Genomic DNA, 223,973 nt, shown 5'->3' on the forward strand with positions numbered 1-223,973 from the left:
CGGAGGCGCCGTCGTTGAGCAGCGGCAGCGCCTTCTGCACGGTGAACAGCGTGCCCCGGACGTTGACCCCGAAGATCTCGTCGAAGTGCTGCTCGGTGACCTGCTCCAAGGTCGCGAACGACGCGGCGGCGGCGTTGGCGAACAACACGTCGATGCCGCGGCCCCGGTCGCGTACGGCGGCATAGAGCCGGTCCAGGTCGGCAAGGTTCGCGATGTCACCCTGTACGGCGGTCACCGACGACGGGCCGATCTCCGCCACCACCTCATCGAGTACGGCCTTCCTGCGGCCGGTGATGAACACGTGCGCGCCCTCGGCCGCCAGCCTCCTGGCGGTCGCAAGCCCGATCCCGGTCCCGCCCCCGGTGATGACCGCGGTCTTTCCTTCGAACAGCTTCATGACCTTCACCTCGTCAGATATTTGTACCGATCGGTACGAAAGATGACGATAGCACTTCTGCACCGATCGGTACACAAGGGTAGGATCGAGGGTGTGCAAAGTCAGGAAAAGGGACCCATCGGCCGCCCGCGCGGCTTCGACACCGAAAAAGCGCTGGAGCAGGCCATGCGGGTGTTCTGGCAGCAGGGCTACGACGGCGCCAGCCTCACCGACCTGACCAAGGCCATGGGCATCAGCCGCACCAGCATGTACGCCGCCTTCGGCAGCAAGGAGGACCTGTTCCACCTGGTGCTGCAGCGCTACACCGACGGCCCCGCCTCGTACGTCCAGCGTGCCCTGCTGGAGCCGACCGCGCGCGAAGTGGCGACCGCGTTCCTGCACGGCGCCGTCCAGGCCACCACCACTCCCGGCGCCCCGGCCGGCTGTCTCGGCGTGCAGGGGTCGCTGGCCGCGGGAGAGCCGGGCCGCGCCGCCCGCGACACGCTCGCCGCCTGGCGGGAGAGCGGCGTCACACTCCTCGCCGAACGCCTCAAGCGCGCCGCCGACGAGGGCGACCTGCCCGCAGGCAGCGACCCCGAGCTGCTGGCCCGCTACCTCATGACCGTGGCCAACGGCATCGCCGTCCAGGCCGCGGGCGGCGCCTGCCGCGACGAGCTGCACCGCATCGCCGACCTCGCCCTGCTCCAGTGGCCGGCCCCGGCCGGCCGATAGAAGACGTTCCGCGGGATCCCCGGTCCGGAGCGGTACGGTCGTGTGGTGATCCGCGGAAAGGGGCGGCGTGATGATCGAGCTGGACGTTCAGGTGAGCGGGGGCCGCACCCTGCACGTCTACGACACCGCGCCGGAGGACGGCGAGCGGGTGCCGATCATGTGGCAGCACGGCACGCCGAACCTCGGATCGCCGCCCGAGCCGCTCTTCGCCGCCGCCGACCGGCTGGGGCTGCGCTGGGTGTCGTTCGACCGGCCGGGGTACGGCGGCTCCGACGTCGCGCCGGGACGCACGATCGCGTCGATCGCCGACGACGCGGCGGCCGTCGCGGACGCGCTCGGCATCGGCCGCTTCGCGGTCGCGGGGTACTCGGGCGGCGGATCCTGCGCTCTGGGGTGCGCGGCCGTGCTGGGCGATCGCGTACGGGCGGTGCTGAGCCTGGCCGCCATCGCCCCGTACGGAGCCGACGGGCTCGACTGGTTCGCCGGGATGATCCCATCCGGCGTGGCCGCGCTGGGCACGGCGGCCGCGGGCCGTGAGGTGCGGGCGGCGCTGGAGGCGTCCGGCTTCGCGTACGACTGCGAGTTCACCCAGGCCGACCTGGCGGTGTTCGAGGGGCCGTGGGGGTGGCTGGGCAAGGTCTCCGAGCCCGCACTGGCCGCCGGGCCGTACGGACAGATCGACGACGACGTTTCCTGCACCCACGACTGGGGCTGCGATCCCGCCGACATCAGCGCTCCCGTCCTGCTCATGCACGGCACCGACGACCGCGTCATCCCCGCCGCGCACGGGTCCTGGCTCGCGGCCCGCTGCCCGGCCGCCGAGCTGCGGCTGATCCCAGGCGACAGCCACTTCACGATCGTCACCCGCGCCGAAGAGGGCCTGGAGTGGCTGGGCCGGCGGCTCTGACCTGCCGCCGCGCCGGCCGTGAAATGCCCGGGAAGTGCCCGGCCTGCGACCTTGGAATGGCCTCCTACCTGCGCCGGCACCGAACGAGATCACTCACCGCCCAGGGGAAGGCCGATGTTCATGACAGTTCACGCGAACACGTCGCGCTTGACGCGGATGCGGGGGCCGGCGGTCGGCGCGGCGTTCGTCCTGCTGTCGGCGCTGCTCGCGACGGCGGCTCCGACCGCGCGGGCGGCGGAGACCGGTACGAGCAGACGCCGGCACGCGCGCCGAGGCTGACCCCGTTCAGCGGCGGCCAGGAGCGGGCGCACCACGACGTCAGCACGGACACGCGGAACCGGCTGGGCCAGGGCGCCCTCAGCAACCGCCAGTACGGCAACGCCGTGACGACCTCGCGGGAGAAGGACAGGAGCACCTACGCGAAGTACTGGCCGACCAGCAGCCCCGTGCGGATCAACACCTGGGACCCTCCTGATACCTCGACGTCTGCTGACAGCGGTTGATCTGCGGCTCCCCGCGGCGCGGCGGGGAGGCGTGTTCAGCCCACCACGAACGGCAGCCGCGCGGCCAGCTCGCCCAGCTCGTCCTTCTCGCTCGCGGTCGGGGCACGGCGGCCGGTGCCGACGAGCAGCGCCGCCTCGTCGGAGAACGACGCGGGGAACGCCGCCCCGGCGATCTTCTCCAGCATCTCGCGCGACCGCGCCAGCCCTTCGGCGGGCGGCCCCGGCACGCCCTGCAGGTGCGCGATCAGGTCGAGGTGGTGCAGGGTCCATTCGAGCACGTATGCCGACAGGTAATCGCCCGTCGTCAGCACCTCGTCGCGCGTGGTGACCCGCTGGGCGGGATCGGCCAGCTCGGCGGCGCGGCCCGCGGCGGAGCCGACGTCGTCGAGGTGGAACTTCAGCAGGTACGGGTCCTCGTACGCGGCGGCGAGCCGCACCGTCAGCTTGTCGAGCGGGTCGTCACCGGTCGGGGGAGTGTCGGTGACGTCCCAGTAGGTGATCGCGTCGCGGGTGGGCGGCTGGTCGGTGGGCGTGACGAGCGTGATCAGGACATCCTGAGCGTCCACGATCAGGTGGCACACCAGGTCGCGTACGAGCCACCCGGCACAGCCCGACGGCTCCGCGAAGGCGTCGTCGTCGAGATCGGCGACCGCCGCGCGCAGAGCGGCCCAGGAACGTGAGAAGTCATCCACGCGGCCACACGGTAGTGGTGCGCCACGAGCCCGGACAACCACATCTGCCGTGCCTCCGGCTCCGGCCGGCGCGCCCCAGCGGCTCCTCCGGCTCGGCTTCGGTATGGCGGTGATCCGGCCGTGGCTTCGGCGCGTCGCGGTCCAAGGGGCGGCTGAGGCCGCGCCCGTCGAGGAGTCCGGCGTCGACCGGTGCCGCTCCAAGCAAACCCCGCGCCGGCCGAGCGGAGGTCGTGCGTCGCGCCTCAGCCGGTGATGCTCCAGGGGATCTCGCTTTCGGCGTGCCCTTCCGGGTTGAGGGCGAGCCGGGCACAGCGGCGGCCCTGGTCGCGCAGGGGGTTGGCGACGGAGACGATGCCGAGCTCCTGGGCGGCCGGTGAGGCGTCCCAGCCGAGGTAGGCGGCACCGGGGTGCGTGTCCCGGAGGGCTTCGCGGGCGCCGATGGCCAGCTCGTCGCTCATCGCGATGACGAGCGCGTCCGGGGGGAGGCGCGGAGCGAGCGCGCGGGCGGCCGCCGCACCGTCGGCGCGGGTGTTGCGGGCGACGACGGCGACCGGCGTCTCGGCCCAGTCCAGCCCGGCCTGCTCGACGGCGGCCCGGTAGCCGCGCAGGCGGGCGTCGGTGACGGGGAACGGGACGTGCGCGGGCAGGCCGGAGCCCGTGGTCGTGACGGCCGTGCGGCCCCGATCGAGGGGGAACGAGATGACGACGGGCCTGCGCGAGCGCCCCTTGCCATGACCTGCGTCGTCAGTGAGGGCTTTTCCGGAGGTGTCGCCAGTGCGGAGCCGTCCGGAGTCACCCTCGGCGCGGGGCTGCGCAGCGCCGTCGCGCAGTGCGCGGGCGACGATGGCGCGGGCGGCCTCCTCGTCGTTCTGGGTGACGCAGGCGATGCCCGTACGCGCCGGGCCGCCCTGGATGACGGCGGGACGCGGGTCGGCGGCGACGGCCGCGAGCACCGGGTCGTCCTCGGTGGTGGTCCAGAGCACGAACGCGTCCACGGCCGACGACAGCACCCGATCGACGTCGCCCGCGTCCCCGCGCGTCGGGATGAACGTCAGCCCCTGCCCCTCCTCGACGCACACCTCGGCGACACCGGCGAGGAACTTGGCCGCCTGCGGGTCGTCGAAGGCGTACACCAGGTGCTCGCCGAAGACCACGCCGAGCTGCCGGGTCTTGCCGGACTTCAGGGCGCGGCCCACGGCGTCGGGGTGGTAGCCCAGCTCTCCGGCCGCGCGGTGCACGCGTTCGCGGGTGGCGTCGGCGACGCGGGCCGGGCGGGTGAACGTGTAGGAGGCGGTCATCAGCGAGACTCCCGCGCGGGCCGCCACGTCCTTCAGCGTCACGCGTCTGCGGTTGGTGGGCACGCCGCCATCCTAGTTGTGTAGCGTTACACACATGTCGGGATCCAGCCCTCGCCCAGGGCTCTTCAGTACGTCGCCGTTCCTCGCTTTCGCCGGTTTCGGCGTGTTCTGGGGTGTGTGGGGTGCCTGCCTGCCCCTGCTGCGCGCCCATGCGGGGGTGGGCGACGCGCGCTTCGGCGTCGCCCTGCTGCTGGTGGGCGCGGGAGCGCTGCCCGCCATGTTGCTGACCGGGCGGCTCGTCGACGCCGTCGGCCTGCGGGTGGCCGGGATGCTGCTCGCGCTGCTGGGGGTCTCGGGTGTGGTGCTGTGCGCGATCTCCACCGGCTACGCCGGGCTGTGTGCGGGCATCCTCGCCGTGGGAGCCGCGTCGGGGGCTTCCGACGTGGCCATCAACACGCTCGCCGCCACCGTGGAGAAGCGCACGGCACGGCCGGTGGTGGCGCGCTCGCACGCCGCGTTCTCCGCCGCCGTCGCGGCGAGCAGCCTGGCTGCGGGCGCACTCGCCGCCGCGACCGGCAGCCTGCTCGCCGCCTTCACGGCCGCTGCCGCGCTGGTCGCAGCGGTCGCCGTAACCGTGGTGACCGCGACCCGCCCAGCCGCCGTACGGACCGGCGCCGGAGCCCCGCGCACGGACATCGACGTCCCGCAGGCCGCAGGCCCGGACGGCCGAAGGGCCGACGCCCGGCGGGCTTGGGACGCAGCCGGGCGGCCGAGCGCGGAGCCGGAGGGGCGAAGCGACCAGGCGCGGGCGGGCTTCCGCGCTGTCACCGGAACAAGCGCACGCCCCAGGCGGCGGGGAGGGGCGGGGCGGTTGCCGGGAGGCGGGGCGTTGGTGGTGATCGGCGGGATCGGGGCGCTGGCGTTCGCGGCGGAGAACGCGTTCCAGACCTGGGGGGCGGTCCTTCTCGCCGACGCCTTCTCAGCATCACCGGCGGTGGCCGCGGTCGCGCCGGCGGCGTTCGCGGCCACGGCGGCGCTGGCCCGGCTGGCGGGCGGGCCGGTCATGCTGCGCCGCCCGATCGCCGCACTGGTCACATCCGGCCTGATCGCCACGGCGGGCGGCGTGCTGACGGCGGTCGCCCCGTCGCTGCCGATCGCCCTGGCGGGCGTGGTCGCCGCAGCCCTGGGCACGGCGACGCTCTTCCCCACCCTGCTGTCGTACGGCCTGCGGCCCGTCCCCGACGCGTTCAGAGGAAGGGCCACCTCGGCCGTCTCCACGGTCGCCTACCTCGGCTTCCTCGCCGGCCCCGCCTACTTCGGGATGCTCGCCGACGCAGGCGGTGTGCAGCGGGCGTTCCTCGGCGTGGCCGCGCTGACCGGAGTGCTGCTGGCGACGCTTCCCGTGCTGCCGCGACTGAGCCGCCCCGCGACGGACCACGAGCGGGCGTCACGGGGCGGCGACGGGGCGCCCGAGCGGGTGCCGTGCTGATCAGGCCCCGACGTACTCCGCCAGGTGCTCGCCGGTCACCGTCGAGCGGGCCTTGACCAGCTCGGCGGGCGTGCCCTCGAACACCACCCGGCCGCCGTCGTGACCCGCGCCCGGCCCGAGGTCGATGATCCAGTCGGCGTGCGCCATGACCGCCTGGTGGTGCTCGATGACGATGACCGACTTGCCGGAGTCCACGAGCCGGTCGAGCAGGCCGAGGAGGTGCTCGACATCCGCGAGGTGCAGGCCGGAGGTGGGCTCGTCCAGGACGTACACGCCGCCCTTCTCGGCCATGTGGGTGGCCAGCTTGAGCCGCTGCCGCTCGCCGCCGGACAGCGTGGTGAGCGGCTGGCCGAGCGTCAGGTAGCCGAGCCCGACGTCGGAGAGGCGGGTGAGGATGGCGTGGGCGGCCGGCGTACGCGCCTCGCCCGAGCCGAAGAACTCCACGGCCTCGGCGACCGGCATGGCCAGCACCTCGCTGATGTCGCGCCCGCCGAGCCGGTGCTCGAGCACCGACGGGTGGAACCGCTTGCCCTCGCACTCCTCGCAGACGGTGGTGACGCTGGCCATGAAGCCCAGCTCGGTCTCGATGACGCCGGCGCCGTTGCAGTCGGGGCAGGCGCCTTCGGAGTTGGCGCTGAACAGCGCCGGCTTGACGCCGTTGGCCTTGGCGAACGCCTTGCGGATCGGGTCGAGCAGGCCGGTGTAGGTGGCCGGGTTGCTGCGCCGGGAGCCGCGGATGGGGCTCTGATCGATCGACACCACGCCGGCGCGGGCGGGGATCGACCCGTGGATGAGCGAGCTCTTGCCCGACCCCGCCACGCCGGTGACGACGGTGAGCACGCCGAGCGGGATGTCGACGTCGACGTTCTTGAGGTTGTTGGTGGTGGCGCCGCGGATCTCCAGGTGGCCGGTGGGCGTGCGCACGGTGTCCTTCAGCGTGGCCCGGTCGTCCAGGTGGCGGCCGGTGACGGTGCCGGAGGCCCGCAGCCCTTCGACGGTGCCCTCAAAGCAGATCTCGCCGCCGGCGGTGCCCGCGCCGGGTCCGAGGTCCACGACGTGGTCGGCGATCGCGATGGTCTCGGGCTTGTGCTCGACGACGAGCACCGTGTTGCCCTTGTCGCGCAGGCGCAGCAGCAGCTCGTTCATGCGCTGGATGTCGTGCGGGTGCAGGCCCGCTGTGGGCTCGTCGAAGACGTACGTGACGTCGGTGAGCGAGGAGCCGAGGTGGCGGACCATCTTGACGCGCTGCGCCTCACCGCCGGACAGGGAGCCAGCGGGGCGGTCGAGCGACAGGTAGCCGAGCCCGATCTGGACGAACGAGTCGAGCGTGTGCGCCAGCTTGGCCAGCAAAGGCGCGACGGTCGGCTCGTCGAGGCCGCGTACCCACTCGGCCAGGTCGCTGATCTGCATGGCGCAGGCGTCGGCGATGTTGACGCCGCGGATGCGCGAGGAGCGGGCCAGCTCGGTGAGCCGGGTGCCGTCGCAGTCGGGGCAGGTGACGAACGTGACCGCACGCTCCACGAAGGCCCTGATGTGCGGCTGCATCGCCTCGGGGTCCTTCGACAGGAACGACTTGCGGATCTTCGGGATCAGGCCCTCGTAGGTGAGGTTGACGCCGTCGACCTTGACCTTGCGCGGCTCGGCGTAGAGGAAGTCGTCGAGTTCCTTCTTGGTGTACTCGCGGATCGGCTTGTCGGGGTCGATGACGCCGGATGCGGCGATGACGCGTACCGTCCAGAAGCTGTCGGCCTTGTAGCCGGGGATGGTGATCGCGCCTTCGGAGATCGACTTGGAGTCGTCGTAGAGCTGGGTGAGGTCGAGGTCGGAGACCGAGCCGCGGCCCTCGCAGCGCGGGCACATGCCGCCGGTGCGGGTGAAGGTCGCCTTGACGGGCTTCTTCTTCTCGCCGCGCTCGACGGTGATCGCGCCGGCGGCGCGTACGGTGGGCACGTTGAAGGAGAACGCGTTGGGCGAGCCGATGTGCGGCTGCCCGATACGGCTGAACAGGATGCGCAGCATCGCGTTGGCGTCTGTGGCGGTGCCGACCGTGGAGCGCGGGTCGGCGCCGAGGCGCTGCTGGTCGACGATGATCGCGGTGGTGAGCCCGTCGAGCACGTCCACCTCGGGCCTGGCCAGCGTCGGCATGAAGCTCTGGACGAACGTGCTGTACGTCTCGTTGATCATCCGCTGCGACTCGGCGGCGATGGTGCCGAACACCAGCGAGCTCTTGCCCGACCCCGACACCCCCGTGAACACCGTCAGCCGGCGCTTGGGGATCTCGACGGTGACGTCCTTGAGGTTGTTGACACGGGCGCCGTGCACCCGGATCCAGTCGTGGGTGTCGGCGGCGTGGGGCGCGGGCGATCGTGGGTCCGTGCTCGTGGCCATGCTGGTGGTGTCTCCATCTGTGGTGCGGGCGCTGCCACCGTCGGGCAGTTATGAGAAGTATGTCGGCTTTTGTCCGGCCTTGCGCCGGGTGAGCCGCGCTTGCCCACCCACGCTAGGGGCAGACCGGCGCCCGGCGCTTCTCGAATACTGACCGCTTCCCGTCTCGTTCCCGCATCACTTGTCGCCGCCGGCCAGCCCGGCGCAGGTCAGCCAGATGTGCTCGCACGCCGACGACGCCCGCCGCAGCGCCTCGGGAGACTCCTGCGAGGCGTGGTAGAAGCTCCGCTCGATCATCCAGCACAGGGCGCGCGCCATCGCCGACGCCTGGTGGGGCTCGGTGCCCGCGGGGACACCCGCGCGCTCCAGCACGGCGGTGATGGCGCCGGTGAACAGGTCGGCCGTGCGACTCCACAGCTCGCCGATCTCCGGGACGGTCAGCGACAGGTCGATGGCCGTGCGCATGACCAGGCCGTGCTCGTTCCACAGCTCGATCGTGCGCCGCATGGCCGCCGCGATGGCCGCGCGCGGGTCGTCGTTCGCCGCGGTGGCCCGCGAGCGCTCCCACAGGTGCTCGACGGTCCTGGCCACGAGCCCCGTGACCACCTCCTGCTTGGAGCCGAAGTAGAAGTACAGCGCGCCGCGCGTGATGCCGGCGCCCTGGGCGATGTCGCCGACGGTCATCGCCTCATAGCCCTTCTCGGCCAGCAGGGCCTCGCAGGTGTCGAGGATCGCCCGCTCCCTGAGGTCGCCCTTGCGCTCGGCGGCGGTGCGCCGCCGCCGAGCGGGAGGGGTGCCGCGCATCAGAGCTGCGCGCCTTCGGGGAAGTCGGTCGTCCGGGACAGCGCCTCCCACGTGCGGATGTCGTCGTCCACGGCGGTACGCGCGGCGGCGATCAGGCGCAGCGCGTCGGAGCCCAGGACGAGGTGGGCCGGCGGGTTCTCGATGGAGGCGATGTGCACGACCGCCTCACCGGCCTTGGCCGGGTTGCCGAGCTGGTTGCCGCTGGCCTTGCGCCGCGCCGCCCTGATGGGCAGGAACAGCTCGTCGTAGTCGGCGATGGAGTGCTCAGCGCGGGTCATGGAGCGTCCGGCCCAGTCCGTACGGAACGATCCGGGCTCGATCGCCGTCACGTGGATGCCGAACTGCGCGACCTCCTTGCCCAGCGCTTCGAGTATGCCTTCGAGGGCGAACTTGCTGCCGCAGTAGGCGGACATGCCGGGCACGGCCATGAGCCCGCCCATGGACGTGACGGCCATCAGGCGGCCGCTCCTGCGCTGCCGCATGTAGGGCAGGGCCGCCCGCAGCGTGGACACCGCCCCGAAGACGTTGACCTCGAACTGCCGCCGCACCTCGGCCAGCGAGGTCTCCTCGAACGTGCCCTCCAGGCCGTAACCGGCGTTGGCGATCACGACGTCGAGTGGGCCGACGTTCTGCTCCACCTCGGCGACCACCCGGTGGACCGCGTCCTCGTCGGTGACGTCGAGGACGCGGCCGTGCGCGCGCCCCGGCTCGAGCGCCTCGAAGGCCCGCAGGTCCGCCTCGGAGCGGACGGTTCCCGTGACGGTGTGCCCGGCCGCCAGCGCGGCCTGAGCGAAGGCCCGCCCCAGCCCTGAGCTGACGCCGGTGATGAGCCATTTCTGCTGTTGCATGTCCCCTCCAGGGGCTAGGTCGGGCGGGAGCCGGACGGCTCCACCTCACAAAATCTACACTATGTCGATTTTTCTCGGCAAAGTGTCAATTCTGGCTGGGCGCGGCGGACGCGAACCAGACCCCGGCCGCCGCGCACACCGCCGCCGCCAGCGCCATCGCGGTCGCGGGCCCGCTCGCCTCACCGAGCCCCATGACGCCGCCCATCGCGGCGACGCCGAGCGTGGCGCCGGCCTGCCGTACGGCGTTGAGCAGCCCTCCGGCCGCACCGGCCGCCAGCAGCGCCAGGCCGAGCACCAGCGCCGCGATCGGCACGTTGATGAGGAAGACGGCCCGCCAGCCCGCCAGATCCACCAGGACGCCGCCGCCACCGCCGCGCCGTTGATGGCCGCCCAGGTCGCCACCGCACGGTCACCGGCGCCGCCGTGGCACTCGACCTGGCGCCGTCCAGCGTCTCGGCGCAGATCCGTGCCCTGGAGCGATCGCTCGGGGTGGAGCTGTTCGCGCGCACGACCAAGGGCATGCGGCTCACCCGCAGGGCGAACGCCTCCTCATCTGGTCACGCCGCCTGCTCGACCAGGCGGAACAGGCCCGGCGCGAGGTCACGGGACAGGCCGCGCGGCTGCGGCTCGGCGCGCTGGAGACGCTCGCCGCCACCTACGTCCCGCGCGTGCTCGCCCCCCTCGCAGCACGCCGCCCAGGGCTCCAGGTGGACGTGCTGCCGGGCACGCGGCGGGACGACCTGCTCGCCGACGTCGCCGCAGGACGCCTGGAGGCGGCGCTGCTCCTCGACACCGGTGACGCGCTCGGCGACCTCGGGCTTCGCCGCGCCGCCGCTGAGCTTCCTCGACGTCGACACCGTGCCCCTCGTCCTGGTCGCCGCGCCCGGGCACCCGCTGGACGCTGGTGTGGCGCGGCGACCGCGAATCGCTCCCTGGTCTGCGCGACCTCCTCTACGCCACCGTCCCCGCGAAACCCTGACGCCTGGGTGTCTGTCCCGGCCCGCCGTCCTCGTCATCTCCATGCCGGGCCGCACACGGCGGCCCGGCGGGACAGGGAGTGACATCGCATGGGCACCATCAACGTCTTCGCGCACATCAGCCTGGACGGGGTCATGCAGGCCCCGGGGCGGCCTGACGAGGACATCAGAGGCGGGTTCCGCCACGGCGGCTGGGGCGTGGAACACGCCGACGAGGTGACCGCGCGGCCGCCGGTCTCCGGCCGGGAACGCACCGCGGCGCTGCTGTTCGGGCACCGCTCGTACGACGATCTGCTGCGGCACTGGACGTCGGTCGCCGAGCCCAACCCGTTCACCGAGTCGCTGGTGCGGCAGCGCAAATACGTCGCCACCCGCGCCCCGGAGGCCCATCTGGCCTACCCCAACTCCGTGCCGCTGGCGGGCGAGGCCGCCGAGACCGTCGCCCGGTTGAAGGACGAGGTGAACGGGGTGATCACGGTGCTGGGCAGCGGCGAGCTCGTCCGCTCGCTGCACCGGGCCGGGCTCATCGACGCGTACGTCCTGCTGATCCACCCGATCGTGCTCGGGTCGGGGACCCGGCTGTTCGGCGCCGGCGACCGTACCGACCTCGTGCTCGAGGAGACCGTCACGTCCCCGACCGGCATCGTCATGGCGCGCTACCAGGTGAAATGAGGGAGGATCGCATAATGCGATACATGCTGCTGTTCCACCACAGCGAGGAGAGCGAGGCGTCCATCGGAGCTGAGGCGATCGCCGAGGGCATGCGGGCGATGGCGAGCTACGCGGCGACGCTGGAGCAGGCCGGGGTCCTGGTGAGCGGAGACGTGCTGCAGCCGTCGTCGGCCTCGACCACGCTCTCCTCTGCCGGCGGCGAGCCGCGCATCCAGGACGGGCCGTTCGCCGACACCAAGGAGCAGCTCGGCGGCGTCATCGTCATCGACGTCCCCGACCTCGACACCGCGCTGACCTGGGCGCGGCAGGCGCCGCCGGCCGCCTGGGGCACGGTCGAGGTCCGGCCCGGCGCGGTGCACATCGAGAACGGGACCTGGGTCCCATCGTGACCGGAGGCCCCGCACGCCAGCCGGGCGAGCCGACCGGACCCGCAAGCCGGAAGGACCTCCCGGAGGCGGCGCCGTCCGGGGCGAGCGGTTCCGAGGCGGTGGCCGGAGGTGCGGCGCAGCTCGGGCCGGACGGCTCGGAGGCCGCGACCGGAGATGCGGCGCTGTTCGGACCGGACGGCTCGGAGGCGGCGATCATGGCGGAGCGGGCGGCGCGGGAGTCGTTCGGGCGGCTGGTGGCGCTGCTCGCCGCGTCCACCGGCGATCTGCAGCTCGCCGAGGACACGCTGGCGCAGGCGTTCGAGCAGGCGCTGACCACGTGGCCGCGCGACGGGGTGCCGGACAATCCGGAGGGCTGGCTGCTCACGGTGGCGCGCAACCGCCAGCGGGACTTCTGGAAGTCCGCCGCGCACCGCCGTACCGCGCCGCTGGACGAGGGCGCGGACGGGCCCGCAGGCCCGCTGGACGCGCTCGACCCGGACGCCATCCCCGACCGGCGGCTCGCCCTGCTCTTCGTCTGCGCCCATCCGGCGATCGCCGCGAACGTCCGCACCCCGCTGATGCTGCAGGCCGTGCTCGGCTTCGACTCCGCGGCGATCGCGCGGGCGTTCGCGGTGCCGGCGGGCGCGATGCAGCAGCGACTGGTACGCGCCAAGCGGCGGATCCGCGACGCCCGCATCCCCTTCGCCGTCCCCGGCAGGGACGCCATGCCGGAACGACTCGCGCCGGTGCTGGAGGCGGTCTACGGCTGCTACGCCCTGGCCTGGCCGGAACGCGGCGACGGCGGTTCGCCGGCCGGGGAGGCACGCTACCTCGCCGTCACCCTGGCCCGCCTGCTCGGGGACCAGCCGGAGGCGTGGGGGCTGGCCGCGCTGCTCACCCTGGACTCGGCGCGGGCGGGGCGGCCCGGCGGGCCGTATCTGCCGCTGGAGGAGCAGGATCCGTCCGGTTGGGACCTCCGGCTCATCGCCGAAGGAGAGCACTACCTGCGCAAGGCCGAGCGCCCCGGCCAGGCGCCCGGCCGGTTCCAGCTCGAGGCGGCGATCCAGGCCGTCCACTGCGACCGGGCCAGGACCGGCGTGACGGACTGGCCCGCGCTGCGGACCCTCTACGCCGCGCTGGTCGCCGTCGCGCCCAGCCTCGGCAGCCGGGTCGCGCACGCGGCCGTCACGGCCCGCACCGGCTCGGCCGAGCAGGCGCTCGAGCTGCTGGAGGAGCTGCCGCCCGAGCGCGAGCGGTTCCAGCCGTACCACGCGACGCGGGGAGACCTGCTGACCAGGCTCGGGCGGCACGAGGACGCGGCGGCGGCGTACGCGAAGGCCGCCGCGCTCGCCACCGACCCCGCGGTGAGGGCGTTCCTGGAGCGTCGCGCCGGCTCTGCGAATTGTCGGACGTGACCGGTAGCGTCTGACGCGCCGCCGGACGGGCGGCATCCGATGCTCTAAGGCACCTGGAGGTGCGGCGATGGACACATCCGCGTACTTGAAGGCCGTCATCGAGCAGACCGGCACGCTCGCGGACTGGGTTGACGGGAAAGACGCCTCGACTCCGGTGCCGACCTGCCCGGAGTGGACGCTGTCCGACCTCGTCGAACACGTCGGCGGTGTGCAGCGCATGGTGACGACGCTCGTCGGCGAACGGCTGGTCGATCCGACCAAGGCGTTGGAGCCCGCCTCCGGGCCTGCCGGCCCCGGCGAGTGGCGCCAGTGGCTGATCGACGGCGCGGCCGAGGCGCGGCAGGCGTACTCCTCGGTGACCGACGACACGCCGGTGTGGGATCCGTCGGGCGCGGCCGCGGGCGTGCCGTTCTGGGCCCGGCGGCTGTTCGGCGAGATGTGCGTGCACCGCGCCGACGCCGCGGCGGCGCTGGGGCTGCCGTACGAGCTGCCGACGGACCTCGCCGTCGCCGCCCTGAGCGACTGGCTGGACACGATGACCTCGCGCGGCTACTGGGAGAACGTACCGCGCTTCGCCGAGGCGATGACCGGCGACGGCCAGACCCTCCACTTCCACGCCACCGACGCTCCCGGCGAGTGGCTGGCCCGCCGGGAGAAGGACGGGATCGCCCTGGAGCGCGTCCACGGCGAGGCCGATGTCACGGTCAGCGGCCCGGCCACCGACCTCCTCCTCGTGATCAGCCGCCGCCGCCCGCCGGCCGATGCTCCCGCGCTGGACGTGCAGGGCGACCGCGCGCTGTTCGAGCACTGGATCGACCACATGGACTGGGTCGCCGGCTGACCCCGCCCCAGCCGTGGCCGTGGGGCGGTGCCAAGGAGCGGCCGCCGCCCCACGGCCGCTCGGGATGCCCCCGCCCTGGCCGGATCGAGTCGGGTGTGCCGCTGCCGGTCACGTCGAGGCCGCGGGCAGGCGCGCCTTTCTGGTCGCACCATGCCTGCGCAAAGTGGGGGATGACGGTGCGCAGGCCGGAGGCCGGGGGAGGTGTGGCGGGGCGGCGGGTGGGGGAGAGGCCATGGAATGCAAGGAACGTTCGCGGTCGGTGCGTTCAGTGGTCAGGGATGGGCACAGCTCGGGGATCTCGGGCTGGCTTTACTGCTGTCCGCCGCGATCGGGCTGGAGCGCGAGATCCGGCAGAAGAGCGCCGGGCTGCGCACGCACACGCTGGTCGGTTTCGCCTCCGCGCTGATCGTCCTGGTCTCCAAGTACGGCTTCGCGGACGTGCTCGGCGGTGACGTCGCCCTCGACCCGTCGCGGGTGGCCGCGCAGATCGTCTCGGGGATCGGGTTCATCGGCGGCGGTCTCATTTTCGTCCGCCGGGACGCGGTGCGCGGGCTGACGACCGCCGCCGTGGTGTGGCTGACCTGCGCGGTCGGCATGGCGGCCGGGGCCGGGCTGTGGTTGCCGGCGATCGCCGTGACCGTCGGGCACTTCCTGGTGGTGTTCGCGTTCCCGCCGTTGACCGGCCGGCTGCCCCGCTCGAAGTACGCGCAGACGCCCCTGCGGCTGACCTATCTCGACGGGCGGGGCGTGCTGCGGCGGGTGCTGCAGACGTGCACGGACAAGGGGTTCGTGATCGCGGAGCTGACCGTGGACCGCGAGCGCGGCGGCGGGGAGCAGCGCGGCGTGTCCATCTGGATGGTGGTGCAGGGTCCCGGGCAGATCAGCGACCTGGCGAGCACGCTGGCCGACATCGACGGCGTGCTCACGGTCTCCGGCACCGATCTCGACGCCTCCGCCTCCTGAGAGCGCCCCGCCTTCCGCTGGACGGCCCCTCCGCACCCTCCGCCGTCTGAAAGGCGGGCGCCGGCGCGGGTTGACAAGCGATCAGCACTCCACCACCCTTTCACTAATCAAATAGTGAAAGGGTGTTTTGGTGTGATCGAGTTCAACCTGGATCGCGGCTCAGGCGTCTCGACCTACCTGCAGCTCGTCCACCAGGTGAAGCAGGCGCTCCGCCTGGGCACATTGCGGCCCGGCGACCAGTTGCCGACCGCGCGCGAGGTCGTCGAGCGGCTGGCCATCAACCCCAACACCGTGCTCAAGGCGTACCGGGAGCTGGAGCGCGAGGGGCTGGTCGAGGGACGGCCGGGGATGGGGACGTTCGTCCGGGAGGGCGTCGCCAGTCCGACGCTCGCCGATCACACGCGGCTGCGGCGTTCCCTGGAGGCGTGGGTGCGCGAGGCCCGCGCGGCGGGGCTCGACCAGGAGGACCTGCGGGCGCTGTTCGCCGCAGTGCTGGCCGGCACCGCCAAGGAAGACACCGCCGAAGAAGACACCGCCGAAGAAGACACCGCCGAAGAAGACGCCGCCAAGGAGGACGTGGCATGAAACCGGCGCTGGAGGTGACCGGGCTGGGCGTGCGCTACCGCCGTACGTGGGCGCTGCGCGACTGCTCGCTGTCCGTGCCCGCGGGGCGCGTGGCGGCGCTCGTGGGCCCCAACGGCGCGGGCAAGACCACGCTGATGCATGCGGCCGTCGGCCTGCTGCGGCCGGAGACGGGCAGCGTGCGCGTGGCCGGCGAGGTGGCGTTCGTGGCCCAGGACAAGCCGCTGTACGACGGGTTCACCGTCGCCGAGATGCTCGCCTTCGGCCGCCGTCTGAACCGCCGCTGGGATGACGGCGCGGCAAGACGGCGGCTCGCCGGATTGGGCATCCCGCTGGACCGCAAGGTGGGCAGGCTGTCGGGCGGCCAGCAGGCGCAGGTGGCCGTGACGCTGGCCGTGGCCGCCTGTCCCGACCTGCTCGTGCTGGACGAGCCGCTGGCCAACCTCGACCCGCTCGCCCGCCACGACGTGATGCGCTCGATCATGGCGGAGGTGGCCGGGCGTGAGCTGACCGTGCTGCTGTCCTCGCACGTCGTCTCCGACCTGGAGGAGACCTGCGACTGGCTGATCCTGCTGAACGGGGGCCGGCTGCAGGTCAGCGGCGACATCGAGGAGCTGCTGGACGGGCATCACGTGCTCACCGGGCCGGAGCAGGCGTCGCCCGCCGGAGCGGACGCGGTGAGCGTGAGCCGTACCGGCAGGCAGGTGACCATGCTGGTCAGGGGCGGGCCGCCGCTCGACCCGCGCTGGCAGGCGCGCCGTCCCGGGCTGGACGAGCTCGTCATGGGCTACCTGCGCAGCCCCGAGTCGGGGGCGCTGCCCGGCCTCGCGGAGGTGCGCGCGTGATCTGGGTGACGTGGCGCCAGCACCGGGCGCAGATCCTCGTGACGGCGGGCCTCCTGGCGCTGCTGGGCGTGCTGCTGCTCGTCTCGGCGCTGGAGGCGAACGCGTACGTGGCCGAGCACGCCCCGCCCGGCTGCCCGGGAACCGCTGTGACCTGCGGTGACGTGGCGGCGGCGCTCGGGCAGCGCTATGAGGCGGTCTACTCGGTGTTCGGCTGGCTGCCGCTGGTGGCTCCCGCGCTGATCGGCGCGTTCTGGGGCGCGCCGCTGCTCGGCCGCGAGTACGAGCGCGGCACCCACCGGCTGGCCTGGACCCAGTCGGTGTCCGTGGGCAGGTGGCTGGCGGTGAAGCTGTCGATCTTGGGCGGCGCGGTCGTGGCGGGCGGGCTGCTGCTCTCGCTCATGGTGAGCCTATGGCGGCCGGTGTTCAGGACCGACTCCGCGTTCGGCAACATCGGCGTGTTCAACATGGTCGGCGTGCTGCCTGCGGCGTGGTGGCTGTACGCGTGCGCGCTCGGCGTGGCGGCCGGGGCGCTGTTCCGCCGCACGCTGCCCGCGATGGCGGTGGTCGTGGCCGGGGTGGCGGTGACGATGTTCGCGCTGTTCCGGCTGAGCGACCACTATGCCGAGCCGGTACGCGCCGAGCTGACCGGCACCGTGGTGCTGCCCGATCAGGACGCCAGGCTGGTGCGCGCCGCCTGGGTGGAGCCGTCGGGCGGTGAGGTGGCCGACCCGGCGGGCAGCGGCTGCCCGCGCCGCATGGACACCGGGCAGAGCAGCAGGAACGCCGAGGCCTGGCAGGCGTGCCTGTTCGGTAAGGGCTACCGGTACGCGGTGTACTACCATCCGCCGTCCCGGTTCTGGCGTTTCCAGTGGACGGAGGCGGCGATCCTGACGCTCGCGTCGGTGGCCGTCGGAGGGCTGGCCGTGCGCCGCACCCTCCGCCGTCCCGGGTGAGCCGGCCGGAGGCTGATGAGCGCGGTGACGGCGAAGACCGCGCCCTCGTACGTCATCGCGTACCAGAACGACCCTCCGGGGGCGGCGGCGTACGCCAGACCGCCCAGAGCCACCCCGATGGTCCCGCCGAGCTGCTGCGCGGTCGGCAGCAGCCCTGACACCGACCCGGCCGCGTCCCGGCCGACCCCGGCCGGCACCAGCGCGAACACCGACGCCGTGAACACCCCGAACGCCCCGCCTCCGACGGCGAGCGGCGCCGTCGCCCACGGCCCGTTCAGCAAAGGCGGGAGCGTCACCACGGTAACGGCCAGCGCGAGCGCGGCTGCGGTGAGCACGCGCGGCCCGTGGCGGGCCGACAGCGCGGGCGCGGCGCGGCTGCCCGCGATGGCCGCCGCCGCGAACGGCGCCGAGATCAGCGCGGCGGCGAGGGGCGACCGGCCGAGCGCGGTCTGCAGGTGCAGCATCAGCAGGTACGTGAACGACGGCACGCCCGCGTTGAACACGAACACCAGCGTCACCCCCCACCGCGCGGTGCGGTCGCGCAGCACGGACGGGTGGATCAGCGCATCCGGCCGCCGCAGCGTCAGCGCGAAGGCGGCGAGCAGCACCACGGAAGCGGCCAGACCGGCCCACGTCCACCAGGGTCTGCCCACCTCGCGGCCCAGCGTGAGCGGCAGCAGCAGCGCCCCGAACCCGGCGGTGACCAGCACCGCGCCGGTGACGTCCACCCGCTGCGAGCCCGTCCCGCGCGCGGCGGGAAGCAGCGCGGCGCCCGCGAGCGAGATCAGCGCCACCGGCACGGTGACCAGGAAGACCGGCCGCCAGCCGAACCCCGCCAGCAGCCCGCCGGCCAGCGGCCCGGCCAGTGACGCGATGCCCATGGTGGCCCCGTACAGGCCCATGGCGCGGGCGCGGCCCCGCTCCGGCACGGCGACCTGGATGATCGACAGGACCTGTGGCGCGACCAGGCCGCTGCCCGCGCCCTGCACCAGCCGCGCCGCGACCAGCCAGGCGGGACCTGGCGCGGCGGCGCAGGCCAGCGACCCCATGAGGAAGATCGCGGTGCCGATGGCGAACAGCCGGCGGTAGCCGTACCGGTCGCCGAGCCTGGCGGCCGTGATGAGCAGGCAGGCGTACGTCAGCGTGTACCCGGCGAGGACGAGCCGCACCGCGCCGGGCCCCATGCCGAGCCCGGCCTGGATGGACGGCGCGGCGACCTGCGCGACGGTGACGTTCAGGAGCTGGACGAAGGTCGCGCTGAGCACCACCGGCAGCACCGCGCGCCCGCCTGTGACGTGAGTGCCGGTCACGGGATCAGCGCCGCCGCCAGCTCGGCGGGCCGTGCGGCGAACGGGCTGTGCCCGCCCGGCAGGCTGCGCACGGTGAACGGCCGGTCGGTGAAGGCCGCGTCGGTCTCGGCGATCATCAGGTCCTGCACGGCGGGAGTCAGCGCTCGGTCGTCGGCGCAGCGCAGATAGGTCCGGGGGATGCGCCCCCAGCGTTCCCGGCTCAGGACGACGGGCGTGGCGGGGACGGCCATCGGCAGGTCAGGAGTGAGTGAGATGCGCCAGCGGTCGAAGGCGTCCTCCCGGATGTCGTGGTAGTAGGCCCGCCGCAGCTCCTCGGCGTAGGCGGGGTCGGGGGAGAGCGGGTTGATCCGTACGGCGCCGATCGCGTCGGCGTCGCCGAGGAAGAGACCCTGGCCGAGGGCGGTGGCGTTCTCGGGTGCGGCGAGGTAGTCGAAGAACCTGGGCCGCCCGGCAGGGACGAACGCGCTCAGGTACGCCAGCCGGTCCACCAGCTCGGGTGCCTGCTCGGCGGCCAGAGAGGCGGGGCCGCCGCCCGCGCTGTGCGCGACGAGCACGACCTGGCGGTAGTGACGGACCCGGCGCAGCACGCCGATGACGGCCTGAGCGCACTCGTCCATGGTCACGGCGGCCAGCGCGGACTTCTCCGACGCCAGACCGGGCTGGCCGGGACGCAGGTAGCCGGTGGGCAGGGGCGCGTCGAGCCCGTGGCCGGGCAGATCGACGGCCACGGAGGCGGCACCGAGCCCGGCAAGGGCCCGCTGGGTGGCCGCCCAGTGCCCGGAGTGGTGCCAGGCGCCGTGTACGAGGACGAAGACGGTGTCGTTCATGCCGCCCATCCCATGCAGCGACCGCATGAGCATCCACCACGAGATATGACAGGCGGCTCGGCGATACACAGCAGGTATAAAGGACGATATGGAGGCACGGCACCTTCGCTACGCGCTCGCCCTGGCCGAGCACGAGCACTTCGGCCGGGCCGCCGCCGCGCTCGGCATCGCGCAGCCGCCGTTGTCGAAGCAGATTGCCGACCTGGAGCGCGAGGTGGGGGCGCGGCTGTTCGAGCGCACCCGCCAGGGCGTGTTTCCGACGGCGGCGGGCGAGGCGTTCCTGGCCCGGGCGCGGCGGGCGCTCGACGAGATGGCGGCGGCGGTGTCCGACGCGGGCCGGGCCGCGCGCGGTGAGACGGGCAGGCTGCGGCTGGGGTTCATCGCCTCGGCGCTGCTCGACCCGCTGCCCGGCGTGCTGCACCGGTTCGGGCGCGAGCGTCCCGACGTACGGCTTGAGCTGCACGAGATGGCCAGCAGCCGCAGCTCCGCCGCGCTGATCGCGGGCGAGCTGGACGTCGCGATCACCCTCGGCCCGCCCCGGGGCGCGGGGGCCGAGCGCCTGGTGTCGGTGCCGATCGGGCACGATTACCTGGTGGCGGTGGTGAGCACCGCCCACCCGCTGGCCGGCCGCCCGGAGGTGCGCGTGGAGCAGCTGCGGCGGCAGCGGCTCATCGTCGCGGCGAGCGAGGACGAGCCCGCCGTGAGCGCCGGACTGCGCGCGCTGCTGGGCAGGGACTCACCGGCGCTGGCGGGCGCGACCGTCGCACGAGACGTGCATACCATCGTCGGCCTGGCCGCCTCGGGAGTCGGCGTCGGGCTGGGCCCGTCACGGATGCTCGCCGCGCCGCGCCAGGGCACGTGGTTCTGCGAGGTCGTCCCGCGTACGCCGCTGCCCGATCTGGTGCTGTCGTTCGCCGCGCGCGATACGTCGCCGGTGCTGACCGCGTTCCTGGACACGATTCGCCGCAACTGTCCCACCGTGGGCGCCGCGCTCGACCACCGGCTGCGCGCCGCCGCGCCGCCGTCAGAATGAGCCGCCCCTCAGGGGCGCTAAGCTGCGCGCATGGCACGGATTCTCCTCTTGCACTCGATGTACGGGCTGCGGCCCGCCGTCCACCAGGCCGCCGACAGGTTCCGGGCGGCCGGACACGAGGTGCACGTGCCCGATCTGTACGACGGCCGGGTGGTCGACACGGCCGAGGAGGGCATCGCGATCAAGGAGGAGATCGGCCGCGACGAGCTGCTCAAGCGGGCCGTGTCCGCCGCGGCCCCGCTGTCGGAGGACGGCCTGATCTACGCGGGCTTCTCGCTCGGCGCGGCGCTGGCACAGAACCTCGCGCTGGGCGACGAGCGCGCGCGTGGCCTGCTGCTCATGCACGGCACCTCCGACATGGCCGAGGGCGTGTCGGCCGACGACCTGCCCGTGCAGCTCCACGTCGCCGACCCCGACACCAACGAGCCCGCCGACTGGCTCAACCACTGGTACATCCAGATGCGCCGGGCCAGGGCCGACGTCGAGGTGTTCCGCTACGCGGGCGCCGGCCACCTGTTCACCGACCCCGACCTGCCCGACTACGACGCCGAGGCGGCCGAGCGCGCCTGGGCGATCGCGCTGGACTTCGTGGCCGGCCTCTGAGCCGCTGCGTCACATCGAGCGTTCGAGAGGGGGACGTACGATGCCGACCGGCACCGCCATCCGCGACGTCCGCGCGCAGCTTTTCGCGGCGGCCGAGCGCGTGCTGCTGCGGGCCGGGCCCGAGGGCCTGACCAGCAGGGCGGTCACGGCGGAGGCGGGGGTCGCCAAGGGCGTGCTGCACCGGCACTTCGCCGACTTCGACGCGTTCGTCGCCGAGCTGATACGCGACCGCATCGTCCGCCTCGACACCCAGGCCAGCTCGCTCACCGCCGTGGCGGGCACCGGCACCGTCGCGGGCAATGTCACCCGCGCGCTGTTCGACCTGTTCGACCCGGTCACCGTGGCGATCGTCGGCCTGGTCATCTTCCGCGACGAGCTGCGCGCCCGGCTGCGCTCCACCACCCCGTCGGGCATCCCGCTGCTCGCCGAGGGCATCGACATGGTGCGCGCCTACCTCACCGACGAGGTGGAGCTGGGCCGCCTGGCGGCCGACACCGACGCCGCGACGCTCGCGCTGACGCTGGTCGGCACCGGTCACATGCTGTTCGCCGACCGCGCGGCCGGGCCGCCGGACACCGAGGCGGTCGAGTCCATGGTCAGCCTGGTGCTCGCGGACGTCCTCCAGCGCCGCCTCCTCTGACCCTGCGAAGCCGCCTCCTCTGGCTCCGCCCGCGGATCGGCGCGCGCGGAGCTCTCGCCGAAAAGGCGGCTCACCCGCTGAAGGTCGACCAGGCCGAGGCGCGCACGACACGGCCGACTTGGGCGGCGCGACGCTGGGAGCACGGCGAAGGCAGGTGATTCCGGCGGCCGGGGTCAGCCTGCGAAGGCAGGTGGATTCCGGCGGCCGGGGTCAGCGCGCCGGCGCCGCCGTCCACCGGCACGATCGCGCCGGTCACCATCGAGGCGCGGTCGCTGAGCAGCCACGCCGCCACCTCGGCGACCTCGCGTGGCTCGGCCATCCGGCCGAGCGGGGTCATCGCGGTCGCCCGCTTCTGGACACCGGGCGAAATCGCCTCCCACTCGTCCATCATCTTCGTGGCGGTGCCGCCGGGGGTGATGCCGTTCACCCGGATGCCGTCGGCCGCCCAGCTCACCGCCGCGGTCTCGGTGATGCTGTTGAGCGCCCGCTTCATCGCCCCGTACGCGGGCAGCGCCGGGTTGGCGCGGCGGCTGCCGATGCTGGAGGTGTTGACGATCGCGCCGCCGCCGCTCTTGCGCATGAGCGCGGCCTCGGCGGTCATGGCCGTCCAGTGACCGCGGAAGTTCACCGCGAACTGCCGGTCGATGTCCTCATCGCTGGTGACGTCGAGCGGTCCCGGCTGCGGCATCGCCGCGCCGTCGTTGAACGCGCCGTCCAGCCTCCCGTGCAACTCCTCAACGCGGCCGACGGCGGCGCGGATGCTCTCGCTGTCGCCCAGATCGACGCGTACGGCGTCCGCGACGCCGCCCTCCTCCCGGATCTCGGCCACGATCCGGTCAAGGCTGTCAACACTGCGGGCGGCGAGCACGACGGCGGCGCCCTCACGGGCGAAGAGCCGGGCGGCCGCCTCCCCGATGCCGCGGCTGGCGCCGGTGGTGACCTTGCCCGTGAGCAGGCCGGCAGGTGCGGAAACAGGACGCCCGGCCTGTGCCGTGAGGAGGTCGCGGTGCTCGCGCACATCTCCACCGAGTACTACGTACGGCTGGAGCAGGGCCGGGCGCCGCGCCCGTCGGGTGAGGTCCTGGCCGGGATCGCCACGGCGCTGCGGCTCAGCGACACCGAGTGCCGCCACCTCCACCTCCTGGCGGGCACCGCGCCGACGCGTGCCGCGGTGCTCAGGCGCGACGTGCGGCCGAGCATCCTCGCGCTGCTGGAGCGGCTGCCGCAGACGGCCGCGATCGTGCTGTCGGCGGCCTTCGAGGTGCTCGCCTGGAACCATCTCGCCGCGGCGCTCATGGAGGACTTCGCCTCACCGACCGCGACCAGCGGCTCGTGCTCTACAGCGCGCGCCCGGGCTCCCGCGACGCCGAGGCCCTGGCGCTGCTCGACGTGCTCGGCCCCGACTACGCCAGGACGTAAGTCAACGGCTATTTACATCCCTTGCCGATCATGACTATCCTGCGGTCGTCAACCGGAAGGGACATCGATGACCGCAAGCGGCGCCGAAGCCGTCCGCAGGCGCGACGCGGCGAGGACCCGGCAGCGGCTGCTCGACGCGGCACTCAAACGCTTCGCCCACGACGGCTACGCCGCCACGACCGTCCGCGACATCACCGACGACGTCGGCGTCAACGTCGCCCTCGTCAACCGCTACTTCCAGTCGAAGGAAGGGCTGTTCGAGGCGTGCCTGGCCGCCGCCGTGGAAGAGCTGCGGCGCGTCGCAGGGAACGCCCCGCTCTCCGACGCCATCCGGCACATCATCACCGCGACCGGCGAGGACCGGATCACCGACGTGCTGCTGCTCCTGCTGCGCACGTCCGGCGACGAGAACGCCGAGCGGATGCGCGTCGGGCTGCTCAGATCCGCCAGCGAGGACCTGGCCTCCGTGGCCGGGTGGCGGCCCGAGGACCCGCAGGGCGAGGCGCTCATGCTGCGCGCCCAGCTCGTGCTGGCGCTGGCGGTCGGGGTGGCCACGCTGCGCGTGTCCACCGAGCTGCGGCCGCTGGCCACGGCCGGGGACGAGGAGCTGGCGGGGCCGCTGCGCGAGGTCGTCGACACGTTGCTGCCCAGGTCGTGAACGCCGTGCGCGTCCATCTTCGAAGGGAGAGCCTTGACCACCGACTCCGCTGAGACGCTGGTGACCACCCGCGGTTGCCCGTTCGCCCCGCCCGAGCAGCACCTGCGGCTCCTGCGCGAGCGGCCCGTCACCAAGGTCAAGCTGCCGACCGGCCGCGAGGCGTGGGTGACCACGCGCTATGAGGACATCAAGAAGGTGCTGAGCGATCCGCGCTTCAGCGCGAACCGCCGTCACCCCGCCGCGCCGCGCCTGGTCAAGGACCAGGTCGATCAGCCCGCCACGTCCCCGCTGCCGAAGATGATGCTGGAGATGGACCCGCCCGAGCACGGGCCCGTCCGGCGGGCGGTGGTCGGCGAGTTCACGCTGCGGCGCATCGCCGCCCTGCGGCCGCGCATCCAGCAGATCGTGGACGAGCACCTCGACGCCATGCTGGCCGGCCCGCGCCCGGCCGACCTGGTCGAGGCCGTCGCGCTGCCGGTGCCGTCGCTGGTGATCTGCGAGCTGCTCGGCGTGCCGTACGAGGACCACGACTTCTTCCAGGCCAACTCCGCGCAGCTGCTCAACCGGCGCGCCACCGAGCAGGAGCGCCGGCACGCGGTGCTGTCGTTGGTCGGCTACCTCGACAAGCTGATCGCCGCCAAGGAGGAGCAGCCCACCGACGACCTGCTCGGCCGCCAGATCGTCAAGCAGCGCGAAAGCGGCCAGGTGGATCGCGGGGCGCTGCTCAGCACGGCGTTCCTGCTGCTCATCGGCGGCCACGAGACCACCGCCAACATGATCTCGCTGGGCACGTACCTGATGCTCACCGAGCACCCCGAGGCGGCGCAGGCGCTGCGCGAGCACCCCGAGAAGGCCGAGTGGGCCGTGGAGGAGCTGCTGCGTTACTTCACCATCGCCGAGTTCGCGATGGCGCGGGTGGCGCTCGAGGACGTCGAGGTGGGCGGCACCGTCATCCCGGCCGGGTCGGGTGTGCTCATGCTGGCCAACGCCGGTGACCGCGACCCCGAGGTGTTCGAGGACCCCGAGCGCTTCGACATCGAGCGCGGCGCCCGCAACCACCTCGCCTTCGGCTACGGCGCCCATCAGTGCCTGGGCCAGAACCTCGCGCGGGCGGAGCTGGAGATCTTCTTCGCCACGCTGTTCCGTAAGGTCCCGACGCTGAAGCTGGCCGTGCCCGCCGAGCAGCTGTCGTTCAAGGAGGAGGCCGCCGTCTACGGCATGCACGAGCTGCCCGTCACCTGGTGAGCTTCCAGCTCGCCTGCCGCGTCACGACGCCGGTGCGGGGCGAGAGCTCGCCTTCGAGGCGAGCGGCGAGCGTGGCGGGGTGGGTGAGCTGCGGGTAGTGGCCGGCGCCGTCGATCGTGGTCACGGGAACGTCCACCGCGACGGCCAGCGGGTCGTCCGAGCCCACCACGATCTCCACGGGCACCTCGACCCGCTCGAGGAGGCGGCGCAGCTCGTCGCGCTGGGAGTGGCCCGCGCGCAGGGCGGCCACCACGTTGCGGGCGCGGCCGGGGCGTGCCAGGTCGGCCAGGTCGCCCTCGGGCACGCCCAGCATCGCCGCCAGGCGGGCCCTCGGCAGGCGGCGCAGCAGCGGCACCGCCGCCCACGACCGCGACAGCCGGGGGCCGGGCCGCTGCAGGAACGCCGGTGCCACCAGCACCAGCCGGGAGATCGCGTGGGGATGCGCGGCGGCGTAACGCAGCGCGGGGCCGCAGGCGAACGAGTGCGCGACCAGCACAGGACGCCTCCGCACCGGCCGGAGCAGCCCGCTCATCCACACATCCAGCGTCTCCTCCGGCGGGAGAGGCTCCTCCGCCGGAGGGCCCGATCGGCCCTGGCCCGGCAGGTCGGCGGCCAGGGCCGGGGCGCCGAGGCGGTCGGTGACCTGCCGCCAGGAGCCGGCGTCCAGAGGCAGGCCGTGCAGCAGCACGTAGCCGGGGTGCTCCCGCTCGCCGATCACCCAGGTGCGTACGCCCGCCACGTCCTGGTAGCCGTACGGGCCGCTGGGGGCGGGCGCGGCGCCGAAGCGGGCGGCCACCAGGTCGTCGGCCCGGCTCGTCAGCGCGTCCTCGATGGGCGGCAGGCTGAGCCCGGCCCGCTCGGCGAACGCCCGCGCGGGCCCCGTGTCGTAACGGTCGGGCGACAGGAACGACAGCGTCTCGGGATCCACGCCGATCAGCGCCCGGGGCAGCCGCCGCAGCAGCCCGACCGGGATCGAGTGCCGGGGCGCGCGCACGCCCATGTGCCGGGCCAGCAGCGCGATCAGGTCCGGCAGGACGGGCGTGCGGTCGTCGAGGATCCAGTACGCCCGGCCCGCGGTCTCCTCGTGCTCGGGCAGCCGGGTCATGAACGCCGCCAGGTAGCGCACGTCCACGACCGGCACGAACACCTCACGACCCCCGGGCACGGCGGGAAGGCGGCCGTGCCACAGGTCCGACACCATCGACGCCAGCCCGAGGAACTGGCCGGGCCCGATGGCGGTGGAGGGGTTGGCGATGGTGAGCGGGATGCCGCGTTCGGCGGCGCGGGCCCTGATCGCCGTGTCGCCCTCCTTCTTCGACGCCTCGTACGCGCCCTCGCGCCGGTAGTCGGGCTGCTCGCCCCCGGGTCCCGGGCTGACGCGGTAGCCGCTGATGTGCACGACCCGCCGCAGGCCGGCCCGTTCGGCGGCCCAGTCGAGGACGTTGAGCGCACCGGTCACGTTGGCCGCCCGCGCCTCCTCCACGCTCAGCCCGAACGCGAAGCGGGCCGCGCAGTTGTAAACGTCGCGCACGCCGTCCAGGCCGGTGGGCGGCAGGCCGAGGCCGGACGTGGTGATGTCGGCGCGTACGACGCTGAGCCCGCCGAGCGGCACGCCCTCGCCGTCCAGCCAGGAGGTGAGCCTGTCGGGGTTCCCGCGTACGGCGGCGGCCACCCGGTTGCCGCGGCGCAGCAGCTCGGCCACCACGGCACGCCCGATGAACCCGGCGGCGCCGAAGACGATGGAGTCGGGGGAGTCTGATGACATGAGCGGGCTCCTCAAGAGGCGGTGAGCAGGACCGCGGCCCGGCGGGCCACGGTGTCGAGCGACCGGCGGTCGCGCCGCGCTCTGGCGAGCAGCAGCGCGCCCTCGATCAGGGCGAGCACGGTCGTGGCGGCGCCCTCGGGGTCGGGGTGCCCGTCGGCGGCGAGCCGGTCGGACAGGATGCGCTCCCAGGAGTCGTAGACCTCGGCGCACACCTGCTGAAGCACGTCGTGGGTGGCGGCCAGCTCCAGCGCGACGGTGGCGACCGGGCAGCCCTTGCGCCACCCGGACGACTCAAGGCGGTCTCCGAGCATCGTGATCAGGCCCGTGACCAGGGCCGTCGTGTCAGGTGCCGTGGTGGCGAGCTGGTGCGCCGCGTCCGCGATCTCCCGTCCGGCGCGTCGCAGCGCCTCGGCGATCAGCTCGTCCTTGCCACCGGGGAAGTGGAAGTAGAGCGAGCCTCTGGGCATGCCGCTGGCTGCGATCACCTGGTTGAGCCCGGCGCCGAAGTAGCCGCCGGCCTCGATCAGCTCCTGGGTGGTGTCGAGCAGTCGTGCGCGCGTCTCCGCGCCCTTACGTCCCATGCCTCAAAAATAGACCGGTCTACATATTCTGGCAATCGAACAAGGGACGAGGTGTAGTCAGCCGGGCCTCTGTGGGGCCTGAGGAGGCTGGGGGCACGTGGCGCCTCGGGCCGCCGGTGAGCCGGTGGCCCGTTTCAGCGTGTGGCGTCTCGGAGGACCGGTGAGCCGGCGGCTCGCGTTCAGCACGCGGTATCTCGGGCCGCCGGTGGGCCGGTGGCTCGCGTTCAGCGCGTGCTGGGGAAGGGCTGACCTGACGCCAGCCGTTCGATGAGGCCGGCGACGGCCTTCTCGCCGCCGTTGGCCGTCACCCACCGGTGCACCTGGCAGGCGGCGTCGGCGTACGTCTGAGGATCGGCCGACGCCGCGCGCAGCCAGCCGTCGAGCGTGTCCGGCAGAGCCCCGCGGGGCGCGCGCAGGCAGCGGTCCCCGGCCGGGGCGAGGTAGCGGGGATCGTCGCTGACCAGGACCGCCAGGCCCTCGTCGAACCACTGCGGGACGCCGGCGCCGTCGAGGCGGGCGTGCAGCTCCACATGGGTCAGCTCGTGTGAGGCGATCACCGGATCGACGCCGCGCGGGGACAGCATGACCGACCGGTTGAGCACGGCGATGCCGCGTTCACCGCCGCCGCCGATCCTGCGGTAACAGCCATCGGTCAGGCACACCAGGACGTCGGGGGCGGTCACCCGGCCGCCGAAGAAGGCGCGAACCCGCTCGTTCGCCTGCGCGACGGCCTCGGTCACGCGCCGTCGCTCGGCCGGGGCCAGACCCGGCTCGGCGTAGACGCCGGGCGCGATCCGTTCCAGGCCGTAACAGCCCGGACATGTGGTGGCCGCGACGGACGGGAAGGCGATCGCGGTCACCGCCACGGCCGCGGCGAGCACCACCGCGACCGCCGCACCCGCGATCCACCAGAATCTGCGGCGGCGCGTCACGGGCATGCGAACCTCCTCACCGCCGGCGCGCGGCGTCGAGATGCGGTGCCCGCCGGGTGTGGTGGTCCAGCAGGCGGGTGAGCAGGTCCACGAACTGGTCGCGCTCCGCGGCGGCCGGCAGGGCGAGCAGCTCGTCGTGGAGGTCGCCGAGGACCCGTCGGCGCAGCCGCTCCGGCGTCTTCGTCCCGCCGGAGTGCAGCGTGTCGGTCGCTTCGGCTCCGCCGCTCATGGCGCTGATCATAACGGGTTGCGTCAGTCGGCCTGACGATCGCCGGCCTGCTCGCCCGCTTCGCGCTCCTGCTCGCCCGCTTCGCGCTCCTGCTCGACGAGAAGCGCCGACAGCACGCGGGCACCGTCTTCGCCGGCGACGTGACCGTGCACTCGCCCCGCTGAGGCGAGCTGCGCGCGCCGGCGGGGCGCCCCCTTCGCCCCTGCGACAGCGCTTCACCGCCACGAGGACGCCGGAGGGCCGGCGGCCGCGCGAGATGCGGATCACGCCCGCATGGACACGCCCCCGGGTGATCGGGTCAGGAGGTGGCGCGCCAGGTGAGGGAGAGGCCGGTGGCGGCGCGTTCGGTACGGATCTCCATCATGCTGCCCAGGATCGTGGCGTGGTCGGACACCACGGGCGTGCCGTCGAGCGTGTGGGTGACGCGGGTGCTGAGCAGCACCGGGCTGCCCTCCGGCTCGCGCAGGCGGCGGGCGGCGGCGCCGTCGAGCAGGCCGGGCCGCACCACCTCGGACGCGCGGGCGACCGCCACCCCGGCGTCGGCGAGCGCGGTGTAGAGCGAGACCTCGGTGAAGTCGCGGTCGCGGATGCGGTCGCCCACCGGGCGGCGTACCCACGAGACCTGGTGGACGGCCGGACGCCCGGCGAACTCGCGCACCCGCTCAAGGCGCAGCGCGCTCTCGCCGGGCGGCAGCCGCAGCTCGGCGGCGACGCGGGCGGGCGCACGGCGCACGGCCCGGCCGACCACCACGGTCCGCACATCGTGGCCCTGCGTGCGCAGGTCGTCGGCCAGGCTGCGCAGCGAGTCGAGCTGGTACGCCAGGTGCGGCGGCGAGACGAACGTGCCCTTGCCGGGCCGCTGCACGATCAGCCGTTCGTCGCTGAGCTGCCGCAGCGCCTGGCGCAGCGTCATGAGCGTGACCCCGTAGGAGGCGCTCAGCTCGCGCTGCGGCGGCAGTGCCTCGCCGGGGGCGTAGTGGCCGGACCGGATCTTCGCGGCGAGGTCGGCGGCGATGGCGCGGTATCTCGCCTCGTGCCCGGCGTCGGCGGTCATCGTGGTGGGTCACACTCCTGGTCGAGGGCCTGCCGCAGGGTCGTGACGAAGGCCCGCAGGTCGTCCGGTGCCGCCCCGTCGAGCACGCGCCGCATGACGGCCGCGCCGACCACCACGCCGTCGGCGTGCCGGCGGGCTTCGCGGGCCTGATCCGGGGTGGAGATGCCGAATCCTAGCAAGACCGGCAGGTCGGTGACGTTCTTGAGGCGGGCGGCGAGCCGTGCCGCCGACCCGGCGAGCGCGGCCCGCTCGCCGGTGATGCCCATGACCGAGACCGCGTAGACGAACCCGCGGCTGCGGGCGCCGATCTCCGCCAGCCGGGCGTCCGGTGTCGTGGGCGAGGCCAGCAGGGCGGGTTCGACGTCGTACGCGGCCGCCGCCTCCATCAGCTCGTCCGCCTCGTGCACCGGCAGGTCGGGCACGATGAGCCCGGTGACGCCCGCCCGGCGCAGCGCGGCGCAGAACGCCTCGGGGCCGTCGTGCAGCACGAGGTTGTAGTAGGTGCTCGCGATCAGCGGCACGCCCAGGTCCGGCAGCGCGGACAGGTCGGCGAGGATGCCGCGGGTGCTCGCGCCCCTGCTGAGGGCCTCCTGGCTCGCCTGCTGGATGGTGGGGCCGTCGAGCGTGGGGTCGGAGAACGGCAGGCCGACCTCGATGGCGTCGGCTCCCGCGGCGGCGAACGCGTGCAGGTAGCCGGTCCAGCCGGGGGTGATGCCGGCGGTGACGTACGGCATGAGCAGACCACGCCCGGCGTCGCGGCGGGCCCGCAGGTGGCGCTCGACCGCGCCCATGGTCAGGACCGAGTCGTTCACAGCAGCTCCTTCAACGTCGCCATGTCCTTGTCGCCGCGGCCGGACAGCGTCATCAGCACCGTCGATCCGGCCCGCAGCTCGCCGTCGCCCGCCGCGCGGATGATCCAGGCGAGGGCGTGCGCGGACTCCAGCGCCGGCAGGATGCCCTCGGTGCGCGCCAGCCGTACGGCGGCGGCGACCGCCTCCTCGTCGGTCACCGTGACGTAGCGGGCCCGACCCAGGTCGCGCAGGTGGGCGTGCTCGGGGCCGACGCCGGGATAGTCGAGCCCGGCGGCGATGGAGTGCGCCTCGACGATCTGCCCGTCGCCGTCCTGGAGGAACAGCGAGCGGGCCCCGTGCAGCACGCCGAGCCGGCCTCTGGCGGCTCCCGCCCCGCCCTCGGCCTCGACGCCGACCAGCCGGGCGGAGGTGTCGGCGAACCCGGCGAACGTGCCCGCCGCGTTGGAGCCGCCGCCGACGCAGGCCACCACGTGGTCGGGCACTCCGGCGGGCAGCGCGGCGGCGCACTGGGCGCGGGCCTCGTCGCCGATGACCCGCTGCAGTTCCCTGACCATCCACGGGTACGGGTCGGGCCCGACGACCGAGCCGATGCAGTAGTGGGAGTCTCCGGTGGTGCTCACCCAGTGGCGCATGGCCTCGCTGGTGGCGTCCTTGAGCGTCCGGCTGCCGGTGCTCACCGGCACCACGTCGGCGCCCAGGACGCGCATGCGGAAGACGTTCAGCTCCTGGCGTTCGATGTCGCGTGCGCCCATGAACACCGTGGCCTGCAGCCCGAGCAGCGCGGCGGCGGTCGCGGTGGCCACGCCGTGCTGGCCCGCGCCGGTTTCGGCGATCAGCCTGGCCTTGCCCATGCGCTTGGCGAGCAGGGCCTGCCCCAGCACGTTGTTGATCTTGTGGGAGCCGGTGTGGGTGAGGTCCTCGCGCTTGAGGTAGAGCCGCACGCCCAGCTCCTCCGACAGGCGGGCGGCCGGGGTGAGCGGGGTGGGCCGGCCCGCGTGCACGGCCAGCAGGTCCGCCAGGGCCCCGCGGAAGCCGGGGTCGGTCCAGGCGGCGCGGAACGCCTCGCCCACCTGGTGGCAGGCCTCCACCAGGGATTCGGGTGCGTATCTGCCGCCGTAGGCGCCGAATCTGCCCAGGTCGCGGGGCTCGGCCATCGTCGCGCCCGGCGGGGCTGGGTCTGTCCAAGGCAGCACGTCGTACATGCCGGCCTCCCTCTCTCGTTCTATAACTCTTCTCAGAGTTCTATAACAGTGAGTGTGGCATGGACAGCGCGGGAACACCACCGCCGGGGGAGCTGATATGATGATCGTGAACGCGTGAGCCTTCTCGGCCGGATATCCGTCCGCTGCCGAGGAGGCTTTTTTCGTGCCCGAAAATGGGCGTTCGACTGACATGTGATGAGGATCGACATGACTTCTGCGGCGAGTGCGGGCACGTGGCGGCTCGGCGACCTGACCGTCAACCGCATCGGCTTCGGCGCGATGCGCCTGCCCGGGCGGGTCGCCTTCGGCTCCGACAAGCGCGACCCCAAGCAGGCCATCGCCGTGCTCCGGCGGGCGATCGAGCTCGGCGTGAACCACATCGACACCGCGGCCTTCTACTTCACCGGCGACCTGGCGGCCAACGACCTGATCGCGCGGGCGCTGGCCCCGTACCCCGACGACCTGGTCATCGCCACCAAGGTCTGGCCGGGCCGCAGCCGCGTGACCGGCGACTGGTGGTGGGCCAAGCCCGCGCAGCTGCGCGAGCAGGTGGAGCAGAACCTGCGGACGCTCGGCCGCGACCGGCTCGACGTGGTGAACCTGCGCGTGCCCGGCAGCAGGCGGAACGGCTCCATCGCCGAGCACTTCGGCGCGCTGGCCGAGCTGCGCGACGCCGGGCTCATCCGGCACCTGGGCGTCTCCAACGTCACGGCCGCGCAGCTCGCCGAGGCGCAGGCGATCGCGCCGGTGGTGTGCGTGCAGAACGCGTTCGGCATCGGCTCTCCGGCCGAGGAGCGTGAGCTGCTGCGCGCCTGCGGCGAGCAGGGCATCGCGTACGTGCCGTTCTTCGCGATCGCCGGGACCGGCCGCGAGTCGGGAGCGGTGACCGGCGAGCACGAGGCGGTGGAGGAGATCGCCCGCGCCCACGGCGCCTCACCCGCGCAGGTCCGCCTGGCCTGGACGCTCGCCCAGGGCCACAACGTGCTCGCCATCCCCGGCACCGGCGACCTCGGCCACCTGGCCGAGAACGTGGCGGCGGGCGAGCTGCGGCTCTCCGGCGCCGACCTCGCCCGGCTGAACGCGCTCGGCGGCTAGCTCGACGGCCGGCGCTGCCGGTGGTGCTCTCCCTCGCCCCCTTCGGCGAGCGTCACGTCCGGCGCGGGAGGAGTCCCGCGCCCTCGGCCGGCGTCAGCGGGGCAGGCGGGCGCCGATGAGGCGGATCGCGCGGCGGACCACTTCGGCCTGGGCCGGGGCCAGGCCGTCCAGGAACGGCTCGACCGCTTCGGCCCTCCAGCCGTCCACCGCGTGGTCGGCCAGCACGTGCTCCAGACTGAACGCGGCCAGCTCCTCGGCCATCGGCGCCACCCGCGGGTCGTCGGGATCGGCGCCGGCCAGCTCGTCGAGCCTGCGGTAGAAGTCGTGCCCGCGCGCCGCCAGCTCGGGGTCGGCGGTCAGCGCGTCGAGCGCGGCGAACGTCCGCCGCCCGTCCGGCGCGCGTGAGACGCTGTCGACGAGCATGAGCAGGTCGCGGTCCCAGGCCGCCGACGGCGAGGCCGGCACGTCGATGGCCTTGAGGAACGACACCAGGTCGGGCGATGCGGTGTCGTCGGGGCTGAGCGTGCCGTCCTCGACCCGGCTCAGCACCTCGGCGAGCCTGGCCCGCCGCAGGCGGATGTCGCGTTCCTGCGCGGCCAGGTCGGCGTCGATCTCGGCGAGGATCTCGGGCAGCTCCCTGGAGCGCTCCTCGGCCATGACGTCGCGGATCTCGTCGAGGCTGAGCCCCAGCCCCACCAGCCGGCGTACGCGGGCCAGGGCGATGGCGTCGCGCATGCCGTACTCGCGGTAGCCGTTGGCCAGGCGCGGCGGCTCCGGCAGGACGCCCTGGTGGTGGTAATGGCGCACGGTACGGGTGGACACCCCGAGCAGCGCGGCCAGCTCTCCGATCCGCATGTGCCCAGTTAAGACATTGACGCCGCGTCAAGGTCAAGCCGCCGGGGAAAAGCGGTGGACCGGGCGGTCGCCGGGCTTGTACCGTACCGGCGACCGTGACACGGCCCGAGGAGGTGACAGACCCATGAACGCTGTAGCGAAGTGGGCGCTCCGCCCTCGCGCCACGGTCAGGCGAGCGACGTAGGTGCCGCCGGGAGCGCCCCACCCCGGCACTCCCGTCGAAAGGCACCGAAAATGCACTCTTCTCCGAAGTCCGTCGAGCCCTCGCACGCCGAACCCGCCGATCCGCCGTACGACGTGGTCATCGCCGGTTGCGGGCCCACGGGCGCCATGCTGGCCGCCGAGCTGCGGCTGCACGGCGTACGGGTCCTCGTCGCCGAGCGCGAGAGCGAGCCTGGGCCGATGGTCCGCATCGTCGGCCTGCACATCCGCAGCCTGGAGCTGATGGCGATGCGCGGGCTGCTCGACCGCCTGCTCCCGCACGGCAGGCGGCGTCCTGCGGCGGGCTTCTTCGCCGCCATCCCCAAGCCCGCGCCCGAGGGCCTCGACACCCCGTACGCGTACGTCCTGGGCATGCCGCAACCGGTCATCAACCGCCTGCTCGAAGAGCGCGCCGCCGAGCTGGGCGCGCAGGTCATTCCCGGCCGCGCGGTGACCGGCTTCGAGCAGGACGCCGAGGGGGTGACCGTCGAGCTGACCGGCGGCGAGCGGCTGCGCGCCCGCTACCTCATCGGCTGCGACGGCGCCCGCAGCACGGTGCGCAAGCGGCTCGGCGTCGGCTTCCCCGGCGAGCCCGCGCGCAATGACACGCTCATGGGCGAGATGGAGGCGAGCGCGCCGCAGGAGGAGATCGCCGCCGTGGCCTCCGCCGTCGCCGCCCGCCAGTGGCCGTTCTGGATCAGGCCGTTCAACGGCGGCAGGACCTACAGCGTCGTCGTCTCCGCGGGCGGCGTGGCCGACCGCTCGCGCCCGCCCACGCTGGACGACTTCCGGCAGCGGCTGCGCGCCGTCGCCGGCACCGACTTCGGCGTGCACTCTCCGCGCTGGCTGTCCCGCTTCGGCGACGCCACCCGGCTGGCCGAGCGCTATCGGGTCGGGCGGGTGCTGCTGGCCGGGGACGCGGCCCACATCCATCCGCCCTTCGGCGGGCAGGGGCTCAACCTCGGCATCCAGGACGCGGTCAACCTCGGCTGGAAACTGGCGGCGCAGGTGCGCGGCTGGGCGCCGGACACGCTGCTCGACACCTACCACGCCGAACGCCACCCGGTCGCCGCCGACGTCCTCGACAACACCCGCGCCCAGGCCGTCCTGGCGTCCCCGGAGGCGGGGCCGCGCGCGGTGCGGCGGCTGCTCGCCGAGCTGATGGACATCGACGAGGTGAACCGCCGCCTCATCGAGAAGATCACCGCGATCGCCGTCCGCTACGACTTCGGCGCGGGTCCCGACCTGCTCGGCCGTCGCATGCCCGACGTCGGGCTGACGCGGTGCCGCCTGTACGACCTGCTGCGCGGTGGGCGCGGCCTGCTGCTCGACCGTACGGGACGCCTCACCGCAGGCGGCTGGTCGGACCGCGTCGATCAGCTCACCGATCCCGGCGCGGCGGTGGACGTACCGGGTGTGCTGCTCCGTCCTGACGGCCACGTGGCCTGGATCGGCGACGACCAGCGCGACCTCGATGAACACCTGGCCCGCTGGTTCGGCGAGCCCGCCGGCTAGTCGCGGGCGGGGGAGCGGCGCTCCCGCAGGGGAGCGCCGAGCGCGCGCAGCGCGGGCACCGCGGCCTGCAGCGCGCCGCGCTGGTCAGGCGTCAGCGCGGCGAGGGCGTCGGCGAACATCTCCGCCCAGGCGTCCTCGATCATGGCCATGCCGTGCTGGGCGTCCACGGTCGGATAGAGGCGCACCGCGCGGCGGTCGTGCGGGTCGGGCTCGCGGCGGATGAGCCCGCGGGCGAGCAGGGCGCGCACGGCCGTGCTGACGTTGCTGCTGTGCAGCCCCAGCTCGTGGGCGAGCGCCTTGGTGCCGGTGCCGGGGCAGTCGAGAACGTAGCGCAGCACGTCGAGCTCCGACGGGGGCAGGGGCGGCAGGCCCGCCTCGGTGATGCCGCCCTGCCGCAGCACGCGGGCGAGCGCGTACAGCGCCGGCGCGAGCCGCCTGGCCTCGCGAAGCAGGTCGTCACGGCCGGCAGGGGCATCGCTCTTGCGCACTCCTGGATCTTACCTTAGATATAGATATGAACTTATATCTATTTGACCGGAGTGCCGATGACCTTCGCCGCCCGACGGCCGGTGGCTTCAGGGCTGACGGTGACCCTCGCCCTGCTGTCGTTCGTGGTGCCGCTGTCCACCGACATGTACCTGCCGGGTTTTCCCACCATGGCGCGCGAGCTGGGCACGGACGCGGCCGGCGTCCAGCTCACGCTCACCGCCTTCCTCGTGGGGCTGGCGACGGGCCAGCTCGTGCTCGGCCCGCTCTCCGACCGCTACGGGCGGCGCGGGCCGATCCTCATCGGCACCGGCGTCTGCACACTGGCCACGGCGCTGTGCGCGGTCGCGCCCACGCTGGGCGTGCTGGTCGTGCTGCGCTTCGTCACGGGATTCGCGGGTGCGGCAGGGGTGGTCGTCGGCCGTGCCGTGGTGACCGACGTCGCGAGCGGCGCGGCGGCGGCCAGGCTGTTCGGCCTGCTCATGGGGCTCGGCGGCATCGCGCCCATCCTCGCTCCGCTGGCGGGCGGTGCCGTGGTGGGCGGCACCGGGAGCTGGCGTGCGGTGTTCTGGGTGCTGGCGGGCGCGTCGGCGCTGATGTTCGCAGCAGCTTGCGTACGCATCCCCGAGACGCTGCCCGCCGAGCGGCGGCACACCGGCGGCGCGGGCGCTTCGCTGCGGGCCGGCGTCACGGTCCTCACCGACCGCCCCTACCTCGGCTACATGCTCGCCTTCTGCCTCGCGTTCGCCGCGCTGTTCTGCTACATCTCCGCCTCGCCGTTCCTCCTGCAGAACGTCCTGGGCTTCAGCGTGGGCACGGCGTCGGCCGTCTTCTCCGCGGGCGCGCTGACCGCGACGGCCTCCACGCTGGCCGGCAGCCGTCTCGCCGGCCGCATCAGCCCCCGCCTGCTGCTGCGCGCGGGGCTGGCGCTCATGCTCGTCCCCGGTGTCGCCGCGCTGCTCCTCACCCTCGCCGGGCAGCTGAACCGGTTCTGGGCGCTGGGCCTGCTGGGCGTCGCCTTCATCGGGCTCGGCCAGGTCTGCGCCACCGCCACCGGCCTCGCGCTGGACCGCGTACCGCATGCGGCGGGCACGGGCTCGGCGGTGCTGGGCACGCTGCAGAACGCCCTCGGCGCGGCCGTGGCCCCCTTGATGGGCATCGCCGGAGGCCACACCGCCGTGCCGCTGTTCGCCGGTATGACGCTGTGCACGCTGCTCGCCGCGGCCGCGCTCCTGCTCACGAGGCGGGAAGGCGATGTGGCTCCGGCCGGCCGGGCACCTGCGGAAGCCGAGAGGGCGTGAAGATCAGACGATCGGCTGCGACAGCGCGGCCTTGGCCTCGCGGGTCCGCTCGTCGGCCAGCACCTCGGCACGGCCCGCGAGCAGCGCCTCCATGGTCTGCTCCGCCACGGCCTCAGGGCTGATCTTCGGAGCGTCGACCCAGGCGGCCATGTCCGTGTCCACGAACCCGACGTGCACCCCGATCACCAGCGTCCCCTGCTCGCGCAGCCCCTGGCGCAGGGAGTCGGTCAGCGACCACTGCGCGGCCTTCGACGCCGCGTACCCCGGGAAGCCGGGCCGCCCGCCCCAGGAGGCCAGCGACAGCATGTTGACCAGGGCGCCGCCGCCGTTGCGGGCCAGGATCGGGGCGAAGGCGCGCGAGACCCGCCAGGTGCCGAAGAGGTTGACCTCCATCGCCCGGCGGGCGCCGTCGAGCGTGCCCTCCAGCAGCGCGGTCCTGCCGTCACCGACGCCCGCGTTGTTGATCAGGATGGAGACGTCACCGGCCTCCCGCGCCGCGGCGGCGATGCCGCGCTCGTCGGTGACGTCCAGGCGCAGCGGCACGACGTCGGCGTCCTGCACACTGCCCGGGTCTCGGACGCCGACGTACACCTTCGCCGCGCCATGCTGGACGAGCGCTCGGGCGAACGCGCGGCCGATCCCGCGATTTCCGCCCGTCACGAGGGCGACCGATCCCTTGATGTCCATGCTGTTTCTCCGTTCACCAGCTGAGTTGCAAAAGACAACTCAGATGGGGAGGTGATCGCGCCACCTTCCCAGGAGCTTCCCCGCCGCACGTGACATCCTCACACCCGCGCGGCAGGCCCGGACCGGATGTCACGTGAGAAGGTGCCGGCCGGTGACCGTCCCGGCGGGCCCGGGGACGGCCCCAACCGGGCGGGACTCAGCTCGAGGAGGAGACCGCCGAGGACAGCTCGGCGAAGTCGTCGTCGGACAGCTCGATGCCGGCGGCGGCGACGTTCTCCTCCAGGTGGGCGATGGAGGAGGTGCCGGGGATCGGCAGCATCACCGGGGAACGGCGCAGCAGCCACGCGAGCGCGAGCTGCGACGGCGTGGCCGGCAGCCGCGAGGCGATCGTGTCGAGCGCCCCGCCGGGCTTGGCGAGCTGGCCGGTGGCCAGCGGGAACCACGGGATGAAGCCGATCTCGTGGCGCTCGCAGTACTCCAGCACGTCCTCGGCGGACCGGTTGGACAGGTTATAGAGGTTCTGGACCGTGGCGATCGGGGCGACGGCGCGCGCCTGCTCGATCTGCTCGACGCTGACCTCCGACAGGCCGATGTGCGCGATCTTGCCTTCGTCCTGGAGCTTCTTCAGCTCGCCGACCTGGTCCTCGAGCGGCACCTCCGGGTCGACGCGGTGGAGCTGGAGCAGCGGGATCCGCTCGAGCCCGAGGACGCGCAGGCTCATCTCGCACTGCTGGCGCAGGTAGGCGGGCCTGCCGACGGGCGTCCACTGGTTGGGGCCCTGGCGGGTGAGCCCGGCCTTGGTGGCGATGACGATGCTCTCGTCGTACGGGGCGAGCGCCCGCTTGAGCAGCGGCTCGGCGACCAGGGGGCCGTAGGAGTCGGCCGTGTCGAAGAGCGTCACGCCGAGCTCGGCCGCGCGGCGCAGCACGCGTACGGCCTCGTCCTCGTCGGCCGGCGGCCCCCACACGCCGGGCCCGGTCAGCTGCATGGTGCCGTAGCCGAGCCGGTTGACAGGCAGCGTCTTCTCGATCATGAACTGGCCGGACGCGTCGGCCCGCACAGCGGTCATCGCGGAACTTCCTTTCTCATGCCGGCCGCCGGACCCGGCGGCGTGACTGGGTCGGCGTGCCCGGCGAGACCGCGTCCTACCTCAACCTCCGGCAAAGCCTGGTATCGATCACGGATGGACGTCGATCACGACGTCGTCGCAGGCCACCTCGCGGCCCTCTCCGTTCACGAACGCGACGTGCACGGGCTCGCCGGTGGAGCGCGTCCTGCGCAGGGCCGACGGCCCGGACGGGCGCGGGCGGTGGGCGTCGCCCCACTGCTGCAGCGCGCCCAGCACCACCTGCAGGTCCGCGCCTGCCTTGGTGAGGTGGTAGCTGCGGCGCTGCCTGCTGCCTGGCTCCTGGGGCCGGCTCGTCGGCGGATGAGCCCTTGTCGCGTGCGGTCGCACCCACCCCCTTCAGTACAGCTACTGTACTCAGCCCGACGCCGGTTGACAGATCTTGGGCGATCTGGGCGTAATGGCGGTCGCGTCGCGTGTCGCGGTCCGGGAGGACGGTCGCGGCATGGAGGCGCCGTACCAAGGGGGTTGACGCCAATGGCCACTAGCACCGTCGGTCGTGCCTGAGCACACCGCGCCCGCGCGTCTCCCCATGCCTGGTTCGGTGTCGTAACACCCGTACGCCGGCATGTCCGTGCGGGTTTCAGCATGTCCACGACACCCACTCACCAGGAGCCTTCTTTTCAGCATGCCGAACAACTTCAACCAGCAGATCATCGACGAGTTCCGGGCCAACCGCGGCAAGGTCGGCGGCCCCTTCGAGGGCGGCAGGCTGCTGCTGCTCACCACCACCGGCGCCAAGACCGGACGCCCCCACACCACCCCGCTCGGCTACCTGCCCGATGAGGACCGCCTGCTCGTCATCGCCTCGGCGGGCGGCTCGCCCAAGCACCCGGACTGGTACCACAACGTGCTCGCCAACCCGCGGGTGACGGTCGAGGACGGCATTTTCACCTACGAGGCCGACGCCATCGTGCTCGAGGGCGAGGAGCGCGACCGCCTGTTCGCCCGCGCGGCCGAGATGGACCCGGGCTGGGCCGCCTACGAGGAGCGCTCGGGCCGCACGCTGCCGGTGGTGGCGCTGGTGCAGGTGAACCCCGGGCCGCCGCCCGGGCGGCGTATGGGCGACGCGCTCAAGGACATCCACGACGCCTTCCGCCGCGAGCTGGCCTTGATCCGCAGGGAGGCCGCCGCCTCGGGGCCCCGCCTGGCCGCGCAGCTGCGGGTCAACTGCCTGACGATGTGCAGCGGCCTGCACGCGCACCACACGCACGAGGACAACGGCCTGTTCCGCGGGATGGAGCAGCAGTTCCCGGAGCTGGCCCCGGCGATCCAGCGGATGCGGGCCGAGCACGAGGTGGTGGCGCGGCTGCTCGACGAGCTCAAGGCGCTGCTGTCCGCCGCCGACGTCGCTCCCGCCGACCTGGTCGCCGGGGTGGACCGGCTCACCAAGGAGCTGGAGGCGCACCTCGCCTACGAGGAGGAGCAGCTCGTCGCGCTGCTGAACGGCTGACGCACGACTCGCACGTCCGGGGTGTCTCTGTGGCGATAGGGACACCCCGGACGTATGCTGATGGTGCGTCCGGGCCCGGCGCCACATCTCTTCCCTTCCGCCCCTATGCCGCCATGTCAGCGGGTGTTCTGAGGGGCCGGTTTCTCTTCTTCTCCACTCTCATCCATGCGTGCCACGAACTCCTTTCGTGGAGTCGGCTGTAAAGTTGGAGTCAACTGAAAGTTTGCAGTACGCTCCAGCTGCATGACAGAAGGGCTCCGCGAGCGCAAGAAGCGCCTGACGCGGCAGCGCATCTCCGAGGTGGCCGTCGGCCTGTTCGTGGAGCGCGGCTTCGACAACGTGACGATCGCCGAGGTCGCCGACGCCGCCGAGGTGTCGGTGAACACCGTCTACAACTACTTCCAGTCCAAAGAGGACCTGGTGCTGCCTCCTGAGGAGGCCTCGCCCCGCCGGCTGGCCGACATCGTGGCCGGGCGCGCGCCCGGCGAGTCGGCGGCCGGTGCGGTGCTGGCGCGGCTGCGGCAGGAGGTGCGTGAGCGCGAGCGCCGGGTGGGCCTCACTCCGGGCTTCGGCCGGGTGCTGGAGATGATGCGGGCCGCGCCCACGCTGACCGCGCGCCTTGAGGACCTGGGCCGCAGGATGACCGACGAGCTGGCCGCGCTGCTGGCCGAGGAGTGCGGTGATGGGCCGCAAGATCCGCTGCCCCGCGTGATCGCCTGGCACATCGGCAGCCTGCACGCGCTGGTGATGGGCGAGATCGGCCGCCGTACGGCGGCGGGTGAGCGGCCCGACGAGATCGCCGCCGCCGTGCTCGATCTGCTCGACGCGGCCGAGAGCGTGCTGGGGGAGAAGGTGCTGGGCTATGGCGTACGCGAGGAGTGACGCGATGTTCCGGGTGACGATCAGCGGCAAGTTCCAGGCGATCGACGACGCCGGACGGGATGCGGTGCGCGCGGCGGGCGGCACGGCGTACACCGAGGCGGGCACCTTCACCCACGACCCGAGCGTGTCGGCGTTCACCTTCCGCTGCCAGGTACCGGCCGGGCCGGACGACGGGGAGGACGAGGCGACCCTGGGCGCGATGGCGGCGCTGGAGGCGTACGGGCAGCCGTACGAGGTGCTGCGCATCGGCGTGACGGACATGCGCGACATCAAGATCCGCCGACGCTGATTCTCAGATCTGGGATATCATCCCGGATATGAGACAGCCCGTGGATGTAGAGGCCAGGCTGGCCGATCGGCTCGCCCGGCTGCGCGTCGAGCACCACTGGTCGCTGGAGGAGCTGGCGAGCCGCTCCGGCATCAGCCGCTCGACGCTGTCGCGGCTGGAGCGCGGCGAGATCAGCCCCACGGCGGCGCTGCTCGGCAAGCTCTGCGAGGTGTACGGGCGGACGATGTCGCGGCTGCTCGCCGAGGTGGAGTCCGAGCCGCCGCAGATCGTGGCGGCCGGGGCGCAGCAGGTGTGGCGGGACGCGACGTCGGGGTTCGTCCGCCGCTCGGTCTCGCCGCCCCATCCCGGGCTGCGCGGCGAGGTCGTGGAGGGGCGGCTGCGGCCGGGTGCCGACATCTCCTACGACGCACCGCCCGTACCCGGCCTTGAGCAGCACATCTGGGTGCTGGAGGGCGCGGTGGAGATCACCTTCGACGGCCGCACCCACACCGTGGGAGCCGGTGACTGCCTGCGCTTCCGGCTGTGGGGGCCGTCCCGGTTCCGCTGCCCGGGCCCCGATCCGGTCCGGTACGCCATCTTCGTCGTCCTGCCCTGACCCCCCGGGAGGAGCCCCATGCGCACCATCGCCCGCCTGACCCCGGCCGCGTTCGACACCTGCGTCAAGGAGCTGGCCGCACTGCTCGCCGACGCCGTGGACGGCGGCTCGTCGCTGGGGTTCGTCACGCCGTTCGACCACGAGGACGCCGCCGCCTGGTGGCGCGCGCAGGCCCCGGCCGTGGCCTCGGGCGACCTCATCGTGTGGGTCTGCCGCGAGAACGGCGCGGTCGTGGGCACCGTCGGCCTCGCCCCCGCGACCAAGGCGAACGCCCGCCACCGCGGCGAGATCGTCAAACTCATGGTCCACAGCGAGGCGCGCGGGCGCGGCCACGCACGCGCCCTGCTGGCCGCGGCCGAGCAGGCGGCGCTTGCGGCGGGGCTCGACCTGCTGATGCTCGACACCGAGACCGGCAGCGCGGCCGAGCACGTCTACCTCACCGGCGGGTGGACCCGCTACGGCATCGTCCCCGATTATGCGGCCTCGCCCGACGGCACGCTGCGCGAGTGCAGCTTCTTCTACAAGCGGCTCACAGCGACCGGGTGAGCGCATCCAGCTCGGCCAGCCGTTCGGCCGGGGCCAGGCGCGCGGCGGTGGCGACGAGCAGCAGCTCGGTGACCGCGATCTCGTGGGTGAGCGGCGCGATCGGCCCGGCGGCCTCGCGCGGCAGCGCGATCAGCAGCTCCGCCTCGGCGGCCAGCGGCGAGCCCCACGTGTCGGTGATGAGGATCAGCCGTGCGCCCCTGCCGCGCGCGGCGCGTACGAAGCGCTCGGTGGCGGGGGAGTAGCGGCGGAAGTCGTAGGCCACCACCAGGTCGGACGCGCCCAGGTCGAGCACGGTGCGGGCGCGCGCGTGCGGCGGCTCCGGCACCCGGTGCGCGCCGGGGCGCAGGCCGGCGAGCTGGCGGATGAGGTAGTCGGCGGCCAGCTCGCTGAGCGGTCCGCCGAGCGCCCAGACCGTCCTGGCCTCGGCCAGCAGGCCCGCGGCGCGGTCGCAGAGCGGCGCGGGCACGGCGGCCAGCGCGCCGTCCAGGCCGGCGCGCAGCTCCTCCGCCGCCTCTCCCAGCCCGCCTGACGGCTCGCCGGGCTCGCTTTTCCCGGTGACGTACTCCAGCAGGCGCGAGCGGTCTCTGGCGCCGTCGCGTACGGCGGCCTGGAACTCGGCGAACCCCGCGTACCCGAGCCGGTCGAACAGCCGGGAGGCGGTCGGCGGGCTCACCCCCGCACGCTCGGCCAGCGCGCGCAGCGAGCCCAGCGCAGCGAACGGATGGTCGTCGAGCAGCACCCGCACCACCGCGCGCTCGCCGGGTGGCAGCTCCGCGTAGACGGAGCTGAGCCGGGCCACGATCGCGTCGCTCTCCATGCTGACAAATGTTACATCAACCCGTCCTTACCGAAATCTTCTAACGAATGTTACGGTTCTCGGCATGAACACCTGGCGTGGCCTGATCGACAGCCCCTACCGGCGCTTCCTGCCGGTCACCCCCGACACCCCGGCCGTCTCGCTCAACGAGGGCAACACCCCGCTGCTGCGCTCGGCCCACCTGTCCGAGCTGACCGGCTGCGAGGTCTGGCTGAAGGTCGAGGGGGCGAACCCGACGGGGTCGTTCAAGGATCGCGGCATGACCGTGGCGATCAGCCGCGCCGTCGAGGCCGGCGCGCAGACCGTCATCTGCGCCTCCACCGGCAACACCAGCGCCTCTGCCGCCGCCTACGCGGCCCGCGCCGGGCTGCGCGCCGCCGTGCTCGTGCCCAAGGGCAGGGTGGCGCTGGGCAAGCTGGCCCAGGCCGTACGGTACGGCGCGGAGATCGTCGAGGTCGGCGGCACGTTCGACGACTGCCTGCGGGTGGCCCGCGAGCTGGCCGCCCACCACCCGGTCGCCCTCGTCAACTCGGTGCGCAACGAGCTGCGGCTGGCCGGGCAGCGCACGGTCGCGTACGAGATCGTGGACGCCCTCGGCGCGGCCCCCGACGTGCACTGCGTGCCGGTCGGCAACGGCGGCAACATCACCGCGACCTGGACCGGCTACCGCGCCTACAGCCCGGACCGGCTGCCGCGCATGTGGGGTTTCCAGGCGGCGGGCGCGGCCCCGCTGGTGCACGGCGCGCCGGTGGCCGAGCCGCGCACGGAGGCCAGCGCGATCAACGTCGGTCACCCGGCGACCTGGGACGGCGCGATCGCGGCCCGCGACGAGTCCGGTGGGCTGATCGCCGCGGTGAGCGACGAGCAGATCTTCGCCGCGTACCGGATGATCGCCCGCCGCGACGGCGTCTTCGCCGAGCCCGCCTCGGCGGCGGGCGTGGCGGGGCTGCTCGACCTGCACGCCAGGGGCGGGCTGGAACCCGGCCTGCGCGCGGTGATCACGCTGAGCGGCAACGGCCTGAAGGACCTCGACGCCTCGCTGCGCGGCGGCTACACCGCCGCCGAGACCTCGGCCGCGACCGCGGATGTGGCCAGGGCGCTGCGCCTGGCCGCCTGACAGGCGGTCACCAGTTCAGCTCGTCCGCCGTCAGGGGCCCCTTGCAGGCCGCCAGGGCGTTCTTCAAGTCGGTCCTGCGCGGGTCGGACAGAGGGCCGAGGACGCAGACGGGCACCCAGTCGTCCTTCTCGATGGCGCGCCGGAAGATCTTGGGCACGGGGGTGTCCAGCGGCCAGCCGACCGGGCGGTACACCGCGGAGCCCGGCTGGTCCAGCCGCACGTGCAGGGCCAGCGGGTGGTGGGCGACGCCCATGGCGTCGTCGGTGTGGCGGACGGTGACCTGCCTGATCGCGGTCCAGGGGATGGTCTGGACGCCGGAGCCGTCGCTGCCGGTGACGCCGTCCCGGTCGAGGCGCACGCTTCTCGCGGGCATGCTCCTCTTCGTCGTGAAGCGCAACCACCAGTTCGCCAGGGGGCCGACCAGCATCAAGGCCGCAAAGACCCCCATGCCCACCCACCTCGTCGAGTCGTCCAGCTCTCCGAGCGCGTGCCCGATCACGACAAGGATCGCGACGATGAAGGCGAGGCCCCGAAAGATCCACGGCAACAGCTCCGGATCTTCCTCCCAGCAGAACGCCGAAAGGCGCTCGTCACCCGTCCAGGACTCCTGGAAAGCAGGTGCGTCCTGAGGAGCGATGGGCGGGGAGGCCGGCGGGTCGGGCTTCTCCGGCGTCTCCTGCGGGACAGTGGGCGCGGTGACCGGTGTGGTGTACCTCTTCGTCGGCGCGGGTCCCTGGTCAGGGGTGCGGAGGAGGTCGAGGGCGTCGGGGATGGAGGGGCGCTTGCCGGGGTCCTTGGCCAGCAGGGCGTTCAGCAGCGGGGCGAGGCGTGTGGCGCGGGTGAGCGGCGGAGGCTCGTCACGGAGGACGGCGGCGATGGTGGCGGGGACGGCGCCGCGCCGGAACGGTGAGACGCCCTCCGCCGCCTGATACAGGGTCGCGCCCACGGAGAACAGGTCGGAGGCGGGCGAGCCGTGATCGCCGTTGAAACGCTCGGGCGCCATGTACTCGAAGGAGCCGATCACCGTGCCGGTCGATGTCATGCGGGTGTCGGTCTCGTGGATGGCGATGCCGAAGTCGGTCAGCATGATCCGACCGTCGGCGGCCAGCATGACGTTCGCGGGTTTGATGTCGCGGTGGACGACACCCGCGCCGTGGGCCGCCTCCAAGGCATGAAGGAGCGCCTTGGCAAGGTCGGCGACGTCGGGCTCCGCCAGCGGCCCGGTCCGCATCCGGTCCTCGAGCGACTCGCCGTTGATCAGCTCCATGATGATCCACGGCCGGCCGTCCTCGATGACCACGTCGTAGACGGGCACGATGTTGGGGCAGTGGCGCAGCCGGGCGGCGTTGCGGGCCTCCCGCTCGGCGTACTTGAGTCGCGCGTTGCGATCCTCCTCGTCGAGGGTCGGAGGGAGGTACACCTCCTTGACGACCACGTCGGCGCGCAGCCGGTCGTCATGGGCCTTCCAGACGCGACCGAAGCCGCCCTGGCCCAGCGGATGTTCGAGCCGGTAACGGCCGCCGATCAGTGTTCCTGGTCCGGTCATGCTGCGGTCTCGATCCATCTGGTCTGGTCAGTCGATGGCGACCGAATCCCCGGATTCGATCTTGCCGCAGATTATCGGGACGGATGGCCGTGAGAAGGGCGAATTCGCGAGGCCATCGCACCGCGGCCGCACCACGGCGGCCACCGACCTGGCCAGGGCGCTGCTTTTCGCAGCCGGACCTATCTGCGACAAGCGCTCAAAGTGGCCGATCAGTAACGTTACGTAGTACTCCTCGCGGGCACGGACGTCACGACAAAGCCGGCAGGCGGCCGATCGAGTTCCTCCATGCCGCCGGCCTTCCCTTCCCCTGCGCGGCGCATCCCCTGAATCCCGAGAGGACTTCCCGTCGTGCCCCCGACCCGGCTTCGCCGTGCCCTGGGCGGCGCGGGCGCCACCGCGCTCCTGCTCACCGCCCCCGCATCCGCCCCCGCATCCGCCCCAGCGCCCGCGCCCGCCAAGCCGGACGCCGTCCCGTGCGCGCGCCTGCTCCGGCCTTCAGCCACCTATCGCGCCTACGACCACACCTTCACCACCGACGCCGCGGGCCGCCCCGTCGAGGCCGTGGCCAGGATCCTGGTCGACCGGGACGCCCCGCGCGGCTCCTGCGAAGGCGCGGTCGGCGACTGGGGCGGGCGCGGCGACTGGCAGGGCGGCCACCTCATCGCCGCCTCGTTCCGCGGCGTGAGCATGCGCTACAACCTCGTCCCCATGCGCGGGCGGCAGATCAACCAGGGTCTGATGAAACGGGTCGAGAACGGCGCCCGCGACTGCCTGGAGGACGGTGGCGAGGTCCGCGACTATCGCGTACGCCTGCACTATCCCAACGGCACGACGCTGACCCCGGACACGATCCGCGTCAGTCTCAAGGTGGCATCCCGGCCGGTCACGGTGATCCTGCCGAACCGTACACTGAGCGCCAAAGAGCTGCGATCCCGGCAAGACGGGATAACTGCCGCGTTCGATGCGGCGCCGTGCGGCAGGGACGGCGCGTGAACGCGGTATCGATCGCCAGCAGATGATCGGAGGGAATGTTGTGGGATACCTCCATGCCTGAGCGTGCCCGTTCTGGTGTGGGATCGACGCCATGAAGGATGAAGGGAAACAGCGCAGGAGGCTCGAGACGGGCACGCTCGCGCGGGTGGCCGTGTTCACCGCGCTGATCGCGGTGATGGGCCTGCCCGGCACGCTGAACGTCTTCGGCAACGCGGTCCCGATCACGCTGCAGACCATGGGCGTGATGCTGGCCGGCGCCATCCTCGGCACCTGGCGCGGCGCGCTGGCCGTACTGGTGCTGTACGTGCTGGTGGCCGCCGGCCTGCCGCTGCTGGCCGGCGGGCGAGGCGGGCTGGGCGTGTTCACCGCGCCGTCGGCCGGGTTCCTCATCGGCTGGCTGCCCGGCGCGGCCCTCACCGGCTGGCTGGTCGAGCGGGCCGGCCGCAGCCCGAGCACGCTCCGGCTGTTCCTGGCGAGCGTCGCGGGCGGCATGGGCGTGGTCTACCTGTTCGGGATCCCGATCCAGGCGTTGGTGTCGGGCGCCTCGCTCGGCGCGGCGGCCGGGCTCACGCTGGTGTTCGTGCCCGGCGACCTCATCAAGGCGGCGCTGACGGCCGTCGTGGTCAGGGGCGTCCAGCGGGCCTACCCCGACGCGGTGCCCGCTGTGCACCAGGAACGCCTGCGCGCCGGTGGGGAGCGCTGACGGCTCGATGCCCGTAGCAGAACACGTGCTGGCGCACGCCGCCGAGCGCCCCTCCAGGCTCGCGGTGCGCGGACCCGGTGGCGAGCTGACGTACGCACAGCTCGCCGACCGGGTCAAGGGTGCCGCCAGGCACCTGGCCGAGACCGGGGCCGGGCCCGGCACCACGGCCGCGATCGGTCTGGCCGACCCGGTGGAGCTGCTCGTCGCCGTGCTGGCCGCCGACCTGGCCGGGGCGACGCCGCTGGTGGGCGAGCACACCTGGGACCGCGCGCGGTGGGCGGCGGTCACCGGCCCCCTGACGGCGGCCACCGGCTCTCTATCGGCCGTCACCGGCCCTCTAGCGGCGGTCACCGGGCCGTCGGCGACGGTGCCCGCCGGCGAGCCGGCGCCGCACGCGACTCGACCCGCCGACCGGCCCACGCCCGCCGCGCCGCCGGTGACGGTGCTGATCGACGCGCCCCTGCCGTACGCGGCCGGGCCCGATGTGCCGCGCCGCGCCCAACCAGGCGATCTCGCCTGGGCCTGCTTCAGCTCCGGCAGCACGGGACGGCCGCGCGCCATCGTCCGTACCCGCGCCTCCTGGACCGATTCGTACCCCCACCTGAACGCGCTGACCGGCATCGGCCCCGACGACGTCGTGCTCATCCCCGGCCCGCTGGTCTCCTCCCTGTACGCGTTCGCCGCCCTGCACACCCTGGCCACCGGCGCGACGGCGCTGCTGCCCGGCCGCTGGCCCGGCGGCGCGCTGGCCGATCACCTCGCCGAGGCGACCGTCGTGCACCTGGTGCCGCACCGGCTGCCGGACGTGCTGGAGCGGCCGGGAGCGCTGCGGGTGGCCGTGGTCGGTGGCGCGGCCCTCGCCCCCGGCGCCCGGCAGGCCGCGGAGAAGGCCGGGGTGCGGGTGGTCGCCTACTACGGGGCCACCGAGCTGTCGTTCGTGGCCGCCGACACCGACGGGAGCGGCCTGCGTCCCTTTCCCGAAGTGGAGATCGAGGTGCGCGGCGACGGGCCGCTGGGTGAGGTGTGGGTGCGCTCGCCATGGCTGGCCGAGGGCTACCTGGGTGAGGCGGCCGGGCCGCTGCGGCGCGACGGCGACGGCTGGGTGAGCGTGGGCGATGTGGCCGAGCCCTACCACAAGGGGGGCGTGCTGCGCGTACGCGGGCGCGGCGACGGGGCGATCCAGACCGGCGGGGCCACCGTCGTGCCCGAGGACGTCGAGGAGGTGCTGCGCAAGGTGCCCGGCGCGGCAGATGCCGTGGTGGTCGGGACGCCGCACCCGTCCCTGGGGTCGGTGGTGACCGCCGTCATCGAGAGCCCGTTCGGCGAGCCGCCCGCGCGCGCCCTGCTGGAGGAGGCCGCGCGCGCCGCGCTCGACTGGGCGCAGCGGCCGCGCCGCTGGTACGCGATGTCCGGCCTGCCCCGCACGCCCACGGGCAAGCCGGCGCGGGCGCAGGTGGCGGCCCGGCTGGCGGACGGCGACCCGGCGATCAGGCGGCTGGTGTGACATGGACCTGACCCCCGTGGTGGTGGCCGCAAGGCGCACCCCGATCGGCACGGCCGGGCACGCGTACAAGGAGCTGACCGCCGAGCACCTGGCCGCGCCCGTGATCGCCGCCGTCGCCGCCGACCTGCCGGGACGGCGGATCGATGACGTGATGCTGGGCAACTGCATGGGCCCGGGCGGCAACCTGGCCAGGGTCTGCGCGCTGGCCGCCGGGCTCGGGCACGAGGTGCCCGGGGTGACGGTGGACCGGCAGTGCGGCAGCGGGCTGGCCGCGATCCTGCTCGCCGGTCAGGCCGTACGCGCGGGCGAGGCCGACCTGGTGATCGCCGGAGGCGTGGAGAGCGCCTCGACCGCGCCGCTGCGCACGTTCCGCGGGGCCGGCGCCCCGTACGAGCGGGCGCCGTTCACGCCCCACGGCACCCCCGACCCCGACATGGGCCCGGCCGCCGAGGCGCTGGCCCAGGCCAGGAAAATCGATCGCGAACGCCAGGACGCCTACGCCTGCCGCAGCCACGCCCGCGCCCTGGCCGCCCGCGCGGCGGGACGGTTCGCCCAGGAGATCGTGCCCGTCGCAGGCCGCGGCGACGACCAGCGCCCGCGCCCGCTGCGCGCGGCGTCGCTGGCCCGGCTGCCGGCCGCGTTCGTGCCGGGCGGCACGGTGACGGCGGGGAACTCCTCCCCGGTCAGCGACGGCGCCGCCGCCGTGGCCGTGGTGCCCGAGCATCTGCGGGCGGGCCTGCCCGGCCTGCGGCTTCTGGCCGGGGCGGTGACCGGGTGCGATCCCGAGCTGCCCGGGTGGGGGCCGGTGCCCGCGATCGAGCGGGTGCTCGCGCGTACCGGAACAAGCCTGGAGTCGATCGCGGCGGTGGAGATCGTGGAGGCGTTCGCGGCCCAGGTGCTGGCCGTCACCGACGCGCTCGGGCTCGACCCGCTCGGCGCGGACGACGAGCGGGTCTGCCCCGACGGCGGCGCGCTCGCGCTCGGGCACCCGTGGGGCGCGACGGGGGCGGTCGTGGTGACCAGGTTGTTCAGCAGGCTCGTCCGTGCGGCGGCTCCCAAGGGCACGCTCGGCCTGGCCGCGGCCGCGGTCGGCGGCGGGCTCGGCGTGGCCGCCCTGTTCGAGGTGGTGTGAGACATGATCGAATTCGCGGACGTGCACGTCCGGCTGGGCACCCGCGACGTGCTGCGCGGCATCACCGCGGAGCTGCCCGAGCGCCGGGTCGGTGTGGTGGGCGCCAACGGCTCGGGCAAGAGCACGCTGGCCCGGCTGGTCAACGGCCTGGCGCTGCCGACGTCGGGCAGCGTCACGGTGCTCGGCATGGACACCCGCCGCGACGGCGCCAAGATCAGGCGCGGTGTCGGCTTTCTGTTCACCGATCCCGACGCGCAGATCGTCATGCCGACGGTGGCCGAGGACGTCGCGTTCTCGCTGCGCCGCAAGGGCCTGTCGCGCGAGGAGGTGGACCGGCGGGTACGCCAGGTGCTGGAGCGCTACGGCCTGGCCGATCACGCCGACCATCCCGCGCACCACCTGTCGGGCGGGCAGAAGCAGCTGCTCGCGCTCTGCTCGGTCATGGTGCTGGAGCCGGAGATCATCGTCATGGACGAGCCCACCACGCTGCTCGACCTGCGCCACTCCCGCCAGGTCGCGGAGCTGCTGGAGGAGATGCCGCAGCAGGTGCTCCTGGTCACCCACGACCTGCCGCTGCTGTCGGGCTTCGACCGGGTGCTGGTGATCGACGAGGGCCGCATCGCCGCCGACGGCACCCCCGCCGAGGCCATCGCCCACTACCGGAAGCTGATGGCGTGAACAGCCTGACCGGTTCCTACGTCCCCGGAAGCTCACTGCTGCACCGGCTGCCGGCCGGGGCCAAGCTGGCCGCGCTCGCACTGGCCTGCACGGTGCTGGTGCTGCTGAGCTCGCCGCTCGCGCTGGCCGGGGCGGCGGCCGTGACAGCGGGCCTGTACGCGCTCGCCAGGGTCGGCGCGGCGGTGGCGTGGGCGCAGATCAAGCCGGTGCGCTGGTTCGCGCTCGCGCTGTTCGCCGTGCAGTTCGTGCTCGTGGGACTGGACGCGGCGCTGGCCACGACGCTGCGGGTGGTGCTGGCGGTGGCGCTGGCCGGGCTGGTGACGGTGACCACGAGGTCGTCGGACATGACGGCGGCGCTGGAACGCCTGCTGTCGCCGGTCAGGTTCGTGGGGCTGGATCCGTTCCGTCTGTCGTTGCTGCTGTCGCTGACCATCCGCAGCGTGCCGGTGGTGGCCTCGCTGGCCACGCGGGTCAGGGAGGCACAGCGGGCCAGGGGCGTCGAGCGCAGCCTGCGCGCCTTCGCGGTGCCGCTGGTGGTCAGCTCTCTGCGGTACGCCGACGCCCTCGGCGAGGCGCTGAGCGCTCGCGGGCTCGACGACGAAGATTAAGCCTTGACTTATATAAGCTCTTCCTGAAACACTCTCGTGGGTGCACGCCTTTGACGTCCTCGGCGATCCGGTACGCCGCCGGATCCTGGAGCTGCTGGCAACCGGCGAGCAGAGCTCCGGCGAGGTCACCGCCGTCATCCAGCGCGAGTTCGGCATCTCCCAGCCGGCCGTCTCCCAGCACCTGCGGGTGCTGCGCGACAGCGGGTTCGCCAGCGTACGGGCAGAGGGCACCCGACGCCTGTACGCCGTCGAGCCCGGCCCGCTGCGGGAGATCGACGCCTGGCTGGAGCGCTTTCGCGCTTTCTGGGACCAGCGCCTGGACGCGCTGGCCACGGAGCTGGCCCGGGGCAAGCGCGAACGCCGCATCACCAATGAGAAGGAGGAGTCCTGATGGACATGGTCGAAGAGATCAACAAAGCGCACCGCGAGCTGATCGACGGCAAGCGCAAGGTGCAGGTGCTGCGCCGCCACTACGACGCCGAGATCGAGGACGTCTGGTCGGCCTGCACCGAGGCCGACCGGCTGGCCCGCTGGTTCATGCCGGTCTCCGGCGACCTTCGGCTCGGCGGCCACTACCAGCTCGAGGGCAACGCCCACGGCGAGATCCTGCGCTGCGAGCCGCCCAGCCTGTTCAAGGTGAGCTGGCTGTTCGGGCCGAACCCCGGCTTCAGCGAGGTCGAGGTGAGCCTGACCGCCAAGGACGGCGGCACGCTGCTGGAGCTGCGCCACACGGCGGAGGTGCCGGAGGAGATGTGGGCGCAGTTCGGCCCCGGCGCCACGGGGGTGGGCTGGGACCTGAGCCTGCTCGGCCTGGCCCTGCACCTGACCGGCGCATCCAAGCCCGACACCGACACCTTCCACGAGACCGAGGAGGGCCGCCGCTGCATCGTGGCCAGCAGCGAGGCGTGGGGCGAGGCGTACCGAGCGGCCGGGGGCGCGCCCGAGGCCGTCGAGGCGGCCGTTCGCGCGACCACCGGTTTCTACGCGCCTGAGTGACCGCGGCCCTCTCCGAGTAGGGTAGTGAGTACTCACTCACCCCCTTGGGAGGAGTCGTATGAAGATCACTGTCTTCGGAGCGACCGGCGGCAGCGGGATCCAGCTCGTCCGCCAGGGGCTGGACCGGGGCCACGAGGTCACCGCCGTGGTCCGCGACCCGGCCCGGCTGCCCGCCGAGCTGCGCGAACGGGCCGACGTCGTGGTGGCCGACGTCATGGACCCCGACGCCGTCACCCCCGCCGTCGCCGGTCGCGACGCCGTGCTCAGCGCGATGGGCCCGCGCGGCAACGGCCCCACCACCGTCTGCTCCGGCAGCATCCGCTCGATCCTGACCGCCATGGAACGCGCCGGGGCGCGCCGCCTGCTCATGGTCAGCGCCGCCGGCCTGGAGAGCGACGCGGGCGACGGCCTCGTCACCCGGTACGTGCTCAAGCCGATCGTGCAACGCGTCTTCCGCCACTCCTACGCCGACCTGGCGCGAGCCGAGCGGCTGCTGCGCGACTCGGACACCGACTGGACGATCGTGCGGCCCGCCCGCCTCACCGACGCCGCGGCCCCGGGCCGCTACCGCACGGCCCGCGACCTCAGCGTGCGCGGCGGGCACACCACCACGCGCGCCGACCTGGCCGACTGCATGCTCACGCTGATCGACGACCGTACGTCGGTGGGGCACGTGGTGTCGGTGGCCACGTGAGGGTGTCCGATGGCCGCTGTCTCGATGGCCGCGTGAGGGTGGTGGCTCAGCCGATGAGCGCGGAGGGGTCGCGCTCCGGGGGACCGGCGGGCCACCACCGGTCGTCGCGGCGGGTGAACGGGTACCAGCGGCCGTCGCGGCCGTAACGGAGCTGGATCTCGTCGCCGAGCGTCCAGCGGTTGCGCCAGGCGTGCAGGGGCGGAGGCCGCTCGCCCTCCCAGGCCGCTTCGAGCCGGGCGCGCGCTCTGGCCAGGTCCTGGCGGGGCGGCGTCCAGGGGCGTTCGAGCACGGCCAGGCCCTCGGCGCCGCCGTGCCGCCAGGCGGCCACTGCCGGCCCGTCGTCGGCGCCTTCGTCGCCGATGTGCTCGGCGATCAGCCGTACGTGGTCCTCGTGCTCGGTCAGCTCCGGCCACCGGTCGTGCAGCAGCAGCTCGCGCGCCCGGGCGGACGCCGAGGCGGCCAGCACCTGCAGGGCGGCCACGTCCACGCCGGGCGCCGGGTCGAGGGCGGGCGGGGTGAAGGCGACGTCGTACGGCGGCGGCTCGGGCAGCGGCGGCACCCCCGCCGCGAACGCCACGCTCGCGGGCGTCCCGGACGGCCGCAGGACGCCACCGGTCGCGTCCGCGCCCTCCGAGCCCGCCGGACCGCCACCGGCCCCGGGCGGGCCCGCGGCGGCGGGCACGTCGCGATTCTGCAGCGCCTCGACCAGCTCGCGCTCGCCGCGCCCGCGCAGGAGCAGCAGCACGAACGGGTCGGCGTCCAGCAGCCATGACGCCTGGTAGCACAGGGCGGCGGCGTGCACGCAGGGGTGACCCCAGTCGGGGCAGGAGCACTCGGGCTCCAGGTCGCCGACGGAGGGCAGCAGCGGCACGGCGGCGTCCTGCGCCGCCTCCACCAGGTCGTGCGGCATGTCGCCGTCGAGCAGCGCGGCGATGTGGCCGGCCTTGGCGGCGACCTGGTCGAGGAAGCGTTCCCACTCGGCATCGGTGAGCTGCTCGACGCTCACGACCACGTCGTAGTCGTTCTCGGCGACGGCGGCGAGCCTGCCGGGGCTGACGGTGATCGGGCCGAGCTGCCCGGTCTTGGCGTAGGCGCGGCCCTTGCGCAGCAGGCCGGCGTCGAGCGAGGTGTCCTCCATGGCCTGGATCCAGGCGCGGCCCCACCAGGAGGCGGCGAAGCGGGCGCCGGCGCGCTGGCGGGGGAAGGCGGGGAAGCCGCGGGCGGGGGTCATCGGGGCTCCAGGACGCTCATGCGGGACTTCAGGACGGTCAACGGGGGCTTCGACGCGAACTGGCCCGGGGCGGCCGGCGAGGGATCGAGGCGGCGAGCCGAGCCGAGAGCGGCCGGCAAGAAGCCGAGGCGGCGAGCCGAGCCGAGGGCGATCGGCGGGGAATCACGGCGGCGAGCCGGGCCGAGGGCGATCGGCCGGGTCATCGGAGTTCGACCAGGGCGGCGAGTTCGGCGTCGGTCAGCTCGGTGAAGGCGGCCTCGCCGGAGGCGAGCACCGCCTCGGCGAGGGAGCGCTTGGCGGCCAGCATCGTGGCGATGCGGTCCTCGATGGTGCCCTCGGCGATGAGCCGGTGCACCTGGACGGGCCTGGTCTGGCCGATCCGGTACGCGCGGTCGGTCGCCTGGTCCTCGACGGCCGGGTTCCACCAGCGGTCGTAGTGGATGACGTGGTCGGCGCGGGTGAGGTTCAGGCCGGTGCCCGCGGCCTTGAGCGACAGCAGGAAGACGGGGGCCTCGCCGTCCTGGAAGCGCCGCACCATCTCCTCGCGGCGGGCGACCGGCGTGCCGCCGTGCAGGAGCTGGGTGGCGATCCCGCGCCCGGTGAGGTGCCTGTCAAGGAGGCGGGCCATGGCGACGTACTGGGTGAAGACGAGCACGGAGCCGTCCTCGGCGACGATGGTGTCGATCAGCTCGTCGAGCAGCTCCAGCTTGCCGGAGCGGCCGGGCAGGCGCGGGTCGCTCTCGTGCAGGTACTGGGCGGGGTGGTTGCAGATCTGCTTGAGCCCGGTGAGCAGCTTGACGATGAGCCCGCGCCTGGCCATGCCGCGCGCGTCGGCGATCCGGCCCATGATCTCGCGGACGACGGCCTCGTACAGGCCGGCCTGCTCGGTGGTGAGCGGCACGGGGCGGTCGGTCTCGGTCTTGGGCGGCAGCTCGGGCGCGATGCCGGGGTCGCTCTTGCGGCGGCGCAGCAGGAACGGCCCGACCAGCCGCGACAGGCGTTCCGCCGCCTCGGTGTCGCCGGACTCGACCGGCCTGGCCCAGCGGGCGCGGAAACGGGCGAGCGGTCCGAGCAGGCCGGGAGTGGTCCAGTCGAGGATGGCCCACAGCTCCGACAGATTGTTCTCGACGGGGGTGCCGGTCAGGGCGACGCGGGCGGCGGCGGGGATCTCGCGCAGCGCCTTGGCGGTGCCGGACGCGGGGTTCTTGACGTGCTGGGCCTCGTCGGCGACCACCATGCCCCAGGTGTGCGCGGCCAGGCGGTCGGCGTCGAGGCGCATGGTGGCGTACGTGGTGAGCACGAACCCCTCGTCGGCGAGCGTGCGGTTGCCTCCGTGGTAGCGGCGTACCGGGACGCCGGGCGCGAAGCGGGCGATCTCCCGCTCCCAGTTGCCCAGCAGCGAGGCCGGGCAGACGACCAGCGTCGGCCCGGCCGCACGGTGCAGGTGCAGGGCGATGAGCGTGACGGTCTTGCCGAGGCCCATGTCGTCGGCCAGGCAGGCGCCGAGACCGAGCGAGGTCATCCTGGCCAGCCAGCGCAGCCCGGAGAGCTGGTAGTCGCGCAGGGTGGCGGCCAGGCCGGGCGGCGGCGGCACGTCGGCGGGTTCGCACAGGCGGCGGCGCAGCTCGTCGAGCCAGGCGGTGGGCTCGACGGGCACCTGCTCGCCCTCGGCCTCGACCGTTCCGGTGAGCGCGGCGGCGAGCGCTTCGATGCCGGTCAGCGGCTTGAGCTCGCGCTGCCGGGCCTTGCGCGCCAGGTCGGGGTCGATGAGCACCCACTGGTCGCGCAGCCGTACGACGGGGCGGTGCGCTTCGGCGAGCCGGTCCATCTCCTCGGCGGTCAGGCGCTGCCCGCCGAGCGCGAGCTGCCAGTCGAAGCTCGCCAGGTGGTTGCCGCCGAGGAAGGAGGGCAGGTCGGACGGCGCCGGGTCGCGGTCGCCGACGACGGCACGGGCGGTGAGGCCGCGGACGAGGGATCGCGGCCAGTGCACGTCCACGCCCGCGGCGGCCAGCCGGTCGGCGGCCCCGGCCAGCAGCTCCTCCACGTCGCCGTCGGACAGCGCGAGCTCGTCGGGCACGGCGCTGTCGAGCAGTTCCTGCAGGCGGGGCCAGGCGCGGGCGGCCCGGCGTACGGCGAGGGTGGCCTCGATCCTGGCGCGCGGGCCGAAGCCGGGGTCGCGGCCGCGCCACAGGTCGGCGGCGTCCACGACGAGCGCGGGGTCGGCGAGGCTGTGCAGCTGGGCGACGGCGCGGAGCTCGGCGCCGTCCTGATCGCCGGCCAGGTCGTCGGCCTCGATGCGCAGCGACAGCCGCAGGCCCGCGTCCAGCCCTGATGAGACCTCCTCGGCCCAGCCGCGCAGGTGGGGCACCTTGACGGGGTTCATGGCGGCGTAGGCGGTCTGTCCGGTGGCGCGTACGGCGCCGGGCGAGCGCGGCATGGCGTCGGCGACGGCGTCGAGGAAGGCCCGCAGCAGCGGCTCGGCGTCAGGCAGCAGCGCATCACCGGCGGCGTGCGGGGTGCCGTCCAGAGAGAGCGGTACGGCGCGGGCGGCGGCGGGCATGGCGGCGGCCAGCTCGCGTACGCGGCGGGCGTCGTCGGCGTCCAGCGGCCCGGCCCGCCAGGAGTCGTGCTCGCCGGGGGATACGCCGGGCAGGATGCGGCCCCGGGTGACGAGCTGCAGCGCGATGAGCGCGGCGGCGCCCCAGAAGCGCGCCGCTGGGTGAGCGTGGGGGTCTTTGCGGGCTCTGGCCAGGGCGGCGACGGCCTGCCCGACGGGCACGAACGTGGCGGGGACGGATCGGGTGGCCACGCCGCCGTCACGCTCTTCCGCTACGGTCAGCACACTGTCCCCCTCTGGGGCGAGGAAGGCGATGTGCCCGCTTCGTGGCGGGTCGCCGGGCTGGAAGACCGCAGGGTACCGGGCCAGATCCGTCTGAGAGCTCACGGCCGTACAGTGTACGGTACGTGGGGGGTGGGGTTTACCGCAGTAGCGAACGGGCATCGGCCTCATTCCGCACGCGTTCCGATCATCCATAGCCTGGATCGCATGACTGACTGGCTGGTAGGACTCATGGACCGCCTCGGAGCACCCGGGGCGGGCCTCGCCGTCGCGCTGGAGAATCTCTTTCCGCCCCTGCCGAGCGAGGTGATCCTGCCGCTGTCGGGTTTCACCGCGAGCCAGGGCGAGATGCAGCTGCTCGACGTGATCATCTGGACCACCCTGGGCTCGGTGATCGGCGCGCTCGCGCTGTACGGCGTGGGAGCCCTGCTGGGCCGCGAGCGCACGCTGGCCATCGCAGCGAAGCTTCCCCTGGTCAAGACCTCCGACATCGAGAAGACCGAGGCGTTCTTCCAGCGGCACGGCCGCATGACCGTCTTCTTCGGCCGGATGATCCCCATTTTTCGCAGCCTGATCTCCATCCCGGCCGGTGTCGAGCGCATGCCGGTGCTCACGTTCACGCTGCTCACCGCGGCGGGCAGCCTCATCTGGAACACGATCTTCGTCATGGCCGGCTACGTGCTGGGGGAGAACTGGCACCTCGTCGAGACGTACGTCGGCATCGCCACCAACGTGGTGATCGCCATCGTGGTGGTGGCGATCCTGGTGTTCATCGGCGTCCGGCTGGCCGAGCGGCGCAAGGGCAGGCATGCGAGCCGTCGCTGAGGGCCTGCGGGTGACCGGCGCGGTCACGGCGGGCGGTCTGACCGCACTGTTCGAACTCCTCTTCCTCATCGTGGCGCTGCCGTTCCTGAGCCATCCGAACGTCCGCGCGACCGGCCGCCGCCTGGCCCGGCTGGAGGCGCGCCGCCTGCGCCTGCAGACCTCCGAGCTGGACGCGCTCGGCGAGGAGCGCGGCGATCGCGCCCTGCGCTACCTGGCGGCGCGGCTGCCCATCGGGGTGCTCGGCGGCCTGGTGATCGCGCTGCTGGCGATCGGCGCGGTGATGGTGACACGGCTGCTGCTGGCCTGGAGCATGGGCGAGCCGTACGACGGCATGCGGCCGACGGCGCCGCTGGTGGCGTACCTGACGATCAGCGGGTTCGTCCTGCTGTTCCTGGACCTGTCGGGGGTGGCGGGCGTGCACGCGCTGGAACGCCGGCTGGCCGTCCGCATGCTCGGCCCGGACCCGACCGAGAAGCTGCGGCGCCGCATCGACGAGCTGGCCGAGAGCCGGGCCGGCATCGTCGCCGCGGTCGACTCCGAGCGGCGCCGCATCGAACGCGACCTGCACGACGGGCTGCAGCAACGCCTGGTAGCGCTGTCGATGCTCATCGGCCGCTCCCTGCGCGGCCGCCCCGAGCTGCTGCAGCAGGCACACCAGGAGGCGCAGCAGGCGCTGGCCGAGCTGCGCGAGGTGGCCTGGCGCGTCTACCCGAGCGGGCTGGACTCGCTCGGGCTCGGCGAGGCGCTCGCCGGGGTCGCGGAGCGCTCGAGCGTCCCGGTCACGGTAGATTGCCGGCTGCCCGAACGTCCCCCGATGGCGGTGGAGACGGCGGCGTACTTCGTGGTGTGCGAGGCGGTGACGAACGCCGCCAAGCACTCAGGGGCGGCGGCCATCACGGTCGAGGTGCACAAGGAGGGGGCGGCGGTGCTCGTACGCGTGCGTGACGACGGCGTCGGCGGCGCGCGGCCGTCGGGCGGCGGCCTGTCCGGGCTGGCCAGGCGGGTGGCGGCGCTGGACGGCCGGTTCGAGGTCGACAGCCCCGCGGGCGGCCCCACCACGGTCACGGCGGTGCTGCCGTGCGGGTGATCCTGGCCGAGGACTCCACGCTGCTGCGCGAGGGCCTGGTACGGCTGCTGCTGGAGGAGGGCCACGAGGTGCCGGCCGCCGTCAGCGACGGCGAGGCGCTCATCGAGGCCGTGGAGCGGCACGAGCCCGACATCGTGGTGGTCGACGTGCGCATGCCGCCCACCCACACCGACGAGGGCCTGCGGGCGGCGCTGGAGATCCGCAGGCGCCGGCCGCAGGTGAAGGTGCTGGTGCTGTCGCAGTACGTGGAGAAGCGCTACGCGACCGAGCTGATGAGCTCCGACGTCGAAGGGGTCGGCTACCTGCTGAAGGACCGCGTCGGCCAGGTCGGCGACTTCCTCGACGCCCTGGAGCGCGTGGGCGCGGGCGGCGCCGCCTTCGACCCCGAGGTGGTGCGCCAGCTGCTGGCCCGCACCACCCGGCGCGACCCGCTGGCGAAGCTGACCGCCCGCGAGCGCGAGGTGCTGGAGCTCATGGCCCAGGGCCTGACCAACGCCTCGATCGCCCAGGCGCTGCACATCTCGCAGAGCGCGGTGGAAAAGCACGTCAACTCGCTGTTCGACAAGCTCGACCTGTCGCACATCACCGGATACAGCCGGCGCGTGCTGGCGGTGCTCCACTTCCTGAAGTCCTGACCTGAGTCGTCACCCTCCCCGGCGCGCCCATCGGGCTGATGATCAAGGGCAGGCGCACGGCCGGCTCATCGACGTTGATCGAAAATGCCGGACGGGTGCCGGCGAACTGTCCGCGAAATGTCGGCATGGCCGGTTACCGTCCCCTGACATGGATCATGAGGACGAGATCAGGAAGCTGATCCGGCGGCGCGACGCCGAGCGGCTCGCCGAGCGTGTCATGGCGCTCGACGGGCCGTCACGCAGGCGGGTCGCGGCGATGCTGCCGGAGGTGCTGAAGGAGCTGCCGGCCGTCCACAGCGGGTGGGACTCCGGCGGCCTGGCCGGCTTCGGTCCCGTGCTGCGGGTGGCGGGCGCGGCCACCCTGGGCGGCGCGGCGGCCGTCGCGTCGTGGCTGTATCGGCGCTCGTTCGCGCCGCAGTGGGCCGGCCCCGACGACGACGTCGACCTCATCCTCGCCGTGCTCGCCGGCCGTCCCGCCGCCTGGCGGGCCGACCTGGCCGAACGGCTGGCGCGGCGGCTGCGCGCCGCCGACGACCGCGGCATGCGGCTGGCGCTGGAGCTGCTGCGCCAGACCGGCATCGAGCCGCCGCGCAACGACGCGCTGGTGGCCGGCTGGGCCGCGCAGCCGCCGGAGGGCCTGGCCGATGATCCGCTGCTCGGCCACCTGCTGCCCCGGCTGTTCGAGGCGCAGGGCGTGGGGCGGGTCCTGCAGTGGGACACCGACCCCGATCGGGGGTTGCTGGGCGCGCTGCTGCGGCTCGCCGGGAGCGGGCGGGTGCGGCGGGCCGATCTCCTCGACGGCTGCCTGCGGCGGTTCCTGCTCGGCGGCACCCCGGTCGAGCTGCGCTTCTTCGTACGCCTGCACGAAGCGCTCGACCCGCAGCCGGCCGAGGTCGAGCCCCGCGCCCGCGACTACCTGCCGCTGCTGCCCGCCGCCCCGGGCACGGTCGCCGAGGCGGCCGCCAAGCGGCTGCGCGGCTGCCCGGCGCTGACCGCCGGCGACCTGGCCGAGGCATGGGAGTCCTTACTGTTCCGCCCCGAGCGCAAGCTGGTGCGGGCCGGGCTGTCGTGGCTGCGTGCGGAGGTGCGCCGCGCGCCCGAGCTGGCGGTCGTGGCGGCGGCGCCGCTGGCCAGGGCGTTCGGGGCCGGCTCCGCCGAGCTGCAGGAGAAGGCGGCCGAGCTGGCGCTGGCCTGCGCGCCCGGCATGGACGAGCAGGGCCGCGAGACGATACGTCAGGCGATCGGACTGCTGCCGCCCGAGCCGGGCGCCCGGGTGGCGGACGCGTTCGGCGGCGGCACGGTCGCCGAGGCCGAGCCGGTCCACCTGCCGCCGCTGCCCGCCGCGCCCGAGCGCGCCCGGCCCTTCGAGCCGCCGCCCGCCGAACCCGGCGAGCTGGTGGAGCTGTGGTCGGACAGCCATCTGCACTCGTGGCAGACCTGGGAGCGGCTGCTGGCCGGGTTCGTCACGCTCGCCTACCACGACCGCGACGCGCTGGCGGCGGCGCTGGCCACGATCAGGACCCCCATGTGGAAGTCGGGTCCCCGGGCCGCCAACTGGACCTCCGTGGACCGCTGGTTCCAGGGCCTGGCCGACCACCTCACCGACCAGGCGCCTGACGCGCAGGTGTGGCGTACGGCGATGCCGGTGGCGGAGCTGCCCACCCCGCAGCTGCTGGTGCTGTACCGCGCGGCCGAGATCCTGCGCGCGCTGGAGGAGGGCACGCTGCCGCCGCTGCTGCTGGCCACGCCCACGCACGACACCGGGCACGTGGCCGCCGACGAGCTGGTGCGCCGCATGGAGGTGCTGGAGGCGGCGGGCGTCAAGCCGCTGGCCGCCGACCTGCAGCAAGCGCTGCTGCGGCTGCCGCCGGGCGAGCTTCCCGATGCCGGTCGCCTGACGTCGGCGGCGGGGCGCATCCTGGCCGGCTGGCGGCACCCTGAGCCCGAGCTGACGCTGCGGTGGTATAGCGGCAATCGGGATCTCGAGGTGAACGTCGACTGCTGCGGCCACGACCACCCCGTCGAGCTGATGACCTTCGTCCGCCGTCGCGTGCGCACGGGACTGCCGCTGGTGGACCTGATGTTCCGCCGGTTCGAGCACCACGTCCTGGCACATCACCTCGACTGGTGGCCCGCCATGCTGCCCTCACACCGCGAGGTGGCCGCGGCGCACCTCACCCGCGGCCTGCTGCGCGGCACGGACGAGTGGACGCTGTACGCGCAGTACGCGCGGTCGCTGGCGCGGGCCGAAGGGCCGGTGGGCGAGTCGTTCGCGGTGGTGCTTGCGCGGCTGCTGGGCGATGCCCGGCAGCGGCCGGAGGCGGTGGAGGTGCTGCTGGAGGTGGCCGCGCGCGGCGAGCTGCCGGCCGGGGAGCTCGGCAGGCAGGTCGGGCTCATGCTCAAGAGCCGCAAGGCGCGGATGGGCGACATGGTGGCCGCCTTGGGCGAGGCCGCCGAGCGCGGCGCGCACGCACAGGTGTGGTCGATCGCGGCGGCGGCGCTGCCCGTGCTGCTGCCCGCGCCGGGGCAGCGGCCGCGCAACGGGCTCGCCGGCTTCGTCGCGCTGGCCGCCAGGGTCGCCGGATGGTGCGGGGCGCGCGGGGAGATCCCGCAGGTGCGCGACCTGGCCTCCCGCAAGGGGAGCAGCGCGCTGCTGCGCGAGCTGCGCGGCCTGCACACCCTGTTGACCTCGCCCGGCGGGCACGGGAGCGCCGGGGCCGTCACCGATGCCGCGAAGGAAGGCCGAGCATGATGGGTCACCACAGGTCACAGCCGATGAAGGGCGAGGCACACGGCGTGCGCCTGCACATCGCCGACCTGGTGCGCGCCGCCGCCGGACCGGACGCCTCCCGCATGACCGTACGACGGGCCCAGGTGGGCGCGGTCGGGGAGACGACCGTCACGTGCGACGGCCGGCCGCTCGCGGTCGACGGCCTGGACGAGCCGTTCGAGCGGCTGCGCGAGATGTCGTACCGGGAGGGCGAGGGCACCTGGTTCACCTGCGAGCTGGAGCTGTCCGCCGACAGCCGCGGCTACGTCTGCCGCACCGACGGCGAGGAGATGCCGTTCGCGCAGGTCGATCCGCTGGGGGCGCTGGGGGAGATGACGGTGTTCCACCGGCACGAGCCGCCCGGCTGGCTGGTGGCGGCGCTGCCCACGGCCGCGCCGCTGAGCCCGCCCGCCTCGGTGGTGTCCAGCCGGCTCAGGCCGCCGGGCATCCCCCTCGCCGATTGGCGCACCGTCCTGACCCACCACCAGCCGCCGATCACCGGCGAGGTGTCCTACACCCCGGCCACGGGCATGACAGCCCGCGCCGTCCGGCTGGATGAGCAGGCCGAGCCGCCGCCCGGCCTGCGGTACCTCTACCTGGAGACACGGCCGGGCGATCCCGAGGAGGAGAGGCTCGTGGTGGTCGCCTTCGGCGATGAGTACTGGCTGGTCCGTCACCCGTTCGGGATCGCCGACGGAGCGCGGCTGGACCCCGACGAAGCCCTCGGCGAACCCGTGCGGTCGCTGACCCTCGACAAAGCGACGCTGCGGCTGGAGCTGCCGGCGTGGGCCGCCGACGACCTGCAGACCGAGACCGTCTTCGAGGTCGCCCTCGACCTGGACGCCGCCCAGATGGCCACGCTGCGGGCGGCCGTTCCGCAGGTGCTGAGCCAGGCCGCGGACCCGCCCGAGCTGATCGGGTTCTGACGTCAGCCCGCGGGGCGCAGCCCGGCGAACAGGTCGTCCTCCGGCAGCGTGACCTCCACGTGGCTGCGGGCCAGGTGGTAGTCCTCGGTGGGCCAGACCTCGCGTTCGACGTCGCGGTCGTGGAGCATGAACCCTCCTGCCGGATCGATCTGGGTGGCGTGCGCGAGCAGCGCCCGGTCCCGGGTGGCGAAGTGCTCGGCGCAGGGCACGCGGGTGGTGAACGCCGGCTCGGGCGCGTCGACGGGGAACTCGGCCAGGACGCCCGCCATGGGGGAGTCGAGACCGCGTGCGGTCAGGGCGTCGTGCATGGTCTGGAACCACGCCTTGGACAGCGCGCCGTGGTAGTAGAGCTTGCTCGGCTGCCACGGCGCGCCCGCCTCGGGGTAGGAGGCGGCGTCGCCTGCCGCGTCGAAGGCGGCCACCGTCACCCGGTGGGTGTGCACGTGGTCGGGGTGCGGGTAGCCGCCGGTCTCGTCGTAGGTGATGATCACGTGCGGGCGGAAGGAGCGGATGAGCGCCACCAGCCGCCCGGCCGCCTGCTCGACGGGCGTGCGGGCGAAGCAGTCGTCGGGCAGCGGCTCGCCGGGGCCGGGCAGGCCGGAGTCGACGTAGCCGAGAAACTGCTGCCGCACGCCGAGGATCTCGCGGGCGGCGGCCATCTCGGCGCGCCGGATCTCAGGAAGGTTCTCCCGTACGCCGGGTTTGTCCATGGCAGGGTTGAGCACGTCGCCGACCCTGCCTGCCGGTGACGCCGGTGACCAGGACGGGTGCGGTGGATGCGGACACGACTCTCCTCTGCCGACCAAAAACGGCGGGGCCCGCCGTTTACCGAGGGGGTGATGACGCGATGCCCGAGCGCCAGCGCGCGGACGCCCGGCGCAACCATGCGCGGATCCTCGCCGTGGCCGAGCAGGAGGTCGCCGCCCACGGCGCGAACGCCTCGCTGGAGCAGATCGCCCGCGTCGCCGGGGTCGGCTCGGCCACCGTGCGCCGCCCCGACCCGCCGCGCCCTGCTGGAGGCGGTCTCCCACCGGCGCATCGACGCCCTGTGCGAGCGCGCCCGCGAGCTGGCCGGCAAGGACGACAGCCGGGCCGCCCTGCTGGAATGGCTGGGCGACCTGCTGGCCTACTGCGTGACCGCCCGGGGGCTCGCCAACGTCCTCACCTACGACGCCGAGACCGAGGCGGCGCACCAGAACGCCTGCTCAGTCCGCATGGAGGAGGCCGGCGGCCCGCTGCTGCGCCGGGCCGTCGAGGACGGCGCGGTCTCCGGCGAGGTCACCGTCGCCGACCTGGTCACGCTGGTGGTCGGCATCGCGCTGGCCACCGAGCACCACCCCGACCCCAGGGGGGCGGCCGAGCGCCTGTTCGCGCTGGCCGTGGCCGGGCTGAGCCCGCAGCGCTGACGCCGGGGAACGCTCAGGCGAAGCCGCCCGCGCGCGCCCCGATCCGGCGGTCAGCGGGCGAGCCGATGAGGGTGTCGCGCATCCTCATGGGAGATCTCCGATACGCGGCCGCGCGAGCGTCGCCGGCGGCGATGTCCGGTGAATGTCCTGCCGATGACCTGGGCGATCACGCAGGAACGGGTGAACAATCGATCGCGCCGGCGGCGATGAGTTCCGGGCCGATGCCCGGTCTGTTAGGACGAACCCGATCGCCCGTACGCGAGGAGAGCGCCGTGACCGTCACCTACACCTTCGACGTCTTCGCCAGCCTCGACGGCTTCGGCTCGGCGACCGGCGACTGGACGGGCTACTGGGGCAAGCAGGGCCCCGAGCTGCTTCAGCACCGGCTTGCCTGCTACAGCGAGGAGCAGCGCATGGTCTTCGGCGCCACCACGTTCCGCGGCTTCGTGCGGATGCTGGCCGACGCCGGCGCGGAGGCGGACGTGCGCGACCCGTGGGTGACCCGCATGCGGAACCTGCCGGCCACCGTGATCTCCAACACGCTCACCGAGCCGCTCGACTGGCCGGGCGCGACCGTCGAGAGGGGCGATGCGGTGGAGGTGGTGGCGCGGCTGAAGGAGCAGTCGAAGGTGCCGCTGCGCTCGCACGGCAGCCTGGCGATGAACCGGGCCCTGATGGCGGCGGGCCTGGTGGACCGGGTGCAGGTGACGATCTTCCCGGTGATCACGGGACGTACGGGAGCGGCCCCGATCTTCAAGGACGCGGCGGACTTCGATCTGGAGCTGCTGGAGAGCCGGACGCTCGACGGCCGTATCCAGGAGCTCGTCTACCGCCCCACGTCGCACTGACGGGCGGGCTCAGGCCAGGCTCTCGCCGCCGTCGACGGTGATGATCTGGCCGGTGACGTAGTTGTTGGCCATGCAGAACAGCGCCGCGGCGGCGGCCTCCTGGGCCGTGCCGACGCGGCCGAGCGGGGCGTCTGCACCGGCGGCGGCGACGCCCTCGTCGGAGTCCAGGCCGGGCAGCGAGCGCAGCAGCGGGGTGTCGATGCGGCCGTAGCGAATGGTGTTGACGCGCACCCGCGAGGGGGCGAGCTCGACCGCCAGGGCCTTGGTGAGGATCTCCACGCTGCCCGCGGCCGTCAGCGGGGCGGACATGCCGGGCATGGGCCGCTCCACGAGGATGCCGGAGCTGAAGGTGAGCGAGCCGCCGGCCGGCAGGCGGGTGGCGGCGGCACGGGCGATGGCGAAGGGCCGCCACGCCGCCTGCGCGAGGGTCTCGCGGATGCTTTCGGAGGTCAGGTCTTTCAGCAGGCCGGCGCCGCCGATGCCGCCCGCGGTGGAGTAGACGTGCTGCACCTCGCCGGCCCGCTCGAACGCCTGGTCCAGCGTGCGCTCGTCGCCGGCATCGCCGGCCACGGTGAGCACGTCGTCCTCGCCGCTCGGCGCGGCGGCGCGTACGTGGCCGGCGGCGGCCTTCAGCCGCTCGGGGTCGCGGCCGACCAGCACGACGCGGGCGCCGACCTGGCGCAGCAGGGTGCCGGCGGCCAGGCCGATGCCGGAGCTGCCGCCCAGCAGCAGCACGGTGGAGCCGGCCAGCGATGCGGGCAGCGGCGTGCGGACGGGAATGGGGGTGGTCATGAGGATGATGCCCCTTCGAAATAAACCAACTGGATGTTTTTGTCCTTGGGCCCGATCCTGCACGCCGGCGACGCCAGAGTCAACCGGATGGTTTAATTTGACGCATGGCCTACGACGCGGACGACACCAGACGACGCATCTTCGAGGCGGCGACGGCAGAGTTCGCCCGATACGGCCTGGCCGGCGCGCGGGTCGCCCGCATCGCCGAGGAGGCCCAGGCCAACAAGCAGGCCATCTACCTCTACTTCGGCAGCAAGGAGAAGCTGTTCGCCGCCGTCGTACGGGCCAAGCTCGAGGAGATCAGCTGCACGGTGACGATCGACCCGGACGCGATCGCCGAGTCGGTCGGGCAGATGTTCGACTGGTACCGGGAGCATCCCGAGCTGATCAGGCTGCTGCTGTGGGAGGCGCTGGAGGCCGGTGACTGCTTCATCGGCGAGGCCGAGCGGCGGGAGACCTTCCGCGACAAGGTGCGCTTGCTGACCGACAGCGGCATGGTGCCGGCCTCCGACCACCCCTCGTGCGTACGCGCCGGCCAGGACCTGCTGTTCACGCTCATGGGGCTCATCGCCTGGAACTTCGCCGTGCCCGGCATGTGCAGGGCCGTCCTGGACGAGGACGACGAGCAGGCCGCGTACGCGCGCCGCCGCCAGTACGTCATCGACACGGCCCGGCTCCTCACCACCGCCCGCCTGCGAACTCCTGACCGGCGCGAGAGTCAGGCGGCCGCCGGCGGGTAGGTGGCGGCTTCGTCCAGCTGAAGGGGAGTGCGCGAGGGTGAGACCCGTCTACACCGCCGTCGCCGGGCACGTGGCGGCGCCGCCCGAGCAGGTGTTCACGCTGATCACCGACTGGCCGCGGCATCAGGAGTGGATGTTCATGACCACCGCCCGGCGGGTGGGCGATGACGGCCTGGAGGCCTACACGGGGGCGCGGCCGTTCGGCTTCCTCGACACGATGACGATCACCCACTGGGAGCCGCCGTCGCTGCTGCGCGTCACCCACACCGGCCGCCTGGTGCGCGGGCGGGGCGCCATCCGCGTACGCGCCGTGCCCGGAGGCAGCCGGGTGGTGTGGGCCGAGGAGCTGTACCTGCCCCTGGGGGTGCTGGGGCAGGCGGCCTGGCCGCTGCTGCGGCCGCTGGTGACCGCCGTGGCGCGCCACTCGCTGCGCAAGCTGGCAGCCCTGGCCGCCACAGGCTGAACGCGGCACCGGCCGGGCGTTTCAAAAAGCCACTCCGCCGGGCGCGAACGCCCATGACCGGCCGGCAGGCCGGCGTGGCAGGTTGGAGTCGTGATCAGCGATCTGCATCCCGGCTACCTGACGTGGGATGAGGTGGACCCCGCCCGCCATCCGTTCGATCCCTCCTCGGCCGCGCAGGTGGTGGCCTCACTCGGACCGGCTCGCCGCGTGCCCGGCCCGAACGCCGCAAGGCACGCGGACGACCTGTGGGCGGACGCCATGTCATACGCCCTCGCCGAGCACTACGGCCGCTGGGTGCTGGGCTGGCGATGGTCCCACGACGAAGGGGACTTCGACGGCGGCCCGGTCGGCGCCTGGTGCTGCCCGCGAGGCTCGATCGGCACGCCGGAGGAGACGATCGCCCGGGTCGCCGAGGCGTTGCGCGAGTGGCGGGCGTGGCTGGAGAGCGTGGCCGGCTGGTTCGAGGCGTACCCGCTGGATCCGGCCTCCATCGACGACCAGCGGATCCTGTGGGAGCGCGCCGCGCGCAACCTGATCTGGCAGGTCGTCGACCGCACCGGCGGCGGCAGCGGCTGGTACGGCCACTGCGGGCAGGTGCTGTCGTGGTTCCTGCAGCGCTGGCAGGTGCCGGCCGGCGTCGCGGAGACCCTGGTCGCCGAAGCGATCGGCGGGCGATTCCGCAGCTGGACCGGCCCCGATCTGGTGCTGGTCGACGACGTCGCCGAACGCCTCGCCCAGACCCTGCACTGGGACACCGCCCCGCCTCGCTCCGAACCCGACCACCTCGAACGCTGGCTGGAGATCCGCGCGTCCGTGCCGTGGCACGACGCCTCGGACGGCGGCGAAGGCGGCCCGGTGACCCCGTCCCGTGACGGCGCCGCGGACGACATCCGCCTCTTCGACGGCGCCATCGACCCCGCCCGCGCCGACGGCCTGCTGGCCGCCCTGGAGCTGGCCCGCGCGGACGCCGCGCGCGGCGCCGACCTCACCTTCGAGCGGTTACAGTCCTGGCAGCAGCACGTCCTGGGCACGCCGCAGCCGCCGCCGTTCCGCCGCTCGCCGGCCTTCGCCAAAGGGGGCAGGGAGCGCTATGGCATCGCTCCCGGCACGCGTGCCCGGCTGGACGCCTGCCTGGCCGAGAGCGCGTACGACCGCGAGCGGCCGCTGTTCCTGACCGCCCGCGCGGCACGCGCCTACCTCGACGTGTGCTTCTTCCACCCCTTCGACGACGGCAACGCGCGCGCCGCGTTCCTCGCCCTCGTCTTCGTCCTGGCCCGCGAGGGCGTCGGGCTCGACAGGGTCGGCCTGCTCCGGCGCGTGAGCTTCCAGGCCGACGACCCTGAGGATCCGCTGACCCTCACCCGCTCCATCAACGTCCACCTGGCCTCGACCAGACGCGAAGCCTCCCGCTGACCTCGTCAGGTCCTCGCCGTGACGGCGTGGCGGGCGACGGCGGCGGCGAACGCCGAGATCACCGGGTGCGGGCGCCGCCCGTCGCCGGCCAGCTCCGGCTGGAACATCACGCCGACGAAGAACGGGTGGCCGGGCAGCTCGACCGCGCGGCCCGCGCCGACGTACGGCGCGCCGCCGCCGAGCCCGGCCACCTGCTGCGGCTGGCCGCCACCCCGCTGGCGATCAACGCCACCCTGGCAGGCCGCCTGGCCACCGCGCGGGAGCGTCTGCCCCGCCTGGATGTGCATCTGCGCACCTGCGGGCACCAGGAGGTGGCCGCCGCGGTCGCCGGCGGCGAGGCGGACCTGGCTCTGGCCGACGGCATCACCGCGCCCAGCGACCCGGTGCGCCTGCCCGAGACCGGCCCCATGACGGCCACCGGCGTCAGCGAGGAGGACCTGCTGGTCATGCTGCCGCCCGGCCACCCGCTGGCCCGCCGGACGGCGCTGCGCCTTGCCGACCTGATCGACGCACGCTGGCTGCAGAGCCCGCTGTGCCCGCTGGAGCGGCTGCGCGAGCTGGCCGGCGACGGCTTTCGCGCCGACGTGGCCTATGACGGCGGCGACGTGCACACCGTGCTCACCCTGGTGGCCGCCGGGCACGGGCTGACCCTGCTGCCCGCCTCTGCCCGGCCGGCGGGGCCGTGCACGGGCGTGCGGCTGGCCGAGCCGCGCCTGGTGCACCGGGTGGAGCTGCTGCACGGCGCGCTGCCGCCCGGCCCGGCCGCCCAGGTGGCCGCGATGCTGGCGGGCGAGGACGCCTCTGAGGACGGCTCTTAGGCGTGCCAGTCGCCGGCGCCGCCGGGCACGGGCGCGCCCGGGTCGTACGGCTCGCGGGTGAAGATGAAGGTGTTGAGGTTGAGATGGTCGGGCGCCACGCGCAGCGTCTCGCCGGCGTAGTAGCCGTCCAGGCCGAGCCAGGTGCCGTCGTCCTGCGGCACGAACCGTGAGGCCCGCCCGGCGCCGCCGACCGGCTCCAGCGACAGGCGGCGCTCGGGCAGCAGGCGCAGCACGTACGGCTTGGGGCCCCAGTGCCACAGCCCGGTGAGGGCGAGCAGCTCGGGGTCGGCGGGGACGGGCCGCCACTCGTCGGGCATGCGCGGCTCGAACTCGTGCAGGATGTCGAGCAGGTCGTCGGTGAGGGTGCCGCTCATGCCGGTGGTGGTGTTGGCCATGAACAGCACGCCGACGTCGTCGGCCGGGTCGGTCCACACGGTGGCCAGGAAGCCGGGCATGGAGCCGGTGTGGCCGGACAGGCGGCGGCCGCGCGAGCGCGACAGCTGCAGGCCGAGCCCGAAGCCGGAGGTCCAGGTGTCGCCGTCGTCGACGCCGGCCGGCTCGCGCATCTCGGCCAGGGTGTCCTGCGACAGCACGCCGCCGGTGTGGCCGCACAGGAAGGCGGCCCAGCGGGCCAGGTCGTGCGGGGTGGACCACAGCTGCCCGGCCGGGCCCATGGCGTCGGCGTCGTGCTCGGGCTCGGCCAGCACCACGTCGGCGAAGGGATGCACCGCATAGCCGGTGGCGTGCGGCGGGCGGGGGCGCGCGGTGGTGTCGTGCATGCCGAGCGGGTCGAGCACCTCGGCGCGCAGCGCCTTGAGCCAGGTCGTGCCGCGCAGGCGGCCCACCAGCTCGCCGAGCAGCGCGAACCCGACGTTGGAGTAGTGGAAGCGGCGGCCCGGCCGGTGTTTGAGCTCCTTGTCGTCGAGCCGGTCGATCAGGTCGTGGACGGGGATGCCCGGGGTGCGCTCCCACCATTCGGTGGGCGGCTCGGCGGTCAGGCCCGCGGTGTGCGACATCAGCTGGGCGATGGTGAGGTGGCCGACCTTGGTGCCGGGCAGGTGCCGCTCGAGGGGGTCGTTGAGGTCGAGCAGGCCCTCATCGCGCAGCCGCATGACGACGACGGCGACCATGCTCTTGGTGATCGACCCGATGCGGTATTGGGTGGCCGGCGTCGGCTCGTGGTCGCCGACGCGGCCTCTGCCGCCGAACCACGCCGTCCGCCCGTCGCGGACGATCGCCGCCGTCAGCGACGGCATCCTGCATTCGGCCTGCTCGACGGCCAGCCTGCGCAGCAGGGCGCGGGCCGTCGTCTGTCCCACCTGACTCATGAGCCACAAGGGTAGTCGCTGATCGCGCGCTCAGCGGGAGGGAGCGCGATCGAAGGTGTCGAGGATGAGGCGGACGACGCCGGCCTGCGCGCCCTCGTCAACGGCCTGTTCCCCGCCTCGGCGCATGAAGCGAGCGCGCCGCCCCCGGCCGGGAAGCGGCGCGCCGCATCAGGTGCCGGTCAGGGGCCGCAGGCGGCGGCCGGACGAGCCCGTCCCCGCCGCGGCGATCACTCTCGTCGGCCCGTTCCTCTACTCTTGCCACCGACAAGCAGGCGGAGGAGGGTTGGCGCGTGAAGCCTGGCGACAACGGGCCGGTCGGTGCGACGCTGGAGGCGGTCCTCGAACGCATCACCTACGCCAACGAGGAGACCGGCTACACCATCGCCCGGGTCGCCACCGACCGCACCGGCCCCGACCTGCTGACCGTCGTCGGCCCGCTGCTCGGCGCGCAGGTCGGCGAGTCGCTGCGGCTGCGCGGACGCTGGACCTCCCACCCCCGCTACGGCCGCCAGTTCGAGGTGTGGTCCTACACCACCGTCCTGCCGGCCACCGTGCAGGGCATCCGCCGCTACCTCGGCTCCGGGTTGATCAAGGGCATCGGCCCCAAGATGGCCGAGCGCATCGTCGACCACTTCGGCACCGACACCCTCGACATCATCGAGCAGCATCCCGAACGCCTGATCGAGGTGCCAGGCCTCGGCCCCAAGCGCACCAAGATGATCGCCGCCGCCTGGGAGGAACAGAAGATCATCAAAGAGGTGATGATCTTCCTGCAGGGGGTCGGCGTGTCCACCTCCATCGCGGTGCGCATCTTCAAGCAGTACGGCGAAGGCTCCATCAACGTCGTGCGCACCCAGCCGTACAAGCTGGCCGACGACGTGTGGGGCATCGGCTTCAAGACCGCCGACACCATCGCCCAGGCCGTCGGCATCCCCCACGACAGCCCCGAACGCGTCAAGGCCGGGCTGCGCTACACCCTGTCGCAGGCCGCCGACGACGGCCACTGCTACCTGCCCGCCCCCAACCTCGTCGCCGACGCCGTCAAGATCCTCGACGTGCCGCCCGACCTCGTCACCGCCTGCCTGGAGGAGCTGGTGGCCGACGAGGGCGTCATCCGCGAGGAGGTCCCCGCGGGCGACAACCACGTCCCGGCCGTCTACCTGCCGCCCTTCCAGCGCGCCGAAGCCTCCCTGGCGGCGAGCCTGCTCGGCCTGCTGCACAACGGCCACGACCGGCTCAAGAGCTTCACCGACGTCGACTGGGAGCGCGCCGAGCGCTGGCTGCACGGCCAGACCGGCGCCGAGCTGGCCCCCGAGCAGCGCCAGGCCGTCCGCCTGGCGCTGACGCACAAGGTCGCCGTGCTGACCGGCGGCCCCGGCTGCGGCAAGAGCTTCACCGTACGCTCGATCGTGCTGCTGGCCCGCGCCAAACGCGCCAAGGTCATCCTGGCCGCCCCCACCGGCCGGGCCGCCAAGCGCCTGGCCGAGCTGACCGGGCACGAGGCCACCACCGTCCACCGGCTGCTGCAGCTGCGCCCCGGCGGCGATCCCACCTTCGACCGCGACAACCCCCTCGACGCCGACCTGGTCGTGGTGGACGAGGCGTCGATGCTGGACCTGCTGCTGGCCAACAAGCTCGTCAAGGCCGTCGCGCCCGGCGCGCACCTGCTGTTCGTCGGCGATGTCGACCAGCTGCCGTCGGTCGGCGCCGGCGAAGTGCTCAAAGACCTGCTGGCCGCCCCCGGCATCCCGCGCGTGCGCCTGACGCAGATCTTCCGCCAAGCCCAGGAGTCCGGCGTCGTCGTCAACGCCCACCGCGTCAACACCGGCCGCCACCCCGTCCTGGAGGGCATGAAGGACTTCTTCCTGTTCCCCTGCGAGGAGCCGGAGGAGATCGCCGCCCTCACCGTCGACGTCGTCGCCCGCCGCATCCCGCGCCGCTTCGGCCTGGACCCCCGCCGCGACGTGCAGGTCCTGGCGCCCATGCACCGCGGCGCCGCCGGCGCGGGCAACCTCAACGCCGCCCTGCAGGAGGCGCTGACCCCGGCACGGGAGAACATGCCCGAACGCCGCTACGGCGGCCGCGTCTTCCGCATCGGCGACAAGGTCACCCAGCTGCGCAACAACTACGACAAGGGCGCGGCGGGGGTGTTCAACGGCACGGTCGGCATCGTCACCGACATCCGCCCCGACGAGCACAAGCTCACCGTCCTCACCGACGAGGACGAGTCCGTCGACTACGCCTTCGACGAGCTCGACGAGCTCGCCCACGCCTACGCCGTCTCCATCCACCGCTCCCAGGGCAGCGAATACCCCGCCGTGGTGATCCCGCTGGCCACCAGCGCCTGGATGATGCTGCAGCGCAACCTCCTCTACACCGCCATCACCCGCGCCAAGAAGCTCGTCGTCATCGTCGGCTCGCGCCGGGCGCTGGCCCAGGCCGTCCGCACCAAAGGGGCCGGTCGCCGCCACACCGGGCTCACCCACCGCCTGGCCGCCCCCCACAAGTAATGGAAATGTGATCGAACTCTCCCAAACGATTCGGCGTCTTATATGCGTAAGCATTAGGGTTCTTGACGTGCCCTTGAGGGCACCGTTGGGGAGAGGAAGACGTTGAACGCAGTGACCGTCCACAGGAGACCCGCCGCCCTCGCACTGCTGGCCGCGGCCGCCCTGACGACGTCCTGCTCAGGCGGCTCCGCCAGCCCGCCTCCCGACGCCCCCGACGCCACCATCGTCGCCACCCCGCAGGCGCCCACCGTCGCCATCACCCCGGCCGAAGGCACCAGCAAGGTCCACCCCGACAAAAAGGTCGTGGTGACCGCCGCAGGCGGCGCCCTGGACAACGTCACGGTCGAGGCCGAAGGCGAGCAGCTGTCGGGCAAGTTCAACGCCGACAAGACCCGGTGGATCTCCAAGACGCCGCTGAAGCCGTCCACCCGCTACCGCGTCTCGGCCACCGCCGGCGCCACCACCGCCACCAGCACGTTCACCACCGCCAAGCCCGAACGCGCCCTGCAGGTGGCCGACGTGACGCCCAACCGCAAGGGCGAGAAGATCGGCGTCGGCGCCCCCATCATCGTCACCTTCAACCAGCCCGTCACCTACAAGGCCCGCATCGAGCGCGCCCTGAAGGTCGAGGCGGAAAAGCCCGTGCCGGGCGCCTGGCGCTGGATCAACGACAAGGTCGTCATCTACCGCACCGCCAAATACTGGCCCGCCCACCAGACGGTCACCTTCAACGCCGACATCACCGGCATCAAGGCCGGCAAGGGCCTCTACGGCGTCAAGGACTACACCGCCGACCTGCAGATCGGCGCGCGGCAGATCAGCAAGGTCGACGTCCGCAAGCACATGATGTACGTCTACCGCGACGGCAAGCGCGTGCAGACCATGCGCATCAGCGCCGGCAAGGGCACCACCCGCGAGTACACCACCACCTCCGGCGTGCACCTGACCATGGAACGCGGCAACCCCGTGCGCATGATCTCCCCGGGCCGCAAGAAGGGCGACCCGGAGTACTACGACGTGATGATCAACCACGCGGTGCGGATCTCCAACTCCGGCGAGTACGTCCACGCCAAGGACAACGTCTGGGCCCAGGGCCGGCAGAACGTCAGCCACGGCTGCATCAACGCCCGCCCCGACCAGGCCAAGTGGTTCTACGACACCATGCAGCGCGGCGACGTCGTCGAGATCACCGGCACCGACCGCGAGCTGGAGTGGAACAACGGCTGGGGCTTCTGGCAGATGCCGTTCTCCCAGTGGAAGAAAGGCAGCGCCCTGACGGACGCCACGCCCTGACGAGGAAAGACACCGCACAGTGATTCACATCCGCCCCGCCGGCCCGGAGGACGTGCCCGTCACCCTGGCCATGTTCGACAGCGCCGTGGCCTGGCTGACTGCCCAGGGCCGCACCGGCCAGTGGGGCACCCGCCCCTTCACCGGGGACGCCCGCCGCACCGAACAGGTCGCCGGCTGGCAGCGCGGCGGCGGCATGCACATCGCCGAACGCGACGGCGAGCCCGCCGGCGCGATCTCCATCGGGCCCGCCCACGACTACGTCACCCCCGCCACCGAGCCCGAACTGTACGTCCAGGCGCTGGTGACCGACCGCCGCCACGCCGGCCACGGCGTCGGCCACGCCCTGCTCGACTGGGCCGCAGGCCAAGCCCGCGAGCGCGGCCTGGGCCTGCTGCGCGTCGACTGCTACGCCGGCGGCGACGGCCGGCTGGTCGCCTTCTACGAAAGCTGCGGCTTCACCCGCGTGGCCCCGTTCACCGTGGGGGAGTGGCCCGGCATGCTGCTGCAGCGCCGCATCGATCCGGCCGCCGCCTGACGCCTCCAGCCGCGGCCGGGCCCCACGCCCGCCGGTCAGGGCGCGACGTCCACCACGACCTTGCCGACCGCGCCGCCCTCCACCGCCCGATGGGCATCGGCGGTGCGCTCCAGCGGGAAACGGATCAGCGGCAGCCCGTGCTCCTCACCGACCGGCATCGCCCCGTCCGCCACCGCCGCGGCCACATCCTCGGCACCCGCCAGCAGCGCCTCCTCGCCGACGGTGTAGAGCACCAGGAACTGAAAGCGGGTGTTGAGCATCATGTTCTGCCGCACGTCCAGCCCCACCGGCTTGCCGCCGTCGTTGGCGTAGGTGGAGATGACGCCCCCGGTGCGCAGCACCGCCAGATCCAGCTCCAGGTTCGCCCCCAGCGCCACCTCGGCGATGATGTCCACCCCGTCGGGCGCGATCGCGCGGATCTCACCCGCCGGATCGCCCTGCCGGTAGTTGATGACGTGGTGGGCGCCGGCGGCGGTGGCCAGGCGCGCCTTCTCCGGCCCGCTGACCGTGCTGATCACGGTCGCCCCGGCCCAGCGGGCGAGCTGGATGGCGGCATGCCCGACCGCGCCCGCCCCGCCGGCGGCCAGCACCACCTTGCCCTCCAGCGCGCCGGGCCGCAGCCGGCGCGGCCCGTCCTCGGCGACCGTCAGCGCCCGGTGCGCGGTCAGCGCCGGCACCCCCAGCGCGGCGCCGACGTCGAAACTCACCCCATCGGGCAGCGGCACCGCCTGGTCGGCGGAGACGACGGTGTACTCGGCCGCGGTGCCGGTCGCGCGGCCCAGCGTCGCCATGTACAGCCACACCCGCTGGCCGATCCTGCCCGCATCGACGCCCTCGCCGACGGCGTCGATCACCCCGGCGCCGTCCAGGTGCGGCGTCACCTCAGGGAAGATCTTGGGATTGGTGGCGCCGGAACGGGTCTTCCAGTCCGTCGGGTTGACCCCGGACACGGCGACGCGCACCCGTACCTCGCCGGGCCCCGGCTCGGGCGTGTCACGCTCGACGAGCTCCAGCACATCGGGATCGCCAGTGGTGCGGTAAACGATAGCTCTCATTTCGATCCGCCGTCCCTTGCCTGTCATGGGTATCCGATCACATTACTGCGGCATCGATCGCCTGCCCGGTGCGGGCCGTCAGCCGATGAGCACCTGCGCCCCGCACGCCGCCAGCACCGTCCGCGCGCGGGCCGCCAGCCGGCGGAACCCGCACGCCGAGGCGATCGCCGCGGCCTGCTTGGCCAGGCCGCGCGCCGCCTGGGCGTCCCCGCCCTCCAGCCGGGCCGCCGCCAGACCGGCCAGCGCCCGCGCCTCCGCGAACGGGTACGTCGCATGCGCGATCGACAGGCACCGCTCGTACCATCCGGCCGCCGTCTCGGCCTCGCCCAGCGCCAGGTACGCCTTGGCCACGGTGGCCGCGGTCTGCGCGGTGGCCTTCCTGCCGTGGACCGCGATCGCCATCTCATGGGCCCGCCGCGCCACCTTCAGCCCGGTGGCCGCCTGGCCGCGCTGCAGGTGCCACAACGCCGGCTCATCCAGCGTCGACAGCTCACCGCGCATGTTCGCCGCCCTGCGGTAGGCCGCCGGCGCCTCATCCAGCAAGGCATAGGCCCGCTCCTGTTCGCCGAGACGGCGCAGGGCGCTGGCCAGGTTGCCCTGGTTGGCCAGCGCCGAGGTCCAGTGACGCTAGGCACCCCCGCTGGCGCGGCGCTGTCCGTACCGGCGCCCGTACCGCCCCTACCGCCAGGCGCGAGACCGTGACGGTGAACGGCCTGCCGGCCACGCGGATAACGTTCCGCGAACGTTCATGGTGAAGTCACTGGTCAGACCTACCGCAAGCTGACTCGGCTGGGCAGAATCCAGCAAGCACAAATGTGAACCACCGATGAACGAAAGCAGGACGGCACGACGATGGAAGCGCGCGCTAGCAGCCAACGGGGACCGACGGGCGAGCGCCGGTTAGCACTGCTCTATCTCGCGCCCTCCCTCATCATCTTCGCGATCTTCGTCTTCTATCCGCTGGGCAGGACCTTCTACCTGTCCACCATGGGGACCGACATCATCGGCCGGGCCAACAAGTTCGTCGGCCTCGACAACTTCACGGCCATGTTCGCCGATGCCACCTTCTTCAAAGCCCTCGGCACCACGGCGCTGTTCGTACTGTTCACCGTCGTGCCCGGCATCCTCGGCGCGCTGGTGATCGTGCTGCTGCTGGAGTCGCGCATCAGCGGGCAGCGCATGTTCCGCACCGTCTTCGCGCTGCCGTTCGCCTTCTCCGTGGCGACCGCATCAGTGATCTTCGCGCTGATCTACAACCCCGCCGTCGGCATGGCCAACGGCATCCTCAGCCACTTCGGAATCGAGCGGATCGGCTGGCTCACCGAACCCGACCTGGCCCTCATCTCCGTCTCGATCACCACCGTCTGGATGACGCTCGGCTACAACGTCCTGGTCCTGTCGGCCGGCATCGGCACCATCCCCACCGAAGTGGTCGAGGCGGCCAGGCTGGACGGCGCCACCGGATGGCGGCTGCACTACCGCATCACCATCCCCATGCTCTCGCCGCAGCTGTTCTTCCTCATCGTGATCTCCACGATCCACGCGCTGCAGAGCTTCGGCCAGATCCACATCCTCACCAAGGGCGGCCCCGACGGCGCGACCTCCACGCTCGTCTACTGGATCTACGAAAAGGCCTTCAGCTACGGCTCCTCCGACTTCGGCACGGCCAGCGCCGCGGCGATCGTGCTGCTGGTCATCGTGCTGATCTGCACGGGCATCCAGTTCGGCGTGCTGGAAAGGAAAGTCCACTACCGATGAGCCGCACCCCCACCTCCACCTCCTCGTCGCTTGCGAGCAAGCTGGTCGTCTACCTGGTGCTCATCGTCTGCGCCCTGCCGGTGGTCTTCCCGCTGTACTACGCGGTCGTCGGCGGCATCATGACCCCGAGCGACCTGGCCAGCTACCCGCCCAAGCTGCTGCCCACCGCCATCGACCTGGGCAACTTCACCTCGGCGCTGGACACGATCCCGCTGGCCCGCCAGTACCTCAACTCCGCCATCCAGACCGGCATCGTCACCATCTCCCAGCTGATCACCAGCGTGCTGGCCGCCTACGCCTTCGCGTTCTTGCGCATGTGGGCCAAAACCGCGATGTTCGCGCTGTTCATGGTGACCCTCATGGTGCCGTGGGAGGCGATCATCCTCCCCAACTACCTGCTCATCTCCGACCTCGGCCTGACCAAGGGACCGCTGACCTACCTCGGGTTGACCCTGCCGTTCCTCGCACACGCCTTCGGCACCTTCCTGCTGCGCCAGTCGTTCCTGCAGTTCCCCCTCGAAGTCCGCGACGCCGCCGTCATGGACGGCTGCGGCCACCTGCGCTTTTTGTGGCGCATCCTCATCCCGCTGTCGAAACCGGCCATCGCCGCCGTCGGCGTGTACGTGTTCATGACCACCTGGAACCAGTACTTCTGGCCGCTGATCCTCGGCAACGACGACCGCTACAAGACCCTGCAGATCGGCGTGTCGATGCTGAACGACGCCGAGTCCTCCAGCCCCACGCTGATCCTGGCCGGCGTCACCCTCGCTCTCCTTCCCACCCTCGCACTCGTGATCTTCGGGCAGCGCTTCATCATCCGCGGGCTCACCGCGGGCGCCGTGAAGTGATCGTGAATCAGAAACGGAGTTCCCTCATGGCACGACCCCGATTCCGCCGCACCCGCGGCGCCCTGGCCGTCGCGGCCGCCCTCAGCCTCGCCCTGACCGGCTGCGGCGGCGACAGCGGCTCAGACGAAGGCGGCGAGGCCGCCACCGCTCCAGGACCTGACGCGATCACCGAACCGATCGAGATCGAGTTCTGGCACTCGATGAAGGAGAAGAACGAGCTGGCCATCAAGGCCATGGTGGACGACTTCAAGAAGGCCAACCCCAAGATCACCGTCAAGCCGGTGTTCAAAGGCGACTACGACCAGATGATCGTCGCCTACAAGCAGGCCGTCCAGCAGGGCGCCACCCCGCCGCTGGTGCAGATCTACGACATCGGCTCGCGCTTCATGTACGACGCCCAGCAGGTCGTACCGATGTACAAGTTCATCGAGGCCGACAAGTTCGACCAGAACGCCAACATCGAGCCCAACATCGCCAGCTACTACAGCATCAAGGGCAAACTCTGGTCGATGCCGTTCAACTCCTCGGCCCCGCTGCTCTACATGAACGCCGACGCCGTCCGCAAGGCCGGCCTCGACCCCGACAAGCCGCCGGCCACCCTCGACGAGATCGCCGAATGGGCCAAGAAGCTCACCATCAAAGAAGGCGGCACCGTCAAGCAGTACGGCTTCAACGCCGCCCTGTACGGCTGGTTCGTCGAGCAGCTCATGGCCCAGGACAACACCGAATACTGCGACAACGGCAACGGCCGCAACGGCCTTGCCACCAAGGTGAACTTCGGCACCGGCGCCGGCGTCAAGTTCGCCCAATGGCTCGGCGACCTGGTCAAACAGGGCTACGCCACCAACACCGGCCGCCCCACCGACCAGGCCCAGAACGCCTTCAAGACCGGCACCGTCGCCCTGCACCTGGAGTCCACCAGCGCGCTCGGCGGCTACACCGAGGCCGCCAAGGGCAAGTTCGAGCTGAAGACCGCGCCGTTCCCCAAGCCGTCGGCCGACTCCAGCGGCGGCACCATCATCGGCGGCGCCTCCCTGTGGATCAACGCCGTCGGCCACACCGACGCCGAAAAGCGCGCCGCCTGGGAGTTCGTGAAGTTCGCCAACACCCCTGAGCAGCAGGGCAAGTGGCACGCCGCCACCGGCTACGTGCCGGTCAACCCGCAGGCCACCTCCAACGACGACCCCAACTTCCAGGTCGCGGTCACCCAGCTGCGCGCCCAAAAGCCGTCGCCGGCCACCTCCGGCTGCCTGCTCGGCATCATGCCCGAGGCCAGGAAGGCGGCCGAGGTCGGCCTGGAGCAGGCCGTCCCCGCCGGCGCCGGCCAGGAGCCGAAGACCTCGGCCGAGCAGGCCATGCAGGCCGCCGCCGACAGCCTGCAGCAGGCCATCCAGAAGTACAACGCCAACGTCGGCCAGTAACCCCCCTCTTGTGACCGGTCCGGCCGCCCCCTCGCGGGGCGGCCGGACCGGCGCCTTCGCCGGTGTCAGCGGCTCCACATCACCTGGAGGACCGGCTCAGCGCGGCACCGCCTGCAGATACGCCAGCACCGCCATCACCCGCCGATTGTGATCATCCGAGGGCGGCAGGCCGAGCTTGGCGAAAATGTTGTTGGTGTGCTTGCCCACCGCCTTGTCACTCACCCCCAGCCGGGCGGCGATCGCCAGATTCGACAACCCCTCGGCCATCAACGCCAGCACCTCACGCTCGCGCGGCGTCAAAGCGGTCAACGGCCCCTGCCGGTCCCGCCGGGTCAGCAACTGCGACACCACCTCCGGATCCATCGCCGTGCCACCGGCGGCGACCTGACGTACCGCATCGACGAACCGCTCCACATCACCCACCCGGTCCTTCAGCAGGTACCCCACCCCACCGCCACGATCCGCCAGCAGCTCACGCGCATACAGCTGCTCGACGTACTGCGACAGGATCAGCACCGGCAGCCCCGGCACCCGCCGGCGCACCTCCAGCGCCGCCCGCAGCCCCTCATCGGTGAAACCCGGCGGCAACCGCACATCGATCACCGCCACATCGGGCCGGTGCCGCAGCAGCGCCGCCAGCAGCATCGGCTCGTTGTCCACCGCCTCGGCCACAGTGAACCCGTGGGCCGACAACAACCGCACCAGCCCATCGCGCAGCAGCGCGAGATCCTCGGCTATGACAACACGCACGGAACCTCCATCGTCAGCACCGTCGGCCCGCCCTCAGGACTGCTCACCACAAGCGAACCATCGAAGACCGACAGACGATCGGCGATGCCGCGCACCCCGCCACCCGCATCACGCCGCACCCCGCCACGCCCGTCGTCGCCCACCACCAGCCGCAGCACCCCGCCGCCATAGCGCAGACGCACCCACGCACGGGAGGCACCGCTGTGCTTGGCCACGTTCGTCAGCGCCTCGGCCGCGGCGAAGTACACCGCCGACTCCACCGGCGGCTGCGGACGGCCGGGCAGATCGATGTCCACCTCCACCGGCATCGGACACAACAACGCCGACGCCTCGATCGCCCCGGCCAGCCCGCGATCGGCCAGCACCGGCGGATGGATACCGCGCACCAGATCGCGCAGTTCCGCCAGCGCCTCACCGGCCACCTCACGCGCCTCATCGATCATCGCCCGCACCTCCTCCACATCACGTGCGCCGCGCGCCAACCCGAGCTGCATGCGGATCGCCACCAGCTTGGCCTGCGCACCGTCATGCAGATCACGCTCGATACGGCGCAACTCGGCCGCACGCGCGTCCACCACCGCCGCCCTCGAGGCGGCCAGCTCCCTGATCCGCTCCCGCGGCCCCAAGCCCGCCAGCAGGTACCGCACCGGCAGCGCCTGACCGCGCCGCAACACCGGAACCGCCAGCACGACCACCACCGCGATCGCCACGGTCGCCACGCTCAACGCGAAGGTGTTCCACACGCTCGTCTCGGCCGGCCGCATCCGCAGGAACACATAATCCAGCGCCGCCACCATCGCCCACAGCACCACCACGGGAGCCGGCCCGGCGACGGCGTGCACCACCAGCCACACCAGCTCCCGCCGGCCGCTCACCCTCCTGGCCGCGCCGAGGACCCGCTCCGCCTGGAAACCGGCAAGATCCCCGGCGACCCGCCGCACGCGCTCGAACGGCCCCCGCACGCCCACCGGCACCAGCACCGCGCACACCGCCAGCCCGGCCACGAGCAGCAGCGCCGCCAGGCCGGTGACGACGTTGAGCACCAGCTCGCCCGCCCCGCGCAGCGCCGCCGCCCCCCAGACTCTCACTCTCACACCAGGCAGTCTGCCGTGCCGGCGCACATGAGACGGTAGGCCTGGCCCCACCCCCGGCGGGGGCGTTTCCCCCACCCACGCGGTGGGCCCGCCCCCATGGAGACCACCGCGCCCGGCCGCCAGGCTGTCCGACTGTGATCGACGTACAAGACCTGACCATCCGCTACGGCCGCACCCGCGCCGTGGACCACCTCACCTTCACCGTCAAACCAGGCCTGGTCACCGGCTTCCTCGGCCCGAACGGCGCCGGCAAATCCACGACCATGCGCGCCATCCTCGGCCTGCACACCCCCGCCGCCGGGCAGGCGCTCATCGACGGCCGCCCCTACACCGCACTGCGCCGCCCCCTGCACACCATGGGCGCACTGCTGGACGCCGCAGCCGTCCACGGCGGCCGCACCGCCCGCGCCCACCTGACCTGGCTGGCCCGCAGCAACCACATCCCCCTCCGCCGGGTGGAAGAGGTGCTCGATGAGGCGGGCCTGCACCAGACCGCCGACCGGCGCATCGCCACCTACTCCCTGGGCATGCGCCAGCGGCTCGGCATCGCCGCCGCGCTGCTCGGCGACCCGCAGGCGCTGATGTTCGACGAACCGCTCAACGGGCTCGACGTCGAAGGCATCCGCTGGATCCGCGACCTGCTGCGCCGCCTGGCCGACCAGGGCCGGACCGTGCTGCTGTCCAGCCACCTGATGAACGAGCTGGCACTGACCGCCGACCACGTCATCGTCATCGCAGGCGGCCGCCTGATCGCCGACACCCCGGTGGACGCGCTCGCCGCCCGCTTCCACCGCGACGTGCTCGTCCGCGCCGCCCACCCCGACCGCCTCGCCGAGGTCCTGCGCGCCCACGGCGCCACCGTCACCCCCGGCCCCGGCGAGCTGTCCGTACACGGCCTGGCACCGCAGACGATCGGCGAGCTCGCACTCACGGCCCAGATCGCCCTGCGCGAGCTGACCCCGCGCACCGCCACCCTGGAGGAAGCGTTCCTGGAACTCACCGACGACCACCCACAGGAGGCCCGGCGATGACACACGCATGGGACGCCATCGCCGCCGAATGGCTCAAGCTCCGCACGTTGCGCTCCAACGCCCTCCTGCTCGCCTGCACCCTGCTCGCCGTCCTGGCCTGCGCCGCCGTGGCGTACCTCATCGGACGCGGCTTCGACACCCAGACGTTCGAAGAACGCCTGCGCTTCACCGGCAACGGCACCGGCCTCGGCCCCGGGCTGCCCATCGCGCACTTCGTGCTCGGCACGTTCGGCGCGCTCACCATCACCTCCGAATACGCCACCGGCATGATCCACACCAGCCTCATGGCGGTACCGCAGCGGCAGCTGCTCCTGGCGGCCAAGATCCCCGGCCTGGCCGCCGTCACCCTCCCCGCCGGGCAACTCCTGGCCTTCGCCATGCACCTGACCGCACAAAGCGTGCTGGGGGAGCGGGCCGGGCAGATCCTGCTCGACGGGCAGAGCCTCGGCATCCCGCTCACCGACCCCGGGGCGCTCACCACGCTCGTGGCCGCCGGACTGTCGATGACCGCCGCGGCGCTGGCCGGGCTGGGAGTGGGCGCGACACTGCGATCCACGCCGGGCAGCCTGGTCGCCCTCGCCCTGCTCTTCGTCGTGCTGCCCGTCGCCGTCCAAGCACTGCCCGCCCCGCTGCGGGCCCAGGTGAGCGCGTACACGCTCGCCGCCCTACCGGAGGAGATCGCCGGAACCGGCGGCCTGCTGCCCCCACCGGCGGCCGCCGCCCTGCTCGCCGCCTACCCGCTCCTCGCGCTGACCGCCGGGGCCACCGCCATCGCGCTCAAACGCCACAAAGCGGCGGTCCTGGCCGCAGGGGCGGCCCTCACACTCGCGACCGGACTCATCGCGCTGCCCGCCACCGAGGCCGCACCCGCACGGCACCTGGCCTGGCACCCCTGCACCACACCCGGCCTGCCCCGCGAGATGCGCTGCGCCGACCTGCGGGTACCGCTCGACTGGAACCACCCCACCGGCCGCACCATCACCATCCCGCTCGCCATGCTCCCCGCCTCCGGCACCCAGCGCCGCATCGGCACCGTCATCTCCATCCCCGGCGGCCCCGGAGCCTCCGGCATCGACGACCTCACGCAGTACCAGGGCAGGCTCGATCCCCTGCGCCGACGCTTCGACGTCATCAGCTTCGCCCCGCGCAACGCCGTCACCCCCGGCGGGCCGCTGCCACATGAGTGCCTGACCACCGGCCCCTACCTGCCCCTGCCGCGCAACCGCGCCGAGTACGCCGCACTCGCCCGCACCAACCGCGCCCACGCCGAGCGCTGCCGCGCCGCCGACCCGGAACTGTTCGACCACATGGACTCCGCCTCCGTCGCCCGCGACATCGACGCCCTGCGCGCCGCCCTCGGCGAACCCCGCGTGAACCTGCTGGCCAACTCCTACGGCGGACACCCCGCCGCCGCCTACGCCCGCCTGTTCCCCTCCCGCATCCGCGCCCTGGTCATGGACGGCACCACCAGCCACACCGAGGACACCGCCACCGGCGAACCCCGCCTGTACCAGCGGGCCGAACGGCAACTGGACCGCTTCGCCGCCTGGTGCCGCACGGACCCCTCCTGCGCCCTGCACGGCCGCGACGTCAAACAAGTGTGGCGCCACCTGGTGGAGCGCGCCGACCGCACCCCCATCCCCGTCCGCGGCGACCCCGACGGCACCGCCTACACAGGGTTCGACGTCAAGGTGGCCGCCGCGCCCAGCTTCACCTCGCCGGGCCGCGAACCCGACCGGCCGCGCTGGGTCCAGCTCGCCGACGCCATCGCCAAAGCCGCCGACGGAGACGCCTCCGGCTTCGCCGCCTACGTACGCCAGGCCACCGACCGGCCCAAAGTGCCCTCACCGGTCGGACAGAACATGACGCGCTGCCTCGACGGCGGGGGATACACCGGATACGCCGCCTACCGCGCCGCACTGGCGAAAGCGCGCGAGCTCTCACCGCACTTCGCCGGACAGCGCGCCTGGTGGGCGCTGGCCTGCGCCGGCTGGCCCGCACCCGTCACCAACCCACCCGCCCCGCTGCCCGGCCACGCACTACCGCCCGTCCTGGGCGTGGGCACCTGGACCGACCACGACGAGGTCGCCACCACCATCCGCCACGTGCCGGGCTCGTCCACCATCCGCTACGACGGCCACGGCCACATGGCCTACCTCAACAGCTCAAGCGGCTGCGTCACCGCCCACGTCAACCGCTACCTCACCACGCTCAGGCTCCCGCCGCCCGGCACCGTCTGCCCCGCCACCGGATGACCGGCTACACCAGGGCCAGCTGCGCCGCCCTCGGCTCGCGCCGCGCGGGCTCGGGGGCGCCGCACGCCATGCCGTACACCCGGCACAGCTGCGCGATCTGCCCGGTGATGCGCCGCTCATAGCCCTCGGCCGGCAGGCCCGCACGGTCGTACAGCTCCTCATAGCGCTCCACCAGCGACGGGTGCGCCTGCTCCAGCCACCGCAGGTACCACTCGCGGGTACCCGGCGGCAGCCGCAACACCACCGGCTCCACCGCCCGCGCCCCCGTCGCGGCGATCCGGCGCACGGTCGCCGCCAGCTGATCGGCGGCGTCACTGAGCAGCGGCAGCACCGGCGCCATCAGCACCCGGCACTCCACACCCGCCTCCACCAGCGCCGACACCAGCTCCAGCCGCGCCTGCGCCGACGGCGCCCCCGGCTCCACCGCCCGCCGGATCCGCTCGTCGACGAACGCGATCGACACCGCCACCCGGGCGCCCGCCCGGGCCAGCAGCGCCGCATCACGCAGCACCAGAGCGCTCTTGGTGTAGACGGTGAACGGCGTATCCGAGCGCGCCAGCGCCCCGATCACCCCGGGCATGAGCCGGTAGGTCTCCTCGGCCGCCTGGTAGCAGTCACCGCCGACGCCGACGGCCAGCTCCCGGCCGTCCCAGCGCGCCAGCTCCGCGCGCAGGCGCTCGACCACATTCGGCCGCACGACGATACGCGTGTCGAAATCGCCGCCGGCACCGAGGCCGAGCCTGCGGTGCCCGGCCCGCGCCCCGCAGCCCCGGCAGGCATGCGCGCAACCCCGATAGGGGGAGACGGCCCACTCCTGCGCGATGCCCGCCGCCGGCGGCACCCTCTCGATCACCGTGCGGGCCTGCATCTCGTAAAAACCGTTACGCACCACCGCACGGCGTTCGATCAACGGCCGATCATCGGCGGCCGTGGAATCGACCAGCGCCAGCACGTCCCAATCCACGCCCACCAGTGGAACACGTTTTCGACAGCGTTTTCAAGCGGATCACGCCAACCGGGGGAGCGCACACGGCACCACCCTAAAATCCGGTACGCCCGTACCACTTCCAGTCAGGGAGACCCCCATGGCCTGGCTCCTGCTCGCCCTCGCCATCGCCTCAGAAGTCATCGCCACCAGCGCACTCAAACTCAGCAACGGCCTGAGCCACCTCGGCTGGAGCATCGTCGTCGCCGCCGGCTACCTCACCTCCTTCGCCCTGCTCGCCCGCGTCCTGAAACTCCAGCTCGACATGGGCACCGCCTACGCCGTCTGGTCCGGCGCCGGCACCGCTGCCATCGCCCTCATCGGCGCCGCCTTCATGGGCGAGACCCTCACCGCCCTCAAGATCGGCGGTATCCTCCTCATCATCGCCGGCGTCGTCCTCCTCAACCTCGCAGGTGCCCATTGACCCAGCACCGCGGCCCCGCCCAAGACCGCAGCCGACGCCGCCGCGCCACCCTGCTCGACGCCGCCGTCCACCTGCTCACCGACGGCGGCTTCGCCGCCGTCACCCACCGCGCGGTCGCCCGCCACGCCGGACTGCCCCTGGCCGCCACCACCTACTACTTCGCCTCACGCGGCCAGCTCATCGCCGAAGCCTTCGCCACCCTCGTCGACCGCGAGCTCGGCACCCTGCGCGACTGGATCGCCCACCACGGCCTGCCCGGCCTGCTCGACCAGATCGCCGCCGCCGACCGCACCCGCCAGCTCGGCCTGTGGGAGCTGTACGTCCACGCCGGCCGCGACCCCGCCCTGCAGGCCATCGCCCGCCGCTGGACCGACGGCTGCCTGCACATCCTCGCCCGCACCCTCGGCCTGCCCCCGCACGACACCCGCGTGCGGCTGCTCTCCACCACCGTCACCACGCTCTGGCTCGAGCACCTCGTCGAACAGCGCCCCCTCGACGACGCCCGCGCCCTCCTCGCCCAGGCCGCCGAGACCGCCATAATGAAGCACATGATCCACCATCTCGCCCTGCGCACCGACTGGCAGCACGCCCAAAGCGCGGGGGAGTACCGCATCTCCACCCTCGGCCGCACCCTCGACGACGAGGGCTTCATCCACTGCAGCCGCGACATGGACCAGCTGCGCACCGTCCACGCCACCTACTACCGCGACGTCACCGAGCCGCTGCTCGTCCTCGACATCGACCCCACCGGCCTCGACGTCCGCATCGAGAACGGCTACCCCCACCTGTACGGGCCACTGCCCCTGTCGGCCGTCACCGCCGCCCGCCCCTACACACCCTGAGAGGCGGGCGACCGGCCACCGATCAGCGCACCGCGCGCAGCGGCACCCTGCCCGCACCCGCGACGGCGGGGGAGGGACCAGCGGCAGGGGAGGGCCCCTGCCCCCTCACCGGCTCCGGAGCCCGCTCCGGAGACTCAGGCTCGGGCCGAGCCTCCTGCATCCGCCCCGGCACCGGGCGCTGCGGCCCGGCACCCGGCCGCGGGCTCGCCTGCTGCCGGGCACGCCGCTGCGCCTCCTGCTCAGCCGCCTGCGCACGCCGCTCCACGCAGCCACCCGCGCAGTACCCGTTCGACACGATCAACCGGCCGCGCAACGTCGTGTACGCATCCTTGCCCGACGCGGGCAGAACCCCCCGGCATACCGGACATAACACCGACTCGGTCCCCACGTGCTGCTCCTCTCGCGGCGCGAACGGCAGGAGCTCCACCCTAAAACGCCGCACCCCGGCGGCGACAGTCAATCAACACAAAGTCAAACCCGCAGTCAACACCCCGAACACCGCCACCCGAGAGGCCGAAACCCCCGCTCAACGCCCGCAAAATCACCCTGCGCACATGCCTCGACACGGCCCAAAAACCTTCCCACCAGACACATCCATCTCACCAGCAGGGGAGTGGCCACCCACCACTGCCACCAGCGCCTTCGCACCCCTGGAGGCCCGCACCGCAAGCCTTCACCGCCCACCGCCCGGAGATGCGCATTTCCGCACAATACCCGCCATAAACCAGCCGCATTAAGCCCCATAAACACCGCCATATCATCACCCACCTCGCATAACCTCGAAAAGCGTGCCATTCTCAATTGATGGCCCACTTAAGACCACCCCCACGCCCCTCCCGGCCAACACCACGACCATCGCCACCACCCTCGCCGCCTCCTTCACCGCCGCCTGCACCGCACTCGTGCTCACCCCCGGCATCCACCTCGCCGGCCCACCCCCGCAACAAGCCGGGGCCATCGCCGTCACTACCCTCACCCTGGGCGCCACCACCTTCGCCGCCCGCACCACCCTTGCCGCCCGCACCACCCTCGACCACCGGACGGAGGGGCCGTCACAACCCCCGGCCGCGATCCTGAGCCTCTCCCTCTTCGCCCCACCCGCCGCCCTGTGGCTGTCCGACCGGCTCTGCACCACCCTCGGCCTGCCCCTGCACATCGACGGCCCCACCGCACTCCTCACCGGCACCCTCGTCATCATCGCCACCCGCCTGCTCACCTTCGCCACACTGAAACTCCTGGCAGCGGGAACCGGGGGAGGAGCCCGTCAATTGATGGCCACCCGCACCAAACGCGGCCGATAATCACCCGAATCGCGGTTAAGGCCCGCATCGGCCGCCTACAGACCCGGCGCCGACATCCGATAAACGCCCGTGCGATTTCTCGATCGGCGCATCCGGCACCCCATACACCTACATGTAACCGACACCGCTCCGGCAGACAGAGCCTTCGGCAGCGGCGCCACATCCAACCTGCGCGCCCACCCCTGCCCGATCCGCAGCGCAGCAACGGCGGGCCGGAAAGTGATGGGGCCGGCGCAAGGGATCTGCCTTCAGCCGCACTGACGACCTGTTCGCGTAGGTCGCCGCCGCTGACACTCGCCCCAAGAGAGCTGCTGCACAGCGCCGCTGATCAGCCCCGCGCTTACCACGAGCGCCTCGGCCAGGGGGTGCATGCGACTTCGACACGGAACGTCCGAGAGGGCGGCATCCGGCCGAGCGGTGCGGACGGCTGCGCGGGGGACCGCACCGCGAGACCGGCAAGGCCCGCCGGATGCCGGGTCGGCAGGCCGCGGTGACGGGGCCGACGGTGTGCACGCGCTCGTATCGGTGGGGGACGGTAGGTGAGGGGCGTGACGAGGGGAGCGGGCCGCCGGCGCCCCGGCCCCGGGCCCGCGCACGCTGGACGAGGTGCTGCGGATGGCCGTCACCAGCGCGCTGATCCCGCCGCTCGCCTGCGCGCACCGGTCATGCGGGAAATGGAGAGTGCGGTGATGACGGCCTGTGCGCGGGCCCGGGGCCGGCGTTCGCGGCGCTGGAACGAGGTGCCGCCCGCGTTCGAGACGCAGGCGGCACGCGGCTCTCGAAGTTTCCGGCAGCAGCGAAGGCGTCAGACGCGTCGCCGGTGATGACTCGGATGAAGTGGGCTCGGGGAGCAGCGACCGCTGCTCCCCGCCCCGTCCCGGAAACGGTCTACTTGACATAATGTTCATTATCAAGCAACCGGCAACGCCTGCGAATAAGGGCGATGCGCACGGGCAGGCGCCACGACCATGCCCGCCTTAGCAATCACCACACCCGGCCTCGTCGCGATCACCGCAGTGATCACCGCCGCGGCCATCTGGCTGATCATCTTCGCGGTGCGGCTCACCAGGAGCCCGCGCAACCGGCCGACGATCAGCATCGACCTTGTCGATCAAGCCCGGGAGCTGAAGGCGCTCGGGCAGATCCGTGAGGCCGTCTTCCTCGTACGCGGTGAGACCGGCATGAGCCAGCGCGCCGCAGCACGCTTCGTCAACCGGTTGTGAGCCCCCAGCCCCGGATTCCCGGTCTCTGGGGTCACGGCCGACGTTTCCCTTACCCATTCCATTCCGATACCAGACAGAATGTAGGTTCTGTATGGTATAGCGCTTTACTTTCCATTCGTCCTTGGATGTGGCGATTGTCGTGACGTGATGTGTTCGCACACGCCCCCGACACCTGGTGGCGACGGCCTGCTCCCCTCGTCACACCAGGCGGCGCGAGCGATGGACCCACGCCGTCGCACCCCACCCCCACATGCACGCAGCAGCGCGGGTGACGCATCAGCGGCGCTCCCCTACCCCGCCCCGGGCGGAGACTAGTCACCCCAAACGCGAGCAAACCAGACACTTCGGACTTAGGAGGTGGTGGCACCCAGGGGGCTGGATGACTGATCCCGCCGCAGGCCCCACGCTTCGAACCCGAGGCTCATGAGGCCATGCTGTCCCAGGTGGGGACCTTGCGACCACGCGTATGGGCGGGACTTGTCAGGGGCAAGGGCGGCGGTGGGGGCCGTTGCAGCCAGAAGGGTGCGGCGGGTGAGGAGGGCAAGGTCAGACATGGACTTCCTTCCTGAGATCTTTGTGGTCGTGCGACAGGAAGCGAAGAGTCACTAAGTGTGACTTTTCGTGATTGGGCGGGGTCATGTCTCGTGTCGGTGTCGTTGTGGCGGTGCTCGCGCTGAATGCTGCGCTGCCGGTGAGCGCGGCCTTGCCTGCGTCGGCCGTGCCGGTGGCCTCGTCCGGGCCGGCGGGGTGCCGCGGGTCTCGACGACTGCGGCATGTGTGTTCGGGGGGTCGTCATGCTGAGCGCGACCGGTCCGGCGCGGCTGGTGCGCGTGGGTGGTGTGCACGACGGCGAGCCGGTGGGTGGCATCGTCTGAGGCCGGGTCTGGCTGGGAGAGGGGTTGGCCGGGTGGCTGAGGGGCTGCTCGGCGGCCTTTGTGTCCGGGGTCAGGTGGTGAGGGTGACGTCGCCTCCGGCGGGGTGCTGGCAGCGGCCGTGGGGGTGGGTGCCGGTGATGAGGCGGCATTCCCAGGTGGCGCCGTCGACGTTGATGGTGAAGTTGGGCAGGTCGTCGTCGTCTGGGGCGGGGCGGTTGCGCTGGTAGGCGTCGGCGACGTGGCGTGCGGTGGTGCAGGCGGTTGCGGGGTGGATGGCGGGCAGGTCGGCGGTGATGTGGAGTCCGGCGGGGGTGCGTCCGCAGTCGGTGGTGCGGGCGGCGGCGGGCGGTGGCGGGTGGGCGTCTGGGGGTGCGGGTGGGGTGGTGGTGCAGGCGGTGGTGAGGGCGAGGGTGGCGGTCACGGTGGTGAGGGTGGGGTGCATGGCGTGTCCTTTCGTTTCGTTCAGGATGGGGTGTGGGGGCGGGTGGCCGGGTGCAGGTGGGGTGAAGGGTGGGTCAAGGGGTTTTGGTGGTGCGGGAAGTCGGGGTGGGGTGGCGGGTTTGGATCGTGGTGGGGCGGGGTTGTGTCAAGGGGCTGTCGGTGGATTCTGTCCTGGGCGTGACCTGCGGTGGGGTGGTGGGGCGGGATGCTGGGGGTGTGGTGATGTGTCCTGCATGGGCGGACTGTCATCGCCGGGGGCGCTCGGGCCTCTCCCCCGCTCGGGCGCCCCGTCCCCGAGGCTCGGTTCGGTCTGCGGTGATGTGGCTGGCAGGTCCTCGGGTGAGGTCCGGTGGTCTGGCGCTGAGGGGTTGGTGGTCTTCCCGGGAGTGGCCGGCGGGCGGGACCGGTTCGTTGCGTGGTGGTCTGGTGACCGGGCGGGATCTTTCCGGGCAAAGCAGGTCAATCTGGGGCCTCCGACCAGGGTTTTTGTCGTGTTTGGTCACCAGCAGTGGAAATTTCATGTCAGCATCTTGAGCATGTATGGGTCATATGGGACTGCCGTAAAGGGTTGTGGCGCGTGCGGCGAGGCGCCGCCCGCCCGGTAAGTCCCGCCCTGGTGACCGCTGCTCCCCTGTTCGGAAAGAAGTTCCCGCGTTGCGTATCTTGCTGCTCTGTTCCTCCTTCAACGGCCTGACCCAGCGAGCCTGGCTGGAGCTGCGTCGCTCCGGGCACGACGTCGGCGTGGAGCTGGCGATCTCACCTGAGCAGATGACGGAGGCGGCCGAGCTGCACAAGCCCGATCTGATCATCTGCCCGTTCCTGAAGGAGCGGGTGCCTGAGGCGTTGTGGCGCACCCGCCGTACGGTGATCATCCACCCGGGGCCTCCCGGTGACCGCGGCCCGTCCTCGCTGGACTGGGCGATCGCCGACGCCGAGCCCGAGTGGGGGGTGACGGCGCTGCAGGCGGTGGAGGAGATGGACGCCGGCCCGATCTGGGCGTACCGGACGTTCCCGATGCCCTCGGAGCCGCCGCGCAAGTCGGCACTGTACAACGGGCCGGTGGCGGACGCGGCGGTCGAGCTGGTGGCGGAGGTGGCGCGCAAGGCGGCCGATCCGGCGTTCGTGCCGGTGCCGCTGGACTACCGCAACCCGGAGGTGAAGGGGCGGCTGCGGCGGCCGATGCGGCACGCCGACCGGGAGTTCTCCTGGGGCGAGCCGACCGAGGACATCCTGCGGCGGGTGCGGGCGGCCGACGGCGCGCCGGGCGGCCGGTCGGTGCTGTGCGATCTGCCGGTGCGGGTGTTCGACGTCTACCGGGGTCCTGAGCTGCTGGGCACGCCCGGTACGGTGGCCGGCCGGCGTGAGGGCGCGGTGCTGGTGCACACCGGTGACGGCACGCTGTGGGTGGGTCATGTGAAGGTCGAGCGTGAGGGCGGTATCAAGCTGCCGGCCACGATGGCGCTCGGCGACGCGGTGGCCGGGGTGCCGCAGCGGTCGGGCTACAGCGAGATCACCTACGACCGCAGCGAGGGCGTGGGCGTGGTGAGCTTCGACTTCTACAACGGGGCGATGTCGACCGAGCAGTGCCGGCGGCTGGCCTCGGCGCTGCGGTACGCGGTCTCGCAGGACACGCGGGTGCTGGTGGTGCGCGGCGGTGAGGTGTTCTCCAACGGCATCCATCTGAACGTGATCGAGGCGGCGCGGCAGCCGGAGCTGGAGGCGTGGATGAACATCAACGCCATCAACGCGGTCTGCCGGGAGATCGTGGGGTGCACCAGTCAGCTGGTGGTGACGTCGATCGGCGGGAACGCCGGTGCGGGCGGGGTGATGATGGGGCTGGGCGCCGACCGGGTGATCGTGCGGGATTCGGTGGTGTTGAACCCGCATTACCGGACGATGGGGCTGTTCGGCAGTGAGTACTGGACGTATTCGCTGACGCGCCGGGTGGGCGCGGATGTGGCGCGGCGGCTGACGCAGGAGGCGTTGCCGATCGGCGCCGCCGAGGCGGTGGAGGTCGGGCTGGCCGACAAGGCGCTGGCGGGTTCGCGGCTGGACTTCGAGCGGCGGGTGCTGGAGTACGCCGAGCGGCTTGCGGCCGATCCGAACTATGAGCGGTTCCTGGCGGCGCGGCGGCAGGCGCGCGAGGCCGATGAGCGGCGTAAGCCGCTGGATGCCTATCGGGCCGAGGAGCTGGCGGAGATGAGCCGGGACATGTTCGACGATCGCAGCGGGTTCCGGCAGGCGCGGCATGCGTTCGTGCACAAGCTGAAGCCGCAGGCGACGCCGGAGCATCTGGCGCGTCTTCGGGAGCTGTCCGGCGCGTCGGCACCCTTGGGCGCGAGTACATCTCATATGTGAGATATGGTCTGCTGTTGTGGCAGATGATTACCTTGTGCGGATCGGCCGGCTGATCCGGGACGCTCGCCAGCATCGCGGTTGGACACAGCTGCAGCTGGCGGATGCGCTGGCGACGAGCCAGAGCGCGGTGAACCGGATCGAGCGCGGAAATCAGAACATCAGTCTTGAGATGATCGCCCGGATCGGCGAGGCGCTCGACAGCGAGATCGTCTCGCTCGGCTATGCGGGGCCGATGCATCTGCGGGTGGTGGGCGGCCGCCGGTTGTCGGGCAGCATCGACGTCAAGACGTCGAAGAACGCGTGCGTGGCGCTGCTGTGCGCGTCGCTGCTCAACTCCGGCCGGACGATCCTGCGGAAGGTGGCGCGGATCGAGGAGGTGTACCGCATCCTGGAGGTGCTGGCCTCGATCGGGGTGCGGGCGCGCTGGATCAACGAGGGCAGCGACCTGGAGATCGTGCCGCCGTCCCGGCTGGAGCTGGAGTCGATGGACACCGAGGCGGCGCGCCGCACCCGCAGCGTGATCATGTTCCTGGGTCCGCTGATGCACCGTACGGATCAGTTCCAGATCCCGTACGCGGGCGGCTGCGACCTGGGCACCCGTACGGTGCAGCCGCACATGTCGGCGCTGAAGCACTTCGGGCTGGACATCACCGCCACCGGCGGGTTCTACCACGCCCGGGTGGATCGCGGGGTGTCGCCGTCGCGGCCGATCGTGCTGACCGAGCGGGGCGATACGGTGACGGAGAACGCGCTGCTGGCCGCGGCCCGCCATGACGGGGTGACGGTGATCCGCAACGCCTCCTCCAACTACATGGTCCAGGACCTGTGCTTCTTTCTGGAGCAGCTGGGCGTGCGGGTGGAGGGCATCGGCACCACGACGCTGACGGTGCACGGCGTGCCCGACATCGAGCGGGACGTCGACTACTCGCCGTCGGAGGATCCGGTGGAGGCGATGAGCCTGCTGGCGGCTGCGGTGGTGACGTCGTCGGAGCTGACGATCTGCCGGGTGCCGGTGGAGTTCCTGGAGATCGAGCTGGCGGTGCTGGAGGAGATGGGGCTGGATCACGACCGGGGCGGCGAGTACGCGGCCGCCAACGGCCGGACCCGGCTGGTGGATCTGACGGTGCGGCCGTCGAAGCTGGTCTCCCCCATCGACAAGATCCACCCGATGCCGTTCCCGGGGCTGAACATCGACAACGTGCCGTTCTTCGCGGCGATCGCGGCCTCGGCGCAGGGGCAGACGCTCATCCACGACTGGGTCTACGACAACCGCGCGATCTATCTGACGGAGCTGACCCGGCTGGGCGCGTCGGTGAAGCTGCTGGATCCGCACCGGGTGCTGGTGGAGGGGCCGACGCGCTGGCGCAGCGCGGAGATGATGTGCCCGCCGGCGTTGCGGCCGGCGGTGGTGGTGCTGCTGGCGATGATGGCGGCCGAGGGCACGTCGGTGCTGCGCAACGTGTACGTGATCAACCGGGGGTATGAGGATCTGGCCGAGCGGCTGAACGCGCTGGGCGCGCGGATCGAGACCTTCCGCGACATCTGACCCCCCTTGCTGCCGTGGGGTGGGCGCCGGTCCTCGGTGGGGGCCGGCGTTCGCCGTGTTGCGGGGGCCTGAGATTGTCGGTGGCGGCCGCTACCGTCGTGCGTGGATCTTGCCGATCGTGTTGCGCGTGATGGGAGGGGTGCCGGTGCGGCCTGCGGAGCTCGACCGGGTGACGGTGGCGGAGGCGGCGGACCGTTATGTGGAGCTGGTGCGCGCCAGGACGCTGACGGGGGCGCTGTCGCCGTCCACGGCCGAGGTCTATGCCCGTGATGTGGCCACGCTGGTGGAGCTGGCCGGTCCTGATGTGGTGCTCGACGATCTGACGGGTGAGGACGTCGATGCGATTTTGCTGGCGTTCGCGCGCCGTCCTGACGGCCGCAGACGCGGCGGCGGGCAGCGGGCGGCGGGGCAGTCGCCGTCGTCGCAGGCGCGGTTTCGCCGGTCGATCTCGGCGTTGTTCAAGCATGCGACGCTGGCCGGGTGGGTGCAGATCAACCCGATGACGCGCTCGAGCGTGACGGCCAGGGAGCGGGGCGGGCTGGCGCCGCAGCGGCGGGCGCTGACCCGCGAGCAGGCGCAGGGCCTCATCAAGGCGGCGCGGGCGCTGACCGAGGCCGCGCCGGAGCAGGGCAGGCGGCGTGATCAGCGCACGGAGCTGCGTGATGCGGTGATCGTGCTGTTGCTGGCGACGGTGGGGCCGCGGGTGTCGGAGCTGGTGCGGGCGAATGTGGAGGACTTCTACACCAACGACGGGGTGCGGTATTGGCGGATCTTCGGCAAGGGCGGCCGCACGCGTGATGTGCCGCTGCCGGATGACGTGGCGGCGGTGCTGCAGGCGTATCTGGAGCGGGGCCGTCGCGCGGATGCCGAGGATGACAAGGCGTTGTTGCTGTCGTGGCGGGGGCGGCGGCTGGCGCGGGGTGATGTGCAGGCGGTGATCGACCGGGTGCAGGCGCGGGTGCCGGCCGATCAGCGTCGCTCGGTCACCCCGCACGGGCTGCGGCATACGACGGCGACGCATCTGCTGGCGGACGCGGTCGACATGGACGCGGTGCGGCGGGTGCTGGGACACGGAGATCTGTCCACGTTGGGGCGTTACCGGGATGATCTGCCCGGGGAGCTGGAGGTGGCGATGCGGGCCCATCCGCTGTTGCGTGACCGGCGGTCCGGCTGAGGGGTGCTGTGTGGCCGCAAGGGGGGTCAGGCGGGCTGGAGCTCGTCGAAGAGGGCGATCGCCTGGGCGGGGTCGGGGCTGACCAGGCGTTGCAGTCCGGCGATCGTCATCGTGGCGAAGGTGCGGGCGCGTTCCCACATGGTCTGCTCGAACGCGCGGACGGCGGCGTCGAGGTCGTCCGTTGCGGCGAGGGCCTCGGCGAGTTCGGCGCCTTCCAGCATGGCGAGGTTGGCGCCGACGCCGAGGGGCGGCATGAGGTGGGCGGCGTCGCCGATGAGGGTCACGCCGGGCACGTGGGTCCAGGTGTGGTCCGGGGGCAGGACGTGCAGGGGGCGGTGGTGGAAGGCGGTGCCGTGGCGCAGCAGGTCGAGCAGGTGCGGCGCCCAGCCGTCGAACAGTGCCTCCAGCAGCGCCCGTACGGCCTGCGGGTCGGCCAGGTTCACGCGGGGCCATCCGGTGAGGCCCAGGTGGCGTTCGGGGTCGGTGTGCCAGGTGCGGGGCGCGCGGAACTGCGCGTAGACCTTGACGTGGCCGCCGCTGTTGCGCTGGGCGACCAGGCCGCGGTTGACGCCGTAGACGGCCAGTGAGCCGTCGCCGATGAGGCGGGCCAGCTCGGGGTGACGGTCATCGATGTCGTCGATGCCGGTTTCGAGGTAGGTGACGCCGGTGTAGTGGGGGGTGACCGGTGACAGGGCGGCGCGGACGCGCGACCAGGCGCCATCGGCGCCGATGACGAGGTCGAAGGTGGCGGTGCGTCCATCGGCGTAGCGGACCCGCACGCCGTCATTGGCGGGTTCGACCTCGGTCACCGTCGTCCCCCACTGGACGTAGAGGGGGCCGAGGAGCAGGTCGCGCAGGTGGCCGCGGTCGATTTCGGGGTTGGCGCGTTCGCCGGGGCGGGGCTTCCAGTCGCGCAGGACGGTGCCGTCGGTGTCGAGGATGCGCATGGCCTGTCCTTCGGGGCGGGACAGGCGGGTGAACTCGGCGAGCAGGCCGGCTTTGCCGAGGGCGCGCTGGCCGAGGGCGTCGTGGAGGTCGAGGGTGCCGCCTTGGGGGCGGGCGTGGGGTGCGGTGTCGCGTTCGAGGACGGTGGCGGGGCGGCCGTGGCGGTGCAGGACGCGGGCGAAGGTGAGGCCGGCGGGGCCTGCCCCCACCACGGCGATACGGTGTCTCATGTCGATACACCGTATCGCTCCGATACGGAGTATCGCAACAGTACGATGTCCTGCATGACTGTGTGGGACCGGCCCGAGCGGCCCGCCCGCCCCGCGCCGCTGGACCGGCAGCGGATCGTCGCCGCCGCGATCGAGCTGGCGGACGAGGGCGGGCTGGAGGCGGTGTCGTTGCGCAAGGTGGCCGCCCGGCTCCAGGCGGGCCCGATGCGCCTGTACGGCTTCATCTCCACCAAGGAGGAGCTGTTCGACCTCATGGTGGACGAGGTCAGGGCCGAGCTGCTGCCCGCCGGGCCGGCGGGCGGGTGGCGCGAGGCGCTGCGCGGGCACGCCTGCCGCACCCGTGCGTCGGCTCTGCGGCACGAGTGGCTGGCCGATCTGCTCGGCGGCCGCCCGGCGCTGGGGCCGAACGCCCTGGCCGTGATGGAGGCGTTGCTGTCGGCGCTGGACGGGGTGGCCGACCTGCAGGCCGTGATGCGGGCCGTGGAGGTGGTCAACGACTACTGCACCGGCGCGATCCGGCGGGAGATCGCGCACCTGCGAGCCGAGCGCGCCACGGGCCTGTCGGAGCGCGACTGGCAGCACGCCCACGGCCCCTACCTCACCAAGATGCTGGCCACGGGCCGTTTCCCGGCGCTGTCGCGGTTCGTCAGCGAGGGGCGGGAGGTGGACGCCGAGACGGCGTTCCACACGGGGCTGGAGTGGGTGCTGGACGGCGTCGCCGCCCGCCTGGACCCGCCGGCGTGACCGTGGGGGCCTCAGGCGGCGGGGCGGTCGCCGATGCGGGCGAGGTTCATCCGCGGCCTTCCCTGAGCTTGCCGAGGCGTTCGGCGATGTAGTCCCATTTCGCCCAGAAGGTGGCGAGCTGCTCGCGGCCGGCGTCGTTGAGGGCGTAGAACTTGCGCGGCGGCCCGACCTCGGAGGGGCGTTTGGTGACCTGGACCAGGCCGTTCTTCTCCAGCCGGAGCAGGATGGTGTAGACGGTGCCTTCGACGACGTCGGTGAAGCCGAGGTCGTTCAGGCGGCGGGTGATGGCGTAGCCGTAGGTCTCCTCGCTGCCGATGATCTCCAGCACGCAGCCTTCGAGCGTGCCTTTCAGCATCTCCGTGAGGTTGTCCACGCGCCGCCAGCTCCCGGCTACTTGGTACCACTGAGTAGCAAGGACACGGTATCACCGTCAGGCCCGCTCCGGGCGGGATGTCAGGGTGCGGGAGCCGGGGTGGAGCGGACGGCGAGCTGGTCGAGGGAGATGCCGAGCACGTCGGCCAGGGCCGCGATGGTGAAGAACGCGGGCGTGGCGATGCGGCCGGTCTCGATCTTGCGCAGGGTCTCGGCGGACATGCCCGCGGCGGCGGCGACCTCGACGATGCTGCGGTCGCCGCGGGCCTGGCGCAGCACGTGTCCGAGTTGCTCGCCGCGCAGCCGCTCTTCGGGGGTCAGCGGAGGTCGCACCATGACCTCCACTTTATACCCCTGGGATACAAATACCGGTCCGGTCCCCGGGGTGACGGCGTGCGCGAGCCGACCCAGGCGTCTCCCCCGCCGTCCGGGCGTCTCCCCTGCCGTCCGGGTGCGACCTTGCCCTGCCCCGGATGACCGGCGCCCCTGCCTGGATCGTCCGATCTGGCGGGTTCCGCCGCCTGTGCGCGCGGCCGGGCGAGGACGGGCTCCGCGCGCGGGCAGCGGCCCTCGCCGCCGCCTGGGACGTGCTGCTCACCGAGCCGTGCGTTAGAGGAGCCGTGCGTAATAACCCGTGCTCGAAGATCGCGGCCGCCTGGTGGCCGCGCTCGGCCCGCCCCTTGGCGTGGCCGGTGTGGGCGGTGTCGAGGTCCGGGCGGCGTGCGGGGTCGCAGGAGCGTCTGGCGGGTGCCGGTGCGACGGCTCCCGCTCCCGATCGGGCTCCCGCGCCTGGGCCGCCGGGCTGCGGTGATAAGGCTTGCGATGCTCGTGCGGCGGCGCATCCGGCCCGGCGCGGCACCACGGGCCGCGCGAGCGCGGGGCGCGGGCGTGCGCAGGCGCCGCCTGTGGTGCGGCGTCCGCCCGGTCTGCGCGCGTCGGCGCGTACCTGGCTGGCCGGACGCCGGGTGTCGGCCGGCCGCCGTGCGCGTCCTGGGCGCGTGGCGGCGGCGGGGCGTGTGCTCGGCATAGGGCGTAACTCCCGTCGATCGGCGCCCGCCCGGCCCGGCTTGGGGCACGCGGCGGGCGGATACGGTCGCAAGGCCGGTCCGGCGGTGCGCCGTCCGGCCGGCGGGCGAAGCGTTGCTCTCCTGCGCCGCGCCGCCGGCGGGACGCCACAGGAGAGGTCCGGCGAGGCGGGCCGCGGGTGGGTGCGGCGGTGCCGGTGAACGCCGGGCGCCGGGTCCTCGCAGGCGGCGGGCGCGGTCGGCCGGGGGGATGCGGATGGCATTGTAGGCACGTGCGGGCGCGGCCTGATCCGGGCGGGCACGCGGCGGGATGCGGCGGGTGCGCCGCCGGGGCGTCCGCTGATGGTGTGCGTCATCACCGCTGTCATGGTGCCTCGTGAAGTCGCAGGAGGGCGCCTGCTCGCCGTCGCCTTCAGGCTAAGTCCCGCCAGGTGGGCGGGGCGAGCGAGCCGGAGGCGCGCGGGAAGATTTGACCATGTCATGGCGGGCGTACGGCCCGTGCTTGACGCGCTGCGCGCGCCGGGCGTCAGCAGGACTCCACGGGCATGTCGAACCAGACGACCTTGCCGCTGCGGGTGCGGACGCAGCCCCAGGCGCGCGACAGCCCGGCCACCAGGGCCAGGCCGCGTCCGCCTTCGTCTTCGATGCCGGCGGGCCGCAGCTGGGGCATGCCGCTGCCGCGGTCGCCGACCTCGCAGCGCAGCAGCAGGCGTTCGCCGGAGCAGCGCAGCCGGATCTGCAGGCGTACGGGGCCGCGGCCGTGCCGGACGGCGTTGGTCACCAGTTCGTCGGCCAGCAGCTCGGCCTCGGCGCTGGGGCGCATGCCCCAGCCGGCGAGCGCGTTGCGCATCAGGTGGCGTGCCTGCGGCACCGAGGCCGGCAGGGCCGGCAGCGTCCACACGGCCGACGGGGCGCCGCCCGCGCCGGCGGGGCCGTTAGGGCTGGGACCGCCCCGCGTCCGCCGGCCACCGGAGGTGGCCGCGCCCACCGGGGTCTGCGGGGCCACCAGGTACGCGGCCTGGGCCGGCGGGCGGGGCGGCCGATGATGAGTCATGATCACCGTCCCTCGCTTTTCCCTTCCCGCTTGTCGGGGGCGTTCCCCCACCTCCCTGAGCCTGCCCAAAAAGCACCCATAAGCACCCATACGGGCATCTATTACCTGGCGGGCGGGTCGTCCTCCAGCGGCACCAGCACCTGAGTCACCAGCTCCCCCGGCGCCGTCACCGCCGGATCCGACACATACACCTCCCGCACCGGCCCGCGCACCGCCCGCCCCCGCTCGGCGCACCAGGCCAGCAGCCCGTGCACGGTCAGCGACATCTGCTCATACGCCCCCACGTGGGTGGCGCAGGCGAACCGCCCGCCCGGCAGCACCACCGCCCCGGCCCGCCCCCGCTCCACGGCCAGGCCGACCTCCACCTCCATCGCCTCCGCCACATCCAGCGGGAACAACCCGACCAGCCGCACCGGCCCCTGTCCCGCGTGCCCGGCCAGCAGCCGCGCCACCGCCGCCGAGGTGGCCCGTCCCACGTCCTCCATGCCCGCCGCCGGCTCGCGCTCCAGCACCACCGCGAGCGGCTCCTCCTCCACCACGCGCACGGCGGTCTCGGGAAGGCCCTCGGCCATCACCCGTTCCAGCACCCCGAGCGTCCTGCGCCGCCGCGCCAGCTCCTCCTCCAGCTGCCGGCGCACCCCCTCCAGCGCGTCCGCCGACCCGGCCAGCACCTGCCCGATCACCGCCAGCGGCACATCAAGCGACCGCAGCAGCCCGATCGACAACGCCTGCCGCGCCTGCGAGGGCCGGTAGTAGCGGTAGCCGGTCGCCTGGTCCACGTACGCCGGCCGCAGCAGCCCCAGCTCGTCGTAGTGCCGCAGCTGCTTGACGCTCAACCGGCCCAGCCGGGCGAACCGCCCGATCGGCAGCAACTCCTCATCCACACCCACCAGCATGGCCCGGTTTGACCACCACCCGGTCCCAGGCGGCAAGGTGGAAGGCATGAGCTTCACCGTGGGCCAGGTCGCCCGGCTGGCCGGCGTCACCGTGCGGACCCTGCACCACTACGACGAGATCGGCCTGCTGTCGCCCCGCGAGCGCACCCCCGCCGGATACCGCCGCTACAGCGACGACGACATCACCCGCCTGCAGCAGATCCTGCTGTATCGCGAGCTCGGCTTCCCGCTGGAGGAGATCGCCGCCATCCTCGACCGTCCCGGCGCCGACCACCTCGACCACCTGCGCCGCCAGCACCGGCTGCTGACCGCCAAGGCCGAGCGCATCAGCCAGGTCATCGCCGCCGTCGAGCGCGCCATCAACGCCCGCACCACCGGCATCTCGCTGACGGCCGAGGAACGCCTGGAGGTCTTCGGCTCCCTGCGGCCCGAGGACTACGACGCCGAGGTCGAGCGCCGCTGGGGCCACACCCCCCAGTACGCCGAGAGCCAGGAGCGCATCGCCTCCTACACCAAGCAGGACTGGCTGCTGCTCGCCGAGGAGGCCCAGGCCATCAACGACGAGCTGACCGCCGCCTGCACCGGCGGACTGCCGGCCGACTCACCGGAGGTGATGGACATCGCCGAGCGGCACCGCGCTCACATCAACCGCTGGTTCTACACCTGCGACCACGAGCTGCACCGCTGCCTGGGCGACCTGTACGCCTCCGACCCCCGTTTCGCCGCCGTCTACGACGCCCTCGCCCCGGGCCTTGCCGCCTACTTCCGCACCGCGATCCACGCCAACGCGCGCCGCCACCTCTGAACATGCCCTTGCGGGCATATAACCGGCTCGGTATATTCACGGGCATGCCGTTCGACGTCGTCGCCGAACCCACCCGCCGGCGCATCCTCGACCTCCTCCTGCAGCGCCCCCACCAGGTCGGCGAGCTCACCCGCCTGCTCGGCCTCACCCAGCCCGCCACCAGCAAGCACCTGGCCGCCCTGCGCCGCGCCGGCCTGGTCACCGTCCGCAAGGACGCCCAGCGCCGCTGGTACGAGCTCAACCCCCGCCCCCTGGCCGAGATCGACGCCTGGCTCACCCCCTACCGCCGCCTGTGGAACGACACCCTTGACCGCCTCGAACACCACCTCGACACCATGAAGGACGACACACCGTGAACGAAAGCGTCACCCTGCACGCCGACGGCCGCACCACCCTGCGGATGCAGCGCCGCCTGCCCCACCCGCCCGGAAAAGTGTGGCGGGCCGTCACCGGCCCCGAGCACATGGCCGCCTGGTTCCCCGCCGAGGTCAGCATCGACGGCGACCGCATCGCCTACGGCTTCGGCCCCGGCGGACGCATCACCGTCAACGACCCGCCGCGCGTCTTCGCCCACACCTGGGCGACGATGAGCTGCGCTGGGAGCTCGCCCCCGACGGCGACGGCACCCTGCTGACCTTCACCCACACCTTCGCCGACCGCCACGGCGCCGCCAGCTTCGCCGCCGGCTGGCACACCTGCCTGGCCGCCCTCCACGCCCACCTCGACGAACGCCCGTTCCCCGGCACCGGCGACACCGCCCGCCTGCACGAGGACTTCATCGCCATCCTCGGCCTGCCCGCGGCCACCGTCACCGACGGCGGCGTCCGCGTCGAACGCCAGCTCACCCGCCCCGCCGAGGACGTCTGGCAGCGGCTCGGCGGCCCCGAGGCCACCGTCGGCGCGCCGCCGCCGCAGCCGTTCACCGTGCCCGCCGCACCGCCCGGCCCGGTCAGCCGCATCGAGGCCGGCAAGCTGCTGGAGTACGACACCGGCGGCGGGACCGTGCGCTGGGAGCTGGCAGCGGGCACCGGGCACGGCGCGCGGCTGGTCCTCACCCACGCCGGCCAGACCGCCACCCTGGACGCCTGGCGCGTCCGTGTCGAGGAGCTGGCCGCCTCCCTCCTCTAGCCGTGGTTTTTCTTCTTTGTAGGTGTGAGGTGCCGCATTTTCCCATGCCCTTTACAAAGTAGATTTCATGAAATTCCAGACAAGTCGGATATCCGGGTGGGTGGGTCAGCGCCCCGGCCCGCCCTCGATCGCCCACCGCACCCCGTACGCGCCCAGAAAGTCCAGGAACGCGCCGGGATCGAACGCCTGCGCGGGCGCCAGCACCCCCGCCTTCGCGGGCTCGGCCACCAGGCGGCGGGCGCTTTCCACCGCGATCGCCGCCGTCAGGCCGTAGGTGTCGCTCCCCTCCACGACGCCGCGCACCCGCCGCCCGTCCGTGCCGGCGGCCTCGGCCAGGTAGGTGAAACGCTGGGCGCGGCGCTCCCGCTCGGCCGGCCCCTCGGGCAGGCTCGCGATGACCTCGGGTGGGGGCGCGTCGCCCAGCCGCTCCCCCAGCCCGGCCTCGGCCAGCCCCTCCAGGCGCGCAAGACGTACGTGGCGGGGAATGGTCACCACCTCCGGCACCGCGAACCCCGCAACCGGCAGCACCTCCTCCCGCCCCGGCAGCCGCACCTCACCGCGGCGGCCGGGCGATGCAGGACGCCAGAGGCCGCCGTCGTAGACCAGGCCGCCCGATCGGACGGTCTCGATCGTCGCGGCCAGCGAGCGCAGCGTGCCGCGCGAGACGCCCCCGCCCGGGCCGATGAGGTGGACGGTGCGCATCTCCCCGATCCGGTCCAGGCGGGCGGCCACCAGGCTCGCCAGCAGATCCAGCAGGACGCAGCCGTCGGTGGCGGCGGGCACCACACTCACCCCGGCACCACGTGCTCGGGACGCGAGGGTGTCGAAGAGGTCCTTGATGGCGAGCTGCTCGCCGCAGGTGTCGACGTAGTGGCAGCCGGCGTCGATCGCGGCCGCCGCCACGGCGCGGGCGGTGAAAGTGAAAGGCCCGGCACAGTTGATGACGGCATCGCTGCCGGTGAAAGCGCGCGCCAGAGCCCGGTGGTCGCCGGCTGCGGCCTGCCGCCGCTGCGCGCCGTGCAGGCCGGTGGCCTCGGCCGCTTGCGTGAGGCGGGCCGGATCGCGTCCGGCCAGGATCGGCTCGATGCCGCGGCGGGCCAGCTCGGCCAGGACGAGCCTGCCCTGGTAGCCGCTCGCGCCGTACACGGTGATCTTCATCTCGTCTCCTCGAACACGCCGATAGGGGATCAGCCCCGCGCAGCACGCTACGGCTCCGGCACGAGACGCCGGAATAAGCAAGACGCGTGCACCTTTGCGCCATCGTCTTCAAAGAAGAGCCGGTTAGGGTGTCAGGATGGACGTGTTGTCGGACGTGGTGAGCGCGGCCCGCACGGGCCGCCCCCATTCGCGGCGGGTGAGCCGCCCCGCCCCCTTCGCCGAGCATTTCCCCGCGATGCCGGCGGCCGGGTTCCACGTCGTCCTGCGCGGAACGTGCCGGCTGACGCCGCCGCAGGGCGAGCCGATCGTGCTCGGGCCCGGGGACGTGGCGTTCCTGCCGCGCGGCTGCGCCCACACCCTGTCCGACGCCGGGTCGGCGGCCCCCGCCGGCGCGCCCGAGCAGGCCCCCTCCAGCACGCGTCAGCAGGGAGACTCCAGCGTGGACGAGGCAGCCTCCGCCGCAGGCGGGCCGGGGGCGGTGAGCGTGGACATGCTGTGCGGCGCGTACCTGCTGGACGGCTCGGCCCAGCACCCGCTGCTGGACGACCTGCCCGACGTCGTCCACCTGCCCGCCCACGTGGGGCGGCACGGACAGCTGCGCGCCGCCGTCGACCTGCTCGGGACCGAGCTGGACGCCCCGGCCCGCCCCGGCTCCGACGGCGTGCTGCTCACACTGCTGGACCTGCTGCTGCTCTACATCCTGCGCGCCTGGTTCGAGCAACAGCACGCCGACGGCCACTCCCCCGCCGGATGGGCCGCGGCCCTGCACGACCCCGCCGTGGCGGCCGCCCTGCGCGCCGTCCACGCCGACCCGGCCCACCCGTGGACGGTCGAGGAACTCGGGGCGCGGGCCGGGCTGTCACGAGCCGCCTTCGCCCGCCGCTTCACCACCCTGACCGGGCGGCCGCCACTGGCGTATGTGACCTGGTGGCGGCTGACCACCGCCGCCCGGCTGCTGCGCAGCGGCGACGCCCCCGTCCACACGATCGCCCGCCAGGTCGGCTACAGCTCGCAGTACACCTTCACCCACGCCTTCAAGCGCCAGTACGGCACACCGCCGGCCGCCTACCGGGCCCTGACGGGCACCACCTGATCGGATCAGTCTCGGGCGGCGGGCCGGACCACGACCTCGCTGACGTCTCTCCCGTCGGCCTGCTCGATGGCGAACGCGATCGCCGCGGCCACGAACCGGGGACGGCATCGCGATCTCCTCCCTCCCCCCCGCCGTGCCATCACCGCCGCCACCTCAGGGCTCACCGCGCGGGCGGCGCGCCGCACACCTGCACGCAGGCGAGGCCGGGGCGGGGCGTGGTAGCCGGCGACGTGGGAGTGCACGCCCCCGTCGGCCGCTCTCACCAGGGCGCGCCTGCCCGGCTCGCTCGCGGCGGTCGTGGCGGTGGTGCTGCTGACGTCCCCGCCGACCTGGTACTCGATGACCACCGCGCGGTTTCGACCGCCTCCACGCGCCCCCCGGCGCATGTCACGGAGTGTCGGCCTGCCCCCGGGAAGGAGCTTCCGCCCGTCCGGGCGGGTGGTCAGGCGGTGAGGCCGAGGGCGGCGGCGGTCACGGCGCGGGCGCGCTCCGGCCGGGTGAGCACGTCCACCGCATCGCAGACCTGATCGACGCACCCGCCCACCGGCAGGCCCCGTACAGCGGGGTCTGAGATCTGCGCCATGAGCGCCTCGGCGAACCGGTCGCCGCCGATCACCCGGAACGGCCGGTCGTGGAAGCAGCGCACCCGCTCATCGAGCCGCTCGGCCAGCGCCGTGCGGTTCTGCAGCGCGGCGAGCCTGCCGTAGGCGGCGGCCAGGCCGTCCTCGCGCTCCCGCCACGACCGCGCCGCCAGCGCCGCGCCCAGGGATTCGCCCAGCTCGGCCGAGCCGGGCAGCCGGGCCAGCGCGCTGCCCAGCCATTTGGCGTACGGGGGATAGCGGCGGCGCAGCAGCAGCGCGAGCCGCATCACCTCCCGCGCCAGCCGCGCCCCCACCACGGCCGAGCCCAGCTCGTCGCCCACCTCGCCGCAGCGCCCCGGGAACGGCTCCTCCTGCGCGATGCGCCGCCACTGACAGGCCAGCACATACCGCCACACATCCTCCGGATACCAGCGCAGCAGCCGCCGGACCGTCTTAAGGCCCGGCTCGCCGAGCCCGTCGTGGAACACCTCACCACCGGTCACCTCGGCCAGGCTCTGCCAGGGCGACGACAGCCAGTCCAGCAGCGACACCCCGCCCCGCGGGTCGAACCCGAGCCGCTCCACCAGCCACGACCCCAGCTCCGTCACCCGCACCCCCGGCTGCACCCGCCCGTGGTAGCCGAACACGGTCGGGTATCCGCGAAACCGCTCCGGCAGCCCGGCGACCACCCGCTGCTCGATCTCGGCCACCTGATCGGCCGCCACGAACACCAGCACCCGCGGCCCCCAGTCGTGGTCGGCGGAGCGGGCGGTGTCGAACGCCAGCACCTCCGACCCGGGCCCGATCAGCGCCGCCGCGTGCGGCACGCCGGTCACCAGCGGGGCCACGACCTCACCGTAGAAGGAGCGCGACAATTCGATACCAGGTACGAAATCGGTCATCACGCCGTCAACTGTGCACCAGCGCCCGCCGAACCTCACCCGGTTTTCCCCCCCGCGCGGGGCGCGGGCCGGATTTGTGCGGGTGGGGCCGGGCGGTTCCCCACGGAGGTCAGAGAGCGAGGTGGCAGGCCATGACGCGCACCCTGCGGTAGCCGAGGTGCTCGTACACGGTGATCGCGGCGGGATTGTCGTCGTCCACCATGAGCGCCGCACGCCCGTACGCGGCCACCAGCTGCCGCGTCACCCACCCGCACACCAGCCGCGCCAGCCCGCGCCCGCGATAACGCGCCCGCGTCGCGACCCCGGCCAGCAGCCCGACGGTGGGCGCCGACCAGGCGTCGGCCGCGACCGCCGCCAGCTCGCCGTCAAGGCGGATGCCCGCCCAGCGCCGCACACCCGAACCGCCGGGAACCGCGTAGGAGTGGGGGGCGTCGGCGGCCAGCAGCTCGGCCACCTCCGCCTCCTCCGCGGCCTGCAGCCACCCCACCTGCGCCCCGCCGTCCACGACAGCGGCCGGCAGGCTCTCGGCGGCGGCAGCGGGCAGGCTCATCCACGAAAAGCGGCCCCGTTCGGCCAGCCCGTCGACGCGGGCCGTCACCTCGGCCAAAAGGCCCGCCTCGCCCCAGGGCCGGTAGGTGGGGCCCAGCTCGGCCAGGGCGTGCCGGACCAGCCGCACCGCCTCCGGCACGGGGCCGTGCACGGCTAAGCGGTCACCGCGGGAGATGCCGGGGCAGGCGGCCACCACCGCATCCCCCAGCGCCCAGGCCCGCGCCCGCCCGCGCAACCCCTGGCCCGTCCACATCACCAGGTCGGCATCGCCGCACGCCGCCCGCAGCTCCGCCTCCGAGCGCAGCGGCATGATCACAAAATCGCCCCCGGCCGGTAGGCGGCCGCCTCCGGATGCTCGGCCACGATCGCCTCGACCGCCTGGGTGACGGCCCGCACCTGGTCGCCGGCCGCGCCGGTGAACGACACCCGGTCGGCCAGCAGGCCCTCCAGCTCATCGTGGCCGAGGGGGAAGCGGTCATCGCCGGCCAGCCGGTCCAGCAGCTCGTTGGCGGCGCCGCGCGAGCGCATCGCCAAAGCGGAGGCCACCGCGTGCTCCTTGATCAGCTCGTGGGCCTGCTCGCGGCCCACCCCGGCCCGCACCGCCGCCATCAGCATCTTCGTCGTGGCCAGGAACGGCAGGTAGCGGTCCAGCTCGGCGGCGATCACGGCGGGGAAGGCGCCGAACTCCTCCAGCACCGTCAGCATCGTCTCCACCAGCCCGTCGAAGGCGAAGAACGCATCCGGCAGCGCGACCCTGCGCACCACCGAGCACGACACATCACCCTCGTTCCACTGATCACCGGACAGCTCGCCCACCATCGAGGCGTAGCCGCGCAGCACCACCGCCAGGCCGTTGACCCGCTCGCAGGAACGGGTGTTCATCTTGTGCGGCATCGCCGAGGAGCCGACCTGCCCCTCCTTGAACCCCTCGGTGACCAGCTCGTGCCCGGCCATCAGCCGGATCGTCTTGGCCAGCGACGACGGCGCCGCCGCCAGCTGCACCAAAGCCGTCACCACCTCGAAGTCGAGCGAGCGCGGATAAACCTGCCCGACGCTGGTGAAGCGGTGCTCGAACCCCAAGTGGGCCGCCACCCGCTCCTCCAGCGCGGCCAGCTTGCCCCGATCGCCGCCCAGCAGGTCGAGCATGTCCTGCGCGGTGCCCACCGGCCCCTTGATGCCGCGCAGCGGGTAGCGGGCGATCAGCTCCTCCAGCCGCCAGTAGGCCACCAGCAGCTCATCGGCCGCCGTGGCGAACCGCTTGCCGAGCGTCGTGGCCTGGGCCGCCACATTGTGCGAGCGGCCGGCGATCACCGTCGCCTCGTGCTCGTGCGCCAGCCGCGCCAGCCGCGCCAGCAACGCCACGACCCGGTCGCGCACCAGCAGCAGGCTGTCGCGCACCTGCAGCTGCTCGACGTTCTCGGTCAGGTCGCGCGAGGTCATGCCCTTATGGACCTGCTCGTGCCCGGCCAGCGCGTTGAACTCCTCGATGCGGGCCTTGACGTCGTGCCGCGTCACCCGCTCGCGCGCCGCGATCGAGTCGAGATCGACCCGCTCGACCACCTTCTCATAATCGGCGATCGCGCTCTCGGGCACCGCCACGCCCAGCTCGGCCTGCGCCCGCAGCACCGCCAGCCACAACCGCCGCTCAGCGATGATCTTGTATTCGGGTGACCACAGGCGGGCCAGCTCCGCCGAGGCGTAGCGACCGGCCAGAACATTCGGGATACGCGGCTTGGAAGTCACGTCGGACAAGTCTATTCACACCCCCGCCGGTCACCTCCGCCCGCCCGGCCGCGTCATCGCCCGGCCCCCGGCTCCGTACACCAAGACTTGAACCGGCCGCCGGTTACCTGCGCGCCTGCCCGGACAGAAGATGCGCCGAGCGACACCGGAGCAGAACGGGAGCAGCCTCATGATCCGACCACGCCCGGGCCGCGCCCTGCTGGCGGGCGCGACCGTGACCTGCCTGCTCACCGCGGGATGCGCCGCCGCGCCCCACCACGCCACCGCCCCCGCCGGGCCCGCGCCGGCCATCGCCACGACCACTCCCGCCGAAACCCGCACCGTCCTGCTCGAACAGCAGCTGCCCAACGTCAAAGGCAAGACCTTCACCTCGGTCCTGATCACCTTCCCCCCCGGCGGCCGCGCCGGCCCCCACAAGCACGGCAACGCCTTCGTCTACGCCTACGTCCTCGACGGCACCTTCCGCAGCCGCCTGGCCGGCGAGGGCGTGCGCACCTTCCGGCAGGGCGAGAACTGGACCGAGCCGCCCGGCACCCACCACCTGCTCACCGAGAACACCAGCCGGACCCAGCCGGGCAGGCTCCTGGTCATCTTCATCGCCGACGCCGGCTCAGAACTCAAAATCGACGACCCGCCCGGCTGACCCGCCCCAGGCGCGCCACGACGAGCAGCCCCGCGAGGCCGCCTGCTCCGCGCTCGCCCCGGTCTCTCACCAGCGTCACGGACGCCAGCCGCGCCCCGAAACGGCGGTGCGCCCGGCGGGCGACCACCCGCCGGGCGCGCTCAGGTCCTCAGGCCGGGGAACCGGCCAGGTCCTTCACCTTCTGCTCACCCGCACCCCGCGCACCCTTGTCGCGGTCCCGGGTCACCACCACATACAGCGTCGGCACCAGCACCAGCGTCAGCAGCGTCGACGACACCAGGCCACCGATCACCACGATCGCCAAAGGCTGCGAGATGAACCCGCCCGACCCCGTCACGCCCAGCGCCATCGGCGTCAACGCGCAGATCGTCGCCACCGCGGTCATCAGAATCGGACGCAACCGCCGCCGGCCGCCCTCGATCACCGCCTCCACGACGCCCATGCCCTGCTCCCGATACTGGTTGATCAGGTCGATCAGCACGATCGCGTTCGTCACCACGATGCCGACCAGCATCAGCATCCCGATCAACGCCGGCACGCCCAGCGCCGTGTCCGTCGCCACCAGCAACCCGATCGCACCCGTCGCCGCGAACGGAATCGACACCAGCAAGATCACCGGCTGCACGAAACTCCGGAACGTCGCCACCATGATCATGAACACGATCGCGATCGCCGCCAGAATCGCCAGCCCCAGATCCTCGAACGCATCCGCCTGATCCGCCGACACACCGCCGATCTCGTACGACGCCCCGGCACCCAGATCCAGCCCGTCCAGCTTCTCGGTCAGCTCCTGCGTCACCGCACCCAGGTTCCCGGCATCGACGGCACGCGCCGACACCGTCGCAGAACGCTCACCATCGATCCGCGTCACCTGCGTCGGCCCGTCCACCTGACGCACCGACGCCACCGACGACAGCTTCACCAGCCCCGCCGCCGTCGGCAACCGCAGATCCTTGATCGCCTTGATGTCGTCCGGCGCCTCCGCACCCCGCAACACCAGATCGCTCGACCGGCCGTCCAGCGTGATCTGCCCCAGCGGCGCACCACGGAACGCCTGCGCCACCGCCTGCCCCACCGCGGCCTCCGACAGGCCGCGCTCGGCCGCCTTCTCCCGGTTCACCACGACCTCGACCCGCGGCGCGCTCGACTCCAGGTTCGACGACACATCACGCAGACCCGGCACCTCACCCAGCGCCGACGTCACCTTCTCGGCCGCCGCGCTCAGCGTCCCGGCATCCGACGCCCGCACGATCACCTCGATCGTGTCCACCGCGAACCCGCCGCCACCGGCCGCGCCGCCGACCGTCACCTCGCCCACACCCGACAGGCCGTCGATCTTCTCGCGCAGCTCGGCCTCCACCGCCGCGGCATCGGCGTCCTCGGCCAGCGTCACCGAGAACGACGCCCGGTCCGCGCCGCCGCCCAGACCGCCGGCCATCGCGCTGCCGCCGCCGACGTTCACCTGGTACGTCTCCACACCCGCCTGACCGGCGAGCACCTCCTCGACCTTCCGCGCCGCCTTGTCCGTCGTCGCCAGATCCGTGCCCACCGGCATCCGCTGCGACAACGACAACGTGTTCTGCCCCGAAGCGTCCAGGAAGTTCGTCCGCAACGACCCCGCGATGCCCATCGTCGCGACGAACACCGCCACCCCGATGAGGATCGTCACCAGCTTGAACCGCGTCGCGAACCGCAGCACCGGCAGATACGCCCGCTGCAACGGCGAGCGCAGCTCCTTCGCCTCGGCCTCCGCACGCTGCCGGCGCGCCTCCTCCGGCGACAGATCCGGCGCCGTCAAAAACCAGTACGCCAGCACCGGCACCACGGTCAGCGACACCACCAGCGACGCCAGCAACGCCACCGTCACCGTGATCGCGAACGGGCTGAACAGCTCGCCCACCATGCCGCCCACCAGCGCGATCGGCGCGAACACCGCCACCGTCGTCAGCGTCGAGGCCGTCACCGCCCCCGCCACCTCGCGCACCGCGGTCAAGATGGCCTGCATCTTGGCCTCGCCGTAGCCCAGATGCCGCTTGATGTTCTCCAGCACCACGATCGAGTCGTCCACCACACGGCCCACCGCGATCGTCAGCGCGCCCAGCGTCAGCAGGTTCAGCGAATGATCACCCGCCCACAGCACCAGCAACGCGATCACCACCGACAGCGGGATCGACACCGCCGTCACCAGCGTCGAGCGCACCGACAGCAGGAACACCAAGATCACCAAAACGGCGAACACCAGGCCCAGCAGGCCCTCGGTCGTCAAGCTCTCGATCGACTGCTCCACGTACGGCGCCTGGTCGAACACCACCGACACCGCCGTGTCCGACGAATCACCCAGCGCCCGCGTCAGCTCCGGCAGCTTCTCCCGGATGTCACGCGAGATCGCCACCGCGTTCCCGTCGGGCACCATCGTCACCGACAGCCCCAGGCTCGCCTTGCCGTCCGTCCTGGTGATCGTCGTCGCCTCGGCCAGCCCCCGCTTGATCACCGCCACATCGCCCAGCTTCACCGGCTTGAGCGGCTTCGGCCGCGCCGCCTGCTGCTGCGCCTGTGCGGCCTGAGCAGGCTGCGCCTGACCCGGCCGGCCCTGAGCCTGCGGCTGCTGAGGCTGCGCCTGGGGCTGCGGCTGGGACGGCGTCAGATACAGGCTCTTCAGCTTGGCCACCGAGTCGACCCGCGAGCCCACCTGCACCGTCAGCGCCTTACCGTCCGACGTCAGCGTGCCCGCCGGAATCGGCGTCCCGTTCGCCTTCAGCACCTCGGGGATCTGCGCCGCCGACACCCCCGCCAGCGCCATCTTCCCCGCATCCGGCTCGATCGTCACGACCTCGTCACGGGTGCCGGTCACCGACACCTCGCGCACGCCCTCCACGCTGGACAGCTCGGGCACCGCGATCCGCCGCAGCTTGTCGGCCATCGCCCGCTCGTCACCGCCGTCGCCGACCGCCAGCACCATCACCGGAATGTCATCGGTGCTCCCCGCCACCACCTGCGGCTCCACACCATCCGGCAACGACACCCGGTTGATCGCCTGCTGCATCTTGTTCAGCGCCGCGTCGATGTCCGTGCCGTACTCGAAGGCCACCTGGATCTGCGCCAGGCCCTCCTTCGACGTCGACGTCATCTGCTCCATCCCGGCCAGGCCCTGGAAGGAGTCCTCGATCGGCGCCGTCACCTGATCCTCGACGATCTCCGGCGACGCCCCGGGATAGGACGCCACCACGAACGCCCCGGGAAACGACAACGACGGCAACAACTGCTGCTTCAGCTGCGGGATCGTGAACACGCCGAAGGCGCTGAGCACGACCGCCACCAAGATCACAAGACTGCGGTTGACCAAGCTCAACCGGGCGAATGCGGTCACAGAGCTCCCCCTCTAAGAGTTCGCCCAAGACTAACACTTCGCCTAGAACGAATATTTAGCCACAACAAGCTTTCCTGATAACCTTCTCAGGAAGCGAGAGGTGAGCGTGAACAACGAACGCGAAGAGCTGATCCACCGGATCAACCAAACCCAACGAGCCCTGGCACGACTGTTCGCCCAGCAACACCAAAGCCCCCTCTTCACCTCCAACCTCACCCTCCGCCAGCTCAAAGTCATCATGCTCCTGTCCATCAACGGCTCCGCATCCGGACAGGACCTCGCCCACGACCTCGGCGTCGGACTCGGCACCGTCACCGGCATCGTCGACCGCCTCGTCGCCCACGGCCTCGTCAGCCGCCACGAAGACCCCCACGACCGCCGCGTACGCCGCGTCGAACTCACCCCCGCCGGCACCCGCCTCATCGAAGAGATCAACAACGCCGGCGTCGAACAGTACCGGCGCATCATGGACCACCTCGACACCGAGACCCTGCGCGCCCTCGACCAGGTCACCCGCACCATCCACACCGTCGCCGGCAACCTCGCCCGCAACGAGCACGACACCCCCGCCCACCGCTGACGACCACCCGGCACCTGTGGCGCCCATCACACGGAACCCCGCCCCACGCGCGGACACAGACAGAGCGTGAGCACCGATCGCGAATTATGGTCACGCGCGGCCGACGGCGACAGCGAAGCCTTCGGGGCCCTGTTCGACGCCTACGCGCGCCACATCTATAACCACTGCTTCCGCCGCACCGCCGACTGGTCGGCCGCCGAAGACCTCACCTCCGTCGTCTTCCTCGAAGCATGGCGCCGCCGCGACCAGGTACGCATCCACCACGACAGCGTCCTGCCCTGGCTCCTCGGCGTCGCCAACAACGTCCTGCGCAACCGCCACCGCGCCCTGCGCCGCCACAAGAACGCACTCCAGCAGCTCCCCGCCCCGGCCTGCGAACCCGACCCCGCCGACGACATCGCCGGCCGCATCGACGACGAACACCGCATGCGCGACATCCTCGCGCTCATCGACCAGCTGCCCCGAGCAGACCGCGAAGTCCTCGAACTGTGCGTCTGGTCCCAGCTCACCTACCAGGAAGCGGCCATCGCCCTCGACATCCCCGTCGGCACCGTACGCTCCCGGCTCGCCCGCGCCCGCACCCGCCTGAAGAACCTCTCCGCCACAACCCCCGCACCACGCCGATGGAGCGACCGCCTCACCGCGCTCAGCAGGAAGGGAGAACAGCTGTGACCGACCACCGCCTCCCACAGGAACGCGACCTTCCCGCCCACCGGCACGCCCTCAGGAAAACCCACCTCATGACCCTCATCGACCAGCAGACCGCCACCCCACCCGCACGCCGCCCCCGCTGGCCGGTCCTCGCCGCCCTCGCGACCGCCGCGGCCGCCGCCCTCGTCATCGGCCTGCCCATCGCCCTCGACCACGGCGGCACCCCCGCCAACGCCGTCATCCGCGAACCCGACGGATCCATCAAGATCTACATCACCGACTACAAGCACCCCGAGCTCATCGAACGGCGCCTGCGCGGCTTCGGCGTCCAGGCCGACGTCACCTTCCTCCCCGCCGGCAAGGACTGCAAAGAGCCCAGGGCCACGTACCTGCCGGACAACCCCGCCCTCCTCACCGCCGAGCCGCCCGCCGAAGGCGAGGAGACCTACAGCAAGCTCCACCCGGAACAGATCAAGCCGGGCCAGACCTTCGTCTACACCCTCTGGTACATCGAGGACGGGGACGACCGCATGGCCATCGCCCGCCCCCGCGTCGCCACCGGCCCCGTCGCACCCTGCGAAGTCATCCCCGGCGGGCCCGAGCTGCGCCACGACCCCCACGGCGGCATCGGCGGCTGACCGGGGGCCTCGCCTGTGGGTGCTGTTCTTCTCTTTGAGGAGCGGAGGCTTGTCACCAACCCGACGCCTTTACAATGTAGATTCACAGCACCCACGGATACAGGGCCACCGCCTGGTCAGGCCAGGCGGGACAGGACGGACGGCAGCTTGTCCTCGTACACGACCGTCAGCCGCCGCGTCGCCCGCGTCACCGCCACATACATGTCCTGACCGCCCATCGGCGACTGCTCCAGGATCCCCGCGGGATCGACCACGACGACCGCGTCGAACTCCAGCCCCTTGGCCTGACCCACCGTCAGCACCGCCACCGGCGCCTCGAGCCCGCTGCCGGGGAACAGCGCCGACACCCGCGCATGCCGCGCATCCGGCGTCAGCACGCCCAGCCGGCCCTCCCCGATGGCGGCCAGCTCCTCGTCCACCACGCCGGGCAGCGTCTCCACCGGCAGCCTCAGGGCGCGCGGCTCGGACTCGCCCTCGCGTACGGACTCCGGCGGCTCCTCATCGGGCGCGAACGAGCGCAGCACGTCGGCCGCCACCCGCATGATCTCCACCGGCGTACGGTAGTTGACCTCCAGCCGCTCCACCCGCCAGCGGCCCTCCAGGTAGGGGTCGAGCACCTCGCCCCAGGAGCGCGCGCCCGCCGCCGAGCCCGTCTGCGCCAGATCGCCCACCACGGTCAGCGACTTGGCCGGCACCCGCCGCATCACCATCCGCCACGCCATCGGCGACAGCTCCTGCGCCTCGTCCACGATCACGTGACCGTACGCCCAGGTGCGGTCCGCCGCCGCCCGGTCGGCCGTCGTCATCCCGATGCCGTCATCGGCGTGCCGCTCGGCCAGCACGTCGGCCCGCTCCAGAATGCCCTGCTCGGCCACGCCCGTGACCTGCAGCACCTCGGCCGCGTACCGCTCCTCCCCGGCCTGCTCCTCGCGCTCGCGCCGGGCCGCGACCCGCTGCGCCGAGTCGTCCTCGCCCAGCAGCTCGGCCGCCTCGTCCAGCAGCGGCACATCGCCCACCGTCCACGGCGACTCCAGCGGGCGCACCAGCGCACGCCACGACAGCCCGGCGGGGGCCGCCGCCCCCAGCTCCTCCGGCGAGGACAGCAGCTCGGCCACGAAACGCTGCGGCGTCAGCTCCGGCCACAGCTCCTCCACCGCCGCGCGCACCTCCGGCTCGCCCCACAGCCGCCGCGAGGCCAGCTCGATGTCCAGCTCGTCGAGGTCGCCTTCCAGATCCAGCGGCTCGCTCAGCTCCGGCTCATCGGGGATGTCCAGCTCCTCGATGTGCAGCGACTCCTCAAGCGCCCGCGCCTCGGCCCTGGCCAGCTCCTTCAGCAGCTCGGTGACGTACAGCTTGCGCGCCATGTTGTGCGGCAGCCGCACCGCGCGGGCCCGGTCGCGCAGCCGCAGGCAGGTCCCGTGCGGCACGCGCAGCCGCAGCCCGTCCAGCTCGATCACCAGATCGCCGTCCGGCACCCGCTGGCGCCGCCGCAGCGCCTCGGCCAGCAGCTCGGCCATGCGCAGGTCGCCCTTGACCAGCGCCTGCGCGGGCTTGTCGGCCACGGCCGCCGTCACCCCGGGGAACATCCCGCCCACCGTGGTCATCACGACCTGCGTCTCACCCAGCGCGGGCAGCACCTGGCTGATGTAGCGCAGGAACATCGGGTTGGGGCCCACCACCAGCACGCCGCGCCGTTCCAGCGTGTCGCGGTGGGTGTAGAGCAGGTACGCCGCCCGGTGCAGCGCCGCGACCGTCTTGCCGGTGCCGGGGCCGCCCTGGACGACCAGCGCCCCCTGCAGGGCGGACCTGATCACCCGGTCCTGCTCGGCCTGGATGGTGGCCACCACGTCGCTCATCCGCCCGGTGCGGCCCCGGCGCAGCGCGGCCAGCAGCGCCGCCTCGCCCACCAGCGTGCGGCGGTCGCCCTCGCTCATGCCCTCCAGGTCGAACACCTCGTCGTCGATGCCGACCACCACGCGGCCCTTCAGGTGCAGGTGCCGGCGGCGCACCAGGCCGCCGGGGTCGGCGGCGGTGGCGACGTAGAACGGCCGCGCGGCCGGCGCCCGCCAGTCGATGAGCACCGACTCGTGCTGCTCGTCGCGCAGCCCGATCCTGCCGATGTAGGTGGTGTTGCCGTCGGCGTCGTCGATGCGGCCGAAGCACAGGCCGCGTTCGACCGCGTCGAGCTGCGCCAGCCGCCGCGCCTGCTCGGCGGCCAGCACCTCGCGCTCCACCCGCGCCTGGCGGGTGCCCGCAGCGCCGCCCCTGGCGTACACCTCGCGCAGCGCCTCCCGCGCACGCTCCCTGGCGGCGTCGAGCCTGCCGTAAAGCCACGACACGGTGCGCTGCTCGGTGTCAAGGGCTTCGGCGAGACCATCTTGACGATTAGCCATTCCGTGATATACTCCTTCTGGAGGTCTGTGGAGCTCGACGTAATGTGATGGACGCACGAGCTTAGTCCCGCGCACGCCCGCGCGCAATCACCCTCCCCGCCTTTCCTGCCGCACCGAAGGTGCTAGCTTGACCGTCCATGGCGGACTATCTGCGAGAGCTGTTCTCCCTCCACGGCCGGCGCGCCCTGGTCACCGGCGGAAGTTCCGGCATCGGGTACGCGACGGCCGAGGCCATCGGGCGCGCCGGAGCCGAAGTCGTCATCGTCGCCCGTACGCAAAGCGCACTCGACCAGGCCGTCACCCGCATGCGCGAGCACGGCGTCACCGCCTCCGCCATCGCCGCCGACCTCGGCGTGCGCGCCGACGTCGAACGCGTCGTCGCCACCGCGGGCGACGACATCGACATCCTCGTCAACGACGCCGGCAACAACATCCGCAAGCCGATGGCCGAGCTCACCCAGGACGACTACGACCGCACGCTGGCCGTCAACTTCACCGCCCCCTACCTGCTCGGCCAGCACTACGGCCCGAAGATGGCCGCCCGCGGCTGGGGCCGCATCATCAACGTCGGCTCCCAGCAGTCCATCAGCGCCTTCGGCGACAGCGGCATCTACGGCGCCTTCAAGGCCGCCCTCGCCGGGCTCACCCGCTCCCAGGCCGAGGCGTGGTCCGCCCACGGCGTGCGCGTCAACACGATCATCCCCGGCTTCGTGCTCACCCCGCTCACCGCCGAGGCCCAGGCCATCCCCGGCCGCGTCGAAGCCCTCGCCGCCCGCCACATGGTCGGACGCAACGGCCTGCCGCAGGACTTCGCCGGCGCGGCGGTCTTCCTCGCGAGCGAGGCGTGCTCGTTCATCACCGGACAGATGCTCTTCGTGGACGGCGGCTTCTCCGTCCACTGATCCCGGCCACCGGGGCGAGAAGACCCCGCGCCTTTACGTTGTAGATCAAAACTGGATCAGGGAGCGACGGCGCGGGCGACGGTCTCGCGCAGCAGCGCGCGGCGGCGCTCGTGCACATCCTCCGGCTCGCCGGCCGAGGCCGCGTGGTAGCTGCTGACCGGCGACCAGGCGAAGGCCAGGGAGATGACCAGGGCCATCAGCGCCGCCGGATCCCCCTGCCGCACCCGGCCGGCCGCCTGCGCGGCCTTGATCGCCTCGAGCTTCGGGCCGTCATCGGGGGCATCGTCCATCAGGCGGCCCGTCGGGTGGCGCTCCAGGCGCAGCCAGGCCGTCAGGCGGGCCAGCTCGGGATGGCGCAGGTTCTCGTCGTAGATGCTGACGGCCCACCCGGGCAGATCGTCGGCGTCCAGCGGGACAGCATTGCGCAACCGGTCGGACAGATCGGCGATCACGGCGTCGAACAGCCCGTCCTTGCTGCCGAAATAGCCGTAGAGCTGGGCCTTGTTCGTCTTGGCCGCCGCGATGATGCGGTCGATCCTGGCCCCGGCGATGCCGCGCTCGGCGAACTCCGCCGCGGCCGCGTCGAGGATGCGCCTGCGCGTCGCGGCACCGCGCGCGGTGGTGGGCAGTTCAGGCATGGGCACCACCATAGCAAACAGACTAGTTGGTTTGCTTTTTCGCGGCGACGCGCTACGCTCCCGAAACAGACCGAATAGTCTGTTTGGAGGCAATCGTGCGTACCACCACCGCATGGCGCAGCACCGGCGACGGCTCGGTGACCCTGGAGCGGGTCACCATCGAGCGGCGCGATCTGCGCGACCACGACATCGCGCTACGCGTCGACTACTGCGGCGTCTGCCACAGCGACCTGCACCGAGTCAAGGGCATGCTGAAGGAGGGCGCGATCGTCCCCGGCCACGAGTTCACCGGCACGGTCACCGCCGTCGGCCCCGCCGTCACCCGCTTCGCCCCCGGCGACCGGGTCGCGGTCGGCACCATCGTCGACTCCTGCGGCAAGTGCGCGATGTGCGAGATCGGCCAGGAGAACTACTGCCTTGAGGGCCCCACCAGCACCTATGGCGCCAAGGACCGCGTGGACGGCACCAAGAACCAGGGCGGCTACAGCCGCGAGTTCGTGGTGACCGAGAGGTTCGCCTACCACCTGCCCGACGGCCTCGACCCGGCCGGCGCCGCCCCGCTGCTGTGCGCCGGGATCACCACCTGGGAGCCGCTGCGCGCCGCCGGCGTCGGCAAGGGCACCAAGGTCGCCGTCGCCGGGCTCGGCGGCCTCGGCCACCTCGGCGTGAAGCTGGCCGTCGCGCTCGGCGCCGAGGTCACCGTGCTCAGCCGCACCCCCGACAAGGCCGGCGACGCCCGCGCGCTGGGCGCCTGCGACCTGCTGGTGACCACCGACGAGGCGCAGGTCGCGGCCGCCCGCTACCGGTTCGACGTCATCCTCGACACCGTCCCGATCGAGCACGACCTGACCCCGTACATCAGCATGGTGGCCCTGGACGGCACCCTGTCCATCCTCGGCTACCCCCTTCCCGACCACGGTTGCGATCATGGAGCTGATGCGCGGCCGCAGGAAGCTCACCGGGTCCGGCACCGGCGGCACCCGGCAGACCGCCGAGCTGCTGGAGTTCGCCGCCCGGCACCAGGTCACCGCCGACATCGAGGTGCTGCCGTCCAGCCGCGTCGAGGAGGCGCTCCACCGCCTGGACAACAACGACGTCCGCTACCGCTTCGTCCTCGACCTGTCCGACCTCGACCAGCCCGCCGCCTGACTACCGCCGTCGCGCGGACGGCGTGGTGCGCGGCGTGACCAGGACGCCGCACACCACGCCCGGCGCCGCGGCCGGGCCCGGGATCCGCAGCGCGCGGGTCTGGGCCCGGCCGCATCCGTCGCCGTACGCCGCCCGCGCGATCAGAGATCAGGAGAGCAGGACCTGGCCGAGGACGTGCTCGCCGATGGCCGCCATGCCGGGATGATCGGCCGAATGGGCGGCCAGCGCCGTGCCCATGACCAAGGCCCAGCCGCGGGCCCGCTCCCACGTCGTCTCGTCGGCCTCCACGTGCGCGCGGAACACCTCCCGCGCCTCCTCCTCGAACACCAGCCACGCGGCGGCGAGATCGGTGGCCGGATCGCCGCTGGTCAGGTCGCCGAAGTCCAGCACCGCCGCCAGCCCGCCACCGTCGGCGCCGGCCAGGAGGTTCGCCGGATGCGGGTCGCCGTGCAGCCACAGCGCAGGCCCCTGCCAGGACGGCAGCGCCACCGCCTTCTCCCACAGGGCCAGCAGCTCCGCCGAGCGGGGGATCGACCGCAGGCGGCCCCGCACCGCCTCGTCGCGGGCGGCCAGCGGCACACCGCGCACGGGGTTACGCGGCGCCTCCGGCGGCGCGGGCCGGTGCAGACCGTTCATGAACGCGGCCAGCGGAACCGCCAGCCCCGCCCGCTCGGCCGGCGGCACGGCGGCGACCGTACGGCCCTCGAACCAGGGCGCGATCGTCCACGGCCACGGATACCCCTCACCCGCCACCCCCGCCCGCACCGGGACCGGCAGCGCGACCTCCACATACCCCGCCAGGACCGGCAGCCAGCGCTGCTCATTGACGATCAGCTCGACCGCCACCTCGCGGCGCGGCAACCGTACGGACAGGTCGGATCCCAGGCGGTAGATCACGTTGTCCCAGCCGTTGGCGACCAGGGTGAGCGGGCCCGCCAGATCCGGGTGCTGGGCACGGACGAGACGATCGACGAGATCGGCGTCGATGTCGATCTCGGCCGCGGGGGTGTTCATGGCGACACCCTAACGTCCGCCGCCACCGGCCGGGCCGCCAGGCCGGCGCGGGACCTCAGCGGAAGTCGGCGGCGTGGTCGCACACCCACTCCGCGAACGTCCGGGCGGATCGTCCGGTGACCTTCTCGACGATGACCGACGTCTCGGGCACGGCCTCGGCGCCCGCCGCCCACGTCCGCATGACGACCTCCACAGCCGTCGCGGGCATCGTCGCGGCCAGGTCGGCCCGCCCCTGCTCGGGCGTGACCTCCTCGACCGGGATCGCCCTGCCGAGGGCGGCGCCGATGTGGCCGACCTGCTCGCGCAGGGTGAGCGCCTGCGGCCCGTACACCGTGTACGCCTGCCGCCCGTGCCCCCGCTCGGTCAGCGCCGTCACCGCGAGCGCCGCCAGGTCCCGCTCGCTCACGGGAGCGGTCATCGCCTCCGGATACGGCAGCCGCACGGCCTCCCCGCTCTTGATCGTCCGCGACCACCACCAGCGGGTGTTGGTCGCGAACATCCCCGCGCGGAGGAAGGTCCACGACAGCCCCGACTCCTCCAGGGCCGACTCCACGATGCGATGGTCGCGCGCGATCGGATTGCGGGCGGCGCCGGGCTGCACGATCGCCGCGGACGACAGCAGCACCACGTGCCGCACCCCGGCCGAGCGGGCGGCCGCCACGAACCCCTCGATGCCCGCGGGCCTGGCGTAGAGGAAGACGTGCGTGGCGCCTTCCAGTGCGGCGGGCAGCGTCTGCGGGGCGTCCAGGTCCGCGCGCACGTGGGACGCGTCCGGCGTCCTGCTCGTCAGCCGCACCGGAACGCCGGCGGCGGTCAGACCCGCGGCGACGTGGCGGCCGACGCCGCCCCGCGCGCCGAAGACGACCGTGGTCATGATGTGGACTCCTCCGTGAGCAGGGTGACGAGCTGGGCCCGCAGGACCTCCCGGATCTCGGGCGACAGCGGGTCGCCGCCGAGGATGTCCCGGACCAGGTGCGGCATCGTGATGGGCGCGAAGATGATCGCGTACGCGGCGAGCAGCGCGAACGCGGGGCACCGTCCGCCGCAGACCGGACTCCTCGATGAGGCGCTCCATGGCGGCGTGCAGCCGGAAGATGGGGTCGTCGCGCTCCTCGGGGCCGCCCACGCCGATCGACGACACGTACACCACGTGCCGGGCACGCCGGGCGATCGCCTCCAGCACGGCGGGCGCGCCCCTGGTGGTGAGAAACGGCCACACCAGGAAGACCGCCGTGACCCCGTCCAGCGCCTCGCCCAGCCCTTCCGGGGCATCGAGACCTCCGGTCACGGCGGGCACCGATACGTGCGCCGCCTTCCCGGGGCGTACCAGGGCGCGGGCATCGGTCCTGCCCATCGCCTGGAGCCGCGCGAGCACGTGTCGCCCCACGTTCCCCGTGGCGCCGGTCACCAGAATCATCGCCTCATCCCTTCTCAGGTCTCGGGCTCACGTCTCGGGACGAGGGTGCGGTCCGGGCGACCCGATGGCGAGCCGGAAGCGGGCGCATGACGCGGATCCGACACTCACGAGCCTGTGAACGGTGGGAATCGACACGGCGGACGAGCTCGACCGGCGGCTCATCCACGCGCTCCAGCTCGACGCGCGCGCACCGTTCAGCCGCATCGCCGAAGTGCTGGGCGTCTCCGACCAGACGGTCGCGCGCCGCTATCGGCGGTTGCGCTCGGCCGGCCTGCTGCGGGTGGTCGCGGTGCCCCCGCCGGATTCCACGGGTACGGGCGCTGGATGCTGCGCCTGCGGTGCGCACCGGGAACCGCCGACGCCGTCGCCGCCGCGCTCGCCCGCCGCCCCGACACCGCGGCGGGCGCCGGGCTGCCGCACTGCGACGCCGACGACCTGCGCCTGCTGAACGTCCTCGCCCACGACGGCCGCATGGCACTGCCCGCTCTCGCGTCCGCCACCGGCTGGTCGCGGTCGACCGTACGGCGGCGCATGGACGAGCTCCAGGCCCGCGGCGCACTGCACTTCTACGCCGAGTTCGACCTCGCCTATCTCGGCTACCGGCCCCCACGCCTTTACGTTGTAGATCACTTACGGCGGAACTCCCGCTCCCCCTTGTCCGCGTGCCATGCCGTGATGACCAGCTCGTCGCCCTCGGCGCGGGTCCACACCACCTCGCTGAGCTCGACCCTGAACAGGTGGGAGTCGTCGCCGGGCTGCCCGGCCGCCGCACGCTCCCGCGGGTCGGTGATCTCGATCGCCCGGCCGGCCAGCTTCAGGTCGCCCTCCCACGTGGCCGGGTCGTCGTTGAACGCGGACGTCACGTGGATCGCCATGCGCGGATCGCGCCGCAGGTCCAGCGCCTTGACCGCGCCGGCCATCGAGCCCAGCCACAGCTCGCCGTTCCTGCGGTCGACCTCGGTGCCGCTGACCCGCGGCGAGCCGTCCTTGCGCAGGGTGGCGAGGACCTTGTGCTTGTACGCGTCCATCAGCCGCCGAGCGGCCTCGGCCAGCTCGGGCGCCTGACGCTGGAACTCCTGCCATGAAGTCATGGCCACCATCATGGACTCCTCCACCGACATCATCGCCGGCTTGCGCTTGGGGTACGTTAGTAAACGAATATACGTTTACTAATTGACCGGGAGAGGCACCATGGTGGATCGGGCGTTCAAGGCGGCCGCGTTCGTCGGCGTCAGCCTCGACGGGTTCATCGCCCGCGAGGACGGCGACCTGCACTGGCTCACCAGCAGGGGCGAGGCCGCCGGCGACTACGGCTATGACGCGTTCATCGAGGGCATCGACACCGTCGTCATGGGGCGCGGCACGTACGAGCCGGGCCGAACCTATGATCCGTGGCCGTACGAGGGCCGGCACGTCGCCGTGCTCAGCACCACTCTCCCCCTTGACGCGGACCCGCGCATCAGCGTGCACCGCGACCTCGGCGACCTGCTGCGCGCGCTGGACGAGCGCGGCGCCAAGAGCGTCTACGTGGACGGCGGCCAGGTCATCCGCACGTTCCTGCGGGCCGGGCTGATCGACGCGCTCACCATCACCACGGTGCCGGTGCTGATCGGGAGCGGGGTGCCGCTGTTCGGGCCGCTCGAGCGGGACGTGCCGCTGCGGCACGTGGCGACCAGGGTGCTCGGGGCGGGAGTGGTGCAGTCCACGTACGCCATCGAGCCGGTCACCTGACGCTTCCCTCGCGAGGGTTACGCTGGGGCCGCCGTTGCGGAGCGAGGAGGGACCATGCCGCGTACCTGGTTGACCGAGCGGTTCGGGCTGACGGTGCCGCTGGTGGGCGCGCCCATGGCGGGCGTGAGCGACGGGCGGCTGGCGGCGGCGGTGTCGGCCGCGGGGGCGCTCGGCATGTTCGGGGTGCCGCCGTCGGCGACCGCGTCGTGGATCGAGGAGCAGGCGCAGGTCGCCGCCGCGACCGGCAGGCCGTACGGCATCGGGCTGCTGGCCTGGGCGCTCGGCGATCATCCCGAGCATCTCGACGCGGTGCTGCGGGTGCGGCCCGCCCTGGTGTCGGTCAGTTTCGGCGACTACGCCCCGTACGTCGAGCCGCTGCGCGCGGCCGGGATCACCGTGGCCGTCCAGGCGGGCACCACCGAGGAGGCCGTGCAGGCCGAGAAGTCCGGCGCGGACGTGGTGGTGGCCAGGGGCGGCGAAGGCGGCGGGCACGGCCGCGACGAGGTCGCCACGCTGCCGCTGCTGCAGGGCGTGCTGGACGCCGTGCGCGCGCCGGTGCTCGCGGCCGGGGGCGTCGCCACCGCGCGCGGGCTGGCCGCCGTGCTCGCCGCGGGCGCGGAGGGCGGCTGGGCGGGCACCGCGTTCCTCGGCTGCACCGAGACGACGCTCTCCCCCGAGGGACGCGAGCGGCTGCTCGCCACCGGGGAGACCGGCACCGCCTACGGGCGGGTGTTCGACGTCGCGCAAGGGCTGGCGTGGCCGCCCGAGTACGGCGGCCGGGCGCTGCGCAACGCCTTCTACGACCGGTGGAAGGGCCGCGAGGACGAGCTGGCCCGCAACGCGGGGGCGCGGGCCGAGCTGCAGGCGGCGCGGGCCGGACGCGACTACGACACCGCCTACGTGTACGCGGGGCAGGCGGTGGGCACGGTGCGGCGCGAGCGCCCGGCCGCCGACGTGGTCGCGGACTTCGCCGCCGTGGACGAGCTGCTCGGCCGCTTCACCACGGCCCGCTGACCCCTCCACCGCCGTCCCTCCCGCACCGATACGCGCGACGCTCCCGGGTAGGGACGGGAGGAGTGAGGCGGCCGGAAGGGGGACGGCGTGCGAGACGACGGCGAACAGGCAACCGGCGACCTGCGCAGCGCCGGTGAGCGGGCACTCGACGGCCTGCTCACCGCCATGCACCTGGCCGGCATGGAGGAGATGCCGGCCCTGGTCGCCGAGCACGCGCGGCTCGAAGGCTTCTCCGACCTCGCGATCTACGTGACCGACCTGCAGCACCTGCTCCTCGTGCCGCTGCCGGGCCAGCAGGACGCCTCCGGCGGCCCACTGCCAACGATCAAGATCGACGGGACGCTGCCGGGGCGGGCGTTCCAGTCGGTGTCGCTGGTGAGGTCGCGCGTGGGCGACGACGGGCCGTACCGGATGTGGACGCCCCTGCTCGACGGCGCCGAGCGGATCGGCACGCTGGGCCTGACCGCGCCGCACGACGGCGAGCCGGTCGAGGAGCGGGTCAAGGCTCTGGCGTCGCTGGTGGCGCTGCTGGTGGTGAGCAAGCGCCCGCACAGCGACTCGTGTGCGCGGCTGGTACGCGCCCATCCTCTGACGCTGTCGGCCGAGGTGCTGTGGAACCTGCTGCCGCCCGGCACGTTCGCCAACGACGACGTGGTGGTCAGCGCGACGCTGGAGCCCGCGTACGCGATGGGCGGCGACACGTACGACTACGCGATCGACGGCCACACGTTGCACCTGTCGATCTACGACTCCATGGGCCACGACACCTCCGCCGGTCTGACGGCCACGCTCGCGATGGGCGCCTCGCGTAACCACCGCAGGCAGGGCAGGAGCCTGGCCGAGACCGCGCAGGCGGTGGACGAGGCGATCGGCGGCGAGTTCGAGGGGCGTTTCGCCACCGGGATACTGGCCGCGCTCGACCTGCGTACGGGCGTGCTGACCTGGGTGAACCGCGGCCACCACCCGCCGCTGGTGCTGCGCGGCGGCCGGCTGGTGGCCACGCTGTCGAGCACCCCCGACCCGCCGATGGGGCTCGGGCTAGGCGGGACGACCGGCGAGCTGCGCTTCCAGCTCGAACCCGGCGACCGGCTGCTGCTCTACACCGACGGGATCATCGAGGCCAAGAGCCCGGACGGCGAGGAGTTCGGGCTTGACCGCTTCATCGACTTCGTCGTCAAACGGGAGGCCGACGGGCTGGCGGCACCCGAGACGCTGCGGCGGCTCATCCAGGCGATCCTGGCCCACCAGGGCGGACGGCTGCAGGACGACGCGACCGTGATGACCCTGGAGTGGAAGCCGTCGCGGCACCGCTACCGGCTGGTGCCGTGACGCCGTGCCGGCGCGCTGACCTGACGGCGCCGACCCGGGCATCGGACACGTGCTGACCGGGCGGCAGGCAGGGTGCGCCGAACGCTCCGCCGGTGTTACATGCTTCGGGTGATCGACGATCCGCTGGAACGCCTTCGCGCCGCCGCCCGCCGTACCCGTGAGACCCGCCGTGAGAGCACCGGCCTGAGCCATGAGGACGCCGATGACGACGTCGGCACGATCGGCACCGACGGCGCGCTCGGCTTCGACCCGTTCCCGCTGCTCGAGGCGCTGCACCGGCACGGGGTCAGGGCGGTGGTGATCGGGCAGGTCGCGGGCATCATGCACGGCTCGGCGGAGCTGACCGGCGACCTCGACCTGCTCTGGGACGGCTCGCCCGCGCACGCTCCCGCCGTGGCGGCCGCGTTCGCCTCGATCGGGGCGCGGCTGGGCGGCGGGCTGCCGCTGGAGCCGGAGTCGTTCCTGCGGCCGAAGGTGGCGTTCACCGCGCCCGGGGCGGGCGGCGACTGCTGCACCCCGGCGCTGCCGTGGGGCGACCTGCATGTGCCGGGCTTCCTGGACCGCGCGCTCACCGCGACCGGTCCGGACGGCCTCACCGTGCACTACGCCTGCCTCGACGACCTCATCCTGATGCGCCGCACGCTGGGCCGTCCCAAGGACCTGCGCCGCGCGGCCGAGCTGGAACGCCTGCGCCCGGACGGGGTCACCACCGCTCGCGCAGCCAGTCCAGCGACGCCCGGCCCAGCGCCGTCATCATCTCCAGCACCCCGCGATCCGCTGTAGCGCCCGCCGCCACGGCCGTCCTTAATCGGATGCCCGGACATCGGCAAAGCGGGTCCGGTCCGCGGGCCGACAGTCTACGATCGGCGGATGGCCGTACCCGAGCTCATCCGCATCGCCACCCGCTCGTCACCCATGGCGCTCGCCCAGGTCGAGCGCGTACGCGGCGAGCTGGCCGCGCTGCATCCCGGCATCCGCACCGAGGTGGTGCCGGTGACGACGTCCGGGGACAGGTGGCAGGGGGCGCTGTCGGAGCTGGGCGGCAAGGGCGCGTTCACCAAGGAGGTGGACGAGGCGCTGCTGACCGGGCGGGCCGACCTGGCGGTCCACTGCATGAAGGACATCCCCGCCGACCGGCCGCTGCCGGCCGGGACGGTGTTCGCCGCCCACCTCAAGCGCGACGACCTGCGCGACGCCCTCGTCCACCCCGGCGGCCTCACGCTGGACGAGCTGCCCGACGGCACCCGCATCGGCACCTCGTCCGTACGCCGGGTCGCCCAGCTCGCCGCCTCCCACCCGCACCTGCGCTGCGTGCCGATCCGCGGCAACGCCAACAGCCGCCTGGCCAAGCTCGACGCGGGCGAGGCCGACGCCCTGCTGCTCGCCGTCTCCGGCCTGGAACGCATCGGGCTGCGCGACCGCATCAGCGAGATCCTGTCGCTGGAGACCATGTGCCCGCCGATCGGCGCGGGGGTGCTCGCCCTGCAGTGCCGCGAGGACGACACCGCGACCATCGACGCCGTCGCCGGCCTCGGCCACCCGCCCACCTGGCGGGAGATCACCGCCGAGCGCATGCTGCTCCACGTCCTGCAGGGCCACTGCAACAGCCCCATCGCCGGGTACGCCCGCGCCGAGCGCGACGGCCGGCTGTCGCTGCGCGCCCGGGTGTTCTCCCCCGACGGCAAGACGGTCCTCGACGCCCACGAGTGGGCCGGCCCTCTCGACCCGGCCACCCTCGGCACCTCGGTCGCCGTCGCCCTGCTGCGGCAGGGCGCCCGCGAGGTCATCGACGCGATCCCCCACTGAGCGGCCGCCCGCTGATCGCGAGCAGGGCGGTCAGCCCGCAGCCGGCTGAGCCACGTGCCCGCCCTCGTCAGGAGGGAGGGGGCAGGCGGTCGATGTCGGGTACCCACACTGTGCGGTCGGAGGCGGGTGGCAGCCGGCGGGGGCGCAGGTGGCGCAGCAGCGTGCGCAGCAGCGGGCTCGGGTTGCGGCGGTGCCAGACGAGCGACCACGGCATGAGCGGCTCGGGCTCGACGATCGGGATACGGCGCAGCCCGCTGCCCGAGGCGTCGATGCTCTTCTCCCCGAGCCCCACCGCCTCCTTCTCCGCCAGGAACTGCTCCACCAGGTGCCGCAGGCCGATCGCGGGCGGGTTGAAGCGCAGCGGCACGCCGAGCCGCCGGGCCAGCCACGTCAGGTAGCCGCGCCATTCCACCGCGCCCGCGGGGTCGGGCATCGCGATGCCCGCGGGCCGCAGGTCGGCGGGCCGCAGCACGTCCCTGCCGGCCAGGGCATGGTCTTCAGGGACGTAGGCGACCAGCGGCTCCAGGTGCACGAGCCGGTGCAGCAGTTCGCCCGGCCAAGGGGCGGGGGTGTCGTGGACGCGGCCGAAGGCGGCATCGATCTCCTGGCGCCGCAGGGCGGGCAACGCCACCGACAGCCCCTGGCGCATGCTGAGCTCGACCCGCAGGCGGGGATCGAGCTCGCTGGCCTGGCGGATCATCCGCAGCGGCGTGAACCGCTCGTCGTAGACGTCCACGCGCAGCGGCTCGCCTCCGTCGCGCACCTCACGTACCGCCAGGTCGAACGCCGACACCGCCGCCCGCGCCTTGGGCAGCAGCCGCCGGCCCGCCTCGGTCAGCTCCACCGCCCGGGTAGTGCGGGTGAACAGCGGCGCCGCCAGCGCCTCCTCCAGGCGGCGCACCCGCTTCGACAGCGCCTGCTGGGTGAGGTAGAGGCGGGCGGCGGCACGGCCGAAGTGCAGTTCCTCGGCGGTGACGACGAACGCCCGCATGCCCTCGATGTCCGGTTCCACGCTGAGAGCCTGTGATCATCGCCCAGCGGTTGTCAATCGGCGGCGGATCGTTGTTGGACGGCGGACACGGCCGCCCGCTTTGCTGGTCTGCGCGATCAGGAAGGAGTGGCACGTGAAGATCATCGAGGTGCGTCCTGAGCTGCACCTGCTGCTGCTGGAGTTCGGCCAGGCGTACCTGTGGAACGACGGGGGCGAGCTCACTGTCGTGGACACCGGCATCGCCACCTCGGCGGCGGAGATCGCCGCCGCGATCGAGGAGCTGGGCATGCGCAAAGGCGACGTCAGGCGCGTGGTGCTCACCCATCACCACGAAGACCACAGCGGCGGGGCAGCCGAGATCAGCGGGTGGGGCGAGGTCAGCGTCATGGCTCACTGGCAGGACGCGCCGGTGATCCGCGGCGACGTCCCCGTGCCCCCGCTGGACCTCACCGACGAGGAGCGGGAACTGCACCGCGACCTCGGCGCGCACCTGCTGCCCGCCGCACCGCCGTGCCGGGTGGACCAGGAGCTGAAGGACGGGGACGTCATCGACTTCGGCGGCGGCGCGCACGTCCTCCACCAGCCCGGCCACACCGACGGCAGCATCGCGCTGTACCTGCCGCGCTTCGGTGTGCTGTTCACCGGCGACACGGTCGCGCACGTGAACGGGCAGGTCACACCCGGCGTCTTTCACCGGGACCGCGCGGCGGCGCTGCGATCGTTCCTCCGGCTCGCGGACGTGGACGCCGACCTGGCCTGCGTCGGTCACGGCGCACCCATCACCGGCGCCCGCGCCGCGCTCGCGGCGGCGTCAGGGGCGATCGCCGTCTGACCGGCGCGGTGGAGCACCGCCCGACCGGCGCTTCAGCCGCTGAAGTCCTCGGCGTCCTCCAGCGGGGTGGGGCGCGGCCACGTGACGGCCGCGAAGACCACCGAGCAGGCCAGGAACCCGGCGCTCATGCCGGCGAAGCCCGTCCAGAACGAGCTGAGGGACGTGCCGAGGTCGATCCCGATCATCAGGGCCGTGACCAGGCCGGCCGCGATCCCCGCCACCAGGGCGGGCACGTAGCGGGGCGGCCGGTGCGCCAGCGCTCCGGTGAGCGGCGGCACCAGCGGGAACAGCGCCACCGCCCAGCCCGCCCTCGGCTCGCCGAAGAGCGCGAGCCGCACCGCGGAGACGGCGGCCGAGACGCCGATCGCCACAATCGTCCAGATGACGAGCTTGACGGGGTGGTAGCGGACGTTGTGCTCGGAGGCGTGGGGCTCGGGGCCGAACGTCCAGAAGCCGATCAGCTCCGCCACCATGTCGCCGATGCCGGTCCTGCCGCCGTCAGGGCTCTTGTCGGGACTCATGGCCGTGATGATCTCACACGGCCGCGGGTCCCTCCTCCCGCCGATCGCCGCCGATCTGGTCCAGGAACGCCTTGGCGGCCGGGGACGGCGGGTCGTGCCAGATGAGGTGCTCAACGCGGGTGGGGGCGTCGCGCAGGCGGATGACGCGCAGGTCGGGGAAGCGGGGGGCGTACGCGGCGGGCAGCATGCCCACGCCGAGCCCCTGGCGTACCAGATCGACCATGAAGTCCGCGGACGACACCTCGAACGGCACCTCGCGCCGCACCCCGGCCGCCGCGAACGCCTCGTCAGACTGCACCCGTCCGGCCGCGCCGGCGCGGAAGTCGATGAACGGCTCGTCCGCCAGGCTCCGCAGATCCGCCTCCCGCTCCGTACGGGGATGGTCGGGGGCCACCACGGCGACCAGTTCGCCGCCGCCCAGCCGGCGGCTGCGCACCCCCTTCGGCTCGGTGCGGGGCGGCAGGCCGAGGAACGCGACGTCCATGGCGCCCTGCCGGACCCGTTCGATGAGCGGGTCGCTGCCCGCCGAGGTGAGCGTGATGCGGACGCGGGGATGGCGGCGGCGGAACTCGCGCAGCTCCACCGGCAGGTCGAGCGCGGTCACCGTGGGGATGGCGCCGACGGCCAGCCGGCCGAGGATCTCGCCGCCGGCCGCCGCCACCTCGGCCCGCGCGCGGTCGGCGGCCTCCAGGCATTCGCGGGCGGCCGGAAGGAAGGCCTCGCCCGCGGCCGTCAGCCGGACCCTGCGGCTGGTCCGCTCGAACAGACGGGCGCCCAGCTCGCGTTCGAGGGCGGCGATCTGGTGGCTGAGCGCCGACTGTACGACACGGCAGCGCTCGGCGGCGCGGGTGAAGTTCATGGTCTCGGCGACCGCGACGACGTACCTCAACTGCTGAAGTTCCACCCATCTATCATGAATCACGATCGATCACGATGAAAAGTATGTGTTGGACTCATTGATCGGTGTTCCACCACGCTGGAACGCATGACTGTGAACCAAGCGAGTCGTGCCGCTCGGCAAGAGCGGCCATCCCAGGTCAGGCCGTGGCTCGGTGTCGCGGCGATCACCGCCAGCCTGTTCGTCTTCCTCACCACCGAGCTGATGCCGGTCGGCCTGCTCACCCCCATCAGCGCCGGCCTCGGCATCTCCGTGGGCACTGCGGGACTGATGGTGACGTTGATGGGGGTTTCCGCGGGGTTGGGCGTGCCGTTCATCGTGGCGTGGACCAGGCGCGTCAACCGGCGGACGCTGCTGGCCGCGCTGCTCGTGGTGCTGACGCTGGGGAACGTGATCACGTCCGTGTCGGCGAACTTCCCGCTGGTGCTGACCACGCGGCTGGTGATGGGGTTCGCCAGCGGCACGTTCTGGGGGATCGGCGTGGCCATGGCGATGCGGCTGGTGCCGGAACGGCACGCGAGCCGGGCCGCCGCCGTGGTGATGTCGGGCATCTCCATCGGCGCGGTGGCCGGCATCCCCTTGGGCACCACGCTGGAGAGCCTGACGGACTGGCGGACCACGTTCCTCATCTGGGGCGGGCTCAGCGCGCTGGTGCTCGTCGCGGTCGCCGTCCTCATTCCGTCGCTGCCGTCGGACAACGCGGTCTCGGCGCGCGAGGTGTTCCGTCTTCCGCTGCGGAACGGGCCGCTGCGGCTGGTGCTGACGGCCGTCGTGCTGTTCGTGCTGGGGCACTTCGGCGCGTACACCTTCGTCCGGCCCTACCTGGAGGAGCACGCCGCCGCCACGCCGCTGTTCGTGACGATCCTGCTCATGGCGTACGGCGTCGGCGGCGCGGTGGGCAACCTCGTCGCCGGGCCCATCGTGGCCAGGAACGCGCGGCGCGGCTTCATCGGCGGGTCGGCCGGGCTCGTGGCGTCCCTGCTGTTGCTGCTCACCCTCGGGCAGACGCAGGCGGGTGCGGTGGTCACGCTGATCCTGTGGGGTGTCACCTTCGGCATCGTGCAGCTCAGCCAGGTCACGATGACGCAGGCGGCCGCTCCTGAGACGTTCGAGGCCGCGATGTCGCTCAACACGATGGCGTACAACACCTCCATCGCGCTGGGGGCGCTCGTCGGCGGGCTGTTCGCGGACGGGCTGGGGGTGACCAGCGTCGTCTGGTTCGGCATCGCGCTGACCGCAGGCGCCCTCCTCCTCGTCCTGTCCTCCCGGCCGGCGACGCGCGCCTGACACGCTCAGGGTGTGGCCGTCGATGGCGACGTCCACCCGCGGTCACGGCCGTTCCCGCGCGCTAAGGAGCGGCCGGACGGGGAGGGCTGATCAGCGTCGCACGCGAGGCGCGGCGGTACAGGAGACGCCCGGGGGCTCGCTCAGGGGCGCTCGCGATGAGGACGGCACCGGAGCCGGGCGAGAGAGCACGCGGGAAGCCCACGGCCCGATCAGGGGCGCTGACGATGGAGGCGATGCAAGAGGCGGTCGTAGGGGACGGCGTGGCTGACGTGGCCCTGGTATCCCGTGGTGGTCGTGGCCATGAACAGGGCGTTGAGCAGGGCTTCCTCGACGGCGTCCATGACGGCGGCGAACACCGGGGTGAGCGCCTCGTCGGGCAGGAGCGGGACTTGGGGCGGCGCGGTGCTGAAGGCGATCGCGTAGTCGCCGCTGCCGTGCGAGTACGACGCCCCCACCCGCCCCATCGCGAAGATCGCCCGGCGAGCCAGGCGGCCGAGCCGGCGGGCGTCGAGCGGGGCGTCGGTGGCGACCACGATCATGCAGGAGTTGCCCGGCGGCTCGGCGCCGTCGGCTCCTCGGATCAGCTCGGCGGCCGGCATCGGGACGCCCTGAACGGTCAGTACGCCGCCGAAGTTCGCCTGGACGAGCGCTCCCGTCGTGACCGGGACGCCGCCCTCGACCTCCAGCCGCCGTGACGAGGTGCCGATACCGGCCTTGAAGCCGAGCGCGGTCGTCCCGGTGCCCGCGCCCACGCATCCCTCGCCGGGCAGGCCGCCGCTCGCGCCTTCGAGCGCGTCGAGCACGTGCCGCTCGGTGATCGGCCGCCGCCGGATGTCGGACAGGTAACCGTCGTTGGTCTCCCCCGCCACGCAGTTGAACGACAGGCCGTCGGGGCGGCGCCGCATCACGTACGACAGCAGCGCGTCGGCCGCCCGGTAGACCGACAGCGTGCCGGTCAGCACGATGGGCGACTCCAGGACGCCGAGCTCGTCGATCTGGGTGGAGCCGATGAGCTTGCCGTAGCCGTTGCCGACGTGCACGGCAGCGGGCAGCCGCCAGGTGCTGAACAGCTGCTCCGGCACGATCGCGGTGACCCCGGTGTGGAGGTCGGCGCCGTCGTCGATCGTGGTGTGGCCGACCAGGACGCCTTCGACGTCGGTGATCGCGTTGAGCGGCCCGGTGGGCAGCCTTCCGACGACGACGCCCAGCTCTCGCGCCCGTGCCCGCCCGCTCGGATCCGCAGCCGCGGCTGCGGACGGCCCCCCGGAAGCGCCAGAAGACGAGGAGGGAGCCCCGGACGCGGGAGAGGCCGAAGTCGCAGACCGGCCCACGGGCGCGCCCGCAGCCGAGGGCGAGGCCGCGGACGGAGCCGGAGGCGAGGCGGCGGCCGGGTGTTCGGGCGTGCCGGGGTGGTCGTCGCGTCGTGTCACGTCGAGCAGTATCGCCGCAGCGCGCCGCCCGGCCGCATCAGGGTGCTCGTACTGGTCCTGGCCGACCGCCACCCCCACCGCCCGCTGCCCGCCCGAGACGGCGGTAACGAGGGCGGCGAGTGCCGCCCACCGGAGAGCCGGCGCGCCCGGCGGGCGGTCAGGGTCAGGCGGTGGGGCGGGTGGCTTTGCCGTCGAGCCACAGCGTGTCCGACTCGTCGCGGTGCGAGCCCGTGCCGCCCACGTGCTTGGCGTCGATCTTCGGGCCCTTCTTGATCACATGGACGAGCGCCATCGCATGCCCTCGCCCCAGCCCGTAGTCCTCCTTGAGCCAGTCGATGATCACTCCCGCCTTCACGGACGGGTCGTCGTAACCCCGCTCCTTGGCAAGCGCGATGAACTGCCGCGGCGTCAGGCCGGTCTTCTCCTCGATGTTGTCGAGGTACGCCTGGAACGACATGTCTTCCTCCATGGTCGAGCGGGGGCAAGCGTGACTCACCCTGCCAGACGCCACCGACAAAACCGCGCCCCCTGGTTTCACACGGCCGCGGTCTCGTGAAACCCGGCCGAGGGCGGCGTGAAACCCGGGCCGCCGACAGTTGCGTGCATGAGCATCACGAATCTGGACGCTCCCCCAGTCGTGGCCGTCCGCGCGGAGGGGCTGGCGAAGGCGTTCGGCACCCACCGCGCGGTGGACGGCATCGACCTCGACATACGCACCGGCGAGATCTTCGGCGTTCTCGGCCCGAACGGCGCGGGCAAGACCACCACGCTGCGGATGCTGGCGACGCTGCTGGCGATCGACGAGGGCCGCGCCGAGATCTTCGGCGTGGACGTCTCCCGCGAGCCGCACGTCATCCGCCAGCTCGTCGGCGTCACCGGACAGTACGCCTCCGTCGACGAGAACCTGACCGCCCGCGAGAACCTGTGGCTGTTCGGCCGCCTCCAGGGCCTGCCGAGCCCGCGCGCCCGGCGTGTCGGCGACGACCTGCTGGGCAGGTTCGGCCTGGAGGACGCGGCGGACAAGCCGATCGCGCAGTTCTCCGGCGGTATGCGGCGCCGCCTCGACCTGGCGGCGAGCCTGATCACCAGGCCGCCGCTGATCTTCCTGGACGAGCCGACCACCGGGCTCGATCCGCGTACGCGCGGCCAGATGTGGGACACCATCCGCGAGCTGGTGGCCGACGGCTGCACGGTGCTGCTGACCACCCAGTACCTGGACGAGGCCGACCAGCTCTCCGACCGCATCGCGGTCATCGACCGCGGCCGCAAGGTCGCCGAGGGCACCCCGGACGAGCTGAAGACCGCGGTCGGCGACTCCACCCTGCAGGTGCACCTGGCCGACCCCGGCGACGTACAGGACGCGGTCCAGGTGGTGCGGCGGGTGCTGGGCTCCGACCCGGTGCTCAGCCCGGAGCAGGCCCGGCTGAACGTCGCGCTGGAGCAGGCCGACATGGCGGCCGAGGTGCTGATCGCGCTGCGCACCGCCGGGCTGTCGATCTCGTCGGTGAGCGTGGCCAAGCCCAGCCTGGACGAGGTGTTCCTGGTGCTCACCGGCCACGAGACGGACGCCGACACGACGAAGGAGGACCGCCGATGACCACCACCACGATCGCACCCGCCCGCGAGCGGATCGACGTCGCCGCCCGGGTGGCCGCCACCCGCCGGCGCGTCACCGTGGCGGAGACGGTGCGCCAGACGATGACGATGGCGTGGCGGGCGCTGAAGAAGATGCGCCGCAACCCCGAGCAGTTCTTCGACGTGGCGGTGCAGCCGATCCTGTTCACCGCGATGTTCGCCTACATCTTCGGCGGCGCGATCGCGGGCGACGTGCAGAGCTACCTGCCGCTGATGATTCCGGGCATCCTCGCCCAGACCGTGCTGACGACCTGCATGGCCACCGGTACGCAGCTGCGCGAGGACATGGAGAAGGGCGTGTTCGACCGGTTCAAGGCGTTGCCGATCGCCAGGATCGCGCCGCTGGCCGGTCCCATGGTGGCCGACCTGCTGCGCTACACGATCGCGGCCACGCTGACGTTCTCCATGGGCCTGCTCATGGGCTACCGGCCGGGCGGCGGCGTGGGCGGCGTGCTCGCCGCGATCGTGTTGTCTATCTTCACCGGCTGGTCGCTGGCGTGGATCTTCACGTGGGTCGGCACGATCGCCAGGAGCGCCCAGGCGGTGCAGGGCATCTCCATGATGATCATGTTTCCGCTGACGTTCCTGTCGAACGCGTTCGTCCCGGTCGAGACGCTGCCCGGCTGGCTGGCCGCGTTCGTGACGGTCAACCCGGTGTCACACCTGGTCACGGCCGCCCGCGACCTGGCCAACAGCGCCGTCGTCTCCGGCGAGGTGGCCTGGACGGTGCTCGCCGGCCTGATCGTCATCGCGGTCTTCGCGCCACTGTCGGTGCGCAGCTACAAGCGGCACCTGTGAGCCCGCCACCTGCCGGACGAGGAGGCGTGCCTCGTCCAGCAGGTCGGGCCCGGTGCGGGTGCCGTACTCGGCGCGTATCGCGGCGAGCGTCCCCGGCGCGATCCGCTCCGCGTGCGGCTCGATGCGCTCCATGGACATGCTCGGCAGCAGGGCGATGTACGAGAACCGCTCGGCCAGCACCAGCATCCTGATCGCGGTCTTCGCGGGCATGGCGGAGCGCAGCAGCCCCCAGGCGCCCAGGGCGAAGAGCGCCGAGCCGCAGATGGGGTAGTCGCGGATGGGGTTGTCGCCGAAGAGCAGGTCGTGACCGATCACGTCGGCGTACAGCCGCTCGCCGTAGCGGACGCCGTCCCCGCGCGCGTGGCGGGCGTGCGCGGTCAGGGCCACCGACTCGGCCACCACCGTCCATGGGGCGACCTCAGCGGGTCCCATGCCGGCCAGCTGCAGGTCGCGCGCGCTCTGCACGGCCCGCCGGTACGCGGCCAGCGCGGCGTCCGTCTCGCCTCTGGCCAGGGCGATCTCGGCGGAGCACAGCGCGACGGTCGCCACGCCGCCCATCACCGGCTCGTTGTCGTTGATGTAGGCGATCGCGGCGAGCTCGGCCTCCGCGCGCTCGAGGTCGCCGTCTTCGATGGCGCAGGTCACCAGCACGGCCCGGAGCTGCGCCTCGTCGTCGGAGGCGCCGAGGCGCTGCAGGACCGGTACGGCGATCCGGGCGTGCGCGAGGGCCCGCTTGCGGTCGCCGAGCTGCATGACGAGCTGGGCCAGCATGGCGTGCATGATCGCGCTCTGCCACTGCCCCTCGTCGCCTTCGTTCAGCAGCGCCAGGGTGCGTTCTGCGGCCGCGGTGGCCCCGGCCAGGTCACCGGCGTTCTCCAGGACATGGGCGAGTTGCCGGGCCGCCTCGATCGCCACGTCGCGGTCGGGGCTTTGCGACAGCTGCGACAGCCGGGCCAGCATGCCGGGGGCGTCGAGCCCGTGCCAGGCGTCCAGCACCTGGCACATCGCCAGGATCCTGGGATGGGTCGCCTCGCTGACGGGCAGCGAGCGGAGCAGGTCGAGCAGCGCGTGCCCGTGCCGGTCGGTGAGGATCATGATGTTCTGGAGCGTGATCAGCATCGCCACCCTGGTCTCCTCGACCAGGTCGGGCGGCGGTCTCCAGCCCGTGAACGCTGCGATGATCGCGTCGCGGTGCACGAGGATGCGCTGATGGTCGCCGCGTATCGACCACATGCCGCCGAGCCCCGGCAGCAGCCGCACCAGCGTGGGCAGGTCGGGCTCGGCGAGCGCCTGCCGCAGCAGGTCGGCGAGGTTGCCCTCCTCGGCGCGCAGCGCGTCGGTCGCCTCGAACTCCTCCGGCCCGAAGAAGCGCGCGGCGTGGAAGAGCGAGTAGGAGGCCGCCCACTCCCGCTGCGCCTTTTTGGCGGGCTCCTCCTCGCCCGCCTCCTTCAGCCGCATCCGCCCGAACTCCCTGACGGTCTCCAGCATGCGGTAGCGCAGGCCGTACGCGGTCTCGCGGACGCTCAGCATCGACTGCTCGGTCAGGGCGTCCACGGCGGGCAGGGCGTCGGGACCGAGCACGGCCTCGGCGGCGGCGAGCGTGAAGCCGTCGCCGAACAGCGACATCCAGCGCAGCGCCCGGCGTTCGGGCTCGTCCAGCAGGTTCCACGACCAGTCGATGACGGCGTGCAGGGTGCGATGCCGGTCCGGCGCCGTACGGTTGCCGCCGCGCAGCAGCGCGAACCGGTCGGCGAGGCGGCGTGCGATCTCCGCCACCGACATCACCCGCACCTTGGCGGCGGCCAGCTCGATCGCCAGCGGCAGCCCGTCGAGGCGGGCGACGACCCGCTCGACCGTGTCGTCGTCGAGCAGCACGTCCGGCCGGGCGGCGACGGCGCGCTGGCGGAACAGCTCGACCGCGTCCCGCGTGGACAGCTCGCCGAGCTGATAGACGCGCTCGGCGGGGATGGACAGCGGCGCGCGGGAGGTGATGAGCACGCGCAGGTCGCGGGTGGTCACGGTGAGGAACGCCACCAGGTCGGCGACGGCCTCGATGACGTGCTCGCAGTTGTCGAGGATGAGCAGCGCGGGCGTCTGGGAGAGCTGCTGGGCGATCCTCGCGCGTACGTTGGAGCGCTGCTCGGGGGTCAGGATGCGGCGCCCGCTGACCGAGTCGCGTACGCCGAGCGCCGAGCCGACCTCGCCCACCACACCCTCCGGTGAGGAGACGCCGACCAGCTCGACGAAGTGGGCGACGGGTTGCGGGGCGTTCCTGCCGACGGCGTGCGCCAACCGGGTCTTGCCCAGCCCGCCGGGACCGACGATGGAGACCACGCGGTGGGTGTGCAGCAGGGCCTGCACGGCGCGGATGTCGTCGTCGCGGCCGAGCAGGGTGGAGCCGTCGTACTGGATGCCCTGGCGTACCGGCCGGTCGGCGGCCAGCAGTTCGGCGTGGACGCGGGCCAGCTCGGGGCCGGGGTCGGTGCCCAGGCGGGCGGCCACGGCGGCGCGGTGGCGCTCGTAGCGTTCGAGTGCGGCGGGCGCGCCGCGTACGGCGGCCTCGCTGCGCAGCAGGCAGGCCAGCAGCTCCTCGTCGTGCGGCCGGTCGGCGGCGGCCTGTTCGAGCAGCGGCAGTGCGGTGGGGTGCGCGCCGTCGCGCGAGTGCGCGATGGCCGCCACCCTGCGGGCCTCGGCGGCCCAGGTCGCGGCGGTCGCGCGCAGCTCGGCGAGCGCGCCGGAAGGACCTTTCGTGTCGTGCAGTGCGGCGGTGATCGCCAGCGCCTCGCCCGCGTGCCGGTGCGCGAGCGCGGTGTCGCCCGCGGCGAGGGCGTCGCGGGCCCGCTCGGCCAGCTCGCCGAGCAGCAGCACGTCCACCTCGCATGCGGGCAGCCCGAGCCGGTAGCCGTGAGGTGTCCTGACGATGACGTCGGCGGCGGTCGCCGCCCTGGTGCGCGAGACGACCACCTGGAGCGCCTTGGTGGGGTTGGCCGGCGGCTCGTCCGGCCACAGCTCCTCGACCAGCCGTTCGTCGCTGACCCCCGCCCGGCCGTGCAGGGCGAGCACGGCGAGCAGCGTGTGGGCGCGGTCGCCGGACACGCGGGCGCCGTGCCAGCGCACGCCGTCGAGGAGGACCAGTGCGGGGGACATACCGACAGCTTAGGGCGACGGGCGCGGTGAGGCTGATCATCGCGCGGCGCCCCCGCGGCGGGTCACCAGGTGCTGCTCTCCACGGTGACGGCGGGGACCAGGTCGTCGCGCAGCGCTTCCAGGAACGCGACGATCTCCGCGGCGACCGAGCGGTGCTGCAGGTCGTTGAGCACGTCGTGGTGGGCGCCGCGTACGCTGACCAGCCGCGCCCTCGGCAGCGCCTTGGCCGCCCGGGCGAGCGCGTCGTGGTCGGCGAGCGGGTCGGCCTGCCCGGCGAGCAGCAGGTGGGGGATGCCGGTGGCGTCGGCGTAGGCGGCGTCCAGCAGGTCCTGCGGCAGGGCGTCGGCCAGCGCGCCGCGCCGTACGGACGCGTCGCCGGTCAGCACGCCGCGGTGGGTGGGACAGTGCGTACGGACGTCCAATTCGTCCTCCCAGCCGCCGCCGGCCCGGGACCCGGCGCCGGGCAGGCCCGCGAGCACGACCGCGTCCGGCCACCATGCCGAGGTCCCGGAAGCGGTGGCGAGGAGGGCGGACAGGGCGGCGGCGCCCAGGTCGGATCCGGCCAGCACCAGCGGGCGCGGCAGCCCTTCCGGCCGCTCGGCGGCGACGCCCTCGACGGCCCCGGTCAGCCGGGCGGCCAGATCGTCCAGGACGGTCGCCGCGGTGGGACCGGCGGCGGGCGGGCCGATGACCCGCACCCGGTAGGCGTCGTAGGCGAGCCGCGCGCCGAGGCGGGCGTAGGTGGCGCGGGTCTCGCCACGGCCGGGCACGACGATGACCGTGCCCCTGGTACGCAGCCCTTCGGGGGCGTGGTGGTCGCCACTGTGCGTCATGCTCATGCTCCAGACGTTCGAGGGAGGTCGGCGAGGGCGCGTACCTGCTCGCGCAGCGCGCGGCGGGCGGCGGGGTCGGGCGGCTGATCGTCGGTGATCGACGGCACGGACGTCACCAGCAGCCGCGTGTAGGGGTGGCGCGGGGCGAGGAGGATCTCCTCGGTGGTGCCGGTCTCCACCACCTGCCCGTGGTAGAGCACGACGACGCGGTCCGCGACGCCGCCCAGCGAGCCGAGGTCGTGGGTGATCAGCAGCACGCCGAGGCCGCGCGTCTCGCGCAGCCGCAGCAGCAGCTCCAGGATGGTGATGCGGGTCGAGGCGTCGAGTGCGCTGACCGGCTCGTCGCAGATCAGCAGCCGGGGATCGACCGCGATGGCGCGCCCGATCGCGACCCGCTGCCGCTGGCCGCCCGACAGCTCGCCCGGGTACCTGGGCAGCAGGTCGGGCGGGAGTGAGACGTGCCGCGCCGCCTCCTCGGCGGCCGCGCGGAGCTCGGCGCGGCCGCGCCCGCCGCGTACGGCGAGGCCCTCGACCAGGGTGTCGGCCACGGTGCGGTCGGGGTCGAGGCTGCGCAGCGGGTCCTGGAAGACGTACTGGACGGCGCCGCCGCGGCGGAAGGCGCGCAGCTCGCGGCCGCGCAGCCCGCTCACCTCGCGCCCGTCGATCGCGACGGTGCCGGCGCTCGGCGGCACCAGGCCGAGCACGGCCCTGGCGAGCGTGGTCTTGCCGGAGCCGGTCTCGCCGATCAGCCCGACGATCTCGCCGGGCGCCACGGTGAGATCGGCGCCGTGCAGGATCTCGGTGCGCGCGCGGCCGCGGCCGAGCGAGACGCGCAGGCCGCGTACGTCGAGCAGCGCGGTCATCGGGGGCTCCTTCGCTGTTCGCGCACCCGGTCGATGCCGAAGCGCTCGTGGGCGTCGATGAGCTGCCGCGTGTACGGGTGGCGCGGCGCGCGCAGCACCCGCCGGGTCGGGCCCGACTCGACCACGGCGCCGTCGCGGAACACGTGGACCGTGTCGCAGGTCTGCGCGACGACGGCGAGGTCGTGGGAGACGACGATGAGCGTGAGCCCGCGGTCGCGGCGCAGCTCCGACAGCAGCTCCAGCACCTCGGCCTGCACGGTCACGTCGAGCGCGGTGGTGGCCTCGTCGGCGATGAGCAGCTCGGGGTCGGCGCTGATCGCCATGGCGAGCAGGACGCGCTGCAGCATGCCACCGGACAGCTCGAAGGGGTACTGCGTGTAGACGTGCTCGGGGCGGCGCAGCCCCATGGCGTGCAGCAGCTCGACGGCGCGTTCGCGGGCGGCGCGGCGGCCGAGCCCGACCTTGACGCGCAGCACCTCGGCGAGCTGCTCGCCGACGGTGATCGAGGGGTTGAGGTAGGAGGCGGGGTCCTGGAAGACGGCGGCGATTCCGGTGCCGCGCAGCCGCGCTCGCTCGGCGTCGGGCAGCGCGGTCAGCTCGGCGCCGTCGAAGGCGATCTGCCCGCCGGTGACCTGGACGCCGGCGGGCAGCAGGCCGAGCACGGCGCGGCAGGTCAGGGTCTTGCCGCTGCCGGACTCGCCGACCAGCCCGGCGGCCGAGCCGCGCGGCACGCCGAGGTCCACGCCGTGCACGACCTCGGTGCCGTCGGCGACGCTGACGCGCAGGCCGCGTACCGACAGCAGCGGCTCGCGGCCCGCCCCATCGCCGGCGGATGGGCGGACGGCGGTCGCGAAGTCAGGTGAGGCGGACACGGCGGGCTCCTCTCATGAGTGTCCTGGCCCGGCCCCGGTCGCCGCCGGCGTCCCTGATGGCGTCGGCGAGCAGGTTGAGCGCGCCGACGGTCGCCATGATGAACAGCGAGGGGAACACCGGCCCGTACGGCCGCTGCGCCAGGTAGCCGAGGTCGCCGGCGACGATGCCGCCCCAGGTGGGCTCGGGCGGCACGACGCCGATGCCGAGGAAGGTCAGCGACGAGACGATGAGCAGTGCGGAGGCGGTGGCGTTCGCGGTGGTCACGACGAGCGTCGGCACGATCTTCGGCCACACGTGGGTGCGCAGCACCCGCCAGGTGGAGGCGCCGAAGAGCTGCGCGGCGGTGACGTACTGGGCGCCCGCGTGGCTGAGCGCGGCGGCTCTGGTGATGCGGTAGAACGACGGCGCGAGGAGGATGCCGACGGCGACCATCGCCTGGTGGACGGCGTTGCCGAGCAGCGCGGCGACCGCGATCGCGAAGATCAGGAAGGGCAGCGCGATGAGCCCGTCCATGATGCGCAGCGTGATCCACTCGTAGGCGCGGCCGAGGTAGACCGAGGTGATGCCGGGCACGACGCCGATGACGAGCCCGATGGCGACGGCCTCGAAGGCGGTGAACACCGAGGCGGGCGCGCCGGCCAGCACCCGGCTGAGCACGTCGCGGCCGAGGTAGTCGGTGCCGAACCAGTGCTGGGCGCTGGGCGGCTGGAGGATGTCGGCGCTGTTCTTCAGCGCGTCGTACGGCGCGAGGAACGGCCCGGTCACGGCGAGGACGAGCACGGCCGCGAGCACAATCGCCGCGACGGCGCCCGCGCGGGTGCGCAGGGCGTCGGTGATGGCCTTCATAGCTCCCTCCTGGCGGCCGGCCGGAGCTTGACCAGCAGGACGTTGACGATCGCGGAGGAGACCAGCACGACCGCGATCGTGACGAGCAGCGCCCCTTGGACGACGGGCACGTCACCGCTCAGCGCGGCGGACTTGGTCAGCTCGCCGATGCCGGGCAGCGCGAACACGGTCTCGGTGATGACGGCCCCGCCGATGAGCCGGGGCACGTGCATGCCGAGCACGGCGACCGCGGGTCCGGCGCCGTTGCGCAGCGCGTGGACGAGCACGACCCGGCGGCCGGGCAGTCCGCGCATGCGGGCGCCGACGATGTAGTTCTCGTGCAGGGTGCCGGCCAGGCCGGTGCGCAGCTGGCGGGCGACGTCGGCGGCGGCGTCGAGGCTGAGCGCCAGGCTGGGCAGCAGCAGGAAGCTCGCCCAGGTGCCGAGGCCGGCGGACGGAGGTGCCCAGCCGCCCGCCGGCAGCACCGGCACGATCAGCGCGAACACCGTGATGAGCGCGACCGCGGCGACGAAGCCGGGGACGGTCGCCAGCACGGAGGTGACGACGGTGACCGTGCGGTCCAGCAGGCCGCCCTGGCGTACGGCGGCGAGCGTGCCGAAGACGCCGCCGAGCACGACGGCGATGAGCAGCGCCCCGGCGGCCACCGACAGGCTGACGGGCAGCCGCTCGGCGATGCTCTGCGCCACCGGGATCTTGGTGAACCAGGAGGCGCCGAGGTCGCCGTGCAGGGCGTTCCACAGCCACGTCACGTAGCGCAGCAGCAGCGGCCGGTCGAGCCCGAACGCCTCGCGCATGCGCTGCACGTCGGCGGGGGTGGCGGAGTCGCCGAGCACGACCGAGGCGGGATCCTGCTCGGTGAGCCCGCCCAGCATGAACGTGATGAAGGTGGAGACGAGCATGACGGGCACCGCGATGAACAGCCCCCTGCTCAGGGCGGCGGCCGCCCTGAGCAGCAGCGCGGCCGGCCCCGGCCGGGAGGACGCCGGGGCCGCGCTCGGAGGGGCCGCGCGATCGCGCAGGTCGAGAGCGGTCACGTGGTCACCCGGACGCCCTCGAACCGCTGGATGTCCACCCAGTTGCGCAGGCCCTGCACCTTGGGGCTGTGCGCGGTGAAGCGGGTCACCGTGAACAGGAAGACGTTGGGCATGTTCGTCACCGCGATCTTGGTGGCCTTCTGGATGGCGGCCGGGTAGGCGGGGTCGTCGAGGGCGTACCCGCCGGCCTTGGCGACGGCGGCGGGCAGCTCCTTGGGTGTGGTCTTACCGAGGTTCATCAGGCCCTCGGGGCCGAACAGCACCTGCAGCGCCTGCACCGGCGACTGGCGGGCGTTGAACTGGTCGAGCACGAACGGGTGCCTGCGGGTGATGTAGTTGTTGACGCCCGGCGTCATGACGGTGAGCTTCGTGCGGATGCCGGCGGCGTTGAGCTGCTGCTGGATCAGCTCGCCCACGGGGTCGTCGGCCCTGTTGAGCGCGAGCTGGACGTCCACGCCGTCGGGGTAGCCGGCCTCGGCCAGCAGCCGTCTGGCCTTGGCCACGTCGTGCGGGTAGAGGTTCTCCAGCTCGGGGTTGTAGGCGACGTAGCCCTTGGGGAACGGCTGCCAGGCGGGCTCGCCGTAGCCGAAGTTGGCGGTCTCGACGAGTGCCCGCCGGTCGATCGCGGTGCTGATGGCCTCGACGACCTTGGGGTTGTCGAACGGCTTGACCGTGTTGTTCACGTCGAGGACGCGGACCGGCAGCACGTCGGTGGTCAGCACGGGGAAGCCCGCGGCCTTGACGCCGGCGACCTGGGCGGCGGTGAGGTCGGCGACGTCGTACTGCCCCGATTGCAGGCCGGCGACCGCGACCGACGGGTCGGGGGCCGGTTTGAGCACGAAGTTGGCGATGTGGATCTGGTCGGCGTTCCAGAAGTCCGGGTTCTTCACCAGCGTGGCCTGCGAGCCGGGCACGTAGCCGGTGAGGATGAACGGTCCCGCGCCGACCGGCCGGGTGGCCAGCCTGGCCGGGTCCTTCGCCGCCGCGGGGCTGACGACCTGCCCGGTCTTGCCCGCCAGCAGCAGCGGGATCTGGTAGTCCACCTGGTTGAGGTGGAGGGTCACGTCGGTCTCGCTGTCGGCGGTGATGCGCTCGATGGTGGCGAGCTGCGGGGCGATCGTGGAGTCCTTGGCGGTCTTGCCGCGCTCCAGGCTGGCCTTGACGGCGGCGGCGTCGAGATTGGTGCCGTCGGAGAAGGTCAGGCCGGGGCGCAGGTGGAAGGTGACCGAGCGGCCGTCGCCCGCGTACGTCCACGACTCGGCGAGTCCCGGTCTGGCCTCGCCGTTCTCGTCCACCTCGGTGATCCCCTCGTAGACGAGGGTGAGGGCGTGGACGTCGTTGCCGACGGCGGAGGTGACCGGGTCCCAGGTGGACGGCAGCGACCAGCCCCAGGTGAGGGTGTCGCCGGACTGCCCGCCGGCGTCCTGGCGTATCGACGCCTGGGAGACGCAGCCGGTGAGCAGGAGCGTCACCGCGGCGGCGATGCCGGCGACCTTGAGTGCGGGGTTGCGCACGGAGCTCACCCTCGCCCCGCGGGAGCGAGCCGCCGCTCGCGGGCGGCGGCCCCGGCGCGCAGCAGCGGCACCAGCTCCTCGCCCCAGTCGCGCACGTCCTGCAGCGGGTCGAAGCCGCGGATGAGGAACGTGCGGATGCCGAGGTCGTAGTACTTCAGCAGCGCGTCGGCGACCTGCTGCGGGGTGCCGACCAGGGCGGTGGAGTTGCCGCCGCCGTCGGTGAGCTGGGTGACGCCGAACCAGAGCCGCTCGTCGTGGATCAGCTTCTCGTCGGCCTCGTCCTTGAGCCGCTTGGCGCCGACGGCGGTGTTCTCACCGCGGCCGATGCGCCAGCCCGCGGCGCCGCCGTTGCCACCGGCGAGGTTCTCTTCGAACGCGCGGCGGATGGCGGCGGCCTTGTCCCAGGCGGCCTCCTCGGTGTCGGCGACGATCGGGCGTACGGACAGGGAGAAGGCGATGTCGCGGCCGTGCCGGGCGGCTTCGGCGCGGATGAGCTCGATGCGCTCGCGGGTCTGGGCCAGGGGCTCGCCCCACAGGGCGTAGACGTCGGCCCAGCGCCCGCCGACGCGGATGGCGTCGTCGGACTGGCCGCCGAAGAAGATCGGCACCTCGCCGTGCGGTTTGACGGAGCTGAACGCGCCCTCGAAGCGGTAGAACTCGCCCTCGTAGTCGAACGGCTCGCCGGAGGTGAGCGTGCGCCGCAGCACCTCGATGAATTCGGCGGTGCGGCGGTAGCGGGCCTCCTTGCCGTGGAAGTCGCCGTCGCGCCGCTGGTCGGTGTCGCTGCCGCCGGTGATGTGGTGGATCGCGAGCCGGCCCGCGCCGGTGAGGTTGTCGAGGGTGGCGAGCTTGCGCGCGGTCAGCGTGGGCTGGATGAACCCGGGCCGCTGGGCGATGAGCACGCCGAGGCGTTCGGTGTTGTAGAGCACGTGGGCGGCGGCGGCGAAGCCCTCGGGCGAGCTGGCGCTGTGGGCGATGAGCACGCGGTCGAAGCCGGACTGCTCGTGGGCTCGGGCGAAGTCGGTGAGGTAGCCGGGATCGACGACCGGACCCCGCCATCCGGCGCTTTCCGAGCCGTAGGTGGTCGAGACCATCCCCAAGATCTGGATCGACAAGTGTCTGCCTTTCGACGTTTCGGTGCCGCCGCGCCCTGCGGGCGCGCGAGGGCACGCCGGAGCCGGCGCGTGAGCGGCATGGAGGTGCGGCGCGACGGTGCGGCCGAGGGTGTGGGGCGCCGTCGTCGGCGCCGCCGGGCGACGTCTGGTCCCAGCCTGCGGTGTCGCACGCCCGGCTGTCCAACGACGGTTTCTAATCGCGGTTCATCACGTCACGTGATAATTACCCTTACATCAGGTAGGAATAATGGGTATGCTGGCGTTCATGAACCGTACGCTGGACATCGCTCCGTTGCGCAGCTTCGTCGCCGTCGCCGACGCCGGCGGCTTCCAGCGCGCCGCCGACGCCCTCCACCTGAGCCAGGGGGCGGTGAGCCAGCACGTCCGCCGGCTGGAGTCGGCGATCGGGCGGCCGTTGGTGGAGCGGCGCGGGCGTGGCTCCCGGTTCACCGCCGACGGCGAGAAGCTGCTCAATCTGGCGCGCGGCATCCTCGCGCTGCACGACGAGGGGCTGCGCAGCTTCGGCGAGGAGCCGCGCGGCACGATCGTCATCGGCTCGACCGAGCACGCCGCCGCCCAGCTCCTGCCGCACCTGGCCACCGCGCTCGACGGGGCCGCGCCCCGCTACGGCGTGAAGTTCCGCATCGACCGCGGCACCAAGCTGCGCGAGAGCTTCGCCGCAGGCCGCATCGACCTGGCCCTGCTCATCGGCCCCGCCGACGACCCGCACGCCACCCCGGTCGGCGACCTGGCCTTGACCTGGTACTCCGCGCCCGGCTGGACGCCGCCCCGCCACGGCGAGCCGCTGCCGGTCGTCGCGTTCGACCATCCCTGCGCGCTGCGCGACCGCGCGCTGACCACGCTGGCGCACCACGCGGTGCCCGTCGCGATCGCCGCCGAGGCCAACCAGCTCGCCGGGGTGCAGGCCGCCGTGAGCGCGGGCGCGGGCGTGGCGCTGCTGGCGACGCTCGGGCAGACCCCCGACGGCCTGGTGCCCCGCGACGACCTCCCCCGGCCCAAGCCGCTGCCGCTGGCGCTCTGGACGCGCAGAGGCGTCAAGCCCGCCGTGTCCGAACGCGTCGCGCAGACGCTGCGCCGCCTGCTGACGACCCCGGTCCTGACCGAGGTGCCCCCGCACGACCTCGTCCTCGCCAAAGGAGCCTGATGCCCGACCGTGACCTCGTCCGTACGCCCAGCGGTGTGCTCGTGCCCGCCGGGATCGACCCGTTCCACCGCACCCTGCACCACGTGGCCCCGAGCGGGCTGCTCGGCCAGACCACGCAGACCTCTGGCATGACCCGCCTGGAGGCGATCAGCGGCAAGACGGTCGGCTCGGCCAACCTGTGGATGGGGCAGACGCACGTCGCCGCATCCACGGCGTCGGGCAACCACCACCACGGGGCCTCCGAGACCGCCATCTACGTCGTCTCCGGCCATCCCGTCTTCGTCTTCCTCGACGTGGAGGGCGACCAGCCGGTGGAGCGCCGCGTCGAGACCGATCCGGGCGACTACATCTTCGTGCCGCCGTACGTGCCGCACCGGGAGGAGAACCCCGACCCGGAGACCGAGGCCGTCGTGGTCATCGCGCGTACGACGCAGGAGGCGATCGTGGTGAACCTCGACGGGCTCGACTGGTCCGAAGTCGAGATCCGCTAGAGCCGCTCCGATGCACGCCGAGCAGGTGCGGGCGCTGCTGCTGCGCCGCAGCGAAGTCGTCATCGCCGACGTACGCGAGGAGGCCGTCCACGCGCGGGGCCACCCGCTGTGGGCGGCCAGCTTCCCGCTCTCCCGCTTAGAGCTGGACGCCTGGCGGCGCATCCCCCGCTGCGACACCCCGATCGTCGTCTACGGCGACGCGGACTCCCCCGCCTCCCGGGCGATCGGCGTGCTGCGGCGGCTCGGCTACACCCGCGTGCACGAGCTGGAGGGCGGGCTCGACGGCTGGATCGCCTCGGGCGGTGAGATCTTCCAGGACGTGAACGTGCCGAGCAAGGCGTTCGGCGAGCTGGTCGAGTCGGTCGCCGGCACTCCATCGCTGCCGCCGCAGCGGGTGCGGGAGCTGATCGACGCGGGCACGCCGCCGGTCATCGTGGACGCGCGCACGTTCGACGAGTACGCCACCACGAGCATCCCGACCGCCACCAGCGTGCCCGGCGCGGAGCTGGTGCTGCGCGTCCGCGAGCTGGCGCCCGACCCCGCCACCCCCATCGTGGTGAACTGCGCGGGCCGCACCCGCAGCATCATCGGCGCGCAGTCCCTCATCAACGCCGGCCTGCCCAACCCGGTCGCGGCGCTGCGCGACGGCACCATCGGCTGGACGCTCGCCGGGCAGCGCCTCGACCACGGCGCCACCAGGACGGCACCGCCCGCCGTGACGCCGGAGCACCACGCCCGAGCCGTGGCGGGGGCCCGCGCCGTCGCCGAGCGGGCCGGGGTCGCCTTCATCGGCGCTCGAGACCTGCCCGGCCTGCGCGAGCCCGGGCGCACCACGTACGTCTTCGACGTCCGCTCCGCCGCCGAGTACGCCTCCGGGCACCTCGACGGGGCCCGCCACGCGCCCGGCGGGCAGCTCGTGCAGGAGACCGACCACTACGCGCCGGTGCGCGGCGCGCGCATCGTGGTCGTGGACGACGACGGGGTCCGCGCCGCGATGACCGGGTCGTGGCTGGCCCAGATGGGCTGGGAGACGTACGCGATCAGCCCGGCCGCGCCCGATGACCTGGTCTGGAAGGGCGAGGAGCCGCCCCTCCATCCCGAGCCGCCCCGGATGGACACCGTGGACGCGGCGACCCTGCGCACCTGGCTGGACAGCCGCTCGGCGGTGGTCATCGACGTCGGGCCCAGCCGTGCGTACGCCGCCGGGCACGTCCCCGGCGCCTGGTACGCCGCCAGGGCGCTGCTGCCCGCCGCGCTCGGCGCGATCGGGGACGCCGAGCGGTACGTGGTCACCTCGCCGACCGGCGTGCTGGCCCGCTTCGCCGCGGCCGACCTGCGCCGCCTCACCTCCGTCCCGGTGTTCGCGCTGGACGGCGGCACCGGGGCGTGGGAGGGCTTGGAGACGGATTCCGTGCGATACGCGGTCGCCCCGAACGACCGGTACCGGCGGCCGTACGAGGGCACGGACAATCCCCGGGAGGCCATGGAGGCGTACCTGGAGTGGGAGTACGGCCTGGTGAAGCAGCTCGAACGCGACGCAACCCACAATTTCCGGGTGTTGCGCGCCATCCCCTGACAAGTTCCTCCTTGTCCCGATATAACCTACCTTTTGGATAGGCAATATCGCGGGAGAGAGGAAGCCGCCGTGCCGCTGCCCACGCGCCCCCTGCGCAAGCTGGGTTTCCTGACCATCGGGCTGTTCGACGGGAACGACCCGCGCCCCGGACACGAGTCGACCCTGCGCATCATCGAGCTGGGCGAGCAGCTCGGCTTCGACAGCGCCTGGGTGCGCCACCGCCACCTGCAGTACGGCATCTCCTCCCCCGTCGCCGTCCTGGCCGCCGCGACCCAGCGCACCACCCGCATCGAACTCGGCACCGCCGTCATCCCCCTCGGCTGGGAGAACCCGCTGCGCCTGGCCGAAGACCTCGCCACCGTGGACATCCTGTCCGGCGGCCGGCTCAACCCCGGCGTCAGCGTCGGCCCGCCCATGCACTACGACCAGATCAAGGACGCCCTCTACCCGGACACCGCCGACGCGGAGGACTTCAGCTACGAGCGGGTGCGCCGGCTGCTGAGCTTCGTACGCGGCGAACCGGCCACCTCCTTCAGCGGCACCGAGGGCTTCGAGGTCTTCTCCGACCGGGTACAGCCCCACTCGCCCGGTCTCGCCTCCCGCATGTGGTACGGCGGCGCCAGCCTGCGCTCGGCCCGCTGGGCCGGCGAGCAGGGCATCAACTTCCTCACCAGCAGCGTCGTCAAGGCCGAGGAGTCGGAGGACTTCGCCCAGATCCAGCTCTCCCACATCCGGGAGTTCCGCGCCCGCCACCCGCACGGTGACAAGGCCCGCGTCTCCCAGGGCCTCGTCGTCATCCCCACCGACTCGGCCACCCAGGAGCAGAAGGCCAAGTACGCCGAGTACGCGGCCAAGCGCCTGCCCCGCACCGCCGCACCGCAGGGTCCCGCCCGCATGCTGTTCTCTCCGGACTTCGTCGGCGAATCCGCCGAGATCGCCGAGCGGCTGTACGCGCACGCGGCGTTCCAGGAGATCGACGAGGTGGCCTTCGCGCTGCCGTTCACCTTCGAGCACGAGGACTACGTACAGATCCTCACCGACATCGCCACGAAACTGGGCCCCGCCCTCGGCTGGCATCCCGCCTGACCCGCCCGTCCTGCTCTCAGCCCGCGCTCGTCTCCCGGGGTTCGGTGTAGACGAGGAGGTAGCGCCAGAAGAGGAGGCGGCGGATCGTGGCGCCGGGAAGGAGGTCCGCGGCGGCGGCCCTGATCTCCGGCAGCGTCATGACGGGGTCGGTCGTCGGCATCACGGCCCGGCCGGTTCGCGGTCTTCCGGCCGTCACCAGGCGGGCCACCGCGTTCGCGGGCACCGCCGCCATGCTGACCAGGAAGTCCGTCAGCGTGCTCTCGCGGTACAGCCCCAGGATCACGAGCCGCCCGCCCGGGGCGAGCGCGCGGCGTAAGCGGGTCACCGTGGCGAACGGCACGTGGTGGATGCTCGCCAGACAGGAGATGAAGTCGTAGTGCCGCTCGGGGAGGTCGGCCGAGGTGATGTCGAGCTGCCGGAAACGCACCGATTCCGGCATGTTCCTCGCCGCATCGAGCATGGGGACCGTGTCGATCGCGTCGACCTCCAGGCCGAGCCCGGCCAGCCGGCGGGCGAACGCGCCGGCGCCGCACCCCACGTCGAGGGCTCTGCTCGCGCCCTCGGGGACTTCCCTGACGAGCAGGTCGTGGTAATGCTCGTTGTGGTCGAAGGCCATGGCCCGGGACATTACCGCCTTCCCGGCCGGACGACTCACCGCCGGAGATCCACGTCCGCGCCCTGTCCGGGCGCAGGCTGAGGTCATGCACGAACGCAGACGCGCGCGCTTCGCCCGAGACCGAGGTCCTGGCGCCGCCACCGGCCGGCGCCGGTTTCACCGGGGGTGGCGGATGGTCGCGGCGCTGGCCGTCACGCAGACCATCGGCTACGGGGTGCTCTATTACGCCTTCTCCGTCTTCCTCGCCCCCATGGCCCGGGACCTGCGCGCGAGCGGTACGCAGGTCGCGGGTGCGCTCACGCTCGCCGTGCTGACCACCGCCCTGTGCGCCCCGGCCGCGGGGAGGTGGCTGGACGCGCGGGGCGGGCGGGGGTTGATGACGGCCGGTTCTGTGCTGGGCACGCTGGCCGTTCTGGGGTGGTCGCAGGCGCACGACCTGCTCCAGCTCTACGCCGCGTTCCTGGGTATCGGCGTGGCCTCGGCCATGGTGCTGTACGAGCCGGCGTTCGCCGTCATCGTCGCCTGGTTCGACGGTCCTGCGCACGGGCGCGGGCGGGCGAACGCGCTGCTCGCGGTGACCATCGTGGCCGGGTTCGCATCGGCGGTGTTCCTGCCGCTGTCGGGTCTGCTCGTCGAGCGCTACGGCTGGCGTCAGGCGCTGGTCGTCCTCGGCATCGGGTACGGCGTGGCCGCGATCCCGCTGCACGCCCTCGTCCTGCGCAGGCCGGCGCACCATGCCGCGAGGGCCGCCGCCAAGGCCCGGGACGATCTGGTGCGGGAGGCCGTGCGGGCGCGGCCGTTCTGGCTGCTGGCGACGGCCTTCACCGCGCACAGCGGTGCGGTGGCCACGATCGCGGTGCTGCTGGTCACCTACCTGGTCCACGTCGGGCATTCCCCCGTTTTCGCCTCCACCGTGGCCGGGCTGCTCGGCGTGCTGTCGGTCACCGGCCGCGTGGTCACCACCGGCCTGCGCCGCCGCTGGCACGCCGCCCCGGTCGCCGCGGGCGTCTTCGCCGTGCAGGGCGCCGGGGCGCTGCTGCTGCCCGTGGTGGCGGCGCACGCGGCGGGGGCGGTCGCGTGCGTGCTGCTGTTCGGGATCGGGTTCGGGGTCGGCACGATCACGCTGCCGCACCTGCTCGCCGAGCGGTACGGCACCGCCGCCTACGCCGGCCTGTCCGGCCGGATCGCGCTGTTCGCGGTCGCCGACAAGGCGCTCGCGCCGCTCGCCGCCGTCGCTCTGGCCCAGGCGGCCGGCTACGGATGGGTCATGGGCGCGGTGGCCGCCGCCTGCGGGATCGCGGCCCTCGCCCTCCTCGCCTACCACCGCCACCGGCTTCCCTGACCCCGGCTCGCCCGCCCCGGCTTCCCTGACGCCTGCTCGCCTGCCCCGGCTTCCCTGGCTCCGTCGCCATCGCCTCAGCGCTCCCGTCTCTGGCGGTCCCTCTCATGGTCTCCGTCCCCCCTGATCGCCGTCCCACCTCCGCTGCGTCATGGCGGCTGCGCGACCCCCCGATTTCCCACTCAATACGATAATCATTATCATTCTCGACCATGTCGGACTTTGCATGTGGTGCCGCATGATCGAACCCACCCCCGAAGAACCCCTCCCCAGACCGCGCCCCAGGACCGCCGTCACCCTCGCCGGGCTGGCCGTGCTGCTCGTCGCGGCGGGCATGGCGGCCGTCTCGCTCGGCCCCGTCCCGGTCGCGCCCGGCGACGTCGCCACGATCCTGGCCGCCCACCTCGGGCTGCCGGGCGACGGGGTGACGGCACAGGACGTCCTCGTGGTCGAGCAGCTCCGGCTGCCGAGAGTCCTGGTGGCGGCGCTGGCCGGCGCGGCGCTGGGCGTGGCGGGCGCGGTGATGCAGGCGTTGTTCGGCAACCCGCTGGCCGAGCCGGGCGTGACCGGCGTGTCGTCGGGCGCGGCCGTGGGGGCGGTGCTGGCGATCACCTCGGGCGCGGCTGGCGGCCTCGTGCTCCCGGCCGCCGCGTTCGCCGGGGCGCTGGTCACGGTGGCCGTGGTCTACGCGATCGGGGCGTTCGGCCGGGAGCGGGGCATGGCCACCGTGCTGCTGGCGGGGGTCGCGCTCAATGCGCTGCTCGGCGCGGTCGTGTCCGTTCTGGTGGCCAACGCGCCGGACGAGGAGTCGCTGCGCGGCGTCGTCTTCTGGTTGCAGGGCGATCTGGACGCCCGTACGTGGGAGCACGTCCGGCTCATCGCCGGCCCGGTGCTCGCCGGTGTGGCAGTGACGCCGGCGTTCGCCCGCGACCTCAACGTGATGCTGCTCGGCGACGACGCGGCGCGCACCGGCGGCGTGGACGTGACCCGCACCCGGCACCTCCTGCTGATTCTGGCGTCCCTGCTGGCCGGGGCGGCGGTGTCGGTCAGCGGGGTGATCGGCTTCGTCGGCCTGGTGGCGCCGCACATCGTCAGGCTGGTCGCGGGGCCCGACCACCGGCTGCTGCTCCCGGCGAGCGCGCTGCTGGGGGCGGCGTTCCTGGTGCTGGCGGACACGGCGGCGCGGATGTCGCCGGTGCCGGTGGCGCTGCAGACCGGCGTGGTCACCGCGTTCGCCGGCGCGCCGGTGTTCCTGCTGCTGGTGCTCTGGTCCGCAAGGAGCGCCCGATGATCGCCGTCGACGGCCTGCACGTGGAGCTGGACGGGAACGCGGTGCTCCACGATGTCGAGCTGGCCGTGCCGCCGGGGCGGATCGTGGGTCTGGTCGGCCCCAACGGCGCGGGCAAGTCCACGCTGCTGCGGACGATCGCCGGGCTGCACCGCCCCAGCCGAGGACGCGTGCTGCTCGCGGGCCGCCCGGTGCACGCCAGGAAACCCCAAGAGCTGGCCCGCGACGTGGCCTACCTGCCCCAGGACATCGCGCTGCCGTTCCCGTTCACCGCCTACCAGGTGACGCTCATGGGACGGCACCCGCACCTCGGCCGCTTCGCCCGCGAAAGCGCCGCCGACCACCGGACCGCACAGCGCGCCATGGCCGCCACCGGCACCGCGCACCTGGCCGGGCGGAGCGTGGCCACGCTCTCGGGCGGCGAGCGCCAGCTCGTGCTCCTGGCCAAGGCGCTCGCCCAGGACGCCCCCGTGCTGCTGGCCGACGAGCCGGTCTCCGCCCTCGACCTGCGCCACCAGCTCGACGTCCTGCGGCTGCTGCGCGGCTGCGCCGGCGCCGGGCGCACGGTGCTGGTCGTGCTGCACGACCTCAACCTCGCCGCCCGCTACTGCACCGAGCTGGCCCTGCTGTCCGGCGGCCGGGTGATCGCCTGCGGCCCGCCCGCGACCGTGCTCGCCCCCGATCACCTGGCCACCGCGTACGGCGTCGGCGCCGTGGTCCGCCCCGACGACGTCACCGGCTCACTCACCGTCACCGCCTTGGAGAACCCGTGAACCCCACCCTGATCCGCCTCGCCGCCGCCGTGCTCGGCCTCGGCCTGCTCACCGCGTGCGCCCCGGCGCCCGCCGCACCCGCGAACCACCCCTCGGACGCCGCCTTCCCGCGCACCGTCCAGGTGCCCGGCGACCCCGTACGGCAGATCACGATCCCCGCCCGGCCGCAGCGCATCGCCGCACTCTCGCCGGACACCGCCGAAGCCGCCATGGAGCTGGCCGGCCCCGACCGGCTCATCGCCGTCCCCGCGTCCAGCGCCGGCGCGTCGCTGTCCAGCCACGCCGAGCAGATGGCGAAGGTCCCCACCAAGCTGCCGCCGGGCAACGATCCCGACCCCGAACAGATCATCTCTCTCGCCCCCGACCTCATCCTCGTCACCACCAGGCACGGCGGCGAGCGTGACGCCCGGGCCGCGCTCGCCAAGGCCGGCATCCCGATGATCGCCATCGGCAACGGCTGGAGCACCCTGGAGGAGGTCAAGCAGAACCTGACGCTGCTCGGCACCGCGCTCGGCGCCGAGTCCACGGCCGCCGAGCTGAACGCCGAGCTCGACCGGCGCGCCCGCGACGTGGCCGCGCGGCTCGGTGAGCCCGCGCGGCGGCCCGGCGTGGCGATCCTGTCCAACCAGGCGGGCAGGCCGTTCATCAACGCCGCCGATGTGCTCGCCTCCGATCTCGTGAAGCGCGCCGGAGGGGACCTGGTGGCCGATAAGATCGGTTTGCGCGCCACCGCGCCGGTCACCGCCGAGCAGCTCATCGCCGCCGCCCCCGACGCCATCCTGCTGATCGACGTCACCGGCAAGGGCCGGGAGTCGTTCGCCGGCGTCCTGGACAACCCGGCCGTGGCGGAGCTGCCCGCCGTGCGCGACGGCCGCGTCAAGCTCCTGCCGGCGCGGATCTCGTACGGCACGGGCGGCGTGCGCGTCGCCGACGGGCTGGAGGAGATCGCCCGCTGGCTGCACCCCGAGGAGATGCGATGAGCCCCGCCAGCCCCGACCTGTCACCATCCCGGCTCGATCTGCCGGTACGACCCCACGTCCTGGCGGCCCTTGCCTGCGGCTGGCTGGTCGCGGTCGGCCTGTGCACGTGCTACCTGGGCATCGGCCGGCTCATCGACGACGTCATGGCCGGCGGAGACCGGCTGTGGGCTGCGCTCGCGACGATGGCGGGCGGCATCGTGCTCGCCGCCGCCGGTGCCGTCGGCCAGGGCGTCGCGCGCGGCCGTGGCGAAGGTGTGGCGGAGGTCAGCGTACGGGCGAGGATCCACCGGTTCGTCCTGTCCGGCGGGACGCGGCGGGAGGCCCGCGCGGGCGGCGGCCCGGTGACGGGCTCGCTCGCCTCGCTGGCCACCGAGAGCGCCGCCAAGCTCGCCGCCTGGCGCGGCGGCTTCCTCGGCCCGCTGGTCGCGTCGGTCACCACTCCCCTGGTCGTCGTGGTGGTCGTCGCGCTCGTCATCGACGTGACCTCGGCGCTGGTGCTGCTGGCGGTCGTGGTGGCGGTGCCGCCGGTGGTCGGCGGGTTCCAGCGGTTGTTCCGCGCGTCCTCCGCCGCGTACCAGACGCAGTCGAGGCGCCTCGCCGCGCAGTTCCTGGAGTCCATTCAGGGGCTGCGGCTGCTCACCCTGCTGGGCGCGGCGCAGCGCCGATCCGAACTGCTGGCCGAGGAGAGCGAGCGGCAGCGCCGCGCCACCATGCGGCTGCTGGCGGGCAACCAGCTCGTACTGCTCATCACGGACGTGGTGTTCTACGGCGGGCTGATCGGCACCGGCACCGCGCTCGCCTTGTCGCGGTACGCGTCGGGCGCGATCTCCGCGGGCACGGCCGTGGCGCTGGTGCTGATCTCGTTGCTGCTGACCGAGCCGATCAGCGTCGTCGGCCAGTTCTTCTACATCGCCATGACGGGCCGGGCCGCGGGACGTCAGATCCTCGCCGCCCTGGCCGGTGAACGCCCTGCGGCCCCGGACCACGGCGGCACGGCCGCGCCCGCAGCCCATCCCGATGACGGTGACGAACGGGATGCGGTAGAGCTGGTCGCGGTCACCGCGGGCCACGGCGGCGGGCCGGACGTCGTGACGGACGTGACGTTCAGCGTGCGCCGGGGCGAGATGGTGGCGCTCGTGGGCCCGTCGGGCGCGGGCAAGTCCACGCTGCTGTCGGTGATCGCCGGAGAGCTGGCGCCGCGCAGCGGCACCGTACGCCTCCCCGCGGCCGGGGGCGGCGCGCCGGGCCTGGCGCTGGTTCCCCAGCACAGCTGGTTGTTCAGCGGCACCATCGCGAGCAACCTGCGGCTCGCCGACCCCACCGCGAGCGAGGAACGCATGTGGCAGGCCCTGCGGGATGCGCGGCTGGCCGCCGAGGTGGAGGCGATGCCGGGCGGCCTGGAGGCGCGCGTCGGCGAGGAGGGCCTCACGCTGTCGGGCGGGCAGGCGCAGCGGCTGGCGCTGGCCCGCGCGCTGCTCATCGACGCCGCCGTGCTGCTGCTCGACGAGCCGACGAGCCACGTGGACGCGCGTTCCGAGCAGCTCATCATCGACTCGCTGCGCCGCCTGCGCGGCACCCGTACGATCATCGTCGCCACCCACTCACCCGCGCTCAGCGGAGTCGCCGACCGGGTCATCGAGGTCCAGGCCGAGAAGGCGGTGGCACGATGATCGCCCGGCTGGCCGCGTTCGCCCGGCCGTTCGCGATCCCGCTGGCGCTCTCCACGGCGCTGCGCGTGGTGCAACTGGCCTGCGGCATCGCGATCCTCGCGGTCGCCGTGGGCGCGGTCGTCAGGATCGACGAGATCAGCATCGCGGGGACGGCCGTGCTGATCGCGGTGCTCGCCCTCGCCAAGGGCGCCGCGCACTACGGCGAGCAGTACCTCGGGCACTGGGTGGCGTTCACCGTGCTGGCCAGGCTGCGCGTCACGTTCTTCGACGCGCTGACCCGGCTGTCGCGCGGCGTCCTGCACCAGCACCGCTCCGGCGACCTCACCGCGCGCGCCACCGCCGACGTCAACAGCGTCGAGGTCTTCTACGCCCACACGATCGCGCCCGCGATCGCCGCCGCCGTCGTCTCCATCGGCTCGGCCGCCTGCCTGGCCGTGGCCGCCGACCCGGCGCTCGGGGTGATCCTGCTGGCCGGTGCGGCGGTCTCCGGCCTGGTGGTGCCGCTGCTCGGCCGTCGCGCGTCCGAACGTGCGGCCCGGCGGCGGCAGCACACCCGGGGGCAGATCGCCGCGCACGTCACCGACAGCATCGGCGGGTTGCGCGAGCTGACGCTGCTGCGGGCGCTCGGCCAGTGGCAGGACCGGCTCGACGCGCTCGACGCCCGCGCCACCGCCGGCACCCGGACGCTGGCCGTCCGCACCGCCTCACGGAGCGCCGCGAACACCGCCGTGCTGGCGGCGACCGTGTGCGCGATCGCGCTGGCCGGCGCGTACCTGTGGCAGGACGGCAGGATCACCATGCTCGCGTGGTGGGTGTCGGTCGCCGTGGCCCTCGCGCTGGGGCCCGCGCTGACGGCGGTCGAGGCGTTCGCCTCGGAGTTCGGCACCACGCTGGCCGCCGCCAGGAGGCTGTTCGCCATCATCGACGCGCCCGCCGGGTCCGGCCAGGACGAGTCCGCGCCGGGTGCGGGAGCGGGCGCCGGTGCCGCGGCCGTTCCCGGTGCCAGGCCGGGCGGAGCAGAGGCGGCGGCCGGGCTCAATGCGGTGCCCGGCGCGAGGCCGGCCGCCGGGCCGGGCGCCGGGCCGGGCGCGGTCCCGGGTGCGAGGCCGGCCGCCGGAACGAGTACGCGGCCCCGTACGGGCGTCGCCGTGTCCATGCGCGGCGTCCGCTTCGCCTACCCCGGCGCGCCCGCTGGCGTGCCGCCGGTGCTGGACGGCATCGACCTCGACCTGCCGCCAGGGTCGGCCACGGCCGTGCTCGGTCCGACCGGCAGCGGCAAGTCGTCGCTCGGCTACCTGCTGGCCGCCGCGCTCACGCCCACGGAGGGCACGATCACGCTCGACGGCACCGACCTGCGCGACATCCCCGACGACGAGCTGCGCCGCCGGGTGGCGCTGGCCGACCAGCGGCCGTTCGTCTTCTCCGGCACCGTGGCCGACAACCTCCGCCTCGCCCGTCCGGACGCGAGCGAGGCGGACCTGTGGCACGCGCTGGAGGTCGTGGCGCTGGCCGACACCGTACGCGGCCTGCCCGAGCAGCTCGGCACGCCGCTCAGCGAGCGCGGCCGGAACCTGTCGGGCGGGGAGCTGCAGCGCCTGTCCCTCGCTCAGGCGCTGCTGCGCCGCCCCGCCCTGCTGATCTGCGACGAGGTCACCAGCCAGCTCGACGCCGGCACCGAGGCCCGGCTGCTCCGGCGGCTGCGCAGCGAGCTGGCCGGCTGCACCACCGTGTGGATCACGCACCGGCGGGCGACGCTGGACCTCGTGGACCGGGTCGTCGTGCTCGACGGGGGCCGGGTCCGTACGGAGGACCTGCCTGAGTGAGGCTCAGAGATACGCGATGAATTTCAGCCGCGCGGGCCGCCCGCCCTCCTGATGAACGGGATCAGCGCGCCCGTGACGGCCCGGTAGTCCGCGTACTCGGGGAGCCGCCGCTCCAGCATCCGCTCCTCGGCGGCGATACGCCGCCCGTACGTCCAGCCCAGAAGGGCGGCCACGGCCACGAGAGCGACGGCGCTGCCCGAGGTGAGCGCGAACCCCGCCCAGATGAGCAGCGAGCCCGCGTAGCCGGGATGCCGCACCAGCCGGTACGGCCCCGTCCGCACGAGCCGGTGCCCGTCGCCCTCGATGCGGAGGGTTCGGGAGTAGAAGCGGCCCAGCGTCCGCATCGACCATCCGCGCAGCGCCAGACCCGCCCCTTCGATCACCAGGCCGGCGGGGGCCACGGCCAGGGGCAGCGATCCGGCCGGCAGGAGGCGGAGCAGCGGCGGCAGGCAAGCGGCGACGGCGAAGGCCAGGCCGATCATGAGGGAGGTGCCGCGGTCGTCGGGCGAGGCGTCCATGCTCACGGCAGGCCCGTCGTGGCGGGCCAGCGCCTCCAGCAGGAAGAGCCCGGCAAGGCCCGCGTACCCGGCCAGGAACCACCACGTCCCCGTGCTCATGCGCCCTCCCCGGCTCGCGCGCGCAGCTCGCGCAGCCACTCCCGTTCCGACTCACCGCGGCGGATCATCTCGCGGGTGACCAGCGACCCCCACCGGTCGTCGCGCGCCCCCTCGTCCAGGGAGCGCAGGTGCGCCATCCTGGCCTCGACGGCCTTCTCCCTGGCGTCGAGCACGGCCAGCCGCTCCCCAGGCGCCAGCAGGTCGAAGTGGGCTACGCGACACAGGAACTCCGCCTCGTCCCCTGCGCTCTCGGGCGGCAGCTCGGCCAGCAGGTCGTGCAGCAGCTCGCGTCCTGCCTCGGTGATCTCGTACACGTGGCGCGGCGGGCGCTTCTCCTGGGCTTGCGCGGTCTTGACCACCGCGCCGGCCTCCTCCATGCGGCGCAGCGCCGGATACAGGGAGTTGTTGTGCAGCACGTAACCGGTGCCGGCCTCTACCTGCTTGCGCAGCTCGTAGCCGTGGGCCGGTCCTTGGGCGAGCTGCCGCAGGATCAACACGTCGATGTACGACACTCGTCCAGTGTGACATAGGTAAAGCTGGATGAACAGGTCAAGGGCCGGTCAGCCCCTCGCGGAAGGCGATGGCGGTCGCCTCCGTACGCGTCGCCGCGCCGAGCTTCGTCAGGATGTGGGAGACGTGCACGCCCGCCGTGCTCGGCGAGATGTGCAGGCGGGCGGCGATCTGCCGGTTGGACAGGCCCTCGGCGAGCAGCCTGAGCACGTCGCGCTCGCGCTCGGTCAGCCCCTCCTGCGCCGGCCGGGGCCGCCCGAGCAGGGCGATCTCCCTGGCCAGCGGCGCCGCGCCCAGGTCGTCGGCCAGCCGCGCCGCCTCCCGCAGCCGGGCCGTCGCGCCCTCGCGGTCGCCCGCCGCCAGCGCGACGCGGGCGCCGTGGTACAGGCACAGCGCCAGCTCGTACGGCTGGCGCAGCTCCCGCCATGCCTCGGCCGCCCGGTCATAGCCGTCGTCATCAAGCAGCGCGTGGAGCGTGACCTGCCAGGCCCGGTCGAGCCGCCCGTCCACGCCGAGCCGGGCGTCGGCGGCGGCGAGCTCGGCCTGGCGTTCGGCGACCCGCCGCCGCAGCGCCTCCCCCGTGCCGTGAGCGAGCCTGGCCCGCTGCACCAGCGCCCCCGCCACCAGCACCGGGCGGGCGTCGCTGCTGTAGACGCGGGTGAGGTCGGGGTCGGCGAGGGCCCGTTCCAGCAGCAGGTCGGCGCGCTCGAACGCGCCCTGGGCGGCGGCGAGCAGGCAGAGGAGCTGATGGCGGCCGTACGGGCTGCCGGGGCCCGCGTGCTCGACGGCGGACGCGGCTTCGGCCGCCGCGGCGAGGTCGCCGCGCAGCAGCGCCAGCCGTCCGGAGAGGATGAGCAGGGCCTGCCGCGACAGCGGCGGCGGATCCTCCTGGAGGCCGTCGCGCAGCAGCTCGGCCGCCTCATCCCACTGTCCCGCCAGGATCAGGCCGCGCCCTGCGTAGCGGGCGAGCTCCGCGCCCCGGCTGCGGCCGAGGCCGTAGCGGCGGGCGTGGCGCATGCCCTCGCGGGCGGCGGCGATGGCGCGCCGGTGGTCGCCGGCCCTGGTGTGCAGCAGCGCCTCGTACATCGGGACCGTCATGAGCAGGTCGTGGCCGTCGAGCCGGGCGGCCAGCGTACGCGCCTCCTCCAGCATGCCGAGGTCGCGCCGCATCAGGCCCACGCCGAGCAGGCCCCGCACCGTGACCAAGGGGTCGCCGGTGAGGCGGCCGATCCGCAGCGCCTCCTCGAACGGCTCGCGCGCCCTGTCCACCTCCGGCAGCAGCCCCATGGCCAGCACGCCGAGCAGTCGGCCCCGCTGCAGGCCGTCTCCGGCGGGCAGCAGCTCCAGGGCGTGCTCCCAGTCGGTGACGCCGGTCATGCTCAGCCGGTGCCGTAGCCTGCCCCGGTGCTCCAGCAGCAGGGCGGCGCGCTCCGGCTCGCGCCGCTCGTCCACCTCGGCCAGCCCCTCGGCGGCGAGGTCCACGCCCCGTGCGTAGTCGCCGCTGAGCATGCACGCCTCGGCGGCCTCGGTCAGCACGCCGATCCTGTCCACGCCGAGGTCCACGTCCGGGTCCCACAAGTTGAGCACCTGGCCGAGGAGGCGGGCCTGCTCCTCGTACGCGTACGTGCGGCGCGCCTGCCCCGCCGCCCGGTACGCCGCGGTCAGCGCCAGCCTGCGGTCCCCGGCGGCACTGGCGTGGGCGGCCAGCTCGGCATAGGCGCCGGAGCCGCGCAGGGCCTCGGCGTAGCGGGCGTGCAGGCGGGCCCGCTCGCCCGGCAGCAGGTCCTCGTACACCACGTGCCGGATCAGCGCGTGGCGGAAGTCGTAGCCGTCGCCCGATGTGACGAGCAGGCTGGCGTCGATCAGCTCGCGCAGCAGCGCGTCCAGCTCGGCGCCGTCCTGCCCGGCCACCTGCGCGAGCAGCCGGTGCCCGACCCTGCCGCCCGCCACGGAGGCGATGCGCAGCAGCTCGCGAGCCGGTCCCGGCAGCGCGCGCGGGCCGGACAGCAGCAGGCTGCGCAGGCTGTCGGGGGTGCGTTCGCCGGCGCGGGCCAGGGCCTCGACGAACAGCGGGTTGCCGTCGCTGCGCTCGTGGACCCGGCGTACGGCGGCGGCGTCCGGCTCGGTGCCGAGGATCGCGGCGAGCTGGCGGGCCACGCCCTGCCGGTCGAGGCGGTGCAGGCGGAGCAGGGTGGTGCGCGGGCGGCGGGACAGCTCCGACAGCAGCGGCCCGAGCCGCCCGTCGCCGGTCTCGGGGGGCCGGTAGGTGATCGTGAGCAGCACGCCGGGCTGGGCGAGGTTCCTGGCGAGGAAGCCGAGGAGTTCGCGGGTGGCGGCATCCGCCCAGTGCAGGTCCTCGACGGCGATGACCAGCGGGCGGTGCGCGGCGACCCGTTCGATCAGTGTCAGCGCCTCCTCGAAGAGCCGGTGCTTGCCACCCTCGGCGTCGCCCGCGTCGCCCAGCTCGGGGAACCAGCGGGCGAGCTGGCGGTAGGGGCCGGGCAGCGCGCCCTCGACGCGGATCAGCCTGCGCAGCACGGTGACGAACGGCGCGTACGGCAGGCTGTCGCTGCCCAGCTCCGTGCACGCGCCCTCGACCACCATCGCCCGATCGCCCAGGGATCCGGCGAACTCGGCGAGCAGCCGCGACTTGCCGATGCCGGCCTCGCCGGCCACCAGCGCCACCGCCGGCCCCTGCTCGATGGCCGTGCCGAGGGCCGCGGCCAGCTCGGACAGCTCTTCCGTCCGGCCGACGAACACCGGACTGACCACGCGCTCCGCCATCATCGCGCCAGCATATAAATACCGAAAAAACCTGATGCGCTATGGATCTTTATCCGGCCACGCTCGAAGCATGACAACCACCTATCCGCTGCGCACCATCGGAGCGGACGAGATCGACGCCTGGGCGCGCATGGTCACCACCACCTACGGCCAGGACTGGCGGCGCGAGGGCGGGCTGCGCAACGCCGCCCGCTCCCTCGACCCGGCGCGCACGCTGGCCGCCTGCGATGGCCCCGACATCGTCGGCGGGGCGTCCATCTACGGCCGCGTGATGACGGTGCCCGGCTGGACGGCGCCGGTGTCCGTGCCGGTAGCGGGCATCACGCTCGTCGCGGTCCTGCCCACCCACCGCCGGCGCGGGATCCTCACCGCGATGATGCGCAGGCAGCTCACCGACCTGTACGAGTCGGGCGGCGAGCCGTTCGCCGCGCTCAACGCCGCCCAGGCCACGATCTACGGCCGCTTCGGCTACGGCCTGGCCAGCCAGGTGGCCCTGATCAGGGGCGACAAGAGGTTCATGGGCCTGCGGCCCGGCACCGACGTCGGCGACGGCACGATCCGCCTGCTCGGCCGCCACGAGGCCAGGCCGCTGCTGGAGAAGGTCTACGACACCGCGCGCAGGAGCGGGGTCGGGTGGGTGGACCGCACCGACCGGTTCTGGGAGGCGCGCCTGGCCGAGGACGAGCGGGCCCGCGACGGCGGCACGGCGCTGCGCTTCGCCGTGCACACCGAGCGGGGCGGCGAGGTCACCGGCTACGCCCTCTACCGCTCCAAGCCGCCTCTTGTGCGGGTGATCGAGGTCGCGGCCACCACCAGGCAGGCGTACGCCGCCTTGTGGCGCTTCCTCATCGACCTCGACGCGCACAGCGAGCTGGCCTACGACGGGGCCGTGGACGAGCCGCTGATCCACCTGATGTCCGATCCGCGCGCGGCGCACGCCACCGTGATGGACAACCTGTGGGTGCGGCTCGCGGACGTGCCGCGGGCGCTGGCGGCACGCGGGTACGCGGCGCCGCTGGACGTGGTGCTGGAGGTGCAGGACGCCTTCTGCCCGTGGAACGCGGGCCGCTACCGCCTGACGGCCGGCGGCGAGTCGGTGTCCTGCGAGCGTACGCGGGCCCATCCCGACCTGCGGCTGACCGCCGCCGAGCTGGGCGCGGCCTACCTGGGCGGCACCACCTTGTCGTCGCTGGCAGCGGCGGGCCGCGTGGAGGAGCTGCGTCCCGGCGCGCTCGCCGCCGCCTCGCTCGCCTTCCGCGGCGAGCGCGCCCCTTTCCACCCCTCCGGCTGGGCGTTCCCGGCCTTCTGACCTGCGCTGATAAAAACGGAGTTTCATGCAGAACGCATCCGCCGTCTCCGCGCCTCGAGACGGGCGCGCGGGCATCACCGCCGACCTGGTAGGCCGGCTGATCGCCGCCCAGTTCCCTCAGTGGGCGGGCCTGCCGGTCGTCCCGGTGCCGGTGGACGGCCATGACAACCGTACGTACCGGCTGGGCGAGGACATGACGGTACGCCTGCCGACCGCCGCCGGTTACGCGCCCGCCGTGCGGAAGGAGAGCGTCTGGCTGCCGCGCCTGGCGCCGCACCTGCCGGTGGCCGTGCCGCCGATCCTGGCCACCGGCGAGCCCGGCGAGGGCTACGCGCATCCGTGGTCGGTGCGCGGCTGGCTGGAGGGCGAGACCGCGCACCCGTCGCGCATCGGCGACATGTCGGCGTTCGCCGTGCAGCTGGCCGAGTTCCTGCTGGCGCTGCAGCGCTGCGACTCCACGGGCGGTCCTGCGGCGGGCGAGCACAGCTTCTACCGGGGCGCCTCGCTGCGCCACTACGACGAGGAGACCCGCCGCTGCCTGGCCGCGCTGGAGGGCCGCGTCGATACGGATCTGGCCGCCGAGGTGTGGCGGGCGGCGCTGGCGGCGACCTGGACCGGGCGGCCCGTGTGGTTCCACGGCGACGTCGCCGCCGGGAACCTGCTGGTCGCCGGCGGCAGGCTGACGGCCGTGATCGACTTCGGCACCTCCGGGGTCGGCGACCCGGCCTGCGACCTGGTGATCGCCTGGACGATGTTCGAGGGCGCGTCCAGGGAGGCCTTCCGGGCGGCCGTGGGCGGCGACCCCGGCATGTGGGCGCGGGCGCGCGGGTGGGCGCTGTGGAAGGCCCTGCTGCTGCTGGCCTCGGCCATCGACTCCGACACTGACTCCGACCGGGTCAAGGCCGCCGAGCAGCGCCGCGTCATCACGCACGTCCTGTCCGACCATCTCGCGACCGCATGACGAGGGAGACACAGCCTATGCGCATGAATCGGCTCGGCCGCAGTATGGTCGGCGTCACCGAGCTGGGCTTCGGCGGCGGCCCGCTGGGCGGCCTGTTCGAACCGCTGGACGACGCCACCGCCGCCGGGGCGCTGAAGGCGGCCTGGGAGGCGGGCATCCGCTACTACGACACCTCACCCCACTACGGCATCGGGCACTCCGAGCGCCGCATCGGCGAGCTGCTGCGAGACAAGCCGCGGGCGGAGTTCACGCTCTCGACGAAGGTCGGGCGGCTGCTGGTGCCGCAGGATCCGCAAGGCCGGATGGACGAGGAGTTCGCCGTGCCGGCCACGCACCGGCGCGTCTGGGACTTCTCCCGCGACGGCGTCCTGCGCAGCGTCGAGGACTCGCTGGCCCGCATGGGCGTCGACCGGATCGACGTGCTGTTCCTCCACGACGCCGAGCAGCACTTCGAGGCCGCGCTGCGCGACGGCTATCCGGCGCTGGCCGAGCTGCGCGCGCAGGGCGTCGTCGGCGCGATCGGCGCGGGCATGTACGACTCCGCCAAGCTCACCCGCCTGGTCCGCGAGACCGACGCCGACGTGGTCATGCTGTCCGGCCGCTACACGCTGCTCAACCACGGCGCGCTCGACGACCTCATGCCCGCCTGCGCCGAGCGCGGCGTGTCGGTGCTGGCCGCGTCCGTCTTCAACTCCGGCCTGCTGGCCACGGAACGGCCCCGGGAAGGAGCCCGCTACGACTACGCGCCCGCCACCCCGTACGTGCTGGAGCGGGTGCACCGCATCGCGGACGTCTGCGCGGCCCACGGTGTGACGCTCCCCCAGGCGGCGATGGCCTTCCCGCTGCTGCACCCGGCCGTCGCGGGGGTCGTGGCCGGCATGCGCTCGGCCGAGGAGGTGCGGCGCAACGTCGCCGCGTTCTCGTCCCCCGTACCCGCGGCTTTGTGGTCCGATCTGCGCGAGGCGGGCCTGCTGGACGAACGCGCCCCTACCGGGCAGGCAGGATGAGGTATCTTCTCCCGGTCCCGCCCCGACCCGGCCGGCGCCCGTCCCGGCCAGGCCGCCCCCCCGCCCGCGAGGAAGCCGCCCCATGACCGCCATCGTCCCGCTGCGCAAGAACGTCCGCTTCCAGCTGCTGTGGGCCGGCAGCGCGGTCTCCGAGCTGGGCTCGGAGCTCACCAGGCTCGCGACGCCGCTGCTGGTGCTGGCGCTCACCGGCTCGCCGGGGCTGGCGGGCGTCGTCGCGGGGCCCGCACCGCCGCCAACCTCGCGCTGCAGATCCGGCCGGGGTCTGGGTCGATCGGTGGGATCGCCGCCGTACGCTCATCACCGCCCAGGGCCTGCAGGCCGTGGTCTCCGCGGTGCTGGCGGCGCTGGTGGTCACCGGCCAGGTGCGGGTCTGGCAGTTCATCGTGCTGGCGGTGCTGGACGGGTTGTGCGTGGCGTTCATCTCGCCCCTCACGACCACGGCGATCCGCGGCATCGTCCCGCCCGGGCAGCTGCACAGCGCGTACGCGCAGGAGGAGTCCCGCACCCACGCGGCCGGGCTCGTCGGGCCGCCGCCCGGCGGGCTGCTGTACGGCCTGGGGCGGGCGGTGCCGTTCGTGGTGGACGCGATCACGTACGTGGCCGCCACGCTCTTCTACGCCCTGGCGAAGGTGCCGCGCCGCCCCGCCGCTGAAGGCGCATCGGACGACAGCCGCGCGGAAGGAGACGGTGCGGCGCGCCGCTGTCGGGGCGCATCGGCAGGCTGCCGCCGCCCGGCAAGATCACGCTGGCCGTGGTGACGGTCTTCGGCACCGCGCTGGCGGCCACGGCGCTGCCCTTCGGGATGTGGTGGCCGATGCCGCCGCTGGTGTTCATCACGCTCTCCACGCCCTCGCTGAACGTGGTGGTGAGCGTGGTGATCGCCCGCATGGTGCCGGAGGCGACGCTCGGCCGGGTGGGCGCGGTGCTGAGCGTGAGCGGGTTCGCGCTCAAGCCGCTCGGGCCCGTGCTCGGCGGTGCGCTCGCCGCGGCGCTGGGCGGCGCGGCGACGCTCGTCGCGCTCGGCGGGCTGCTCCTGGTGACCGCCGCCGTCGCCGCGCTCAGCCCGGAGCTGCGCCGCTTCACCGGCGACCCCTCCCCCACCTCGCCTGAGCTGCTGGAGAGTCAGGGCTCAGACGGCGGGCCTGGCCGGGGGACGCTGTCCGAGCCACTGCTCGGCGCCCCAGGCGTGGAACCGTTCCACCTCGGCGAACCCGAGCCTGGCCGCGAGGCGCATGGACGCGGCGTTGGCGGTCTGGGTGGTGAGCACCACCGGCTCGCCGGGCAGGACGCGGCCGAGCCAGCCGAGCGCCGCCGCGCACGCCTCGGTGGCGTACCCGTGGCCCCAGGCCCGGGGCAGGAACAGGTAGCCGAGCTCGGCCTTGCCGACGGCGGCCGGGCGGCCGTGCTCGCCGGCGCGCTTGAACTCCACCAGCCCGATCATCTGCCCGCCGAGATCGACGGCGAAGGTGCCCGGCCGCCCCGGCACCTCCGGCAGCTCGCGTTCGAGCCGATCGCGGTCGCCGGGGCCGCCCAGGTAGGCGTGCACCTCCGGCGAGGACAGCAGCTCGACGAACGCCGCGCGATCGCGGGCCTCCGGTGCCCTGAGCAGGAGGCGCTCGGTCCTGACGGGATCGGGCGGCCAGGCGACGGAGTCGATCTCAACCATGGCGGGCAACCTACCGCACGCTCAGGTGGGGCCGATCTCGTCGGCGAGCCGGTTGTTGTGCTCGATCTGCGCCATGTGGGTCTCGGCCCACTGGCGGAGCGCGGCGAGCGGGCCTTCGAGCGACAGGCCGAGATCGGTGAGCCGGTAGTGGACGGCGGGCGGCACGGTCGGCTCGACGCGGCGCTCGGCCAGCCCGTCGCGCACCAGGCTCTGCAGGGTGACCGAGAGCATCTTCTGTGAGATGCCGGGAATGCGGCGCCGCAGCTCCGCGAACCGCAGCTCGTCCGGCGCCGCCTCGGCCAGCACTTTGACCGCCATCGAGGTCCACTTGGCGCCGACGCGGTCGAGCAGCTGCCGGGTCGGGCAGAGCGGGTCGAACAGGTCTCCCCGCCGGCCGCCCGCGCTCTCGGACCTGGTCACCTGGAGCTCACCACCTGAGAGAGAAGTGCCGTCTTGGGGAAACCAGCCTAGTTCCCTACTGTGACCTGGTCACCCTTTCTCACCACGCCTGGAGTGCTCCCATGCCCGAGCTGCGCCGCGTCCGCGTCAACGGCGTCGAGCTGAACGTCGCCATCGCCGGCTCCGGCCCCGCCGTCCTGCTGCTGCACGGCTTCCCGCACACGTGGCAGGTGTGGACGGACGTCATGGCCGACCTGTCGGCCCGCCACCAGGTGATCGCGCCGGACCTGCGCGGGTTCGGCGCGAGCAGCAGGCCCGCCACCGGGTACGATGCCGCCACCCTGGCCGATGACGCCGCCGCGCTGCTCACCGCGCTCGGCGTGTCCTCGGCCGCGGTGGCCGGCATCGACGCGGGCACCCCGCCCGCCTTCCTGCTCGCCGCCCGCCGTCCCGACCTCGTGCGGCGCCTGGTCGTCATGGAGTCGCTGCTCGGCCGGCTGCCCGGCGCCGAGGACTTCCTGGCCGGCGGGCCGCCGTGGTGGTTCGGCTTCCACGCGGTGCCCGGCCTGGCCGAGACCGTGCTGGAGGGCAACGAGGCCGCGTACGTCGACTGGTTCCTGGACGCCGGCACCCTCGGCGACGGGGTCACGCCCGCCATCAGGGACGCCTTCGTCCGCGCGTACACCGGTCGCGAGGCCCTGGCCTGCGCCTTCTCCTACTACCGGGCGCTGCCGCGGAGCGCGGCGCAGATCGAGCAGGCGGTGACCGCCCGGCTGACGGTGCCGACGCTGGCGATCGGCGCCAAACCCGTCGGCGCCGCCCTGGAGCGGCAGCTGCGCCCGTACGCCGGCGACCTGACCGGGCACGTCATCGAGGACTGCGGCCACATCATCCCGCTGCACAGGCCGCGCGCCCTGCTCGCGCTGCTGCGCCCGTTCATCGCGGAGTGACCACGCGCTCCTTGGCCACGAGCTCGCGTACGGCGGGCGCCGTCTCCTCCCCGAACCGCCTGATCCGCGCCGGATCCATGGTGAGGAGCGTGAAGACGCTGGTGCCGTAGGTCAGCGCCAGCTCGGCCAGCTGCTCGGCGGGCGGTTCTTCGGCCAGGTTGAGCAGCCGCCTGATGCCGGCGGGCCGGCGACCGGCGCGTTCTGCGGCCTCGTCGATGACGGCGTTGCCGCGTTCCAGGGCCTCGAGCTCCTCCAGGCGGGGCAGCGAGGGCAGCCAGCCGTCGGCGGCGCGGCCGATGAGCTCCAGCATGCGCGGCCGGTAGCCGCCCACCCAGATGGCGACGTCGTGGGCGGGACGCGGCCCGCGCGCCATGCCGTCGATCGAGTGATGCTCACCGTGGAAGATCACCTCGCCGGGCGGGTCCCACGCGGCCCGGGTGATCGCGATGGCCTCCTCCAGGGCGGCGACCGCCTGGCCGGGGGTGCGGCGCGGCCCGCCCATGCTCGCGATCGCGTCCCAGAACCCGCCCGCGCCGAGCGCCAGCTCGAAGCGCCCGCCGCTGAGCAGGTCGAGGCTGGTCGCGCTCTGCGCGAGCATGGCGGGCGCCACTACGGTGTCCGGGTGCTCGCTCGACGGGATGAGGTTGGCGCCGAACAGCAGCTCGTGCCCGTAGTCAGTCATGGGGTTGGAGAGATGCAGCATGACGGGGCTGGTCGACCGGGCCGAGAAGCGCGGCGTGGTGGCCAGGGTGCGCGACCAGCGCGACCGCCGCGCGGCCCGCATCGAGCTGACCGAGCAGGGCAGAGAGATCGCGTACGCGGCCCACCGCAAGGTCACCGAGCACGTCGAGCGGCTCATCGGCGACATCGACCCCGGCGACCGTGAGCGCCTGGAGCGCCTGGTGACGGGCATCATCACCGCCCCTCGCCCCGTCCCTGCCGCCCGCGCATGACCCCGGCCGTCACGGACGGCGGCGCGGGCGACCTGATCGCGGCGGCCGGCCAGGAGACCCACACGGCCCTGCTGGACCTCGCCGGGATGAGGTCAGGTCAGCGGTAGCCGCTGCGGGCAGCGCGGCCCGCAGCGGCCCCGGCGATCAAGCGCAGGCCGGCAACGTCTGCGGCATCCGCATCAGCTGAGCGGGACGTCGAGGCGCTGGCGGGTGGGCTCGGGGGCCTCCTTGCGCTCACCGAGGAGCGTCATGAGCTGATCCATGGCGACCTGCCCCAGTTTCTCGCCGTCCACGTCGATCGAGGGCACGTCGTGCAGGCCGAGGCTGTCGACGACCATGCGCTCGGAGCTGACCACGACGTCGTCGACGCCGCGCCGCATGAGGGCGAACATCAGGCCGAGCCCGATGGAGGTGGCGTAGGGGACGACGGCGGTGGCGCGGGCGGCCACCACGTCGTCGGCCGCCGCCACCCCCGAGGCGAACGTCGAGGGGTAGGGACCGAGCATGGTCAGCGTCACCCCGCCCTCCTCGGCGGCGGCGCGGATGGCGGCCTGACGCTGGCGGTCCTGCCAGGATCCCGCGGGTCCGCCGACGTAGACGATGCGCTCGTGCCCCTTGTCGGCGAACCAGCCGACGAGCGCGCCGAACGCGGTGGCGGTGTCGGCGACCGTCGAGGGCATGCCGTCGATCTCGCGGTCGATGAGCACGGTGGGCTTGTACGCCGCCGCCGCGCGGATGATCTCGTCGGACCCCCGTGGCGCGGTGAGCAGGAAGCCGTCCACCTGGTGGGCGAGCTGCTCGACGGCGGCGAGCTGGGAGGTGTGCTCCAGCGAGTGCACCGCGACGGTGAGCTGCATGCCCGACTCCGCGGCGCGCGCCTGGGCGCCGCCGATGATCGGGGTGAAGAAGGTGTTGTCGAGCGTGGGCACCACGATGGCGACCACGCCGGTCCTGCCTCGCGCGAGCTGGGTGGCCGCCCGGTTGGGCACGAATCCCAGCTGTTCGGCCGCCGCGCGCACGCGGGCGACGGTCTCCGGGGCGGCCAGGTCGGGCCGGCCCAGAGCGCGGGAGGCCGTCGCCTTCGATACCCCCGCCAGTACGGCGACGTCCGCCAGTGTCGGCAATGATCCTCCTTGACCAGTTAACACGGATTTAACGCAGTGGTTTGTGCGCGAGGCGGCTCGTCCTCTATGGTCAGGCTCATGCAACCGGTTCCGTAACCGGTTCCAGTGACAGCGTACGCCACCGAGAAAGGACGCCGACATCTCTCGCACATCGGCCCTTCTACTGGTGCCAGGGCTCGTCCTTCTCCTCGCGGGTTTCCTCGTCCCCTCGGTCGCGATGCTCTTCGCGCCGCCGGACGTCTCGACCAGTGAGATCTTCGCGCGCCTGGGCGAGATGCTCAAGGACCCCTACGACCTCGAGGTCATCGGGCGCACGGTAGGGCTGGCCCTGGTGGTCACGGTCATCTGCGTCTTCCTCGGGTTCCCCATCGCGTACTGGCTGGCGCGCTCGCGCTCCCGCTGGAGCGGCGTGCTGCTGGCGGTGGCGATCTTCCCGCTGATGCTGAGCAACGTGGTGCGGACGTTCGGCTGGCTGGTGATCCTCGGCTCCAAGGGCGCGCTCGGGCAGCTCCTCGTCTCGCTGGGCCTGGTGGAGACGGCGCCGCAGCTGCTCTACACCAAGGTGGCGATCGTCCTCGGGCTCACCCAGCTGTTCCTGCCGCTGGCGATCATCTCGTGCTACTCGGCCGTCGCCCAGGTCGATCCCGGTCTCGACGACGCCTCGCGCGGGCTGGGCGCGGGCCGCATCCGCACGCTGTGGAACATCGTCATCCCGCTGACCATGCCGGGCATCGTGGTGGCCGCCACGCTGGTCTTCGCCGGGTCCGTCACCGCCTACACCACGCCGTACCTGCTCGGCGGGTCCAGCCAGCGGATGCTGTCCACGCAGCTGTTCACGTACGCGAGCACCACCGTCGACTGGGCGTCGGCCTCGGCGACGGCGCTCATCATGACGGTGCTGGTCTTCCTGGTCTCGGGGCTGTCGTCGCTGATGGGACGCAAGGGGGCCACCTCGTGAAGCGGCCCATCACGGCGGCGCTGGCGGTCGTCGGCTACGTCATCATGATCGTGCCGATCATCTTCGTGGTGTCCACCGCGTTCACCTCGGGCAGCGTGCTGCGCTTCCCGCCGGACGGGTTCTCGCTGCGCTGGTTCGGCGAGGCGCTGGGCTACGAGCCGTTCATGGAGGCCGCGCTGTCCAGCCTCCAGCTCGCCGTGCTCGCCACGCTGCTCGCGCTGCTGGTCGGCGTGCCGGTCACGCTCGCCATCCACCGGGGCAGGCTGCCCGGCAAGGGGCTCGTCGAGGGGTTGTTCCTGTCGCCGCTCATCGTGCCCGAGCTGGTCGTCGGGCTCGCGCTCTACCAGCAGCTCATGGTGGGGCTGGGCCTGGACAACTTCAGCACCCTGCTCGCCGGGCACACCGCGCTGATGCTGCCGTACGCGGTGCGCGTCACCGGCGCGTCGCTGGCGCTGGCCGACCCCGCGCTGGAGGAGGCCGCCCGAGGGCTCGGGGCCTCGCCGCTGCGCGCGTTCTTCGGCGTCACGCTGCCCATGCTGCGCCCGGGGATCTTCTCGGCCGGGCTGCTCAGCCTGGTCACGTCCTTCAACAACGTGCCGCTGTCGCTGCTGCTGCAGGGGCGCGACTTCCGCACGCTGCCGGTGACGATGCTCGACTACGTGCAGCAGTCCTACGACCCGATGGTGGCCGCCGCCTCCACCCTCATCCTGGCCGCCACCGTCGTCATCGCGATGGTCGCCGAGCGCACCGTCGGGTTCGCCAAGATCTTCGGAGGGATCGACCCATGACCGCCGCCGCCGAGCTGATCGCCGTCACCAAGACGTTCGGCGCCTTCACCGCCGTGGACGCGATCGACCTGGCCGTGCCGGCCGGGAGGCTCACGACGCTGCTCGGCCCCAGCGGCTGCGGCAAGACCACCACCCTGCGGATGATCGCCGGCTACGCCGAGCCGACCTCCGGGACGATCCGCATCGGCGGCGTGGACAGCACCCGCACCCCGCCGGAGAAGCGGAACCTCGGCATGGTCTTCCAGTCGTACGCGCTGTTCCCGCACATGACGGTGGCCGACAACGTCGGGTACGGGCTCAAGCTGCGCAAGGTGCCGGCCGCCGAGCGGCGGGCCCGCGTCATGGAGGTCCTGGAGCTGGTCGGGCTGGCGCACCTGGCGGACCGCAAGCCGAAGAAGCTCTCCGGCGGCCAGCAGCAGCGGGTGGCCCTCGCCCGCGCGATCGCGATCAGGCCGAAGCTGCTGCTGCTCGACGAGCCGCTGTCGAACCTCGACGCCCGCCTGCGGGTGCAGATGCGGGCCGAGATCCGGCGCATCCAGGCCGAGACCGGGCTGACCGTCATCCTCGTCACCCACGACCAGGACGAGGCGCTGGAGATGTCCGACCACATGGTCATCATGAACGAGGGCAGGATCGTCCAGCAGGGCTCGCCCCAGGAGATCTTCCCCCGGCCCGCCGACCGTTTCGTCGCCGAGTTCCTCGGCTACGAGAACTTCCTCACCGCCGCCGACGGCACCCTGATGACCATCAGGCCCGAGCACCTGCGCATCGCCGAGAAGGGCCAGGGCCTGGACGCCACGGTGGCCGACGTCGCCTTCCGCGGCGTCGATCTGCTGGTCTCGCTCGACGTGGTGGACCCGTCGGGCGCGACCGTCAGGCTGCTCGCCGACGTACGCGGCGGCGACGCCCCGGCTCCCGGATCGAGCGTCTCGGTGATCACGCCGGACGACCGGCTGGTCCCACTTCCCCGCTGAAAGAAGGAACACCCATGCCCACGCGCCGTGCCGTACTGGCCGTTGCCCTGTCGCTGCTCGCCGCGGCCGGATGCTCAGGATCGAGCTCCGGCGGCGAGCAGGCCGAGCAGAACACCATCGTGGTCAGCACCTTCCCCTTCGGGGTGAAGGAGTTCGAGCAGGCGGTCGTCGACCCGTTCACGAAGAAGACCGGGATCAAGGTGGAGCTGGACACCGGCTCCAACGCCGACCGGCTGTCGAAGCTCAAGCTCACCAAGGGCAGGCCGGAGGCGGACGTGGTGCTGATCTCCGACTACTTCGCCGCGCTCGGGCAGAAGGACGGCCTGTTCGAGAAGGTGGACGTGCCCGCCATGAAGGAGCTGGCACCGTTCGCGACCGAGGGCGCCTACGAGGGGCCCGCCTACACCCACCAGCTCAACGGGATCATCTACAACACCGAGAAGCTGTCGAAGGATCAGGCGGCCGACTGGAAGCTGTTCGGCGACGCGGCGTACGCCAAGAAGGTGGCGCTGCCCGACATCTCGGTGACCGCGGGGCAGCTCATGATCTCCGGGGTGGGCGAGGCGTACGGCAAGGGCCCGTACGACATCGACACCTCGCTGCGCACGCTGTCCGGCTGGGCGCCGAACGTACTGCAGTTCTACAGCTCCACCACCGAGGTCACCAACCTGCTGTCACAGGGCGAGATCGTCGCCGCCGACGCGCTCAGCGGGTTCGCCACCCAGCTCGTCACCTCGGGCGAGCCGATCGCCTGGACCGCCCCCGCCAAGGGCCGCTACATGGCCACCAACCGGGCCATGATCCCCAAGGGCGCGCGCAACCAGGAGGGCGCGAAGAAGTTCATCGACTACCTGCTGTCGGCGGAGGCGCAGAGCGCCACAGCGAAGATCGTCGGTGACCTGCCGGTGAACCCGAAGGCCGACATCCCGCCCGAGATCGCCAAGGTGACCGGCGAGGCGGCCAAGGACCCGGTCGCCGCCGGCTACAAGACGCTCGATCCGGCCCAGCTCGTGGACACCCGCGACGAGTGGGTCAAGCGCTTCACCCGCGAGGTGGCCGGCAAGTGAACCTCGCAGCGCTGCCCAAGGTCGATCTGCACTGCCACCTGATCGGCACCGTGCGCGCCTCCACCTTCGCCGAGCTGGCGCGCAGGGAGAAGCTCGATCTGCCGGACCCGCCGGAGCGCATCTACGCCCAGGTCAACTCGCTGCCGCCGGACCCGAAGCTCTACCTGGACACCCGCATCCCGGTGCCGCAGGGCAGGAGCGCCGACGAGCCCGAGGTATCGTACTCGCTGTTTCAGGTGTCGTCGTGGGTGCTGCAGACGCTGCGCGACGCCGACGATCTCACCAGGATCACCTACGAGGCGTTCGAAGCCGCCCACCGCACCAGCAACACCCTGCACCTGGAGCTGTCGTTCGACGCGCTCACCGAGCACCAGCGCAAGCTCGGCTACGCGACCGTCGTCGAGGCGTACGCCGAGGGCATCAGGATGGCCGAGCGCGACTTCGGCATGACCGGCCGGCTGATCGCGGCGGTGGACCGGAGCAGGAGCGGCGAGGAGGCGCTGGAGTGGGTGCGCACGGTGGTGGAGCACCCGCACGAGTACGTCGCCGGGATCGGCCTGGACAACCTGGAGACGGCGGGGCCGCCCGAGCGGTTCGCGGCGGCGTTCCGGCTGGCCGGCGAGGCGGGGCTGCGCCGTACCGCGCACTCCTCCGAGCACGCGCCCGTCGCCGTCAACACGGTCACCTGCCTGGACGTGCTCGGCTGCGACCGGATCGACCACGGCTACTTCGTCCTGGAGGACGACGAGGTGGTGGCCAGGGTCAGGGACGAGCAGGTGCCGTTCACGGTCATCTCGACCACGTCGCGGCGGTCGTGGCGGCCGTGGCGGCGGGCCTCGATCGCGGCGATGATCGAGGCCGGGCTGAACGTCATCCCCGCATCCGACGACCCGGGCATGTTCCCGACGTCGCTGGCCGAGGAGTACCGCATCCTGTCCGAAGACCTCGGCGTGCCGGACGAGCGGCTGCGGGCGATGGCGCTGGCCGGGGTGGAGGCCTGCTGGCTGCCCGAGCCCGAGAAGGCCGCGCTGCGCCGCCGCTTCGAAACCGAACTCGCCGCCGCCGGGTAAGCCCCCGGACGCGCGCCGCCCGCCCGGGCGGAACCCGGGCGGGCGGCGCGGCTCACGCACCGGAACCGCCCGCATCTGGCCCCGCGCCGATCGGTGAACCGGCCGGCACGGCCGCTGCGTACCTCGTCGTGATGACCGAGGAGGCGCGGACGTGAAGGTACGGGCGGCGATGGTGTCGGCGGCGCTGTGCGCGGGAGCCCTGGCGTCACCCGCACCCGCCATGGCCGACCCGTCGCCGGCCCAGGTCAGGGCGCGGCTGGTCAAGCTCAACGAGAAGGCGGACCAGCTCGTCGAGCGCTACAACCGGGCGACCGAGGCCTACCGGAAGGCCCGCGAGCGCTACCGGGCGCTCGACGCCGAGGCGGCGCGGGACGACGCGCGGGCCGAGGAGCTGCGCGCACAGCTCGCCGAGCTGGCGGCGCGCGACTACCGGCTCGGCTCGCCGCTCGGCTGGCAGCGCTTCGTCGGCAGGGGCGATCCCGAGTCCGTGCTCGGCGGCATGGCCGCTCTGGAGGCGCTCGCCCGCGACCGCGCCGCCCGGCTGCGGGCGTTCGAGGCGGCCACCGCGCGGCTGCGGGACAAGCGCGACCGGGCCAAGGACGTGCTGGCCGAGGCCGAGAAGGCGCGCGAGGCGGTACGCCGCGAGCAGGCCGAGGTGGACAAGCTCGTCGACCAGCAGACCGCGCTGCTGCGGCGGCTCGGGGCGTTCAAGACGGGCGATCCCCGCAGCACGGGCCGCCCGTACACCGGTCCCGCGTCGGGCAACGCGCGGCGGGCGCTGGAGTTCGCGTTCGCGCAGATCGGCAAGCCCTACCGGTACGGCGGCACCGGGCCGGGCTCGTGGGACTGCTCGGGTCTGGTGCAGGCGGCCTGGCGGGCGGCGGGGGTGAAGCTGCCGCGCACCACGTACACGCAGTGGGCCTGGGGCGCCGCCCGGCGGGTCCCGCTGTCGGCGGCGCAGCCCGGCGACCTGCTGTTCAGCAGAGGGCTCGGGCACATGGGCATGTACGTCGGCGACGGGAAGATGATCCACGCCCCGCAGACCGGCGACGTCGTCAAGGTCGTCACGCTCGACGCGTACTGGCGTAGCCGCCTCGTCGGCGCCGTACGCCCCTGACCTCGCTCGCTGTGATTTCCGCGAATCTTCCGGTCGCGCTCGGGTACGGCATGCTAATGATCTGTAGGCGCCCGCCACGACGGCGAGGCCCGCGGACGCCCGTCCCCCGCGGCGTCCGCGCACCGCGATGACGCGGTCTTCTCCCCCATCCACCGAAGGGTGTGAGCATCATCGAGACGCACGACGGAGGTCCTCGATGCCTTTCCTGACCCGGCTCGCCGACGTCGCCCGGCGCACCGGCTACCCGGTGACCGAGGTGTCCGGATGGCGTGAGCGCGGTCACGGCCCGCAGCCGGAGGTGCAAGGCATCGTCTGCCACCACACCGCGGGGCCCGCAGGCGGCGGCGACTATCCCTCGCTCGCCGTCGTACGCGACGGCCGTCCCGGGCTCGACGGGCCGCTGTCGCACTTCGGGCTCGGCCGCTCCGGTCACATCTACGTGATCGCGGCCGGCCGGTGCTGGCACAACGCGCCGTCCACGTCGGACTTCCACACCAACTCCCGCTCGCTGGGCATCGAGGCCGAGAACGACGGCTCGCAGCCGTGGCCGGCCGAGCAGCTGGACGCGTACCGGAAGCTGTGCGCGGAGCTCTGCCGCGAGTTCGGGCTGCCCGCCTCGCGCGTCAAGGCGCACCGCGAGGTCAACACCTCCAAGCCCGATCCTCATTCGATCGACATGGACGACTTCAGGGCGGCCGTCGCCGCCCTCGTCGACGGTCAGCCCGCCCCGGGAGGCGGCGGGGCGGGGCCGTCCTGGACGGAGGACATCGTGAAGCAACTGCCGCTGATCCGGCGCGGCGACGACAACTTCGACGTCAAGACCGTCAGGGGGTGCCTGTTCGCGCGCGGGCGCGTCCCCCGGGCCGCGTACGCCGAGGTCGCCGACGGGCTGGAGGGCTGGCTGAACTCCACCGTCTATGACGATCAGCTCGTGGAGCTCGTCCGCGAGTTCCAGCGGTCCGAGGGCCTCGACGCCGACGGTGAGGTGGGGCCGCAGACCTGGCCGCCGCTGCTGCGTCTCTGACCGGCACCGTCTCGCCCGCGCCGTCCCGCGACCGGTGCTCAGCGGCCGAGCAGGGTCGCCACCATGACGCGGCTGCCCTCGCGGCCCTGGTGGGCCTGCCAGGCGAGCACCGGCCGTCCCTCGCCGTCCAGCGTCATCGCCACGTGGCCGCCCGTGCCCGTCAGCCTGGTCACGGCGACCGTGGCGCAGCGCACGCCGGCGCATGAGGCCAGCGCGAGCCGGTCGCGCTCCACGTCTCGGTAGGCGAGCAGGGCCCGGCCCGCCTGGTCCAGCACCAGCACGGGCGGGCCGCTGGTGGCCTCGGCCAGCCGCACGGTGCCGCCGTCCGCGCAGTCGGGCGTGCGGCAGTCGAGCAGCGTGAGCGCGCCGTCCCCGCCCGCCTGGTACGCGATCACCGGCCGCCCGTCCTCGCGCATCGCCAGCGTGAGAGCGGACCCGGCCAGGCTCCGGAGGACGTCCCGTTCCATGGCCGCCGAGCCGGGCACGGGCGTGCGCACCGTGGCCCGCGCGCAGGCCGCGTCCTGGCAGGAGACGACGTGCACCGCGCCCGTCGTGGCGTCGAGCTGGGCGGCGACCGGCCGGCCGTCGGGAGCGACGCCGAGCGCGAACCCCTCCTCCTTGTGCAGGTACGACGGCAGCTTCAGCACCGCCGCCTGCCGGGTGACCGGCGTGGTGCAGGCCGGGTCGGCGCAGAAGCTGAACGCCACCGTCTGCTCCCCCGGCCGGGCCGCGTCCGGCTCGCCGGCGTGCGCCAGCACCAGCCCGCCGCCGGGACGGGCGGCCGCCGCGAGCGCGAGCTCGTGCGGCACCGACGGCAACCGCCCGGTGCTCCGTTCCGGCGCGGTGCAGCTCCTCGCGTCGCACAGCAGCACCTCGACCTGGGTGGGACCGCCGATGCCGCTGCCGGCCCAGGCCGCCACGAGCAGCCGGCCGTCGGGCATGGGGGCCGTGGTCAGGCTTCCCCAGCGGTCGGAGCCTTCGGGGCCGGCGTACACCGTGACGGTGTCGGTGCAGGCGGTGTCCGTGCAGGCCACCAGCGCCGGCGGGGTGGCCGCCTTGTCCAGGAGCAGCAGCAGGCGGCCGTCGCCGGTCAGGTGCGCCACGAGCGGTTCTGCGCCGCTGTCGGTCAGGGCGGTGACGGGCCGCTGGTGGAGCCGGGGCCGGTCGAGCAGGTTGGCGGTCGCGGTCATCGTGTACAGGACGGCCGGCAGCAGGACGGCCGCGAGCAGCCTGTACGGCCACGACCCCGCGCGCGGCGCGACGTCCGCACGGGAGGAGATCTCCTGGAGGACGGCGGTCTCCGGGAAGACGGCGGAGTCCTGCGGCCCGGCGTGCCGCCGGGCCAGGCGTTGCAGGTAGGCGCGGGTCACGACGCTCGCCTGGAACGGCACCACGGTCGCGGCGAGCGCGGCGGCCAGCGTGATCGCCAGCGGAGCGGGGACGGCTCCCAGGGCCCATATCGCGCCCCAGACGGCCAGGCCCGGCACGAGCACCGCCCCGGTCAGCAGCGCGATCAAATCCGGCCAGGTGCCCTCGACGGCCAGCGCGTACGCCCGGCCGATCGCTTGGAACGGCTTGTGCCGTTCCAGGATCAGCACCGGCACGGCCAGCACGACCGGCGTGACGGCCGGCGCGAGCCCGGCCACCGTGAGCCAGGTGAGCAGGCTCCAGCCGGCGGCCGCCTGCACGCCTGCCCCGGCCCCTGCCACCGCCGCCGCGCCGAGCAGCGCGATCACGGTGACCGCGAGCAGCCCGCGCCGGCGGCGCACCGCCATCCCGAGCGCCGCCGCCGGCTCGGCGTGCCGTCCCGTCTGGCGGGCGGCGGCCAGGAGCGTCGTGGCGCCCGACACCACCGCGTACGCCGCCACCGCCGCAACCCCGACGACCGCCGTCCAGCCGGTCTGCCACGGCCCGGGATCCTCGGCGAACACCAGCTCACCGTTGACCAGCGCAAGCGACCCCACCATGGGCAGGGCGGCCAGCGCGGCGAACCACGCCAGCGGCGCGAACACCACCAGGCTGGGCAGCGCCAGCCGCCCCACATCGACCCCTGCCGCCCGGGAAGCGGGCCACAACACCCCGCCCCGCCGCAACCGCGCCACACGTCGCACACTTTCCACGCCGCGACTGTCCCAGGCGATTCCGCCCGTGTCGGGCAAGTCGCCGTAATCGGTCTAGCCGGGACGGAGAAGGCGCGAACGGCGGCAGGCCGCCGTGGGGAGGGGTCCTAGAAAGGAGCCGCGCAGGCCGCGGGCCGCACGCCGGGCGCGTCAGGACCAGGCGACCGGGAGCGAGTGCACGCCGAAGATCAGCATCTCGTTGCGGAGCGGCACCTTCTCGGCGGGCACCGCGAGGGGTACGGGATCGAGCCCGACCCCGTACGCCTCGCCTATTACCGCCTGCTGTGGGACCTCGCGTGAGCCCGCGTCAGACCGTGACGGACTCGGCCGCCTCGGCGGGCTCGGCGGGCTCGATCGGGAAGTTGTCGCGGAAGACGTTCTCCGGGTCGTAGCGGCGCTTGAGCTCCCGCAGCCGCCGCAGGTGAGCCTCGGGGTAGGCCTCGTGCAGGCGTTCCGGGCGCTGGTCGGTCTCGAAGTTGATGTACAGGCCGGAGAAGTGGTCGATCATGGGGTCCCACTGCTCGTCCAGACCGCGCTTGCTCTGGCCGAACGCGACCAGCTGGAAGTTGGCCGAGCGGCCCGCGTACGCCGTGGCGTCCGGCGGCACGTCGCTCGAAGCGCCGCCCATGCCCCTGATCTGGAAGAAGTAGGTCTGCCCGCTGCGCACCAGCTTCTCGGCCGCCGCCGCCAGCTCGGGCGTCAGGTGGTCGGCCAGCCCCGACCTGGCCACCGGCTCACCCTGCCCCATCTGGGGGCCGTGCGGGCCCGCCATGATCGCGTAGTACGGCATCACCTGGATGCTGTAGTCCAGCAGCGGCGCCACGCCCGCGATGGGCTGCAGCCTGGAGACGATGGTGTCGGAGTCGGACGAGTCCACGACGGCCGAGATCTGCCCGATGACCGGCTGGCCCGGCTGGGGACGGCCGATGAGCAGGGTGCTGGTCACGTCGCGCGGCGCGGCCTCCACGGCGGCGCCCCAGCGTTCCAGCAGGCCCGCGGTGTCGGTGGCGTCCACGATGAACTGGGCGAACCCCACGTCGCCCACCTCGTCCACCTCGAACTCGAACGACGTCACGATGCCGAAGTTGGCGCCCGCGCCGCGCACCGCCCAGAACAGGTCGGCGTTCTCGTTCTCGTCGGCCCGCACCCGCGTGCCGTCGGCCAGCACCATCTCCACCGCCCGCAGGTGGTCGATGGTCAGGCCGTGCTCGCGGACGAACCAGCCGATGCCGCCGGCCGTCGCCAGCCCGCCCACACCGACGCTGCCGTAGTCGCCGGAGCTGAGCGCCCAGCCGTGCGGGGCGAGCGCGGCGGCCACGTCGCCCCAGCGTGCGCCGGGCTCGATGCGGACGCGGCGGGTCTCCTTGTCGAGCACCTCGATGGCGTTCATGCGGGAGACGTCGATGACGATGCCGCCGCGGTTGGTCGAGCGGCCGCTGATGCCGTGACCGCCGCTGCGGATCGACAGCTTCACCGGCTGCGTGCGGGCGTACCGCACCGCCTCGCTCACCTCCTCCGGCGTGCCGGGCCGCAGGACCAGGCCGGGGGCTCCGCCGCGCATGTACGTCGAGCGCACGCGGGCGTAGCCGGGGTCGCCGGGCTCGACGGCGTCGGCGGCCAGGGAGGCGGGGATGGCGTCGTAGTCGATGTCGGGGTGGCGCTTGCTGCGGACGAACACGCTCTTGACCTGGGCCTCCCTGTTCTGCTGGGCCGCCGCGCGCAGGGCCGGGGCGGTGTCGCGCGCGAAGCGCCTGACCTCCTCCGGGTCGTCGGTGGCCAGCAGGATCGTGCCGACGCCTGCCTCCTCGATGAGCGGCAGGAGGTCGGACGCCTGGGGCGCGCCGGTGACGTGGACCATGCGGCGGATCTCGCGCGGGTCGCGTCCCGCCTCCTTGGCGGCCTCGTCGATGACGGCGTTCGCCTCTTTCAGCGTGGCCGGCAGATCGCCACGTTCCCCGTCCGGGCTGGAGGTGAGGAGCCAGGCGTCGGCCTTGCGGGCGGCCAGGCGCAGCGCCTCGGGGTCGGCGCCCCCGGCGATCCAGAGCGGGATGTCGTGCGCGGGAGCGGGGCCGCGTTCCATGCCAGGCACCCGGTAGTGCTCCCCGTCGTGGCTCAGCGGCGAGCGGTCGGAGGCCGACCAGATGCCGCGGATGATCTCGGCGGCCTCGTCGGCGCCCGGGCCCGCCGCCAGGGCCAGCTCGACGCGTCCGCCGGTGAGCAGGTCGAGGCTGGCGGCGGCGCGCCCGGTCACCGTGGGGACGGTGCCGTACGCGGCGGCGGGCAGGACGGGGCCAGAGGCGGCCGTGGCGGCGGGCTGCGCAGGCGCGACGGCGGGCCGTGTGAGGGCGGCCAGCGTGATGCGGCCGGTGCGCCCCGCCACCCAGCTCAGCAACGTCCACGGGTCCAGGCCGGACGGCCGATCGTGGTCGTCAGGAGTCGCCGGGCGGTCGTGGACGGCGATCAGGTCGTACCCCAGCTCCTCACCGAGCCGGGCGAGTTCGGCGGCGCTGTCCCGGTCGGTGCCGGTGAGCAGCAGGCCGAGGCGGAGGGAGTGGCCGTACCGAGTGCTCACTTGGCACGCTCCTTCGACACGAGCTCGCGAACGGCGGGCGCGACCTCTTCGCCGAACGTCCTGATGGTGGCGGGGTCGTCGTTGGCCATCAGGATGTAGCTGGAGAAGCCGAACTGAAGGGTGAGGGTGGCCAGCTGCTCGGCCCACTGCTCGGGCGGGCCGGACAGGAGCCGGTCACTGGGGGTGGCGCTGAAGCGGCCGCCGATGTTGAGCAGCCGCCGGATGTCCGTGGGCTTGCGCCCGGCCGCGGCGGCGGCCTCGTCGATGATGGCGTTGGACTCCTTGATCTGCTCCAGGCTCTCAATGTACGGCAGGGAGGGCAGCCATCCGTCGGCCTTGGCACCGACGAGCTTGAGCATCTTCGGCTTGTACGCCCCCAGCCAGATGCCGATGTCGTGCGCCGGGGCGGGCCCGCGCTTGACCCCGTCGACCTTGTAGTAGGTGCCGTCCACGCGGAACCGGGTCCGGTTGTCCGCGTCCCAGATGCCGCGGATGATGTCGATGGCCTCGCTCAGCGCGTCCACGGCCTTGCCGGGGCTGAGCCGGCGGCCGCCCATGGCCTCGATCGCGTCCCAGAACCCGCCGGCGCCCAGCCCGAGCTCGAACCGGCCACCGCTGAGCAGGTCAAGGCTGGCCGCGGCCTTGCCGAGCACGGCGGGCGGGCGCAGCGGCAGGTTGACGACGTTGCCCGACAGGTGGACGCGTTCGGTCACGGCGGCGACGTACGACAGCAGCGTCCACGTGTCGAGGAAAGCCGATTGGTAGGGGTGGTCCTGGAATGTGACCAGGTCGAGCCCGGCGGCCTCAGTCTCCTGCGCGAGGGCGACGACCTCCTTCGGTGAGGCGTTCAGGGGAGTGATGAAGGTGCCGAACTTGAGGTCGTGGCCGTAGTCAGCCATGGTGCCCTCCTCCAAATATGTTGTCAGTTAGATGATCTCAGCGCCAGACGAGTGGCACAACCACCGTTTGCGCGAGGACATTCCCCGCATCCGGCACTAATTTGGGGAGGGCACGAAACGCCTGGTCAGCCGCCGTCCGACAGCATCTCTTCGGCCACCTGGCACGGGTCCTTGGCCGGTTCGATGTCGCTCACGGCGCAGGCCGTCCGCTGCAACATGTCCTTGAACGCGGTGCGCTCGTCCGGCGACAGCGCGCCGAGCAGGTGGTCCTCGGCCTCGCTCACCCGGCGTTCGAGTTCCTTGTAGACGCGCTCGCCCTTGTCGGTGGCCACGATGCGGCGCTGCCGCCGGTCGTTCGGGTTGAGCCTGCGTTCCACCAGCCCTGCCTCGACCAGGTCGTCCACGAGGTAGGTCAGCACGGTGCGGTCGATGCCGAGGTAAGAGGCCAGGGCGAGCTGAGTCGGATGCCGGCCGCTCACGACGGCGGCGAGCGTCTGATAGCCACGCTGGCCATGGGGCAGGTCGCCGATCACCGTGACGACCGTGCTCTGGTAAGCGCGCAGCAGGACGCCGAGCGTCCAGCCGAAGGTGTGGTTCGCCACGGGTTCGTCACTCATACCCAGATACTACCGATCGCCGACTTTCGGCGGCGTAGATGTTCTGCCAAGCAACACGTTGCCGGTGGGGAGTGTCCGCGCCGCGAGCGGAACGACGAGCCCCGAACGGGAGGAGCGGCCCACGAACGGAAGGAACGCGCCGCGAACGGGAGGAGCGAGCGCCACAACCCGCACGCCCGTACTTTGCACGACCCCCACGCCCGCGCTTCGCACAACCGCAACGCCTTCGCTTCGCAAAAGCCTGAAGCGTGACATCTCCGCTGTTCACCCCCGTTAACGTGACATCCCATGACATACGGCCCCCTCCAGCAGCAGCCCTACCCGCCCCGGCCGCCCTATCCCCCGCCAGGCTCTGCCATGCCGCCGGGCCACGCCGCACCGCCAGGCGCCACCGCACCGTGGGGCCCTGCCGCGCCACCGGGGACAGCCACACCGCCGAGCCCCGCGGCACCGCCGGGCCACGCCGCGCCACCGAGGACCGCCACACCACCGGGTCCCGCAGCGCCAGGGGGTCCTGCGGCACCGCCGGTCCCGGCCGCGGCACCGGCTCCCGTGGTCATCGACGTGGGCGGCGACGACAAGGTCAAGTCGGTGATCGGCGGCTCGGTCGCGGGCGCGATCGGGCTCCTCGCCGTCTTCTCGGCGCTGACGGGGCAGACCACGGGCGGCTCGGGTACGGCGGTCGCCATCGGGATCGTGGGGGCGATCTTCCTGCTCATCGGCCTGCTGCCGGTCTTCACCTGGAAGAAGCTCGCCCGGCCGCGCCGGCTCGTCTTCGACGCGGCCGGTGTGCGCTGGGACGATCCGCAGGGGCGGCCGTGGGCGGCGGCGTGGCAGGAGCTGGCGGGCGTCGGCATCTCCCGTACGCAGCAGCGCCGCGTCAAACTGGCCGATTACCTGTTCCGCAAGACGATGGTCCGGCTCGACCTGTTCCCGGCCGACCCCGGCTTCCGGCAGCGGCATCCGGAGATGGAGCACCTGTGGGAGTTCCACACCGTCAAGAACGGCTACCGGCTGCCGCTCGGCTCGAACCCCAAGTACATCCCGATCATCGAGCAGGCGATGCGCCAGTACCGGCCGGCCGCGTACTGGGGCATCAAGGACGAGGGCTTCATGGTCGGCCTGGTCTGAGCGTGCTGTAATGGCATTGTGCATCTGAACCCTTACGGCGAGGACGCTGTGAAGCTGGCCGCGTCCCTCGCCAACCAGCGGCCCTCGACCCCCGCCGAGCTCGCTGACCGCTGCCGTGCGTTCGGGCTCGCGCTGGAGTCGCCGGTCACGGCGCAGGACGTAGAGCGGGTGCACGCCGTACTCGACGCATGGGAGCAGGTTGTGGACGCCCCCGACGAGCAGCGGAGAGCCGAGCTGGTCAACCGCATGCTGGCCGCATCCGCCGCCCACCCGCGCCTGACCGACCACGCGGGCAGCGGCTGGCACCTGCACTACCGCGACGACGACCAACCGCCCGGCGCCGTACTGGCCGCTCTGATCTCTGTCGGCACGGCGCTGCACCTGGTGGGGCGGGGCATGCACCGGCTCAGGCGCTGCGCCGTCATCGAGTGCGCCACGATCTTCGCCGACACCTCGCGTACCGGACGACAGCGCTACTGCTCACAGCGCTGCGCCAACCGCGACGCAGTCCGCCGCCACCGCGCGGCCCGCGCGGCAAGCTGACCCTCATCACACGTCGAGGATGATCCTTCAGCCTGGGCGCTACACACTGACGCAAGTGGGACACCGCCACCGCGCGCCCCGCGCGGCAGGGCATCCGAAGCCGAGAACAACCCCGGAACCCTGCGCACTCACGCCGGCGCAAACCACGGGGCCGACCGCCCAGGCCAGTCGTCAGCCGCATAGCGTCACACGCTCCCAAGGCCACCGAGGCTCGCTGCCGTGCCCCCGCGAACAGCGCTGCCGTGCCTCCCAGCGCTGTCGTACCACCCGCCAACAGCGCTGCCGTCTCTCTCGCGCGAACAGCAAGGGGACAGCCTCGGGTACTCGCGCCGGCGCAGGCGAGGCCCCGGCACCGCACGGCCCGCGCGGCGGGCTGTTCCTCATCAGACGTTAAGGATGGTCTTCTAGCCTGAGCGCTCGTGCTGATGCAGGAGGACGTGAAGGCGGCGGCGCCCAAGGCGCGGCCCCGGCGGGTGTGGCGCAGGCGGCTGACGGTCGGCCTGGCGGTGCTGTTCGCGGCCGGTACGGCGGTGCGGCTCGGCGGGCTGGAGACCGGCGTCTTCCTGGTGCCGATGGCCGCGTTCACGCCGTACTTCGCGGTGATGGCGCTGGTCGTGCTGGGCGTCGCGGTCGTGCTCAGGAGCCGGGCCGCAACGGCGATCATGGTGGTGGTCTGCGCCTGCCTCGCCTGGTGCGTGGTGCCGCGCGCGTTCGGCGACGGCGCCGCCCCGGCGGGCGGGCGCGCGTTGCGGGTGCTGACCGCCAACCTCAACGGCGGGCGGGGCGACGCGGCCGTCCTCGTGGATCTCGTACGCCGACTTCAGGTGGACGTCCTCAGCATCCAGGAGCTCACCTGGTCGGCCATGGTCCGGCTCAACGCGGCCGGCCTCAATCACCTGCTGCCGTACCACATCAGCGTGCCCGACGTACGCGGTCCCGAGGGCAGCGGCATCTACTCCCGCCACCCGCTGCGCGAACGCAAGGGGCTGTTCCAGCCGGTGGGGCACCACATGCCGGTCGCTGAGGTCTCGCTCCCCGGCGGCTCGCCTGTCGAAGTGGTCGTGGTGCACCCGGTGGCGCCCGTACCACGTACGGTCCCCGAATGGCACGCCGGGGTGGCCTCCCTGCCGCCCGCCCCCACGTCCGGACCTCCCCGGATCCTGGCAGGCGACTTCAACGCGACCCTCGACCACGCCGTCTTCCGCGACCTCCTCGCCACCGGCTACACCGACGCCGCCGACTCCACCGGCAACGGCCTCATCCCGACCTGGCCACACGGCCGATCGCTGCCGCCGCTGGTCGCCATCGACCACATACTGACCGACTCGCGCGCCGGAGCGGTGGCCACGCAGATCTTCGACATCCCCGGCTCCGACCACCGCGCCCTCTTCGCCGACCTCCGCGTACGCGCCTGACCCCGCACCCGACCACACCGCCACCCGGCACCGCTCCATGTCCGCGTCCCGGCCCTCACCCGTGGCCTTGCCCACGCCCGCGTCCATAGCCGGGCGCGTACCCGTGCACCCCCACTCCCCCGCACGCACCCGACACCCCGCACCTGCGTCCGTGGGCGTTCGCGGAGAGGCGAAATCAGCACGCCCTCACATAGGATAAAAGCCGCACATTCCCTTCCTTCACCACAAATTCCTTCGCCCTACTAATAGTGCAATGTCGGCTTTTATTGCCGCCTGACGTAAATAAAAGACCGCCTCGTCAATTTGTTTGAGCAGGATCGGGAATCTAGGGTCTACGTGTCGGCCGGCGCCTTTGTACCAAGCCGGGGGTGGGCGGGAATTGCCGGTTCTTTTTCGCAGAATGCGCGCGCGGGCGATTGCCGCCTGCGTGGTGCTCGGGTGGGTCGTCCTCACGCTGGCGGCCGTTCTCACGAGCGGCCCGCTGGAGGACGTCCGCGTCACCAGCGGCACGTCCATGCTCGCCAGGGGCGTCGAGTCGGCGCGCGTGCTCGACCTGGTGGCCGAACAGTCCGGGCGTACGGTGCCCACGCTGGTCGTCTACGAGCGCCCGGGCCCGCTGCGGCCCGACGATCTCGTTGCCGTGCGGCGCGACCTACGAGAGTTCGCCCGCGTGCCCAACGTGGTGGGCACCTCGGCGGCGCCGCTGCCCAGCGTCGACAGGCGTGCGCTGCAGGTGACGGTGCTACTGTCGGGCAAGCCAGGCGTGATGATCTCCCCGCTGGTCGAGGAGGTGCGCCGCATCGCGGCCGAGGCCAACCCGCCGGGGCTGGTCAGCCATGTCGCGGGCGCGGCCGGGGTTGCGGCCGACTACTCCGACGCGTTCCTGCAAGTGGACGGCACGCTGCTGGCGCTGAGCGTGACCGTGGTGCTGCTGGTCCTGCTGGCCGTCTATCGCAGTCCGGTGCTGTGGCTGATCCCCATGCTGTCCGTGCTGGTCGCCTATCTGTGCTCGGCGGCGGCGATCTACGCGCTGGGCCGGTCGGGGCTGATCACTCTGCGGGCGGCCACGCCTGAGGTGTTCACGGTGCTGGTGTTCGGGGTGGCCACTGACTACGCGCTGCTGCTGGTCGCCCGCTTCCGCGAGCGGCTGCGCGTCACGGTCGGCGAGACAGCGGCGCTGAAGGAGGCGATGGCGAGCGGCGTCCGTACGGTCGTCGCCTCGGCGCTGACGGTGGCGGGCGGTATCGGCTGCTTGGTGGCGGCCGACACCAACGCCCTGCGCTCGATCGGCGCGGCCGCCGCCATCGGGGTGCTCATCACGATGGCGGTGATGGTCACTCTGCTGCCCGCCCTCATGCTGCTCGGCGGCCGTCGCGCCTTCTGGCCGTCCACTCCCCGCCCAGGCTTCGACTCGTCAGACGTAGCCGATATCGGCGCGCCGGTAGGTATCGCGCGAGGTTTCGGGCTCACGCGTTTCCGCAGGCAGGGCGCGGACGTGGATCCTTACCGGGCTTGGCCGGGCACAGGCATGGAAGCTGACCAGGCCCGGCCGGGCGCAGGCACCGAGCCCGACCAGGGGCGGCCTGGTGCAGGTGCGGGGCCTGGGCGGATCTGGGCGCGGGTGGCGGAGTTCGTGGGGCGGCGGGCTCCCGTGGTGTGGGTGGGATCGCTGGTCCTGCTTGCGGTGATGTGTCTGGGGTTGACCACGCTGGACGCCTCCGGCATCCCACCGTCGGCGATGTTCACCACCCGTACGGGCTCGGTGGATGGCTACGAGGCGCTGCGGCGGCACTATCCGGCCAGCGCGCCCGTCGTGGTGCTGGCCAAGCAAGGTTCGACCGCCGCCGTGGCGCGGGCCGTACGCGGGGCCGAGGGAGTGGTGTCCGTACGCAGGGGGCCCGCCGCGCCCTGGCGGGTCTACGACGTGGTGCTGGCCGCCGAGCCGAACACGCCGCACGCCGAGCGTCTGGTGGAGAACCTGCGGGCGGCCGTACGCGTGGCGGCCGGCGACGCGGCGCTGGTCGGCGGGGTCACCGGCGAGCTGCTCGACGCCAAGAACGCCGCGCTCTCCGACGCCCGCCTCGTCGTGCCGCTGATCCTGCTGGTCGTCGGATTGATCCTGGTCGTCCTGCTGCGCTCGCTGGTGGCGCCGCTGCTGCTGATGGGCACGGTGGTGCTGTCGTTCGCGGCCACGCTGGGGGTGTGCTCGGCACTGTTCACGCAGGTGCTGGACTATCCCGTGATGGACGTGTCATTCGCCCTGTACGCGTTCGTGTTCCTGGTCGCGTTCGGCGTCGACTACAACATCTTCCTGATGGCCCGGGTGCGGGAGGAGACCGTGCGCCTCGGCACCCGCCATGCGACCCTGCACGCGCTGCGCGCGACCGGCGGGGTGATCACGGCGGCCGGGGTGGTGCTGGCGGCGGCCTTCTCCGTGCTGACCGTGCTGCCGCTGGTGCCGGTGGTCCAGCTCGGGCTGCTGGTGGCGGTCGGGGTCGTGATCGACACCGTGATCGTCCGCTCGTTCCTGGTGCCGGCGCTGACCTGTCACCTGGGCCCGCGCATCTGGTGGCCGGCCCGCGAACGCCACCGCCCGGCTGCACCCCGCCCGGCCCGTGAGCCCGCTTACGCCGTCTCCGCGAGGTGATCCAGCCTGGTCCACTCTCGTTCTCACCTGCGCCTTCAGCTGCGGCCGCCCGGTGGCCCGCTGGGTTCACGCGCTGTCTCATAAGCCCCTCATACGGGCATGCCCGCCTAATGACGCGTCAGCGTCTCGCGGGCATACCCGACCGTTGACCCGCCGGCGTCTCACGGGCGCATTTGTCCGGTGACCCGCCATGCGCTGCCTCATGAGTCCCTCACGGGCGGGCGCACCTGCCCGGTGACCCGTCAGTGACCCCGTGCCTTCTCATGAGTCCCTCGCGGGCATGCCTGCCTGGTGATCTGCCACGGGTTCACACCTGCCCCCGCGGCAAAGGTCCTCCCGCCCGGTGCCTGCCACTACCGTCTGCGCCCGGCGGCGCCACGATCCCCTCGGCTCGTCTTCGCGGGGTGACCCTCGCGGGCTCTCTACGGGCCAGGGAGCCGACCTGAGCGCGCGTGGACGGTGTTCCGGGGAGCGACGCGCGGGGCGCGGCCGATGTGCGCAAGGACATCCCTTCGCTCCATCGCCGGGCACTGGTCCCATGCCGCGCGCTGTCGTTCCGGCGCCGGGCACTCCTCCAATGCAGCGCGCTGTCGTTCCGGCGCCGCGCACTGTTCCAATGCAGCGCATTCTCGTTCCAGCGCCGTGAACGCCGCTGCCCTCGACACCGCGCCTGGCACCGGCACGTGCGGCCGGACCCGACATGGCGGTCATTGAGGCGTTCCCGATCAGCCGCGGCCGGAGCGGGTGCGATGGGCGTCGGAACAGGTGCGATGGGCGTCGGAGCGGGTGCGATGGGCGCGGACTCGGCGCGGCGGCGGGTTACCCCAAGACGGCTGGTCTTTTCAGGCGCTCTCGCGGGATCCCGCGTTTGTCTGACTACTGCAGAGCATCGAAGCCGGGCGCCTTTACATTGTAGATTTCTCGGCGGGAACGCCTGACGAACAGCCTGCTTGCGCCCTGGGCTCCCACCCACGAGCAGCCGAGACTGCGCTCGACAGTTCGCGGATCGCCCTGGTCGCGGACCGGTGCCGAGCGATTCGGCTCGACGCCACCGAGGAGGTGGCGCGCTAGCGGCGGCCGTACTTCTTATGCACCGCCTGCTTGCTCACCCCGATCGCGTCGGCGATCTGCGACCAGGCCAGCCCCGCCACCCTGGCGCGCCGCACCTGGACCGCCTCCAGCCGCTCGATCTCGCGCCGCAGCGCGCTCGTGGCGTGCAGCGCCAGCAGCGGATCGTCGTCCTGTGCCTGCCTCATGAGGTCCGCCAGGTCGTTCGTCATGCACTAAAGGTAATCCAGCAGCAGTGCGTTGATCTCATCGGGACGTTCGAGCGCCGGCAGGTGCCCGGCCCACTCCAGCTCAAGCAGCCGCGCCTGGGGAAGCTCGGCGGCGAGATGGCGGGCGCTCTCGCGGAAGTACGGCAGATCGTGCCCGCCCGACACCACCAGCGCGGGCACGTCGATCTCGGCCGGGGTGATCTCGTTCTCGACCTGCTCGGGCTCGGGGTCGGCGGCGAGCTGCACCTCGAACGCGTGCCGCTGCATCGCCACCAGCCTGTCCCGCGCCGCCTGGCCCGCGTCGGGACCGAGGAGCGTGCGGGCGTTCAGCTCGGCCGCGCCCTGCACGTCACGCTGCTTCAGCAGGCGTCCTTCCTCGTCCCAGTACGCCCGCAGGTCGGGTGTCGGCTCCAGCGTGCCCAGCGGGTTGAGCAGGACCAGCCGCCCCGCCAGCCCGGCGGCCGCCAGTTCCAGGGCGACCCGGCCGCCGCCCGACGACCCGACCAGCGCCGCGCTGCTGACGCCGAGCGCGGCCAGCACCTTGGCGACGTCGCCCGCGTCGCTGTACGGCTCCCCGGCCTCGTACGGGCTGCGGCCGTAGCCGCGGAAGTCCACTTTGATCACCCGGAAGCGGTCCGCCAGCGCCTCCCACTGGGCGTCCCACATGCCGGAGTCGGCCGCGGTCGCGTGCAGCAGCACCACCGGCTCGCCCGCGCCGCGCTCGTCGTGCCAGATCGTCATCGTGACTCCACCGCCATCCGCACGCCGAGGCCGATCAGCACCACGCCGGAGATCTGTTCGAGCCGCCGCTTGACGGCCGGGCGGCCCAGCCAGTCCTTCGCCAGGGCGACGGCCCAGATGAGCAGCGCGTACCAGAGCACGTCCACCAGCACCCACACGACGGCCAGCGTGGCGAGGGTGAGCGGCACGTCCTGCCCGGCCGGGACGAACTGCGGCAGGAACGACATCGCGAACACGGCCGCCTTCGGGTTCGCCAGGCACGTGCCGAGGCCCGCCAGGTAGGCCCCGCGATGGCTCGTCACCGCCTCCCCTTCGGCGGCGGTGACGGGGGCCGGCTTCCTCGCCTGCCACAGCGCCTGCGCGCCCATGACCACCAGCACGACCGCGCCCGTCACGCGCATCACGTCGTAGGCCAGCTGCGAGGCCACGACCAGGGCGGACAGCCCGAACGCCGCCGCCAGGCCCCACAGCAGGATCCCGGTCTCGTTGCCCAGCGTGGCGGCCAGGCCGGAGCCGCGGCCGGCGCGCAGGGTCTGGCGCATGATGATGGCCGTGCTCACCCCAGGCGCCATGGCCACCAGGACGCACGCGCCCACGAAAGCGAGAAGGTACATGCCGGGGATGCTGGCAGATGGCGGGCGCGGGTGTCGCCTGATTTTCCGCCCGGCCCGGCGGCCACGCCGCGCAGGCGGCGGTCAGCAGTACAGCTTGGCCAGGCCGGCGGCCGCCTCGGCCATCATCGCGCGCAGCTCCGGCGGCTCGAGAACCTCGACGTCGGTGCCCATGCGCAGCAGCAGCCAGCGGGCGTGCGTGAGCGACTCGATGGGCAAGGTGAGCGTGACCCAGCCTTCGGGGTCGGGCTCGCCGGCGGCGGCCAGCGCGGCGGCGACCACGTCCGCGCCCATCGTGTACGCCAGCAGGTCGCCCCGCCCGGGAGCGAGCCTGATGACCGCTTCGGCGGTGTACATCCGCTCGCGGAACTCCTTGGCGTACTTGGCCCAGAACGTCGCCAGCTCGAAGTCCTCCGGCCGGGTGAAGCGTCCGGGCAGCGTCTCCAGGGTGAGGATGCGCGCGACCCGGTAGGTACGCGGCGAGCCGCCGGGAGGCGCGGCCACGAGGTACCAGGAGCCGCCCTTGAGCACCAGCCCGTACGGGTGGATCACCCGGTCGACCACCTCCCGGCCCCACCGCCGGTAGGTCATGTGCAGCGGCCGCTGGTCCCACACGGCCTCGGCCACCTCGGTCAGGTGCGGCACGTCGTCGGCGGAGCGGTACCAGCTGGGCACGTCCAGCAGGAACCGCTCCCGCATGCGGGCGGCCTGGGAGCGCGGCTCGGGCGGCAGCGCGGCCAGGAGCTTCAGCTCGGCGTTGGCGGCGACCTCGGCCAGGCCCAGCTCGGCGGCGGGTCCCGGCAGTCCGGCCAAAAAGAGTGAGGACGCCTCCTCGGCGGTCAGGCCGTTCAGCCTGGTGCGGTAGCCGTCGAGCAGCCGGTAGCCGCCGGCGGGTCCGCGGTCGGCGTAGACCGGCACGCCGGCCGCCGACAGGGCCTCGATGTCGCGGTAGACGGTGCGTACGGACACCTCCAGCTCGGCCGCGATCTCGGGCGCGGTCATACGGCCCCGCGTCTGCAGGAGCAGAAGCAGAGAAAGGAGGCGGCTGGCGCGCATGCCGGCCATTCTATTTCCGGCAGGTCACGCCCGATCTGGGCAAAGCGGCGCGCCTCCCGGGGCGTCCGGGGCAAGCCGCGACAAGCCGGAACGCAAGCGCCGCACGGCAGGGCGCTCAGCCGGGGCGCGTCGGCGTGGCGGTGGACCCGGCGTCGTCCTGCAGCCGGGCGCTGACACGCGACGGGACCGGCCAGGCCGGACGGACCGGGGTCAGGCGAACTGCTGCCACCCGAGCCTGATCACCATCGCCACGACCACGCACAACAGCACGATCCGTACGAACGCCGCCCCCCGCTTGAGCGCCATCCGCGCCCCGACCTGCGCCCCCGCGATGTTGCAGACCGCCATCAGGAGGCCGAGCAGCCACTGCACGTGCCCCTCCACCGCGAACACGGCCAGCGCGCCGACGTTCGTGCCGATGTTGATGATCTTCGCGGAGGCGGACGCGGAGACGAAGTCGAGCCCGAGGATCGTGGTGAAGGCGATGATGAGGAACGTTCCGGTGCCGGGCCCCATGATCCCGTCGTAGAAGGCGATGCCGATCCCGGCAGTGGCCACCGCCGCCACCACCCGGGCCCTGGTGCGCAGCCGCGGCTCGGGCAGCGCCCCCATGCTCGGCCGCAGCGTCACGAACGCGGCCACCGCGAGCAGCACCACCATGACGGCGGGCCGCAGCACGTCGGCGGAGATGGACGCGGCCGCCCACGCGCCGAGTCCGGCGCTCACCACGGCCATGGCCGCGCCCGGGATCGCGACCTCGCGGTCGAGCTTGCTGGAGCGCGCGTACGCGACGGCGGCGGAGGTGGTGCCGAAGACCGACGACAGCTTGTTGGTGGCCATCGCCTCGACCGTCGGCATGCCGGTCATCAGGATGGCGGGGAGCTGCAGCAGCCCGCCGCCTCCCACGACGGCGTCGACCCATCCGGCTGCGGCCGCCGCGGTCAGCAACACCAGGACCTGCTCCAGCGGCACGCGCGATTCCCCCCGATTCCCCCAAGAAACGCCAAGAGTGTACAAGCCAGGCTTGAGGCGCTTCGCCACCGCCTCCCCCGGCACTCCTGACGGCCCCCGTCGTGAGGGAGAACGCGGAGCGGGACCCGCGAATGGGTCCCGCTCCGGCGCGTTCAGAGGGTGAGGCAGCCGACGAGCGGCACTTCCGGCGGTATGACGACGGCCCCCACGGGGTCGGCCACGGTGCCGGTGGCGCAGTTGGCCATCACGATCGGGTCGGCCTTCTGCAGGGACTCCAGAACGTTGATCTTGGCGGGGTCGACCACGGCGTGCGCGGCGGGCGCCGCCAGCACGAGGCCGCCCGCTAGCGCGGCGGCCGCGGCGACGGCGACGCTACGGGGGGATGGACGCATGGATACCTCCACGGTGTAGCGGATCACGGAGCGCGATGCCGGGTGCGACGCGGGTTACTGCTGTGACGCCGCGGGCGGCACGCACCTGCTGTGATAACCCACCGCGATGTCACTCACCGTAACTTTCCGTTACTCTCAGCTAACCTTCCGTCCCTTCGGCCAGGATCAGTGACCGGCTCGCGCGGTGACGCGTACGCCGGTCGCGACGACGGCCAGGCAGATCAGCGCCGCGCAGGCCACCGCCGCCAGCATCACCGGGTACGACAGCCACGCCGACAATCCGGCCAGCAGGGCAGGAAGCAGAAATCCCGCATACGCGAGCATGTAGTAGATCCCCGTGAGGCCGGCCAGGTCGTCCGCGCCCGCCATGCGCTGGATTTCCAGCAGCCCGGACACGACCGCGATCCCGTACCCGGCGCCGAGCACGGCGGCGGCAGCGGCGGCCAGCCACGGCGACAGCACCACCGCGCCCGCCGCGCACAGCACCGCCCCCGCGAGCATCACGCCCATGGCCGCCACCGGCGCCCGCCCGCCGCGCAGCCTCTTGGCCACCGGCTGGACGGCCACCCCCATGCCGAGCATCAGCACGGTCAGGCCGGTGGCGTACACCAGGCCCCACTCCCCCACGCGGGTGTCCACGAGCTGCGGCATGACCGCGTACGCGAGCCCGGCCGCCCCGAACACCCACGGCGCCATCGGCAGGACCACCAGCCGGAACCGCCGCCGCGCCGGTGCGGGTATGCGCAGGTCGTCGAGCAGCGAGGCCAGCACTCCCCGCCCCTCCGGGTGAGGGCCGGGCGCGCGGGTCTCGGGCACGCGCAGCAGCGGCACGGGGACGGCCGCGGTGAGCAGCAGGTGCACGACGTACGGGCTGACCATGGGCCACGGACCCCACTGGGCGAGCGCGCCCGCCACTGCGGCACCCAGCGCGAACCCCGCCGTCTGGCAGAGCGAGGCGCGCCGGGCGGGCAGCGCGCCGTCCTCGCCGGACGACAGCTCCTTCACCCAGCTGCTGCCCACCGCCATCGCGATGCCGACCGCGACGCCGGTGACCAGACGGCCCGCGTAGATCGCCCAGGGGCTCTGGCCGCCGAAGCACAGCACGAGGCTCGCCAGCGCGGACGCGACGGTGCCCGCCACGAGGACGGGACGCCGGCCGCGCCGGTCGGAGACGGGGCCGGCCAGGAGCAGGCCGGGGACGAGGCCGACGACGTACGCGCCGAGGAAGGCGTCCACGTCGAGCATCGAGTAGCCGCCGAGGCGGCGGTACATGAGCAGCAGCGGCGTGAACTGGTTGCCGCCCCACCCGCAGAGGAACATCGCCACCGCGACGACCCTCCAGGACGACCTGCGGGGTGCGGGCGGTTTCACCGCGGTGGCCTGCCGTGTTTCGAGCATGACGATAGGGACTTTCGGCGTCGGTCGTGTACGAACGGGAGCGTTGCGGACGTGCCTGCCGGGGCGGGGCCCGGGACCTGCCGAGGGACCCCCATGCGGCCTGGAGGTCAAGGGGCAGGCCGGGGTCAGTGCAGGTTGCCGTGAGTGGCCGTCAGGTGGGCGTGGAGCGCTTCTCCGAAGGCCGTGGTCCCGCCGGCCCGCAGGTGATCGAGGAGCGTCTCGTGCTCACCCGTGAGCAGTGGCAGTCGTTCGGGACGCAGCCGCAGCGCCGAGATGCTCATGCGGCGCTGGCGGTCGCCGAGGGTGGCGTAGAAGCGGGCGGCCAGGCGGTTGCCCGACGCCTCGACGATGGACCGGTGGAACGCCTCGTCCGCCTCCGCGTACTTTCCGACGTCACCCGCCGCCGCCAGCTCCCGCTGCCGGGCCAGCAGGTCGCGCATCCGCTGGTCGTGCTCATCGGGCAGGCCGGTGCGCGCGATGCGCTCGGCCGCGGAACGCTCCAGCGCGAGCCGCAGCTCCAGCACGTCGGCCGCCTCTCCCGGCGGCACCGGCACGACGACCGCGCCGCGCTTGGGGTGCAGCGCCAGCAGCTCCTCCGACTCAAGGCGCAGGAACGCCTCGCGCACGGGGGTCCTGCTGACCTGTACGCGGTCGGCGATCTCGCCCTCGCTGATGAGGGTGCCGCCGGGCAGCTCGCCGGAGAGGATGAGCTCCTTTGTGACGGCGTACGCGGTCTGAGCAGCGGACGGACGCTTGGCGGTCTCGGACATGCCTTCAGGATACCAGGCATGAATACACGCTTGTATCTATGCTGTGTCCGCGGAGTTACATGCGGCGGGGTACCCGAAGGCGCGGGGGTTGCCATTGCGGCCATGACCTGGCCGCAATTCCTGCGAGAGTGTGTCCGTAGCGCCACCCGTCCCGCCCCTCGAAGGATGCTCATGGTCGTTCTCAGCACGCGGGCGCTCAACCGCGCCACGCTGGCCCGGCAGTCGCTGCTCGAACGGGCCGCCGTCCCCGCACTGGACGCGGTCGCGCACCTGTGCGGGTTGCAGGCGCAGGAGCCGCAGGAGCCGTTCGTGGGGTTGTGGTCGCGGTTGTCGGCGTTCGACCCCGCGGAGCTGTCGGGGCTGCTCACCGGGCGGCAGGTCGTACGGATGCCTCTCATGCGCAGGACCGTGCACCTCGTGACCGCCGACGACGCGCTCGCCTGGCGGGCCCGCCATGACGCGATGCTGCGGCAGAAGGTGCTCGCCGTGTACCGGCGGGAGCTGGACGGCATCGACCTGGAGGAGCTGCGGGCGGCGACCGTGGCGATCATGGCGGACGGCGTACCCCGGTCGATGGGCGAGGTGGGCAGGACGCTGGCGGAGCACCGGCCGGAGGCGGACGCCCGGGCGTTAGGCGAGCTGGCCATGGCCGCGCTCGTCCCGGCGGTGCAGCTGCCGCCGCGCGGTGTGTGGCGGACGAAGGCGGGGGTGCGCTACGCCACGCTGGAGTCCTGGCTCGGCCGCAAGATCGAACCGCTGCCCGCCGACGGCTCCGACCCCGCGGGCCGGGAGCTCGTACGCCGCTATCTCGCCGCCTACGGCCCCGCCGCCACCGCGGACCTGCGGGCCTGGGCCGGTCTGGCGGGGTTGCCCGCAGCCGTGGCGGCCGTACGGGACGAGCTGGTCACGTTCAAGGACGAGCGCGGCCGGGTGCTGCTCGACCTGCCGGACGCGCCGCGCCCCGACCCTGACACGCCCGCCCCCGTACGTTTCCTGCCGGCCTTCGACAACGCGATCCTCGGCTACCACGACCGCACCCGCATCATCGACGACGAGCACCGGAACCTGTCGGTGGCGGGGGCCCGCGTCGTCCTGGTGGACGGCCGGGTGTCGGCCACCTGGACCGTCGAACCCGGTCCTTCCGGCGCGGTCGTCATCGCCCCGCTGCGCGATCTCACGCGTGCCGAGCGGGCCGAGCTGGCCGAGGAGGGGCAGGCGCTGGCGGCGTTCCTGTCGGACGGCGAGACCGACGAGGCGCGCATCGCGTGAGCACGTCATCTGTCGCGTCCGGCACCCGGCATCCGTCCGTGTTCACACGGACGGCCTGAGGGCCATCGCCACCACGCGCTGAACGCCCGGTTCTCCCGTTTCGCCCCACCCCGCTACGATCTCGGATGGACATGAGAGGACCGGGGCGGAAGGCGCGGGTGATGGGATGACGTCCCTGCACGTCTTCGACATGGACGGCACGCTGCTCACCGGCTCCTCGGCCAGCCTGCAGATCGCCCGGCGGCTCGGCACGTACGACGAACTCGTGGAGCTGGAGGCCAGGTTCGCGGCCGGCGAGATCGACACGCGGGGCTTCGCCGCCGCCATCCACGAGCTGTGGCGCGAGCTGACGGAGGCGGCCGTGGCGGAGGCGTTCGCGGCCAGCCCGTGGCTGAACGGCATCGAGCAGGTCTGCCGCGACATCCGCGAGCGCGGCGAGCACTCCGCGGTCATCACCATGTCGCCGGACTTCTTCGCCCGGCACCTGCTCGACCTGGGCTTCGACGAGGTGGTGGCGTCGCGGTTCCCGGCGCCGCCGTTCGCCGAGCCGCTCGATCCCGCCAACATCCTCACCCCGTCCGACAAGGTCGGGATCGCCGAGCGGCTGCGGCGGCGGTACGGGCTGACGTACGAGCGGTGCGTCGCGTACGGGGACTCGATGTCGGACGCGCCGCTGTTCCGGCGGCTGACCAACACGGTCGCCGTCAACGCCGACCACCACCTCGCCGATCTGGCCGCCCTCAGCTATCGGGGCGGCGACCTGACGGAGGCGTACGCGCTGGGCCGATCCCTGCTCGACTGACCCCTTGACCGGCCGCGCCAGGGTCCCCGTTGGACTGAGCCCTTGACCGACCGCACTGGGCGCGGCCCCCTGCCCGCCTGAGCCCTTGACAGCCTGCGCCGCCCGGACAGAAGCTCATTTCAGAACATAGTTCTAGAATGAGGGAGTGGCCATGGGCGAGCTGGACGGACGGGTCGCGATCGTGACCGGAGCCAGCAGGGGCATCGGCGCCGCGATCGCCGAGGCGTTCGGCGCGGCGGGCGCGCGGATCGCGGCCACCGCCAGGACGCTGGAGGAGGGCACCAACCGGCTGCCGGGCACGCTGCGCGACACCGTCGGCCGCATCCGCGACGCGGGCGGCACGGCGGAGGCGTTCGCCGCCGACCTGTCGGTCCCCGACGACAGGGCCCGCCTGGTGTCGCAGGTCCTCGACCGCTTCGGCCGGGTGGACATCCTGGTCAACAACGCCGCCGTCACCTACTTCACACCGGTCGCGGACTTCAGCCCGCGCCGCATGGCCCTCATGTTCGAAGTCCAGGTGAACGCGCCGACGCACCTCGCCCAGCTCGTCATCCCCGGCATGCGGGAACGCGGCCAGGGCTGGATACTCAACATCTCATCGGTGGCCGCCCGGCACCCGTCCATCCCACCGGACCGGCTCGCCGGCCTGGGCGCCACCGTGTACGGCATGTGCAAGGCTGCGCTGGAACGCCTCACCACGGGCCTCGCCGCCGAGCTGTACGCCGACAACATCGCCGTCAACTCCCTCGCCCCCACCCAGGTCGTCCCCACCCCCGGCACCCTCTTCCACGGCCTGACCACCGAGAACGACCCGAACGCCGAACCCCCGGAGGTGATGGCCGCCGCCGCACTCGCGCTCTGCCGGGAACCGGCCAGCAAGGTGACCGGCCTGATCGCGTACTCGCAGGACCCGCTGCCCTGAGGTGGACGCTGCGGAGGATGCACCTGATCACGCCGTAGGCATGTGACGGATGGCGGAAGAACCGGCACCATTGCCACGGCTACGCTCCGCCGGCGTCCGCCTTCGGCCGGCCGCTTTTCGCTTGACGATCGAGCGCATGCAGCGGATCCTCTGCTAGCTGCTTGAACGTATTCAACACGCCAGGCTTCAGCGGCTTGTCCCGGCTTGCGCTAAGAACCTCGTCGGCGGCCAGACTCGCCCCTCGCGCGGTCTCCTCCGTGACGAACTCAGCGAGCTTCTTATGCAGATGAATCTGGGTATGACCATCCTTGATGATCTCCAAAAGGAGATGCCCCAGCTCCTCTTCCACACTCCATGCCTGCTTCGGCTCAGGCCGGTTGAGCCGAGCGACGTCCACCGACAGCCGGTCGAGCCTCTGCTCCACCGCGGCTCTCATCGTGTCCATCCGCTCAGCGATTTCATCCGAGATGCGCTGAGTCCCCTTGAGCGCTTCCTCGGCCATCCGTACGGCTTCCTCGGCTCGCCTTCTTCCCCCGAACAGCCTGCATGTCCACTTCTGGGGTTCGTCTGAACTTCCTGCGTACGCGCTCATGCATCCCTCGCCCGGATGTATGCATGGTCCGACACCAGGAAGGTATGTATCGGGAGATCCATCGACCAGGCACACTTCAGTGACGGTAAGGGATCTTCCACTGACTTCCCGGTGAAATTTCCGCAGCTCACCGCGTACGGCGAGACAACGCATCCCGGCGCCCTTGCGGATCGGCGCCGATCATGCACACCGCTTCCGCACACACCGCCGCAGACGAGGTGGACACGGCTGGAGCACTATGCCGGGCGTACGAAGTGGACCCGTTCCAGATGCGGGTCGTAGCCGGCCACGTTGGCGGTGAGCTTCTCCCTGATCAGGTCGACACCGCCTCGGCCCGCAAGATCGACGCGCTGGAACAGGTGGGTTCGGCCGCGTTCCCGCTGCACGATGATGTGCTCGTCGTCGTACCAGTCGATGAATGCGCGAAGGCCCTTGCCGCCGATCCGGCGCACGATCTTGCCCGTCGACGTCTCGACGATCCAGATCGCGCACCTGAGGTCGTCGTCACAGACCATGGTGGCGAACAGCCGCCCGGACGGCGAGAACACGTGCGACGCCGACGTCTCGTCCGGCACGCCGACTCCGGTGTAGTACCTGCGCGGTTTTCCCCGCAGGTCGTAGACGGCGAGGCGGCTCTTGGGCGAGGAGGCGTCCGCGTCGTCGTGCCGGGCGAGCACCCGGTCGGATCCTCCGGCGAAGAAGAACCGGTAGTTACGCCCGGCCTCCCAGCCGCCGGAGACTATGTGGCGGGGCCCTGCCTTGACCAGGCGGGGAACGCGATCGGCCACGTTCAGGGTGATGAAGCCGATGACGGTCAGGCTGCCGCCACCGATGTTCCTGTACGCGGTCAGCAGGAGCGTACGGCCATCCGGCGACCACTCGGGCGACGTCGCCGGCGCGGGCAGGGAAATGGTGTGCTTCCTGCCGCTGTGCCGATCGATCAGGTCGATCTTTTTCTTCGCCTTCCACAACTCGTAGCCCGGGATCCCGGCCACCCACCGCCGCCCGGGCGCCACCACCGCCTCGCGGTACGGCGTCTTGACGAACTTCTTCCCTTCGCGCAGGTAACCGTAGAGCCCTTGGCCGGCGTCGAAGACCAGCGAGTACGAGGCCAGGCGCAACGGGCCCCTGTCGTTGACCTTGCCTGACGTACCGGCCGGCTTGACCCACGGCTCCGACTCCGTGGCCGGCGCGCTCAGGGTGGGCGTGCCCGGCTCCTTCGCATTCACCGGCTGAATGCCGGCCGTGATCAGCGCCACACCCACGAACGCGGCGACGAGCACTCGGACGGACATGAAGGCCCTCCCTCGCTATGCCCTATGTGACCGACATTCGCGGGGTTTGGTTCGCACCACGAAAACGTGACCATGTCGTCTCGCGAGACGATCACCTAACGCCGAGCGAAAAGAGCACCCAACGGACCGGAACCGGAAGGCGGGCCCGGCGCAGGATCGGTGTCGTTCTGGATGCCGGGGTGCTGGTAATCCGCGCTGGTCACCGGGGTGGGTGTGTTCTGCGATGCCTGTCAGGTGCACGCGTGCCGGCCGGTTCCGTGACTCGGCGTCCCGTTGTGAGGACCACGATGCCACCTGCGACGGCCAGGGTGATCAGAGCGATCCCGAAAGCGGTCGTGCCGCTCGCCAGGCCGATGGCGTCGCTGAGGTAGCCGGTGGCGACGGGGAGAGTGCCGGCCGGAAGGTAGCCGCCGACGTTGAACGCCGCGTTGGCCTCGGCCAGCCGGTCGGGCGGGACGCTGGCGTTCAGCAGGGACAGTCCGCCGAGCTGGCCCAGGCCCTGGCCGGCTCCGGCCAGCAACGCGGCGGCGAGCAGCGCCGGGACGTTCGAGGTGTGCACGGCGGCGATCAGGGCGGCCATGCTCGCGGCGATGGCGGCGGCTCCCGCTACGAGCATGGCGCGGCGGCCGAGACGCTGCACGAGGAACTGGACCCCGGTCGCGGCGAGGAACATCGCGCAGGCTATGGCTCCGGCAACGACGCGGCTGGTGGTGTCCAGCAGGCCGGACAGCAGCGAGGGGCCGAGCGACAGAACGAACGAGGTGGCGGTGATGCCCGGGGCGAACACGGCGAGGCCGAGGGCCAGCCGCAGGCCGTTGCCTTGAGGCACGCGCGGCAGGCGCACCCAGGAGCCCCGTGCGGGTTCGGCCCGCCGCTCCTCCGGCCTACCGGCCTCGGCGGACTCCGAGACCTCCCCCGCCGTCTGACGAACCGCGGCGGGGCGGTGCAGGGGCATGCGGGCGACGGCGAGGACGGCGGTCGCCAGCAGGGCCGCCTCGACGGCGAAGACGGTGACGGTCGGTGCGGGCAGCGTCTCCGACAGGACGCCGGCGAGCAGCGGGCCGAGGCCTGCGCCGAAGACCATGGCGCAGGAGGCGAGCAGCGCGCCGAGCCGCGCGCGGGCCGTCCCTGCGACGTCGCTGACCGCCGCCATGCCGGCCGAGACCACGGCGCCGACGGCGATGCCGGTGAACAGCCGGGCCGCGAACAGCGCGGCCACGCTCTGCGCCGTCGCGAAGATCGCGCAGGCGGCGAGCGCGAGGCCGAGCGCGGGCAGCAGTACGCGCTTGCGGCCCAGCCGGTCGGCGGCCACACCGGAGACGAGCAGCGAGCCGAGCAGGCCGACGATGTAGAACGCGAAGACCACGGTGAGCGTGCCCTTGGAGAAGCCGATGTCCCGCTGCCATAGCGCGTAGAGCGGTGTCGCGACGTTCGACAGCACGAAGACGGCCGTGACCGGCCAGGCGGCCAGCCATACCCACCAGGTGGGAGCGGGTCTCGGGCCGGTGCCGGTTCGGCGGCGCGCGGGATCGGTCTGGGTTTCGGACACGACTCTCTCCTGTACGAGTTTTGTCGAACTTGTACGAATGAAGTCGAACAATAGCATGCAGTACGATTCGAGTCGTACTGAGGAACTCGTGGGAGGAGCCGACCCTGGCCGCCATCGTGAAGCTGCCGGAACCTGCCGGTCTGCCCGAGCCGCTGCCCGAGCCCGCAGTCGACGACCTGCGCCTTGAGACGGTGCTGAGCGCGCTGAGCGATCCGCTGCGGCTGCGCATCGTGAACAAGCTCTTGCTGGAGCGGGAGAGCTTCGACCACACGTGCGGCTGGTTCGGCATCGACCGGCCGAAGTCCTCGCTCACCCATCACTTCAAGGCCCTGCGCGAGGCCGGCATCATCAGGCAGCGTCAGTACGGCCTTGAGCGCCGCAGCCACGTCCGTGTGGACGATTTGAACGCGCGCTTCCCCGGCCTGCTCGACCTCGTCGCGTCCTGGACCGAGCCCGAGCCCGCCCCCAAGCCACGTCAGACGTCCTGATCCGCCCAGGTGCGATTTCGGCGCAACTCAGTTCGACGGTGATCCGGCTTCGGGCGGAGTGGCGATGCCGGCGCGGTCCCTCTTTGACGCAGGTGTGGCGCGGTGGCGCCGCTCCCCTGTCCGCGCGGCGGCGGGCGTCCGCACGGCCGTGATCATCTCTCGAGGCCTGGGAACGCGCCCGTCACCTGCAGTACCGTAACGTGCGGCCGGTTTGCGCCGCGGGGCTCGATCGCCTTCGCTGCGCAGCCTCTCCGGCCTCCGAGCCGGCGGCGCCCACCCGGCCTGAGCTTGGTCCGCGGGGCCAGGCGGGCGCCGCCCTTCCGGGGCCGGCCGCCGGTCCACCTGAATGCCCCGGACAGGACGGCTCAAGCGCGGGCATCCCCCGGTGCGAGCCCGACGCCGGCCAGCACGGAGGCGACCACGTCGGCCACCGGCCGGCCGTCGGTGCCGATCCGCAGGTCCCCCGCATCGGCCCGATCGAGAGCGGCCGCCTCCGTCGCCGCGCGGGCAGCGGCTTCGCGCAGGGCGGGCTCGTCCAGCCCTTTCAGCTCGTCGCCGGGGATCGTCGGTCCCTCGCCCCGGCCGCGGGCCGTGACGCGTTCGAGCAGCGTGGCCGGGCAGGCGTGCAGCCGGCACACGGTGGGGGTCACGTCGGAGAGCCGGCGGGTGTAGTCGCGGACGGTCTCGTCGGTGTCCGCCTCGCCGCAGACGATCAGGTACGTGGCTCCGGCCGCGCGGTAGCCCGCCCACAGCGCCGCGAGGTTGCGTGCCTTGAGGTCCCGCAGGTCGCCGGAGGCGGGTCGCAGCGTGGCGATCTGCTTCAGGTCGACGTACGCCGCCCGCGCGCCGGTCTCCACGATGTGCCGGAACACCTCGTACGCGACCGTGGACTTGCCCACCGCCGTCGCTCCCGTGAACCAGAGCAGCGGCACCGGCTCGCCGTCCGCCATCGGGCCTGGCTCAGAACGTCCCGGCCGCACAACAGGGGCGACCCGTCGCGGCCGGCCCGCGCGTTCCATGATCAGGCGGGCCGTCTCCCGCACCGTCAGCCCGCCCGTGTCCACGGACAGGTCCGCGTACGCCGAACGCTCCTGGGCCTCGGCCTCGGCGACCGCCTGCTCCACCAGGCCCGGCATCCAGCCCCGCCCGAGGAAGCGCCGCCGCAGCTCCTCCCCCGAGACCCGCAACCTGCACACGGTGAAGTCGGCGTCGGGCAGCCGTGAGGTGTACTCCCGCACCTCCTCCGGGGTGTCCACGAAGCCGGCGAGCACCAGGCACTCCACGCCTTCCTCCCGGAACCCCTCCCACAGGGCGGCCAGGTTGCGGGCGCGGAGCCGGTGGGTGTTCTCCTCCGGCGCGGGGTAGATGAGGCCGATCTGGTCGGCGTCCACGAACGCCGCCTTGACGCCCTCCCGGCCGAGCCGCGCGCAGATCTCGAACGCGGCCGACGACTTCCCGACGCCCGACGGGCCCGACAACCACAGCAACGGCAGACGATCAGTGTTCATCCGCGCGATGCTAACCGGCGGTCCATGACGGGCACGAACCCTTTTCCACGAGCGTGAACCGCGTGCGGACGGGCGCGCGTACCTCCGATCGGAGCCGCCTGAACGGAGGAACACCACCATGACGCTCACACCGCAACCGCCACCACTCGCCCGTGCACGCAAGCGGGTCACGGGCCTGCTGGCCGTCTCGGCGGGTGCGATCGTGCTGGGCGCGTGCCTGGCGTCCTGTGGGAACCCGCAGCCCCAAGCGGCCGGCGCAGCGGCAGCCCGACCGCAGCCGCAGCACCAGATGCAGCATCAGGGGCACGCATCCATGACAGGCGGCGGCACGCAGCCACAGCCCTCCCCCGCCGCCGAGCTGCCCAGGGTGAGCATGAAGAAGCTCAAGGCCACCGCCGGCTGCCCGAAGGCGCGCCTGCAGATCGACGCCGACGAGCTCAAGCAGGCGGCCTGCCAGACCGAGCGCGGCCGGTACACGATCGTCACGTTCACCACCGACGAGGGCAAGCGCGCCTGGCTCGATCACGCCCAGCCGTACGGCGGGACGTACCTGGTCGGCGACCGGTGGACGGTCGTGTCCACGCCCGAGCTGCTCGAAGGGCTGCGCGAGCAGGTCGGCGGCCGGATCGAGACCGGGGCCCAGCACCACTGAGGTGTCTCAGCGAAGGTGCTCGACGACGCCGGCGGCACCGCGGTCTCAACGGAGTCCCCGTAGGGATCGAACCGGCGTGAACGTCCGCCGTTCAGCGCCGGACGCGAGCAGCACCAGCAGGGCGGCGCCGAGCAGCCACAGCTCCCCGAGCTCCCACCCGGCCAAGACCGCCTCGAACCAGTCGGCGGTGAACAGCGGGAGCGAGCCGGAGCAGACGTCCTCACCCCGGTAGTCGGCCGAGAGCGGCCGGATGACGGCGAGCAGCGTCAGCGCCCATGCGGCGCGCGGTGCAGCCGTCGGCGAGCGCCTGCGTACGAGGGCGAACAGCACGATGAGCACGGGAACGGCCCACGTCGTCGCGACCTCGGCGAGCGTGGCGAGGTCGTCGCGCACCAGCAGGAACGGCGAGCGGTCGATCGCGCCAGGGTCGCAGCGCACCGAGCCCTCGGCGAAGCCGCCCGCGTCCCCCGCGTAGTACTCCTCGTATATGCGTTCCGGCGGCGCGGGCCACTCGAACCTGGTCCTCCAGGCGTCCCACGTGGGGTAGGCAGCGGCGGCCGGCGCCGCCGCCCAGGCTAACGGGGCAGAGGATGACATGTCGGGAACTCCTTCGCTTCCGGCGCACCCTACAGGTGATCTCGGGCTGGTACGCGGCCGTGTGTAACGCTCAGCCAACAACCGCGCATCGCCCAGTGGACGTCGCCGGTAACGGCGCGGTTCGATGGGGATCATGATGCGCACAAGGTCGTCCATGGCCGTCGCCATAGCCGTCATGTTCGCCGCCCTCACCGCGTGTTCCTCGGGTTCTTCCCCCGCCCCCGCCGCCCCCATCGGAGGCCAGGCGGCCGGCGGCTCCGGCTCGGCGGCGTCGCCCCCCACGGACACGGCGGCTTCCACGGACACGGCGGCGCCCGCGCCTTCGCTGACCGGACCGTGCGCTGACGGAACGTGCGAGATCAAGGTCACCGCAGGGGACGCCGTCGTCGTGCCGGAACGCTACGGCCTCGGGCCGATCGAGGTGAAGGCGATCCGCCGCGACTCGGTCGAGATGGTCGCGCCGGTGACGGGGATGGGTTTCAGCATCTCGAACTGTGACGGCGGCGGCACCGTGGTCTCGGGGGGAGGCGGCGGCGTCCGCATGGACTGCGCCAAGGGCATCACCGCGACCATCAACGACGCCATGAGCCTCCAGGTCCTCAGGATCACCGGCGACACGGCCATCATCCGCATCGAACCCACCGGAGACGCGAAGAGCGGGTGAACGTCAGGGGCGCTCGGCCTCCTGGCGGCGTACGCCGGGGTGACGACGGTCGCGGCGAGCACCGCAGCGGGGGCCACCTGAAGCTCACGACGTGTATCTGACGTTTCCGGCCCAGGTCGGGTCAGGGTCGCCGCCATCGCGTTGCGAATGCGCGGGCGGGATTCTCGGTGAAGATGGCGGATGCGAGGCCGGATCCCAGCTCCCGTCCGATGCGCGGGCGCAGGCCGCTGAGCAGGAACGGCATGCCCGGACCGTCGGCGCTCGACCGGGCGGCCGGGGTGACCGTGTCGGCGCCGAGCAGGAGCTGGTGGGCGTGGCCGGCGTCGGCGAGGGCCGCGAGGCGGTCCAGCAGGCGCCAGTCGGTGCCGTGGTGTGCGCGGGACGGACCGTCGAACGCCAGGAAGGCTCCGGCCGCCGCGGCCTGCCGGTGGATCCCGGCGTCCGGGAAGCGGTTGAGGTGGCCGAGTATGACGCGGTGCGGCGCGACCCCGTGCGCACCGCACAGCAGGTCGAGCACGTCCAACGCGGCGGTTCCCGCCTCCAGGTGGACGCCGATGGGCGCGCCGGTGGCGTGGTGCGCCTCGGCGGCGGCCGCCATGACGTGCCGGGCGTGGTCGTCGAGGCGGTGGAAGGCGCCCGCGACCTTGATCATGCCCGCCTTCACGTCGGCATCGGTCAGCTCGCGGATGAACAGGTCGGCCAGCGCTCCATAGTGGCGTGTCAGCTCGTCCGGAGCGTAGTGCTTGGCCTGGTGCATGCCCGTGGCGGCGATGATGTGGACGCCGGATCGCCGGGACAGCTCGGGCAGACGTTCGATGCGGGGTCCCATCCCCCAGGGCGTCCACTGCGCCATGGCGCGGCCGCCGAGGGCGGCGAAGGCGCGCAGCTCGGCGAGTGCGGCCTCGGTGTCGTCCAGTTCATGGCCGGGCAGCGCCGGTGACCGGAGGAACAGGTGATCGTGGGCGTCGCAGGTGCCCAGTTCCTCGGGCGGGATGTCACCGAGCACGGTCCGGATCGTCGCGCCCATCGTCCGGCTCGCCGCTCCCGCTCCACTCGCCGCTCCCGCTGCGCGGCCCGTCACCGGCTTGAGCTCCGGCTCCTCCGACGGTGTCCGGCTGGTCTCCATGGCCATGTCCTCCCTGTAACGCCCCAAGCGTTACCGATAACGTAACGGCCTCAGCGTTACCATGGGCTTCGTGGTCAGACAGGACAAGCTCGCCTTCCGGTTCGACTGCGGCGCCACGTGGCTGAACCTCCTCGCCACCCGAGGACGTACGTTCAGCCGAACCCCCGTGGAGCGGCTGGCGTCGCCCGAGCGGTTCGCCGAGTGGCTGGCGCGCTGCGAGCTCTCCCCCGTTCGGCCACCCGGGCGTGACGACCTCCACCAGGCGTGGACGCTGCGCGAGACCCTGCGCGTGCTCGCGCTGGCCACGGTCGACGAGCGCCCGCCGCCCGCCGACGCCGTCGCGGACCTGACCGCGTTCCTGGCCCGCTACGACGACCCGGTCCGGCTCAGCACGGACGACCGCCTGCGCCGCGAACCCCCGGCGACCGCGGCGCACGCGCTGGCCCGGATCGCCCGCCAGGCCGTCGATCACTTGACCGGCTCCGACCGGCTGGCGCTCAAGGTCTGCCAGGAGGACGACTGCAGGGGTGTGTTCATCGACCCGCCGGGGCGGCGACGCTGGTGCCCGTCGCCGGCGTGCGCCAGCCGGGGACGGGTACGCGCACACCGCGCCCGCCGCAGCGCCTCCAACGCGAACACGACCGCGAACGAGGATCAGCCGCCGGCCCCGTGACGGCGGCGTCAGTGGCCGGGCAGGCGGCACACCGAGTGGGTCGCCGTCTTGAGTGCTCGGCGGTGCAGGGCGTACCGAGGCCGTCGAGCCGGGACAGCGCCCGCTCCCCCGCCGCCGCGTCGTCGCCGCTCCAGGTCGGCGCGAGGACCATCAGGGGCTTGCCGTCCGGTCCCGCCAAGACGCCAGATTGCACGGTCAGCTCGTCCGGGCGCGCGGCCAGGACGTCGTCCAGCCCGGCCGGCACGCTCCCGGCCTGTTCCCACGGGAACAGCACCATGCCGGACAGCAGCACCGGCACGGCGTGCGGCCGGACGCGCATCGAGGTCACAACACCGAAGTTCCCGCCACCGCCGCGCAAAGCCCACAGCAGGTCCGGTTCGTGTTCGGCGTCGGCGGTGACGAGGGAGCCGCCGGCGAGCACCACGTCGGCGGAGAGCAGGTTGTCCAGGGCGAGCCCGAACCGGCCGCTGAGCGAACGTCCGGCCCAGTCGTGGCCGCCGCCGCGCACCGGCAGCGGCACGCCCGCCTCCCGCGCGGCCCGTACGGCCGCCTGGGCATCGGCCGGATCGGCGCAGCGGACGATCACTGGGGCGGACTTGCGCGGCGCCGTTCCCGATGTGGCGGGCGGCCTCGTAGTCCGGGCCTGTAGTGGTCACGCGGCCCGCGCCGATGGTGCGCCGCAGGGTGCCGGTCAGCCGGTCGAGTGGTTCGTATGCGGTCATGGGGCCTTCGTCGCGGGATGGAGTTCACCGTCCGCTGAGAGCATGGCGATCAACGGGTGGCGCGGGCGGCGTCCTCGATCACGCGCGTGACCGCGTCGGGACGGCTGACCATCACGGCGTGGGAGGCGTTGACCTCCTCGATGTGCGCGCCTGCCCGCTTGGACATGAAACGCTGCAGGTCGGGGGCGATCGCCTTGTCCCGGCGGGTGATCAGGCTCCAGGAGGGGATGGTGCGGTACGCCTCCCGCACGCTCGCGTCGGTGACCGTCTTGGTGCCGGCGGGCCGCTGAACCGCGGCGAGGTCGGCCGCGGTGGTCCTGTCGACGTCTCCGGCGAACGACTCACGGAAGTGCGCCGGGTCGATGGAGACCTCCGCACCGCCGGGGACCTCGGTGGTGACCAGCGGGATGGGCGGCGACGACTTGGCCGCCAGGTCCCCCACCGTCTCGCCCGTGGCGGGGATGAAGCCGGCGACGTACACGAGGGCCTTGACGCCGGGGTCGGAGACGGCGGAGTTAGTGATCACGGCGCCGCCGTACGAGACGTACTCGATCATCTCGCGCCGCACGTGGACGGCTTCACCACCGCCGCCTGGCTGCCGCCGGACGTGACCGCGATGATCGCCGAACGCGGCGCCATGATGCGCGAGGCGATCCGCTCGGACCCCCAGCCGCCCGGGCGCACCCGTGTCGAACCCGGCGGCGCTGTTGCGGGCGGCGTCACGGCCGATCGGCCGTATGCCGGGGCCGGCGCCTTCCGACCGCAGCGCGCCGCACCAGCACCTGACCCGGGTCATCGCCGTCGCCAGACCGCCGATCGCACCGAGCCCGTACGAGAGCCGTCCGCTGCCGGCGGTACCCATCCGGCACCCGACCATCGCGCGGCCGGCATCGCACGGGCCGCGACGGCCCTGGCGCTCCTCTGCCTGCCTGGCCTGCTGGCCATGAGCCTCGAACTGGCCAAACGCCTCGAGCACACCACCCCGTGGTTCGGATTGCTCATGGGCGACCTGATCCTGACCGTTGTGGAGGCCGTCATGCTGGCCACAGGTGCGCTTCTTCTCACCCGGCGAAACAACGCCGGCCGCTGGATGATCTTCGCGGCCGGCGGCACGACGGCGCTGCACGGCCTGAGCGCCATCGGGCAATACCTGGCGATGGGCGGGGTGCCGACCCTCGAAGGGACCATGCCCAAGCTCGTCTTCATCGCCTCCCCGCTGACAGCCGTGGCGGCCGCCACGGCTGCCGTTCTGGCCGTGCTCCCGTCGGCGGGACGCTGGTGCCATCGCTCCGGCTGATCAGCCGCCGGGCGGCGGGTGAGCGGCGCGCGCACCGCCGTTGCGGCTCCAGAGCCGCCGGTGACGAGAGCGGCGATGGTCAGGAGACCAGCTTGGCCACCACCCTGACCAGGGTCTCGCGGGCGTTCTCGACGTCATCGCCCATGATCATCTGGGCGAGCGGCGGGGTGGCGTACCACCATCCGGCCAGCGCGATCACCGCGTAGAGCAGCTCCCCCGGCGCGAACTCCGACGGGACCGCGCCCTCCTTCTGCGCGGCGGCCAGGGCGGCGAGCTTGGCGGCGTAGTGCTCAGCCCGCTCCTCCCTGGCGGCGATGGGGTCGCCGCCGCGGTGCAGGCCCTCCCAGTACAGCAGCCTGATGAACTGCGGGTGCTCGCGGTGGTAGTCGAAGACGCGGCCCGCGTACTCCGGCAGGTTCGCGGCGAGCGGCCCTTCCAGCGGCACGGCTTCGGCCAGCCGCTCCAGGCTCCAGCTCAGCACGGCGCCGAAGAGCTGCTCCTTGTTGCCGAAGTACTGGTAGATGCGCTCCTTGTTGACGCCGGCGGTGGCGGCGATGCGGTCGAGCCTGGCGGCCTCGGGGCCGTACTCGGCGAACTCGTCGATCGCCGCGTCCAGCAGCAACTGCCGCGTACGGGCCGTGTTCCATGCCATGTCCGCCAGCATAGCCCAAAAATCCAACTCGACAGTTGGAGAGTCTCGCGCATAAACTCCAACTGACGAGTTGGATTTGCGTCGTTGAAAGGATCAGTCATGCCTGCCGCTCCCTCCGTGCACCGTCGCGCGCTTCTCACCTGGTTCGCCGTCTACGCCATGCTCATGCTGGTGCAGGCGCTGCTCGGGCCGGTGATCTCGCCGCTGCCGATGGCGCTGCGCACGCTGGTGGTGACCGCGATCGTGGTGCCTGTGGTGGTGTATCTGCTGGTGCCCGGCCTGCTGCGCGTCAACGCCCGCCTCCACCGGCGCGACCGCAAGGAGCGGCGGTGAGGACGCCGCACGTGTCCTCACCGCCGCCCCGGCCGGCGGCACACGGCGCATCACCGCCGCGAAGACCGGCGGCGCCTGCGCCCTCGCCGGACGCCCGGGTCGGCGCCGCAGGCCCCTCACCGCCGCCGCGGCCGGCGGCTCACCCGCCCACGGCGTACGCCCGGATGACCGTCTGGGTGACGCCGGCGCCGGCCGTGTCGGTGACCGTCGCGCGCAGGGAGACGAACCCGGGCCCTGCGGGGTTGCTCACCTGTGCGATCCAGCGGGATCCGGCGCGCTCGACCGGGACGGCACGCCAGGTGGCGCCGTCGTCGGCGGACATCTCCAGCCGGATCTCCCTCACCTCCGCCTCCGCCGCGCCGGGGTTGCGCTCGACCCACACGGGCAGCCGGGTGGTGGCGCCCGGCTCGGCGCGGTTGAAGTCGTCCAGGCCCTCGGGGCTGTAGCGGACGGCCATCAGCGGCAGCGCCCGCCGCTCGGTGGTGGTCGCGGAGGAGAACGTCCAGGCCGACGTCACCTCCGTGGAGAGCGGAGCCTCCCGGCGCAGCGACGCGGTCAGCGTGTAGTCGCCGGATCCTGCGGGCAGGTCGGCGCGCAGCTCACAGCGCTCCGGCCGGGGCACGTGGCACGCCGCGAGGTCGGCGGTGGCCAGCGTCTCGCCGTCCCTGGTGAGGGTGGCGGTGCCGGTGGCGGCGGAGTCGGTGCCGGTGCTGCCGGGCCGCCCGTCGGCGAACATCCCGGTCGCGGGAAAGCTCAGCTCGTCGCCGGTGCGCTCGCCGGCCGTCGTGCGGAACGACGGGCCGGTGACGGCGGCGTTCCAGACCTCCGTCGTGTGGCTTCCCGGCTCCGCGGTCCCGCTGTCGGCGGAGATCAGCCCCGTGCCGGTCCCGAAGGTGCCGGCGTAGGGCAGGCCGGGGGTCCGGTAGTGGACGAGCCTACCCGGCAGCTCGATGCCGCGGACCAACGAGACCACCATGGCTCCCAGCGGCCCCGACCCGGTCAGCTGGACCGAGGCGATACCGGTGCCGGGCGTTCCCGAGGCCCGGTAGGTCGCGGTGACCTTGGCCAGGTCCTCTCGCTCGGCGTGATAGGTGGGATCGTCGGGGATGCCGCCGGTGCGCCGGTCGACGAGGGTGTAGACGTACGGGCTGGGTGAGACGTCCTTGCTCAGCCATGTGGTCCCCAGCGTGTAGGTCAGCCCCGGGGACGCGGCGGGTACGACGAACGTCTCGGAGTTGGCATCGAGGTTGCTCGACGACCAATTGCCCCAGGCGCCGTGCTCCAGCCCGAGGTTGGTTTCCCTGGTGAGCTGGGCGCCCGGGTCGTCCACGGTGACCTGCGTCGGCTTGCTCTTGCGGTGGTCCACGGTGATCCGCTGATCCCCGCCGTCGACCTTCAGCGGGCGATCGGCGAACGTCTCGGTCACTGTCCCGTCCACCTTCTCGAAGGTGGCGGTGTACAGGTTCCAGTCGCCCTCGGGCAGGCGCACCGTGGCCGTCCCGTTCCTGAAGGCCAGCACATGGACGGCCCCCGTCTCGGCGTCGTAGACCTCGGCATCGGCGGGGTCGATCGGCTCGCCCTGCCTGCTCACGACGTTGACGGTGACGTCGTACGACTCCGGCTCCACGTACGCGCCGGCCAGCGTGCGGACCACCGTCTCGCCCGACCTGGCGGTGACCGTGCCCGGGTAGTCGCCCGGAGCCTTGCCGCGCGCGTCGATGGTGAGCGTCACCGACGCCTCGCCACCGGCGGGGACCGTGACCTGCTCGGACGACAGCTTCAGGACCTCACCGTCGGCCGACAGCTCGAGGGTGACCGGCGTGTCGCCCGAGTTGGCGTAGGTGATGGTCTTGGCCGCCGTACGGTCGCCGCTCTCGTTCCACGGGAAGGCAGCCCACACGTTGGGCTGCTCGGCCACGACCTGCTGGCGCAGCGCGCGCACCAGGTCGATCGTTCCCGTGCCCTGATCGTACGGGGTCGCGTCCTCAACGGGGGCGGCGCTGCCGATGAGCGCGGCCTTGAGCTGGGCGCCGGTCCAGTCCGGGTGGCGCTGGGCGAGGATGGCCGCCGCTCCCGTCACGTGCGGGGCGGCCATCGAGGTGCCGCCCATCACTTCGTGATCGCCTCCGGGGACGGCGGCTGTGATCTCCTCTCCCGGCGCGGTCACGTCGGGTTTGATCGCGTGGTCGCCCGTGCGCGGCCCCCGGCTGGAGTACCCGGTCATCCGGCCCTGCTTGTCCACCGCTCCCACGGCGAGCGCCGCATCGGTGCTGCTGGGACTGCCCACGCTGGTCTGCACGCTGTTCCCCGTCGCCGCGACGAACAGCGTGCCGGTCCGTTCCGAGAGCGTGGTGACCGCCTGCTCCACCGGATCCTGCTCAGGACCGTCCGGGCCGCCCCAGCTCAGGTTGACGACCCTGGCCTTGACCTCGATGGCGGCCCACTCCAGGCCGGCGAGCGCGGCGGATTCGGTGATGCCCGCGATCGTGCCCACCTTGCCGATGGCCAGGCTCGCCTCGGGGGCCACGCCGCGGTACTTCTCACCCCTGCCCGCCACGATCGACGCGACGTGCGTGCCGTGGCCGCTGGTGTCGCGGATGTCCGGATCGTTGGTGAAGTTGCGCTCCGCTACGACCGCGTCCTTCAGGTCCGGGTGGTCGGGGTCGTATCCGGTGTCGAGCACCGCGACCTTGACGCCCTTGCCCGCGAAGCCCTGCTGCCACGCCTGCGGCGCGCCGACCTGCTTGACGCTCTCGTTCAGGTAAGGGCTTCTGCGGCCGTCCAGCCACAGCTTGGTGCGGCCCGCCACCAGCGTGCGGGAGCCGGTGAGGGTCCGCCAGGTCTGCGTGGCGCTCTTCTTGGGTACGCGGGCCGCGTTCATGCCCAGCGCGGACAGCCGCCGCACCTGCGGGGAGCCGGTGCTGACGCCCTGCTCGATGACGGGGATGTCGGGGGTGTCGGCGTCACCGTAGCCCCAGGCCAGGAGCTGGGTGACGTCGAACAGCCGCCGGTCGAGCACGCCCTGCGCGAGCAGCGGCGCGGCGTCGGACGGGATCACGTGCAGGTGCCCGTCGCGCACCTTCGTGAAGAAGGCGGCCTGCCTGCCGGGCCCGGGCTCCACGCGATGCCCCCGCCCGGTGAGCACGACGCGGTCACCGGTGATCAGCGTCACCGCCTCCGGCTGCGCGCCCGGCGCGGCCTGGGCGTGCGCCGGTGCGGGTGTGGCGCCGATCGTCCCCGCCAGCACAACGGCGAGTATCGACTTGCCTAACGTCATGGTTCTCCTCATATCGATCGTGCGGCCGATGCGCGGGGCCGCGTCTCACCGCGGACCTTCGTCCGTCCACTCCGCGGTCAGCTTGATGAACCCGTCGCCCGAGGTCGTGATGCCTCCTGTGGCCGCCGGAAGCAGGTCGGTGCGGACCACCCGGGAGGTGTCCGGATCGATGACCACCTTGCGGTCACTCAGGCCGTTCCGGAACTGCAGCTCTTCGCCGTCCTCGACCGTGCGGAGCCGCCGTACGCCCGGCAGCTCGGCGAGGGCGCGGAACGCCGCCGCCCGCACCTCGGCCGGCGCGGGGAGCTCCGCGACCAGCGACAGCAGCGGGATCAGCGCGGGATCGCCCCCGTCTTCCGCGTCGCCCTTCCGCATCTCGACGACCTTCCGCCGCAGCGCCTCGGGCTCGGCCGGCAGCGTTTCGAGATCTTCCATGGTGAGCCGGGGGCCGTCGTCGCCCGCGGTCCCGAGCAGGAACGTGCCGGAGTCCAGCTTGATCAGGTCTCTTCCGTTGCCGGGCTCTCCCCGGCTCCACCGCTGTCCGTCGCGCGTGGTCCAGGTCTCGCCGATGACCGCGCCGTCCTCGTTCTCCCGCTTGATGTGCCAGTAGGTCGCGGGATCCTGCGGTGCGCGCCGCGCGCTGTCCGCGGCGACGAGCAGGACGTCCTTGGCGGAGGTGAGGTGCCGGGGCTCTGCGACGGGCGCGACGGCCTGGTTCGTCACGATTATGACGGCGGCGGCCACCGCGAGCCCGGCGGCGGCGATGCCGGCGAGGCGCACGGTCCACGGCCGAGGGGCGCGCCGGGGAGCCGTCCCCCGGGCCGTCGCGGCCAGCAGCCGCCCCCGCGCGCCGGACAGGGCGTCCGGGCCGGCCTCCGTCACCTCCGAGCGCAGTTCCTTGATCAGGCGCAGGTCATCCATGGTCTTCTTCTCTCGTCTCGGCGGGGTTGGCGCCGCCCAGGGCGGCTGTGACCTTGCGGCGGGCGCGCGACAGGCGCGAGCGGACGGTGCCGACGGGCACGCCCAGCGCCCTGGCCGTCTCCTCGTACGTCAGGTCGCCCCAGGCGATCAGCAGCAGCACGTCTCGCTCGCCGCGCCCGAGCCTGGCCAGCGCGGCGGCCAGCCTGCGGCGGGTCGCCGAGGCGGAGACCTTGGCGGCCACCCGGTCGTCGAACGCCGCCGTCACGGGGTCCTCGCCCGTTCTGGCCAGGGCCCGCAGTCCGCGCACCTCGGCGCGGCGGTGCACGCCGATGATGTTGGTGGTGATGCCGTACAGCCAGGGCAGCGCCTCGGCGCGGCCGAACTCGTAGCGGTGGCGCGTCTCGAAGGCCCTGGTGAACGCCTCGGCCACCACGTCCTCGGCGTGCTCGGGGCCGAGCCGCCGCACGACGTAGCGGTGCAGGGTGGCGGCGTGCCGGTCGAACAGCTCCGCGAAGCACTCGGGCGTGCGCAGCGAGGCTCGGATGATCGAGGAGTCGTCGCGGGCCTCCATCGTTCCCGCTCGTCCGGCCGCCGGCGGCGGATGGGCGCTCAGGGGTGGACGGTCCGTCACGACGGGCTCCCGTTCTGCGATGGTGCTCACGATCGTCTTTATCCGCAGGGCGTTCGAGAGTTCCCCGGACTTTCCGTGAGGCGGGCCGTACAAAACGTACGGATAGCGCATCGCAGTCTCAAATATCCTATATATCCTACAGCTATAGTGGGTTTATGGTCCTACCTTCGGTCGCCATCGTCGGGGGCGGCGCGAGCGGCGCCCTGACCGCGATCCACCTGCTGCGACTCGCCCGCGCCACCGCCACGCCGCTGGCGGTCACCCTGATCGACCAGGGCGGCCGGCACGCGCTCGGCCAGGCCTACTCGACCACCGATCCGCACCACCTGCTCAACACCCGGGTCGAGCGCATGAGCGCCTTCGACGACGATCCTGATCACCTGCGCGACTGGGCGCGTTCGGCGGGGGTGCACGCCTACGACTACCTGCCGCGCGCCCTCTACGGCCGCTACCTGCGCGAGGTGCTGGCCGATGCGGAGGACCCGCCCGAGCGCCCGCTGCACCGCGTCACCGCGACCGCCGCCTCGCTCGACGCCGACCACGCGGTACGCCTCGCCGACGGCGGGCGGGTCGAGGCCGGCGCGGTCGTCCTCGCGCTGGGCAACCGCCGCCCCGCCCCGCTGCCCGGCGTGGCCGCGCATCCCCGCCACATCGCCGACCCGTGGGCGCCGGGCGCGCTTGCCGCGATCGACGACGGCGCGCCCGTGCTGGTGCTCGGCACCGGCCTGACGATGGTGGACGTCGCGCTCACCGTGACCAGGGCGCACCCCGGCACCGTCGTGTACGCGCTGTCCCGGCACGCTCTTCTCCCCCGCGCGCACCCGATCCGCCCGGCCCTGCCGATCCCCGTCGCCGTCCCCGGCGGCCCGCTGCGGGTGGCGGAGCTGCTCGCCGTCGTCCGCCGGACCATCCGGGCGAACGGCGGCGACTGGCAGGGCGTGATGGAGGGGCTGCGGCCGCACGTACAGGATCTGTGGCGGCGGCTCGCCCCGGATGAGCGTCGGCTGTTCCTGCGGCGGGTGGCCCGCTACTGGGAGGTCCACCGGCACCGCATCCCGCCCGCGTCCGCCGCCGCCCTCGACGAGCTGCGCGCGAGCGGGCGGTTGCGGCTGCTGCGCGGCACCCTGATCGGCGCCGAGCCCGCCGCGGGCCCGACCACGGCCGGGCCCGCCGTGAGCGGGCTGCGCGTCCACGCCGACCTGGACGGCGCCATCACCGGCTTGGACGTCGGCTGGCTGGTCAACGCCACCGGGCCGTCGCCCGACGTCACCTCCGACCCGTTCATCGCGAGCCTCATCAACGCCGGTCAGGCCCGCCCCGACCCGCTCATGCTCGGCCTGGACGCCGCTGCTGACGGCGCGGTGCTGGACGCGTCCGGGCGGCCGAGCGATCGCCTGTTCGCGCTGGGCCCGCTGCTGCGCGGCACCCTGTACGAGACGACCGCCGTCCCCGAGATCCGCGCCCAGGCCGCCGCCCTCGCTCCACGGCTCCTCGAAGCCGCCGCCTCCCGGGTCACGCCCCCCGCGCGCGTGCGTGATCTCGTAGATACCAAGCCGAAGTGAGGGTTCCCACCGCTTCTGCGGGGAAAGGAGAGTGGTCAGGCTTGCAGATGCGGACATAGAGTGGGGCTTGTGACGACGTTTCGGATCAGCGAGGCGGCGGCGCTGCTCGGGGTAAGCGCCGACACCGTCCGCCGCTGGGTGGACGCGGGCCGGCTGCGGGCCGAGCGCGACGAGCACGGTCATCGGCGGGTCGGCGGCGCCGATCTGGCGGCCTTCGCGCGCTCCCAGGTCGGGGAGAGCGAGGGCGGCGGCCGTTCGTCGGCGCGCAACCACTTCCGGGGGATCGTGACCGACGTGGTGCGCGACGCGGTGATGGCGCAGGTGGAGATCGCCGCCGGGCCGTTCAGGGTGGTGTCGCTGATGAGCCGTCAGGCCGCCGACGAGCTGGGGCTGGAGCCGGGTGTGGTGGCCGACGCGGTGATCAAGTCCACCAACGTCGTCGTGGAGATCCCGGGTCACGAGCGCGTGGCCGGCAACGTGTGAGGAGGCCCCGTGGTGTTCAGGCGTGTGTCCCGATGGGCGGCCGTGCTACCCGTCGCGCTGGCGCTCGCGGGCCTGTCCGGCTGCGGCTCCGGCGAGCCCGCCGCGCTCACGGGCTCGGGGGCCGGAGCGGCCACGGAGCTGACGGTGTTCGCGGCGGCGTCGCTGACCGAGACGTTCACCGAGCTCGGCAGGATATACGAGGCCGCGCATCCGGGCACGACGGTGACGTTCAACTTCGGCTCCAGCGCCACCCTGGCCCAGCAGATCGTCCAGGGCGCCCCTGCCGACGTGTTCGCCGCCGCCAGCCCGGCCACCATGAAGACCGTCACGGACGCGTCCCTGGCGGGCTCGCCGACGACGTTCGCGCGGAACACGCTGCAGATCGCCGTACCCGCCGGCAATCCGGCCAAGGTCGACGAGCTGAAGGACCTCACCGACCCGAACGTGAAGGTGGCGCTCTGCGCCGAGCAGGTGCCGTGCGGCGCGGCGGCCGTCAAGGCCCTGCAAGCGGCCGGCCTGCAGGTCACGCCCGTCACCCTGGAGCAGGACGTCAAGGCCACGCTGACCAAGGTCGAGCTGGGCGAGGTGGACGCCGCGCTGGTCTACAAGACCGACGTCATCGCCGCCGCGGGCAAGGTGCAGGGCATCGCGTTCCCCGAGGCCGATCAGGCGGTCAACGACTATCCCATCGCCGCGCTTGACAAGGCTCCGGCCGGTGCGGCGGCCCGGCGGTTCGTCGACCTGGTGCTGTCGCAGCAGGGCAAGGACGTGCTGGTCAAGGCCGGGTTCGACGCCCCCTGATGAGCGCGCCCGTTCAGGAACAGCGCAGCCGCGAGGTCGCCGGGCGGCTGCCGTGGATGCTGGTCGTGCCCGCGCTGGCCGGGCTGGCGTTCCTGGTGCTGCCGCTCGCCGGGCTGCTCATCCGCGCCCCGTGGGGCACGCTGCCCGCGCGGCTGGCCGAGCCGCAGGTGCTGGAGGCGCTGCGGCTGTCGCTGGTGAGCGCCACCGTCGCCACCGCCGTGTGCCTGCTGCTCGGCGTGCCGCTGGCCTGGCTGCTGGCCAGGGTCGAGTTCCCCGGGCGGCGGGTGGTGCGGGCGCTGGTCACGGTGCCGCTGGTGCTGCCGCCCGTGGTCGGCGGCGTGGCGCTGCTGCTCGTGCTCGGGCGGCGCGGCATCGCCGGGCAGTGGCTGGAGGCGTCGTTCAGCGTGACGCTGCCGTTCACCACGGCCGGGGTGATCGTGGCCGAGGCGTTCGTGGCCATGCCGTTCCTGGTGATCAGCGTGGAGGGGGCGCTGCGCGGGGCCGACCGGCGCTTCGAGGAGGCCGCCGCCACGCTCGGGGCCTCGCGGTGGACGGTGTTCCGGCGGGTCACGCTGCCGATGGTGATGCCGGGCGTGGTGGCGGGGGCGGTGCTGTGCTGGGCGCGGGCGCTCGGCGAGTTCGGGGCGACGATCACGTTCGCCGGGAACTTCCCCGGCACCACCCGCACCATGCCGCTGGCCGTCTACCTGGCACTGGAGACCGAACCCGAGGCGGCCATCGTGCTCAGCCTGGTGCTGCTGGCCGTCTCGGTGATCATCCTGGCGAGCCTGCGCGACCGGTGGGTGAGCGCGCCATGACGCTGGACGCCCACCTGGTCGTCACCAGGCCCGCCTTCACCCTCGACATCGCCATCAGCGTCCGGGCGGGCGAGGTGGTGGCGCTGCTCGGCCCCAACGGCGCGGGCAAGACCACCGCTTTGCGGGCCCTGGCCGGGCTCACCCGGCTGTCCGGTGGCCACATCACGCTGCGCGGCCGGCCGCTGCACACACTGCCCGCCGAGAGCCGCCCGATCGGCATGGTGTTCCAGGACTACCTGCTCTTCCCCCACCTGTCCGCGCTGGACAACGTCGCCTTCGGGCCGCGCTGCCAGGGCGTGCCCAAGGCCGAGGCACGTCGTGTCGCGGCCGAGCTGCTGG

General features: G+C 72.9%; 219 protein-coding genes and 4 pseudogenes (2 of these 223 running past the window's edge). 127 read left to right on the forward strand and 96 right to left on the reverse strand.

The genetic code is table 11. The annotated features are described in order from the left end of the window. Positions 1-397, reverse strand: partial view of a glucose 1-dehydrogenase gene (locus AB0K67_RS01605; RefSeq protein WP_364051096.1) — the 5' portion only. The gene continues 353 nt to the left of window position 1, outside the view; only the first 397 of its 750 coding nucleotides appear in the window; its start codon is at positions 395-397; the stop codon falls past the left edge of the window. Positions 398-490: 93 nt separating this feature from the next. Here AB0K67_RS01605 and AB0K67_RS01610 point away from each other — a divergent pair, with 93 nt between their 5' ends. From AB0K67_RS01610 to AB0K67_RS01620, 3 genes are all read left to right on the forward strand, one after another. Next, positions 491-1,108 carry a TetR/AcrR family transcriptional regulator gene (locus AB0K67_RS01610; RefSeq protein ID WP_364051099.1) on the forward strand — a complete coding sequence of 206 codons (618 nt, stop codon included), beginning with the start codon at positions 491-493 and terminating at the stop codon, positions 1,106-1,108. A gap of 70 nt (positions 1,109-1,178) precedes the next feature. Next, positions 1,179-2,015, forward strand: coding sequence for an alpha/beta hydrolase (locus tag AB0K67_RS01615; RefSeq protein ID WP_364051102.1), 837 nt, complete (start codon positions 1,179-1,181; stop codon positions 2,013-2,015). 56 nt (positions 2,016-2,071) lie between these two features. Continuing rightward, positions 2,072-2,518 (forward strand): hypothetical protein, encoded by a 447-nt coding sequence (locus tag AB0K67_RS01620; protein WP_364051105.1) that lies wholly within the window; start codon positions 2,072-2,074, stop codon positions 2,516-2,518. 35 nt (positions 2,519-2,553) lie between these two features. Here the strand turns inward: AB0K67_RS01620 and AB0K67_RS01625 are convergent, their stop codons facing one another. After that, positions 2,554-3,210: a maleylpyruvate isomerase N-terminal domain-containing protein gene (locus AB0K67_RS01625; protein ID WP_364051108.1), complete on the reverse strand. Its 657-nt coding sequence runs from the start codon at positions 3,208-3,210 to the stop codon at positions 2,554-2,556. A gap of 242 nt (positions 3,211-3,452) precedes the next feature. Next, positions 3,453-4,571 (reverse strand): LacI family DNA-binding transcriptional regulator, encoded by a 1,119-nt coding sequence (locus AB0K67_RS01630; RefSeq protein ID WP_364051111.1) that lies wholly within the window; start codon positions 4,569-4,571, stop codon positions 3,453-3,455. 31 nt (positions 4,572-4,602) lie between these two features. Here AB0K67_RS01630 and AB0K67_RS01635 point away from each other — a divergent pair, with 31 nt between their 5' ends. Beyond that, entirely contained in the window at positions 4,603-5,997 is a 1,395-nt protein-coding gene (locus tag AB0K67_RS01635; RefSeq protein ID WP_364051114.1) for an MFS transporter, read from the forward strand. Here AB0K67_RS01635 and AB0K67_RS01640 read toward each other — a convergent pair whose 3' ends face one another. From AB0K67_RS01640 to AB0K67_RS01655, 4 genes are all read right to left on the reverse strand, one after another. Further along, positions 5,998-8,385, reverse strand: a complete 2,388-nt coding sequence (locus AB0K67_RS01640; RefSeq protein ID WP_364051117.1) for an excinuclease ABC subunit UvrA — start codon at positions 8,383-8,385, stop codon at positions 5,998-6,000. Between the two features lie 174 nt (positions 8,386-8,559). After that, a complete protein-coding gene (locus AB0K67_RS01645; protein WP_364051120.1) occupies positions 8,560-9,186 on the reverse strand; it encodes a TetR/AcrR family transcriptional regulator in 627 nt (208 codons plus the stop codon). After that, positions 9,186-10,034 (reverse strand): oxidoreductase, encoded by an 849-nt coding sequence (locus AB0K67_RS01650; RefSeq protein WP_364051123.1) that lies wholly within the window; start codon positions 10,032-10,034, stop codon positions 9,186-9,188. The genes AB0K67_RS01645 and AB0K67_RS01650 overlap by 1 nt, the downstream gene beginning before the upstream one ends. 85 nt (positions 10,035-10,119) lie before the next feature. Continuing rightward, positions 10,120-10,386 (reverse strand): hypothetical protein, encoded by a 267-nt coding sequence (locus tag AB0K67_RS01655; RefSeq protein WP_364051126.1) that lies wholly within the window; start codon positions 10,384-10,386, stop codon positions 10,120-10,122. A gap of 56 nt (positions 10,387-10,442) precedes the next feature. Between AB0K67_RS01655 and AB0K67_RS01660 the strand changes: the two are divergent. The 10 genes and pseudogenes from AB0K67_RS01660 to AB0K67_RS01705 form a co-directional block, all read left to right on the forward strand. Further along, a pseudogene (locus AB0K67_RS01660) lies at positions 10,443-10,562 on the forward strand (LysR family transcriptional regulator); the annotation flags it as partial. Positions 10,563-10,702: 140 nt separating this feature from the next. Next, entirely contained in the window at positions 10,703-11,095 is a 393-nt protein-coding gene (locus AB0K67_RS01665; protein WP_364051129.1) for a hypothetical protein, read from the forward strand. Positions 11,096-11,101: 6 nt separating this feature from the next. Next, a complete protein-coding gene (locus tag AB0K67_RS01670) occupies positions 11,102-11,683 on the forward strand; it encodes a dihydrofolate reductase family protein (RefSeq protein WP_364051132.1) in 582 nt (193 codons plus the stop codon). Between the two features lie 14 nt (positions 11,684-11,697). Beyond that, entirely contained in the window at positions 11,698-12,072 is a 375-nt protein-coding gene (locus tag AB0K67_RS01675) for a YciI family protein (protein WP_364051135.1), read from the forward strand. A gap of 98 nt (positions 12,073-12,170) precedes the next feature. Further along, positions 12,171-13,466 (forward strand): DUF6596 domain-containing protein, encoded by a 1,296-nt coding sequence (locus AB0K67_RS01680; protein WP_364051138.1) that lies wholly within the window; start codon positions 12,171-12,173, stop codon positions 13,464-13,466. Positions 13,467-13,533: 67 nt separating this feature from the next. Then, entirely contained in the window at positions 13,534-14,307 is a 774-nt protein-coding gene (locus AB0K67_RS01685) for a maleylpyruvate isomerase family mycothiol-dependent enzyme (RefSeq protein ID WP_364051141.1), read from the forward strand. 237 nt (positions 14,308-14,544) lie between these two features. Continuing rightward, positions 14,545-15,270, forward strand: coding sequence for an MgtC/SapB family protein (locus AB0K67_RS01690; RefSeq protein WP_364051144.1), 726 nt, complete (start codon positions 14,545-14,547; stop codon positions 15,268-15,270). 132 nt (positions 15,271-15,402) lie between these two features. Next, positions 15,403-15,855 carry a GntR family transcriptional regulator gene (locus tag AB0K67_RS01695; protein ID WP_364051147.1) on the forward strand — a complete coding sequence of 151 codons (453 nt, stop codon included), beginning with the start codon at positions 15,403-15,405 and terminating at the stop codon, positions 15,853-15,855. Further along, complete coding sequence (locus AB0K67_RS01700; RefSeq protein WP_364051150.1) at positions 15,852-16,697, forward strand: ABC transporter ATP-binding protein; 846 nt, start codon at positions 15,852-15,854, stop codon at positions 16,695-16,697. The genes AB0K67_RS01695 and AB0K67_RS01700 overlap by 4 nt, the downstream gene beginning before the upstream one ends. Beyond that, positions 16,694-17,650: a hypothetical protein gene (locus AB0K67_RS01705; protein WP_364051153.1), complete on the forward strand. Its 957-nt coding sequence runs from the start codon at positions 16,694-16,696 to the stop codon at positions 17,648-17,650. The genes AB0K67_RS01700 and AB0K67_RS01705 overlap by 4 nt, the downstream gene beginning before the upstream one ends. Here AB0K67_RS01705 and AB0K67_RS01710 read toward each other — a convergent pair. Together AB0K67_RS01710 and AB0K67_RS01715 are read right to left on the reverse strand one after the other, a co-directional pair. Next, a complete protein-coding gene (locus AB0K67_RS01710) occupies positions 17,533-18,960 on the reverse strand; it encodes an MFS transporter (protein WP_364051156.1) in 1,428 nt (475 codons plus the stop codon). The genes AB0K67_RS01705 and AB0K67_RS01710 overlap by 118 nt on opposite strands. Then, on the reverse strand, positions 18,957-19,814 hold the full coding sequence (locus tag AB0K67_RS01715) for an alpha/beta fold hydrolase (RefSeq protein WP_364051159.1): 858 nt from the start codon (positions 19,812-19,814) through the stop codon (positions 18,957-18,959). The genes AB0K67_RS01710 and AB0K67_RS01715 overlap by 4 nt, the downstream gene beginning before the upstream one ends. 61 nt (positions 19,815-19,875) lie before the next feature. Here AB0K67_RS01715 and AB0K67_RS01720 point away from each other — a divergent pair, with 61 nt between their 5' ends. From AB0K67_RS01720 to AB0K67_RS01730, 3 genes are read left to right on the forward strand one after another with little or no spacing between them, the layout of a single operon-like run. After that, entirely contained in the window at positions 19,876-20,820 is a 945-nt protein-coding gene (locus AB0K67_RS01720) for a LysR substrate-binding domain-containing protein (RefSeq protein ID WP_364051162.1), read from the forward strand. A 30-nt stretch (positions 20,821-20,850) separates the two neighbouring features. Next, positions 20,851-21,423 carry a dienelactone hydrolase family protein gene (locus AB0K67_RS01725; RefSeq protein WP_364051165.1) on the forward strand — a complete coding sequence of 191 codons (573 nt, stop codon included), beginning with the start codon at positions 20,851-20,853 and terminating at the stop codon, positions 21,421-21,423. A gap of 40 nt (positions 21,424-21,463) precedes the next feature. Beyond that, a complete protein-coding gene (locus tag AB0K67_RS01730; protein ID WP_364051168.1) occupies positions 21,464-22,063 on the forward strand; it encodes a helix-turn-helix domain-containing protein in 600 nt (199 codons plus the stop codon). 70 nt (positions 22,064-22,133) lie between these two features. Here AB0K67_RS01730 and AB0K67_RS01735 read toward each other — a convergent pair whose 3' ends face one another. Continuing rightward, the gene (locus tag AB0K67_RS01735) at positions 22,134-23,081 is read right to left on the reverse strand and encodes an SDR family oxidoreductase (protein WP_364051171.1); all 948 of its coding nucleotides are present in this window, start codon (positions 23,079-23,081) and stop codon (positions 22,134-22,136) included. On the opposite strand from AB0K67_RS01735, the gene AB0K67_RS01740 reads away from it, so the two are divergent. Genes AB0K67_RS01740 through AB0K67_RS01750 form a run of 3 tightly spaced genes read left to right on the forward strand, consistent with a single transcriptional unit; the run spans position 23,070 to position 25,385 of the window. Beyond that, positions 23,070-23,516, forward strand: coding sequence for a hypothetical protein (locus AB0K67_RS01740; protein WP_364051174.1), 447 nt, complete (start codon positions 23,070-23,072; stop codon positions 23,514-23,516). The genes AB0K67_RS01735 and AB0K67_RS01740 overlap by 12 nt on opposite strands. A gap of 33 nt (positions 23,517-23,549) precedes the next feature. Next, positions 23,550-24,140 carry a TetR family transcriptional regulator gene (locus AB0K67_RS01745; protein WP_364051177.1) on the forward strand — a complete coding sequence of 197 codons (591 nt, stop codon included), beginning with the start codon at positions 23,550-23,552 and terminating at the stop codon, positions 24,138-24,140. Positions 24,141-24,173: 33 nt separating this feature from the next. Further along, positions 24,174-25,385, forward strand: coding sequence for a cytochrome P450 (locus AB0K67_RS01750; protein WP_364051180.1), 1,212 nt, complete (start codon positions 24,174-24,176; stop codon positions 25,383-25,385). On the opposite strand, the gene AB0K67_RS01755 is transcribed toward AB0K67_RS01750, so the two are convergent. From AB0K67_RS01755 to trpB, 7 genes are all read right to left on the reverse strand, one after another. Further along, the gene (locus AB0K67_RS01755; protein ID WP_364051183.1) at positions 25,375-27,150 is read right to left on the reverse strand and encodes an alpha/beta fold hydrolase; all 1,776 of its coding nucleotides are present in this window, start codon (positions 27,148-27,150) and stop codon (positions 25,375-25,377) included. The two genes, AB0K67_RS01750 and AB0K67_RS01755, sit on opposite strands and share 11 nt — an antisense overlap. 11 nt (positions 27,151-27,161) lie before the next feature. After that, on the reverse strand, positions 27,162-27,731 hold the full coding sequence (locus tag AB0K67_RS01760) for a TetR/AcrR family transcriptional regulator (protein ID WP_364051186.1): 570 nt from the start codon (positions 27,729-27,731) through the stop codon (positions 27,162-27,164). Positions 27,732-27,955: 224 nt separating this feature from the next. Next, a complete protein-coding gene (locus AB0K67_RS01765; RefSeq protein ID WP_364051189.1) occupies positions 27,956-28,669 on the reverse strand; it encodes a hypothetical protein in 714 nt (237 codons plus the stop codon). Positions 28,670-28,679: 10 nt separating this feature from the next. Then, the gene (locus AB0K67_RS01770) at positions 28,680-28,892 is read right to left on the reverse strand and encodes a hypothetical protein (protein ID WP_364051192.1); all 213 of its coding nucleotides are present in this window, start codon (positions 28,890-28,892) and stop codon (positions 28,680-28,682) included. A 298-nt stretch (positions 28,893-29,190) separates the two neighbouring features. Then, entirely contained in the window at positions 29,191-29,946 is a 756-nt protein-coding gene (locus AB0K67_RS01775) for a GntR family transcriptional regulator (RefSeq protein WP_364051195.1), read from the reverse strand. After that, positions 29,943-30,758: a tryptophan synthase subunit alpha gene (trpA, locus tag AB0K67_RS01780; RefSeq protein ID WP_364051198.1), complete on the reverse strand. Its 816-nt coding sequence runs from the start codon at positions 30,756-30,758 to the stop codon at positions 29,943-29,945. Before trpA ends, AB0K67_RS01775 begins: the two co-directional genes overlap by 4 nt. Next, on the reverse strand, positions 30,755-31,912 hold the full coding sequence (gene trpB / locus AB0K67_RS01785; RefSeq protein WP_364057394.1) for a tryptophan synthase subunit beta: 1,158 nt from the start codon (positions 31,910-31,912) through the stop codon (positions 30,755-30,757). The genes trpA and trpB overlap by 4 nt, the downstream gene beginning before the upstream one ends. Positions 31,913-32,167: 255 nt before the next feature. Between trpB and AB0K67_RS01790 the strand changes: the two genes are divergently transcribed. Beyond that, on the forward strand, positions 32,168-33,055 hold the full coding sequence (locus tag AB0K67_RS01790) for an oxidoreductase (protein WP_364051201.1): 888 nt from the start codon (positions 32,168-32,170) through the stop codon (positions 33,053-33,055). Positions 33,056-33,148: 93 nt separating this feature from the next. Here the strand turns inward: AB0K67_RS01790 and AB0K67_RS01795 are convergent, their stop codons facing one another. Further along, positions 33,149-33,910 (reverse strand): MerR family transcriptional regulator, encoded by a 762-nt coding sequence (locus tag AB0K67_RS01795; protein ID WP_364051204.1) that lies wholly within the window; start codon positions 33,908-33,910, stop codon positions 33,149-33,151. A 234-nt stretch (positions 33,911-34,144) separates the two neighbouring features. Here AB0K67_RS01795 and AB0K67_RS01800 point away from each other — a divergent pair, with 234 nt between their 5' ends. Next, on the forward strand, positions 34,145-35,626 hold the full coding sequence (locus AB0K67_RS01800; RefSeq protein ID WP_364051207.1) for an FAD-dependent monooxygenase: 1,482 nt from the start codon (positions 34,145-34,147) through the stop codon (positions 35,624-35,626). On the opposite strand, the gene AB0K67_RS01805 is transcribed toward AB0K67_RS01800, so the two are convergent. Further along, positions 35,623-36,114: a MarR family winged helix-turn-helix transcriptional regulator gene (locus AB0K67_RS01805; protein ID WP_364051209.1), complete on the reverse strand. Its 492-nt coding sequence runs from the start codon at positions 36,112-36,114 to the stop codon at positions 35,623-35,625. The genes AB0K67_RS01800 and AB0K67_RS01805 overlap by 4 nt on opposite strands. Positions 36,115-36,171: 57 nt before the next feature. Between AB0K67_RS01805 and AB0K67_RS01810 the strand changes: the two genes are divergently transcribed. Continuing rightward, entirely contained in the window at positions 36,172-37,413 is a 1,242-nt protein-coding gene (locus AB0K67_RS01810; protein WP_364051212.1) for a multidrug effflux MFS transporter, read from the forward strand. A gap of 3 nt (positions 37,414-37,416) precedes the next feature. Here AB0K67_RS01810 and AB0K67_RS01815 read toward each other — a convergent pair whose 3' ends face one another. From AB0K67_RS01815 to AB0K67_RS01825, 3 genes are all read right to left on the reverse strand, one after another. Next, positions 37,417-38,100, reverse strand: a complete 684-nt coding sequence (locus AB0K67_RS01815) for an SDR family oxidoreductase (RefSeq protein ID WP_364051215.1) — start codon at positions 38,098-38,100, stop codon at positions 37,417-37,419. Positions 38,101-38,296: 196 nt separating this feature from the next. Beyond that, complete coding sequence (locus AB0K67_RS01820; RefSeq protein ID WP_364051218.1) at positions 38,297-39,169, reverse strand: aldo/keto reductase; 873 nt, start codon at positions 39,167-39,169, stop codon at positions 38,297-38,299. A 108-nt stretch (positions 39,170-39,277) separates the two neighbouring features. Continuing rightward, on the reverse strand, positions 39,278-39,556 hold the full coding sequence (locus AB0K67_RS01825) for a hypothetical protein (RefSeq protein WP_364051221.1): 279 nt from the start codon (positions 39,554-39,556) through the stop codon (positions 39,278-39,280). Positions 39,557-39,854: 298 nt separating this feature from the next. Between AB0K67_RS01825 and AB0K67_RS01830 the strand changes: the two genes are divergently transcribed. The 5 genes from AB0K67_RS01830 to AB0K67_RS01850 all read left to right on the forward strand — a co-directional run bounded on the left by AB0K67_RS01830 (position 39,855) and on the right by AB0K67_RS01850 (position 42,991). Beyond that, the gene (locus tag AB0K67_RS01830) at positions 39,855-40,679 is read left to right on the forward strand and encodes a nitroreductase/quinone reductase family protein (protein ID WP_364051224.1); all 825 of its coding nucleotides are present in this window, start codon (positions 39,855-39,857) and stop codon (positions 40,677-40,679) included. Between the two features lie 243 nt (positions 40,680-40,922). Further along, positions 40,923-41,561 carry a TetR/AcrR family transcriptional regulator gene (locus AB0K67_RS01835; protein ID WP_364051227.1) on the forward strand — a complete coding sequence of 213 codons (639 nt, stop codon included), beginning with the start codon at positions 40,923-40,925 and terminating at the stop codon, positions 41,559-41,561. Further along, entirely contained in the window at positions 41,542-41,850 is a 309-nt protein-coding gene (locus AB0K67_RS01840) for a DUF6204 family protein (RefSeq protein WP_364051230.1), read from the forward strand. Before AB0K67_RS01835 ends, AB0K67_RS01840 begins: the two co-directional genes overlap by 20 nt. 28 nt (positions 41,851-41,878) lie before the next feature. Next, positions 41,879-42,445 carry an XRE family transcriptional regulator gene (locus tag AB0K67_RS01845; protein ID WP_364051233.1) on the forward strand — a complete coding sequence of 189 codons (567 nt, stop codon included), beginning with the start codon at positions 41,879-41,881 and terminating at the stop codon, positions 42,443-42,445. Between the two features lie 18 nt (positions 42,446-42,463). Then, positions 42,464-42,991 carry a GNAT family N-acetyltransferase gene (locus tag AB0K67_RS01850; RefSeq protein WP_364051236.1) on the forward strand — a complete coding sequence of 176 codons (528 nt, stop codon included), beginning with the start codon at positions 42,464-42,466 and terminating at the stop codon, positions 42,989-42,991. Here the strand turns inward: AB0K67_RS01850 and AB0K67_RS01855 are convergent. After that, positions 42,975-43,808 carry a MurR/RpiR family transcriptional regulator gene (locus tag AB0K67_RS01855; RefSeq protein WP_364051238.1) on the reverse strand — a complete coding sequence of 278 codons (834 nt, stop codon included), beginning with the start codon at positions 43,806-43,808 and terminating at the stop codon, positions 42,975-42,977. The genes AB0K67_RS01850 and AB0K67_RS01855 overlap by 17 nt on opposite strands. 64 nt (positions 43,809-43,872) lie before the next feature. Between AB0K67_RS01855 and thrC the strand changes: the two genes are divergently transcribed. Continuing rightward, positions 43,873-44,925 (forward strand): threonine synthase, encoded by a 1,053-nt coding sequence (gene thrC, locus AB0K67_RS01860; protein ID WP_364051241.1) that lies wholly within the window; start codon positions 43,873-43,875, stop codon positions 44,923-44,925. Between the two features lie 7 nt (positions 44,926-44,932). Here the strand turns inward: thrC and AB0K67_RS01865 are convergent, their stop codons facing one another. Next, positions 44,933-46,471, reverse strand: a complete 1,539-nt coding sequence (locus AB0K67_RS01865) for a serine/threonine-protein kinase (protein WP_364051244.1) — start codon at positions 46,469-46,471, stop codon at positions 44,933-44,935. A 348-nt stretch (positions 46,472-46,819) separates the two neighbouring features. On the opposite strand from AB0K67_RS01865, the gene AB0K67_RS01870 reads away from it, so the two are divergent. The 9 genes from AB0K67_RS01870 to AB0K67_RS01910 all read left to right on the forward strand — a co-directional run bounded on the left by AB0K67_RS01870 (position 46,820) and on the right by AB0K67_RS01910 (position 53,779). Beyond that, a complete protein-coding gene (locus AB0K67_RS01870) occupies positions 46,820-47,464 on the forward strand; it encodes a DNA/RNA non-specific endonuclease (RefSeq protein WP_364051247.1) in 645 nt (214 codons plus the stop codon). 91 nt (positions 47,465-47,555) lie between these two features. After that, entirely contained in the window at positions 47,556-48,167 is a 612-nt protein-coding gene (locus tag AB0K67_RS01875; RefSeq protein WP_364051250.1) for a biotin transporter BioY, read from the forward strand. Between the two features lie 7 nt (positions 48,168-48,174). Then, a complete protein-coding gene (locus AB0K67_RS01880; protein ID WP_364051253.1) occupies positions 48,175-49,671 on the forward strand; it encodes a class I adenylate-forming enzyme family protein in 1,497 nt (498 codons plus the stop codon). Between the two features lies 1 nt (position 49,672). Continuing rightward, positions 49,673-50,803, forward strand: a complete 1,131-nt coding sequence (locus AB0K67_RS01885) for a thiolase family protein (RefSeq protein ID WP_364051256.1) — start codon at positions 49,673-49,675, stop codon at positions 50,801-50,803. Positions 50,804-50,806: 3 nt separating this feature from the next. Continuing rightward, entirely contained in the window at positions 50,807-51,481 is a 675-nt protein-coding gene (locus tag AB0K67_RS01890; RefSeq protein ID WP_364051259.1) for an ABC transporter ATP-binding protein, read from the forward strand. After that, entirely contained in the window at positions 51,478-52,089 is a 612-nt protein-coding gene (locus AB0K67_RS01895) for an energy-coupling factor transporter transmembrane protein EcfT (protein ID WP_364051262.1), read from the forward strand. Before AB0K67_RS01890 ends, AB0K67_RS01895 begins: the two co-directional genes overlap by 4 nt. Positions 52,090-52,129: 40 nt before the next feature. Continuing rightward, complete coding sequence (locus tag AB0K67_RS01900; RefSeq protein WP_364051265.1) at positions 52,130-52,480, forward strand: metalloregulator ArsR/SmtB family transcription factor; 351 nt, start codon at positions 52,130-52,132, stop codon at positions 52,478-52,480. Continuing rightward, on the forward strand, positions 52,480-53,085 hold the full coding sequence (locus AB0K67_RS01905) for an SRPBCC family protein (protein ID WP_364051268.1): 606 nt from the start codon (positions 52,480-52,482) through the stop codon (positions 53,083-53,085). The genes AB0K67_RS01900 and AB0K67_RS01905 overlap by 1 nt, the downstream gene beginning before the upstream one ends. A gap of 58 nt (positions 53,086-53,143) precedes the next feature. Further along, positions 53,144-53,779, forward strand: a complete 636-nt coding sequence (locus AB0K67_RS01910; protein ID WP_364051271.1) for an SDR family oxidoreductase — start codon at positions 53,144-53,146, stop codon at positions 53,777-53,779. A gap of 46 nt (positions 53,780-53,825) precedes the next feature. Here AB0K67_RS01910 and AB0K67_RS01915 read toward each other — a convergent pair whose 3' ends face one another. Continuing rightward, the gene (locus tag AB0K67_RS01915) at positions 53,826-55,010 is read right to left on the reverse strand and encodes an SWIM zinc finger family protein (protein ID WP_364051274.1); all 1,185 of its coding nucleotides are present in this window, start codon (positions 55,008-55,010) and stop codon (positions 53,826-53,828) included. Positions 55,011-55,209: 199 nt separating this feature from the next. Next, complete coding sequence (locus AB0K67_RS01920; protein WP_364051277.1) at positions 55,210-57,954, reverse strand: DEAD/DEAH box helicase; 2,745 nt, start codon at positions 57,952-57,954, stop codon at positions 55,210-55,212. A 102-nt stretch (positions 57,955-58,056) separates the two neighbouring features. Here AB0K67_RS01920 and AB0K67_RS01925 point away from each other — a divergent pair, with 102 nt between their 5' ends. The 5 genes from AB0K67_RS01925 (at position 58,057) to AB0K67_RS01945 (ending at position 64,092) form a co-directional block, all read left to right on the forward strand. Next, positions 58,057-58,674, forward strand: a complete 618-nt coding sequence (locus tag AB0K67_RS01925; RefSeq protein ID WP_364051280.1) for a DedA family protein — start codon at positions 58,057-58,059, stop codon at positions 58,672-58,674. Further along, complete coding sequence (locus tag AB0K67_RS01930; RefSeq protein WP_364051283.1) at positions 58,658-59,761, forward strand: histidine kinase; 1,104 nt, start codon at positions 58,658-58,660, stop codon at positions 59,759-59,761. The genes AB0K67_RS01925 and AB0K67_RS01930 overlap by 17 nt, the downstream gene beginning before the upstream one ends. After that, positions 59,752-60,396 (forward strand): response regulator transcription factor, encoded by a 645-nt coding sequence (locus tag AB0K67_RS01935; RefSeq protein ID WP_364051286.1) that lies wholly within the window; start codon positions 59,752-59,754, stop codon positions 60,394-60,396. The genes AB0K67_RS01930 and AB0K67_RS01935 overlap by 10 nt, the downstream gene beginning before the upstream one ends. A gap of 148 nt (positions 60,397-60,544) precedes the next feature. Next, the gene (locus AB0K67_RS01940) at positions 60,545-63,148 is read left to right on the forward strand and encodes a DUF6493 family protein (protein ID WP_364051289.1); all 2,604 of its coding nucleotides are present in this window, start codon (positions 60,545-60,547) and stop codon (positions 63,146-63,148) included. Further along, positions 63,145-64,092, forward strand: a complete 948-nt coding sequence (locus AB0K67_RS01945) for a hypothetical protein (RefSeq protein WP_364051292.1) — start codon at positions 63,145-63,147, stop codon at positions 64,090-64,092. Before AB0K67_RS01940 ends, AB0K67_RS01945 begins: the two co-directional genes overlap by 4 nt. Positions 64,093-64,094: 2 nt before the next feature. Here the strand turns inward: AB0K67_RS01945 and mca are convergent, their stop codons facing one another. Then, positions 64,095-64,817, reverse strand: coding sequence for a mycothiol conjugate amidase Mca (gene mca, locus AB0K67_RS01950; RefSeq protein ID WP_364051295.1), 723 nt, complete (start codon positions 64,815-64,817; stop codon positions 64,095-64,097). A gap of 159 nt (positions 64,818-64,976) precedes the next feature. Between mca and AB0K67_RS01955 the strand changes: the two genes are divergently transcribed. Beyond that, the gene (locus tag AB0K67_RS01955; RefSeq protein ID WP_364051298.1) at positions 64,977-65,498 is read left to right on the forward strand and encodes a TetR/AcrR family transcriptional regulator; all 522 of its coding nucleotides are present in this window, start codon (positions 64,977-64,979) and stop codon (positions 65,496-65,498) included. Positions 65,499-65,770: 272 nt separating this feature from the next. Next, positions 65,771-66,346: a dihydrofolate reductase family protein gene (locus AB0K67_RS01960; protein WP_364051301.1), complete on the forward strand. Its 576-nt coding sequence runs from the start codon at positions 65,771-65,773 to the stop codon at positions 66,344-66,346. A gap of 9 nt (positions 66,347-66,355) precedes the next feature. Here AB0K67_RS01960 and AB0K67_RS01965 read toward each other — a convergent pair whose 3' ends face one another. Next, positions 66,356-67,138, reverse strand: a complete 783-nt coding sequence (locus AB0K67_RS01965; RefSeq protein WP_364051304.1) for an SDR family oxidoreductase — start codon at positions 67,136-67,138, stop codon at positions 66,356-66,358. 104 nt (positions 67,139-67,242) lie between these two features. Between AB0K67_RS01965 and AB0K67_RS01970 the strand changes: the two genes are divergently transcribed. The 4 genes from AB0K67_RS01970 (at position 67,243) to AB0K67_RS01985 (ending at position 70,572) form a co-directional block, all read left to right on the forward strand. After that, the gene (locus tag AB0K67_RS01970) at positions 67,243-67,878 is read left to right on the forward strand and encodes a TetR family transcriptional regulator (RefSeq protein WP_364051307.1); all 636 of its coding nucleotides are present in this window, start codon (positions 67,243-67,245) and stop codon (positions 67,876-67,878) included. A 37-nt stretch (positions 67,879-67,915) separates the two neighbouring features. After that, the gene (locus AB0K67_RS01975) at positions 67,916-68,341 is read left to right on the forward strand and encodes an SRPBCC family protein (RefSeq protein WP_364051310.1); all 426 of its coding nucleotides are present in this window, start codon (positions 67,916-67,918) and stop codon (positions 68,339-68,341) included. Positions 68,342-68,431: 90 nt separating this feature from the next. Next, positions 68,432-69,754 carry a Fic family protein gene (locus AB0K67_RS01980; RefSeq protein WP_364051313.1) on the forward strand — a complete coding sequence of 441 codons (1,323 nt, stop codon included), beginning with the start codon at positions 68,432-68,434 and terminating at the stop codon, positions 69,752-69,754. A 26-nt stretch (positions 69,755-69,780) separates the two neighbouring features. Continuing rightward, complete coding sequence (locus AB0K67_RS01985; RefSeq protein WP_364051316.1) at positions 69,781-70,572, forward strand: LysR family transcriptional regulator substrate-binding protein; 792 nt, start codon at positions 69,781-69,783, stop codon at positions 70,570-70,572. Here AB0K67_RS01985 and AB0K67_RS01990 read toward each other — a convergent pair. After that, positions 70,569-71,900 carry a serine hydrolase domain-containing protein gene (locus AB0K67_RS01990; RefSeq protein ID WP_364051319.1) on the reverse strand — a complete coding sequence of 444 codons (1,332 nt, stop codon included), beginning with the start codon at positions 71,898-71,900 and terminating at the stop codon, positions 70,569-70,571. The genes AB0K67_RS01985 and AB0K67_RS01990 overlap by 4 nt on opposite strands. 290 nt (positions 71,901-72,190) lie before the next feature. On the opposite strand from AB0K67_RS01990, the gene AB0K67_RS01995 reads away from it, so the two are divergent. The 3 genes from AB0K67_RS01995 (at position 72,191) to AB0K67_RS02005 (ending at position 76,238) form a co-directional block, all read left to right on the forward strand. Then, positions 72,191-74,410, forward strand: a complete 2,220-nt coding sequence (locus AB0K67_RS01995) for an ATP-dependent RecD-like DNA helicase (protein WP_364051322.1) — start codon at positions 72,191-72,193, stop codon at positions 74,408-74,410. Positions 74,411-74,521: 111 nt separating this feature from the next. Next, complete coding sequence (locus AB0K67_RS02000) at positions 74,522-75,703, forward strand: Ig-like domain-containing protein (protein ID WP_364057397.1); 1,182 nt, start codon at positions 74,522-74,524, stop codon at positions 75,701-75,703. A 19-nt stretch (positions 75,704-75,722) separates the two neighbouring features. Further along, entirely contained in the window at positions 75,723-76,238 is a 516-nt protein-coding gene (locus AB0K67_RS02005) for a GNAT family N-acetyltransferase (RefSeq protein WP_364051325.1), read from the forward strand. A 35-nt stretch (positions 76,239-76,273) separates the two neighbouring features. Here the strand turns inward: AB0K67_RS02005 and AB0K67_RS02010 are convergent, their stop codons facing one another. After that, on the reverse strand, positions 76,274-77,293 hold the full coding sequence (locus tag AB0K67_RS02010; protein ID WP_364051328.1) for an NADPH:quinone reductase: 1,020 nt from the start codon (positions 77,291-77,293) through the stop codon (positions 76,274-76,276). Between the two features lie 78 nt (positions 77,294-77,371). Further along, positions 77,372-77,836, reverse strand: a complete 465-nt coding sequence (locus AB0K67_RS02015) for a hypothetical protein (protein WP_364051331.1) — start codon at positions 77,834-77,836, stop codon at positions 77,372-77,374. A gap of 309 nt (positions 77,837-78,145) precedes the next feature. Here AB0K67_RS02015 and AB0K67_RS02020 point away from each other — a divergent pair, with 309 nt between their 5' ends. From AB0K67_RS02020 to AB0K67_RS02030, 3 genes are read left to right on the forward strand one after another with little or no spacing between them, the layout of a single operon-like run. Further along, the gene (locus tag AB0K67_RS02020; RefSeq protein ID WP_364051334.1) at positions 78,146-79,051 is read left to right on the forward strand and encodes a sugar ABC transporter permease; all 906 of its coding nucleotides are present in this window, start codon (positions 78,146-78,148) and stop codon (positions 79,049-79,051) included. Beyond that, positions 79,048-79,899: a carbohydrate ABC transporter permease gene (locus AB0K67_RS02025; RefSeq protein ID WP_364051337.1), complete on the forward strand. Its 852-nt coding sequence runs from the start codon at positions 79,048-79,050 to the stop codon at positions 79,897-79,899. Before AB0K67_RS02020 ends, AB0K67_RS02025 begins: the two co-directional genes overlap by 4 nt. A 26-nt stretch (positions 79,900-79,925) precedes the next feature. Next, a complete protein-coding gene (locus AB0K67_RS02030) occupies positions 79,926-81,320 on the forward strand; it encodes an ABC transporter substrate-binding protein (protein ID WP_364051340.1) in 1,395 nt (464 codons plus the stop codon). A 96-nt stretch (positions 81,321-81,416) separates the two neighbouring features. On the opposite strand, the gene AB0K67_RS02035 is transcribed toward AB0K67_RS02030, so the two are convergent. Together AB0K67_RS02035 and AB0K67_RS02040 are read right to left on the reverse strand one after the other, a co-directional pair. Next, positions 81,417-82,070: a response regulator transcription factor gene (locus AB0K67_RS02035; protein WP_364051343.1), complete on the reverse strand. Its 654-nt coding sequence runs from the start codon at positions 82,068-82,070 to the stop codon at positions 81,417-81,419. Next, on the reverse strand, positions 82,055-83,113 hold the full coding sequence (locus tag AB0K67_RS02040) for a histidine kinase (RefSeq protein ID WP_364051350.1): 1,059 nt from the start codon (positions 83,111-83,113) through the stop codon (positions 82,055-82,057). Before AB0K67_RS02040 ends, AB0K67_RS02035 begins: the two co-directional genes overlap by 16 nt. A 185-nt stretch (positions 83,114-83,298) precedes the next feature. On the opposite strand from AB0K67_RS02040, the gene AB0K67_RS02045 reads away from it, so the two are divergent. Both AB0K67_RS02045 and AB0K67_RS02050 read left to right on the forward strand, forming a co-directional pair. Beyond that, positions 83,299-84,195: an ATP-binding cassette domain-containing protein gene (locus tag AB0K67_RS02045; RefSeq protein ID WP_364051353.1), complete on the forward strand. Its 897-nt coding sequence runs from the start codon at positions 83,299-83,301 to the stop codon at positions 84,193-84,195. Beyond that, on the forward strand, positions 84,192-86,450 hold the full coding sequence (locus AB0K67_RS02050; protein WP_364051356.1) for an alpha/beta fold hydrolase: 2,259 nt from the start codon (positions 84,192-84,194) through the stop codon (positions 86,448-86,450). Before AB0K67_RS02045 ends, AB0K67_RS02050 begins: the two co-directional genes overlap by 4 nt. 4 nt (positions 86,451-86,454) lie before the next feature. Here AB0K67_RS02050 and AB0K67_RS02055 read toward each other — a convergent pair whose 3' ends face one another. Further along, positions 86,455-87,402 carry a radical SAM protein gene (locus AB0K67_RS02055; protein ID WP_364051359.1) on the reverse strand — a complete coding sequence of 316 codons (948 nt, stop codon included), beginning with the start codon at positions 87,400-87,402 and terminating at the stop codon, positions 86,455-86,457. A 133-nt stretch (positions 87,403-87,535) separates the two neighbouring features. On the opposite strand from AB0K67_RS02055, the gene AB0K67_RS02060 reads away from it, so the two are divergent. From AB0K67_RS02060 to AB0K67_RS02075, 4 genes are all read left to right on the forward strand, one after another. Then, entirely contained in the window at positions 87,536-87,859 is a 324-nt protein-coding gene (locus AB0K67_RS02060) for a multidrug efflux SMR transporter (RefSeq protein ID WP_364051362.1), read from the forward strand. Continuing rightward, entirely contained in the window at positions 87,856-88,701 is an 846-nt protein-coding gene (locus AB0K67_RS02065; RefSeq protein WP_364051365.1) for a DUF952 domain-containing protein, read from the forward strand. Before AB0K67_RS02060 ends, AB0K67_RS02065 begins: the two co-directional genes overlap by 4 nt. 788 nt (positions 88,702-89,489) lie before the next feature. Continuing rightward, positions 89,490-90,002 carry a hypothetical protein gene (locus AB0K67_RS02070; RefSeq protein ID WP_364051368.1) on the forward strand — a complete coding sequence of 171 codons (513 nt, stop codon included), beginning with the start codon at positions 89,490-89,492 and terminating at the stop codon, positions 90,000-90,002. A 968-nt stretch (positions 90,003-90,970) separates the two neighbouring features. Then, positions 90,971-91,225: a hypothetical protein gene (locus AB0K67_RS02075; protein ID WP_364051371.1), complete on the forward strand. Its 255-nt coding sequence runs from the start codon at positions 90,971-90,973 to the stop codon at positions 91,223-91,225. A gap of 945 nt (positions 91,226-92,170) precedes the next feature. Here AB0K67_RS02075 and AB0K67_RS02080 read toward each other — a convergent pair. Further along, a complete protein-coding gene (locus AB0K67_RS02080; protein ID WP_364051374.1) occupies positions 92,171-92,542 on the reverse strand; it encodes a hypothetical protein in 372 nt (123 codons plus the stop codon). A gap of 653 nt (positions 92,543-93,195) precedes the next feature. Between AB0K67_RS02080 and AB0K67_RS02085 the strand changes: the two genes are divergently transcribed. The 3 genes from AB0K67_RS02085 (at position 93,196) to AB0K67_RS02095 (ending at position 97,619) form a co-directional block, all read left to right on the forward strand. Continuing rightward, on the forward strand, positions 93,196-94,899 hold the full coding sequence (locus tag AB0K67_RS02085; protein ID WP_364051377.1) for an enoyl-CoA hydratase-related protein: 1,704 nt from the start codon (positions 93,196-93,198) through the stop codon (positions 94,897-94,899). A gap of 34 nt (positions 94,900-94,933) precedes the next feature. Further along, positions 94,934-96,445 carry a UDP-N-acetylglucosamine 1-carboxyvinyltransferase gene (locus AB0K67_RS02090; protein ID WP_364051380.1) on the forward strand — a complete coding sequence of 504 codons (1,512 nt, stop codon included), beginning with the start codon at positions 94,934-94,936 and terminating at the stop codon, positions 96,443-96,445. A gap of 169 nt (positions 96,446-96,614) precedes the next feature. Then, complete coding sequence (locus AB0K67_RS02095; protein ID WP_364051383.1) at positions 96,615-97,619, forward strand: tyrosine-type recombinase/integrase; 1,005 nt, start codon at positions 96,615-96,617, stop codon at positions 97,617-97,619. Positions 97,620-97,645: 26 nt separating this feature from the next. On the opposite strand, the gene AB0K67_RS02100 is transcribed toward AB0K67_RS02095, so the two are convergent. Further along, on the reverse strand, positions 97,646-98,794 hold the full coding sequence (locus AB0K67_RS02100) for an NAD(P)/FAD-dependent oxidoreductase (RefSeq protein WP_364051386.1): 1,149 nt from the start codon (positions 98,792-98,794) through the stop codon (positions 97,646-97,648). Positions 98,795-98,848: 54 nt separating this feature from the next. Between AB0K67_RS02100 and AB0K67_RS02105 the strand changes: the two genes are divergently transcribed. Then, a complete protein-coding gene (locus AB0K67_RS02105) occupies positions 98,849-99,538 on the forward strand; it encodes a TetR/AcrR family transcriptional regulator C-terminal domain-containing protein (RefSeq protein ID WP_364051389.1) in 690 nt (229 codons plus the stop codon). Positions 99,539-99,584: 46 nt separating this feature from the next. On the opposite strand, the gene AB0K67_RS02110 is transcribed toward AB0K67_RS02105, so the two are convergent. The 4 genes from AB0K67_RS02110 to AB0K67_RS02125 all read right to left on the reverse strand — a co-directional run bounded on the left by AB0K67_RS02110 (position 99,585) and on the right by AB0K67_RS02125 (position 102,873). Next, the gene (locus AB0K67_RS02110) at positions 99,585-99,911 is read right to left on the reverse strand and encodes a PadR family transcriptional regulator (protein ID WP_364051392.1); all 327 of its coding nucleotides are present in this window, start codon (positions 99,909-99,911) and stop codon (positions 99,585-99,587) included. An 80-nt stretch (positions 99,912-99,991) separates the two neighbouring features. Beyond that, on the reverse strand, positions 99,992-100,246 hold the full coding sequence (locus AB0K67_RS02115) for a helix-turn-helix transcriptional regulator (RefSeq protein WP_364051395.1): 255 nt from the start codon (positions 100,244-100,246) through the stop codon (positions 99,992-99,994). A gap of 1,215 nt (positions 100,247-101,461) precedes the next feature. Next, entirely contained in the window at positions 101,462-101,989 is a 528-nt protein-coding gene (locus AB0K67_RS02120) for an ATP-binding protein (protein WP_364051398.1), read from the reverse strand. Positions 101,990-102,090: 101 nt separating this feature from the next. Further along, entirely contained in the window at positions 102,091-102,873 is a 783-nt protein-coding gene (locus tag AB0K67_RS02125) for a MerR family transcriptional regulator (protein ID WP_364051401.1), read from the reverse strand. 58 nt (positions 102,874-102,931) lie between these two features. On the opposite strand from AB0K67_RS02125, the gene AB0K67_RS02130 reads away from it, so the two are divergent. The 3 genes and pseudogenes from AB0K67_RS02130 to AB0K67_RS02140 all read left to right on the forward strand — a co-directional run bounded on the left by AB0K67_RS02130 (position 102,932) and on the right by AB0K67_RS02140 (position 104,818). Then, positions 102,932-103,690: a MerR family transcriptional regulator gene (locus tag AB0K67_RS02130; protein WP_364051404.1), complete on the forward strand. Its 759-nt coding sequence runs from the start codon at positions 102,932-102,934 to the stop codon at positions 103,688-103,690. A 44-nt stretch (positions 103,691-103,734) separates the two neighbouring features. Beyond that, entirely contained in the window at positions 103,735-104,046 is a 312-nt protein-coding gene (locus tag AB0K67_RS02135; RefSeq protein WP_364051407.1) for a metalloregulator ArsR/SmtB family transcription factor, read from the forward strand. Between the two features lie 107 nt (positions 104,047-104,153). Beyond that, positions 104,154-104,818 (forward strand): annotated as a pseudogene (locus AB0K67_RS02140) (SRPBCC domain-containing protein). A gap of 105 nt (positions 104,819-104,923) precedes the next feature. On the opposite strand, the gene AB0K67_RS02145 reads toward AB0K67_RS02140, so the two are convergent. After that, entirely contained in the window at positions 104,924-105,976 is a 1,053-nt protein-coding gene (locus tag AB0K67_RS02145; protein ID WP_364051410.1) for a saccharopine dehydrogenase NADP-binding domain-containing protein, read from the reverse strand. Between the two features lie 136 nt (positions 105,977-106,112). On the opposite strand from AB0K67_RS02145, the gene AB0K67_RS02150 reads away from it, so the two are divergent. Continuing rightward, positions 106,113-107,069 (forward strand): AraC family transcriptional regulator, encoded by a 957-nt coding sequence (locus tag AB0K67_RS02150; protein WP_364051413.1) that lies wholly within the window; start codon positions 106,113-106,115, stop codon positions 107,067-107,069. A gap of 5 nt (positions 107,070-107,074) precedes the next feature. On the opposite strand, the gene AB0K67_RS02155 is transcribed toward AB0K67_RS02150, so the two are convergent. The 4 genes from AB0K67_RS02155 to purB form a co-directional block, all read right to left on the reverse strand. Next, positions 107,075-107,416, reverse strand: coding sequence for a hypothetical protein (locus AB0K67_RS02155; protein WP_364051416.1), 342 nt, complete (start codon positions 107,414-107,416; stop codon positions 107,075-107,077). 95 nt (positions 107,417-107,511) lie between these two features. Beyond that, entirely contained in the window at positions 107,512-108,552 is a 1,041-nt protein-coding gene (locus tag AB0K67_RS02160) for a DUF4037 domain-containing protein (protein ID WP_364051419.1), read from the reverse strand. Between the two features lie 109 nt (positions 108,553-108,661). Beyond that, on the reverse strand, positions 108,662-109,411 hold the full coding sequence (locus AB0K67_RS02165) for a GNAT family N-acetyltransferase (RefSeq protein ID WP_364051422.1): 750 nt from the start codon (positions 109,409-109,411) through the stop codon (positions 108,662-108,664). Positions 109,412-109,413: 2 nt separating this feature from the next. Next, entirely contained in the window at positions 109,414-110,844 is a 1,431-nt protein-coding gene (gene purB / locus AB0K67_RS02170) for an adenylosuccinate lyase (protein WP_364051425.1), read from the reverse strand. Between the two features lie 169 nt (positions 110,845-111,013). Between purB and AB0K67_RS02175 the strand changes: the two genes are divergently transcribed. After that, positions 111,014-111,487, forward strand: coding sequence for a cupin domain-containing protein (locus AB0K67_RS02175; RefSeq protein WP_364051428.1), 474 nt, complete (start codon positions 111,014-111,016; stop codon positions 111,485-111,487). Between the two features lie 148 nt (positions 111,488-111,635). Here the strand turns inward: AB0K67_RS02175 and AB0K67_RS02180 are convergent, their stop codons facing one another. Beyond that, positions 111,636-114,854 carry an efflux RND transporter permease subunit gene (locus tag AB0K67_RS02180; protein ID WP_364051431.1) on the reverse strand — a complete coding sequence of 1,073 codons (3,219 nt, stop codon included), beginning with the start codon at positions 114,852-114,854 and terminating at the stop codon, positions 111,636-111,638. A 100-nt stretch (positions 114,855-114,954) separates the two neighbouring features. Between AB0K67_RS02180 and AB0K67_RS02185 the strand changes: the two genes are divergently transcribed. From AB0K67_RS02185 to AB0K67_RS02195, 3 genes are all read left to right on the forward strand, one after another. Beyond that, a complete protein-coding gene (locus tag AB0K67_RS02185; RefSeq protein ID WP_364051434.1) occupies positions 114,955-115,434 on the forward strand; it encodes a MarR family transcriptional regulator in 480 nt (159 codons plus the stop codon). Between the two features lie 66 nt (positions 115,435-115,500). Further along, on the forward strand, positions 115,501-116,106 hold the full coding sequence (locus tag AB0K67_RS02190; RefSeq protein WP_364051437.1) for an RNA polymerase sigma factor: 606 nt from the start codon (positions 115,501-115,503) through the stop codon (positions 116,104-116,106). Continuing rightward, the gene (locus AB0K67_RS02195; RefSeq protein ID WP_364051440.1) at positions 116,103-116,723 is read left to right on the forward strand and encodes a hypothetical protein; all 621 of its coding nucleotides are present in this window, start codon (positions 116,103-116,105) and stop codon (positions 116,721-116,723) included. The genes AB0K67_RS02190 and AB0K67_RS02195 overlap by 4 nt, the downstream gene beginning before the upstream one ends. Before the next feature lie 116 nt (positions 116,724-116,839). On the opposite strand, the gene AB0K67_RS02200 is transcribed toward AB0K67_RS02195, so the two are convergent. Continuing rightward, positions 116,840-119,116: an ATP-binding domain-containing protein gene (locus AB0K67_RS02200; protein ID WP_364051443.1), complete on the reverse strand. Its 2,277-nt coding sequence runs from the start codon at positions 119,114-119,116 to the stop codon at positions 116,840-116,842. A gap of 137 nt (positions 119,117-119,253) precedes the next feature. On the opposite strand from AB0K67_RS02200, the gene AB0K67_RS02205 reads away from it, so the two are divergent. After that, complete coding sequence (locus AB0K67_RS02205) at positions 119,254-120,018, forward strand: SDR family oxidoreductase (RefSeq protein WP_364051446.1); 765 nt, start codon at positions 119,254-119,256, stop codon at positions 120,016-120,018. 56 nt (positions 120,019-120,074) lie between these two features. On the opposite strand, the gene AB0K67_RS02210 is transcribed toward AB0K67_RS02205, so the two are convergent. Continuing rightward, positions 120,075-120,656 carry a TetR family transcriptional regulator gene (locus tag AB0K67_RS02210; protein WP_364051449.1) on the reverse strand — a complete coding sequence of 194 codons (582 nt, stop codon included), beginning with the start codon at positions 120,654-120,656 and terminating at the stop codon, positions 120,075-120,077. A 95-nt stretch (positions 120,657-120,751) separates the two neighbouring features. On the opposite strand from AB0K67_RS02210, the gene AB0K67_RS02215 reads away from it, so the two are divergent. Next, positions 120,752-121,843 (forward strand): NAD(P)-dependent alcohol dehydrogenase, encoded by a 1,092-nt coding sequence (locus AB0K67_RS02215; RefSeq protein WP_364051452.1) that lies wholly within the window; start codon positions 120,752-120,754, stop codon positions 121,841-121,843. 109 nt (positions 121,844-121,952) lie between these two features. Here AB0K67_RS02215 and AB0K67_RS02220 read toward each other — a convergent pair whose 3' ends face one another. Both AB0K67_RS02220 and AB0K67_RS02225 read right to left on the reverse strand, forming a co-directional pair. Further along, positions 121,953-122,819, reverse strand: coding sequence for an aminoglycoside phosphotransferase family protein (locus tag AB0K67_RS02220; RefSeq protein ID WP_364051455.1), 867 nt, complete (start codon positions 122,817-122,819; stop codon positions 121,953-121,955). Positions 122,820-122,874: 55 nt separating this feature from the next. Continuing rightward, complete coding sequence (locus AB0K67_RS02225) at positions 122,875-124,236, reverse strand: NAD(P)H-binding protein (RefSeq protein WP_364051458.1); 1,362 nt, start codon at positions 124,234-124,236, stop codon at positions 122,875-122,877. Between the two features lie 121 nt (positions 124,237-124,357). On the opposite strand from AB0K67_RS02225, the gene AB0K67_RS02230 reads away from it, so the two are divergent. Further along, positions 124,358-124,684 carry an AsnC family protein gene (locus AB0K67_RS02230; RefSeq protein WP_364051461.1) on the forward strand — a complete coding sequence of 109 codons (327 nt, stop codon included), beginning with the start codon at positions 124,358-124,360 and terminating at the stop codon, positions 124,682-124,684. Between the two features lie 178 nt (positions 124,685-124,862). Here the strand turns inward: AB0K67_RS02230 and AB0K67_RS02235 are convergent, their stop codons facing one another. After that, positions 124,863-125,327, reverse strand: a complete 465-nt coding sequence (locus AB0K67_RS02235) for a pyridoxamine 5'-phosphate oxidase family protein (RefSeq protein WP_364051464.1) — start codon at positions 125,325-125,327, stop codon at positions 124,863-124,865. Positions 125,328-125,427: 100 nt separating this feature from the next. Here AB0K67_RS02235 and AB0K67_RS02240 point away from each other — a divergent pair, with 100 nt between their 5' ends. From AB0K67_RS02240 to hemC, 5 genes are all read left to right on the forward strand, one after another. After that, positions 125,428-125,967: a dihydrofolate reductase family protein gene (locus AB0K67_RS02240; protein WP_364051467.1), complete on the forward strand. Its 540-nt coding sequence runs from the start codon at positions 125,428-125,430 to the stop codon at positions 125,965-125,967. A gap of 54 nt (positions 125,968-126,021) precedes the next feature. Beyond that, entirely contained in the window at positions 126,022-126,981 is a 960-nt protein-coding gene (locus tag AB0K67_RS02245; protein ID WP_364051470.1) for a nitronate monooxygenase, read from the forward strand. A gap of 87 nt (positions 126,982-127,068) precedes the next feature. Then, positions 127,069-128,310: a PP2C family protein-serine/threonine phosphatase gene (locus tag AB0K67_RS02250; protein ID WP_364051473.1), complete on the forward strand. Its 1,242-nt coding sequence runs from the start codon at positions 127,069-127,071 to the stop codon at positions 128,308-128,310. A 99-nt stretch (positions 128,311-128,409) separates the two neighbouring features. Then, positions 128,410-129,093, forward strand: coding sequence for a hypothetical protein (locus AB0K67_RS02255; protein ID WP_364051476.1), 684 nt, complete (start codon positions 128,410-128,412; stop codon positions 129,091-129,093). Positions 129,094-129,180: 87 nt separating this feature from the next. Then, positions 129,181-130,116 carry a hydroxymethylbilane synthase gene (gene hemC / locus AB0K67_RS02260; RefSeq protein ID WP_364051479.1) on the forward strand — a complete coding sequence of 312 codons (936 nt, stop codon included), beginning with the start codon at positions 129,181-129,183 and terminating at the stop codon, positions 130,114-130,116. A gap of 67 nt (positions 130,117-130,183) precedes the next feature. Here the strand turns inward: hemC and AB0K67_RS02265 are convergent, their stop codons facing one another. Next, entirely contained in the window at positions 130,184-131,128 is a 945-nt protein-coding gene (locus tag AB0K67_RS02265; protein ID WP_364051482.1) for a LysR family transcriptional regulator, read from the reverse strand. Between the two features lie 112 nt (positions 131,129-131,240). On the opposite strand from AB0K67_RS02265, the gene AB0K67_RS02270 reads away from it, so the two are divergent. Beyond that, a complete protein-coding gene (locus tag AB0K67_RS02270; protein WP_364051485.1) occupies positions 131,241-131,939 on the forward strand; it encodes an MBL fold metallo-hydrolase in 699 nt (232 codons plus the stop codon). Between the two features lie 32 nt (positions 131,940-131,971). On the opposite strand, the gene AB0K67_RS02275 is transcribed toward AB0K67_RS02270, so the two are convergent. Beyond that, complete coding sequence (locus AB0K67_RS02275) at positions 131,972-132,460, reverse strand: hypothetical protein (RefSeq protein WP_364051488.1); 489 nt, start codon at positions 132,458-132,460, stop codon at positions 131,972-131,974. A gap of 13 nt (positions 132,461-132,473) precedes the next feature. Then, positions 132,474-133,364 carry a LysR family transcriptional regulator gene (locus AB0K67_RS02280; protein ID WP_364051491.1) on the reverse strand — a complete coding sequence of 297 codons (891 nt, stop codon included), beginning with the start codon at positions 133,362-133,364 and terminating at the stop codon, positions 132,474-132,476. Positions 133,365-133,445: 81 nt separating this feature from the next. Between AB0K67_RS02280 and AB0K67_RS02285 the strand changes: the two genes are divergently transcribed. Then, on the forward strand, positions 133,446-134,645 hold the full coding sequence (locus tag AB0K67_RS02285) for an MFS transporter (RefSeq protein ID WP_364051494.1): 1,200 nt from the start codon (positions 133,446-133,448) through the stop codon (positions 134,643-134,645). Positions 134,646-134,854: 209 nt separating this feature from the next. Here AB0K67_RS02285 and AB0K67_RS02290 read toward each other — a convergent pair whose 3' ends face one another. Both AB0K67_RS02290 and AB0K67_RS02295 read right to left on the reverse strand, forming a co-directional pair. Further along, a complete protein-coding gene (locus AB0K67_RS02290; RefSeq protein WP_364051497.1) occupies positions 134,855-136,075 on the reverse strand; it encodes a P1 family peptidase in 1,221 nt (406 codons plus the stop codon). Between the two features lie 163 nt (positions 136,076-136,238). After that, a complete protein-coding gene (locus tag AB0K67_RS02295) occupies positions 136,239-136,532 on the reverse strand; it encodes a DUF4287 domain-containing protein (RefSeq protein WP_364051500.1) in 294 nt (97 codons plus the stop codon). Between the two features lie 147 nt (positions 136,533-136,679). Here AB0K67_RS02295 and AB0K67_RS02300 point away from each other — a divergent pair, with 147 nt between their 5' ends. Together AB0K67_RS02300 and AB0K67_RS02305 are read left to right on the forward strand one after the other, a co-directional pair. Then, positions 136,680-137,672: an ATP-binding cassette domain-containing protein gene (locus tag AB0K67_RS02300; RefSeq protein ID WP_364051503.1), complete on the forward strand. Its 993-nt coding sequence runs from the start codon at positions 136,680-136,682 to the stop codon at positions 137,670-137,672. Next, on the forward strand, positions 137,669-138,508 hold the full coding sequence (locus tag AB0K67_RS02305) for an ABC transporter permease (protein ID WP_364051506.1): 840 nt from the start codon (positions 137,669-137,671) through the stop codon (positions 138,506-138,508). The genes AB0K67_RS02300 and AB0K67_RS02305 overlap by 4 nt, the downstream gene beginning before the upstream one ends. A 1,677-nt stretch (positions 138,509-140,185) precedes the next feature. Here AB0K67_RS02305 and AB0K67_RS02310 read toward each other — a convergent pair. From AB0K67_RS02310 to AB0K67_RS02345, 8 genes and pseudogenes are all read right to left on the reverse strand, one after another. Next, positions 140,186-141,655: pseudogene (locus AB0K67_RS02310) on the reverse strand (BTAD domain-containing putative transcriptional regulator); the annotation flags it as partial. A gap of 62 nt (positions 141,656-141,717) precedes the next feature. Continuing rightward, a complete protein-coding gene (locus tag AB0K67_RS02315; RefSeq protein ID WP_364051509.1) occupies positions 141,718-142,494 on the reverse strand; it encodes an alpha/beta hydrolase in 777 nt (258 codons plus the stop codon). Further along, on the reverse strand, positions 142,491-143,351 hold the full coding sequence (locus AB0K67_RS02320) for an ABC transporter ATP-binding protein (protein WP_364051512.1): 861 nt from the start codon (positions 143,349-143,351) through the stop codon (positions 142,491-142,493). Before AB0K67_RS02320 ends, AB0K67_RS02315 begins: the two co-directional genes overlap by 4 nt. Continuing rightward, entirely contained in the window at positions 143,348-144,223 is an 876-nt protein-coding gene (locus AB0K67_RS02325) for an ABC transporter ATP-binding protein (protein WP_364051515.1), read from the reverse strand. Before AB0K67_RS02325 ends, AB0K67_RS02320 begins: the two co-directional genes overlap by 4 nt. Next, on the reverse strand, positions 144,207-145,070 hold the full coding sequence (locus tag AB0K67_RS02330) for an ABC transporter permease (RefSeq protein WP_364051518.1): 864 nt from the start codon (positions 145,068-145,070) through the stop codon (positions 144,207-144,209). Before AB0K67_RS02330 ends, AB0K67_RS02325 begins: the two co-directional genes overlap by 17 nt. Continuing rightward, positions 145,067-146,104: an ABC transporter permease gene (locus tag AB0K67_RS02335; protein WP_364051521.1), complete on the reverse strand. Its 1,038-nt coding sequence runs from the start codon at positions 146,102-146,104 to the stop codon at positions 145,067-145,069. The genes AB0K67_RS02330 and AB0K67_RS02335 overlap by 4 nt, the downstream gene beginning before the upstream one ends. Beyond that, positions 146,101-147,618: an ABC transporter substrate-binding protein gene (locus AB0K67_RS02340; RefSeq protein WP_364051524.1), complete on the reverse strand. Its 1,518-nt coding sequence runs from the start codon at positions 147,616-147,618 to the stop codon at positions 146,101-146,103. Before AB0K67_RS02340 ends, AB0K67_RS02335 begins: the two co-directional genes overlap by 4 nt. A gap of 5 nt (positions 147,619-147,623) precedes the next feature. Further along, positions 147,624-148,733 (reverse strand): LLM class flavin-dependent oxidoreductase, encoded by a 1,110-nt coding sequence (locus AB0K67_RS02345; RefSeq protein ID WP_364051527.1) that lies wholly within the window; start codon positions 148,731-148,733, stop codon positions 147,624-147,626. Positions 148,734-148,998: 265 nt separating this feature from the next. On the opposite strand from AB0K67_RS02345, the gene AB0K67_RS02350 reads away from it, so the two are divergent. The 4 genes from AB0K67_RS02350 to AB0K67_RS02365 all read left to right on the forward strand — a co-directional run bounded on the left by AB0K67_RS02350 (position 148,999) and on the right by AB0K67_RS02365 (position 153,051). Further along, positions 148,999-149,898, forward strand: coding sequence for a LysR family transcriptional regulator (locus tag AB0K67_RS02350; protein WP_364051530.1), 900 nt, complete (start codon positions 148,999-149,001; stop codon positions 149,896-149,898). After that, positions 149,898-150,389: a cupin domain-containing protein gene (locus tag AB0K67_RS02355; protein ID WP_364051533.1), complete on the forward strand. Its 492-nt coding sequence runs from the start codon at positions 149,898-149,900 to the stop codon at positions 150,387-150,389. The genes AB0K67_RS02350 and AB0K67_RS02355 overlap by 1 nt, the downstream gene beginning before the upstream one ends. Before the next feature lie 10 nt (positions 150,390-150,399). Then, on the forward strand, positions 150,400-151,965 hold the full coding sequence (locus tag AB0K67_RS02360; protein WP_364051536.1) for a rhodanese-like domain-containing protein: 1,566 nt from the start codon (positions 150,400-150,402) through the stop codon (positions 151,963-151,965). 69 nt (positions 151,966-152,034) lie between these two features. Beyond that, the gene (locus tag AB0K67_RS02365) at positions 152,035-153,051 is read left to right on the forward strand and encodes an LLM class flavin-dependent oxidoreductase (RefSeq protein ID WP_364051539.1); all 1,017 of its coding nucleotides are present in this window, start codon (positions 152,035-152,037) and stop codon (positions 153,049-153,051) included. Positions 153,052-153,067: 16 nt separating this feature from the next. On the opposite strand, the gene AB0K67_RS02370 is transcribed toward AB0K67_RS02365, so the two are convergent. Further along, complete coding sequence (locus AB0K67_RS02370; protein WP_364051542.1) at positions 153,068-153,667, reverse strand: class I SAM-dependent methyltransferase; 600 nt, start codon at positions 153,665-153,667, stop codon at positions 153,068-153,070. A gap of 172 nt (positions 153,668-153,839) precedes the next feature. Between AB0K67_RS02370 and AB0K67_RS02375 the strand changes: the two genes are divergently transcribed. The 6 genes from AB0K67_RS02375 (at position 153,840) to AB0K67_RS02400 (ending at position 161,540) form a co-directional block, all read left to right on the forward strand. Beyond that, entirely contained in the window at positions 153,840-155,009 is a 1,170-nt protein-coding gene (locus tag AB0K67_RS02375; protein ID WP_364051545.1) for an MFS transporter, read from the forward strand. A gap of 235 nt (positions 155,010-155,244) precedes the next feature. Beyond that, positions 155,245-156,297 (forward strand): iron ABC transporter permease, encoded by a 1,053-nt coding sequence (locus AB0K67_RS02380; protein ID WP_364051548.1) that lies wholly within the window; start codon positions 155,245-155,247, stop codon positions 156,295-156,297. Beyond that, positions 156,294-157,067, forward strand: a complete 774-nt coding sequence (locus tag AB0K67_RS02385) for an ABC transporter ATP-binding protein (RefSeq protein ID WP_364051551.1) — start codon at positions 156,294-156,296, stop codon at positions 157,065-157,067. Before AB0K67_RS02380 ends, AB0K67_RS02385 begins: the two co-directional genes overlap by 4 nt. Next, positions 157,064-158,047, forward strand: coding sequence for an ABC transporter substrate-binding protein (locus AB0K67_RS02390; RefSeq protein WP_364051554.1), 984 nt, complete (start codon positions 157,064-157,066; stop codon positions 158,045-158,047). The genes AB0K67_RS02385 and AB0K67_RS02390 overlap by 4 nt, the downstream gene beginning before the upstream one ends. Then, positions 158,044-159,717: an ABC transporter ATP-binding protein gene (locus AB0K67_RS02395; protein WP_364051557.1), complete on the forward strand. Its 1,674-nt coding sequence runs from the start codon at positions 158,044-158,046 to the stop codon at positions 159,715-159,717. The genes AB0K67_RS02390 and AB0K67_RS02395 overlap by 4 nt, the downstream gene beginning before the upstream one ends. Continuing rightward, positions 159,714-161,540, forward strand: a complete 1,827-nt coding sequence (locus AB0K67_RS02400) for an ABC transporter ATP-binding protein (RefSeq protein ID WP_364051560.1) — start codon at positions 159,714-159,716, stop codon at positions 161,538-161,540. Before AB0K67_RS02395 ends, AB0K67_RS02400 begins: the two co-directional genes overlap by 4 nt. A gap of 23 nt (positions 161,541-161,563) precedes the next feature. Here the strand turns inward: AB0K67_RS02400 and AB0K67_RS02405 are convergent, their stop codons facing one another. From AB0K67_RS02405 to AB0K67_RS02415, 3 genes are read right to left on the reverse strand one after another with little or no spacing between them, the layout of a single operon-like run. Then, positions 161,564-162,157, reverse strand: coding sequence for an isoprenylcysteine carboxylmethyltransferase family protein (locus tag AB0K67_RS02405; protein ID WP_364051563.1), 594 nt, complete (start codon positions 162,155-162,157; stop codon positions 161,564-161,566). Beyond that, positions 162,154-162,669 (reverse strand): PadR family transcriptional regulator, encoded by a 516-nt coding sequence (locus AB0K67_RS02410; RefSeq protein WP_364051566.1) that lies wholly within the window; start codon positions 162,667-162,669, stop codon positions 162,154-162,156. Before AB0K67_RS02410 ends, AB0K67_RS02405 begins: the two co-directional genes overlap by 4 nt. Before the next feature lie 37 nt (positions 162,670-162,706). Next, a complete protein-coding gene (locus tag AB0K67_RS02415; RefSeq protein WP_364051569.1) occupies positions 162,707-165,454 on the reverse strand; it encodes an AAA family ATPase in 2,748 nt (915 codons plus the stop codon). Positions 165,455-165,521: 67 nt separating this feature from the next. Between AB0K67_RS02415 and AB0K67_RS02420 the strand changes: the two genes are divergently transcribed. From AB0K67_RS02420 to AB0K67_RS02435, 4 genes are all read left to right on the forward strand, one after another. After that, a complete protein-coding gene (locus tag AB0K67_RS02420; protein WP_364051572.1) occupies positions 165,522-166,760 on the forward strand; it encodes a GNAT family N-acetyltransferase in 1,239 nt (412 codons plus the stop codon). Positions 166,761-166,785: 25 nt separating this feature from the next. Then, positions 166,786-167,721: an aminoglycoside phosphotransferase family protein gene (locus tag AB0K67_RS02425; protein WP_364051575.1), complete on the forward strand. Its 936-nt coding sequence runs from the start codon at positions 166,786-166,788 to the stop codon at positions 167,719-167,721. A gap of 17 nt (positions 167,722-167,738) precedes the next feature. Beyond that, positions 167,739-168,728, forward strand: coding sequence for an aldo/keto reductase (locus AB0K67_RS02430; protein ID WP_364051578.1), 990 nt, complete (start codon positions 167,739-167,741; stop codon positions 168,726-168,728). A 332-nt stretch (positions 168,729-169,060) separates the two neighbouring features. Next, on the forward strand, positions 169,061-169,507 hold the full coding sequence (locus tag AB0K67_RS02435; RefSeq protein WP_364057400.1) for an MFS transporter: 447 nt from the start codon (positions 169,061-169,063) through the stop codon (positions 169,505-169,507). Between the two features lie 371 nt (positions 169,508-169,878). Here the strand turns inward: AB0K67_RS02435 and AB0K67_RS02440 are convergent, their stop codons facing one another. Then, positions 169,879-170,415, reverse strand: coding sequence for a GNAT family N-acetyltransferase (locus AB0K67_RS02440; protein ID WP_364051581.1), 537 nt, complete (start codon positions 170,413-170,415; stop codon positions 169,879-169,881). A 21-nt stretch (positions 170,416-170,436) separates the two neighbouring features. Next, positions 170,437-170,835 carry a helix-turn-helix domain-containing protein gene (locus AB0K67_RS02445; RefSeq protein WP_364051584.1) on the reverse strand — a complete coding sequence of 133 codons (399 nt, stop codon included), beginning with the start codon at positions 170,833-170,835 and terminating at the stop codon, positions 170,437-170,439. 101 nt (positions 170,836-170,936) lie between these two features. On the opposite strand from AB0K67_RS02445, the gene AB0K67_RS02450 reads away from it, so the two are divergent. Beyond that, positions 170,937-171,764 (forward strand): alpha/beta hydrolase, encoded by an 828-nt coding sequence (locus AB0K67_RS02450; protein ID WP_364051587.1) that lies wholly within the window; start codon positions 170,937-170,939, stop codon positions 171,762-171,764. On the opposite strand, the gene AB0K67_RS02455 is transcribed toward AB0K67_RS02450, so the two are convergent. Continuing rightward, positions 171,751-172,467: an LLM class flavin-dependent oxidoreductase gene (locus AB0K67_RS02455; protein ID WP_364051590.1), complete on the reverse strand. Its 717-nt coding sequence runs from the start codon at positions 172,465-172,467 to the stop codon at positions 171,751-171,753. The two genes, AB0K67_RS02450 and AB0K67_RS02455, sit on opposite strands and share 14 nt — an antisense overlap. Between AB0K67_RS02455 and AB0K67_RS02460 the strand changes: the two genes are divergently transcribed. Continuing rightward, positions 172,466-172,717, forward strand: a complete 252-nt coding sequence (locus tag AB0K67_RS02460; RefSeq protein ID WP_364051593.1) for a MarR family winged helix-turn-helix transcriptional regulator — start codon at positions 172,466-172,468, stop codon at positions 172,715-172,717. The genes AB0K67_RS02455 and AB0K67_RS02460 overlap by 2 nt on opposite strands. 179 nt (positions 172,718-172,896) lie before the next feature. Here the strand turns inward: AB0K67_RS02460 and AB0K67_RS02465 are convergent, their stop codons facing one another. After that, positions 172,897-173,841: a LacI family DNA-binding transcriptional regulator gene (locus tag AB0K67_RS02465; RefSeq protein WP_364051596.1), complete on the reverse strand. Its 945-nt coding sequence runs from the start codon at positions 173,839-173,841 to the stop codon at positions 172,897-172,899. 166 nt (positions 173,842-174,007) lie between these two features. Here AB0K67_RS02465 and AB0K67_RS02470 point away from each other — a divergent pair, with 166 nt between their 5' ends. The 7 genes from AB0K67_RS02470 (at position 174,008) to AB0K67_RS02500 (ending at position 180,839) form a co-directional block, all read left to right on the forward strand. Next, positions 174,008-174,799, forward strand: a complete 792-nt coding sequence (locus AB0K67_RS02470) for an ABC transporter permease (RefSeq protein WP_364051599.1) — start codon at positions 174,008-174,010, stop codon at positions 174,797-174,799. Continuing rightward, positions 174,796-175,587, forward strand: coding sequence for an ABC transporter permease (locus tag AB0K67_RS02475; RefSeq protein WP_364051602.1), 792 nt, complete (start codon positions 174,796-174,798; stop codon positions 175,585-175,587). The genes AB0K67_RS02470 and AB0K67_RS02475 overlap by 4 nt, the downstream gene beginning before the upstream one ends. After that, positions 175,584-176,561 carry an ABC transporter ATP-binding protein gene (locus AB0K67_RS02480; RefSeq protein WP_364051605.1) on the forward strand — a complete coding sequence of 326 codons (978 nt, stop codon included), beginning with the start codon at positions 175,584-175,586 and terminating at the stop codon, positions 176,559-176,561. The genes AB0K67_RS02475 and AB0K67_RS02480 overlap by 4 nt, the downstream gene beginning before the upstream one ends. Before the next feature lie 14 nt (positions 176,562-176,575). Further along, positions 176,576-177,628, forward strand: a complete 1,053-nt coding sequence (locus tag AB0K67_RS02485; RefSeq protein WP_364051608.1) for an ABC transporter substrate-binding protein — start codon at positions 176,576-176,578, stop codon at positions 177,626-177,628. After that, positions 177,625-178,698: a hypothetical protein gene (locus AB0K67_RS02490; RefSeq protein WP_364051611.1), complete on the forward strand. Its 1,074-nt coding sequence runs from the start codon at positions 177,625-177,627 to the stop codon at positions 178,696-178,698. Before AB0K67_RS02485 ends, AB0K67_RS02490 begins: the two co-directional genes overlap by 4 nt. A gap of 151 nt (positions 178,699-178,849) precedes the next feature. Continuing rightward, complete coding sequence (locus AB0K67_RS02495; protein ID WP_364051614.1) at positions 178,850-179,815, forward strand: C40 family peptidase; 966 nt, start codon at positions 178,850-178,852, stop codon at positions 179,813-179,815. Between the two features lie 196 nt (positions 179,816-180,011). Continuing rightward, on the forward strand, positions 180,012-180,839 hold the full coding sequence (locus AB0K67_RS02500; RefSeq protein ID WP_364051617.1) for an N-acetylmuramoyl-L-alanine amidase: 828 nt from the start codon (positions 180,012-180,014) through the stop codon (positions 180,837-180,839). 38 nt (positions 180,840-180,877) lie between these two features. Here AB0K67_RS02500 and AB0K67_RS02505 read toward each other — a convergent pair whose 3' ends face one another. Further along, entirely contained in the window at positions 180,878-182,881 is a 2,004-nt protein-coding gene (locus AB0K67_RS02505; protein ID WP_364051620.1) for a hypothetical protein, read from the reverse strand. A 252-nt stretch (positions 182,882-183,133) separates the two neighbouring features. Here AB0K67_RS02505 and AB0K67_RS02510 point away from each other — a divergent pair, with 252 nt between their 5' ends. Continuing rightward, positions 183,134-183,259, forward strand: coding sequence for a hypothetical protein (locus AB0K67_RS02510; RefSeq protein ID WP_364051623.1), 126 nt, complete (start codon positions 183,134-183,136; stop codon positions 183,257-183,259). Positions 183,260-183,266: 7 nt separating this feature from the next. Here the strand turns inward: AB0K67_RS02510 and AB0K67_RS02515 are convergent, their stop codons facing one another. The 3 genes from AB0K67_RS02515 to AB0K67_RS02525 all read right to left on the reverse strand — a co-directional run bounded on the left by AB0K67_RS02515 (position 183,267) and on the right by AB0K67_RS02525 (position 187,047). Then, positions 183,267-185,531 carry an LLM class flavin-dependent oxidoreductase gene (locus AB0K67_RS02515; protein WP_364051626.1) on the reverse strand — a complete coding sequence of 755 codons (2,265 nt, stop codon included), beginning with the start codon at positions 185,529-185,531 and terminating at the stop codon, positions 183,267-183,269. Continuing rightward, positions 185,528-186,430, reverse strand: a complete 903-nt coding sequence (locus tag AB0K67_RS02520) for an LLM class flavin-dependent oxidoreductase (protein ID WP_364051629.1) — start codon at positions 186,428-186,430, stop codon at positions 185,528-185,530. Before AB0K67_RS02520 ends, AB0K67_RS02515 begins: the two co-directional genes overlap by 4 nt. A gap of 125 nt (positions 186,431-186,555) precedes the next feature. Further along, the gene (locus AB0K67_RS02525) at positions 186,556-187,047 is read right to left on the reverse strand and encodes a MarR family transcriptional regulator (protein WP_364051632.1); all 492 of its coding nucleotides are present in this window, start codon (positions 187,045-187,047) and stop codon (positions 186,556-186,558) included. Between the two features lie 552 nt (positions 187,048-187,599). Here AB0K67_RS02525 and AB0K67_RS02530 point away from each other — a divergent pair. From AB0K67_RS02530 to AB0K67_RS02545, 4 genes are all read left to right on the forward strand, one after another. Then, entirely contained in the window at positions 187,600-188,178 is a 579-nt protein-coding gene (locus tag AB0K67_RS02530; RefSeq protein ID WP_364051635.1) for a hypothetical protein, read from the forward strand. 18 nt (positions 188,179-188,196) lie between these two features. Beyond that, complete coding sequence (locus AB0K67_RS02535; RefSeq protein WP_364051638.1) at positions 188,197-188,721, forward strand: CGNR zinc finger domain-containing protein; 525 nt, start codon at positions 188,197-188,199, stop codon at positions 188,719-188,721. Positions 188,722-189,146: 425 nt separating this feature from the next. After that, on the forward strand, positions 189,147-190,136 hold the full coding sequence (locus tag AB0K67_RS02540) for an endonuclease/exonuclease/phosphatase family protein (protein WP_364057403.1): 990 nt from the start codon (positions 189,147-189,149) through the stop codon (positions 190,134-190,136). A 427-nt stretch (positions 190,137-190,563) separates the two neighbouring features. Next, positions 190,564-192,783 carry an MMPL family transporter gene (locus AB0K67_RS02545; protein ID WP_364051641.1) on the forward strand — a complete coding sequence of 740 codons (2,220 nt, stop codon included), beginning with the start codon at positions 190,564-190,566 and terminating at the stop codon, positions 192,781-192,783. 1,067 nt (positions 192,784-193,850) lie between these two features. On the opposite strand, the gene AB0K67_RS02550 is transcribed toward AB0K67_RS02545, so the two are convergent. The 8 genes from AB0K67_RS02550 to AB0K67_RS02585 all read right to left on the reverse strand — a co-directional run bounded on the left by AB0K67_RS02550 (position 193,851) and on the right by AB0K67_RS02585 (position 200,000). Then, on the reverse strand, positions 193,851-194,063 hold the full coding sequence (locus AB0K67_RS02550) for a hypothetical protein (RefSeq protein WP_364051644.1): 213 nt from the start codon (positions 194,061-194,063) through the stop codon (positions 193,851-193,853). Between the two features lie 3 nt (positions 194,064-194,066). Next, positions 194,067-194,801 (reverse strand): alpha/beta hydrolase, encoded by a 735-nt coding sequence (locus tag AB0K67_RS02555; RefSeq protein ID WP_364051647.1) that lies wholly within the window; start codon positions 194,799-194,801, stop codon positions 194,067-194,069. Beyond that, on the reverse strand, positions 194,798-195,415 hold the full coding sequence (locus tag AB0K67_RS02560) for a LysE family translocator (protein ID WP_364051650.1): 618 nt from the start codon (positions 195,413-195,415) through the stop codon (positions 194,798-194,800). The genes AB0K67_RS02555 and AB0K67_RS02560 overlap by 4 nt, the downstream gene beginning before the upstream one ends. Positions 195,416-195,496: 81 nt before the next feature. Next, positions 195,497-196,468, reverse strand: coding sequence for a YafY family protein (locus AB0K67_RS02565; protein ID WP_364051653.1), 972 nt, complete (start codon positions 196,466-196,468; stop codon positions 195,497-195,499). 210 nt (positions 196,469-196,678) lie between these two features. Beyond that, entirely contained in the window at positions 196,679-197,440 is a 762-nt protein-coding gene (locus AB0K67_RS02570) for a TSUP family transporter (RefSeq protein WP_364051656.1), read from the reverse strand. Positions 197,441-197,592: 152 nt separating this feature from the next. Continuing rightward, positions 197,593-197,832, reverse strand: a complete 240-nt coding sequence (locus tag AB0K67_RS02575; RefSeq protein WP_364051659.1) for a hypothetical protein — start codon at positions 197,830-197,832, stop codon at positions 197,593-197,595. A 165-nt stretch (positions 197,833-197,997) separates the two neighbouring features. Next, the gene (locus tag AB0K67_RS02580) at positions 197,998-199,230 is read right to left on the reverse strand and encodes an MFS transporter (protein WP_364051662.1); all 1,233 of its coding nucleotides are present in this window, start codon (positions 199,228-199,230) and stop codon (positions 197,998-198,000) included. A gap of 125 nt (positions 199,231-199,355) precedes the next feature. Next, a complete protein-coding gene (locus AB0K67_RS02585) occupies positions 199,356-200,000 on the reverse strand; it encodes a GntR family transcriptional regulator (protein ID WP_364051665.1) in 645 nt (214 codons plus the stop codon). Between the two features lie 171 nt (positions 200,001-200,171). Here AB0K67_RS02585 and AB0K67_RS02590 point away from each other — a divergent pair, with 171 nt between their 5' ends. The 3 genes from AB0K67_RS02590 to AB0K67_RS02600 all read left to right on the forward strand — a co-directional run bounded on the left by AB0K67_RS02590 (position 200,172) and on the right by AB0K67_RS02600 (position 202,993). After that, positions 200,172-201,269, forward strand: coding sequence for a winged helix DNA-binding domain-containing protein (locus tag AB0K67_RS02590; protein WP_364051668.1), 1,098 nt, complete (start codon positions 200,172-200,174; stop codon positions 201,267-201,269). A 166-nt stretch (positions 201,270-201,435) separates the two neighbouring features. Continuing rightward, positions 201,436-202,071 (forward strand): HAD-IB family phosphatase, encoded by a 636-nt coding sequence (locus AB0K67_RS02595; RefSeq protein WP_364051671.1) that lies wholly within the window; start codon positions 201,436-201,438, stop codon positions 202,069-202,071. A 151-nt stretch (positions 202,072-202,222) separates the two neighbouring features. Beyond that, positions 202,223-202,993 carry an SDR family NAD(P)-dependent oxidoreductase gene (locus tag AB0K67_RS02600; RefSeq protein WP_364051674.1) on the forward strand — a complete coding sequence of 257 codons (771 nt, stop codon included), beginning with the start codon at positions 202,223-202,225 and terminating at the stop codon, positions 202,991-202,993. 79 nt (positions 202,994-203,072) lie between these two features. On the opposite strand, the gene AB0K67_RS02605 is transcribed toward AB0K67_RS02600, so the two are convergent. The 3 genes from AB0K67_RS02605 to AB0K67_RS02615 form a co-directional block, all read right to left on the reverse strand. Beyond that, entirely contained in the window at positions 203,073-203,495 is a 423-nt protein-coding gene (locus AB0K67_RS02605; protein WP_364051677.1) for a hypothetical protein, read from the reverse strand. Positions 203,496-203,821: 326 nt separating this feature from the next. Continuing rightward, positions 203,822-204,880, reverse strand: coding sequence for a hypothetical protein (locus tag AB0K67_RS02610; RefSeq protein ID WP_364051680.1), 1,059 nt, complete (start codon positions 204,878-204,880; stop codon positions 203,822-203,824). Between the two features lie 199 nt (positions 204,881-205,079). Further along, positions 205,080-206,429: an MFS transporter gene (locus AB0K67_RS02615; RefSeq protein ID WP_364051683.1), complete on the reverse strand. Its 1,350-nt coding sequence runs from the start codon at positions 206,427-206,429 to the stop codon at positions 205,080-205,082. A gap of 116 nt (positions 206,430-206,545) precedes the next feature. Here AB0K67_RS02615 and AB0K67_RS02620 point away from each other — a divergent pair, with 116 nt between their 5' ends. Continuing rightward, positions 206,546-206,917, forward strand: coding sequence for an ArsR family transcriptional regulator (locus AB0K67_RS02620; protein ID WP_364051686.1), 372 nt, complete (start codon positions 206,546-206,548; stop codon positions 206,915-206,917). A 365-nt stretch (positions 206,918-207,282) separates the two neighbouring features. Here the strand turns inward: AB0K67_RS02620 and AB0K67_RS02625 are convergent, their stop codons facing one another. Beyond that, the gene (locus AB0K67_RS02625) at positions 207,283-208,425 is read right to left on the reverse strand and encodes an AAA family ATPase (RefSeq protein ID WP_364051689.1); all 1,143 of its coding nucleotides are present in this window, start codon (positions 208,423-208,425) and stop codon (positions 207,283-207,285) included. A 313-nt stretch (positions 208,426-208,738) separates the two neighbouring features. Between AB0K67_RS02625 and AB0K67_RS02630 the strand changes: the two genes are divergently transcribed. Next, positions 208,739-209,077, forward strand: a complete 339-nt coding sequence (locus AB0K67_RS02630) for a hypothetical protein (protein ID WP_364051692.1) — start codon at positions 208,739-208,741, stop codon at positions 209,075-209,077. A gap of 45 nt (positions 209,078-209,122) precedes the next feature. Here AB0K67_RS02630 and AB0K67_RS02635 read toward each other — a convergent pair whose 3' ends face one another. Then, on the reverse strand, positions 209,123-209,674 hold the full coding sequence (locus AB0K67_RS02635; RefSeq protein ID WP_364051695.1) for a hypothetical protein: 552 nt from the start codon (positions 209,672-209,674) through the stop codon (positions 209,123-209,125). 175 nt (positions 209,675-209,849) lie between these two features. Here AB0K67_RS02635 and AB0K67_RS02640 point away from each other — a divergent pair, with 175 nt between their 5' ends. Next, entirely contained in the window at positions 209,850-210,338 is a 489-nt protein-coding gene (locus tag AB0K67_RS02640) for a hypothetical protein (protein WP_364051698.1), read from the forward strand. 121 nt (positions 210,339-210,459) lie between these two features. On the opposite strand, the gene AB0K67_RS02645 is transcribed toward AB0K67_RS02640, so the two are convergent. Further along, a complete protein-coding gene (locus AB0K67_RS02645) occupies positions 210,460-211,464 on the reverse strand; it encodes a hypothetical protein (RefSeq protein WP_364051701.1) in 1,005 nt (334 codons plus the stop codon). 70 nt (positions 211,465-211,534) lie between these two features. On the opposite strand from AB0K67_RS02645, the gene AB0K67_RS02650 reads away from it, so the two are divergent. Next, positions 211,535-212,137 (forward strand): CGNR zinc finger domain-containing protein, encoded by a 603-nt coding sequence (locus AB0K67_RS02650; RefSeq protein WP_364051704.1) that lies wholly within the window; start codon positions 211,535-211,537, stop codon positions 212,135-212,137. 475 nt (positions 212,138-212,612) lie between these two features. Here AB0K67_RS02650 and AB0K67_RS02655 read toward each other — a convergent pair. After that, positions 212,613-212,723 (reverse strand): annotated as a pseudogene (locus AB0K67_RS02655) (FAD-binding protein); the annotation flags it as partial. Between the two features lie 185 nt (positions 212,724-212,908). Further along, a complete protein-coding gene (locus tag AB0K67_RS02660; protein WP_364051707.1) occupies positions 212,909-213,427 on the reverse strand; it encodes an alpha/beta hydrolase in 519 nt (172 codons plus the stop codon). Here AB0K67_RS02660 and AB0K67_RS02665 point away from each other — a divergent pair, their 5' ends adjacent. Further along, positions 213,428-214,156: a hypothetical protein gene (locus AB0K67_RS02665; RefSeq protein ID WP_364051710.1), complete on the forward strand. Its 729-nt coding sequence runs from the start codon at positions 213,428-213,430 to the stop codon at positions 214,154-214,156. 79 nt (positions 214,157-214,235) lie between these two features. On the opposite strand, the gene AB0K67_RS02670 is transcribed toward AB0K67_RS02665, so the two are convergent. After that, the gene (locus tag AB0K67_RS02670; RefSeq protein ID WP_364051713.1) at positions 214,236-214,808 is read right to left on the reverse strand and encodes a TetR family transcriptional regulator; all 573 of its coding nucleotides are present in this window, start codon (positions 214,806-214,808) and stop codon (positions 214,236-214,238) included. 99 nt (positions 214,809-214,907) lie between these two features. Here AB0K67_RS02670 and AB0K67_RS02675 point away from each other — a divergent pair, with 99 nt between their 5' ends. Next, on the forward strand, positions 214,908-215,141 hold the full coding sequence (locus AB0K67_RS02675) for a hypothetical protein (RefSeq protein ID WP_364051716.1): 234 nt from the start codon (positions 214,908-214,910) through the stop codon (positions 215,139-215,141). Between the two features lie 139 nt (positions 215,142-215,280). Here the strand turns inward: AB0K67_RS02675 and AB0K67_RS02680 are convergent, their stop codons facing one another. Genes AB0K67_RS02680 through AB0K67_RS02690 form a run of 3 tightly spaced genes read right to left on the reverse strand, consistent with a single transcriptional unit; the run spans position 215,281 to position 220,000 of the window. Continuing rightward, complete coding sequence (locus AB0K67_RS02680; protein WP_364051719.1) at positions 215,281-218,418, reverse strand: S8 family serine peptidase; 3,138 nt, start codon at positions 218,416-218,418, stop codon at positions 215,281-215,283. A gap of 45 nt (positions 218,419-218,463) precedes the next feature. Next, on the reverse strand, positions 218,464-219,339 hold the full coding sequence (locus AB0K67_RS02685) for a CU044_5270 family protein (RefSeq protein ID WP_364051722.1): 876 nt from the start codon (positions 219,337-219,339) through the stop codon (positions 218,464-218,466). After that, the gene (locus AB0K67_RS02690; protein WP_364051725.1) at positions 219,332-220,000 is read right to left on the reverse strand and encodes an RNA polymerase sigma factor; all 669 of its coding nucleotides are present in this window, start codon (positions 219,998-220,000) and stop codon (positions 219,332-219,334) included. The genes AB0K67_RS02685 and AB0K67_RS02690 overlap by 8 nt, the downstream gene beginning before the upstream one ends. A 125-nt stretch (positions 220,001-220,125) precedes the next feature. Between AB0K67_RS02690 and AB0K67_RS02695 the strand changes: the two genes are divergently transcribed. The 5 genes from AB0K67_RS02695 to AB0K67_RS02715 form a co-directional block, all read left to right on the forward strand. After that, the gene (locus AB0K67_RS02695; protein WP_364051728.1) at positions 220,126-221,532 is read left to right on the forward strand and encodes an FAD/NAD(P)-binding protein; all 1,407 of its coding nucleotides are present in this window, start codon (positions 220,126-220,128) and stop codon (positions 221,530-221,532) included. 69 nt (positions 221,533-221,601) lie between these two features. Beyond that, complete coding sequence (locus tag AB0K67_RS02700) at positions 221,602-222,015, forward strand: helix-turn-helix transcriptional regulator (RefSeq protein WP_364051731.1); 414 nt, start codon at positions 221,602-221,604, stop codon at positions 222,013-222,015. A gap of 9 nt (positions 222,016-222,024) precedes the next feature. Continuing rightward, a complete protein-coding gene (modA, locus tag AB0K67_RS02705) occupies positions 222,025-222,816 on the forward strand; it encodes a molybdate ABC transporter substrate-binding protein (protein ID WP_364051734.1) in 792 nt (263 codons plus the stop codon). Next, on the forward strand, positions 222,816-223,634 hold the full coding sequence (gene modB, locus AB0K67_RS02710; RefSeq protein WP_364051737.1) for a molybdate ABC transporter permease subunit: 819 nt from the start codon (positions 222,816-222,818) through the stop codon (positions 223,632-223,634). The genes modA and modB overlap by 1 nt, the downstream gene beginning before the upstream one ends. Then, positions 223,631-223,973, forward strand: partial view of an ABC transporter ATP-binding protein gene (locus AB0K67_RS02715; protein WP_364051740.1) — the start only. 689 nt of this gene lie beyond the right edge of the window; the window shows 343 of its 1,032 coding nt (coding positions 1-343); the start codon lies at positions 223,631-223,633; its stop codon lies beyond the right edge, outside the window. Before modB ends, AB0K67_RS02715 begins: the two co-directional genes overlap by 4 nt.

Source organism: Nonomuraea sp. NPDC052634 (assembly GCF_040678535.1).
Classification (GTDB): Bacteria; Actinomycetota; Actinomycetes; order Streptosporangiales; family Streptosporangiaceae; genus Nonomuraea; species Nonomuraea fastidiosa.

Bases quoted from the DNA above. Each gene is read 5' to 3' on its own strand.
- AB0K67_RS02590 (WP_364051668.1), top strand. From the start codon at position 200,172: ATGGTCGTTCTCAGCACGCGGGCGCTCAACCGCGCCACGCTGGCCCGG.
- AB0K67_RS01745 (WP_364051177.1), top strand. From the start codon at position 23,550: ATGACCGCAAGCGGCGCCGAAGCCGTCCGCAGGCGCGACGCGGCGAGG.
- AB0K67_RS02455 (WP_364051590.1), bottom strand. From the start codon at position 172,467: ATGCTGCATCTCTCCAACCCCATGACTGACTACGGGCACGAGCTGCTG.
- AB0K67_RS01820 (WP_364051218.1), bottom strand. From the start codon at position 39,169: ATGACCGCTGTGCGGGCCGACGCGTCCGGCCAGTTCATGATCGAGAAG.
- AB0K67_RS02695 (WP_364051728.1), top strand. From the start codon at position 220,126: ATGGTCCTACCTTCGGTCGCCATCGTCGGGGGCGGCGCGAGCGGCGCC.
- AB0K67_RS02375 (WP_364051545.1), top strand. From the start codon at position 153,840: ATGGTCGCGGCGCTGGCCGTCACGCAGACCATCGGCTACGGGGTGCTC.
- AB0K67_RS02330 (WP_364051518.1), bottom strand. From the start codon at position 145,070: ATGAAGGCCATCACCGACGCCCTGCGCACCCGCGCGGGCGCCGTCGCG.
- AB0K67_RS01850 (WP_364051236.1), top strand. From the start codon at position 42,464: ATGCGCACCATCGCCCGCCTGACCCCGGCCGCGTTCGACACCTGCGTC.
- AB0K67_RS02150 (WP_364051413.1), top strand. From the start codon at position 106,113: ATGGACGTGTTGTCGGACGTGGTGAGCGCGGCCCGCACGGGCCGCCCC.
- AB0K67_RS02480 (WP_364051605.1), top strand. From the start codon at position 175,584: ATGACCGCCGCCGCCGAGCTGATCGCCGTCACCAAGACGTTCGGCGCC.
- AB0K67_RS02175 (WP_364051428.1), top strand. From the start codon at position 111,014: ATGATCCGACCACGCCCGGGCCGCGCCCTGCTGGCGGGCGCGACCGTG.
- AB0K67_RS02240 (WP_364051467.1), top strand. From the start codon at position 125,428: ATGGTGGATCGGGCGTTCAAGGCGGCCGCGTTCGTCGGCGTCAGCCTC.
- AB0K67_RS02540 (WP_364057403.1), top strand. From the start codon at position 189,147: ATGCAGGAGGACGTGAAGGCGGCGGCGCCCAAGGCGCGGCCCCGGCGG.
- AB0K67_RS01720 (WP_364051162.1), top strand. From the start codon at position 19,876: ATGGAGGCACGGCACCTTCGCTACGCGCTCGCCCTGGCCGAGCACGAG.
- AB0K67_RS02395 (WP_364051557.1), top strand. From the start codon at position 158,044: ATGAGCCCCGCCAGCCCCGACCTGTCACCATCCCGGCTCGATCTGCCG.
- modB (WP_364051737.1), top strand. From the start codon at position 222,816: ATGAGCGCGCCCGTTCAGGAACAGCGCAGCCGCGAGGTCGCCGGGCGG.
- AB0K67_RS01990 (WP_364051319.1), bottom strand. From the start codon at position 71,900: ATGAGTCAGGTGGGACAGACGACGGCCCGCGCCCTGCTGCGCAGGCTG.
- AB0K67_RS02450 (WP_364051587.1), top strand. From the start codon at position 170,937: ATGCCCGAGCTGCGCCGCGTCCGCGTCAACGGCGTCGAGCTGAACGTC.
- AB0K67_RS02565 (WP_364051653.1), bottom strand. From the start codon at position 196,468: ATGCGCGCCAGCCGCCTCCTTTCTCTGCTTCTGCTCCTGCAGACGCGG.
- hemC (WP_364051479.1), top strand. From the start codon at position 129,181: ATGGCCGTACCCGAGCTCATCCGCATCGCCACCCGCTCGTCACCCATG.
- AB0K67_RS02160 (WP_364051419.1), bottom strand. From the start codon at position 108,552: ATGACCGATTTCGTACCTGGTATCGAATTGTCGCGCTCCTTCTACGGT.
- AB0K67_RS01880 (WP_364051253.1), top strand. From the start codon at position 48,175: ATGCCCGTAGCAGAACACGTGCTGGCGCACGCCGCCGAGCGCCCCTCC.
- AB0K67_RS02500 (WP_364051617.1), top strand. From the start codon at position 180,012: ATGCCTTTCCTGACCCGGCTCGCCGACGTCGCCCGGCGCACCGGCTAC.
- AB0K67_RS02205 (WP_364051446.1), top strand. From the start codon at position 119,254: ATGGCGGACTATCTGCGAGAGCTGTTCTCCCTCCACGGCCGGCGCGCC.
- AB0K67_RS02685 (WP_364051722.1), bottom strand. From the start codon at position 219,339: ATGGATGACCTGCGCCTGATCAAGGAACTGCGCTCGGAGGTGACGGAG.
- AB0K67_RS01910 (WP_364051271.1), top strand. From the start codon at position 53,144: ATGAAGATCACTGTCTTCGGAGCGACCGGCGGCAGCGGGATCCAGCTC.
- AB0K67_RS02135 (WP_364051407.1), top strand. From the start codon at position 103,735: ATGCCGTTCGACGTCGTCGCCGAACCCACCCGCCGGCGCATCCTCGAC.
- AB0K67_RS02630 (WP_364051692.1), top strand. From the start codon at position 208,739: ATGACAGGCGGCGGCACGCAGCCACAGCCCTCCCCCGCCGCCGAGCTG.
- AB0K67_RS01830 (WP_364051224.1), top strand. From the start codon at position 39,855: ATGCCGAACAACTTCAACCAGCAGATCATCGACGAGTTCCGGGCCAAC.
- AB0K67_RS02440 (WP_364051581.1), bottom strand. From the start codon at position 170,415: ATGGTTGAGATCGACTCCGTCGCCTGGCCGCCCGATCCCGTCAGGACC.
- AB0K67_RS02130 (WP_364051404.1), top strand. From the start codon at position 102,932: ATGAGCTTCACCGTGGGCCAGGTCGCCCGGCTGGCCGGCGTCACCGTG.
- AB0K67_RS01875 (WP_364051250.1), top strand. From the start codon at position 47,556: ATGAAGGATGAAGGGAAACAGCGCAGGAGGCTCGAGACGGGCACGCTC.
- AB0K67_RS01790 (WP_364051201.1), top strand. From the start codon at position 32,168: ATGACTTCTGCGGCGAGTGCGGGCACGTGGCGGCTCGGCGACCTGACC.
- AB0K67_RS01940 (WP_364051289.1), top strand. From the start codon at position 60,545: ATGGATCATGAGGACGAGATCAGGAAGCTGATCCGGCGGCGCGACGCC.
- AB0K67_RS01755 (WP_364051183.1), bottom strand. From the start codon at position 27,150: ATGTCATCAGACTCCCCCGACTCCATCGTCTTCGGCGCCGCCGGGTTC.
- AB0K67_RS02285 (WP_364051494.1), top strand. From the start codon at position 133,446: ATGACTGTGAACCAAGCGAGTCGTGCCGCTCGGCAAGAGCGGCCATCC.
- AB0K67_RS02670 (WP_364051713.1), bottom strand. From the start codon at position 214,808: ATGGCATGGAACACGGCCCGTACGCGGCAGTTGCTGCTGGACGCGGCG.
- AB0K67_RS01965 (WP_364051304.1), bottom strand. From the start codon at position 67,138: ATGACCACCCCCATTCCCGTCCGCACGCCGCTGCCCGCATCGCTGGCC.
- AB0K67_RS01945 (WP_364051292.1), top strand. From the start codon at position 63,145: ATGATGGGTCACCACAGGTCACAGCCGATGAAGGGCGAGGCACACGGC.
- AB0K67_RS02610 (WP_364051680.1), bottom strand. From the start codon at position 204,880: ATGTCCGTCCGAGTGCTCGTCGCCGCGTTCGTGGGTGTGGCGCTGATC.
- AB0K67_RS01840 (WP_364051230.1), top strand. From the start codon at position 41,542: ATGGCGTACGCGAGGAGTGACGCGATGTTCCGGGTGACGATCAGCGGC.
- AB0K67_RS01890 (WP_364051259.1), top strand. From the start codon at position 50,807: ATGATCGAATTCGCGGACGTGCACGTCCGGCTGGGCACCCGCGACGTG.
- AB0K67_RS02245 (WP_364051470.1), top strand. From the start codon at position 126,022: ATGCCGCGTACCTGGTTGACCGAGCGGTTCGGGCTGACGGTGCCGCTG.
- AB0K67_RS01770 (WP_364051192.1), bottom strand. From the start codon at position 28,892: ATGAGCGGCGGAGCCGAAGCGACCGACACGCTGCACTCCGGCGGGACG.
- AB0K67_RS02080 (WP_364051374.1), bottom strand. From the start codon at position 92,542: ATGCACCCCACCCTCACCACCGTGACCGCCACCCTCGCCCTCACCACC.
- AB0K67_RS02520 (WP_364051629.1), bottom strand. From the start codon at position 186,430: ATGGCTGACTACGGCCACGACCTCAAGTTCGGCACCTTCATCACTCCC.
- AB0K67_RS02145 (WP_364051410.1), bottom strand. From the start codon at position 105,976: ATGAAGATCACCGTGTACGGCGCGAGCGGCTACCAGGGCAGGCTCGTC.
- thrC (WP_364051241.1), top strand. From the start codon at position 43,873: ATGAACACCTGGCGTGGCCTGATCGACAGCCCCTACCGGCGCTTCCTG.
- AB0K67_RS01930 (WP_364051283.1), top strand. From the start codon at position 58,658: ATGCGAGCCGTCGCTGAGGGCCTGCGGGTGACCGGCGCGGTCACGGCG.
- AB0K67_RS01715 (WP_364051159.1), bottom strand. From the start codon at position 19,814: ATGCGGTCGCTGCATGGGATGGGCGGCATGAACGACACCGTCTTCGTC.
- AB0K67_RS01700 (WP_364051150.1), top strand. From the start codon at position 15,852: ATGAAACCGGCGCTGGAGGTGACCGGGCTGGGCGTGCGCTACCGCCGT.
- AB0K67_RS02595 (WP_364051671.1), top strand. From the start codon at position 201,436: ATGACGTCCCTGCACGTCTTCGACATGGACGGCACGCTGCTCACCGGC.
- AB0K67_RS01835 (WP_364051227.1), top strand. From the start codon at position 40,923: ATGACAGAAGGGCTCCGCGAGCGCAAGAAGCGCCTGACGCGGCAGCGC.
- AB0K67_RS01915 (WP_364051274.1), bottom strand. From the start codon at position 55,010: ATGACCCCCGCCCGCGGCTTCCCCGCCTTCCCCCGCCAGCGCGCCGGC.
- AB0K67_RS02305 (WP_364051506.1), top strand. From the start codon at position 137,669: ATGACCACCACCACGATCGCACCCGCCCGCGAGCGGATCGACGTCGCC.
- AB0K67_RS01685 (WP_364051141.1), top strand. From the start codon at position 13,534: ATGGACACATCCGCGTACTTGAAGGCCGTCATCGAGCAGACCGGCACG.
- AB0K67_RS01865 (WP_364051244.1), bottom strand. From the start codon at position 46,471: ATGACCGGACCAGGAACACTGATCGGCGGCCGTTACCGGCTCGAACAT.
- AB0K67_RS02675 (WP_364051716.1), top strand. From the start codon at position 214,908: ATGCCTGCCGCTCCCTCCGTGCACCGTCGCGCGCTTCTCACCTGGTTC.
- AB0K67_RS02300 (WP_364051503.1), top strand. From the start codon at position 136,680: ATGAGCATCACGAATCTGGACGCTCCCCCAGTCGTGGCCGTCCGCGCG.
- AB0K67_RS01635 (WP_364051114.1), top strand. From the start codon at position 4,603: ATGTCGGGATCCAGCCCTCGCCCAGGGCTCTTCAGTACGTCGCCGTTC.
- AB0K67_RS02200 (WP_364051443.1), bottom strand. From the start codon at position 119,116: ATGGCTAATCGTCAAGATGGTCTCGCCGAAGCCCTTGACACCGAGCAG.
- AB0K67_RS01955 (WP_364051298.1), top strand. From the start codon at position 64,977: ATGCGCGGATCCTCGCCGTGGCCGAGCAGGAGGTCGCCGCCCACGGCG.
- AB0K67_RS01730 (WP_364051168.1), top strand. From the start codon at position 21,464: ATGCCGACCGGCACCGCCATCCGCGACGTCCGCGCGCAGCTTTTCGCG.
- AB0K67_RS01725 (WP_364051165.1), top strand. From the start codon at position 20,851: ATGGCACGGATTCTCCTCTTGCACTCGATGTACGGGCTGCGGCCCGCC.
- AB0K67_RS01620 (WP_364051105.1), top strand. From the start codon at position 2,072: ATGGCCTCCTACCTGCGCCGGCACCGAACGAGATCACTCACCGCCCAG.
- AB0K67_RS02020 (WP_364051334.1), top strand. From the start codon at position 78,146: ATGGAAGCGCGCGCTAGCAGCCAACGGGGACCGACGGGCGAGCGCCGG.
- AB0K67_RS02645 (WP_364051701.1), bottom strand. From the start codon at position 211,464: ATGGAGACCAGCCGGACACCGTCGGAGGAGCCGGAGCTCAAGCCGGTG.
- AB0K67_RS01675 (WP_364051135.1), top strand. From the start codon at position 11,698: ATGCGATACATGCTGCTGTTCCACCACAGCGAGGAGAGCGAGGCGTCC.
- AB0K67_RS02105 (WP_364051389.1), top strand. From the start codon at position 98,849: ATGACTGTGTGGGACCGGCCCGAGCGGCCCGCCCGCCCCGCGCCGCTG.
- AB0K67_RS02075 (WP_364051371.1), top strand. From the start codon at position 90,971: ATGCCCGCCTTAGCAATCACCACACCCGGCCTCGTCGCGATCACCGCA.
- AB0K67_RS02025 (WP_364051337.1), top strand. From the start codon at position 79,048: ATGAGCCGCACCCCCACCTCCACCTCCTCGTCGCTTGCGAGCAAGCTG.
- AB0K67_RS01815 (WP_364051215.1), bottom strand. From the start codon at position 38,100: ATGGACATCAAGGGATCGGTCGCCCTCGTGACGGGCGGAAATCGCGGG.
- AB0K67_RS01810 (WP_364051212.1), top strand. From the start codon at position 36,172: ATGACCTTCGCCGCCCGACGGCCGGTGGCTTCAGGGCTGACGGTGACC.
- AB0K67_RS02315 (WP_364051509.1), bottom strand. From the start codon at position 142,494: ATGAGCATGACGCACAGTGGCGACCACCACGCCCCCGAAGGGCTGCGT.
- AB0K67_RS02360 (WP_364051536.1), top strand. From the start codon at position 150,400: ATGCACGCCGAGCAGGTGCGGGCGCTGCTGCTGCGCCGCAGCGAAGTC.
- AB0K67_RS02385 (WP_364051551.1), top strand. From the start codon at position 156,294: ATGATCGCCGTCGACGGCCTGCACGTGGAGCTGGACGGGAACGCGGTG.
- AB0K67_RS02625 (WP_364051689.1), bottom strand. From the start codon at position 208,425: ATGAACACTGATCGTCTGCCGTTGCTGTGGTTGTCGGGCCCGTCGGGC.
- AB0K67_RS02405 (WP_364051563.1), bottom strand. From the start codon at position 162,157: ATGAGCACGGGGACGTGGTGGTTCCTGGCCGGGTACGCGGGCCTTGCC.
- AB0K67_RS01905 (WP_364051268.1), top strand. From the start codon at position 52,480: ATGGACATGGTCGAAGAGATCAACAAAGCGCACCGCGAGCTGATCGAC.
- AB0K67_RS01670 (WP_364051132.1), top strand. From the start codon at position 11,102: ATGGGCACCATCAACGTCTTCGCGCACATCAGCCTGGACGGGGTCATG.
- AB0K67_RS01925 (WP_364051280.1), top strand. From the start codon at position 58,057: ATGACTGACTGGCTGGTAGGACTCATGGACCGCCTCGGAGCACCCGGG.
- AB0K67_RS01855 (WP_364051238.1), bottom strand. From the start codon at position 43,808: ATGGAGAGCGACGCGATCGTGGCCCGGCTCAGCTCCGTCTACGCGGAG.
- AB0K67_RS02115 (WP_364051395.1), bottom strand. From the start codon at position 100,246: ATGGTGCGACCTCCGCTGACCCCCGAAGAGCGGCTGCGCGGCGAGCAA.
- AB0K67_RS02255 (WP_364051476.1), top strand. From the start codon at position 128,410: ATGCTTCGGGTGATCGACGATCCGCTGGAACGCCTTCGCGCCGCCGCC.
- AB0K67_RS02635 (WP_364051695.1), bottom strand. From the start codon at position 209,674: ATGTCATCCTCTGCCCCGTTAGCCTGGGCGGCGGCGCCGGCCGCCGCT.
- AB0K67_RS02640 (WP_364051698.1), top strand. From the start codon at position 209,850: ATGTTCGCCGCCCTCACCGCGTGTTCCTCGGGTTCTTCCCCCGCCCCC.
- AB0K67_RS02220 (WP_364051455.1), bottom strand. From the start codon at position 122,819: ATGAACACCCCCGCGGCCGAGATCGACATCGACGCCGATCTCGTCGAT.
- AB0K67_RS01615 (WP_364051102.1), top strand. From the start codon at position 1,179: ATGATCGAGCTGGACGTTCAGGTGAGCGGGGGCCGCACCCTGCACGTC.
- AB0K67_RS02120 (WP_364051398.1), bottom strand. From the start codon at position 101,989: ATGACTCATCATCGGCCGCCCCGCCCGCCGGCCCAGGCCGCGTACCTG.
- AB0K67_RS02585 (WP_364051665.1), bottom strand. From the start codon at position 200,000: ATGTCCGAGACCGCCAAGCGTCCGTCCGCTGCTCAGACCGCGTACGCC.
- AB0K67_RS02380 (WP_364051548.1), top strand. From the start codon at position 155,245: ATGATCGAACCCACCCCCGAAGAACCCCTCCCCAGACCGCGCCCCAGG.
- AB0K67_RS02225 (WP_364051458.1), bottom strand. From the start codon at position 124,236: ATGATTCTGGTGACCGGCGCCACGGGGAACGTGGGGCGACACGTGCTC.
- AB0K67_RS02370 (WP_364051542.1), bottom strand. From the start codon at position 153,667: ATGGCCTTCGACCACAACGAGCATTACCACGACCTGCTCGTCAGGGAA.
- AB0K67_RS02210 (WP_364051449.1), bottom strand. From the start codon at position 120,656: ATGCCTGAACTGCCCACCACCGCGCGCGGTGCCGCGACGCGCAGGCGC.
- AB0K67_RS02415 (WP_364051569.1), bottom strand. From the start codon at position 165,454: ATGATGGCGGAGCGCGTGGTCAGTCCGGTGTTCGTCGGCCGGACGGAA.
- AB0K67_RS01765 (WP_364051189.1), bottom strand. From the start codon at position 28,669: ATGCCCGTGACGCGCCGCCGCAGATTCTGGTGGATCGCGGGTGCGGCG.
- AB0K67_RS02575 (WP_364051659.1), bottom strand. From the start codon at position 197,832: ATGCGTCCATCCCCCCGTAGCGTCGCCGTCGCCGCGGCCGCCGCGCTA.
- AB0K67_RS02600 (WP_364051674.1), top strand. From the start codon at position 202,223: ATGGGCGAGCTGGACGGACGGGTCGCGATCGTGACCGGAGCCAGCAGG.
- AB0K67_RS01800 (WP_364051207.1), top strand. From the start codon at position 34,145: ATGCACTCTTCTCCGAAGTCCGTCGAGCCCTCGCACGCCGAACCCGCC.
- AB0K67_RS02400 (WP_364051560.1), top strand. From the start codon at position 159,714: ATGATCGCCCGGCTGGCCGCGTTCGCCCGGCCGTTCGCGATCCCGCTG.
- AB0K67_RS02235 (WP_364051464.1), bottom strand. From the start codon at position 125,327: ATGACTTCATGGCAGGAGTTCCAGCGTCAGGCGCCCGAGCTGGCCGAG.
- AB0K67_RS02295 (WP_364051500.1), bottom strand. From the start codon at position 136,532: ATGTCGTTCCAGGCGTACCTCGACAACATCGAGGAGAAGACCGGCCTG.
- AB0K67_RS01970 (WP_364051307.1), top strand. From the start codon at position 67,243: ATGGCCTACGACGCGGACGACACCAGACGACGCATCTTCGAGGCGGCG.
- AB0K67_RS02525 (WP_364051632.1), bottom strand. From the start codon at position 187,047: ATGAGTGACGAACCCGTGGCGAACCACACCTTCGGCTGGACGCTCGGC.
- AB0K67_RS02050 (WP_364051356.1), top strand. From the start codon at position 84,192: ATGACACACGCATGGGACGCCATCGCCGCCGAATGGCTCAAGCTCCGC.
- AB0K67_RS02165 (WP_364051422.1), bottom strand. From the start codon at position 109,411: ATGCCGCTGCGCTCGGAGGCGGAGCTGCGGGCGGCGTGCGGCGATGCC.
- AB0K67_RS02010 (WP_364051328.1), bottom strand. From the start codon at position 77,293: ATGAGAGCTATCGTTTACCGCACCACTGGCGATCCCGATGTGCTGGAG.
- AB0K67_RS02355 (WP_364051533.1), top strand. From the start codon at position 149,898: ATGCCCGACCGTGACCTCGTCCGTACGCCCAGCGGTGTGCTCGTGCCC.
- AB0K67_RS02550 (WP_364051644.1), bottom strand. From the start codon at position 194,063: ATGACGAACGACCTGGCGGACCTCATGAGGCAGGCACAGGACGACGAT.
- AB0K67_RS01640 (WP_364051117.1), bottom strand. From the start codon at position 8,385: ATGGCCACGAGCACGGACCCACGATCGCCCGCGCCCCACGCCGCCGAC.
- AB0K67_RS02485 (WP_364051608.1), top strand. From the start codon at position 176,576: ATGCCCACGCGCCGTGCCGTACTGGCCGTTGCCCTGTCGCTGCTCGCC.
- AB0K67_RS01645 (WP_364051120.1), bottom strand. From the start codon at position 9,186: ATGCGCGGCACCCCTCCCGCTCGGCGGCGGCGCACCGCCGCCGAGCGC.
- AB0K67_RS02030 (WP_364051340.1), top strand. From the start codon at position 79,926: ATGGCACGACCCCGATTCCGCCGCACCCGCGGCGCCCTGGCCGTCGCG.
- AB0K67_RS01795 (WP_364051204.1), bottom strand. From the start codon at position 33,910: ATGCGGATCGGAGAGCTGGCCGCGCTGCTCGGGGTGTCCACCCGTACC.
- AB0K67_RS01845 (WP_364051233.1), top strand. From the start codon at position 41,879: ATGAGACAGCCCGTGGATGTAGAGGCCAGGCTGGCCGATCGGCTCGCC.
- AB0K67_RS02100 (WP_364051386.1), bottom strand. From the start codon at position 98,794: ATGAGACACCGTATCGCCGTGGTGGGGGCAGGCCCCGCCGGCCTCACC.
- AB0K67_RS02580 (WP_364051662.1), bottom strand. From the start codon at position 199,230: ATGCTCGAAACACGGCAGGCCACCGCGGTGAAACCGCCCGCACCCCGC.
- AB0K67_RS01650 (WP_364051123.1), bottom strand. From the start codon at position 10,034: ATGCAACAGCAGAAATGGCTCATCACCGGCGTCAGCTCAGGGCTGGGG.
- AB0K67_RS02275 (WP_364051488.1), bottom strand. From the start codon at position 132,460: ATGAGTCCCGACAAGAGCCCTGACGGCGGCAGGACCGGCATCGGCGAC.
- AB0K67_RS02060 (WP_364051362.1), top strand. From the start codon at position 87,536: ATGGCCTGGCTCCTGCTCGCCCTCGCCATCGCCTCAGAAGTCATCGCC.
- AB0K67_RS02605 (WP_364051677.1), bottom strand. From the start codon at position 203,495: ATGGCCGAGGAAGCGCTCAAGGGGACTCAGCGCATCTCGGATGAAATC.
- AB0K67_RS01885 (WP_364051256.1), top strand. From the start codon at position 49,673: ATGGACCTGACCCCCGTGGTGGTGGCCGCAAGGCGCACCCCGATCGGC.
- AB0K67_RS01775 (WP_364051195.1), bottom strand. From the start codon at position 29,946: ATGACCGCCGACGCCGGGCACGAGGCGAGATACCGCGCCATCGCCGCC.
- AB0K67_RS02430 (WP_364051578.1), top strand. From the start codon at position 167,739: ATGCGCATGAATCGGCTCGGCCGCAGTATGGTCGGCGTCACCGAGCTG.
- AB0K67_RS02560 (WP_364051650.1), bottom strand. From the start codon at position 195,415: ATGTACCTTCTCGCTTTCGTGGGCGCGTGCGTCCTGGTGGCCATGGCG.
- AB0K67_RS01760 (WP_364051186.1), bottom strand. From the start codon at position 27,731: ATGGGACGTAAGGGCGCGGAGACGCGCGCACGACTGCTCGACACCACC.
- trpB (WP_364057394.1), bottom strand. From the start codon at position 31,912: ATGGCCGAGCCCCGCGACCTGGGCAGATTCGGCGCCTACGGCGGCAGA.
- AB0K67_RS02350 (WP_364051530.1), top strand. From the start codon at position 148,999: ATGAACCGTACGCTGGACATCGCTCCGTTGCGCAGCTTCGTCGCCGTC.
- AB0K67_RS02320 (WP_364051512.1), bottom strand. From the start codon at position 143,351: ATGACCGCGCTGCTCGACGTACGCGGCCTGCGCGTCTCGCTCGGCCGC.
- AB0K67_RS02460 (WP_364051593.1), top strand. From the start codon at position 172,466: ATGACGGGGCTGGTCGACCGGGCCGAGAAGCGCGGCGTGGTGGCCAGG.
- AB0K67_RS01690 (WP_364051144.1), top strand. From the start codon at position 14,545: ATGCAAGGAACGTTCGCGGTCGGTGCGTTCAGTGGTCAGGGATGGGCA.
- AB0K67_RS02420 (WP_364051572.1), top strand. From the start codon at position 165,522: ATGACAACCACCTATCCGCTGCGCACCATCGGAGCGGACGAGATCGAC.
- AB0K67_RS02425 (WP_364051575.1), top strand. From the start codon at position 166,786: ATGCAGAACGCATCCGCCGTCTCCGCGCCTCGAGACGGGCGCGCGGGC.
- AB0K67_RS02680 (WP_364051719.1), bottom strand. From the start codon at position 218,418: ATGACGTTAGGCAAGTCGATACTCGCCGTTGTGCTGGCGGGGACGATC.
- AB0K67_RS02555 (WP_364051647.1), bottom strand. From the start codon at position 194,801: ATGACGATCTGGCACGACGAGCGCGGCGCGGGCGAGCCGGTGGTGCTG.